Source organism: Bradyrhizobium septentrionale, from assembly GCF_011516645.4.
Classification (GTDB): domain Bacteria; phylum Pseudomonadota; class Alphaproteobacteria; order Rhizobiales; family Xanthobacteraceae; genus Bradyrhizobium; species Bradyrhizobium septentrionale.
Genome location: NZ_CP088284.1, coordinates 173,015 through 403,700 on the forward strand (window position 1 = coordinate 173,015; position 230,686 = coordinate 403,700).

The window sequence follows — 230,686 nt, forward strand, 5'->3', positions numbered from 1 at the left end:
GGGCTGTCCGATGAGGGGGTATGCGAACGCTGGGTCCACGACCCGTATTTCCAGTACTTCACTGGCGAAGAGTTCTTCCAGCACGCATTCCCGCACGAGCGCTCGGACCTGAGCCATTGGCGCAAGCGGCTCGGCGACAGACTGGAACTGCTATTGGCCGAGAGCCTGCGGGTGGCGCACGACGTCGGCGCGTTACGCGGCAAGGACCTTGAGCGGGTCACGGTCGACACCACGGTGCAGCCGAAGGCCATCACCTTTCCGACCGATGCCAAGCTGCTGCATGCGGCGATCCAGGGGCTCAACCGCCTAGCGAGGAAGCACGGAGTGCGGCTGCGGCAATCCTATTCTCGGATCGCCAAGGCCACCGCGATGATGGCGGGACGCTACGCCCATGCCAAACAGTTCAAGCGGCACCAGCGGCAGTTGCGCATCCTGCGCAGCCGCCTGGGCCGGATCATCCGCGACATCCGCCGCAAGATCGAAGGCCAGGATGCGCTCGAAGAGGCGTTCGCACTCCCGTTGAGCCGGGCCACGCAGATCCGCTCGCAGCAGCAGCGCCAGCGCGGCTGGAAGCTGTATTCCTTCCATGCCCCCGAGGTGGAGTGCATCGGCAAGGGCAAGGCCAGCGCGCCTTACGAGTTCGGCGTGAAGGCTTCCATCGTCACCAACAACCGGCCTGCTCCCGGCGGCCAGTTCGTGCTGCACGCCAAGGCGCTGCCCGATAACCCTTACGACGGTCACACCCTGCGGGACGTCATCGACCGAACCGAGACACTCACCGGCTGCGCGATCGAGTGCGCCTTTGTCGACAAGGGATACCGCGGCCATGACGCACAGAACCCGCGCCGCGTCTTCATCTCCGGCCAGAAGCGCGGCGTCTTCGGCACTATCAAGCGCCAGCTGCGGCGCCGCTCCGCTATCGAGCCCGTGATCGGCCATTTGAAGGCTGACGGACACCTCGGCCGCTGCTACCTCAAAGGCCGCGCCGGCGATGCCGCCAACGTCATCCTCTCCGCCGTCGGTTACAACTTCCGCCGCATCCTCGCCTGGCTAAGGGCTCTTTGGTACCTCTTCCTGGCTGCCTTCTTCTCAGTCACCAGCCACCGCACACCACTCAAATCGGCTTCTTAACCGACGACCAAGTATGCATCGCGTCGACACGCGCGTTGGAGACTTTCCAATTCAGCGGATCGCGGAATGTCGGCTTAAGAGCACGAGCACCGGTCGCACCCACGGGGCGCCGTTGCGCGGCAGACGCGAGGATGCGCATGACTTGATAGCTCGGAAACACCTTTAGCAGTGTCAGGCTTTCCGAGCGGGAGCAGATTCTGCGCTCGGCCCGCCCAACCGCCCCCGTTCACTCGTGATCCCGCCGATCTGCCACTGCGAACCCCACGTCACACGCCTGCGCGGCAGCGGTCAGGGTGAGACTGCTCTCATCCTGATCGTCGCGCTATACACGCCAAATCCGACCGCGACGAAGGCTCGAGGAACGGCTTGTCGGAGCGTGTTGAGCTGTCAACTCCATAGACCAGCGTTGTGCCGTGACGTACTCCTATGGGTGTCGCATCCGCCGTTGTCAAAACGAACTATGCCGGCCAGTCGCGCGCAGCATCTCGTTCTGGGCGGTGGCGTAAAGTGTATGCCAGGACTCTCTCAGCTCAGGGGTGAAAGAAGCGCCGAATTTTCGCTCAAAGCTCCACATCAACGCCTCGCCCATTGCGACAAAGTGCGATGGCTGAAAGCCAAGTATGGCGTGCTTGTGACCGGAAATCGCGATCAGCGACTGGAACATCGGTCTTTCGTCGAGCGAGGCGACCAGCGCCGTGATCATATCCAGCACCTTCATCCGCTGCTTCTCAGTATCGCCGCCGAACGTTTGTCTTGCATCAGGAGCTAGTTCGACGAACCTGTTGTAGCACAGGTCAGCGAGGTCGCGGCGGATCGGCCACATCGCGTCAAATGATGTCCTGACAAGGTCGACCTGCTCCGGCGTCATTGGTCACACCAGCAGGCTCGTAAAGAATGGTCTTGTGATCTCTGCGGCTGAGGGCTCCCTCTCATCTGAAGTGACGACGGAGACAAACTGGTGTTTGCAGTTCCAGCAGCGCCAAAGATCTTGAGCTTCATTCGCGTTGACGAGCTCGTGCCACTCAAGGGTCACTAATCCAGAACCACAGCGAACGCATTCTTTGTGATGCACTGTTGAGCTTGGGAGCATGTGGAACCTCTTTTCTTACACACAAGCGACGCGTACGGCAGAGGGGCAAACGTTGGTGGGCCATCACTTGTGCGACCTTGAGCAGCTGCGCTGGATCAGATGTCCACTCCAATGCTCGCGCCGGCAGCGAGAACTCGGTGAATGAGGGTCTTTTGCGCAAACGATACTGGAACCGGCAGCAGGCTGGAAGCCGGTCAAAGAGGGGCGCCTAAGCGGGTCACAGTGTCTTGAGGTATTCAAGCAACGCCTTTTTGTCCTGATCGCTCAAACTTGTCCCGTACTCGTGGCCGCATCGGCTATTTCCAGAGTTGATATTGCTGCAGTCCGTCACGGATAGAGTGTCGCTCAGCGGCTCCTGGGTAGCAGCAAGACCAACGTTTTCAATGTCGTATTTCCGTCCGACGCTAAACTGCGATCTGCGCTGCCCTGATGGCTTGAGCAATTCCGCCAGCGTCGGGACCGAGCCGTTATGGAGATAAGGTGCGGCGGCCCAAATACCCTGCAGAACACGGGCCTCGTAGGAGCCCCACGGAGGGAGCTGAGCGTGAGACGCTCGTTCTGCTCCCTGCCGCCTGGCCTTCTTGATTGCTTCCGAGGTGCTGACAGTATCGAAAGCCGTTAGCAGATCCTGCAGCGTTGGCGGTAGCCGCACCAGCCCCAGAGACTCCGGTGTGTCCGACGATCCCGGATCTGGCGCCGCTGCCACCCGGGCATTGGTTGAAGGGGCGCCGCCGGCCAACAGGTGTTCCGCGATCGAACCAATGACCGAGGTCGCAAGAATGTTAAGAATCTCATCGTTCTCCTTTAGGGGGGCGGTCGCGAAGGGAATGTACGCTCCCTTCAGCACGCCCGTATTCGCTTTCCAGGCGAGGATGTCGTATTCTCGTGTATCGGTACCAACGTTCTGGACCGGAGTTCGCCATGTTTTGACAAATGGAAAGCGTTGCTCTCCGTCTTCTATCCCGTGGCAACCGCTACATCCCGCTTCAGCGGAATCCCTTTCAAAAATCGCTTTGCCGCGCGCGGCTAAAGCAGCGTCAATCGTCCAGGGCCATTTCGGAGGGCCGATCCGCTTCACCAGGTTTTCAAGCTGGCTCAGGCCGTCGAAATTGGTGGAATTATTGTCAAGGAAATTGATGATCGCGCCCTGGCGCTTCGGCTCGAACGTAGCGAATACTCCCAGAACCTCGCCAACGTTCCGAGCCAGCCCCAAGATGTCATTTCCATTTTTTGCGAATCCAGGCCATTGCGTCTTATCTTGCCGCGGCGAATTCCAGAGGAATGGGTATCTCACGGGAGCGTCCGCGGTTTTCATGTTTCCCGGGATCATGAAGTCGGGCGGCGGGCCTATGTCCAGTCCGGATATGCGGTTGAAAATCATCCCCACAGCGTCCAGACGGCCAACTCCCCAGCCGGTCTTGGGCAGCGCGCGCACAATAAGCGTGTGAAACCGCAAGTACCACCCCTCGACCTGCCGACGAAGATCCGCAACGTCGGCCGCGTCCGGCGTTGTGGACCGCAGGACAGCTGCAGCAAACGGAGCGAACGAGCTGTCACTGGCAATCACGTCGCCCACAGCCTTGTCCAGATCGCCAAGCAATGCGTAGAAGTCTACAAACGCCGGACCGCCATCCACCCGATACATCTTGCCATCAGCTTCGATCTGGCGCGTGTGACAGGCTGAGCAGGTCATTCCGACGACCTGGAAGTCTTGAGGGCCAGAAGCGTGAAAGCCGACGGGAAGATTGGCCGTGTTTGCAGGATTCGGTAGATAGCCGTACCGTGACAAACCATCCGCGAGGAATGGCTGTCCGTTCCTTTGCTTCAGCGCCTGCATCCAAGACAACGTAATCAAACGCGAGCCCTGATCGCGCGAATAGAAGTCAGCTCTCGCTGCCGCGGTCCAATCCACACCCTGGTCAAGATAGATGGGATTGGCGTCGGTGCCTTGAGCATCCGATTTTGTCGTGACGACAAACGTTAAGGCGATCAGAAAGAGAGTGCGGAGCATCGTGTGTCCTACCGCTTCCATTGTCGCAACAGCCCGAGGCAACTTTCGCCGGAATCCGCGCCTTTTCCGGCAAACCTGGGCTTGCCTTTCGGCCTGCAGGTTCGGCCTGCAGGCCATCGGATCATTGGTTATCAAAGGGCGCTATCCAACAAACCTCAACCTACCAAGTCTTGGGGGAAGCAACTGCATTCGGAAAACGATCATCGCGTCGCCCTGGATTTGTCGGAGGCATACAGGCGTGCGGCATCGCAATTGCGGAGCCTCACTGCCACATTGGTTCCGAGAGATCTTCCCGATGTCGATCTGGAATGGCGCAGGATCGACCAAAACGCTCTTCAAGGCGCCGCTCACTGATCGACAATCTTCCGGTGAGAACGACGTGCAAACTAGGCCGGTGAAGCGCGCGAGCAATGACTGACGGGCCAAAGAAACATGAGGCGTGACCGTAAAGACTTGCTCAGCGAATTGAACAGGAATCGCGGCCGCAATCTCGCTGCCGAAGAGTTTGAAGCGGTCGCGAACCTCACGCTTCGCCGAGGAGTTCGGGAGCGTCAAGCTGGCCCACAGCTTCGCGGTCGGTTCAAGGTATTTGACGGTGCGTGTCGAAGGGCGCGACGGAAGGCAACTCAGCGGCACGGAGGGCTAAAAGGCGAAACAGTGACCGATATCCACGAAGAACGCGTATTCTGGAATGATACCTTTCACGCCGAGATATTTGATTTCCGCGGCCAGGTTCATTTTGCCCGCTTTGATGGCTGCACCTTCGTGAAATGCACCATCGTGCTTGATAGCAGCGCCGAACAACTCGCCTTCACCGGCTGCACGTTCAAGGACTGCAACATCGATCATATCGACGCAGACGAGGCTCGCGGAATTGTTGTCCGTGACAACTTTTTCGATCGCCCCATTGCGGAGCGTAAGGCCGATTTCGAACGACGCTTGGCTGAAGCGCTGAATCGGCGCCTAAAGTCCTAAACGCCGAACGCTTAGCCATGGAGCTTCACGCCACCAACGACATGCGGGGCGATCTCCGCGCCGGCTCCATCAATTACCGCACTCGACTCGGTTACCATTGTCCGGGTCGCCCCGGCATAGGCTGAGGCCGGAGTAACTTAGTCGCCCGCGACCCTAGACCTCGCGGCACAGCTCCCCTACTCATTGGGGAGTACCGGAGTCATACGGATGGCGAAGGCGCGCCCCCTCATCCATACTTTGTCCAAGTCAGGATTTTGCATACACCCTCCTGGGCTAGAGCCAACGCCGTCCGCATGTATTTCAAGCGGGCGGCGTTGGGCTGTGGATCGACTGTAGCGCATGCGATTAACTGCGTGCGCCCTCTCTGTGGTCGCCGATCTGGTACGATCAGCGGCTATTTTTGGGCATCGTGCGCCGGTCATGCTGCTCACTGGGCGCAGGCGCAAGGGAACCATCCGCTTGGACGATCATCTTGCGCGAAAGAGGCGCGCCCGACAGCGGAACAGCCGATCGCCCGACCTGCGGCGGACATGTGCGAGCAAACGCGGCGATTAAGCGCTGGCGGTGACGAGCTCTCGCCACGGCCGTCTCGACCGCCTTCTCTTGGGCTCGCAGCGCGGCGCGGTATGCGCGCGTTTACGCTGGCGGTTCCATTCTTGCACGTCTGTCACAAGCCAAGCTGCCTCTCCGGCGGAAGTGCTCGCGCATGGAAGTTGGGCCGTTCCGCCCAACGGACGATCGTTGCAGGTGTAATCTTGAAGTGCGCGGCCAATTGAACCGCTGTCATGTAATTCCGGTCAGGTCGATGGAAGGCGGTCCGACGTCCGGGATGATGTTGTCATTGCTATCTGTCATCGCTCGCAGCCACCCTGACCAAGTCATCAACGAACAAAGCGCGATTGTCGAGCTTACCGTTCATCGGCTTGCCCTCTCATGAGCGAGGCTCCTGATGCGCCGCGTCGCAGATGATCTTGATCGACCTAAAGAGTGTAAGCGGATGTTTGCGTACAAGCTCTGTGCTCGTCTTCGCGAACTCGTCCGGGCCTCCTTGCTGGCGGACGATCGCCCGAAGTGCGGCCAGCTTCTCAGGGTCGGCGGAGCGAATAGCTGCCTCGAAAGCCGGTATAAATTCCAGCCTGTCCATTGCAACACATTCCTTATGAAGAAAGCTCCGGTTTTGAAGGCGGCCTTGGTGGCGGCCTGGTCGCCATAAGCTCCGCAATCGCGGCAAGTACGACGCTCGTATCGGCCTTTCCTTCGGACCATCCCTTCAGCGCCTCTATCGCGTTCTTTAAAGCCTCATCACGGGTCACGGAACAATCCCCGCAGCCCCCCTGTGGCCGGCCGCGCGGCCTGCGACTCCGAAAGAACGCGCGGGCAGTTGGAGACCGCCCGCGCGGAGTTTGCTACGTCAAGCTTGGTCCGTGTTGCGTGAAGATAAACAGCCAAGCCGATAAGCCTCTCAACAACTCGCATGCCACGGCACCGTGCAGAAGTAGAGCCAAACGGCGCGGTATCGACAGAGCACAGTGAGGCCGACGCGACGGAAAAGCGTGCGGGCGACTGCTGACGACCGCCCGCACGCCGTCGCACCTCAAACAGACCTGGCCCTCACGAGGGTCAATCAATAAGCGGCCAAGCCATAGACTGCTCAGCAACGCGCGTGCCAGACGGCCGGAGAGTAAACGGCGCAATCCCGGTGCACTTCTCGTGCGACGTTCAGACATGCACGCAGTCAACCCGACGCCGTTTGAACGAAACCAGACGTGGCTAATGACGCCGAGAGGGCGCGGGGATTGGATGATTGCCATCGTGTATCGCGATCAGTTCGCCGGGCTCCAAACCGAGCTTTTGTAACTGCTCGTTGTGAAGCGGACAGTTAAGCATTCCGGCCCTTGCGCCGCAGTCGGCTATCGTCATCCTCACCGCTTCCGCCGGGTCAGCGACGGCAACCGCGTATACTACGTGTCTGAATTCTTCGTCGTCGCCATCTTCCTTGAAGACAGCAGCAGTCACTAACCAACCGTCCATCTTGCTGCGCTCCGGGAACGCGAAGTAGGCGTTGTCTTCACCTCATTGCATAAGTATTGCGACTACTATGATGCCGATGGAGACCAGGCCCATGAAAATCACGCAGCCTAGGTACGGTAGGTCGCCGCGCACTACACAGCTCCAGACGCGAGGACGGAGCGTGCACTCCGGGGACACGATCAACCTGCACAATTCGGCCCGCTGCGTTCGACAGCCGGACACGGCAATCCGAGTCCCAACAACTACTGGCTTGCATAGGTGCATGGCCCGGACGACAACGCCGCCCTAGCGGGCTTCAGCAACTTTGGCGAATTCCAAAGCGAACCCTGGATATCTGCAGCATTTGGATGCCGGACTGCCTCTGACTTTGAGGTAATCCTCGACTTTAGGACCAAACCGCGGCTTTATCTGCAGCACGTAGCGAATGTCGAATAGTAACTGAGCAGAGACCTCATTGGCTCGTTCGCGCAATTGACGCACGACGTCGTCCAGCTCGAAACGGGTTTCCATCGGTTTCTCGATGACAGGAGGCTGCTTGCGGCCGCAAAGCGAATGACACCTCTCCAACGCCGCCTTCCTCCGGAACGCAGAGGCGCGCTGAGCTTGGCGGAAACTCCCGGTCCTTCCAGGATCATCCGCCGCGAAGGTACGACTTCCAGCGCAAGCCGGCCACGATCGTCGGAACCGCGATTTGCGTTACTCGCTGTTTCGCAGGATTACTGTCCCGGTCGCACGTCTGTAGAGCGTGGCAGGTTTGTCTTGGGCCCTAACCCCTGCAAACGCATTATCGTCTGCTTGGCCAATTCCCCGTGGAGCCTATGGATCTTCTGAGAGCCAGCAATGAGAGTTTCATGAGTCTGTTTCAGGAAATCGGTTTGAAGCTCAAGAGCTTCGTAAAACGATCGCGCGCCCGCCAACTTCTCGAAAAACGACTTGGTGTGTTCGAAGGATTTTTTGACATAGTCAGCATAGGTTTTTGCGATTTCTTGATAGCTGACCGGCGTTGTTTCCGCTGATACGATCCGGCCGTTCGAAGAGGTGTCAGTCGAAGAGGTGTCAGTTGACGCGAACTGCGCGCCGATCTCCTTCGGCGTGTGCTGCAATTGATCTGGCGGCGGGCCCTCTTGTTGACCCGATTTCCGCCTCTGCTGTGCAGTTTCGTCGCTCTGCCGATCCGCGTTCGGGTTGCCCTTGCCGGATTTTCGTGGTGTCTCGCTCTGGTCTGGACTCATTGCTAAATCACTCCGTGGTTTGATATCAATCAAGTTGCAAACCTCCGCCATGCTCACGCTGGCATCATGATTCCGATCGGCTCCTTGTGCGGCGATTTGCTACATTTTAGCGGACCTCTTCTACGCTGCCGCTCGGCCGGCTCCGAAAGCGGCGCGTCATAGTACGCCTGTCCTCATTGGACATCTCGCTCCCTCGCCCGCGCATTGCCGAAATCGCTCGGTCGTCCCACAGCAATTATCAACCGGGGTTTGCTCCCACTGCGATCTGCGAGAAGAGAGCTGGCTCCGCAAATTCGGACAGTAGCTTGAGTGGATTTTCTGCCTGACAGCGGCGAGGATTCTTGCCGCGAATCAGGAGCGAAGATGACGAAGAAGAGCCGCCGGATGCATTCTCCGGCATTCAAGGCGAAGGTTGCTTTGGCTGCGGTCAAAGGCGACAAGACGCTGGCGGAGCTGGCGCAACTGTTTGATGTTCATCCGAACCAGATCACGATCTGGAAAAACCAGCTCCTGGAAGGCGCCGCCGGCGTGTTTGGGCATGACAAGGCGTCGGCCGAGACGCCGGTCGATTTGAAGGCGTTACATGCCAAGATCGGCGAGCTGGCGTTGGAAAACGATTTTTTGTCCGGCGCGCTCACCAAGGCGGGCCTGCTGAGCGCAAAGCGATGATCGACCGCGGTCATGATCTTTCTATCGTGCGCCAGGCGAAGGTCCTGAAGCTGGCTCGCAGCACGGTCTACTATGAACCTCGGCCAGTTTCGGCCGAGGACCTTGCCTTGATGCGTCGGCTCGATGAGCTGCATCTCGATTATCCCTTCGCGGGAGCGCGTATGCAGCGATCGTTGCTGCGGCGGGAGGGCGTATACGCCGGTCGCCGCCACATCGCGACGCTGATGAAGCGCATGGGGATCGAGGCGGTCTATCGTCGCCCGAACACGAGTAAGCCGGCACCGGGTCACAAGATCTACCCGTACCTGTTGCGCGGATTGAAGATCGAGCGGCCCGACCAGGCGTGGGCAATGGACATCACCTACATTCCGATGCGGCGTGGCTTCGTCTATCTCGCGGCGGTCGTCGATGTGTTCAGCCGACGGGTCCTGGCCCATCGCGTCTCGATCACAATGGAGGCGGCCTTCTGCGTCGAAGCGGTCCAGGAGGCGTTGGCGAAGCACGGCAGGCCCGAGATTTTCAACACGGACCAGGGCAGCCAGTTCACCAGCCTCGAGTTCACCGATGTGCTGCTGGACGCGAAGATCGCCATCAGCATGGACGGCAAGGGCGCCTGGCGCGACAACGTGTTTGTCGAGCGGCTCTGGCGCACGGTCAAATACGAAGAAGTTTATCTCCGCGCCTACGACAGCGTGTCCGAGGCGCGAGCGTCAATTGCCAAGTATCTGGCCTTCTACAATCAGGGACGCCCTCACTCGAGCCTTGACGGGCGCACGCCCGACGAGGCTTACTTCGGCACGCAAGCTATGGTGATCGCCGCATGACCGTCGCCGACGATTTTGTCGTCGCTCTGGTCGGGCTACGCCCTCCCGACGCAACGACAAAATCGTAAGGCCCCGCGTTCAGCATAACCCGGCAGGAATCCACTTAAATCCCGCGGGGCGCTGTCCAAACAACCGGCGCCAGCTCTAAGTTCCTATCCCTGAGAGCACTGGGAGTAAGGTTGGCATCGGCCAATTCTCTCCAAGACCTCCCGACTTCGATCCACCTGCTTTTTCGAGCCAGCAAGGTGTCAAGCATCCTCCTCCAGCAATGCCCCAGGTTTGGGGGACCAAGTGCGCTACTTTCGAGAGCTTCGAGATAATGCGTTCGACGGTCTGTCCGTGCTGCGCTCGCCAGATCGATTTGACTTTATGGATGAGGGGATTGTCGTTGGCGCGAACACCGTTGCTTCTGAGGGCCGAGTCAGCCACACAGACCAGCAAGAGGCCGAGACAGAACCACAGCACGCGTTTTCTTGCCATTTTCACCTGCCGCCCGGATCCATCTGTTCTCTCTGTGAGGCACTAATCCTACGCGGATCACAAACACGCTGTTACGCAGCATTGAAAGTTAGCAGCGACGTGACAAGACGCCCGTCGGTATCGGCCGAGCAGACGCCGTCCTTGGCTTATGTCACGCGCCGCTAACCTCACTGGCCAGCCACGGCCTCAACTTGCGATGGTAGCCATGCCTGAGGGAGGGTGCCCTCGGCACGTCGAGGGTCAGCATTCTTCGTGCCAGGCAATAGTCGACAGTTCGTACCGTGTTTGTGTTGGCTTTGTCTGCTTTGCGACTTACTCAGGTTGTGGTCCTTGCACTCAGGCCTGGCCGCGGCGGCGTCATGTTGACCTTATCCTCTCCGCAATCATCGACCCGTGCAAGCGACTCTTTCGCTGCAGCTCAGACATGGATGAAATCCCTTTGGCGCCGTCATCGACACTGTTTCAGTCGGCGCCGTTGCCGCAAGGCCGACGCGATCGAAGCCCGCACCAGCGAGGCACACCTTTTCTATCGCCATTGAGCATTCACTGCGCAATCTTCGTTGGCACACCCTTTGCTCGTCAAGAAATAGCAATAGTGGTCTTTGTGGAGGCCAAAGCTCCCTAATCAGTTGCTGCGGTCGAAAAGACAAGGTCGATTCGACGGCGGTGCTGAGCGCTGAGCGGGCGGATGCTTTGGCGCAGTTCGTCACACTTTCCAGATTGAGATGTGCTTGAGCTTATATCGAGAAGAAGTATCGGGTGAATTAAGACGTCGAGAACGAAGCCATTGTGATTGACAGCGCACCAGAGCCAATGTTGTCCGCCCGCGATCGAGAGCGCGCTGGCGGACGCGGTCAGAGAGCACGTTGCCGAAATTCCGTCCCCAGCGGCGCGTGGTTTCATAGCTAACCTCCAATGCCACGCGGCGACACTTTGTCGGGGAACGCATTCCCAGGCTCTCTGACGCAATTATATCGGACTCTAATCCCGCACAACCTTGACGCAAAAATTGCGACCAAAAGTAGCGCGCTGGCAAGCGCCCTACGCGCTGCGCAGGATTCTGTCTCGTTCACCGTTTCCCGCTTCTTCGCGATGTACTCGGCGATCTCGGCAAGATCTTCGCGCCCGGACATGTAGGCAGGGACCATGTCCTGCAGATGCGCCAGGATTCGGAAGAAGGTCGGACTGACGCAGGAGGGATTTGCCCTGCGCTTCTCTGTAAAGCTGGCCGATCCTGCGAGATCGGCAGCAAGGGCAATATGCTCCTGATCAGACCGAGCGCGCCTATTTGACGATTATCGACCGTGATCCGGTCGCGGTGGAGCGCCCGCTCCCGCAAGAGTGTGAAGCCGCCTGAGTGGCAGGCACAGCGGCCGACTCAGACACCCGGCAAACCATACATCCGAGCCTGCCGGCTATTTTTCGTTGACGGTCGAAGTGTGGCCATCGAGGCCGATCGCCGCGTGCTCGGCCTTCACGGCATAGCGCCAAACCAAATCGCAAGCGCGAAGACGACCAAGAGGGAGACAGCGATGATCGCTTCACGGGCCGACATTCGCTTCATGGGCGTACGCCTCTCCGCGGGGATCAAAGTCCCGGCAGGTTGCACACCCCCGCCGAGGGTTGCAACCTACCGAAAGCGGTAGACCGAGCGGACATGGCCCGCGCGGCCCAGCTAATGCTCAAATGAAAAAGGGCTTATACTGTTACTTCACCTTACCGCCTCTCGGCTCAATGTGTCGCAGCACGGATGCTCCGAGTTCCTGGGTTTGCTTGTTCGATAGCTTGCTCGGCGTGGCCGTCGCAACGCCTGCAAGGCGCTTGATCTTCGATGAAGTGATTGGGTGTACGGTCTTGAAGGGCGAGGTAGACGGTGGCTTTTTGGCCATCTGGCATTCTCCGACTGGGTTGAACGAATCGTCAGAGTATACCTTCTCGCGAGCACAATCGGCAGTCATCCCGCAGCGGCCTGCAACGACCGGGACCGGAAAAAGCCAATATGGCGTCGGCAACTCTACTGCCAGCATGCTGGGTCGGAAGACGCGTTGCTCACTCTCGCACCCAACCCTCGGCTTGCCCGCGCCCTCGACTGTCACATATTGCGGGACGTTGTTGACCGCACCGAGACACTCACCGGCTGTGCAATCGAGCGCGCTTATTACGAAGCGGGTGACCCAAGGCGTGGCTGAGTGCAAGCGAGCCTTGGCCCTGGATCACAATCTGGCTGATGCTCACGAGATGATGGGCATCGCGAAAGCCTGTATGGGTTGCAGCGCCGGTACCGAGTCGCACGTCAACGAAGCATTCACAATCGATCCGTCATTGAAGGGACCTAGTATATTAGCGGTCGGCAGATTGCTCGCAAGCAGCCACAAAGTGATTCCGCGGCAGATTCCAAAAGCGCCCTTTGCCAGAATGGCGGGGAAGGCGGCCATTCTGATCAGCAAGGCGGTTGAGAGTCGCGCGAACTTGAAGAGTTCATGACGCCACGACCGTTCCTCCTGATCGTGTTATAGTGATCGGATGGTTCCACAACTTGGCTCCCGACCACCTCTGTCCCCCGAGCTTTAGGTGGTGTGTAGTCGACGGGACCGTCGAGTTGTATCGAAGAGAAGGACTGCAAGGCGCCTACCAGGATCGGGGGGCACCTAATTCACTGCCGTTGTCTGAGCTGGCTTGTAGCGTTGCATATCCTCCAGGAGAAACTCGAGTGGCAAACGCGCCCGCATTCGTTGCATTAACAAGATAGAAAGAACGACACCCCACGAAAGAGTTAAGCGAGCACAGATATCCTCGGTTGATAAATGGCGCCACAGGGGGACCGCATTTTTGGCAGTCAGGATTTCCACACCCGCGGAGCGAGGGGATGTGCAATTGCGTTGACGCCTGCCAGAAGTCGATCGATGGTTGAGAGAGTAAAAAATGGTAGCTGTTAGTGAAAATAGTCACTATCGATCCTGCGAAGAAGCGCATTGCAGTCGAGGACGTAACCCACGACGCGCTCGGGCGCTTTTGCGGTGCGACCCGCGGCGTGGTCGCAAAGCTCCCGAATGCTGACGTGGTCCTTGCTGCCGACGGTCGACAATCCGAGGCTGGCTTTTCGATTGGAGGCCCGAAAGCGATCCGCGGCCCGGCGATACTTCTCGGAAAAAGGGCGGAATTCGGCCAACGCGTTCCAGCGAAATCAACCGTCGAGACTCTCGAAAAGCTCGTTCGCTGGCTCGATCCGGAACCCGTTCCGCGCGCACTTTCGGGCGAGATGATCACGGCGATCCTCATCGGTCGCGACAATGGACGGCCCCGCGGCAGGTGAATGCACCGTGCGGTGATGCAAACCCGGCGTGGGGGCGCCATGATGGCTCGGATGCCGTGCCTATGCATCAAGCTCCAAGTAGCGCATCACACGGCGCGCACTTTGCAGTTCCCGGAATTTAGCAAACACGAGATGAAGACGGGCGCGCACCTCCTCATCCGGATTGAGAACAATTGTGCCCGCTCGATCGTAGGCGAGCCCGGCCGGCAGCGGCAGCCGCAGTTCGCCCCGCGCCGCCTTCTGCCGTTCCCCTTGGTGAAGGCGCATCCGAAGCTGATGCAGCTCCGCCTCGCTCATGATGCCGGACAGGCCCAACAGCAGGCGGTCGTGATAGGCGCGCGGATCGTAAAGCCGCTCGCCATCCGCAATCAGCACGCCAAATACCGAGCACAGTTCGAGAAGCTGATGCCAGTCCCGGTTATTGCGGGCCAAGCGCGAAGCGTCGAGACTCACCACGAGACCGGCGTTGCCAAGGCCGATCTCGGCAATGAGCTTCTGGAAACCATGACGGTCCACGCCGCCAGCACCGGATTTGCCCAGATCCTCGTCAATCACCTGGACGCGCTCGGGCGGCCAGCCCAGACCGATGGCGCGATCGACAAGGCGGTACTGCAGCTCGGTGCTCTCCTGATGCTGGCGCACCTGGTTCACGGATGACTGCCGCACGTAGACATAGGCCAACTTGGCTCGGTGAGCCGTCGTGAGCCGCTCGTCAGCGACGGTCGAGCTGATCAGCACGACCCAGTCCCCTTCCGGGCGTGCCGGGGATCGCTTGCATTCGCCGCATCAGCGCGGCGATCGTTTGAGCAATCTGGGTTTGCGTCGCGGTCGACAGATTCGGCCAGAGGCGCGGAATGTCGGCCATCGGACGGCCGGATGGATTTGCCAACGTTGGCAGGGGTCGATACGCAACGCGACCTGGGAGCGGTCGGTGGGTCATCGCGAATCACCTTCTCGTCGAGAAGGCTCAGACTCGCGCTCAAATGTTGCATCAATGGGATCAGCGTACGTGCGCTGATGCGCGGCAGATCGGCGGCGTTCGGACCAGAAGTTATTGTCTCGGCAAGATCGGTCGACGCGATGCGAACCGCCCGCGGCCGGCCGTCCGGCAGCGCGACAACGACATAGGCGGGACCGCGCCCCGACCGCTCCTTCAGCACCTCAACCCGGTGCCCAAAAAGAAAATGATGCGGGTCAGTGATCGTAACGTGAGACACGACCCGCTCGAGAATAGGGGTACTTCGACGTGTTCGGTGATCCCGTGGTCGCCACCGCGATCCTCGACCGGCTCTTGCACCACAGCCACGTGCTGACGATCCGCGGCGACAGCTACCGGCTCCGAGCCAAGCGCAAGAGCGGCCTCATCAAAACGCCGACCGCCGGTGACGGCCCTCCGGTCGGCTCCGCCTCCCTCCGGCCCGTCACCGGCGGAAACAACCTTCAACCGAGATCATAATCCCGATGGTGGGGGCAGTTCTTCATGACGCAAAGGGGGCAGTTCCGGATGGCGTTTGACAGCCTGAGGCCCCTACCTAGCTGTCCCTCGGCTAGCGCGCGACACAGCCTGGCATGAGCGGCTCGGTGGAGGTGGAACGATGGCAAGCGCGTTAGCGATTACAATCCTCACTTGTTGGTCCTCCTCGAGGCTGTTGGGAACTGATTAACTAGGCTTGCGGGATGTCGATTTCCTATCCCTTTGATGAATGGGCGCTCGTCGCGCCGGATCTCGTGGGCGACTGCCTGACTGCCTCATAAACGGCCATGTCGTCCATTCGAAGGCACTTAACGCAAAGACCCACGCGCACTCCGTATAGCCGGTTTCCCCTGGTCCTTTGCATGTCCCATGTCTGGCCCCCGTGCTTTTCTGGCCCCCGTGCTTTCGTGGATAGCATCGCAAATAGCACGAAAACCGATATCGGAGCACCTATCAGGATTGATTGGCATCTAAGGCAAGTCTACTCGCTGAGCACGTTGCATCGGCTTACAGGCGCCGTAGCTAATCGGACGCCGCTCCATGAGCGGTCTCGTTCGTTTGGGCCACGCGTAGCGACCGATCACGGACGACGGTGCAACGATTGAGCTGGCAAGCGGGCTTGGGATGATCCAAAAATTCGAGGAGCCGATTATCTGCATCGCGGGCCCCTTTTGCGGGGTCGAAGCCTGCCGAGATCGAGCCCCCGATTAGGCGTCCTATAGCCAAAAACAATTTACTCGGGAGAAACATCGGTTTTAAGGAAAGCGCGCCAGCGGACCCGTATCATCGGGTATCTATGCTATTCTCAGAATCAACATCACCCATGAAGCACCTCAACGCAACAGTGCAACCGAAACGTGGCGGCCCGGCCTTCGCCGACCGGCGAGATCAGCGAACGGAAGATCGACGCGTATCTCTTAAGTTCGCTGAGAAACGCTTCCAGCCCCTCGTTTGAGTCGTCACGCCAATCCCGGAACTCTTGGAATATCTGACCGATCGCCAGCTCTTTGCCAGTCTTCATGGTCAGAAAATGGAAGATGAAAAGATCAATGCGCGGCCTGTTCAGCCGTCCTTGCCGCTCTTCGACGTGCCAATATCGGGTCTCGCCTTTTATCGCATTTTCGATGCGGTCGTTGTCGAAGTGGTGCCAATACTTCGCGTAGAGCTCGTCGGCGTAATGCTCGTTCGCGGCGTGCTCTGGATCGGCCGCCGCCTGTTGGAAAACGGTGTTTCTGATCAGGTCGGAAGGCAACCAGGCTGCCCGCGGGCGTTAAGGGTTTCGAAGATCACCTGTGGATCGTCGTTCTCTTCTAACTCGATGACGACGAGCTGGAGACCTGTTCGCAACGCTTGAAAGAGGCCGAAGATATGACGGTCGACGCTATCGGGATCGTCGACCGACGTCGCGAATGCCGTGATCTGGGAATGGAAGTAGACGTAGGCTCCGATCATTCGGGGAAGCTCGGACTTCGCCGTGAGGCCGCTCTCCTTCAGCAGAGCTTCGGGCGTCTTTGCGGAAAGTATGAGCCGGAAGGTCGATCTGTCGGCGTTCGTCGGCCACACCTTGAAGGTACTGTCGGCCCCTGCCTTTTCGTCCTCGTTCAGCGTCAACCGATTGATCTTCGACGAATGGACGGACGAATTCGAGGTCGCGAAATCCCGTAACGCGCAAATGAAAATCTGAAGGGTTGTCAGACGTTGCTGTCCGTCGATGATTTCGGACCGGGCGACGGCGCTGCCGACAATCTTCTGCACGTTGAGCACGACAGCGCCGAGAAAGTGCGAACGCTTGGGGCTGCCGGTCTTGCTCGCCATACAGGCTTCGGCCTGCCGTTGGATATCGTCCCACAACGGCTCCCACTGTTCGGCCTCGTTCCACACATAGGCTCGCTGATAGAGCGGAACGACGTAACGGCGATCCTTCTGGAACAGATCGTAGATCGAAAGTTTGTCCGGCTTCATGACGTTTCCCAGTTAACTTCAGTCAGACCATCGAATCTGCTGCACCGAGGAAAATCGGTAGCACGAAGGGTTTGCTAAACTCAAAGATGTTTAGCTCGCGAGTCCGTCGCCATAGTCCACCGGATCCATCCAGAGCATGGCATCGTTTGCAATGGCAAAGCCCGTGTTTTCGAGCCCCATCAATGCGACGTGGTCGACGAACGGCAGATTGCGGGCAATCCACCGACCAGTGTCTTCGATGATCGGCGCGGTCAATGCATGCAGGACGACGCGGATTTCGACGCGTTGTCCCCGGTCCTTGAGCTTCAGAATGCCCAGGATCGTCTCATCGAACGCACCCTTGGCCTGCACGACGTGATCATGGACATGATCGACCGAGGCGTAGACCGGAATGGCAGCCATCAGGTTCGGGTGGCAGATCTTTTTCCAGGCGTCGACGATCCGGGAGTCGGCGAACGCCCGGCCGTTGGTCAGCACCTGGATGGCGGTTGCCGGCAGCAGATCGCGGCACTCCTTCAGGACGGCGATGAAGTCGTCCCAATCCGATAGGGTCTCTCCGCCGGTAAACGTCAGCGCGCGGGTCGACGGATCGATGAGCGGCAGGCTTTCTTTGATTTCGCCGAGGATCCACCGGTCATCAACATCTTTCGGCGATTGCGAACACATCAGGCAATAATTGTTGCACCGGTCCGTGACCAGAAACGAGTTGTGCGCCGAATTCCGGCGATACAGCGTGCGGAATTTCCTGGACGCGTGATCGAAGCCGATCACATCGCCGTCCGCAAGATAGTTATATTTCGGGGGGACGGCGACGAGCTGTCCTGTGAACGTGCCGCGCAGATCGATTGAGCCGTCGGATACGACAAGGATGGACGGCCAATTGACTTCCATCGCGCGCCGGATGTCGTCTGGCGTTCTGGCGATCGCGAAATCAGCCACGTGACGTCCAGCGGCACTGTCGACCGACCGGAGCCTGAGGACCGATCGGGCCTTGTCCGGGGAAAATCCAGCGCTCTGCAAGGCTGTGCCATAGAGAGGAAGAGTCATACGGCGGCCCATCGTCGCAGGATGGCAGCATCTTCCGGAGAGTTCTCCAGAATGTCCAGCAGCAGGCCCATGATGCCTTTTTGCCGAACGCAAAATGCCGACAAAGGCTTGATTCCCAAGGCGTCACCTGCGTTGCGTGATGATAGACGGGGTCCGCGCCGCAGTGGCGCTCATACACACAGGTCGAGCATTCAGGCGCGCACTGCGTCAGCGACGACGAAATCGGAGCTATCGCCAAATTTTGGTGACGGCGCGGCCGGTCAGGCGGCGGCGGTTATGGGCTGACGGTCAGTCGGTTTGGCGATGACCTCGATCCCGTCGTTGAATGTCACACCGAGAACGAGTTTTGGCAACTGGTTGTGGCCATCGAGACGACGCCGGCTTTTCTGCGCGGCCTCAAGCAGTTTGAAGACCATCGCGAGCGCCGTTCTGTTGGACAGGCAGCCCTTCGATCGGATCGTGCGGTGGCGCACGGTAGCGAAGGTGCTTTCAATGGGATTGGTGGTCCGCAGGTGTTTCCAGTGTTCGGCCGGGAAGTCGTAGAACGCCAGTAGCGTGTCCCGATCCTTGCTCAGGCAGTCGGCCGCCTTCTCGTATTTGGGCGTGTAGCTCTCGATGAAGGCGTCGAACGCCAGCTCGGCGGCGGCCTTGGTTTCGGCCATCCAGATCTCCTGCAACGCGCGTTTGGCTTTAGGCTGCTGGCTCTTCGGCAACTTGGCGATCACGTTGGCGGTCTTGTGTACCCAGCAGCGCTGCTCGCGCGTTTTCGGCCAGACCTCGCCGGCGGCCTTCCAGAACCCGAGCGCGCCGTCGGCGATGGTGAGCCGCGGCGGCACGCCGAGCCCGCGCCGCTTCAGGTCGAGCAGCAGATCGCGCCAGTCCTGCGCGCTCTCGCGGGCGCCATCGGTGAAGCCGACCAGTTCCTTGCGGCCTTCCGGCGTCGCGCCGATCAGCACCAGGATGCACTGCTTTTCGTCTTCGAGGCGTGCTTGGAGATGGATGCCATCGGCCCAGATGTAGACGTAGCGCTTCGCCGACAGATCGCGCCTCTGCCACGCGGTGTGTTCGTCAAGCCAACCGTCCTTCAGACGGCCGATGGCGGATGCCGACAACCCGGCAGCATCCTTGCCGAGCAGCGCCGCCAGAGCCTCGGAGAAGTCGCCGGTGGAGATACCCTTCAGGTAAAGGATCGGCAGCAGCGTCTCGATCGATTTCGAGCGGCGCATGTAGGGCGGCAGGATCGACGGAGAGAACCGGATGCGGTCGGGATCGGTAGCCTCCGCCTCGCGATCGCGTACACGCGGCTGGCGGACGCCGACCGGACCGATACCATCCATCACCTCGCGTTCCGGCAGGTGACCGTGGCGCACGAGCGCTGGTGGCCGTCCGTAGTCTTCAAATCGGCATGCTTGCCGAGAAAGTCCGCGACCTCGGCCTCGACCGCCTGGGCCAACAGAGCACGCGCCCCATTGCGCAAGATTTCGGTGAGTTGATCGTCGACGTTTCCTGGCTGAATCAACTTGATGATGTTATCTTTGGACACGGCATATCGCTCCTTCGGTGGAGAAGTGGAGGCGTCAAGCACCCCCACGATATGCCGCCTTCCCGATTCCCGCCGTCACCAACTTTCAGCGATAGCTCCTACGCGGCCCGACGGCAAGATACGTGACACATATGTTCGATATGCGCTGCCAAGAGAATGGCATCGAACATCGGCTGACCAAGATCAAGCATCCCTGGACTAATGGGCAGGTCGAGCGCATGAACCGCACGATCAAGGAAGCGACCGTCCAACGCTATCATTACGACCGACACAATCAGCTCGAAGCACACCTTGCCGACTTCATTAACGCTTACAACTACGCTCGGCGGCTGAGACCCTGAAGGGCCTCACGCCCTACGAATACATCTGCAAAGCCTGGACAAAAGAGCCCGAACGATTCACCCTCAATCCGCTCCAGCAAATGCCGGGACTAAACACCTAGGGCACGTCGGCAAGCTTCATGTCCCCACCAGCGGCATGAGACCTCAAACGAAAGTCAACTGGATGCCGGCAGCGAGCAGAAGCGCCGCGAGAATGAACCTGATGGCTGTCTGACCTAACCACTTTAGGCCGATTGCCGTTCCAGCGATGGCGCCCGCCAGGGCGGCGATTGCATAAAGATCCAAATGCAAGGACGGAGATTGACCAACGAAGAGAACTCCGGCCAACCCCACGGTGGAGTTCGCCAGGATAAAGGGAGCCGACAACCCGGCAGTCTGCTTGGGTGACGCCCAATTCAGTGCGATGAGTGTCGGGGCCAGGAACGCTCCGCCGCCCACGCCGGTCAGACCAGAAACCAGGCCGATGACCGCTCCAATGCTCACGGCTCCACAGAGCGGAGTTTTGCGAACCCGATCGGCGGCGCGTCCGCGTCGCACGATCGTCACGGCACCTGCCAGAAGAAGAACGACCCCGGTCAGCGGCTGGTAAATGTGCTCCCCGAGCGCGATGAGGCCACCGGCGAGCGCCGTCGGCATCGATGAAAGCAGAAGCGGACCCAGCATTGTCCAGTCAATGACTTTGTTGCGGTTGAAGACCCATGTCGAATAAGTTGCGACCACAATATTGAGCGCTAGCGACGTCGGGCGCATTTCTGCCGGCGGCAGACCGGCTAAAGCCATCAGCGCGAGAAACGCAGTACCGCCCGCCTGTCCAACGGTCGAATAGAGCAGTGAGATGACGGCGAAAAGCAGAGAAAGCATGCTACATCGATCCTGACGAAATTCGTCGCCTTGCTTGCATTCACCACGCAGCGATATCCTCGCGAGCCATGGCGCATTGTCGTGCCGTTCCGATATGATTGCTGCGCGCGTCCGAGCGCTTCAATCGGGGTACGCTCGTCTCGGAGGTGGATCGTCACTGCCGTCGTCATTCTGACGGAAGGGGCAGCGACGACAGTGAGCTGCGGCGGCGCAGGAGAGCGCGAAGCGCGTGTATGCATTCCATGTAAGAGATCACGTGCAGCCGACGGTTTAGCACATCATCAAGTCCGCTGGCATCTTCATCAATTGCCAAGGTTGGTAGTTGACCTAGATGCACAAAACGTCGGCTAACAGGGCACTCAATGACAGCGCGTATCGGGCGGCGCGATGTCCGCCGACTGATTGATCAAGCAGACTGCCTGCGCATCGTCGGGTAACCGCGCGACGGGAACTGGTCTGTGACGCTTTCCACCAGAATGCGCGTGTGCCTGACGCGAAGGGGGAGAATGGAACTCCAAGGTCCGAACCCAGGTCGCACAGAAACAGGGATCGCTGGGCTTCTGTCGTTGTGACCTGCCTCGGGCGGACTGCACCGTGCACACGCGGCGCGCGGCAAAACCTTTGGGCGCGCAAAGAACAATCCGGCTGCCGCGGGTTCGCTTGTACTCCCCTACTAAAGGCCCGCGACAGCTATTTCGTCACCGCGATGGAATAGGCGACCCTCGCACGAAAATTATGCACGCGAAAAGGCATACGTGATTCCTTTCGGCCGAAGATATGGTCGATCAGCGGACCGCAAGAGTATTCAAAGCTATGGCTGTTCAAAACTTTAGGGGCGGTTTGCAGTCCAGCGCGCTGTTCAGCCACCCTTAAGTCGAGGTATGAGAATAACGTTGACGCCCAACGGATTGTTAGGGGTCACCTCCCGTATCCCTGCAGCAAACTGCGCCAAGTAGGGATGACCGTGGATGTAAAAATTTCTCATCGGCCGGGACGGCCTCGGGAAGGCGTCCACTCTATTCAGCTCGCCGAGCAGGACGTCCGGAGCCGGTTGGGGACCGTGATTCCAGCCCGACCCTACGATGTGCGTGAAGTCATGATCTATTCTCCTAGCCCGCACATCGAACGCTGGACGTGACAAATGTCGCGGCAGGTCCAAATGGCTCGCACCGGCGACCAATTTCCCCTCGACCTTTCCTTTCGAGCCGCGAGGCTCCCCCACATCCCTCGGGCTCTGTCCCGCGAGTTTTTCGGTCCGAACTTTCTCCAACTCGTCAATAAAGTGCGCGGACCATTTCTGGATGGGATACGCTCGAAGCTTCACCATCATCCGTTTCCATCGAGAGCTGCGCTCTTCGGGCATCATCGAAAGTGCGGCCGAAATCTTGTCTGCTATGTCATTGATGTCGTTGGGATCGACGAGCAGCGCCGCGTCGAGTTCCTTGGCCGCGCCGGCAAATTTCGACAAAACCAGCACGCCGGGATCGCTGCAGTCTTGCGCGGCGACATATTCTTTCGCCACGAGATTCATCCCGTCACGCAACGATGTAACCACGCCGACACGTGCTGCACGGTAGAGACCCGCGAGCACGGCCTGGCTCTGAGGCTTCGTTTCGTGACGGATCGGCTTCCAGCCGGCCGCACCATGACGAGCGTTGACATCGTCGACAAGAGCCTCCACCTCGCTCTGATAATCTCTGTAGCTCTTGATGCTGGATCGTGAGGAGGTAGCGATCTGCAAAAGCGAGACGCTGCGCGGCTCCTTTTTCAAAAGGCGATCGAAAGCCCGAACGCGATTGTCAAGCCCCTTGGTGTAGTCGAGCCGGTCGACGCCGACGGCAAGCTTCTCACGATCGAGACCTTCCAATAGTGACGAAACATCGGCATTCGAAACCGCGTCTGCAGCGGATTGTGCAAATTTGTCCGTATCTATGCCGATCGGAAACACTTGGCACCGGGTTGCACCGCCATTGCGCGAGATCACAAGTCCGTCTGCGTTCGATGCGAGCCCGAGATCGGTACGGACACAGGCAAGGAAATTCTGCCTGTCCTCGTTGGTCTGAAAGCCTACCAAATCATACGCAAGCATCAATTCGGTCAATTCGCGATGATGCGGGACCAACTGCACGTTGGGTGCCGGCCATGGCGTGTGCAGGAAGAAGCCGATCGGCCGGTCTATACCACGATCACGCAGCTCAGCGCCGAGCGTGAGGAAATGATAATCATGCACCCAGAACGCGTCCCGGTCCCTATAGTCGAGCAGCGCGTCCGCCATAAGGGCGTTGATTTTACGGTAGCTTCTATAATCGCCTTCCGAGGACGAGATCCGGTCTGTTAGCGAATGTAGTGCCGGCCATAGTTCCGAATTGGCAAAACCCTCATAATGGCGGCGATACTGCTCGGCAGGCAGAGGCACCCTCACGAGCTTGCCTTCGCCGAACGCCATCACAGACGGATCAGCCTCCAGCGGGCGCGAGGGCCCTACCCAAACTGCGCCTGATTGTTTCACCACGGGGACCAGCGCCGCCTCAAGCCCGCCTGTCTTGGGTTCATCGACGTCGCTGCCGGCAACACGGTTCGACACGACGACGAGATTCACAAGTCATCCTTTCCCGTCCGATGTGCCATTTAGCCGGACGTTCGATCAGTTTGCCACGCTTGATCGCCGAAGAGTTGCGGCCTGAAACCCGACCGGACTGGGACGATTTCACGCGCGCTTCGTCGGCTGTTACTAAACACAGCGACCCGCCTCGAATAACCGGCGAGCCACGCAGGCCCTCGCTCGAGCCACGCAGGCCCTCGCTGACCTACAAGACAAGTGTGGTCATTCCGGCGCCCAGTGCACCAACAGCTTCGTCTCGCGAGGCCAGCTTTCCCAAGGCCAACGAAGCACCGGTATTTCTGCAGACGGAACCGCTTGTACTCTTCGGCGAGCCGCACCCCCTCCGTGGTCTTCTATCAGGCCGCTCGAGCGGCCTGCGAGTTGGAGCGACCATTTACGTAACGCCGAGCCGAATTGCTGCCTACCTAACTTGGTATGTGACACAGAGACGCGCTCGCATGGTGGGATCAAAGGTCCGTCACGCTCGAGCGATATAGGTAAAAGCGAATTCGTCTCGGCAGGTTTCATGCCCATTTTGGTAAAGCCACGCACATTGAGTCTGTTGACCAAATGCGAGCGTCGCCCTCCCGGGGCCAGCCTCATCATTTCGGTGTTCGCGATGTTCGACCTCGCCGACCCGGGCGCCCACCGTCTCCAAGGCGAGCAGGAGCTTTGGATTATGGCCGCGAAGGAGCTTTCGCCCGATTCCACTCTCGACATCGGCATGCCCAAACCGCAAGCCGAGATACTCATCGGCGGACATGCGGCGGCGCCTGAGGGACGGCCAACCGAACGCATGATGTTGGGCTGGGCGCTCGGACCAATCCAGAAACACCTTCTGGTGACTGGTGACCGTAATTGGCAGATGACCGGCTCCGGCTGGCGACCGACAACCGCGCAATCGTTCCAGCAAATGCCGCTAACGCGGCAACGCGCCTTTGGGGGGCCCAGCTACGCGGCGAACCGGGTGGGTGCCGGCAATGAGGCGCTACGCCGCAGCATGGCCGGCGAACTGGTCGCCCTGCCCAACGTCGAACGCCCCGAGCATGCAATTCAGTTCATCGACACGATCGCACCGCCGGCAATCTTCGGGCCCATGGCGCTTGATGATAAGGAACGTCTACAATACGCTGGAACCTACGACAGCGCCTGGCTGAAATCAGTTGCCCCCGCTCTGGCAGGCGATGCTGATCCCCGGCTTTTTCTGTTCGCTCCGCCAGACCAGCGCCTGAGCGGCTTCATCAGCGGCGGAGAACCTTACGCGCTGCAGAACTTCTGCGCCGCGCATCCATTGATCGAAGGCCACCTGCCGACCTTTCGGGTGCGCTGCTTCATCGGCTGGAGCGATGCGACACGTGGCGTCACGGAACTGCAGACACGCATCGATACCCTGTGGCTGTTCGCGGGAGCCCGCCGCGGCGTCATGATCTACCGCACCGCGATTGCCGTCCGGGAATTGGACGGCAGCGACGTTGGCGACATTATGGTCGCTTACGAGCAACAACGCGAGCTTCCGCGGCCGTTCGACCATTATCTGAATGTCCGGCAGCTGCGGCTCGACCCGGCGAGCGCCGCACGCTATGCCTTTTCGGAACACCAACTTGCTCCCGAAACGTCGGCTGTCGAACGCGCACGCCGCGCAGCGCGGCGTCGCCATTTGGCCGAACAGCGCGCAGCACGGCAGCAGGCATCGATGCGCTGGGCGCTCGATCAGGAGTTCACGCGCATTGAGCTTCCGCCTTCGCTGCGCCCGACGATCACGATACCGCCGATCGAACCATCAGTCATTCCGGAATTGTTGCCGGAGGAACTCGAGAGCGGCGAGATCGACTTGGCCGAGATCCTCGACGCGTTGGAGACAGTCCAGGCCAAGGCAGAATCCGATATCGACAAGCTTGACGCCCAATATCAACCCATGCGTGCCGCCTATGAAAGGATTGCCGGTGGAAATGCCGCATCGAGCGATATCGACGCCTTGCTTGCCGCGATCTCTTCCACGGACGCTGTGCAGTCGATGGACGCAAGCTTTGAGCAAGCTCCGCCACTCCACGAGCTGCCCGACACTGATCCGGGCCTCATCGGCGATATCGAAGACAAGCTCGCGCGTGCGAAAAATTGGCGTAGCGAAATCGGCGCGGCACCGCAACCGCTCGATGAGCAAAAACAATTTGCACTTGCACATGCTCGTTTCTTTAACCTGGCAGCTGGACGACCGCTCGAATCGATACGCAACGCGATATCGGATAACGCCGTTTCCCTTCCCGATATTTCCGCGCTGGTTCTGCCGGAAGAAGGGCGGAGCGTCACACCCGAGACGCCGCCGCGCCTGACCATTGACGAGATACTGGCGCAGATCGAAGCTTCCGATCCACCGCCTAACGCTGCCCAACAAGCGCGTACGGCGCTCACCGATGCTCAAGCGGCATTCAAAAGGGCCATTCCTGCGTTACCGTCCGACGAATGCGCGCTGTTCGAGGCCTTGAGTGCGCCACATCCAACGGCAAGTGCTGATGAGCCCGAAGCAGGGATCGCCGCGGCGAAGACCGAATCTGCGAAAGCATTGACTGTCCTGCGGACCGCGATCGACAAAGCGGAAGGACAGTTGGCAGCCGGCATGGCCGCGGCAAGGCTCGCGTCACCCAAGCCGCTCAGGCCTGAAACGACGCTGGCACCAGCCGTCGCACGCGCGCTGGGCGACATAGTGGAAGCGGAGTTCCAGCGCGGTGGCACGGTTGCCGGTCGGGATCTCGGCGGCGCCGACCTCTCCTGGCGGAGATTCGCGAATGCGGACTTCTCCGGCGCCTTCCTTGAACGTGCGAAGCTGAACGGGACCAACCTGGCCGGCGCAAACCTGATGAAGGCCGCACTGACCGGCGCGACGCTCATCAATGCTGATTTAAGCGCGACCGATCTTACCGAAGCCAATCTCGGTGAAGCCGACTGCCGCGGAACGCGTTTCGCTGGCAGCCAACTTGTGCGCACCAATCTTCTCGGTGCGCGCATGGTGGGCGCATGCTTCGACCAAGCGCGCCTTGGCGAGCTCCAGGTTTTGCGGGTACCAATGATCGGGGCAACCTTCCGCCGTGCGCAAATACAACAATGCACCTTCATCAAAGTCGCCCTCGATAACAGCGTTTGGGGGAACGCCATCCTTGAGCGCGGACAATTCATGGATTTATCGTTATCTGGTGCGAGCTTCGTTGGCGCGCGACTTGAGCAAACCTGCTTTCTCAAGGTGGCGGCGCGCCAACTCGATCTCTCGAGCGCGCAATTTGACGAAGTCAGTTTCATCGGCGACATCGACCTGCGTGACGCACGTTTCGTCCGCAGCAGTGCCGAGGCGCTCTCCTTTCAGGCGGCCAACCTCAGCGGCGCCGACTTCACCCTGGCCCGACTAAACGGGGTTTACTTCGGCAAGTCCACGCTGGCGCGCGCTACCTTCCGAATGACATCGCTGAAACGCGCGGTCTTCACCGGCAACGATCTGCGGGGCGCCGACTTCTATGCCGCCAACCTTCTCGAGGCACATCTCAATCAGACCGACCTCACCGGCGCCAGCCTACGCCATGCAAATCTCTACGGCGCCGACCTGATGGATGCGTCCTTGGTCGCGACCGATTTGAGCAACGCAAATATTGACCGCACCGTCCTGATGGTCACGCGCAATGTCAATTGATCTCTTATTGCAGTCGATCGCCCATAAGGTCCCCGTACGCGAAGCCAGTCTAGATGGCCAGACGCTATCCGGGCTGAGCCTGACGGATGGCGTTGTGCTGAGCTCTTCCTTTCGCAACAGCCACTTCACGCGTGCCCACCTTACTGGCATGACGTTTCAGGCTTGCGACTTCAGCGGCGCTTCCTTCGCCGACGCTTGCTTTGAAAGATGCATATTCGCGGGTTGCCGCGCTGGCGGCTCCGACTGGCGGCGGACGCGCTTCACCCAATCGACGTTGATGTCGTCGGATATCAGGCATAGCGACTTCACCGAGACGCGGTTCAGCCAGACGACAGCGATGCGCTGTACGTTAGCCTATACCCTGTTGTGCGGGGCCACCCTATCTCAAAGCGCACTCATGGATTGCGAGCTCGCCGGCCTCGTGCTCGACAATGCCAGGCTCACGAACGTCGCCATAACGCAGGCCGATTTGCGTAGCGCGCAGCTCACGGGACTGCGTTGCGACACGATTCTTTTCTCCGAATGTGACCTGTCGGAGCGGGATCTCTCCGGGCTGACGCTTGCGCGAGCGAACCTGAGCGGTGCTAATCTGAACGGCACAAACCTGTCCGGAGCCGACCTCTCCGGTTCGGTATTGGCGGGTGCGAGCCTCGCGGGTGCTGATCTCTCCCGTGCCACCGCTCCGAACACAGTGTTTGTGCGGGCTAACCTCCGAGCAGCAAGGCTGCGCAACGCCGATTTGACGCAATGCATCTTCGAAGAGGCGCGCCTCGACGGCTGCGATCTTTCGGGCGCACAATTGGGGACGTCCGTTTTCACACGTGCATCGGCCAAGTCTGCCGTGTTTGCCCGCGCCGACATGTCCTACGCGCTGATGCACCACGCCAAGGTTGATGGCGGCGACTTTTCCGGCTCGCGATTTCTGCGCACTGACTTTCACTGCGCGTCGACCAAAGGCAGTCTGTTCGCGACCGGGCGCGGGGGTACCCTGCAAACCGGTCCGGAACGTGCCGTCGCCGAACTCTACGATGCAAGCCGGGTCATCCCTCTCAACGGAGCAAGTTAGACATATGACTTTTGTCAATTCAAGTGGCCCGATGTCGGCGGCGGATCACGCGTTTCCTGACGTCTGCAACACGCCATCTGGTCCCGCCGTCGTGCCTACCCCCTACCCAAACCTCACTCTGAACACAACGGCTATTCCGACGCAGTCCCGGTGCCTGATCATGTGTATGCCTGCACACAACATGACGACCGAGCGCGCGACATCAATGGGTGACAACGCAGGTGTGGCCCTCGGCGTCATCTCTGGCCTTGTCATGGGTCCGGGCCGCGCAAAGGCCGGATCGGACAATTTGTCAATCGGCGGGTCACCGGCAACCAAAATGGGGATGCCGACCAAGCAGAATGGTTCCAACCCGAACGCCTTCGGACTTTCGATATCGCCGTCTCAAACCCGCTTGACGGCGCAGCGCTAAGGTGCCGACAGCCATACGATTGGGAAAGCCCGCTATGCCAAATGCCTATACGCGACTGGTCGTTCCAGACTCCCTGACATCTCCCCTGACCGAGTCAACTTATCTGCGCCTCGGCTCTTACTCAGACGAAGAAGCAAAACTCGTCACCGGTATCACGACGACCATTAGCGAAAGTCCACACGAAAGCGACAACGCCGGCTTGCTTGCCTTCACCAATCACGACTGTCAGGCAAATGTCGAAGGCGCTGCGTTGCTGAAAATCGGTCGCGGGCAGACCACGGAGGTCGCGAACGGCAACTCCCTACATAGGGTCGCGAAAGGTACCTATGAAATGGCCGCCGAGAATGGCGTGTCAATCAGTGCTGGCGCTAATGGTACTCATGCGGACGTCATTCTGACGGCCTCCAACAGCGTCAAGCTAATCAACAACGGCGACAAAATCGACAGGACAGGTGGCAACTCGGAAAAGCGGGTGATGGGCACCACCAAGGAATACTACAAGGGGCAGAGATACACCTGCATGAGCGGCCTAGCTATCACGCTGACGATGGGACTGAACGTAAGCGTCTTCTTAGGAGCAACGACGACCATCAAGGCCGGCAGGGATTATTCAATCAGTCTGGGCGGCCAGGTCTCTCTCACGACCGGCGCCAAATTCGAGTTTGTCTACGGATGCGACACCAAGATTGTGGCCGGCGATACGAGCACGTTACTTCTCGGACTTGACTTCAAGTCGGCAGTTAGCGACACCAAAATTCTCAGCAACAGTGATTTCAAGCTCGCGCCCGTTGAGGACTTGAAGGTAGTCGGCCGCGACGTCAAGACCTGCGAGACCAGCGTGTCCGTAACGAATGAGGACGTCTGCCAGGGAACGATAAGCACGGAACAGTACGAGCTTGTGAACCGAGCAGCAGAGATCAGTTCGAGCACCGGCGATAAGGAAGTCATACAAAAGAATTCGGTAGTGATCTTGTAGCTGGCTGGAGAGCAGGAATGACGATGACGATCCGCGCCACAAACACCGACATCTTGGCGATGGCCGAGCGCGTGCTTGAATCCGGACATCACACAGCTCGTATCGTGTCTGTCAGCGACGATGGCGCTGCGGCGGAGGTTGAAATCGCCGGCGATCATCACACGGCGACAGTGGCTGTTGGCTGCCTAGTTCGGCCTATTCCACAGGATATGGTGCTGCTCTTCACCGACGGTGAGCAAGCCGTCGTCGTGACCGTACTCGAGCGGACGGCTTCCAATGGTGGCGTGGTCGGTCTACCCGGAGGGCGCAACATATCGATAGAGGGCGAAACCATCACTCTCGCCACACGCCAGCGCCTGTCCTTGCGCGCCGACAGTATCGATCTGCAGACCAAGCTGTTTGCCGTGCTTGCGGACAAGGGCACCTGGATCGGCAAGCTCTACACGTTGATCGCGGACCACGTCAGATGCTCGGCGCGTATCCAGGAAGCAAGCGCCGAGTCGCTTACGATAAAAGCGGTCGCGCGCGTCGCGGTGATCGAGCGGATCGACTCATTGCAAACCGAGACCCAGGCCATTAGGGTCACCGGCATTGCTTCCGAGATGGCCCACAGCAAAGTCATCGCGGTGAGCGAGGATCTCCGCCTCGACGGCAAACGCGTCACGGTTGCATAGCGCATGCTGTCCACTGGCATGCCGGCTCCGACCCGGCAAGACCGGGTTAGAACGGCCCAAGAGTTCATTGCGGCCGGCCGCCTCGAGGAAGCGGAGGCACTGCTGGAGGGGGTCGTCGCCACGGGCGATCCCGATACACTCAATGCAAGGGCGGCGTTGGCGCTTGCGCGGCGACGGACCGAGTTCGCATTCGAGATGCTAGCGGAAGCGGCGACCATCTACCCCGAACACGCGGGCCTCACCACCAATCTCGGCATCGCCCACGAATTGCTCGGACGCACTGAGGAGGCGATGGTCTGCCTCGAACGCGCAGCCGCTCTCGCCCCGCACAACGATGAGATCAAGCTCGCGCTCGCTCATGCCCTGCTGAGCTGCGGCAAGGTTACGGAAGCCCGCGCGATGACGGAGATCGTTGTCATACACGAGCCTGGGAATGCGCGGGCCCTCCTCCAACTCGGCGCCATCGAGTTCGCCCTGGGCAACAGTTCGTCGGCTGAGGCCGTCCTGCTTCGTGCGCTTGAGATTGTTCCGGACGACCCCGATGCGCTCGGCAACTTGTCGGTGCTCATGCTTGAACGCGGTCGCTTCGACGAGGCGCTCAGCCTTGCCGAACGCGCACATTTGCGTGCCCCTCTCGATACAGCCAGGCTCCTGCATCTGGCTTATTGCCGCGCCGCAACTGGGCTGTGGCCGCAAGCAGAGGCCACTTGCAAGAAGTTGCTCGCCTATGCGCCGGCTCATGTTGGCGCCCGCGAAATCTTGGCCCGCGTTACGATTGCCATGGGTGAGGTGGACCGAGGCATTGCGCAACTGACGCAATTCGTTCGCGCTCGCAAATCTGATCCTTCCGCCGCGCTTGCCCTAGCACGTGTCCTGCAGTTCGTTGGCCGCTTTGATGAATCTCTCAACCTTGTTAGCCACGTCGTGCACACGCGCCCTGAGAATGAAGCAGCGAAGGCTCTACTGACGACGCTTGAACTGACGATCGGTCGCTACCCAACGCCCGAGCCGATCGCCTCGGCGCCTGTAACGCGGATAGCCGTACCGCCGACGACGAGCGCCCTCGAATTCGTGGCGCTCGTTCGTCTCTTGCGTCGGCTGGCGAGCCAGCAGGACGTGCATGTGGTCGCGGAGCCACGTTACCAAGCTCTTCTTACCAGTCTCGCTGAGCAGGTCATTTCCGACGAGCTGACGCTCGAGCGCTCAGCTATGCCGCTGCAATCATTATTGCGCGTTCTGCCGATCGATGCCAGCAACATTGCCGATGGGATTCCCTACCTACGCCCTGAAGCCGACCTATCTGCCAAATGGCGTGATGCCTTGGCTGTGTTCGCAAGGCCGTTGGTAGGCATCGTGTGGGAGAGTGGGGCTCTCGGCCTATCGATGGAACAGGTCGCCGCCGTGATCCCTCACGGCGTCACGCTGGTCAGTTTGGTGACCGAGGCGCAACGGCACGACATGAAGCGATGGAGTCTTCCGATCGATGCTGGTGTGCATATCGAGTGTCCCGCCGAATTGATCGCAGCGATCGTCAATCTCGACGCCGTGGTCGGGCCCGACAGCTTCGCCGTCCATATCGCCGGAGCGCTCGGCGTTCCCGGCGTGGTCTTCGTGCCGCGCGGCTATCCCTGGTATTGGGCTCAGGCAGACGGTAAGCCACTGTGGTACCCATCGTTCGAAGTCGTCGTGCAGGAGCGACTAGGTGACTGGGCTGGGGCAATCAATGAAGGCCGGCGTCGGCTTGAGGCACTGCTGCGCGCGTCAACGAGTGATTGAGTAGCGTGCTCTCACGACCACATCTGGAAGGCTGCGGTATCTTCGAGGCTGGGGATCGTGAAGTCCGCTCAAAAGTGCTAGAGCGACCGGATTGGCGATTGGACTTTCCGGTCGAGGTCGACCTCACCGATCTGCCTGATCCGCGCCACCGGACCGGTCACTTGACTCGCACCTAACACGCGCGTCGCGGACGCATCCTTCCGTCAGGTTGCCGACGGCGACTACAAAGTCGCCCGTTAAGAAGCTTCCAGGCGACTGATCTGGAATCGTAATTTGGCTGGAATGACGTTCTGAGATTGCAAGGTTTTGGTGTTTTGTGCATCGGAAGCTTGCAATTTCGTTTTCGAGATTCCCTCGACGGGCGAAGCATGATTCCCTGTCCGCATCGGAGGGCACGATGCGGCCGAAGAAGCACAAAACGACGGGAGCGAACGATTTTTTCCGGGCGCGGCTCGACCAGATCATCAATCTGAAGCACGAGCTGGTCCGGCTCACCGGCAAGATCGATTGGGACTGGATCGACGGCGAGATCGCGCCGCTCTACAGCGAGAACGGCCGGCCGGGGATTGAGACCCGCTTCGTGATCGGGCTGTTGTTGCTCAAGCACATTTACGGGCTGTCCGATGAGGGGGTATGCGAACGCTGGGTCCACGACCCGTATTTCCAGTACTTCACTGGCGAAGAGTTCTTCCAGCACGCATTCCCGCACGAGCGCTCGGACCTGAGCCATTGGCGCAAGCGGCTCGGCGACAGACTGGAACTGCTATTGGCCGAGAGCCTGCGGGTGGCGCACGACGTCGGCGCGTTACGCGGCAAGGACCTTGAGCGGGTCACGGTCGACACCACGGTGCAGCCGAAGGCCATCACCTTTCCGACCGATGCCAAGCTGCTGCATGCGGCGATCCAGGGGCTCAACCGCCTAGCGAGGAAGCACGGAGTGCGGCTGCGGCAATCCTATTCTCGGATCGCCAAGGCCACCGCGATGATGGCGGGACGCTACGCCCATGCCAAACAGTTCAAGCGGCACCAGCGGCAGTTGCGCATCCTGCGCAGCCGCCTGGGCCGGATCATCCGCGACATCCGCCGCAAGATCGAAGGCCAGGATGCGCTCGAAGAGGCGTTCGCACTCCCGTTGAGCCGGGCCACGCAGATTCGCTCGCAGCAGCAGCGCCAGCGCGGCTGGAAGCTGTATTCCTTCCATGCCCCCGAGGTGGAGTGCATCGGCAAGGGCAAGGCCAGCGCGCCTTACGAGTTCGGCGTGAAGGCTTCCATCGTCACCAACAACCGGCCTGCTCCCGGCGGCCAGTTCGTGCTGCACGCCAAGGCGCTGCCCGATAACCCTTACGACGGTCACACCCTGCGGGACGTCATCGACCGAACCGAGACACTCACCGGCTGCGCGATCGAGTGCGCCTTTGTCGACAAGGGATACCGCGGCCATGACGCACAGAACCCGCGCCGCGTCTTCATCTCCGGCCAGAAGCGCGGCGTCTTCGGCACTATCAAGCGCCAGCTGCGGCGCCGCTCCGCTATCGAGCCCGTGATCGGCCATTTGAAGGCTGACGGACACCTCGGCCGCTGCTACCTCAAAGGCCGCGCCGGCGATACCGCCAACGTCATCCTCTCCGCCGTCGGTTACAACTTCCGCCGCATCCTCGCCTGGCTAAGGGCTCTTTGGTACCTCTTCCTGGCTGCCTTCTTCTCAGTCACCAGCCACCGCACGCCACTCAAATCGGCTTCTTAACCGACGACTTTGTAGCCAAAAGCCCGACAATCCAGTCGCGCAAGCCGCCGCGGCGTTTTTCCACAACGTTTAGAAGCGATGTTGCTCCGAGAACGAGTAGCTTCCTTATATATCGATTACCCGCCTTGGTGATGGTTCCGAGAGTTGGTTTACCCCCGCTCGAAATTTGCCTGGGTGTCAGACCCAGCCAGGCAGCAAAATCCCGTCCCGAATTGAATACGCTTGGGTCTGGTACACTGGCTGTAATTACCGAGGCAACAAGCTTGCCAACGCCGGGAATTTCTCCGAGCGAACGGCTCGTCTCGCTGAGCGCGTGAGCCTTGGCGATCTCTCTCCAAATCATCGAGCGCGCTTCCGAGCGCATCAATTTGCTGACCGAGAACCTTCGCGGCCACGACAGCAGCGTCGGGAAGAGTCGCGTCGCCTTCTGCGAGGCCTAAAAGCTCGTCGACGCGGCCGGTGCCCTTGGCGACGACAAGACCGAATTCGGCCAAGTGGCCGCGTAGAGCGTTCACGCTCATCGTTCGCTGTTTGACCAGCAGCTCGCGCGTCTTGTGCAACATCAGGGTCGCTTGCTGATCAGCGCTCGTGATCGGCACAAAACGCATGGCAGGACGCGAGACCGCTTCACAGATGGCTTCCGCATCGACGGCATCGTTCTTACCTCGTTTGACATAGGGCTTTGTGTAGGCCGGCGGCATCAGAGACACATCGTGTCCCATGGCCTTCAGTTCGCGCGCCCAATAGTGCGCTGAGCCGCAAGCCTCCATGCCAACGCGGCACGGCTCGATCTTCGAGAAGAACTCGCGCATCGTCCGGCGCGTCAGCTTGCGCTTTACGGCTGGTGCATCCTCACTAGACAGCGCATGAATCTGAAAATAGTTCTTGGCGAGATCAACGCCTATTCTGATAAACTTCATCTCGGACGGTCTCCCTTCTTTGTGGCGCTCTGGCGACCACGCCTTGGCACTATGATGCCGTTGAGGTGAGGCCGTCCACACCATCAAGGATGAGGAGATCGACGCGGCCGAGCGCGCGCAGCAGGCGGGGGTGGCGGCCGTCACCGCGCGCCAAGGCCAGATCGCTGAACAGCCGCGGGACGCGCTGATAGAGCACGGAGCGATTGTCGCGGCAGGCTTTGTTGCCGAGCGCCGAGGCGAGCCAGCTCTTGCCGACGCCGGAAGGGCCACAGATCAAAAGATTGGCGTGGTCGTCGATCCATTGGCCGTCGACCAGCATCGTCAAGAGGCTGCGGTCGAGGCCGCGCGGGGTGCGATAGTCGATGTCCTCGATGCAGGCCTGCTGGCGCAGCTTGGCATATTGAAGCCGCTTCGACAGTCGCTTGTCGCGTCGCAGCGACGCTTCACGTTCGAGCAAGAGCGCAAGCCATTCGGCGTGGCCGAGGCTTGCGGCCTCGCCGCCGGCTTCGATGTCGGCGAAGGCCTTGGCCATGCCGTGAAGGCCGAGCGCGTGGAGTTGATCGAGGGTCGGATGATTGAGCAAGGCGTGATCTCCTAATTGTAGTAGCGCGGCCCGCGGATGTTGGGATGGAGGATCGGCGCGTCGTCCGCGGGACGCTTGGCTGAAGGACGCCGATCGAGATTGTTGGCGAGGATCGATTTGACCGAGCCGTAGGTGCGCGCGCCGATGTCGATCGCCCGCATGGCGGCAGCATCAAGCCGCTCCTGCCCGTAGGATCGGGCGAGCCGGATAATGCCGAGACAGGCGCGAAAGCCCTGCTCGGGGTGCGCGCGCTCATCGAGGATCAGGTCGCACAGCGCTGCGGTGGCCGGCCCGATCGTGACGGCATCCTTGCGATGCGCTCAATGGTCCAGCCGGCGTAGCGCCGATGACTGGATGCCATGTGTTCCGGCACGGTCGTGTGCTTGTGGTTGCCGCTCATGCGCTGATGCGCGGCGATCCGCTCGCCCTTGTGGAAAATCTCCACGGTGCGGGCGGTGAAGCGCACCTCGACCTCGGCGGGGACGAAGCGATGCGGGACGCTGTAGTAATGCGCCTCGACCTCGACGTGATAGTCGATGCTGACCCGGCAGATCCGCCACTCGGCGAACACGTAAGGGCTCTCCGGCAAGACCTTCAGTGCCGGCCGGTCGATCTCCTCCAACAGCTTGCGGCGGGTGACGCCGAGCCGCCGGATCGGCCGCTCCTCGTTGAGCCGGGTCATTAACTCGGCGATCGCCGCGTTGACCTCGGCGAGGCTGTGGAAGATCCGGTGGCGCAGCCGTCCGAGCAGCCAGCGCTCGGCCATGAGGACCGCCTGCTCGACCTTGGCCTTGTCCCGTGGCCGTCGTGGCCTGGCAGGCAGAATGGCGGTGCCGTAATGCGCCGCCATATCGGCGTAGCTGCGGTTGATCTGCGGATCGTAGAGGCAGGCCTTGATCACCGCGACCTTGGTGTTGTCCGGCACCAGCAGTGCCGGCACGCCGCCGATCGCCTCGAAGGCGCCGACGTGTCCGCTGATCCAGTCGGCGAGGCCCTGCGTCCAGGTCGCCTGCGCGTAGGTGAAGCTCGATGCGCCGAGCACCGCGACGAAAATCTGCGCGGCGCGCCGCTCGCCGGTGAGCCGGTCGATCACCACCGGCACGCCGTCGCCCGCATAGTCGACGAACAGCTTCTCGCCGGCCGCGTGCGACTGGCGCATCGTCACCGACAGCCGGCCTTCCCAGGCCCGGTAGAGCTCGCAGAACCGCGAATAGCGATACCCGCCGGGTTCGCCTGCGATGTACTCCTCCCACAGAATCGACAGCGTCACGTGCTTGCGTTTGAGCTCGCGATGCATCGCAGCCCAGTCCGGCTCGACCTGCCGCCGATGGCCCCGCCGGGTGCCCGGACCAGCTCCCGCGCTGGCGAACAGCCGGGCCTCCAGCACCGTGTCGGTGACGTCGTCTGGCAACGGCCAGGTCAGCCCCGCCGCCTCGAACCGGCGGATCGTCAACCGCACCGTCGAGGGGGCTGTCCCCATCCGCCGCGCAATCTCGCGGGTCGGCATCCCGGCCGACTTCAATCTGATCACATCGCGCACATGGCGCATCGCAAGCCTCTCTGTCGGCATCCAGGTCCCCCTTCGCAAAGCCGAAAGGCGGGACCGTATCGGAGCCAGAAGAGGCCTCGTCACCCCGGGCGACATCATCCCGGAATGGTGGGCGAGATCATCTCGGAATGGTGGGCGACATCAAATCGGAACGGTGGGCGAGATCATTCCGGAATGGTGGGCGACATCGAGCAGAATCAGCAGGCTGTCGGCCACGGCACGACGCTTGAACCGCCATTTGCGGATGACGGCCTTGCCGCCGTGCCTCGATCTCCTCGCGCGTCGCCGCGTAGATCACGTCGTTGTAATCGGCGGTGATCTCCTCATGCAGGCGCTCGGGCGCATGCGCCAACAGGTTGCGGTGCTTGTGGACCGTGCAGCGCTGGACCGGCGCGCCATCGACGATGAGGAACTCGGGCCGCCGCAGCCCACGCCGGTTCAGATCGTCGAGCACGGCGCGCCATGCTTCGGTGCTCTCCCCGCCCATACTCTTGATCGCGAGCAACACTTTCTGACCGTCCGCACGCACGCACGCCGATGACGACCAGCAGCGAGATCGCCCCTGCGGTCGAGCCGCACGTGCACCACGGTGCCGTCGAGGATCAATCGCACGATAGGCTCGTCCGCCAGCGAGCGGGCATTCCACGCATCCCAGTCGCCCTTCACCTTGCGCCAGACCCGGCTCACCGTGTCCTTGCCAACGGCGCCGACGAACAGAGCGCTGAGCGCGCGGCGCACACGGCGCGTGCTGGTGCCGGCGAGGTAGCAGCTAGCTAGCGATCAGCGCGTCGGCAGCCAGCGTGCGGCGCTGGTAGGCCCACAGCGCTTGGCTCTTCCAATCGGTGGTCTTGCCGTCGGCCGTGTTGAGCCGCGCGCGCGGGACCGCGATCTCAATCGGCCCGAGCTGCCGGTCAGCGACCGCAGCCGGCTGCCGTGCCGATGACCCGCAATGCCAGGCGTTTCCTCACGGCCTGCCTGCTTGCTGCGTTCGTAGCGCGGGCGCGCAAGGGCCAAGTCGAGCTCGCTGCGGATCAATTCTTCAATGAATTCCCGCGCTCGTTCCCGCACCGCAGTTTCGATCGGATCGAACCAATCGTCGAAAAGCTGGGGAGCCGTCTCTCCTCCACGCTGCGGGAAATGCGTCTTCGTGATACTGCTGGTTATGGCGTGGTCTCCGATCCGGCGTTCCAACGCCGGATGATTCGAGGTTGATCACCTCGGAGACTACGCCACCTTCAATTCCAACCAATCCCGCGACGGGACCGCCTTGACGGCGTTCGGGACTTTCGTGGAGTGCCTGACGGCTTAGCTCGATGTCCACGTTCCACGAAATGGGAAATTCCCTTGCTTCTCTACGTTCCCAAGTTTGGCGGATCGTTGGCGGACAGGCTGAGGCCCCACGTATGCTCGATGCGTTACAGCACGCGGACCATTCACTTGCTGCGCTTCGCTCCCAAGTTTGGCAAATCGTCGGCGGACAGGCTGAGGCCCCGAGTGCGATGACTGCACTCCAAGGAGAGGGGCGTTTGCTTGCTCCGTTCTTTACCCGGAGTGCGGTAACTCCAGCTGAGAGGAGCTCTGCACTTAGGCTGGTCGGGAAGGCGACGAACAATGGAGACGGAGCAAAAGACGGGAGGGGAGACGGGCTAAACTTTGCGCGCGCGGTGAAATACGGATTGTGTCTCGCGGGCGCAGGCTACGTCTATAATGAGGTCGCAAACAACTTCTTCCTCTCTACGACATCACTGCACGACGGGAAGAAGGGCTTCACCAGTAACAAACGGCTCAGGTTGGCTCAGGCGAAGGCGCGGCAGTATTATTCGTCGTATCACGCTGCGGGCCCTGACGCTAGGTGCCTCAATGAACGTCCCCTCAATCCAATCCGTATCTGTGGCAATAACCTGTTCGTAACGATGATTGACTACCGAGCGGCGACCTATGTACATGTTGGCCGCCTAGTGGATTCCGTAGAGGCGCGCACTTCTCTTGTGCTGAACCTGAGCTGCATGAAGGGTCATCTCGTGAAGGACGAGTGCGTGGCCAGGTACAGGCCACCCAAAGTGCCGAAGGATCCGGACCTGACGAGCAGCCCGCTATACGACAGAAAGAATAAGTATGCATTGGCGGGTGTGCTCAACGAGGAAACGGGTGCTTACGGCTACACCTCGAGGTCTATCACTCAGCCATTCGTGAACAAGGGCGTTCAGCACTTCCGCGATGCCACCTTACGCAGCGAGAATGGACTAACGTTCAAGCGATGCATCGAGAGGCTCGACGCGCTGCTCGACAAGGATGTCGGTCTCAGAGAGGAGGCCCAGTTCGCGGCTGGTCAAGCCATCCTGAACTTTAGGCAGGTCTACGCTTCTGACGAGCATTGGGGACACGCTGAGAACGTCGTGATGCGGACACTGGCCGAGCAAGGATGGCTATCACGGTCGGAGACTGACAAGCTCGATGCGACTCTTATGTTCGAAGATCCAAATAAGAATCCGCTCAAACGGAACAAAAGCTGGATTGGGCCTGGACTACACCAACTTGACATCTGGATTCAGCAGAGGCGGTCGGGTAATCCTGTGTTAGGCGAGGACCTGAACCACCGCGAGATTGATAACATGAAGAATCTGCCCATCGCGCACGTCAAGTTGAACGAGCAGGGCAATGGGTTCGAGGACTGCTCCGGGCTGGGCGACTCGTTTACGTGCGCAAATGCCGTCGCCAGCATCAATCACGCGCGCTTGATGAGTGGCCAGCCACGCCTCTCAAAGGAGGAGGCTATAGTCATCGTCGCGTGTCTTAACGCCGTATACGACGATACGAGTTCCATACGGCATACGCTCCACGAGGTGGCACGAGGCTGCTTCGTCGGCGCTGGTTACACCATCGAAGACGCGGATGAGTTCTACGAGGGGGTGTGTCGGAAGGCCGCGCGAGAGTACTACGGCGGCAGGTATCTCTCCAACCAGAGCTGACGCCGCAAGAGGTCTCGTGGATTGGCGAGCTACGCTCTCGAGGCGTTCTGAGCCGGAACACGAGTTGCGGATTGAGTCCGATCTCACTGCATGCATGCTTCCCGAGGCTGGGACGTCGAATCCGATAGCACAAAGAAAAGCAGCTAGGTTCGAGGGGATGATAAGGCAGGCGGGGATGCGACCGCAGGTCCCGTCGCGGGATTGGTTGGAATTGAAGGTGGCGTAGTCTCCGAGGTGATCAACCTCGAATCATCCGGCGTTGGAACGCCGGATCGGAGACCACGCCATAACCAGCAGTATCACGAAGACGCATTTCCCGCAGCGTGGAGGAGAGACGGCTCCCCAGCTTTTCGACGATTGGTTCGATCCGATCGAAACTGCGGTGCGGGAACGAGCGCGGGAATTCATTGAAGAATTGATCCGCAGCGAGCTCGACTTGGCCCTTGCGCGCCCGCGCTACGAACGCAGCAAGCAGGCAGGCCGTGAGGAAACGCCTGGCATTGCGGGTCATCGGCACGGCAGCCGGCTGCGGTCGCTGACCGGCAGCTCGGGCCGATTGTCGGCCAAGCCGAGACGCCGCTCGGCCATCGCCAGAAGCATCACGCCCCCGTTCGAGGTCAGCCGACCGCCATCGAAGGCAGCTGTGACTTTCTTGGCGTGAACGGCTGGAAACGAGAAGGGCGGAATCGTATCATCGGTCATGGCGGGCGTGGTGTTCGCGGCTGAAGGTGATGGGGTTGGCTTTGCAACCGAATCCTACGCCGCATCAGCGCCTTACACCACGCTCGCCAGCCTCTCAGGCGCCCTCTGACGAATAAGACGGGCTAAGTTGTCGCTGATGGCTGGAGACCCCCGTAGCGAGTTGTACTTCCAAAGCAGCTTCAACTGGACGCCCACCGAGTGGAACTTTCTGACGCGCCTGTACCTCTGGGCATCGTCCCGCAGCGACTGGTCGTCGAGGCGGCCTGCTATCGCGCTTTTGGCATGCGACTGGAGCCACACACTGAACCCGCGAAGAATGCTACCGGATCTGCTGACACCGCGCGACGTTTCGAAACCCTGCCATGGATATCCTCTCGCAATCCGCTCCGGCCGCCTCGACTGCCCTCTGGATGAGAGCCGCATCTTCGGGATAGGCAACCAGCCGTGGACCCATGGTTTCCGGCGCTCTGGCGCTCAACAGGAAGTTCCGAAGATGAGCCAGCGCATTCATGACTTTTCTGCCACCACCTTTCAAACTGTAAAGCTCGGCATCTTCGTCCAGCGAGCGGTCGTGAGGCCGAACAATAATGCCCGGCTTGTTTCGTCGTAGAGCCAGCAAGAGAAGCTGCGAATAGTGGTCGCAATGGACGTGGCGGTCCGCGGCTTGAGTCGACCTGCGACAGGCACGCCCGCAGTCGCAGACACCTTGAAGTCATTGAGGCGTTCCTTGTCGTCGGTATGGGTGCAGCATGGGAGCCTGCGGCGGGTCACCGCTGTTCTCACCAGTGCAGTTAAAAGTGCTCGGACGTCGTGTTCGCTGTCAGCGCCAGATCTGACATCTGGGTCGCGCGCGGACGGCCCAAGCGGTGATCGATGACCCGACCGGGGCTCGTTACCGAAACGCGCCTCATGTCTTTCGCGGCTTGGCGCACCACGATCCACGCCAACTGAAGACGCCCCCAAATCCTGCGGTTCAGAGCGCATCCGCTCCCGGACCGGCCTGATGCCTCGGTGAGCCTCGACCGCCGAAGAACCCGCTTCAACAAGGGGCTCGTCCTTGCGCTCAGTCCCATCAACTCCGGATTGGGAGGTCTTTGATTGTCCAGGACTCGCCATCGCTCATCATTTGCTCCGATTTACGCGAGAAGACACTTGAGCCATCATCCAATACGGGCTGCATCTCAAGTCGGAAGTGCGCTTAAGGTCGCGCCCGACATGAGATATTCCAACAACGATCTGTCGACGTGCCGGGTTGAAACTCCTCGCCTCATCTTCTTTCGAAGTTTCGCGAGGCCAGCGTGCGCGGCGCGGTTTGCCTGAGCCCAAGGCTCCTTGAGTGTGTCGAGGTGCGTGCCGATCTGCGCCGCCTGATACGGCATATCCGGACGCGGTGGCACAACACGCGAATTACGTTCCGTGGCGACGGGCGCTATGCCCGGCCGGAGGCCATGGCGTGGTGCGAGACCAACGGCATCGACTACATCTTCGGTCTGTCCGGCACTGCTCGGCGGCGATCAGGGTGAGACGCCAGCGACAATCAAGGTGAGACTGCGCCGATGGGGACGGACCGAAGGGAGGGCGCAGCCCGACCGGAGGACCGTCCCCATCGGCGTCGCGCGTTTTTGGACCCGTCTGGCGGCCGGGTGCGGCTGGTGCAAGCTGTTGATTCGTCTCGACAAGAGGGAATCGATGCCTTGCCTGGCCTTCACATCACCGACCACCAGATGAGGCTGTACATGACCTACCGATTGACACTGTCCCGCGAGGCCGCCGCGGCCAAGGCGGGGTTCTCGAAGGCAAGCGCGTATCGAATCGAGGGCGATTGTCGCCCACCATCACAGAAGAAGACGCCGAGGGGCCGGCGCCGGGCCGATCCGCTCGGGCCCTATTGGGACGCCGAGATCGTTCCGATCCTGAAGGCTGCGCCCGGCATCGGCGTGCTGGACGAGCTGCGCCGACGGCATCACGAGTTGAACCCGAACATCCGCCGCACGCTGGAGCGGCGCATCAACGCCTGGCGGGCGCTCAACGGCCCAGAACAAGACGTGATCTTCCGCCAGCAGCACGAGCCCGGTCGCCTGGGTCTGTCCGACTTCACCGACGTGAGCGCGCTCGGTATTACCATCGCGGGTGAGCCGCTCGAACACCGGCTCTATCACTTCCGGTTGGCGTTCTCCGGCTTCGAGCATGCCCATGTCGTGCTCGGCGGCGAAAGCTTCGTCGCCCTGGCGGAGGGCTTGCAGAACGCGCTGTGGGCGCTTGGCGGCGTGCCGTGGGAGCATCGCAGCGACAGCCTGTCGGCAGCGTTCCGCAATCTGGCCGCCGACGCACGGGAGGATCTGACGCAGCGCTACGCCGGGCTGATGGGCCACTATGGCATGGCGCCAACGCGCAACAATGCGGGCATCGCACATGAGAACGGCTCGATCGAGAGCGCGCACGGCCATCTCAAGCGGGCACTGGAAGATGCGCTGTTGCTGCGAGGGACGCGCGACTTCGCCAGTCTCGATGCCTACCGGGCTTTTGTCGACGAGATTGTCGGCCGGCGCAACGCCAACCTCGCCAAGCCGATCGCGCTCGAGAAGGAGGCCTTGGCGCCGCTGCCAAAAGGCCGCACGACCGACTTCGAGGAGAAAGTGATCCCGGTGACGTCGTCAGGCGGCTTCATCCTGCGGCGCGTGTTCTACACCGTGCCTTCAAGATTGATCGGCCATCGCCTGCGTGTGCGCATCTTCGACGACCGGCTCGAATGCTTCGTTGGTGTCACGCCGGTCGTGACGCTGCGGCGCGGCCGGCCTGTGTCCGAGCGCCAGGGCGGTCATGTTGTGGATTACCGGCACGTCATCCATGCCCTGCGGCGCAAGCCAATGGCGCTCCTCAATCTCGTTTATCGCGACCAACTCTTCCCGCGTGCAGCTTACAAACGTCTGTTAGAGCTGGCTCCGCAAATTCGGACAGTAGCTTGAGTGGATTTTCTGCCTGACAGCGGCGAGGATTCTTGCCGCGAATCAGGAGCGAAGATGACGAAGAAGAGCCGCCGGATGCATTCTCCGGCATTCAAGGCGAAGGTTGCTTTGGCTGCGGTCAAAGGCGACAAGACGCTGGCGGAGCTGGCGCAACTGTTTGATGTTCATCCGAACCAGATCACGATCTGGAAAAACCAGCTCCTGGAAGGCGCCGCCGGCGTGTTTGGGCATGACAAGGCGTCGGCCGAGACGCCGGTCGATTTGAAGGCGTTACATGCCAAGATCGGCGAGCTGGCGTTGGAAAACGATTTTTTGTCCGGCGCGCTCACCAAGGCGGGCCTGCTGAGCGCAAAGCGATGATCGACCGCGGTCATGATCTTTCTATCGTGCGCCAGGCGAAGGTCCTGAAGCTGGCTCGCAGCACGGTCTACTATGAACCTCGGCCAGTTTCGGCCGAGGACCTTGCCTTGATGCGTCGGCTCGATGAGCTGCATCTCGATTATCCCTTCGCGGGAGCGCGTATGCAGCGATCGTTGCTGCGGCGGGAGGGCGTATACGCCGGTCGCCGCCACATCGCGACGCTGATGAAGCGCATGGGGATCGAGGCGGTCTATCGTCGCCCGAACACGAGTAAGCCGGCACCGGGTCACAAGATCTACCCGTACCTGTTGCGCGGATTGAAGATCGAGCGGCCCGACCAGGCGTGGGCAATGGACATCACCTACATTCCGATGCGGCGTGGCTTCGTCTATCTCGCGGCGGTCGTCGATGTGTTCAGCCGACGGGTCCTGGCCCATCGCGTCTCGATCACAATGGAGGCGGCCTTCTGCGTCGAAGCGGTCCAGGAGGCGTTGGCGAAGCACGGCAGGCCCGAGATTTTCAACACGGACCAGGGCAGCCAGTTCACCAGCCTCGAGTTCACCGATGTGCTGCTGGACGCGAAGATCGCCATCAGCATGGACGGCAAGGGCGCCTGGCGCGACAACGTGTTTGTCGAGCGGCTCTGGCGCACGGTCAAATACGAAGAAGTTTATCTCCGCGCCTACGACAGCGTGTCCGAGGCGCGAGCGTCAATTGCCAAGTATCTGGCCTTCTACAATCAGGGACGCCCTCACTCGAGCCTTGACGGGCGCACGCCCGACGAGGCTTACTTCGGCACGCAAGCTATGGTGATGGCCGCATGACCGTCGCCGACGATTTTGTCGTCGCTCTGGTCGGGCTACGCCCTCCCGACGCAACGACAAAATCGTAAGGCCCCGCGTTCAGCATAACCCGGCAGGAATCCACTTAAATCCCGCGGGGCGCTGTCCAAACAACCGGCGCCAGCTCTGTTCGAGACCTTGCGGGAGCATGGTGATGACCGGCGCGCCTGCAAGGTGACGGTCGAGCTTCTGGCGCTGGCTCACGAGCGCGCCTGCGAAGCAGAACTCGCCGAGGTGATCGCGATGGATCTGGACGCCGGACAGTTACCCGATCTTGCCGCTCTGCGCGACCGCTTCCGACCTGAGGCGGCCTCGATCCCGCGAGTCGCCGTCAAGCTGGCGCCGCTCGACGTCTACGATGAACTCGCCTGCGTCAGCGTCATGTCAGGCCGCTCGAACCTGGGAGAGGCAGCATGACCGGTATCGCTACCTCCGTCGATACTGCCCGTGTCGAGCTGCTTCTCAATGAGCTCCGCCTGCCGGGCGTCAAGGCGATCTGGCCGAAGCTCGCCGCACAGTCGGACAAGGAAGGGTGGCCTGCCGCCCGCTTCCTCGCCGCCCTTGCCGAGCACGAGGCGGCCGATCGCACCCGCCGTCGGATCGAGCGACACATGGTGGAAGCGCGTTTGCCCGCCGGCAAGACGCTCGCCACCTTCGACTTCGAAAGCGTGCCGATGCTATCAAAGGCACAGGCGATGGCGCTCGCCGCTGGCGACGCCTGGTTGAAGGCCGGCGCCAATTTGCTCTTGTTCGGTCCACCGGGCGGCGGCAAGACCCATCTCGGCACGGCGATCGGCCTGGCTCTCGTCGAGAACGGTTGGCGCGTTCTCTTCGCGCGCACCACTGATCTGGTGCAACGGCTGCAGGTCGCGCGGCGCGAGCTGGCGCTGGAGTCCGCGATCGCCAAACTCGATCGCTATGACCTCCTGATCCTCGACGACATCACATATGTGAGCAAGGATCAGGCGGAAACCAGTGTGCTGTTCGAGTTGATCGCCGCCCGCTACGAACGACGCTCGCTGCTGATCACGGCCAATCAGCCATTTGGCGAATGGGGGCGTATCTTCCCGGACCAGGCAATGACGTTGGCTGCCATCGATCGTTTGGTCCACCACGCCACGATCCTCGAGATGAACGTCGAAAGTTACCGTCGAAAAGTTGCCCTCGATCGCAAGCGCGGTCCAGGCCGGCCGCCCGTTCATACGACCCCCAACGAACTCGACAAGGCAACGATTGACGCTGGCAATCCTGCGTGATTGTCGCGCAGCGTCAATCAAGGCTTGCCAAACCCGCGGCCAGCGTCAATGATCCGCCCACTCGGCTGCCTTGTCTCATCTTGATTGACGCGCCACTCTCATCCTGATTGATGTGGTGGAACGGCCCGCTCCGACAGCATCATCGTGCTAAAACGTGGTCGTTGTTCGAACGCCACAAGGAGGGACCGTTCCATGAAGCAGGTTAGCACCATCGGGTTGGATTTGGCGAAGCACATTTTTCAAGTTCACGGCGCGGGTGCCGATGGCTCGCCGGTGTTCAACCGGAGACTACGGCGCAGCGAGGTCCTGCATTTCTTCTCGAAGCAGCCGGCCTGCCTTGTCGGAATAGAAGCCTGTGGCAGCGCTCACTATTGGGCACGCGAGATTGCAACTCTCGGCCATGAAGTGCGGCTGATCCCACCAGCTTACGTCAAGCCGTTTGGTGCGCCCCGACGGCGCGCATTACCAGTGGAGGAAGGATCCACCCAGAGAATTGTCGATTGATCTGGTAGCTGACGAGCGGTTTGGACGAGCAATCGGACGGATCGAAGCCTCGTGACAAAGGTCGCTTTTGGCGGCCGAGCAATCCAGCGGGCCGTAACGTGAGTGAAGCCTGAGCACGCCTCGAAAGTTACGATGTGAATGCCGACCCGATCGTATGGCGGGGAAGGCCGCGCTGACAGGGAAGCAATCGACGCATGCACCTGTCCGGTTCACCGGGGTAATGGGCACGGCACGCCGGAAAGGTAGTGCGGGTAATCGGGGGAGACCCGTCTTGGTCGAAGGTCGCGCCTTCAGCATCGAGTAGTCGATGGACCGGACGGGAGTCGGACAGGGTCGTAGTACTGATGAAACCGGGTAATTCCGGCGGAGGAAAGGACCCTGACTTCAGGTGCGCTTTTGAAGATGGCGAGGGAATGGGTCGATTGGCGATGAGCCTACAAACGCCCGATAAGATCAGGAGCCTTCAGAGAAAGCTTTATTGCAAGGCGAAGGCGGAGCCTGCCTTCCGTTTCTATGTGCTGTACGACAAGATCTGCCGCGAGGACATTCTGAGCCATGCCTACAAGCTGGCCCGCGCCAACGCGGGTGCGCCAGGAGTGGACGGAACAACTTTCGAGCAAATCGACGCGTCGGGACTCGAAGCATGGTTGGCCGGCCTGCGCGATGAACTCGTCACGAAGACTTACCGGCCCGATCCGGTGCGGCGGGTGATGATCCCGAAGCCCGGCGGCGGCGAACGTCCACTCGGTATCCCAACAATCCGGGACCGGGTCGTCCAAGCTGCCGCAAAGATCGTGCTGGAACCGATCTTCGAGGCGGATTTTGAGGACGGTGCTTATGGATATCGCCCGCGTCGTAACGCGGTCGATGCAGTCAAGGAAGTGCACCGGCTTGTGTGCCGGGGCTACACGGACGTTGTTGACGCCGATCTGTCGAAATACTTCGACACGATCCCGCATTCGGACCTCCTCAAATCGGTGGCCCGACGCATCGTTGACCGGAATGTGCTGCGGCTGATTAAGTTATGGCTGCGAGTACCGGTCGAGGAGCGGGATAGCGACGGGAAACGGTGCATGAGCGGCGGTAAGAGCAACAAGCGTGGCACGCCACAGGGCGGTGTCATCAGTCCGCTGCTCTCCGTCATCTACATGAACCGGTTCCTGAAGCATTGGCGTCTCAGCGGTCGGCGTGAAGCATTCCATGCCCAGGTTATCTCCTATGCCGACGACTTCGTCATTCTCAGCCGCGGCCACGCGGAGGAAGCATTGACGTGGACGAAAGCGGTGATGACCAAGCTTGGGTTGACGCTCAACGAGACTAAAACCTCGGTGAAGAATGCCCGATTGGAAAGCTTTGACTTCCTTGGGTACACGCTCGGACCCCGCCGCTTCCGCAATGGGGGACGGTGGTATCTTGGCGCGGCTCCGTCCAAGAAAAGCGTGCTGCGGATCAAGAGGAAGGTCAGCGTACTGCTGACGCCGGGCAACAAGGGCGCTTGGCCCGAAGTACAAGCACGACTGAACCGCCTTCTGCGCGGCTGGTCCGCTTACTTCAGCTATGGCTCTCTTGCTACGGCTCATCAGGCCGTTGATCGACACGTCTTCGACCGCGTGCTCGCCTTTCTGCGCAGACGACATAAGACGCCAGGACGTGGCGTCAGACGGTTCTCTGATCGGATCCATGGGAACCCTGGCGTACTTGTGCTGAACCGCGTGCGCAAAGTGTCGCCGACGTGCGCCTTGTGACAAAACCTGTCGGAAAGCCGGATGCGGGAAAACTGCACGTCCGGTTTGATGAGCGGGGAGAGGAAACGGAACGCGCAACAAGCGCATCACCGCGCCTCTCCTCGACTCTACTGAAGCGTGGAAAAACGGATGCGGCGGATGCCGAGGCCATCAGCGAAGCCGTGACTCGCAAGACCATGCGCTTCGTTCCGATCAAAACGGCCGAGCAACAAGCCGGAACGATGGTCCTGAAGAGTCGCGCACTTCTGGTGAAACAGCAAACGCAGACGATCAACGCCCTGCGCTCGCATCTGGCTGAGTTGGGCATCATTGCCGCCGCCGGCCGGACAAAGGTCGAGGCGTTGGTTGCAATCGTACGGGATGTAGCAGATATCCGCTTGCCTGCGGCAGCGCGCTTCGCGCTGACGGCAGTTGCCGATCAGATCGAGGCTCAGGCGGACCAGATTGACAAGCTCGAGCGAGCCATTGTTGCTGCGGCAAGGACCGACAAGGACATGCGCCGACTGACTACCATCCCCGGCATTGGAGCCATTACAGCGGCGACCATCAAGGCGCTGGTGCCAGATCCCGGCGGCTTCAAATCCGCTCGTCACTTTGCTGCCTGGCTGGGACTGACGCCGCGACAGCATTCGAGTGGGGGCAAGGAGCGGATGGGGCGAATCTCGAAGATGGGAAACCCCGAACTTCGGAGCCTCCTCGTTCTTGGGGCGACATCCGTCCTGCGAATTGCCCGGAAGGCTGATCGGGCGCCGCCATGGTTGAAGTCGCTGCTCGCCAGACGTCCGTACAAGGTGGCAGCGGTCGCACTGGCCAACAAGACAGCGCGAATTGCCTGGGCGCTCTTGAACAGGGGTGGGATTTATCGGCATCCGGAGACGCTAGCGACGACTACGCCTGCCGCTTGATGAATACAGCAGTTGTCAAAGAGATCTGACCGGCGCGGGCCGGCAGAGGGCAAGGAGCAATAACAGGCGATGAACCCACGGGACGAAATCCCGACACGAGTGAGGCTGGCGCGACAATGCGCTTCAAGCGCGTCTGATTGATTTAGCCCCTTGTGTCGCGGACTTCATCGAGGCCAGCGGTCATGCGCCGCGCTTTACAGGCCGTATACATGACCGCACCGCTCCCATGTGTGAAGTCGACTGAGAAAGCTCTTGCGCCCGCGGGCCGTTCCATACATGTCGCGCTATAGACAAAATACTGCTTCTCAATTCCCAAAGTCCGGGAATTGGCCACTGCCGAGTTCGCGACGCTGCGTCTTCGGCTCTTGAAACTCGCTGTCCGTGTCGTCGAGACCACGAGCCGCATTCGCCTTGCGTTTGCCGCGGCATGTCCCGAAGCCGACCTGATCCGCGGCTTGCCAGGCGCGCTGCTGCCGCTCGGTCCTTGAGCGGCGGGGCGTCCGCGCCCCGTTCGCCCAACCTACACCTCAAGCGCGTTGCAAAGTACGGGTCGGTCAGGCGGTGAAAAGCCGAAGGCAATCCCGCGCGCCTCGTCAGAGCAGATGCGCGGCCACATCAATCGGACTAAAAAAACGCACTCTCACGAATAGGACGGGCTATTAGGGCTCAGTTGATGTGGATCCTTCGGTGGAACGCTCATCATCAGCGTGCCAGCAAGGTTTTGCCAACCATTCACGCTTTCCACTCTGGCCGCTAACGGATCGAAAATAATTCTGCCGCAAGTTCGCACACGTGAAAGACATGGGGGATCCACACATGACCGGGCTGGCCGTTGAAGAAAATGTGCGCCGCTATCGTGCGATAGCTTCGCTATGCCGTCAGGCCGCGGCATTTCGGCCCCTTCAGCGGTGTTCATTGCTCGCCCAGGCTAATGAGTGGATCCGATCGGAGAACTTGCCGAATTTCTGCCCCCACTGGCGCACGGTTTCATAGGTCACGCCAATGCCACGCGCCGCCAGCATTTCCTCGACCATGCGCACGCTTAAGGGAAACCGGAAATTCAACCAAACGGCATAGCTGATCACTTCCGGTGGGAAGCGATGGCGGAGATAAAGAGGGTCCCGGGCGGTCGGCATGCCGGTCGTCTACCCCATCGGCCGCTCCAATTCGTTAACTTGACGGTGCCCTCGAACAAGCCCCATGGCTGCAAAATCGCGCATAGCCTCCCGCGCCTTCGTTCAATCCGGCTTCAGCGACGTCGCGTCATGAGCGCCTGCCGCGCCCTCGCGTGACGCGATTTCACAGCCCCCAGATTCGACCTTAAGGCGCGTCATCGATTCTGCGAGAGTCGCCGCTGGAGTGCCGGCCGATCGGCGACGAGACCGTCGAGGTGCAGCGGCTCGTGATCTGGCCGCTCTCCTTGCGCCAATCGTGCAGCCAGCCCCCGTGTGGCGTCCACCACAAAGACGCCGCAATCATAATTGTTCCCCTGACGGGCCATGCGGACTGGTAGCAGGTTGACGCTCAGGATTGTTGCGAGCTCTGTTGCAGCCTCGCTGTTGAGCGGCCCGGCTGAGTCATAATGATAGGCGGCCCGGTGGCGGCGATCAACGAACATTAGCGACCAATGGTCGCCTTCTTGATCAGCACGACCATTGTTCACTGGCAGAAACAGGAAGTCGGCTGTATCGTTAGGCTGCTGGTCCACCCGGACGATCTCCTGGAGAAGTTCCTGCCTGACAGTCTCGTCCGCGGTTTCGCGCAGCAGCTGGACCTGCGCCGGTTCCACGAACCGCGCCTGGGCGGCCAGACCAGGATACTCCGCGCGCACGAGCGCGTAATCTGCGCTGATGTGGGCGTCGTCCACCCATTCCTCGGCGTCGAGGACCAGCGGACGCTGCGGTCTGATGGGCGCCCCGGAGACATTTCCATTCGATTGATCCGGCCTGGGAAGAATGTGCCGGTCCGACTGCAGCCCGGGCCTGAGGCCAGCGAGCACCTTGTCCCTTAGAGCCCCCCTGATCTCGCGTTCGATTTCCTTGCGGACCTCGACCCCCAATTCCCGCTCCGCATCGCCAAAGCCGGTCAGGTTCAGGGCGGCGAGCCTTTTCTTCAATCGGTCATCGAACTCGTCCCCCATTGCATCGATGAGCTGTTCGCTCATCGCTTCATGGGCTTCGGGTGCAATGCGGCTCACCACCGTGTCCCAAGGCTGCCAGTCCGTCGCCAAATAATCGGCAAACTCCGCCGTCTCCTTGTCACGCACAAGCGTCTCGGCGTTGTCAATGTCTTCGGCGGTGAGGTCAGAGACGTTGAAGTAGGCCATACCCGGGGCGATGTGCTCCAGCCCCAGCCGCTCGCGCAGCTGGACCTGATAGCCAAGATAGACGTCGATCTCGTCGACACGGCGGGCGGAATTCTTGGTGCGGAGCCAGTGGGCCTTCTCGCGCGCGATCCCCTCCAGCGCGTCCAAGCGGAACATGACCCGGCCCAGTTCGATGAGGTCGCCGAGCCGATTGTCATAGACCCTGTTCTCGATGTCTGCGATTATGCGTGCGTTTTGCATGCCGTTCCAGGCCAAAGTTCTGCGATCCTGGCAGCTCTGGTTGGCATCGGAAGCCACCTCGAAATAGCGCGCGCGCAATTGCGGATTGTTCGCCGCCCTCCGCAGATCTTTGGCCACCGCCTGCCGGAATCCTTCATCGGCAGCGTTGACGTTTTCCGTCCGCAGCTTTTCGAGAAAGCCCGCGTATTCCTGGGCGCCCTCCTCTTCGGAAAAACCCTGCCAGAGGGCCACCGTCTCCGGCTCGCCGTCAAGCCAATCCGCGACCGCCTTAGCGAGAGTCCGCGCTGGACCTTGCGCCACTGCTACGTCCACTATGATTGACGGTCCTTGATAGTCCTCGGCATGTTGGGCTCTCCCAAGGTTAGTCTGTACCCGCTCGGACAGCGAATTCCTCATCAGGTTAACTAGGCGCAAACTCGGCTGCGTCAGCAGATTCTCGGGCACACTCGTCAGCCGGTTATCCTGAGCGTAGAGCCAGCAGAGCGCGGCAGGAAGGCGGTCGGGCAGGCTGGTCAGCTGGTTGCCCGAAACAATCAGACGCCAGAGCGTGTGTGGGAGGGCGGGAAGGCTGGTCAGCCGATTCATCCGGGCGTCGAGTTCATACAGACGGGGCGGAAGCTCAGGCAGGTGGCTCAGCTGATTGTTGCTGACGTTTATGCGCTGGAGCGAGAGCCACGCCGGCAGGCTAGGAGCCCGTCCAGATATGTTTTCGTGACGGGCATTTGTTGTAGAGTAGCAGGCTCAGGCTGCGTTTGCGAGGTTGAACAGCTTGAGGAGGTTATGGACGGTGCAGATCATTGTCCACTCGGCGCGCACTTTCTCGATGCCCCGCAACAGGAACTGGCGGAAGCCTCTTGCCTGTTTGATCTGCCCGAACACCGGCTCCACCACTTGCTTTCGCAATCGGTAGGGTGTTTCGAAGCCGCCATCGTCGATCTTCTTTCGCATGGCCTGTGTCAGCGGGCCGCCGACTTTTCCGTTCGCTACTGTCGGGTGTTTGGCGCGTCCGGGCGCGACATAGCCATCGATGCTGCGTGTGTCGAGCGCTTCGAGATTGGCTTCGCTGCAGTAGCCGGAATCCGCTGAGGCCTGCCGCGGCTTGCGGCCAAGATTGCTCTCGATGGCCTCGATCAGGGGCACCAACTGGCCCTGATCGCTGCCGTGCTGGGTCAGTTCTTGCGCGACAATGATCTGGGCATGTGCATCGACGGCCGCCTGGGCATTATAGGCCTGAACGAAGCCATCCTTCGACTTCATGATGCGGCTTTCCGGATCGGTGAAGTTGCGTTGCGCCTTGGGATTGGGTTCCTCCGATGGCAGCGCCGCCGGTTTGCCCGGCTTCTTGCGGCCTTCGGCCTGGCGCTGCTGTTCCTTTTCGGCCTCGATGCGGCGCTCTTCCTCCGCCGCCAGTTTGGCGTCCGCTTCCAGCGCCGCCATCGCTTGCTGGATCTTCGCCAGCCGTTTCTGCTTGTCGACGGTCCAGTCCGGCAGTTCGTCGCTGTTGCCGAAAGTCTCATCCTCCGAGGCATCCGCCGCCTCGGCGGCCGCCAGCATGCGAGCGACCTCGGCCTTCAATTCCGCCTCGCGCTTCTTCATGCGCTCATAACTCATCGCCTTGTGTTTCGACGCGTTCGCCTTGATCTTCGTACCATCCAGCGCGACATGACCGAGCTTGACCAGCCCGGCCGTCTCGCACAACTTCAGAACCTGCACGAATAGCGCGCCGAGCGCCTTCAAATGTCGCTTGCGAAAGTCGCTGATCGTCCGAAAATCCGGCGCATCCAGCGCCACGATCATCACAAAATCGTTCCGCTCCCGGCAGGCCTTGGCAATCCGACGCGACGAATACAGCCCACTCGCATAGCTATGCAGCAGCAGCGCCACCATCATCCGCGGATCAAACGGCGGCTGCCCAAGCCCGCTCACATAGCTGCCCATGATCTCCCTGAGATCGAGGCTCTCCCGCACCAGATCAACCATAAACCGCGAGACATGGCCTTTCGGCACGAAGTCCTGCACATTCGGCGGCAGAAGCAGCGTCTGATCGATGTTCCAAGGCCGAAAATACTTGCTCATCGCCCAATGTTGAATCAGACCCGACCAGATTTGAACAGCGACTATCCAGACAAGCTCCTAGGGGATGACAAAACCGTCAGGGACAGCGACCTAAGGTCTAGCTGCCCGGAGCTTGCGGCCGCCTCCCAAGCTCTCGTTATTCTTAGCCGCTCTAGCCGAGCCTCTGCTTCGGCCCAGCCCTCAAGATTGGGCTGCTGCGACGATCCGCCAGGAGCGTCGGCGGCTCGCGGCGCCCGGGTCAAGCACTGGACACACCGCCTCATCGCCCGGGGGAGACCGCAGAAGCAACCTCGCGGTTGATCTTGTTCTGAAGGTTCGGGAGGGATACCAGAATCCCGCTCGGCCTGCCCTGCGTCTGAGGCGCCATCTCGCCCTTGTCGTCGTTGACGACGCAAATTGTCGCTTTCGTCCATATCCCGATCGACTAGAAGAAGCTGGTGCCCACCCACGAGAGCTATTTAAACCGGCGTCGCTTTGCCGCGCGCGTCGGACAATTGGCCCGATCAGCAGGCAGATAAGCTCGGCTTGCGCCTAGTCTCATACCAATCGGCAATGGCAGCTAATGGCCCCGGCTTATCCAACATCCTGTTGAGTAGAGCTGGAAGCCAATCTAGCTACGCTTCGCATTGTCCGCACAGCGCTATCCAGTTTGAAGCAGACCCGGCATGGCCGCCGCCCAGTCCTGCGGCGTCCCGCCTCGAATGTGCGCGATGTGTCCACCATGTACCGGACCGCGCCTGGGGCCAGTCACCCGTCCCCTGGCTTGGCGTCGAAGGGCTTTCTTGGCGCCGCAAGACGGCGACAGCGCCACCCCCGCGGAGTTATCACCATTTATCCTCGCCGCTGGTGCTGCCGGGAACGTGCTCCCATTTCACCTCCTTGTAGGTGAACGACCAGTCTTCCATGTTCTGAAAGAAGTTGTTCTGCGGATTGATCGTCAGCGGCACATAAGACTTGCCTTCGACTAACGTCGCGTTCTTCCAGCTTATCTTGAAAAAGTTCTGCGGCTGCGGCATACCCCCAGGGTCGGTACGGTAGAACTCGCAAACCAGCTCTTCGAGCACCTCGTTAGTGGCCAGCGCCTGCCATAGCAGCGGCGAGGCTCGATCGAAGAACTTCGTGAAGATCACCGGCTGGTGGTTGCGAGCGCCCGTGGCGACACCGCTCGTGGCATCGCGAGGAACGATGATGCTGCTGTTGAAGGCGACAACGGTGATCTTCCCCTGCTTATCCGAGTCACCCTTGGCGACCTGCCCGACGCTGTCCGGCTTGGAGGCATCCTTGGAGATGTCGCCCTGCTTCTTTCCCTTGATTTTCAAGTAGGCTTCAAGTGACACTTTCGGCTCCTATTGTCTGACATACGCCGGCACACACCGGCACGATGGATATCGCAACATTTGTGCCAACGGCCGTGGGCATCCGATGCCTAATATTGCGAGCCTTCCCGGCACAGCACTACGCGGTTTTCCAGACACCGACACCATCAAGCGACGACGTCGTCACGATCGTGACAGCGATCTGTCACGGCGCAACGGAGCCAACCCGTTCCAACTGACACTCGACATCGAGAAATGCACGCGTGGCGACGTCGAGAACAGCCTGCCCCGTCACACGGTAGCCCATGCCGTTATCGACAACGGCATTGCCCTGCAGTGCGTAAACGAGCACCGTACAAGGACCGCGCTGTTTCTGCTCGAAACAGGGCGTAGACAATTTGAGGCGCACTTCTCGTCCGTCACGAAGCCGTTGCGACCAAATGCCATCCGCCGACGGCGGCGGTATGTTGATCGATGCGCTCGGCGAGATGGCCGCGCGTGCCGTATTGGCGACCGCTTCCAATAGCGGGTCGATCTCGTGTGTCGCTGGACACCAGAGGGTCATGATGCGCCATGAGGACAAGAAATCACGAAGATCCGTCGAACATCTCGATCGAGGCGCCAGATTGCGACTTGAGGCGATTGAACGTGTGCGTATCCGATGTCACTCCTCCCTTCATATCGGGGTTGTGGACGGCCCCGATCACGACTGGTCGGTCAATGTCGCCGTTCAAGTAACCAACTAGGACTTCCGTGCCTGGCACCAACGGACAATGCAAGCCGGTTTGATTCGGACCTACATAAGGTTCGAGCTTGCGCACGTAGTCGCTACCACGGCCCTCGGCCGGTTCGTCGGCGAATGCAAACCGCAGCATGTAGCGGCCCTGATCGTCTATCTCGGCCCGTCCGTTCCAAACTTCTCCATCGACTGTGGCGGTGTGGAGGCCGACGCCCACAGGCACAGGCGTCATCGCAACCGGTCGATAGGGCACGTCCGAGCGGATGCAATGGACCATGTTCCCGTAGGCTCGTCCATCCTGCCCAGATCCACCGAATCCGCGCGGCGCCGGGCGATAGGCCGAGTGATCCGCGGCGATGACGAGATATTCACCGTCAAAGCGCGGATGGCCCTCCAGTTCGAAAATGACGCCAGCGCGCAGCTCCGGTGCGTCGCTGTGGGCGATGTACATTGTCTGGCCGGCGCAGATCTGCTCGGCGCGGATCCGGGCCAGCGCCGTCGCTTCTGCGTCGTTCGCAAAATTCCCGCCGAAGCGCGAGGCTTTGCCCAAGAAACCGCTGCCTTGCCCGACCTGCTTAGCGCCGGACATGACGGAAGGTACCGTTTCGTTATAATCGCGGAGCGCGATTGTCTCTGTCGAGAGAACCCGGCGCTGCCGGAACGACAGAACAGCGGCTTCGTCGACGCCTCGCGGTCGCTTGCGCTGGCGCGCATAAAGAAGCGTCGACTTGGCGCCGAACTTGACTTTGGGGAAAGCCAGATTGTTGTCGCCGAAGACGACGGTTTCACCGTCGTCTTCTTGCTTGAAGAAATAGAAGATTCCGTTCCGTTCGCAAAGGCGGGAAATGAACGTCAAATCGCTTTCATTGTATTGCACAACATAATTTCGCTTGCGATAGCGATCAATACTGTATTCGCTGGGGATGCTGATGCTCACCTTGCTCAACTGCAGTTTGATGATGTCATCGACGCCCATGGGTTGGCCGGGACCATAAATGCGGCTCGCAACTGAGAGCTCCGCGACAGCAAAACGCGGTCGCAGGACAAACTGGAGCACCCGCAGGTCAGTCCCCGTAGGGTCGAGTTCCTCTATTTGGGCGCAGAGGCCCGAGGCAAGCCATCGCCCGCATGCGGTTTTGACAGACAGCTTGGCGCGCTCACCTATCAAAGAGCCGGTATCGACATCGCTCGATGTTGTGGCGTAAATGACGTAGCTGAACGGCAGAGAAATGCACTCGGTGCCCTCGAAGCCTTGGACGTCGAGCTCCATGCCGGGCTTGCTGCGAATCTCTAAGTCAATACTGAGATTGGAGTCGTTGGTCATCGGCGCACCAAATCAAACTGCGGCTGTGCTAACAACGCTTGTCACAGCGCCGCGGATCGAGGGATCGCTTGGGAGCCGAGGCACGATCGCGGCGGTTTAGGACCTGAAGCGGAACCGGCCATTTGGCTGGCGAGATGGTAGGCGGCCGGCCCGATGTCGTTTTTTCGCTGCCGTGCATAAGGTATGGCGATCGGCCAGCGGCGCCGTGATGCACGTCCCAGCCGCGCATCTAGCGCCCTTGATTTATGAGTTCATCGCTCTCTCCAATACTCCGAGCGCAAGCTAGATCTCACGTCAAGCCGTGCCCAACAACGCGGATCGACAGCCGGCTGTTCCATTCGATTGCCCGCGGCGCTAGCGTTTGCCGCCTCTTTCACGCCATTGTAGTGAAGCCGGTCGACTAGCCCATGCCTGTTGTGTGCGCCCTCAGGTACGGTGAAAGCTACGTTGGGTTTCGTTTTCAAGTTCAAGGGAAAGAGAACGTCGTTCATCTTGCGTTTCGTGTACTCAGCCAATCAGTGTCGCTGCATCTCATCAATAGCAACAGCTGTGCCAACGGCATCTCCCCTATGGAGCTGCTGATTTGGTTCTGAGAAGCTGCGGTATGCCACATAAGTGTTGTCAACCTAACAGCATCGGCGCCCTAACAGCAGCGGCGCGACTGTCGGACACTGGACAAGGGTCAAGTTGGTCGGCGTTTGACACGAGATCTTTTCGCTGCATCCCATAATTTGTCGCTCGAGAAGGTTAGCCATTTGACGCTCCAGATTCGCGTGTTTCACTCGCTGGCAATCTATCGATACAATTTGAATTGCGGCGCTTCGGGCGCATTCTGGCGGAGAGAAGAGATGTCTCTTGAGTTGCCAATGAGCGCTCAAAATGATGGCCCGTCAATGCGACAGAGGCATGCGCTGACCGCGCCATCGGTAGAACCATCGCGGGCGGGCAAGGCGCTGGACGAACTCACCGACGGTTTCGATACGGTCGCGGCGGTTGAGGGCAAGGCCCGAAGCGAGCACCCGCCATTGCGCCGCCGAAACAGTCGGCGGCGGCGCCGGTCCGAGATTCGCCTTAAGTGCCTCGTCGGCTGGCAGCCGCGCATACGGGTGGGTGCCGGTGAGGGCCAGGTAGGCGACCACCGCGAGAGAAAAGACATCATCGCTTTCCGCCCATGGCTCACCTCTCAGCATCTGTGGCGACGCATAAGCCGGCGTCAACAGTCCAATCTGATCGAGCAGTGCCGTGGACCTGTCGTGTTGCGGCGAAACGTCGAGCATGAGGGCTGTCCCAAAGTCCAAAATTTTGACTTCGCCCGTCGAAGTCATGAAGATGTTTCCCGGCTTAAGGTCACCATGGACGATACCAAGGCTGTGCATGTGGGCGAGGCCTTGCCCGGCGGCGCGGACAATATGAAAAGACACAGAGGGGGACAGCGGCGGCCCCTGACGATCGGCCAGGATGTGCGCTAGCGCGCGGCCCTTTAAGAGCTCCATGACCAGGTAATGATACTTGCCGTCGTAGTCGGAATCGTAGATTCGCACCAAATTCCGGTGCACACAGTCACGCAGAAGACGCGCCTCGCGGTGCAGCAACTGCACTAATTTCTGGCGCATCATCGCATTTGGTTGGATGACCTTCACTGCCACTTCGGGATTTTGTTCACGCGCCCACAGGCCGATCCGATCGATCGCACGATAGACGGTGCTGGTGCCGCCCTCGCCAATGATCTCCACCAGGTCGAAACGACCGCCGAGCACATATCCCAAGGGCGCTGTACTCACAAATGCAGCCTCATCCCTCGCCGTCACAGCTCGACCTCCAACTATCCACTGAGCTCCTGATGCAGCTCGAGGCGGTTGCGGCGCACAAGGAACGTATCCCGCAACTCAGTCGCCGCCACCAAGCGAAGGCGTACGACGTCCACGCCGAGCGTTCGCGCCAGGGTATCACCAGCGATATTTGCTTGTCTCTTCGCGAAAGAAAACGAGAACTCTCACAGCGTTGCTGTCACAGGTGATCCGGACATCGGAACGAACGAAGGACACTCAAGTTGAATGGATTGCGTACACTTTCCGCCCGTAGTTCATAGGTCACGTCGGGCCGGTCCGGTCCGCCGATCGTGATCGTGAAGCGGTCGGGAGCCCCACGCGAGGAGGCTCGCGACGCATCGACGAGACGGAACAGAGCCCATGGGCCTGAGTGCTCAATCTTCGTTTCAGTTCCATCAACTGAGGCAAGCGTGACGGAGGCCGTGCTTGCATCGGTTCGGCTCGGCCATTCAAGGTCGTAGGCACGGGGCGCCTCGTGACGATAGACGATCTCCTTGCCATCCAAGACAAAAGTCGCGCGCAGCAGTTTGGAGGCGAGATAGACGGGCTTGATGCTGAACTTCACGGCCGGCGCGGAGGCCGAACCGCTAAAGAATGCCTTGCGGATCTCTCGCGCGCGCTGAAATTGAGCCATGGCATCCGCATGGATCGGCGCCGCCGCACCGTCGATGGTCGCCAGCCCAAAGCCGGTTCTGCGCTCGATGACGAATGGCGACAGGTACTTCTGAAAAAACTCATCAAGGATGCCGCCGGGGCGAAAGAGATCGCTGAAGTCCTTTAGTGTTACGTCCTCGGTCGCGGCCGCAAACAATGGATAACGCTGGTAGGCGGCTGCCTGGCAAACCGGCGCCACTTCCCGCGTCCACACAGCACTGACATGACCGTGGGCCTGTTGAAGCAAGACGCTCCATGTCGAGAGAGCGATGTCGTTCATGATGGAACGGACCAACTCGGGTCGCAGCGCCGAGTCGGCGCGCATGGTACCGAAGGCATCGTTGCTCGGATCCTTGACACGCCGCTGAAAGAGCTGAAATGCGGCTTGGCCAGGATCCGGTGCAGTTGCGATGTTGGCCATCGTTGCATACAGGCCGCCGAAAAGATCGCGGATACGATCCATGCTGGCAGCTTGTCCCGAAGCTCTGCCTGTGCCCAGTTGGACCAGAGGCTGGAAGGCTTCGGTAATCCGCGTTCCCGGCCAGGGAGCGTCGCCGAATGCCGCCGAGAACACGGCGACCGTTGTCTCACCCGCCTTGGCCGCAGCCTGCTCTCCGGGCGGCGGCAGGTTCGTATTGTCTCGTACGATGGAAATGATCTGCTGCAGTGCGCTTTCCGGTCCGGCCAGCCCGCGCAGGATCGCCGAGGCGCGCTGCATATCGTCGAACTTGACGACGCGGACGCGGCTCAGCGCGCTTGTCCATATGCGAATATAATCGGCAACATAGCGATCGATGACCTTGCGCACGACCTGTTGTGTATCCGCCGTGTCGAATGAGCGGCCGGCAAGGATCCAGTCGCCGCTTTGCTCGTCTTGGACGATGAGTGGAAGGTGTGGTAGCAGGAAATCGATCAAACCATCCCGTGTGAAGATGCCGGGGATAATCGCCGTACCGCCCGAAGAAGGTAGCTCCTGATGGCCAATGGTGGGGTGAACAGCCTGAGGCTTTACCTCCAGCTGGCCGGCCCCCAGCAGACTAACCAGGTCGATTGGCCGAAGCCGCGTGCTTTGAGCGGCTTCGCGTAAAAGCCGGGCGTAGACCTGCTCGACGAGGGGACGTTCCATCAACCGCAAGCCGACCGCTATCACGAAGTTCCGGTCGCTGGTGATGGGCTTCGGCAGCAACTCGAGGAGGCGTGAAAAATGTTCCAGCAGTTCGCCCGCTGATGTCGTCTCGAGTGCAAGCGCAAGCGCCACTTCACTGCGCACAGCCTGTTCGACTTTGCCGCGATCGAAATGCGTCGGATCACTGAGCATCAAATACGTGCGGAACGCATCCTTGGCTTGGTCCAGCAGAGTATCATTGCCAGTACGCGATAGCGCGTCGATGCGAGCCGCAAGCCTTCCAGCAAAAACCGGCAGCAGGCGGTCGACCAGAATTTGGTCATAAGCTTGTTGCGCGGCTGGCGCGAGCACCGGGGTCGCCGAAATCCCGAGCCCACCGAGCCACGCGTACCAAGTGTTCTCGCCGGCTGCCAGACGCAGCCGGCGCGCGGCATTGAGGGTCGGCAGAAGCTTTATCAGGTCGAGCGGTTCGCGTGCTTCTTTGATGCGAACTTGCATTGTCTGTACCGCCGTGTTGGTTTCAGTGATACGCATTTCGCTGCGGGCAAAGGCGTCGTACCACAGAGTCAACGCGGCCACCGCCAGCATAACGGCCGCGAGATAGCCCGCACAGTGCACCAGCGCGAGCTTACGTTCGAGTTTGAAATTGCGGCCGACCAGTCCTTGCTCAGCGAAGATCACGTCGGTCAGCAACTGACTGATGAAGAATGCCTTTCCCGGCCCGATGGACGGCGTGGGCGGGACCGGGTGCAGACCGAAATGGCTTCGGATCGCACCGCTAATCCGCTCAATCGGCATTCCTTCCTGGGCAGCGCTTGTAAAGTAGATCCCGCGCAGCATCGGTCGCACTTCGAAGCGGCTCGGCCGGAAGACTTCGCTAACGAAGCCGACGACTGCGGTCCGGATGCTCCGCAATTCCTTCGGGAATGCATACATCAGTGCACGACGAGTGGGATTACGTTCGTCATGCATGCGAAACGCCAAGTTGGTCTCGAGGCGCTCGGCAAGTTCCTGGATCTCAAGGGTTACGACGTCGTCGATGTGATCGCCTGGTCCCTCGAGAGGAAAGGTCTTGCCCCAGACCTGGGCGCGGCCCTCATGGTCGAGATCGTCAAAATATTCAGCGAAGCCGGTCACGAGGTCACACTTGGTTACCAGAACATAGACCGGAATGCTCATGCCAAACGTCTTCAGTAGCTCCTGTATCCGCGAACGAATCGACTGGGAGCGCCAGCGCCTGTTATCATCGCCCAGTAAGAGATCGGACAAGCTGATCGCAAGCAGGATGCCGTTGATCGGCCGCCGGCGTCGATGCATCGTGAGAAGATTGAGAAAGCCGTGCCAGGCAACACGATCGACCTCGCTATCCGTATCCTGCGTCGTGTAACGGCTTGCCGTGTCGATAAAGACTGCTTTTTCGGTAAACCACCAGTCGCAGTTTCGCGTGCCGCCGACGCCCGCCACCGGGTCGACGCCGAGCCGCTCAGTCAGCGGGAACTCGAGGCCCGAGTTGCGCAGGATCGTCGTCTTGCCGGCGTCCGGTGGGCCAATGATGATGTACCAGGGCAGCTCGAACAGATAGCTTGGTCCGCGCTTACCGGCGAACACTGTATCGCGCAGGACCTTCAGCGCGTCCTCGAAGCGTCTGCGGATCAGTTCGACCTCCTCACGGCCGCGATCTTTCGAGGTCGTGATGAGGCCTTCGCTCTCCATCAGCGATTTGATGACACGCCGGTTCGCACGGCGTGCCAGCCAGTAACGGACAAGGATGACGACGACCAGCGCCGAGAAGAGGCAGGCGATTGTGGCAACGCGAACAGCCGCCGAATCGAACGGGCGCTGACCGAACAGGTCAAGGTAAGGCCCGCCGAACCAGATCAACGCGTCGACTGTCAACAAGGCGATCAGCGTGATGATGCCCCGAGCCGACAAGAGTGCCGCCAATTGAGTGCCAAACACTCGCACCTCCCTTCAGTGTGGCCCAGAGTGCCCGATCACACTGAGCTGCTGCTCGACCGGCACGAGTTCGCCCGATAGGCGCCAATGGAAGAAACTGTAGCCGATCAGCGCCATAATGGTGGCAGCGGCAAAGATGATCCACAACGGCACGTAGCGACGCACGCCCGTGCGTACCCTGATGCCGCGCCATTGGCCCGATAGCGCGGCGGGTGGCGCACTCGTATGTTCCCGCAAGAGGCGCTGAACGTCGGAGCGCAGGTCTTCAAGCTGGTCGCGCCCCCCGTCGACTACGCGATATTTACCCTCGAACCCGAGCAACAGGCAGATGTTGATGAGCTTAAGCAACGCGAGGTATTTGGCCGGCTTTGCCTGGACGCGCTCGAGTATCTGAAAGACCTTCTCGCCTCCCCAGGTCTCATTATGGAACTGGTTGAGCAAGCTGTTGTCACTCCAGGCGCTTTCGCTGCCCCAGCGCGTGGTCATCACCGCCTCGTCGAGCAGCGCGCACATCACGTAACGGCCGGCCCGTACATCGCCGCCGTCCGCTTGATCGTTGGCGGCACGCTCCTCAAAACGACGGACTTGCTCGACAATTCCGCGACGCAGCGCACCAATATCGGCATTGTTGACGACGCGAAGCTGGGCGACGACCAAAAGGAGCGGTGTCGCGGCTGCAACCAAGACGTCCTCCACTGCCTTTGGCTCGAAGAGACTTTGCACAATGATCTCGGTATGGTTGGCTGCGCCTACTTCGTCGGATTCAGAGACAGGCGACGGCGTGTAAGTGCCGGTCGGGGCGGCGAGGTTCGGAGGAACACAAGCGGGCGATTGCGCCCGCTGCGTGTTACGGGTCGGACCGACTGGCCTGCGTCCAATAACTGTCGGTTCATTCATGTTTTTCGCGCCCGTCACGCACGTTTTCCACGGATGGCCCAGAATTCGAGATGGAGATCCGAGTAGTCACCGCTGACGTGGAAAGCAAAGGCCGCCGAGCGCGGCAGGGTGCGCCACAGCTCCGCCGCCTGGTCCAGCTCGAAATAGACGGCATTCTGGATGTAGGGCAACTCGCGCGGCGCCACGGCCAGCGCGCGAACCGGAACACCCGGGAGCTGAAGATTGACGAGGTCGCGAATCTGCTCGACCGAGCCTACTTTCATCTGCGCCGGAAGCTGGTTGCGCAACGTCTCGGTCGGTACGCTTCCGACAGCAACGAGAACGAACCGGGAGTCCTGGAACAAGGTGCGATCGATGATCAGGCCGGTTAGGATGCCGTAGCCTCGATCCTGCAACGGTAGCGATATTGCGGCGCTCTGCATCACGACAGACAGCAGCTTTCGCAAGATATCAGCCAACGGCGTGAAGCAACTCTCGAGATCCTCATGCCGATAGGGGGGCATCTCCTGCGGTTTACGGCGGTCGCCAACGAAACTCGACAGCCGCCCTGCAAGGCCAAGCAATGCGCGGAAGACGGTTTCAGGGTGATGTCCGCATGTTGCTGCGAAGTGGTCGAACACGGCTTCTGCGTCGTTCACGATCGACAACGTGACAAGATCAATCAGTCCCGCTCCGTCTGCCGTCGCGCGCGAGGGATCCGCGCGGGCAGCAAGCGCCTCTGCGCGTGTCCGCAGCACCGATCTGACCTCGTTCAACAGCGCGATTACCGGTTGGACTGCGTGAATATCGATCGCCGGCGGAACGTAGGTGTTGGATAAAGTGATCGCGCCGGCCGGATCGATATCACGGATGCGGCCAATAGGCAGCGTGATCAGATCAACCTCCTCCTCTCCGTCGAACATAAGATGTGTTGTTAGCGACGCAACCCTTATATCGACCGGAGCTTTTTCCGGTGCGCTTGGATTCCGGACCTGCAAGACCTCATGATCGTGGCGGTGCGCAAGTGCATCCCCGGAACAGACGTCGCTGCCGGCCTGTCGGCGCGTGCCTACTGCGATCTTGACCAGCAAGTTTTTCGCAGCCGGCGGAGGAATTCGTCCGATCGGAGGGCGGACATGCTCCGGCACACGAAGGGCGGTGCCGTCGGGCATAATGGCTTCAAGTGCGGTAAGCGCGAGTTGGCCGAGCGCCAGAAGATCACGATCAAAGGCAAGTTTTCGAATGCCCCAGCCGTAGCCGACCAGACCAGCCACGCGGTTCTCGACCAGTTGCTCGATCCATCGGTCGTATTGCTGAAAGTGCTGTGGCCGCACCAACATACCTTCAGACCAGATCGGTTTGCTTGTCGCAGACACTATTCAGGCGCCTCTTCGCTGAGTTTTCGAAAGGTGCATCTGCCCGGCGACCGTTGCGATCACGACGGACTGGTCAGAAGATTTTCCACCAATTTCGACTCTCCTCCTTCTCAATGCTGACGGCCTGCGCCGTCAGTTTGACCCAGATCCTATTGTCACGATCGGGCTTGATTTCGGCAGCTGAGCGCCATTGCGCATCGTTGCCCGAGCGGAAGCCGGCGATCACGCCGACATTCTGCGTTTCGATCGGCGTGTTGCGCTCGAAATCGACCTTGTCGCCTGGCGTCAACTCGACCTCACGCTTAGCCACGAGATCCGGCCCGAGGCGTTTGGCGTCATCGTCGAACAGCTCGAAAAACTGCGCTTGCGTGAAGTTGGCTGTCGACTTCAGCTCATAGATACGGACCACTACCGGCGACGGCTTGCCGCGCGCGTTTGGGTTGACGAGCTCATCGGCCTCGATCACGAATTTGATTGGCGTCGTCTTCGAGCTCTTGTCGGTCGAACAATTGCTGACTGCGGCGGTCACCAGCAATGCGCCGCCAACGACGGCCAACCGCTGGCGTGTGTTCGGCGACACCATTACGCCGTCTTCTCTGCATTCTGGCCAGGCGAGGAGAATTGCGACTCGTAGCTTCGGGTAAACTCTTCCGCGATATAGGAGCGAGCCGTTCGATCGATGTCACCAACCATCGATGCGTGCAGTTCCACAAATCGGTCCCACAATTTGGCCTTGTTGATGCGGGCGCCGAAACGCCCGCTATTTGCACCGTCGCTCTCGATACGCTGGGGACTCATATGCGTCAGCACATTGCTGACCGCCCCCTTCATCGCCGCTATGGCCGCGACCTCATGCGCCTTGATGTCGTCGAAGCCTGCGCGCACCGACCGGGAGAGCAGCTGGAAACCGTGATCCTTTGCGAGCGCCTCGCGCAGGGCATGACGGCTCTTCATGAACCGTAACTCATTGTCGTTCCCAGCGCGTACTCGCGTCGACTCGATCTGGCACTCATGTTTGACCATGGCCCACGCTGCCAGTATCGAATGCAGGCCGTTTGCCATCTCGGTGATCGCGCGGCCGAGTTCGGCAAAGAACTCTCGACGCTGCGCAGGTGGCACAAGGTCCGGATTGAACCCGAGCGCGGTCCAGAACGCCTGTAGTTCGTCTGCGTCCGATGGAGAGGCTGCAGGCGACGGCGGAGCGCTGCTGGCTGTCGCCGTGCTCATTTCGGGGGTGCCGTCCGTTCGTTGCACAGGAGCCTCCTTCGGGCTCGCCAACTGATCAAGTTCGCGCTCATCGGGCCGGGGTGACAAAGTGCCAGGATCAGGTAATTTCCCGAGATCAGTCGTCGGGGCAGGAGCGAGCGGCTTGCCCACGACCTGGAGCACTTCGTTGGATCCGGCGAAGCGCGCATTTGTTCGCTGCGATGGCATCCCGCGCGAGGCCACTGCCGGCAACAAATCGCTCAGATCCAGGTCCTCGGGAATGATTGGCACAGGATAGCCATTTGACGGTGCACCACCGCCGTTCGAGAATGCTGAGGGCGGCGGCTGCGGTGGCTCGGCAGATGGCGCGTCGACCGACGGCAGCGGAATTGATCCGATGTTTCCCGATTGCGCGTGCGAAGATGGCATCTGCGTCATGGCAGTGCTCGACAGTCGCCTCAGAAGGTCCTCTAATCTCGGATCGACAGCGCCGATGCCGTCGCTGAGCGGCTCGTCCGCAAGCACGGACGGCGTACGAGGTGCCTGCGGCTCCCATTGTGCAGCTGAATAGAAGGCATGGCGCGAGCAACTCCCGATTAGCGGATCGAGAGGAAGATTCGCATCGTCGTCTAACGGTCCGGAAGTCGGAGAAGCGGCAGTTGCTGACTCTTCGGCGAATGAAGGCGACAGTAACGTTATACGGTCAAGACGCACCGCCTTCGAGCCTGTCAAGCCGAGCCGTTGACGTTCCTCGGCAGGATCGTTCTCGATCATCACGGAGATGATGTAATTTGCCATGTATAGTGTATCGCCATCGGCTAACGGCGCGGTATTGCCGCGTCCCAGCGGTGCGTCCACGGTGTTGATGTAGACGCCGTTGGTGCTTGTATCGGTTATCGTGAAACCGATGCCATTGAATGCGATCAGTGCGTGGTGTCCTGACAGCGTGTTGGTTGGATCTGGAAGCCGCCAGTTACACCCGCGCCCACGTCCGACGGAGCCGCCATCCGGCCCGAATGCCTGTCTTGCGTTGTGGCCCAAGAGGTCGGCGTTCTCTCCGAGGACTCCGAGTATGAGATGCATCACACACCTTCAGGTTTGCTGGTCCTCACAGGAGAGGCAGCCGGGCGTCCCAAAGGAATCGCCGATGGCGGCAGCATTGTTGCCTGCTCCGCGGCATTGTTCTGAGGACGTTCGACTGGCTCACGCGTCGATTGCGTACGAAGAAAAGGAAGGTCGCTTCGTGCGCCCGGTTACATTGGAAGACGCGCTGTCTCTCTCTCTGGAGTAAAGCACTCTGGCTCAAGCAAAGGAGCGCATAGGTCGTCTTTCGCATCTACGTCCACTTGCCAATCAACGTTGCTAAATCTCAATAGCAACGGTCGTGCCAATGATCATCACCAACTTAAGCCATTGATTAGGCATCAAAAGGTGCGGTTCGGACGACGGCAAGCGTTCTCGAACTGACAGAGGCTTGTGCAGCTGTCAGACACCGGACAAAGGTCGACCTGGTTGAGCCCTGAGATGGCGTTTTTTTGGCTTCAACCCGGCCAGTGTCGTCGGGCCCATGCTTAAAAAAACCAGTGAACGCCACTTCCACCGCACCGAAACTGTTGCTGGTTGACCGGCCCGAGAGGTCGTGTCCCCAGTGATGGCTTTGCGGTGGTCATCGGCAGTTCTCCGGTAGGATCGGGTTGCGACACGCCAACGCAACCGAGGAATCACCGATGACCGACGATATGATGAACCTGCGCACGCTCGTGGAGAAGACCCCCGATGCCGATCTGTTGCGCGAGATGATCGGCTTTGCCGCCCCAGCGGCTGATGGAGCTGGAAGTCGAGGGCCACACCGGGCGGCCTACGGCGAGAAGAACCCCGAGCGTCTGGCGCAGCGCAATGGCTACCGCGACCGGATCTGGAGACCCGCGCCGGCGCGGTCGAACTGCGCATCCCCAAGCTGCGCAAGGTCCTACTTCCCAGGCTTCCTGGAGCCGCGCCGGATGGCCGAGAAGGCGCTCACCGCCGTGGTGCAGGAGGCCTACGTGCAGGGCGTCTCGACCCGTTCGGTAGACGACCTAGGAGCTTGTCTGGATAGTCGCTGTTCAAATCTGGTCGGGTCTGATTCAACATTGGGCGATGAGCAAGTATTTTCGGCCTTGGAACATCGATCAGACGCTGCTTCTGCCGCCGAATGTGCAGGACTTCGTGCCGAAAGGCCATGTCTCGCGGTTTATGGTTGATCTGGTGCGGGAGAGCCTCGATCTCAGGGAGATCATGGGCAGCTATGTGAGCGGGCTTGGGCAGCCGCCGTTTGATCCGCGGATGATGGTGGCGCTGCTGCTGCATAGCTATGCGAGTGGGCTGTATTCGTCGCGTCGGATTGCCAAGGCCTGCCGGGAGCGGAACGATTTTGTGATGATCGTGGCGCTGGATGCGCCGGATTTTCGGACGATCAGCGACTTTCGCAAGCGACATTTGAAGGCGCTCGGCGCGCTATTCGTGCAGGTTCTGAAGTTGTGGGAGACGGCCGGGCTGGTCAAGCTCGGTCATGTCGCGCTGGATGGTACGAAGATCAAGGCGAACGCGTCGAAACACAAGGCGATGAGTTATGAGCGCATGAAGAAGCGCGAGGCGGAATTGAAGGCCGAGGCCGCTCGCATGCTGGCGGCCGCCGAGGCGGCGGATGCCTCGGAGGATGAGACTTTCGGCAACAGCGACGAACTGCCGGACTGGACCGTCGACAAGCAGAAACGGCTGGCGAAGATCCAGCAAGCGATGGCGGCGCTGGAAGCGGACGCCAAACTGGCGGCTGAGGAAGAGCGCCGCATCGAGGCCGAAAAGGAACAGCAGCGCCAGGCCGAAGGCCGCAAGAAGCCGGGCAAACCGGCGGCGCTGCCATCGGAGGAACCCAATCCCAAGGCGCAACGCAACTTCACCGATCCGGAAAGCCGCATCATGAAGTCGAAGGATGGCTTCGTTCAGGCCTATAATGCCCAGGCGGCCGTCGATGCACATGCCCAGATCATTGTCGCGCAAGAACTGACCCAGCACGGCAGCGATCAGGGCCAGTTGGTGCCCCTGATCGAGGCCATCGAGAGCAATCTTGGCCGCAAGCCGCGGCAGGCCTCAGCGGATTCCGGCTACTGCAGCGAAGCCAATCTCGAAGCGCTCGACACACGCAGCATCGATGGCTATGTCGCGCCCGGACGCGCCAAGCACCCGACAGTAGCGAACGGAAAAGTCGGCGGCCCGCTGACACAGGCCATGCGAAAGAAGATCGACGATGGCGGCTTCGAAACACCCTACCGATTGCGAAAGCAAGTGGTGGAGCCGGTGTTCGGACAGATCAAACAGGCAAGAGGCTTCCGCCAGTTCCTGTTGCGGGGCATCGAGAAAGTGCGCGCCGAGTGGACAATGATCTGCACCGTCCATAACCTCCTCAAGCTGTTCAACCTCGCAAACGCAGCCTGAGCCTGCTACTCTACAACAAATGCCCGTCACGAAAACATATCTGGACGGGCTCCTAGTGCAGGCAATGGGGATGAGCGGCATCTCCAAGAGCCAAGTGAGCCGGCTGTGCGGCGAGATCGACGACAAAGTGAAGGCGTTCCTCGCCCACCCGATCGAGGGCGACTGGCCGTATCTGTGGATCGACGCCACCTATGTGAAGGTGCGCCAGAATGGCCGCATCGTCTCGGTCGCGGTGATTGTCGCGGTCGGCGTCAACAGCGACGGCCGGCGCGAGGTTCTCGGCATGGATATCGGTCCCTCCGAGGCCGAGACGTTCTAGACGGCGTCCCTGCGCAAACTTGCCCGCCGCGGCTTGCGCGGCCTCAAGCTCGTCGTCTCCGACGCCCACGAGGGCATCAAGGCCACCGTCGCCAAGGTGCTCAACGCCGGCTGGCAACGGTGCCGCGTCCACTTCATGCGCAACGCGTTGGCGCACGCCGGCAAGAGCGGGCGGCGCCTCGTCTCCGCCTTCATCGCCACCGCCTTTGCCCAGGACGATGCCGAGACCGCCCAAGCGCAGTGGGCGCAAGGTCGCTGATCAACTCCGCCCCAAGTTGCCGCGTCGGAACGGTGCCACCTGAAGCGTCCGCCCAAAAAGCGGATGCCACGGATACGCAATCTTCGCGCTTCGAAGACTGTATGCAGAATGTCGAGTGTTGGGCTCGCTTCGCACGGAACACCACCGCCACGCCCTTCATCGGGTCATGGCCCAGCGTCTCCTTCGCCAGCAGCGCCAAGCCCTCTGCACCCTTCCTGAAGTCCACAGGTTGCGTCGCCACGTAGATCATGAGGCTCGCGGGCATCGTCAGCATGAACGTGTCCGTCGGAGCGCAATGAACACATCACTCAACGCAGCAAGGCCAGGCGCCCCGCGCACCTCCACGCGCGCGCCCTGGAACTCAACCGTCACAATGGCTGCTTCCGGCGATCCGGAGGGCTCTGCGGCCGCAGGCAACGCTGATTCCGACACCACCGGCACGAACGACAGCGTGTCCGCCGACGCCGGCAATACCAACTGGCCCAAACGCGCCCGGCGCCGCCAGTCATGCACCTGCTGGGGCCGGCAGCCATGGCGACGCGCGACATCTGTGACAACCGCCCCCGGTTCGAGGCTTTCCGCCGCAATCCGTGCCTTCAAATCATCCGGCCAGCGCTTGCGAACTGCGCCAGCGAACACTTCAATACGCGGTGAAAACGGTCGTCTTATGTCGTCAGAATGGTCGTCCATTGTGAGCACCCTTCCAGAAGATGACTCTTCTAACAGTGCTCTCAAGACTCTGCACAAGCAATCAGACGGGCCTCGGCGCTACGCTTACCTTCCGTCTGCCCGTTCCACGCATCACTCGCACTTGGGCACAGGCGCGGATATGACGCGGGTTACCCTCGGGAAGAGCCGGGTGCGGGAAAGCCGCCTGCCCGGATCTGTGAGGGCAAAGCCAAATGGCCGAGCTACTCGACCACGATCGGCCCGAGACTAAAGGCCGAATTTACCCAAGACGTTCGGCATGATTTTCAACGTCTGGCTGAAGACTAGGTTAGCTTAGGCGCCACCACGTCTGCGGTGGAACGTCGATCTCGCGCCCGATGAATTTCATCGACGTAGCTCCTGCGCAAAGTCTACTATCTGGCAGTAGCCTCGAAACTGCCCGTCGTCAGATTGGGGGCCGTGCCGCAGATGTCGGTCTTGGCCAGATTCGTCCCGAGGCAAGAGAAACACCCCATCGAGCGGCTTCTGATTCAGGCTCAAATTGTCCACTCCAACGAGTGCCACCTGCCTCAACATCGGAGCATGCGCGAGTAACGCGAAGACATCACAATAGAACAGAGCTTCCAGTTCGTTTTGGCGGATCGATCCATGTAGTCCAGCCCAATTCTCCTTCACCCAGCGTCCATTCCGGCGTCTGCCCAGGCGCTAACTCCAGTAGCAGATCCCATGCCAAAGGCTCGCGCAGAATAACGTTAATCAGACGGGAAAGGATGGCGTGGGTCGCGCAACTGGGCAGCAGCGACCGAAACTGCTGCTGGTTGACCGGACCGAGGCAAAGCCGGAATTTGCCCACGACGTCCGGCATGGTTTCGCCAGCAAGGGTGTCAACGCCAAGTTGAAGACCAGACTGGCCAAGGTTCCACCGCGCCTCCCCTGGAATGTCGATCTCGCGCCAAATGAATTCCTCGACCCGAGCCGGGATATTCAGATGGCTGGAAATCACGCCAGCCACCAGCCGCCCTGACCGGCAGCACAATGCAAGGACGCCGGCATGAGGCAGCAGCCGCGCCCGCCACTCACGTTCCTTGGCTGTGTGTTCCCCAGGCATGAGCCCAAAGAGCGCACCAACCAGCACCGAGATCGCGTCGGTCGCGCCCTCCTCGAACCGCAAATGGTGACGGTAGTACCGCCAGATCGGCAGCAGCAGGCTAATCAGACGGTGATTGAAAAAATCAAAGAAATCGTCGAGCAACCCGATGCCGTCCGCGTGCATGACCCGTTCGGTGTAGAAGGGCGGCAGCGGCGAAGAGGGGCCGTGCAGCCCGAGGAAATTGACGTCTACCTCGACGCGCTCGCCGGCGGCCTTGACCCGCCTAACTTCCGCGATCTCTTCGGCAGGAAAGCCAAGCGTCGGTGATGCGCGAAAGCGCACCGCGTCGCGCGCGGGATCGTCGGTGGACCCAATCGGGGGAGCGTCACTGAAGCGCCGCTCGAGGAGCGCTGCAAGCGAAAAGAACCCGCAAGCCGAAAGCTCATCGCCTTGATCAGGCGCGGTCAGAGCGGGCTGATCGATCCAATTCTCGCTGGCCATGTGTAGTGTGCGTTGCTTTCCGTGCCGCGGACCGAAAACCGGTGCAGCATATTGATGCCGGCGAAGGTCGCGAAGAAGGCATCGAGCACTGAACCCAACAGGAACAATTCGCCCTCACCGCCGATCTTGCTGTCGATCACAGCTAATTCGATGTTTCGCATTCGGATCGGGGCGCCGTGCATCACGTGATCGGTGTCTGTGGTCACGAACTGGTCGAGGCCTTCTAGCAACAACTCCAGGCGGCGCTGCGCCTGAATGTCGTAGACCGCGCGGAACTCGTAGCTGGCAAGGACCGTCCGCAGCGTATCGATATTGACCATCGCACCATAATTGCGCGCCAGATTGGCTGTTAGCCGCCGCAACAAACCATCATTGACCGGCGGCGGTACTTCTGCCGCGACCGCCGTGATATTGGAGAAGGTTACCGAGCGAGGCGTATCAGAGGTCGGCAGATCCACGCTACCAACTGCCAACCGGTCGGCAATGGGTCCGTTGGAGCAGGTCAATTGCAGGGATGCGACGTCGATCGGCGGATGCTGACCGATGTCAAGCCGGTCGACGAAACTCACATAGTGATCGACGCCACGGCCAACCACCGCCGGCCGGATACGCTCGCGGAAGTAGGCTCGGTTGCGCTCGGCGCCGGGCAGATCGTGGCCCAACAGGTCGAATGGCTCGAACTCGATGCGTTCCGGGCGGCCTTGCACGTAGCCGGTCACGCGATCAACGGAACGGATGGAGAAGTTAGGCCCTCCAGAAGCACGCACGCGGTATTCGGTTGCGGTCCGCTTCAGGCGGATCGGCGAGGCCTCATGGCTGAAGACATTGATTGCCGGTGTGCAGTTCAAGCAAATCTGGCCCTTGCCCACGCGCAACTGCGCGGGGAACGGACGTCGAAACTCGAAAGTGAGCCTACATTCGGTCTCCGTGTGGGCCGCGAGCGGCTCGAGACCAGACAGTTCGACATAGAGAAATTTCGACGGATAGCTCAGATACTCCTGAATGATCCGAAATCCTGAGAAAGCGTTGCGCGGCCACGGCAAAACCGCCTCGTCATCGCTGAAGCCGACTCGCGCGATCTGTGCTGAATCGATTGCGGCGACTTCTCGATCCGCCACGATGACAGTTCCCTGCGAGACGTGACGGCACAGCCAGGCCAACAGGCAGCGCCCCACTTCCGGCTCTCGCTCGGTCGAGAAGAAGAGGCGGAGCCGACCATTCTTGAGACATGACAGGTTTTGCTGACCGGTTGCTTTGATACCCAAGGTTAGCCGGGCCGAACTCGACCAGTTCTCGAGCTGGACATTAATGATCTCCAGTGGCAGCACGTCAATGGAGTAGCAGGTGACGAACGTGCAGTTCGTTCCTTCAATCGGCCGCGAGCGGACGCTCGTGCCGGCCGGCACGTTCAAGCTCGCGGCGCTCGCCGATGATCTCAAGGCAAAGGCCAGAGTTGTAATGGGCGGCAGAGCTTGAAGATATTGCGGCCATACCATCCGCAACAGGCCGTGGACAAATTCGGGAAATTCGTCATCGAGCTTCTGACGCAGCCGTGCAACAAGGAAGGCGAAGCCTTCGAGCAACCGTTCGACATCGGGATCGGTGGCATCGCGTCCAAGAAAGGGCGCAAGCTTCGGATTTGCCAAAGCGAAATCATTGCCGAGCTCACGCAAATAGGACAGCTCGTCCTCGTAATAGGGATTAAGGGCCACCGCCGCGTCAGCCCCTTACCCGAACGTGCTTCTCGAAGATCGCCTCGAAGGAGATCGGCTCCATTTGGTCGTTATGATCGAGCGTCGCGTTGACGTGAAAGCTCAGCTGCAGCGGATTATCGGGATCGGCATGAAAGCGGATCGAAACATTGTTCAAGCGCGGCTCAAACGTCTCGATCTGGTGCTTGAGCGAATACGCGAGCGCGCCCACCGCGTCGGCTCCCTGCCCGACGGCCTCGTTGAGGTCGGGCATGCCAAAGTCCGGCCGCGTTTCACAACAGCCCTGGCGCGAGTTCAGAACTCGATGTAAGTTTGCCAGCACACTTGCACGGAAACGACCGAACGACCCCTGATTGGTCTCCGTTCCGTCCTCCAAGCGCTCCATAAGGCTGCGGTCGAACATCGACTATCATCTCTATTGCTTGTCGAGCTTACCCTTGAGCGTCAAAGCAAAATCCGCGCCCATGTACTTCAAGTGTGGAACGACGGCGATGCCGACGCGATACCAGCCCGGTTCACCGTCGACGTCCTCGACTATGATCTCCGCCTTTCGCAAAGGTCGCCGCGAACGCACCTCTGCCGACGGATTCTCCTGATCGGCGACATACTGTCGGATCCAGTTATTCAGCTCGTCTTGCAACTCTTCCTTGCTCTTCCACGAGCCGATGTTCTCGCGCTGTAGCACTTTGATGTAGTGTGCGAAACGATTGATGATAAACATATAGGGCAGCTGGCTGCCAAGCTTGTAGTTGAGCTCGGCCGCCTTGCCTTCCTGGGTGTTACCGAAATATTTCGGCTTCTGCACAGAATTTGCCGAGAAGAAAGCGGCATTGTCAGAGCCCTTGCGCATGGTCAGCGCGATGAAGCCCTGCTCGGCAAGTTCGAACTCGCGCCGGTCCGAGATGAGAACCTCCGTCGGTACCTTGGTCTGCAATTGCCCCATCGCCTCATAGGTATGCAGATTGAGGTCCTCAACTGCGCCGCCCGATCGGGGGCCGATGATGTTCGGGCACCAGCGATATTTGGCGAAGCTTTCGGTTAAGCGCGTCGCGAAGGCAAAAGCAGCATTCCCCCAGAGGTAGTTGTCAGTTTCGCCGCCGGAGCCCTCTTGGTAATTGAATGCCTTCACCGGGACCGTCTCGGGACCATAGGGCAAGCGCAGCAGGAAGCGCGGCAGCGTCAGGCCGAAATAGCGAGCGTCCTCGCTTTCGCGGAACGATGTCCACTTGGCGTATTTTGGTCCCTCGAAGACCGATTGCAGGTCCTTTAGACCCGCGATCTCCTCATGACGTTCGACGCCGAACATGTCCGGCGCAGCGGCAGCAATGACAGGCGCATGCGACATGGCGGCCACCGCGCTCATGTACCGCATCAGCTTAGCGTCCTGACTGCCACTGCCAAACTCGTAGGCTGATATCATGGCTGCGACAGGCTCGCCGCCGAACTGACCGTACTCTGCGGTGTAGACGTGCTTGTACAGGCCGGACTTGACGATCTCCGGGCTGTCCTCGAAGTCGGTGAGCAGTTCATCCTTGCTGACGCTGAGGAGTTCTATCTTGATGTTCTGACGGAAATCGGTGCGGTCGACCATGAACTTTAGACCGCGCCAGACCGACTCGAGCCCTTGGAACTCGACCGTATGCAGCACGTGGTCGAGCTGAGCCGAGATCTTGCTGTCGATCTCGGCGATCATCCGATCGACGAGCGCGTTGTTGACCTGCTCGTCGGCCCGGCTCGGTTTGAGGAGCTCGGCGAGGAAGGCTGCGACGCCCCGGCGGGCGAGATCGTACCCCTCGTCGCGCGGGGTGATCTTGGTTTCGACGAGGACTTGATCCAGCAGCGACAAATCGGTGGCCATGGTGGCGACTTCGGTCGACTGCTCCACGCTTGTATCGGTCATAGCGCCATCGCTCCTCAAAAACGGCTCGTCGATCCGCTCACTCGCCCTCGCCGTTGCTGGTGAGCTCGCTCAAGAGCCGCGGCCGCGCGCCGTGGTCTTCGAGCAGATTCTGGATGGCTTTGCGGAAACTCGGCACGTTGCCCAGCGGACTCTTCAGCGCGATCAGGGCCGCGCGCAATTCGGTCAATGCACGCAATTCGGGGATTTGCCGTGCGACACGCTCGGGTTCGAAGTCGTTCAGACTCTCAAACCGCAGCGACACGGACAGCTTGCCGGCTTCGGGTTGGTCGTCGAGCCTATTCTCAGCAGAAATATGGAGAGTCAGTTCCTGGCTTTTGACAACGTCGTTAAAATTGTCTTTGTCGATATTGACCATCTCGCGCTCCTCAATCGGGCGGTCATCGGTCCGTCCGGTGAAGTCGCCCAAAACCAACAATTTGAGCGGCAGTTCGACTTCCTCTTTCAGGTTGCCGGTTGCAGGCTTGAAGCGGATATTGATGCGCTCCTTTGGAGCGACCGAGCTTTCCTGTGCCATATGAGTTCCTGTTAAGACGTTGTCCGGACTAGATCAGCTGGCGACCAAGTTGGCTCGCGCGTGCGATGTCGATGCCTGCGACCCGCATTCGGATTTGCTCAAGCGCCACACGGCGGCTGGGCTCGTCGATCATCTGCTGCGAGTCGAAATGGGTCATCGCGCGGAAGCGCAGTTCGGCGGCGTCGAGTGCAAGCGTGGGCTCCCAGCTTTCGAGCTTGCGCTCGGCGATCATCTCTTCCATGTGCTCGAGCAGTGGGATAGCCGTCGTCACGAAGCCCGTTTCGACGCAGAAACGTGCTTGCGCAAGCTGGCCCACGAACCGCGCGCGTTCCCCAGCCGCGCCATTCAGCGCACGCGACAGCTTCTCGAGTGCGGCCTGCGGCTGCCCGCCGCCAACGAGCCTGTGTGCCTCGGCAACAGCTTCGTCGACAGGATCATGGCTCCTCGACACGTCCGCACCACCCACGGCGGCCCAGGCTCGCGTTTCGTCGTCCGCGAATGGCCGGCCGTCGTTGAACCGAAACTCCAATATCTGCGGATAGCGTGTGACCAGCAGAGCTACGCTTGCGCGCACCGCCGTGGCCGCCGACCCAAAGAGCGGCCCCATTTGTTCCAGCGCTTTGGCGGCATGCCGGTGAACGTCGAGCCAGAACGGTGCCGTCCAGACGATCTCTTCGGCCAAGTCTACGACATCGGCGCGCTGACCGGCCGCAATCTTGGCTTCTAACGCTGCAATAGTGTCCGCAGGCGGAAATATCGTCGTGCGCCCCCCTGTATCGGGCGGCAGCGCGTCGAAGCGCATCCAGGCGCCGAAGCGATTGAGCAGATAGACCTTCGGGTCTGTGGGCGATGTGACGCGCCTTACGGCCGCAGCCTGTCGCAGCATATCCGGCAAGCCGTCGATAAGGCGGGCCGAGTCGCCATCGGAACTAGCCGGTAGCAATGCCTCCGGTGCTCCTGATTGAGCAGGTTCAACCGGCGGAGTGGATACGGCCGGTGCGGCCGCGGTCTCATCGGCACCTTGTGCCGCCTCAGTCGCATGTTCTGCCGCCGCGGCGATTGCGCGCTTGGCCTTGTCGTAATGCGGCTTCAGCGCCCTCAATAGCTCGCCCAAAGCGACTTGCTTATTGATCACCTTCTCGCGCAATTGACGATCGAGATCATCAAGCGCCTCATAGGCGGCGAGCACGGCCGGATATTCGGTTTCGACGGGCGCATTCTCTACCACCTCCGGTCCAACGCGACCAACGAGCCAATCGATCGCTCCGACCCGCGCCCGTTCCCGCTTGATCGGCGGAAAGAGTCCATCCCAATGCGCGTCCACCATTCCGCGCAAAACGCCTAAGCCGACGGCAAGGCCCTGGTATCTTCCAGTCCGAAACAAACCATAGGTCGCCCAACACGCGACCAAAATGTCCTTTGACTGCTTGGCCAGGATGTGGAGCGACAATGTGTTGACCTTGCTCCAATCAACCGCAGCTGGTCCGTCGGCCTCCATGCGCCGCACCTCGGCTTCGAGCCGTTCGAATTCGATCGCATCACGGACACTTATGCCGGCGGGCGCGGAGCCTGGCACAGGCGCAGCACCGTGGCGCGCACGCGAATTGATGTCATCTCGAACCATCACCCAAGAGTCAATCACAATGACACCACCATGGGCGACCGCGTATTGCGACGGATCGCGACATTTGGACTGTCACCGTCGTACCCCCCCCCCGCGTACGATAAGCCGAGGGCAACACTCTTGTAAGTCACCACCGCTCCTCCTTGCACAGGCGTACTGGATGACGTTCCTGTTTCACCTCCTTCAAGCCTTATGCCAATTGCAATGACTTGATTTGCAAAAGCGATTTTCTCAATCGGAGGCATCACGTCCCCGACAGCATGTTGCAAACCCGACATCGGAGGCGGTGGCTGTTGGGTCGGCTCAGTCATTGGCTCATTGGCCTCAAGGAGCCTTGGGCTCAGGCAAACCGCGCCGCGCACGCTGGGCTCGCGAAACTTCGAAAGAAGATGAGGCGAGGAGTTTCAACCCGGCACGTCGACAGATCGTTGTTGGAATATCTCATGTCGGGCGCGACCTTAAGCGCACTTCCGACTTGAGATGCAGCCCGTATTGGATGATGGCTCAAGTGTCTTCTCGCGTAAATCGGAGCAAATGATGAGCGATGGCGAGTCCTGGACAATCAAAGACCTCCCAATCCGGAGTTGATGGGACTGAGCGCAAGGACGAGCCCCTTGTTGAAGCGGGTTCTTCGGCGGTCGAGGCTCACCGAGGCATCAGGCCGGTCCGGGAGCGGATGCGCTCTGAACCGCAGGATTTGGGGGCGTCTTCAGTTGGCGTGGATCGTGGTGCGCCAAGCCGCGAAAGACATGAGGCGCGTTTCGGTAACGAGCCCCGGTCGGGTCATCGATCACCGCTTGGGCCGTCCGCGCGCGACCCAGATGTCAGATCTGGCGCTGACAGCGAACACGACGTCCGAGCACTTTTAACTGCACTGGTGAGAACAGCGGTGACCCGCCGCAGGCTCCCATGCTGCACCCATACCGACGACAAGGAACGCCTCAATGACTTCAAGGTGTCTGCGACTGCGGGCGTGCCTGTCGCAGGTCGACTCAAGCCGCGGACCGCCACGTCCATTGCGACCACTATTCGCAGCTTCTCTTGCTGGCTCTACGACGAAACAAGCCGGGCATTATTGTTCGGCCTCACGACCGCTCGCTGGACGAAGATGCCGAGCTTTACAGTTTGAAAGGTGGTGGCAGAAAAGTCATGAATGCGCTGGCTCATCTTCGGAACTTCCTGTTGAGCGCCAGAGCGCCGGAAACCATGGGTCCACGGCTGGTTGCCTATCCCGAAGATGCGGCTCTCATCCAGAGGGCAGTCGAGGCGGCCGGAGCGGATTGCGAGAGGATATCCATGGCAGGGTTTCGAAACGCCGCGCGGTGTCAGCAGATCCGGTAGCATTCTTCGCGGGTTCAGTGTGTGGCTCCAGTCGCATGCCAAAAGCGCGATAGCAGGCCGCCTCGACGACCAGTCGCTGCGGGACGATGCCCAGAGGTACAGGCGCGTCAGAAAGTTCCACTCGGTGGGCGTCCAGTTGAAGCTGCTTTGGAAGTACAACTCGCTACGGGGGTCTCCAGCCATCAGCGACAACTTAGATCTGTTGGAACTGATGGAGCGGGAGATGGAAGTTGACGGGCCACCGTCGGCCGCGGGGGACGTCGCCTCCAGCACTCTCTCCTGCAGGCAACTCCCGCGGCAACCATCAACGACAACGATCTAGATCTGCTGGAGCGCGAGGTAGAAATAGACGGGCCGCGGGGGGAAGCAACCCCGCGGCCGAGCTCGCTGCGGGCGCCTCCCCCGGCGGCAGGCATCAGCGATGCCGGCTTAGAGCTGCGGAAGCAACTGGCGCTGCTGGAGCGGGAGATGGAGGCCGATGGGCCATCATCGGTCTCCTGGGAAGGTGATCCGCGGCTCACCTCATTCCAGGAACCGCTCGAAGAAGTGCTCGCCGTGTCGGGGACGCCATTGGAATTGCCATGATCGCCTCTGCCGTACCCCGATGGCAGTTTGAATTTTGAGACGGCCTTACGCGACGAAGTACGTAACGATGATCACGACACCGGGGCTTGGTGCGAGTTGGGCCAGCCGCAACAGTCATCTTATCCGGCAGCCGCGATACCGGCTCAGGCGCCGGCGTATGATTTCGGACATGTCGTCGCCTTGGGCTTCAATCACGGCCCGCAACGCGCCCCCGACGTCCTGATCGGCGCACTGAATAGAAGAGGAATGCTGCCGCAGTCATTCCAGCAGCCGACAGGTCTGATTATTCATGGTCAGCCCTATATGGCGGTGTTGGGGCCAGGGATGAGGGAAGTGACCCCCAACAATCCGTTCAGCGCGAACATTATTCTGATGCCCCAATTTTATAGGCGGCTAAGTCGGCGGCGAGAGGCTAGGCGCGATTCTTCCACCTTACCACCTGCGGTACGCGCTTGATCCACATACCGCACGATGTTCTTCATGGGCCAGCGGCAGTCACGGTGTCGATCCACCGTTCGGGCAGATCGACAGCGCTGAAAGGTTCGCTTTTAAGCCCGTCGCTCGGTGTCGAAGCGTCCGATTGGCTGGTCGATCACAGCCCGGCACCCACGATCCGGCGAGCGCGGGGTCGTGAGCGAGCCGACCCACGTCGTTCACGCGTCCTGGTACCCAACCAAGGTTCTGGTGCCGGCAAGCGACGCGCCAGCAGACCAAGCGCATTACCGAGTTCGCCGTCGCGAATGCGCACGACCGCTCAGTCGATCCTGGAGTGCCTGCCGATCGGCGACGAGGTTGTCGAGGTGAAGCGGCTCGTCATCAGGCCGCTGCCCTTCCGCCAATCGTCTCGCCAGCGTCCGTGTGCCGTCCACCACAAAGACGCCGCAATCATAATTGTTCCCCTGCCGGTTCATGCGCGCGGTCTCGAGGCGAGCGCCCAGCCTGACTGCGAGTTCTCTTGCCCGGTCCGCGTGAGAACGCGTCGGCAAGGAGTCGTAGTGATAGGCAACGATCCCTTCCGGCTCGCGGCGATCAACGAGCAGCAGCGTCCAATGCGTACCGTCCCTGCTACTGACACCGCCATTGTTCACTGGCACGAACAGGAAGTTGGCGGTATCGTTACCATGCTCGTCATTGACGATCGCCAGCAAGGTTTCCTGCACGACGTTCGCGTCATCGGTCAAGCGCAGCAGATGAGCTTCCGCGGGCCGCAGAAACCGGGTGTGGGCGGCCAGATCCGGATTGTCCCTCTGCAATTCCCGCTCCAGGAGTGTGTAATCCGCCGTGATATGCTCGTCACCCAGCCACTGCGTGCGGCGGAGCGCCAGCGGACGCTGCACTGGGACGCCCGATCCGGAGGCCTGTTCATCCGGCTGATCCAGAGGGCCGGACGAGCTTTCGCGACGACTTTTGCCAATCCCTGACTTGAAACATGACCACAGCCCACAGCCTTTGGCACCCTTCGTCGGCATCGCAGACGTCGCAGCCTTGGTCGATGACGATGTTTTTCGCATATCTCCCGCGAAGCCTTCGATGCCCACTGCTGCGGGCTCGTGGGATTCGAAGCTAGATCCAGGGATGAGCGTAATATCAAGTCCTGCCGGATTATTTGGGGTCGGGTGCCTTGTTCCTTGCCCCAGCTTCGTCGTGTAAGGCCGACCATGGATGTAAAAATGTGTTCGCGACTGGAGCGGTGACGTCGGCAGGAGGCCTTTTCTGCTCAGTACACCGATCAGGACATCGGAGGCTGATTGGCAACCATGGTCCCATGCCAAGCCGACGATATGCGTGAAGTCTTGCGCACGCGGGAAGTCCTCCGTTGGCACGCTGGCCTGTATCTCAACCGCGGGGCATGACAACTGGGCGGGCAGATCCAGGTGGCTCGAAGCGGTGCTGAACCCAGGAGATGCCGGTCGCTCAAGATGGCCGAAGGTCGGGGATGGTTCGGCGCTTGCAGACTGCGATGGCGACATCGGCTGTGTCCTCCCAAAAGGTCCCATCCCGCGCTTGGTTGAATCGAAGGCGCCCGGCAATAACCTCGAACGTCAGGCGCTGGAGCCCCGGATCGGAAACCACGCTGTGCCGAGCACTATCAGCCTCACACCTCGATCAAGGGACGGCACGGGCATCGTGGCCGGAAGGACCCTCGAATTCGTTTCAACAAGAGAGACAAGGACTTCGGATCCGTCTCGCACGCCCTCCCCACGCTCATGATCCGCGAGCTGAACGGAGTTAGACAGGAACGCGACACGATCGATTAGATAATTTCCGTGCAACGCGACCGAGTCCTGATCGCGAGTCCGCGCGGGTGTACTCTGAAACGCCAAACGCACACTTGAGCGCTACAAAATGCGAACGAACTGAACCCTTAGCGCGTCAGGTAGTCTCACAACCGCGCAGAATACAAAATACAGAAAGGAACTCGGTTGGCGCATGGGTTACAGTGCGTCCTTCAACGATCGGACATCATGTGATTGCTTGGCTTACCTACGAATCCTGCTCGTCCGGTGCGAGACGCAACAATTTTGCGGCACAGTCAACTACCAACCCGCGTAATTGATCTTGATGACAGAAACATGTCACCTTCCGCCGCTGAATATCGGCCGACCAAACGCACGAACAAGGAATCGGCATGCAAGACCAATCACAGCAATCTGTTCCCGCGAGTGGCTCCGGTCCGCGCGCTGATTCCTTACTCACTGAAATGCTGCGTGCTCAGGTCTGCTCCAGCAGCGAAGTCTCGTTCCTCATGGAAGCGCATGACGGCCTCTCCGCCGCAATAGCCAAGCGCGTGAGTTCAAGGGTCTCTGGGCGTCGGGCCTGTCAATTGCCTGCTCGTTGGGCTGCCGCGACGCCAATGAAGCGTCCTGGAGCCAACTCGCCGACGTAGAACGAGCTTCCTGTGCTTGTTGTCGGGGATGGCGGCTTCGGGCACTTCAACAATGCTCGTCTATTGGCACGCACACTCCGTCAGCGTGGCGCTGCCGGGATTGCGCTGGAAGACAGCTTTTTCCCGAAGACGAACTCGCTTATTGGCGAGCGGCATCCCCTCGCCGATATCGACGAATTCTCCAGCCGCCCGCTTGCGTGCCGTGAAGGATACGGTCGCGGACGATTTGGTGCTTGTTGCCCGCATCGAAGCGTTGATTGTCGGGCATGAAATGGAAGAAGCCGTTTTGCGCACTCACGCTTGCGTGGATGCGGGAGCCAATGCGATCCTCATTCACTCGCGAAAGAGCGCCGCAGACGAGATCCTTGCGTTCACGCACGCCTGCCAGAACAGGTTGCCGGTCGTGATCGTTCCAACGAAATACTATCGAACATCGGTCTCTGCACGCATCGCGACGGTGATCTGGGCCAACCATTCCATGCGAGCGGCAATGCGGCAGGTCTGCGGCCGCAGCTGAGGGGAACACTGTCAGCATTGAGTCCGATATCGCGACACTCGACGAGGTCTTGAGGAACGACGAATTCGCAAGTGCAGAAGCGCGCTATCTTCGCCCTGCTGACTTAAGGCAATAGCTTCTCTAACATACTCATTCTCGAAGGACCACCGCCATGCAACTGGCTGCCTTGCCATCATGCTCAAGCGCGCTTATCAGCAAGTCGCAGGTTTTCACTCCTGAAATTGGGCATACCATCGACTGCCGCGACAGCTCATACGCGGCCGATCTGCCCATTGCCGCAATATCTCGGCCGATCTCCCCACCTCAACGACCATCCAGTCACCGACGAAGGGTCACGAGCGCATTTCTCTCTCGGAGAAACCCCAACGCGGACGATGATCCGCGCTTCCGAAGATGTGGATCCGCTTTTCACGAAGCCCGTAGACCCCACACAGCAGCAGAACAACCGACATTGTGGGACCTTTGGAGAGCGCGTGGGGTTGGCTCAGCGGACAGTCTTGTTCACATCGTCGGGCGCCGCTGCGGCGAGGACTGCCGCCAAGACCCCTCGGTCTGAGGGAGTTGCCCATCCCCTCACAGGAGCTCTGCCGGGACCAGATTAACTACCGAAATCGCGGTGACGATCCGTGTCGTTTACGCTTGGGAGTGAGGACGCGATATCAAACAACGACGAAGGGGAATGAAATGACCACCGATGCTCCGAAGAAAGCCGTCATTCTGGCCGCGGGCTTCGGCTCCCGTTTGCGGCCGCTGACCGATCTGCGGCCCAAGCCGCTTGTCGAGGTCAATGAAACGCCGATACTCCATAACGCGCTGCGAAACTTGGAAGCGGTGGCGTGGAAGAAGTCACAATTGTATGGGCTACCGCAAGGACGCTATTCAATATGCCTGCGGCAGCCGCTTTGGCGAGCTCGAAATCAACTCTGTCGAATCGTCCGGGTTCGACCGCAAGCAGCGCCTATTCTCTTTGGCTGGCGCGCGACGCGCTTTTTTCCGGAGACTGCTTCATTGTCGAAGGGTGACGTCTTCTTTGAAGAGGATGCGTTGCGCTACTTAATGATGAGCCAAGCAACCGACGTGGCTGCAGTTGCTCCCTTCAATGAATCGATGGAAGGTTCGGCGGTCTTGTTGTCGGATAGCGGCGTCATCACGAGTTTCCGCATGAAACAGACCGCAGCTAACCTTGTCGCGGATGGCCCAAGACGTTTCAAGACGATGAACCTGCTACGATTGTCAGCGACGACGCTGAGAGCAACGATCGTTCCAGCGCTAGATGATCTCATCGGATCTGGAGCTACGCAGGCCTACACAGAGGCGCTCCTTGCCAGCCTGGTGGAAAGACGAGGCTTACGGATTGCAGCGTCGCGCTGCGACGGTCTCAGGTGGTACGAAATCGACAGCACCGAAGATCTGCCTATCGCGGAGCGCATCTTCACAAGAGCGCCCGCCTTCGATCGCGCCGGGCTACAGAATAGGCGGAGGTGTCATTCGGCCTGCAATATTGACCCCCTAAGCCGGGGGATCGGCGTCCAAAATTGACCCCCTGTAGGTTGGTCTGTTGCGCTGCCTGCTTTGGAATGAAGCAGGTGGTCGGGGATGCTGGTCGTGGAGACGATTGCGCGGATTCGGCGCGAGCACTTCATCAAGGGCAAGACGATCAAGGAGATCGCCCGCGACCTGAAGGTGTCGCGGAACACGGTCCGGAAGGTGCTGAGGTCCGGAGGGACCTCCTTCGAGTACGAGCGGCAGGTGCAGCCACGACCAAAGCTGGGGCGGTGGGCATCGGAGCTCGATAGGCTGCTGGCGGCGAACGCGACCAAACCGGCTCGTGAACAGCTGACGCTGATCCGGATCTTCGAAGAGCTGCGCGGGAGCGGCTACGACGGCGGTTACGATGCCGTGCGGCGTTACGCCAGGCGGTGGAGCAAAGAACGCGGGCAATCGACCGCGGCCGCTTATGTCCCGCTGAGCTTTGCCCCCGGCGAAGCCTACCAGTTCGACTGGAGCCACGAGGTGGTCTTGCTGAGCGGCACCACGGTGATGGTGAAGGCCGCCCATGTCCGGCTCTGTCACAGCCGCATGCTGTTCGTGCGGGCCTATCCGCGGGAGACGCAGGAGATGGTGTTCGACGCCCACGACCGGGCGTTCGCCCTGTTCAAAGGCACCTGCACCCGCGGCATCTACGACAACATGAAGACCGCCGTAGAGACGATCTTCGTCGGTAAAGGGCGTCTCTACAATCGCCGCTTCCTGCAGATGTGCAGCCACTATCTGGTCGATCCGGTCGCCTGCACGCCAGCGTCGGGCTGGGAGAAGGGGCAGGTCGAGAACCAGGTCGGGCTGGTCAGGGAACGCTTCTTCACGCCGCGGCTGCGGTTCAAAAACCTCGACGAGTTAAACGTCTGGCTGCTCGACAAATGCATCGCCTACGCCAAGGCTCATCGCCATCCGGAGCTGGTCGATCAGACGATCTGGGAAGTGTTCGAAGCCGAACGCCCCAAACTCGTTCCCTATGCCGGCCGCTTCGACGGCTTCCATGCGGTGACGGCATCGGTCTCGAAGACCTGCCTGGTGCGCTTCGACAATAACAAATACTCGGTCGCAGCCAGCGCAGTCGGACGACCGGTCGAGGTTCAAGCCTATGCCGATCGCATTGTGATCCGTCAGGATGGACGCATCGTTGCCGAGCACCCGCGATCCTTTGGCCGCGGCGATACCGTCTACGACCCCTGGCATTATGTGCCGGTGCTCGCCCGCAAACCCGGCGCCTTGCGCAACGGTGCTCCCTTCAAAGACTGGGTGCTGCCGGCCGCGATCGAGCGGATCCGGCGCAAGCTTGCCAGCACCGACGATGGCAATCGGCAGATGGTCGACATCCTCAACGCGGTGCTGACTGACGGTCTGCCCGCGGTGGAAGCAGCCTGTGCTGAAGCGCTCAGTCACAGCGTCCATTCCGCCGATGTCGTGCTCAATATCCTGGCCCGTCAACGTGAACCCGCCCCACCGGCCAACATCATGACGCCGGCCGCACTGACGCTCCGTCATGCGCCGATCGCCGATTGTGCCCGCTACGACAACCTCCGGAGGACCATCTGATGGAACGAACCCAAATCTTCGACCTCATGGGCGAACTCAAGCTCTACGGCATGAAGGCTGCCTTCGACGAGATCATGGCAACTGCCGTCAAACGCCAGCACGAACCTCAGCGCATTGTCGGCGACCTGCTCAACGCCGAGATCAACGAGAAGCAAGCCAGGTCGATCAAATACCAGCTCACCATTGCCAAGCTGCCGCTTGCCAAGGACATTGCCGACTTCCAGTTCGACGGCACGCCGATCAATCAGACTCTCGTCAATGATCTCGCTGGCGGCGGCTTCATCGCCCAACAACGCAACGTCGTGCTGGTTGGCGGCACCGGCACAGGCAAGACCCACCTGGCCATTGCCATCGCCAGAAGCTGCATCCGATCCGGGGCTCGCGGCCGCTTCTTCAACGTAGTCGACCTCGTCAATCGCCTCGAGACCGAGACCCGCAACGGACGGCAAGGACGGCTCGCCGAGCATCTGACCCGGATGGACTTCATCGTGCTGGATGAACTCGGCTATTTGCCCTTCGCCCAGTCCGGTGGCCAGCTTCTCTTCCACCTCGTCAGCCGGCTCTATGAGCGCGCCTCTGTCATCGTGACCACCAATCTCGCCTTCGGCGAATGGCCGAGCGTGTTCGGCGACGCCAAAATGACCACCGCGCTGCTCGACCGGTTGACCCATCACTGCGACATTGTCGAGACCGGCAACGATAGCTGGCGGTTCAAGAGCCGAGACGACGATCACGCCACCCGCGCTCGTCTCGCCTCCGCTATCCCGGCCAGCTCCGACGAGACGAGCGCTACCAGCAAAGCCCGCCGCGCAAAGGGGTCAAAATTGGACGCCGATGAGGGGCGCATTGCCTCATCGAAAATGTTACCGAACAATTCCGCTGATGACTGGGGCGGCGTTACCGAATCAGGTCGGTGGCGCCAATGGCGAGCGGGATCAGCATGGGCGCAAGGCGCGAGGTGTTGGCCGTGGTGGCGAGGCGCTACCGTGCGGCTGGACGAGTTGAGAAGGGACGGATCCTTGACGAGTTGACAGCGACGACGGGTTGGCACCGCAAGCACGCGGTGCGAGCACTGTCGGTTGCCGGAAGGGACAGGCCCAGGCCACCACTGGACGAAGGGGCAACGAGCCCAACCGAACCAGCGACAAGTCGGCGACGCAAATACGCCAGCGTGCGCGACGCGCTGATCGCGCTGTGGGAAGCCTCCGATCGCGTCTGCGGTAAGCGCCTCGTATCGATGATCCCAGTGCTGTTGCCCGCACTCGAGCGGCATGGCCGGCTGAAGCCAACGAGCGCAGAGCGTGCGCTGCTGACAACTCTGAGCGCGGCGACGATCGATCGGATGTTGATCGACGTTAAAATTGCGGCTGCTGGGGGGCGCCGGCGGCGAGTCGGATTCTACTCGGCGATTCGACGCGAGGTGCCGATCCGCACTTTCAATGACTGGGCAAACCCGCCGCCAGGCTTTTGCGAGATCGACATGGTCGCGCACGGTGGGACCAGCGTCGCCGGCTCGTTTATCCAGACTTTGACCATGGTGGACATCGCAACAGGATGGACGGAATGCCTGCCCCTGGTGACACGCGATGGCAGCCTCGTCGTGGAAGCGATGAAGCGAGCGCAGGGCCTGTTCCCGTGGGTGATCTGTGGCGCCGACTTCGATAACGACAGCGCGTTCATGAACGACGTCGTCGTTCCATGGTGCCGAGCACAGAAGATCGAGGTAACGCGGTCACGTGCCTACAAAAAGAACGATCAGGCTTTCGTGGAGCAGAAGAACGGTGCGGTGGTCCGGCGGCTCGTCGGATACGGGCGCTTCGACGGGGTCGAGACGGCCCGCGTGATGGCACGTCTCTACGCGGCGGCGCGCCTGCTGGTGAACTTCTTCCAGCCGTCATTCAAGCTCAAAGAGAAGCGCCGCGAGGGTGCCAAGATCATCAAACGCTATCATCCGCCTGCCACACCATACGAACGTGCACTGGGGCACCCGAAACTCCCATCAGCGGTCAAGCGCCGTCTGCGCCACACGTATCGGACTCTCGATCCCATACAATTGCTTGCCACGATCCGCACGGCGCAGGAAGAGCTCGGCGAACGGATCGGCAAGCGCGGTCTTGCGAAGGTTCCCACCGTATCGCCGGCTGATCCGCTCTCGTTTGCCCGATCGCTCGGCACGGCGGCAAAAACCGCCGAAGTGCGGGCCACGCACCGCCGGCCGAAACAGCGATACAAAACGCGTATTCGCATGCCCTCGAAGCTCGATCCCCATCTCGCGATCATCGAGAACTGGCTCGCCGTCGAGCCACAGCTCACTGCACTGGCCATCGTGGGCAGGCTCGCCACGATCGATCCCTCGATGTTCAGCGACAAGCAGCATTCGATCGTTCAGCGCCTGCTTCGGTCCCTCCGGCGGAAGGTGGCGGAGACAGCCATCGTATCCATGCCCGTGGATGAAATACGGCCCGAGGCTGTGGACGGCGCTGCGTGTGATGAGCACTCCGCCCCGCCCACAGCCTCTCCACCGAGCTGGCCGCGGCTCGAGACCGGTCTGGGGCAGTTCGTAGACCTTCATCCCGGGTAACATTACTTCCTGAGGCAATACGAGGGGTCAAATTTGAACGCCGATTGACAGATAGCCCTCATACTGGAGGCGCTCGGCCGCGGTGAGCAGTTTAGGATCGATTGTCGTTGCCCCGATCGCGCTGCGGATCTGGCGCATCGATTTGCGGACGGCATCGAGGAAGGCCCGACTGGCGTTCTCCATCAGATGCCACCGATCCGCGACTTGTACCGCCTGCGGCAGGGCCTTTGCCGCAGCTTCGCCATATCCCCCACCACGGTCACGGGCAATGATCGTGATAGTGGGATGAGCAGCCAGCCAGACTTGGGCGGTCGCGGGCTCACGATCCGGCAGCAGCGTAACGATCCGGCGCCTTTCCAGATTGCAGATGATGCTGGCGTATCGGTGATTGCGCCGCCAGGCCCAATCATCGATGCCTATCACCCTGAGCGGGTCGGCCGGCGGGCGGCTGCGGCGTCGGACCACGCGCAGGAGCGTGTCTTTGCTCACCGGTAGCATCAGCCGCTTTGCGAAGCCTGCTGCTGGTCGACCGCCAAGCGCCAGGCCGAGGTGGTGGACGATAGAGTCCAGTCTCGCCGTGCGTCGCGCCGATGGAGCTGACCTGCCACTGAATATTTCCTCCAGAAGGAGTTAGAGTCCGCCCCGAAGAAGGACGGACAGATGAAGCGAGCACGGTTCACGGAAGAGCAGATTATCGCGGTGTTGAAGGAGCATGAGGCCGGGGCTAAGACGGCTGACCTGGCTCGCAAGCACGGCATCTCCGAAGCGACGATCTACAATTGGAAGGCCAAATTTGGTGGCATGGATGTCTCCGAGGCCAAGCGGCTGAGGGCATTGGAGGAGGAGAACGCGAAGCTGAAGAAGCTTTTGGCCGAGCAGATGCTCGATGCGGCCGCGCGTCGCGAGCTCCTTTCAAAAAAATGGTAGGGCCCGCCGCCAAGCGCGCTGCGGTCGCGCATCTGCAGGCCATTATGAGCCTGTCGGAACGGCGGGCCTGCTCGATCGTGGGCGCGGATCGGAAGATGATCCGCTATCGCTCCAGCCGTCCTCCGGACGCGGCTCTTCGTGGCCGGCTGCGTGACCTCGCCAACGAGCGGCGACGTTTTGGCTACCGCCGCCTGTTCGTCCTGCTGCGCCGGGAGGGCGAGCCGTCGGGGATCAATCGGATCTACCGGCTCTATCGCGAGGAAGGGCTTACCGTCCGCAAGCGGCGGGCTCGCCGCAAGGCCGTGGGGACCCGTGCCCCGATCCTGGTCGAGACGAGGCCCAACGCGCGCTGGTCACTGGATTTCGTCCACGACCAGTTCGCCAACGGTCGACACTTCCGCATCCTCAACATCGTCGACGACGTCACCAAGGAATGTCTGGGCGCCATTCCGGAGACGTCGATCTCGGGGCGGCGCGTAGCCCGCGAACTGACGGCGATCGTCGAGCGACGCGGCAAGCCAGGAATGATCGTGTCCGACCATGGCACCGAGTTCACCTGCAACGCCATGCTCGCCTGGTGCAAGGACGCAGCCATCGACTGGCACTTCATCGCACCGGGAAAGCCGATGCAGAACGGCTTCGTCGAGAGTTTCAACGGCCGGATGCGCGACGAGTTGCTCAACAAGACCCTGTTCGTCGATCTCGACGACGCCCGCGCCAAGATCGCCAACTGGGTTGCCGACTACAATCTCCAGCGGCCTCACTCGTCGCTGAAATACCTCACCCCCGCGGCCTATGCCGCTCACCTCACCTCACCGCAACGGACGATCGGCTACGCAACCCCGACCAGCTTCGCCGATCGTCCGTTGCTCCACCCGCGCCACTTGGCGTACAAAACCCCGAGACTCTAACTGCCGCTGGATGAACGTTCAGGGGCAGGTCAGAGCCAGTACGCCTTCGGCGAAGCGCTCGGTAAAGACTTGGCGCCCGCACAGGACAGCGTCGCAGCGGAAGCGGCGAGCGATCACCAGGAGCTCTACAATCCGCCCCGAGAGCGGAAGATCCGTCACTCGCCGTCGATAGCGGCTATGGACGCGTCGGGAAACCGTTCCGCACGACGGACACAGACCAACACTTCCGGACGCTCGGACCACAACAACGGCCTTATCACCCTCGTAGTACGCACTCTCTACAACAAACCCACGCGGCACCAGACTGGAGCGCTTGCTGCATGGCGCTGATTCTCCCCCAATCAAAACGCCAGAGATCCCCCAAACTGCATCAAAAGTGATGGTGTGGAACGGCCCTTCGAACCGGCATCAAAAGTGCCTAACGTGGTCGCTTCGAGAGGCGCCACAAGGGAAGGACCGTTCCAATGGAGAAGATTATCACAGTAGGTTTGGATTTGGCTAAGTCGATCTTCCAAGTGCACGGGATCGGCAACGACGGGAGAGTATTGGTTCGCCGCATGTTGCGACGATCGCAGGTGCTGCCATTCTTTCGAGCGCTCTCCTCTTGCCTGGTCGGCATGGAGGCTTGTGCGAGTGCACATCATTGGGCGCGCGAAATCGCGGCCCTGGGGCATTCGGTCCGCATGATGCCACCGGCCTATGTGAAGCCTTATGGTGCGCCCCGACGGCGCGCATTACCAGTGGAGGAAGGATCCACCCAGAGAATTGTCGATTGATCTGGTAGCTGACGAGCGGTTTGGACGAGCAATCGGACGGATCGAAGCCTCGTGACAAAGGTCGCTTTTGGCGGCCGAGCAATCCAGCGGGCCGTAACGTGAGTGAAGCCTGAGCACGCCTCGAAAGTTACGATGTGAATGCCGACCCGATCGTATGGCGGGGAAGGCCGCGCTGACAGGGAAGCAATCGACGCATGCACCTGTCCGGTTCACCGGGGTAATGGGCACGGCACGCCGGAAAGGTAGTGCGGGTAATCGGGGGAGACCCGTCTTGGTCGAAGGTCGCGCCTTCAGCATCGAGTAGTCGATGGACCGGACGGGAGTCGGACAGGGTCGTAGTACTGATGAAACCGGGTAATTCCGGCGGAGGAAAGGACCCTGACTTCAGGTGCGCTTTTGAAGATGGCGAGGGAATGGGTCGATTGGCGATGAGCCTACAAACGCCCGATAAGATCAGGAGCCTTCAGAGAAAGCTTTATCGCAAGGCGAAGGCGGAGCCTGCCTTCCGTTTCTATGTGCTGTACGACAAGATCTGCCGCGAGGACATTCTGAGCCATGCCTACAAGCTGGCCCGCGCCAACGCGGGTGCGCCAGGAGTGGACGGAACAACTTTCGAGCAAATCGACGCGTCGGGACTCGAAGCATGGTTGGCCGGCCTGCGCGATGAACTCGTCACGAAGACTTACCGGCCCGATCCGGTGCGGCGGGTGATGATCCCGAAGCCCGGCGGCGGCGAACGTCCACTCGGTATCCCAACAATCCGGGACCGGGTCGTCCAAGCTGCCGCAAAGATCGTGCTGGAACCGATCTTCGAGGCGGATTTTGAGGACGGTGCTTATGGATATCGCCCGCGTCGTAACGCGGTCGATGCAGTCAAGGAAGTGCACCGGCTTGTGTGCCGGGGCTACACGGACGTTGTTGACGCCGATCTGTCGAAATACTTCGACACGATCCCGCATTCGGACCTCCTCAAATCGGTGGCCCGACGCATCGTTGACCGGAATGTGCTGCGGCTGATTAAGTTATGGCTGCGAGTACCGGTCGAGGAGCGGGATAGCGACGGGAAACGGTGCATGAGCGGCGGTAAGAGCAACAAGCGTGGCACGCCACAGGGCGGTGTCATCAGTCCGCTGCTCTCCGTCATCTACATGAACCGGTTCCTGAAGCATTGGCGTCTCAGCGGTCGGCGTGAAGCATTCCATGCCCAGGTTATCTCCTATGCCGACGACTTCGTCATTCTCAGCCGCGGCCACGCGGAGGAAGCATTGACGTGGACGAAAGCGGTGATGACCAAGCTTGGGTTGACGCTCAACGAGACTAAAACCTCGGTGAAGAATGCCCGATTGGAAAGCTTTGACTTCCTTGGGTACACGCTCGGACCCCGCCGCTTCCGCAATGGGGGACGGTGGTATCTTGGCGCGGCTCCGTCCAAGAAAAGCGTGCTGCGGATCAAGAGGAAGGTCAGCGTACTGCTGACGCCGGGCAACAAGGGCGCTTGGCCCGAAGTACAAGCACGACTGAACCGCCTTCTGCGCGGCTGGTCCGCTTACTTCAGCTATGGCTCTCTTGCTACGGCTCATCAGGCCGTTGATCGACACGTCTTCGACCGCGTGCTCGCCTTTCTGCGCAGACGACATAAGACGCCAGGACGTGGCGTCAGACGGTTCTCTGATCGGATCCATGGGAACCCTGGCGTACTTGTGCTGAACCGCGTGCGCAAAGTGTCGCCGACGTGCGCCTTGTGACAAAACCTGTCGGAAAGCCGGATGCGGGAAAACTGCACGTCCGGTTTGATGAGCGGGGAGAGGAAACGGAACGCGCAACAAGCGCATCACCGCGCCTCTCCTCGACTCTACGTGCGCCCCGACGGCGCGCATTACCAGTGGAGGAAGGATCCACCCAGAGAATTGTCGATTGATCTGGTAGCTGACGAGCGGTTTGGACGAGCAATCGGACGGATCGAAGCCTCGTGACAAAGGTCGCTTTTGGCGGCCGAGCAATCCAGCGGGCCGTAACGTGAGTGAAGCCTGAGCACGCCTCGAAAGTTACGATGTGAATGCCGACCCGATCGTATGGCGGGGAAGGCCGCGCTGACAGGGAAGCAATCGACGCATGCACCGGTCCGGTTCACCGGGGTAATGGGCACGGCACGCCGGAAAGGTAGTGCGGGTAATCGGGGGAGACCCGTCTTGGTCGAAGGTCGCGCCTTCAGCATCGAGTAGTCGATGGACCGGACGGGAGTCGGACAGGGTCGTAGTACTGATGAAACCGGGTAATTCCGGCGGAGGAAAGGACCCTGACTTCAGGTGCGCTTTTGAAGATGGCGAGGGAATGGGTCGATTGGCGATGAGCCTACAAACGCCCGATAAGATCAGGAGCCTTCAGAGAAAGCTTTATTGCAAGGCGAAGGCGGAGCCTGCCTTCCGTTTCTATGTGCTGTACGACAAGATCTGCCGCGAGGACATTCTGAGCCATGCCTACAAGCTGGCCCGCGCCAACGCGGGTGCGCCAGGAGTGGACGGAACAACTTTCGAGCAAATCGACGCGTCGGGACTCGAAGCATGGTTGGCCGGCCTGCGCGATGAACTCGTCACGAAGACTTACCGGCCCGATCCGGTGCGGCGGGTGATGATCCCGAAGCCCGGCGGCGGCGAACGTCCACTCGGTATCCCAACAATCCGGGACCGGGTCGTCCAAGCTGCCGCAAAGATCGTGCTGGAACCGATCTTCGAGGCGGATTTTGAGGACGGTGCTTATGGATATCGCCCGCGTCGTAACGCGGTCGATGCAGTCAAGGAAGTGCACCGGCTTGTGTGCCGGGGCTACACGGACGTTGTTGACGCCGATCTGTCGAAATACTTCGACACGATCCCGCATTCGGACCTCCTCAAATCGGTGGCCCGACGCATCGTTGACCGGAATGTGCTGCGGCTGATTAAGTTATGGCTGCGAGTACCGGTCGAGGAGCGGGATAGCGACGGGAAACGGTGCATGAGCGGCGGTAAGAGCAACAAGCGTGGCACGCCACAGGGCGGTGTCATCAGTCCGCTGCTCTCCGTCATCTACATGAACCGGTTCCTGAAGCATTGGCGTCTCAGCGGTCGGCGTGAAGCATTCCATGCCCAGGTTATCTCCTATGCCGACGACTTCGTCATTCTCAGCCGCGGCCACGCGGAGGAAGCATTGACGTGGACGAAAGCGGTGATGACCAAGCTTGGGTTGACGCTCAACGAGACTAAAACCTCGGTGAAGAATGCCCGATTGGAAAGCTTTGACTTCCTTGGGTACACGCTCGGACCCCGCCGCTTCCGCAATGGGGGACGGTGGTATCTTGGCGCGGCTCCGTCCAAGAAAAGCGTGCTGCGGATCAAGAGGAAGGTCAGCGTACTGCTGACGCCGGGCAACAAGGGCGCTTGGCCCGAAGTACAAGCACGACTGAACCGCCTTCTGCGCGGCTGGTCCGCTTACTTCAGCTATGGCTCTCTTGCTACGGCTCATCAGGCCGTTGATCGACACGTCTTCGACCGCGTGCTCGCCTTTCTGCGCAGACGACATAAGACGCCAGGACGTGGCGTCAGACGGTTCTCTGATCGGATCCATGGGAACCCTGGCGTACTTGTGCTGAACCGCGTGCGCAAAGTGTCGCCGACGTGCGCCTTGTGACAAAACCTGTCGGAAAGCCGGATGCGGGAAAACTGCACGTCCGGTTTGATGAGCGGGGAGAGGAAACGGAACGCGCAACAAGCGCATCACCGCGCCTCTCCTCGACTCTACTCAAACGAAATAAGACCGACATGGCTGATGCAGAAGCCATTTGTGAGGCTGTCACCCGTCCGACGATGCGGTTCGTACCGATGAAGACTGCCGAACAACAAGCCGCCGGTATGATTCTGCGGGCGCGAGAGCTGCTGATCAGACAGCGGAGCCAGACTGCCAATGCTCTGCGCGCTCACATGGCCGAGTTGGGTATTATTGCGGGGACGGGCATGGCAAGCATCGCGAAACTTCTGGGATTGCTCCGGGAGGGGGAAGACGACAGGATCCCCGCCACCGCCCGCTTTGCCCTGATCCATTTCGCTGAACAGATTGAGCTACTTACAAACCGCATAGAGAAGCTCGATAGAGAGATTTTGGTTGCCGTCAGAACGGATCCCGATGCGAGGCGTCTGATGAGCATTCCCGGTGTTGGTCCTCTCATCGCCGCTACCGTTCGGACATCGGTCTTGGATGCTCGTGGCTTTGCCACTGCACGAGATTTTGCGGCTTGGATGGGTCTGACGCCGAGGGCACAATCGAGCGGTGGGAAAGAAAGGCTCGGCGCGATATCGAAGCGGGGAAATCGGCAACTACGGACGCTCTTAATCGTCGGTGCAACTTCTATCATCAAGCTTGCCAAACGAGGCTTGAAAGTCCCGCTCTGGGTTCGGACCATGCTGCAACGCCGGCCGGTCAAGGTCGTATCAGTGGCGTTAGCCAACAAGATTGCGCGCACCATCTGGGCGTTGCTAGTCAAGGGCGGCATCTATCAGGCACCGGCCGCAATGCTGAAATCTTAATCTTAAGAGCTCATCGGCAGAAAAGGAAAGCCGCCGAGGAGGCAGGGTGCAATCTGGATGAACACTGAATGACGACATTCCCGGTAGCAATCAGACCGCCTGACTCACCGCGCTTCGAGCGCGCAAAATTGATTGGGCGATTGCTTCCGCGGACATCATCGTGGCCAGCGGCCAGGTGCCGCGTCACAGGCCGAACATATGACCGCACCGCCATTCCTTGTTCAATCAGAGAAAGACCTTGCAGCCCGGGCCGTTCCACATATGAGTCAGAGCGCATTGCCTCATCGAAAATGTTACCGAACAATTCCGCTGATGACTGGGGCGGCGTTACCGAATCAGGTCGGTGGCGCCAATGGCGAGCGGGATCAGCATGGGCGCAAGGCGCGAGGTGTTGGCCGCGGTGGCGAGGCGCTACCGTGCGGCTGGACGAGTGGAGAAGGGACGGATCCTTGACGAGTTGACAGCAACGACGGGTTGGCACCGCAAGCACGCGGTGCGAGCACTGTCGGTTGCCGGAAGGGACAGGCCCAGACCACCACTGGACGAAGGGGCAACGAGCCCAACCGAACCAGCGACAAGTCGGCGACGCAAATACGCCAGCGTGCGCGACGCGCTGATCGCGCTGTGGGAAGCCTCCGATCGCGTCTGCGGTAAGCGCCTCGTACGGGCGCTTCGACGGGGTCGAGACGGCCCGCGTGATGGCACGTCTCTACGCGGCGGCGCGCCTGCTGGTGAACTTCTTCCAGCCGTCATTCAAGCTCAAAGAGAAGCGCCGCGAGGGTGCCAAGATCATCAAACGCTATCATCCGCCTGCCACACCATACGAACGCGCACTGGGGCACCCGAAACTCCCATCAGCCGTCAAGCGCCGTCTGCGCCAGACGTATCGGACTCTCGATCCCATACAATTGCTTGCCACGATCCGCACGGCGCAGGAAGAGCTCGGCGAACGGATCGGCAAGCGCGGTCTTGCGAAGGTTCCCACCGTATCGCCGGCTGATCCGCTCTCGTTTGCCCGATCGCTCGGCACGGCGGCAAAAACCGCCGAAGTGCGGGGCACGCACCGCCGGCCGAAACGGCGATACAAAAAGCGTATTCGCATGCCCTCGAAGCTCGATCCCCATCTCGCGATCATCGAGAACTGGCTCGCCGTCGAGCCACAGCTCACTGCACTGGCCATCGTGGGCAGGCTCGCCACGATCGATCCTTCGATGTTCAGCGACAAGCAGCATTCGATCGTTCAGCGCCTGCTTCGGTCCATGAACAGATCTGTAAGCAGCAAAGCAACTTCGACAACGAAGTCCGCCAGTTGGCAAAGTCGGATGAGACGACGCGCCGCCTGATGACTGTTCCTGGCGTTGGCGTGGTGACCGCCTTGACCTTCCGCCATACGATCGATGACCCATCGCGATTCCGATCAGCATCGAGCGTCGGCGCCTATCTAGGTCTTACACCTCGGCGCAATCAATCTGGCGAAACTGACATCAATGGCAAAAGATCACGATGGGGCGACCGTCTTCTTCGAACTTACCTGTTCGAGGCCGCGACCGTCCTGCTTTATCGAACGAAGAAGTGGTCGTCCCTTAAGGCCTGGGGAATGAAGCTCGCCAAGAGGATTGGCATGAGGAAGGCGAAGGTCGCCATCGCGCGCAAGATCGCCGTTGTTCTGCACTGCATCTGGGTCGACGGCACATCGTTTGACTGGGGCCAAGCAAAGGAAGCCTGATCCGATTTTGTAAAGTTCCTGGTCCGGTCTGCCGGACTGGCGATGTCCCGCTGGGACGGTGTTGTGGCGACCTCGTTCATTCGGCTGGTGGCGCTCGACTGTACTCCGCTGCAGACGTTGAGGCGTCCGACCCGGACATCATCATGAGGCGCTGCGCGACCTCGGAAAGGACCATGACCCCGGCGAAGACATCAACCAGCCCGTACTGTCCAATGCCTGGCCAGTAGAGCATGTATCAGCCGCGCCCGCGCCGTCTCCGCAACCCCGACCAGCTCCGACGGCGCGGGCGCTACCACCTTGCCGTTGGAGAGTTCGAAAATGTGAGCTTGACAACAAACCGCAATTAAAGGGCCGAATGACACCGCTCTCCATGCGTTCGGAAGTTCGGTCCGAATGTCGACGACCGCCAGCGTGACGTCGCTACCTTCGACGCGGTCGGCAGTCACCCGTCGGACGGACGGATGCGACTCGATGAGACGCAGGGCCCGTCGAACGGGTATCGGAATGTCGTCCTTTGCGGAGATTTCTGCCATCCGCTCATCCGTGAGCGAGCGGCTGGCTGCCGATGCCGGTGCCGGCGGCGACGCTGACAGCGATCGCCGCACGCTTGATTCGCGGTCCGGCCGAGCTGACCTCGATCACCAGCGGGTCATCGCCGGGGCCGTCGGCGACACATTTGAATTCGCCCTTCACCGGATCGAGGATGTGGAGATATTCGCGCTTTGCACGGATGCAGGGCGGATCGTGTTCGTCGTCCTTGATCGTCTTGCTGCTGGCGACGATCAGCGCGCCGTCGAGCGGCTGGCCGAGGGCGCTGCGAGCGGGCCCGGAAACTTTGGCGCCTTCGCCTTTCTCTGACCAACTGTCGTAGGACAGCCTGTGCCAGGAACAATGGTGGGGAGCGATCAGGACGTCGTATTGAAGGCGCTCAGGCCACTTCTTGTTGCGCTCCCAAACGCGGTCCCAGACCGCAACTTCGGCGTCGCCGCCGAGAAGGAAGCGGCCGCGCGTGACCTTGGAGACCTTCAGATCGAGCCGCATGATGACGCTGGAATTGTTCTTGGTGAGGACTTCCTCCTCCTCCTTGTCGGAGGCCAGCATCGGTGCCAGCAGGCGCGCCTCGAAGGAGGTGTCGTTCGCGCCGCAGATCTTCGAGAAGACCTCGTCGACCTTCACTAGAATCTCCGTCAGATCGTCGGTCTTGCCATCGACGTCCTCGCCGAGGATCAGAATTCGGTTCCCGTCTTCGGCACTGCGGTGCTTCTTGAAACGGTTGGCGCGACGGCGCGCTTCGTCCCGCCAAGCCTCGGCGTCTTCGCAGAGGACATGATCTTCGTCTTTCGCCCTCGCCCGGCGGAACACGATCGGCGACGACCATATCTCGCGGATGATGATCTTGTCGTCGGCCTTCACCCAGCCTGAAGGATCGCCGAGGTGGAAGTGCTTGGAGAGGCCTCGGATGTGATCGGCGTCCGGATGAGTGTTGAGGAAGGCATCGACAAAGAGCCGGCCTTTTTCGTCCCGATCGAGCTTTTTCCGGAGCTGCTTAGCGACGTCGGGGTGTCGTCGTCCTCGTCATCTGCGGCCTGGCGGATGTTGATGTCGCACAGGATGCGCCTTCCCGACTCGGTCTCGAACAAGACCATGTCGCCGTTGTCGACGTTGAAAAGCGTTGCTTTGAAGGCGACGCCGCGCATGGCCTGCACGGCCTCTACGAATGGCATCATCGACCATTGTGGCGCCAGCTCCTCCATCCGCTTGGTCAAGCAGTCCACACGGGCCTCAGCGTCGGTCACGGCAAGAATGTAGTCCTGCAGAACGATTTGGCCCGCCGGGTGATCGAAGCGCACCGTAGTGAGCCAGCGACGATAAGCCAGAGTCCACCCCTTCTTCCCGGCATAGATGCGCCCATGTCGCAGCAGATATCCTTGGAGATGTTGCCGCGCCTTGCCGAGCACACGCATCGCCGTGGCGCGGGCTCTCACCAAGTCGCGCATGGCCTCATGCGCCGCATCCGGAACCCACACGGCCGTCAGCTCGCCGCTCCGGTGCAACTTGGCCAGCATCGCCGCGTCGCGCCGGTCCGTCTTGACCCGATCCCCAGCCTTCATCGGGATCAGCGAGGGGGCCACCACGATGCAGTTGTGCCCCAGTCCCGTCAGTTGTCGATGCAGGCCATATCCGCAGGGTCCGGCTTCGTAACAAAAACTTACCTGTCGGTCACCCTTGCCAAGCTTCTTCGCCAGCTTGTCGATTTGATCGGCGCGATTAGGGATGATCCCCAAGTTACGAACTTCCCCGCCGCGCATCGCTTCGGCCACTGCAACCGAAATCGTCGCCTTGTGCACATCCAGCCCCACGAAAATGCTATCGTTCATCAGGCCCGCTCCCCATGCTTGAGGCTCGGCGCCGGACCATCCGGCGCAACCCTCGATAGGAGCTTGCCGCGGGGCGGGCCGCCCGTCACCTCAGAGGGCGAACATAGGGTCTAGGTCCTGTGCGAAGGGGACTTGCGGCGCAGCGCTCACAGCCAATCGCGATTCTTGACGAGAAGCTCGTCGAGCTCAAGATCAAAGAAGTCAATTTCTGCACGCTCTGGGGTTGACGGATCATTGAAGTGTAGCGTATATCCACTCACGCCGGTCAGTACCGCTACATGCTTAGCCCCCGCTGCTAGAGTTACCGCAGCCCAGATCGGCCCTCGCCTCAGCAACGTCTCGGCGAGAAAATCGCGCGTAAATCCGCCATATGGCTGTACGAGCCTCTCCAATCCTTCGATCGAAGCCAAATAATGAAAACAGTCTCGGTCGAGGCCTGCGTCGGCCCGCCAAAGCGTAGGCAAACCCAGGCGAGGCCCCGGGCGAAAGTAATAGGACACCATACAAGCGGAAGCATACCAACAAGCCCAACTCCCCCACGGCCGCATAATTCCGTGGTGATCTCGTCGCATGATCGGTTGACCATCATAGCCACGCTCTTGGCCGACAAGCGGAACCCTCAATTGTATGTTTAGCACTGCACAGCTCCATAAGTTTAAGGCGAGCCAAGCAAATAGCGCGCCAAGGGCCCGCGAACAATTACGAGAAAAATAGTCTCTTCGCTGGTAGTGATGGGGTTGTCTAATCGCTGCTGAAAACGTCAAGGAAATAATCTCCTTGAGGGACTGCCGGGTGCTCTGATCGCACCGAGGATTCCGCCGGCCAAGCGCGGCGGCCGGCCGCGGAATGTCGATGTCCGCGAGGTTCTTAACGCGATCTGTACGCATACGACGAAGCTTACGATTACCCACATCTTTTGAGGTGCGCTGAGCCGAAAAACTTGAGTCGCCAGAATCGCTTGTAATTCTTTGATGGGCACCTGATTCGAGAAGAGGTGCTCTATGGGACTGACTTCACGCGCCCGGGATGAGAAGGCGCATCGGTTGGCGTCTGACGTTGTGACTTGGTTTGACCGTGAAGCTGCGCTTTGCGAATTCCAGGACGCTCGACTTGGCGAGAGATTTCGTATGCTGCTGAAGCAGATTGGTGGAGACATCGGACAGAGCATCCCGATGGTTTGCCAAGACTGGGCGAATACCAAGGCGGCCTATCGTTTCTTCTCCAATGAACGAGTAGGCGAGGCCGATATCCTGTCCTGGTCATTTTAAAGCGACACGGGAACGTATCGCGGCTGCGAAGGGGCCTGTTCTTGTCCTGCATGATGCGACCGAATTCAGCTATCAAAGGGAGCGCCCGGATCTGATCGGGATGATTAAGCGCATCCCCAAAAGCAACTCTCGAAGATTGGACGGGAACCCCCAAACGTACACGACATGCGGAATATTGATGCATTCGAGCCTTGCGGTGACCCTCGAGGGGCTTCCACTGGGGCTCAGCGCTGTGAAGTTCTGGACCAGAAAGAAATTCAGAGGGGTCGCTGCGCTCAGGCGCGAGGTCAACCTGACACGGATCCCCATTGAAACCAAGGAGAGCATTCGGTGGTTGGAGAACCTCAAACAATCCACCGAGCTTTTCGAGAAGCCACCGCAGTGCATCCATACCGGTGATCGTGAGGCCGATATTTATGAATTGTTTTGCGCCGCCCAAGAGGTTGGAACGCATTTCTTGGTAAGGACCTGTGTCAATCGCCTGGCAGGCGATGACGATCATACCGTTGCAACGATTGAGCCGGTCCCGATTGTCTGAACAGAATCTCCGCATCAATAAGTGGAGCCTCTGCCGGGGTTTAGGCTGCCGTACGGAGCGGCAGCGAGGTGAAGTAGGCTTGATCCGGTGTGCCGCCGTCAAGGCTCGAATGTGGACGGCGGCAATTGTAGAAGTCGAGGTATCGGCCGATCGAGGTACGAGCTTCGCTGACGTTCTCGTAGGCCCGCAGATAAACCTCCTCGTACTTGACGCTGCGCCACAGCCGCTCGACGGTAAGCGCGAATTTCTCCGCACCTTTTGCTTTTGAGAGTCCTGATGCATGAGGTGTCCACCAAAATAGGTGGACACCTTGTGATGAGCGACGATGATCAGAAACTGCGGGTCAGGCTTGTCGGCCGGAACGGTCGCCGGCGCTACGAGGCGGCATCGAAAGAGCGTCTTGTCGCGGCCTGCCTTGAGCCTGGGGTTTCGGTATCGAGGCTTGCACTCGAACATGGGGTCAACGCGAACCTCCTTCGGAAGTGGATCAAGAAGCACAGCGCGACCAGGTCGCTGCCGCCGTCCTCACGCCCGGCGTTCATCCCGGTTCAGCTTGAGGGGAAGTCCGAGCGGGACCTGTCGCGAAAAGACAGCGTGGCGACGGTTGATTTGCCGGCTTACGATGAAGTGCGTGGTTCGGAACCCAAAGGGACTCCAGCTTTTTGTTCTCCGGCCAAAGTGAGCGTGCAAAGATAACGCCAAAACGACATATCTCGCTCGGCTGGTTGCTCACCGGTTGTCGTGCTATAAGGGCCGAGCAGTTCGGACAACATCCTTGCCCATCCCAAGGCGCTCGGCAGGCGGGAAGTGGGAGTTATCATTCGCCAAACTGAAGAGTTGGCGCAGCTCCCCTTCCATCCATAGCTCGGATTTTTTGTCGATCGCGTCCCGAACAAATTGCCGCAGGGCCGGCAAGCCGGACTGCAAGCCGCGCAGTTTATGAAGCAACAGATCCGCATGGAGCATGCGGAAATGGAGGTCGTCCGGCATCACGGCGACAGCCTCTTCGACGGCCGAAAGCGCCTTCGCCCAATCCCCGGCCTTCAACGCGGGCGGCCAAGGGTCCTGACCGCGTCGTTTGGTTGTTCACTGCATCTAATCTCCGCAATGCGGTGCGGCAGTTCATTGGTGACAAAATCGCTGAGCAGGCCAAGCGAGCGTTTTCGCTGCCGGCCAGCAATGCTAACGCACTTGTACGAAAATAGCCCCTGCGCCGGGTGCGGCGACTGCTCGCGAGTGGAAATGGAGAAATTCGCGGTGAGCTGAACGGGTGGGTTGGGTATTCATCTGGTCTGCCTCCGGGGCGCATATACTCAGCAGCGCGTTGCAATAAAGCGCGAACGACAGCGCGTCGGGGATCGGCGGTGGGGCACGCCCCACCGTGTCCAGGCCGAGGGGCGCGCGCATGGTCGCATTCTGCCGACAGGCCTGCGCCATCATCGATGGCGACAGCCTGATACCATTGAGGAAGTCCAGCAGGTCTTGCTCCACTGGCGCCAAGGCAATCTCGGAATCGAGCCTCGCAGCCAATCGTTCGTGAAACTTGACCAATGCCTGGCTTGCGGGCTCGAGCCTCCGGCCGCGCAGTGAACTGGGGTACGGCGCGATCTCCAACTGCGGTTGACCCTGCTTGCCCTTCTCTTTAATTACAGGCTCACCCCCAACGTCATAAAGCGCGCATGCCTTGTGTGGATCTGGCTGGGCCGTCCTTTCAATTTGGAACTGAAAACGAAGCTTGGCATCACGCGAGACTTTCGATGATTGGAGCCGCTCCGATGCGGCCGCAAAGAGCCCGTCACCGCGATAGAGTTCCACCACGATACAGATCGAATTCTAAGCCGAATAGCGGCTTCCGTAAGCTGCAAATTCTTGTAGTTGACCGCCCTTCGGGCCGAATCGCTCCAGATCAACGTCCTCTCGATCAGAGCGTGTGTCTGCATCTTGCCGCTTGCTGAAACCGTTCACCAGGTTCGCAAGGTCTTGCTCAGCAAAACGAGCGAGCCGGCGACGCGACGTTGGTACTTTGCCCATTGGGCTCGTCGGCGAGCTACCTCGGGGCGATCGCGTTCGCCAGCCGCCACGCTTTTTTGAAGCTGAGCTTCTCGGCATGCACGAAGTCCCACACCGATAGTCGATCTTCAGGTCGCGACCGGCAAGCTCGGCAAGAGACTGCGTTTGGTGAAATCGCCGTCCCTGATCCGCTGCGACAGCCAGACTGCGTGGTCTCCCGAAACCGCCTTCGGCTTGTGACCGCCCATCTGGCCAGGCTCAACGCTGCCGCTCTCCTCGACCCGCTGCATCCAGCCGATGGCAGTACTGATCGCCACCCCAAACTGCTTGGCGGCACGATTGCGCGACATCCCGCGCTCGATGGCGGCCACGACACGCACGGAGATCCAGAGAATAAGGCTTGCCTATCCATGCTGGCCATGCTGGCGTCCAATCCAGCCAGCATGGTAAATCAGAAACACGCTGATTTTTGGATTGTCTTCGGGCGGGGTTACTTTCCCAAAAGCCCAATGCGGCCCATTGATGGACCTCGTGCATTCAGCGCTGACGCTCACGCTCTGTCGCGCGTTCACCAGTCTGAGCTATTCGGATCTCCTTATCTCGTTCCGATGGATGACGATCTCGAACCGGTTCCATGACTGCTGCCCGCGAAAACGAATGCCCGTTCTCAAGATGCTGGGCGATGCGCTCCCTGGCGAAAGCCATAATGTTCTGGCGAGCATTCTCATCGTTCGGCAGAGCGCGTTCGATAAGCTTGTTGATGACGGCGATCTGGGATTGGGCAGCGAGCAGGTCGGAATCATGCGCGGCCGCCGGTCGGTCTGCACGGCGTGCCTCCACCGTCACACTCCACCTGTTGCGCCACATCTGCCGCCGCTCAATGCTAGCGAGTCCTGTGGCGGCGTCTATGGATTTGATTGCCCTGATGACGGGTTCGACGCCATCCCTGCGCAAAGAGATGCGGTCGCCAGGCCTGCCGCCGCTATTTGCGACGTTCGTTTCAAGCCCGACGCCCCACACCTGATGTCGCCGGCCATCATCCAGTTCAATGGCTACATAGGTTGATGGCTCGGCGTCGGCGCGGTTGCGGTAGGGGCCATAGCCGACCTCCATAAGACGTCCGGAAACGCCCTTGTCGTAATCGAGCCTATCCGCCTGCAGCGGCCTGTCGGAGGCGGAGCGAGCCTCTGCATCGTTGGCCCGGGCCCGGGCTCGATCCCATGCGACTCGCCGGTCAGCGAGCGCCTGGCGATCAGGCTCGCTTGGCTGATAGCCTTTGACATCCATCCCGCGCGCGCCAGCCTCGAGCCAGGCCTCGCGTCGGAACTCGACAGAACCACGGACGTGAAGTGCCTCCCAGTGGCGATATTGTGCCACGCTGACCATGTCCCGGATCACTTCTGCGGCAGCTATGCGGGTGACCAGGCGATCGTCAGTGGCCTTGAACGCGAGGTACTCTTTCCGCTCATCGGCATAGAGCCGGGCTTCGCGGTCGGATCCATCCTTTTGGGGTTCACTGGCCACCACGTAATATTTCCGACGGATGCGGTCCGGAAACGCAACTTCCGTGACCTCCGCGGATGAAGGCGTGTTGGGGGCTGTTGCTGTGGACTCGGCGTCCCCCTTGCCTCGGGTGAAAGCGCGCCCCGCGCGACGTTGCCGCTCCAGGCTGAAATCCCCGCTGTGGTCACGCGTGTCGTTCATGCTGTCGTCCGTTCTGCTTGCGGCTGGACCGTCGCGCCGGCGGGACGGCTTGGGCGTCGATGTAGTTCTGGACCCAGGCTTTCAGGTCGTCCTCAGAGAGTCCTTCGAGGTCGACGTCCACGTCCCCGAAATCAAAGCTGGCATTGGTTGGAATTGTGGAGGGGTCGGCTACCTCTTCGTCAGTCAACGGGCGGGACCGAAATACCGCGCGTAGCTCCGCAACCTCGGAGCGCAGCTCCTTGATCTCGGCGTCAAGCAGCGCGGTCGAGCGGCCGCCCGGCAGCTGCTGGACCGGTGCGGGTAGCAGGCGTGTGAGGAACGCCTTGTCTTCGTAATAGACGATCTTGTCGGCGACGACCGGGGGAAGGCCTGTGCCGAGGATGAAGGCCTTGGATCTTGGAAGAAGCTTCAGCTCCTGCGGCAGCATCAGGGCGCGCCGTTGTTCAGAGACCGTCTCGCTGGTCGAGCGCATCGCGAGCCCTTTTGGCCCGCTGCGGCTCCGCGCTTTCACGGTGTCGTACCCGATGCGTTCGGAAAGCTCATTTGCTACGTCCTGTTCTTTCGGCGCGAACACCACCTCGACGGCATGGTTGGTCATGAAATTGCGGGCAGCGTCGACCCCGTAAATCGAGCGTAGCTGGGCCGGACTCTGGACCACGGTCAGGAGGCGGATGCCGTAACCGGCGATGAACGCGACGGATTTCGCGAGTACGTTGACATTGCCCAGCGCCGGAAATTCATCGAGCAGCAGCAGCACCTTGCGATTGAGTTTGGGATTTTGTTCCGGCAGCTCGCGGGTATTGAGATCGACCACCTGCTGAAAGAACAAGTTCAGAAGCGGCGCCATGCGGTCGAGATTGTCAGGGGTCACGCCGAGATAGATCGACATCGGTTTTTGCCGCAGCTGCCGCAGATCGAAATCGTTGGTCGATGTGGCGGCATCGATGCGCGGGTTGAGCCAAAGCCCGAGCCTCGCCGTGACGGTCTTGCGCACGGAGTTCATGGTGTTTTCAGAAGCCGCGAGGAAGTCGTTCAAGGCCGTGATGCAATTCCGCGACAGTGGCGAAGGGCCGGACTTGCGCGCAGCGACAATTTTGTCGAAATGTGTCTTGAGGTCGGGGGCAGCGGACAGCTGGTGCAGGATTTCTCCGATCGTCAATGGCAAGCCCGGCGTTTCCGCGACATAGCCGCCGATCGCCACAAAGGCCGAGCGGGCCGCCTCGAACCAGAACGGATCGCCTCGGCTTTCGGCCGGAAACAGCATCACCGCGATGCGTTGCAGATCGTCATAGAGATCCGCGGGATCGCCGCGCACATAACCAAGCGGATTGTAGCGCGCGGTGCGACCGTTCTCCTCGAGCGGATCGAACAAGTAGACCTCCTGCCCGTGAGCTGCGCGAAATCCCGCAGACCGATCCCAGTTTTCCTTCTTTACATCGAGAACGACCACCGAATCTGGCCAATTCAATAGGTTTGGAATGACATAGCCGACACCCTTCCCCGCCCTGGTCGGAGCGTAGACCAGGACGTGTTCCGACCCGCCGAAGCAGAGCAGTGCACCGTCCTTACGGCCGAGTAGCACGCCTTCCTTGGATCGCAGGCCAGCGGCCTTGATCTCTCGCTCGGACGCGAAACGCGCGCTGCCGTAAAGCGGGAGAGGACGGTGCCGGAAGAGTGCGCCGAGCAGGCCAAAGACCACAACCACCCCGGTGAGAGTCGACAGAGTCAGCCAGCGGTCGAAACGTGTGTCAGCGCCGTAACGCGGCCAGCCCGTCGCTATCTCCGACCAATGCAGTCCTCCATCGTGAAGCCGGAGCCCCAGCAGCAGAACGTTCGAGGCGACCAGCAGGAACAGCGCGCAGCCCGCGAGCGCGACTGCCAGGCCCTGCGCGGCCCTAATTGTTCTGGTCGCGTTTGCGAACGGGGTCATAATAAATCTCCGAAATGCGGTAGCGGCCGTCCCGCTTCTGCATCTGGATGACGACGTCGACGAGAAGCAGCAGCAGCGAGCGGATATCGTCGCGATGAAGGTCGCGGCCTTCCGCGCTTTCCTTGACCAACAACGTCAGCTGCTCGAAGGCGAGCCGGGCGCTATCGGCATGAACCGTTGTGATCGATCCTGGATGGCCGGAATTCACATTCCTCAGATAGAAGAATGCGGTTCCATCGCGCAGCTCCTGCAACAGAATGCGATCCGGCCGCATCCGCAGGCAGGACTCGAGGAGCTCGCGCGGTCCAATTTTAGCAACGCCCTGCCCGTCCTTGGCATAGATCAGCCGCACGCAATTCTGATGCGGGATGACAAGCTCGGCGGTGTCCTCAATGGTGATGAGCCGCTCGTGCGCGGGGATCGCCGCGATCAACGCCTTGGATAGCGTGGTCTTTCCCGAGCCAGTTGCCCCGGAAATGATGACGTTGCGGCGAGTTTCGACGGCAAGCTGGAGGAAGTCGCGCCAGGCGCCGGCTTCTTTCAGAGTCAGAAGCCGATGCTCATCCGCGGCGAGTTCGTCATTGGCGATGCGGACCTCGTCGAACAGCTTTGCCCGCTCAAAGGCAGCCAGTGTCATCGTCAAACACGACGGTTTGCGGATTGTGAGACTGACCGTGCCGGCCGGCACAGCAGGGGGGACGACGATTTGACAGCGCTCCTCGCCAATCAGCGTGGTCGACACCACCGGATGCTCCGGTCCGATGTCCTGACGGGTGTGACCGGCGGCCGCGGTCGCCAGGTGTGAGAGGTAGGCATGTGTCAGCGCTGGCGCTTCGTGCCGGGTCCAGCCGCCAGCACCTTCCACGAAAATCTCGCCGGGACGGTTGACGACGATTTCGGTCAGGGATTTGTCTGCCAGAAATGGAGCCAGCGGCTCCAGATAGCGCGCCAGCACGAGCCGGCTGCCATCCCGTTCGATGGAGTGTACGGCGCTCACTTTGTCACCACGGCCGGGGCCACGAGGCCTCCGGGAACGGTGCGGTCCAATATCTGCGTGCGGGTATCGACCCGCCGCAATTGATAGACGGAGGAGAAATCGACATCGCGGGCGACAAAGATATTGACCAGTTCGCCCTGGTTTTTGTTGAGCGTCGGTGGAATGTTGATCGACTGCTCGAACGGCGATTGCCGCGGCGGTGTTAGTAGCGCCGGTGGTGTTGTTGATCTGGATGGAGCTGTCCTGCAGCTGCTGACGCCCGATCGAGGAGGCATCATTGACAATCGACAGCAGGAGCGCCGAACCGAACCGTTCAAAGAAGTGAGTGTCGATGTCGCCGTCGAAGCCGGCGCGGCCCAGCGCATCGGTGGCCGGCGAGGCCAATGCCGCAATGACGCCAGTCGGTGTCTTGGCGCGGGTCCACAGCACGAACAGGCGTTTTGAGCCGCGTCGCACGTTGCCACGATATTCACCAACCACTTGCGTGCCCTTTTCCATCAGCACCACGTTGCCCGAATCCGACATCACGTCGCGCACCACGACGCAGGAGACGAAACCGGCCACGTCCGAGGACATCGCCGTCTCCAGCACGCATGGGATCGAGGTGCCTTGCGTGACCAGCAGATTGCGGTTAGGCAGCCGCGCCGCGCGCACGCCCTCGATCGGCGTTGGCCTCAGCTTGTCGGCGAGGTCGTTGCGTGGCTCGCCCCGCCCGAACCCATAGGGATCGGTAACGACACTTCCGGTTACGCTGTCGTGGGCTGCGCGCCCCGCCGAGATCGGTCGGTTATAGGCCAGCACTGGTGCGCGCCGGGCACTTTCCAGAAGCTGGTCGGAAGCGGGCGCGGGGGCGGCTGGCGTGGCTGCGACCGGCGCGGTTCCAATCGAGGCTGTGGCGATCGGTGCGGCTGGCGCTTCCGGGATGGGCTCGAACGCCGCCGCCTGGCGGATCACCAGCTTGCGGGCGGAATCGCTGACCGGCTTATCACCTTTCCAGGTGCCCCAAATGATCAGAGCGGCAAACGCGGTGAGCGCCAGCGCGCCGAAGCCGCGTTTGAGCATTGCCGCTCGACCATTGTCCCCTCCTCCCACCGGCGTAATGCCTCGGTCGCCGGCGATCGTCTCATCGTGATGTTCGGTCATGTCGCGCTCGCCTATCGTGGCCTTGGGGTTGGTATTGATTTCTTCGGCCGCCGCTCGATCGAGGGGCTTGTGGTATTGGTGCCCGGGTTAATCCCCACGGGATCGAAGGCCTCGTTGAAAATGCAGAGCACGGTGTCGCCTTTGCGCAGCTGAAATTCCCGGGCCGTGGCGTGAACAACCACGAGCTCGCCGCGGACATCCTTGGGCACCAGGCTTTCCGAGCCGTCGGAGTTGATCAGATAGATCGCGGGGATTTCGCGGTTGCCCGCAAAGCGGAACGTGGTCTCTTTGCCGTCGTCGAAAACGGCTTCGGGCTCGAGGTCGACTGAGCCCTGCGCTGAAAAGCGCCAGTTGCGCGCACCATAAGCATGGTGGAGATCGAAGGTCTGCTCGATCAGCGCGCCTTCCCTCTCGGCGCCGCGGGCGGCCGCCTCAGCGCGCCGGCGCTCTATCTCGTCGCCGGGATAGGCGAAGCGGACGACGAAGTAACTGTCCGCCAGTGTCGTCTCGGCGATCGATAATTCGAATTGATAAGACCGCTTGCGGCCATCGGGGCGCGTGGTGACGACCTGCAGGTTGGTTGGTGGATGTTTTTCCCGCGGCTTGAGGAACAGGATTGAGCCTGCCGGTGCGACCTCCCATGCAATCGCATCGCCGATCGCGACATGCGCAACCTCCTCATCATCGGCGAACAGAACCTGGGTCGATGCCCGAATCACGCCGTTGACCCGGACCACGTTGGCTGGATCGTAGGTCACGGTTCGCACGCGCGCATCATGTTGTCCGGGTGACGGCTGTTGCAACGCAAAAGCCGGCTCCGCGAATCCCAGGACAAAGGTCATCAAGAGAACGAAAGACTTCATGGCACGACCTCCGGATCGGCGCGATATTCCGAGACCAGAAAGCCGAGGGGGTTGATGAGACGGTCGGCGGAGGACATTGGCGCGTTGGCATAGGAAAACGTCAGGGTGGAGATCCAGTGGGTGATGCGGGTTTCCTCGCCCTTGCGGCTCTCCTTCATGAAACGCACAGAGGCCACATTGTCGGCCAGGAGCGAGATCGCCTTGATCCGTACTGTGGCGACCCCGAAACGGCCCTGAACGGCCTGGGGGCTTTCGGGATTGGAGCCGCGGTACCATGCCGCGAAGCGGGCCTGTTCGCCCTGCCCCGAGAGCAGCGAAATCGTCCGAAAATTGGCTTCTGCCTCCGGGTAGCTGTAACCTTCACGCGCCCGAACGTAACGTCCAAGAAAATACTTGGTGACGGCTTCGTCATAACGCGCCGGCGTCGAACTGAGGGCGGAGACGGTGTCCACAATGCCGGTGGCATTGTCGACCCGGATCACGAACGGCTCGACCGTCTTTAGCGGCGCCAGTGCCGCGACCGCACTGAGCGAGGCGATCGCCAATGCGCAGGCGCCCGCGGCAATCACCCATGCCGTTCTGCGCGAGCGATGGGCCGCCAGCAACAGATCCTGCTCCCATCGACGCGCATTGTCGAAATAGGCTTTCAGCTCATCGTGCCCGACCATCTCATGCCTCCTTGCCGCAAGCGCGGTAAGAGGCTGCAATGGCGGCCTGGTGGTCTGATGCAGCCAGTTGCGTGGAGGGCGCTGCCGGGGCGATCTCACCCTTGCGGATGTCTGGTGCCGGTGCGGACGGCGGAATAGGCGGCTCCGGCGTCGCCAATGGCGTACCCGTCTCCCAATCCCACAGCGAACGATTGAGCGGCCGCCGAGCCTGGCCATCACATGATGGCGGTCCCTTTGACCAGCTCGCGCAGCCGCCAAGCTGAACTGCGATTAGGCAGATGATGAATAGTCGACGCCACATCGTTCTGATGCCCCTGTTTGTCGTTGTCGCCTGTTGCCGGCGATGATTGTCTACGTCGCGGCGGTCCCCTGCGATCGGGTGCGCTGCATACTGCCGCCCTGCCGGCTCGCTCTTAGTGCGGCGAGACCCCGGCTGGCTGACCAGCGCGCGCCGGCATAAGCGCCGCCGGCTGCGGCCGTCGCGTTGGCAATCATTGGGCTCGTGACCAGCCGGCTTGCGAGCGAAGCGCCACCCCCGGCGAGGCCGCCTGCGATGACCGGCAGTTGAAGCGCGATGTATCCGGACAGACCGAGCACCGCGCTGATGGCGACCGCAGCTACCACCATCTCGCCGGCCGTGCCGGCGTTTGCAGCGAACCTGTCGATGAAGCCGCTGACGGTGGTCAACATCAGCCCGACCAGAGCGACCACCAGCACCAGCAGGATCACGAAATTCGCGACCTGCCGAAGCCAGGCCTCCGTGAACGGGCGCGTGGCCTCAAATAGTCCAAGCGCAATGAAGAGCGGCCCAAGCGCGATCACGACGCCCAGACCAACTTTGGCATAGAGCAGGATGGCAAATTGTAAGAAGGAACCAACCGCGACAAAGACCAGAAGAATGGCGGCAATCAGCGCTGGCGCGATGTTGGTCAGTCCGGCCTGTTTGTAGATCCTATTTGCTACGTCAATTCCTTTGGTCAGAAGCTGATCTAACGGAACCCCCGAATTGGTATTCAGTCCAGCACCAGCCAACGCATTGCCAATCTCCTTCGGCAAGGAATCAAAGAACAGCCCCGTGACGTATTGCTGAAACGCGCTTGAGTTGGTCGCTAGCAGCACCACGACTACGATCCGCATTGCCCGCCAGGCAAACTCCATGATTGGCTCGGAGATTGCGCCCCGCATCACCGCAAAGCCGTAGAGGATGACATAGAGCATCACGGCCGTGCGAAGAGGACCATCAATGTAGGAGGCAAGATTCGATACCGAGGTCGACACGAACGTCGTGATCGGCTGCTCGAACTCCTTCAGAAAACTGTCAAAGACGTTTATGGCCATCGCGGCGATCCTTACTTTAGGGCGTCTTCCATCTCTTGGACGGTAATCTTGTTGCGAGCCTCGTTCGCATTGATACAGTTCGGCGTCTTTGCGAACTCCCCGGGATTGTCGCCGCACGTGTTGAGAGCCGCCGCAAGCTCGTCCCGATGGTCGAGATACCAGCCGACCGTATTTATGCGCTGACTCTGGTCGACCTCGTTGCAGCCCGTAAGCACAGCGGCGAAAGACAGTGCAACTATGGACGTGTTCAATTTCATTGCAGAGCCGCCTTCATTTCATCAACCAGTTGTTCTTGCTTCTCGCGTTCCCGCTGGCCATCCATGTCGGCGCGGGCCTGCTGGATCATCGCAAGACCCTGCATCCGAAGCACATCGTTCTGCAGCAATGCCTGTTCGGCCTGCAGCCGCGCCGACAGATCGAGAGTCTCCTTGACGTCGGTTGCCGAGCTGATGCGTGTTCGTAATTCTTCGAGCGCATCGATACGCTGCGAGGCGGTGTCGTAGACCGCCTGGCCCATGGAGTGCTTGGCGCCAGTCTGCCGTGCGATCCGGTCCAGCTCGCTCTGGTAATACGAATTGCCACTATTGCCTGCATAGGTGCGGTTCTGTGAAAGATAGTGGTTCATCGCGTCAGCGAAGTTGCCGCCACCCTGCCCCGCCACGAGACGTTCGATGTCAGAGAATTGTTGGGGCAGCACTTTCCGGAACTGGGGCGTGTTTAGAAGCGCGCCAATGTCGTTGGCGTTGGTCCGCTTGTTGAAACTGTCATAGAGCTGCTTGGCCTGGTTCAGTTGATCCTGCGCCACCTTGAGCTGCGACGTCAGGGTATCGACCTGCTTCTTCAGTTCCGTCAGTTGCTCGAATTGCCGTGCATAGACGCTCGGATCGAACACAATCTCCGCTGCTGCGGGAAATGCCGTCAGGAGGGCCACGATAGACACGCAGGTGAAGATTGCCGGGATACGCTGAACCATCATCGGACGGCCCTCCGCTCCGCTTGAAATACGGGCAGCCATTGGGCTGGATCGTCGCCGACCTCCGCCCGGACGCGATCGAGCAGCTCGACAGTTTCCGTCCGTCCCGACAACACGGCGAGCGCATCATCGAACCCGCCGAGGTCTAGCTCCGCCACCACCGAGTTGTGGCCTTGTTTGACCAGGAACCGCCGGCTTTCGGGCGCGAGCTCCTCCTTGATCAGGCGGAATTCGGTGTCGGTCAGATGGAAGCCGTCGACATAGTCCGAGCGCATTCCCCGCGCGTTCGGCAGAAAAATCTGGGTCGGGCATTGCTCGACAATGGTGTGTGCGATCGGGGAGGCCAGCGCGTCGCGCGGCGACTGCGTGCCGAACACCATGACGCCGTTCTGTTTGCGGATGGTTTTGAGCTTGTTGTTGGCGAGATCCCGAAATGCTTCGTCGCCAAGCGCCTTCCAGAACTCGTCGATGTCGATGATCAGGCGCCGGCCGTCGATCAGGCGCTCGACCCGATAGAACAGATACATCATGAGCGGCGTGCGAACGGTCGGATGATCAAGCAGATCGGTCATGTCGAAACCGATGAACCGGGCGTCTAGCCCGATTGCATCTTGCTCGCCATCCAGCACCCAGCCGAAAGGAGCGCCTCGGCACCATCGCTCCAAGCGAGCGCCGATTCCTTCGCGATCCTGCTGGCCCAGAAAAGCCCGCAGCGCTCCGAACGAGCGCTCCGCCTGCCGCAAGTGAGCAAGGGCTCGCAATCCGGAATCGATCCGCTCCTCCTCGATCACGGTCAGCGGACGGTTGTCTGGCGTTACGAGCTTCCGGACAAGCTCGCCCAGGAACGAAAGATTGGCTGGCGTCAGCTCCAGCGCCTTGAGCGGCGCGCAGCCGGTCTCAACGCCGTTGCGGAGTGTCAGATAAGTGCCGCCGGCGGCGCGAACGAATATCTCCGCACCGCGGTCCTTGTCGAAGAAGACGTAAGTGGCGCCGAGCCGCTCGGCCTGCGACAGCAGGAAATTCTGCACGACGGTTTTGCCGGACCCCGAGGGGCCACAGATGAAGGTATTGCCGAGGTCGCCGTGATGGAACGAGAAATAAAACGGCGAGCCGGATGCGGTTTTGAGCATCGCAACCGCTGGCCCCCAGTGGTTGCCGGCAGGCTGTCCTGTGGGATAGGTGTGGAATGGGGAGAATGCCGCGAAATTGCGTGAGCTGATCGCCCCAGTTCGTGCGCGATATTTGAACAGCCCGGGAAGCTGCGCCCAATAAGCCGCTTCAAGGCCGAGATCTTCGCGCGCCACCACGGCGCCCGCGTCGGCCAGAGTGCGCCGCGCCACGCTCATGTGATCCTGCAGCTGTGAAGGCGTCGCGGCATAAATCTGCAGCGACAGGTGATGGTCCCCAAGTGCGAACCTGTTGGATTCGAGATCGTCGAGCGCGTCACCGAGCTCGTCGATCTGTGAGGCCGCCGGATCCTGAGCCGAGACCAGCTGGTTCTGCTTGCGTGTCAGGACCGTCTTGGCGTCGGCTTTCGACAAAAACGCGAAGGATTGCGTGACGACAAGTTCGAAAGGCGCGGAAAGCAGCGCGTTCAACAGGCCTGGCCGGGTGGACGCCGGATATTCCTTGAGTCCGAACATGCCAGCGAAGCGCGAGCCGCCGGCGCTGCGGATTTCAATGGCTTCACGGCCGAAGATAACACGATTTGAGTAGAGTGCGGGGCCGATCGGCCCTTGCGGCAACGGCATTGGCATCCACTCGCCGGAGGCCACGGCGTGGAGTAGCTCCATTGGCTCTGAGAAGGTGATGCCGTCGCGCTCGGCCAATCCGAGAGCATGAGCGCCGTAGCGCTCCAATGCCGCGACCATATCCCGCGTCGCATCGTTGAGCCGCTTCAAGGCGTCGCTGTCGACCTCGATGGAAGCCGCAGCGCTCCGGCCAAGCCGCCTGAAGAACGCAGCTGCGGCATCGGCGGGGGCGCGAGCAGGATGCCAAACCAGCGTCAGATAGAGATCATTACGAAATAGCGCTGCCTTGCGAAGCTGCTCGCGATATTGCGCGTCGAGCGAAGCTGCAAAGATCGATCGGAATGCCCCGTCTGGATAGTCTGACGTCCGGCGCCGCACCAGATGAGTCCAGAGCGCCAGCCGCGGATCCGCAACATTGCGTAGAGTGAGATTCAGCTTGGCGTGAAGGTCATTCAGGTCCGCCGTCTCGGCGGTCTCGAACGAGGTACCGTCGAGCCGGATCACCGTGAGCAGCGCTCGCGTCGTGAGACTAATCACCGTATCCGTGACGTGCCGGCCGAACGGCAGGTAGACATCTGGCCCGATCTCCCGGGTTTTGAGCGCCGTGTTACGCATAGCCGAGGTCTCGTGCTTGATATCGCCGAACGAGCTTGAGGGGTGTGCAGGATGATCCGCCCCAGAATAACGCGTTACGCGTGCGTCCACGGGTTTCGATCCAGGCGAGCAGAATTCGGAACATATTGGGGTCATGCCGACAGATGATGCGGCAAAGACCATGGATCGGAATCGCGACCAGGCCGTAGATGATGCTTCCGGCCGCCAGGAATAGGATGCAGGAAAACATGACGTTGAGCGCCATGGCTTCCATGGTGACGCCGGCGATCATGGCCGGGCGCGTGCAGGCGAGGAACAAGGTGTCCTCCGTGAGACGCGCGGCTTCGATCATCATCGACCTCCGGTCAAGGTCGAGACCACCTCGGAGGCGCCGAACGTGATGGCGACACCGAGCACGACATAGGCGGCCTTGCGCAGATCGAGATAGCCGAACATCCAGGCGATGCCGACGATGATGACGGCAAGCGTGGCCAGCAGGCGCGCGACGTTGCCAGTCAACATGTTGACGATATTTTGCAGCACGCCCTCGATGTTTGCCGTCTGCGCCAGCGCCGGCTCAACCAAGGTGATGCTGAGTACGGCCCCCATGCAAAGCAGGGCAGCAGAGTGTTTAAGAGGAGAAGTCATGGCACGGCTCCGATTGGCACTGCAGCCGGACCAGCCCGGACCGCGGTGATGAGTTGAGGGCAGAACAGAAGAATCCCTTATCGTTCATAGACGAAGGCTGATGTGCCGAGACCTGAGCGGTAGACGTCCCAGTTCGGGCGCTCCCTGACGGAGCGAGCTGGCATGTTGCTTGTCGGCATGTCAGCGTTGGAAATGTCGGCAGCATCGGCCGGCAGGGTACGGGGCTCGGGCGTTGTTCGGGGAGCTTTGGCTGCAAAGCTCGCAACAACCCTGGCAATAGCCTGATCGCGGCCCGCGGCGTTCACCCTTGCTGCTTGCAATCGGGCCTCGAACAATCTGCCAAGGCCCGCGATATGCTTGCAGGCGTCGAAGGTCGTGGTAGCCGTCAACCCGGCCTGCTTGGTTTCATCTGCATCAAGTTGCGCGAGACCGGTCTGGACCGACTGGCCGGCGGTAATGGCCTCAGTCGCGAGCTGGATCGCTTCGTCACGGTCACTTGCCTGAATAGGAATCGGTTTCCGCCCCTGAATTGTGATGAGCAGCGGCTCGAACGAGCTCGCTTGCCGCACAATTGCCGTTAGCGGCCGCAAGAGGTTCGGCGTCGGCGCGCACTGTTCGACCAGAGCTGAGAATGCAGCTGGATCCATTGTTGATGACTTTGTTTCGGGAGTTGAAGACGCGGACGCTATGCCGCGAGCGGAAGGCTTGACGGCGCTTCAATTGCACGCCCCGAAATCTTCCCGGCCGCTCGGATTGCGCCGAGAGCGTCATTGGTGACAGGCAACAGTCCAGCCACTGCTTTGGTCGTCCCGATTTGACGGGGGGCGCCGAGGCGGTCGAGACGCCATCCGGCCCGGCGCAGGATGCGCTCCATGCGCAGATCAGTGACGGTCGCGATCGCCTGCAGGTCGAGCTGCTGGCCCCATTCAATCATTGCCGCAAAGAGCAGGTACGTTGCTTCCCGCAAGCCGTTCTCAGCTGTCACCGCGACGTGTTTGGTATCAACGCAAAAGCGCGAGCTCTCCCAGATCTTGACTGCATTCGGTGCCGCGTGGCCATCCAGCAACACCGGGAACGTATCCGCCAGCATGTTGCGTCCAGTAGTGGGCAGCAGGCGCACGCAACCGACCAGCTCGCGCTGCTCGAGCGCCAATAGATAAGTCGGCTTGAATGAGTCGTACTGATCGATCTCCAATCCGCCCGCGACAGAGACATCCCAGTCGAGCCGCTCCTTGAACACGCGCCCTCGCAGACGATGCATTCCTGTCGCCAGTTCAAAATCGCGCAGAAGCGCCGCACGCGAGCGCACAATGACCTTCATTCTTAACCTCCTGCTTACGAATCACAGCTTCGAGATCAAGAAAGCAGGCACGATCACAGCGTTGCGCTGTCAGTTCTGACAGGGCGTTTTGGAATTGTTCTTGCCGCAAAGCTGCCGCAACGTCGCAATACACGCCCACACGCAGCGCGCGAAGCAAGCGCGTTGTTCGCTTTAGGGAACTCAGAACAGTTCAAAAAAGGGGCGCAATGAAAGGTGTCAAACGAGCATGCGATGAATTTGTCGATTGTCTTCACTCTGCCCATACGGAAGATGATTTTCGGCGAGTCGCGGAACGAACTGCGCATGCATTGGGTTTCCGCTGGTTCGCCTATTTTGGCCACCGTGCGAACGGCCCCAAACTGATCTCTTCCTATCCGAAGAGTTGGACAAGTCACTATTTTCGCGAAGGGTACGACAACATCGATCCCGTTCTTCAGGAACCGCGAAACACAAGCCGGATGCTGCTGTGGGATGGCCGTGAGGCGCGAAGCGCAAAGTCGCCGAGAGAACGCCGACTATTTGACGATGCGCTCAGCTTCAAGATCAGGACCGGTCTGACGGTTCGCATGCCCGCAAGCCAAAACCAGGTCGCGGCCTTTACGCTCGCGGTGGACGACCGCAGCCTTGGGCTCGAGCGTTTCATCGAGACCTCACAAGACATGTTGCAAACGGTGGGTCTCAACTTCCATGCCCACGTGAGTGCCAAGATCGGACGTACGTCATCAGGCGGGATAGGAAGCCCACTAACCCAGCGCGAGCGGCAGTGTCTCGCGTGGATCTCTGACGGCAAGACGATGCAGGACATTGCGGAGCTTCTTGACGTCACGCCGCGAGGCGTGAAGTTTCATCTGGACAATGCCAGGCGAAATCTTGCCGCACTAACCCTTCCACACGCTGTGGCCCTCGCGCTTCGGCAGGGATTGCTCCCGTAATGCATAGAACAGCCGTGAGGGTTGGCAAGCATGGCTCAAGATCGGCGGTTAACCCGAGTGAGCGTGCCAAAGAGGTGCAGCGGCCTCATCAAGTGAGTTCGGCGCGCATCATTTGCGGTATTCAGCTAAAAGCGGATCGCTGCTCGCAGTGTCTTCGAGCAGGATGGGCGTCGCCCTGCGGGCCGGGCTGTTGGCTGCGCTGAAGCCCCGCAAGCGGGTCGTCCCCCTTGCGGGCTGCCTTATGCCAAGTGCTCGATTATGCCGAGCACTCGGCTTTATCGCGTCGATTCGTTAGTGAATCGAGCAATTTCCTGTGCACGACTCGGGATAATCCAGGGTCTTTCTCGAATAATCCAAGAGCTTTCCCGGTTGGCCATCCTGGCCACGGGAGAGAACAACAATGCATTTCCAATCCGAGATCGATGCTAACTCATGGTTGCACAGCTATGATTGCTACTTGCGTGACGTCGCCGGTGCGGCGGCGGCGACGCGGATACGATACTGGCGCGTCGTACGCCGGTTCGTTGCCGCCTGTTTTGATAACACTGACCAATGGGCCACGCTGTCGGTTCAGCAGATCACTGGCTTCATCTGCGAGGAAGCGGCATCGAAGAAGGGGTGTGGCCGCGGAGTGCCGGTGACCGCGGTTCGGTCATTCCTACGGTTTCTAGCCCGTCTTATTCGTCAGAGTGCGCCTGAGAGGCTGGCGAGCGTGGTGTAAAGCGCTGATGCGGCGTAGGATTCGGTTGCGAAGCCAACCCCATCACCTCAACCGCGAACGCCACGCCCGCCATGACCGACGATACGATTCTGCCCTTCTCGTTTCCAGCCGTTCACGCCAAGAAAGTCACAGCTGCCTTCGATGGCGGTCGGCTGACCTCGAACGGGGGCGTGATGCTTCTGGCGATGGCCGAGCGGCGTCTCGGCTTGGCCGACAATTTGGCCCGGGTGTTCCCGGATCGGCGCGATCCGACGCGGGTCGTGCACAGCCTTGTCGATATGTTCCGCGCGCGCATGTTCGCGATCTGCTGCGGCTACGAGGACGCCGACGACCTCGATCATCTGCGGTCCGATCCCGCATTCAAGCTGGCCTGCGGACGGCTGCCGGACACGGGTCGCGATCTGTGTTCCCAACCGACGCTGTCGCGGCTGGAGAATGCTCCGCGCCTGCGCGACGTGATCCGACTGACCTACACTTTGGTCGACGCATGGATGGATAGCTACCCGCGCGAGCCGGCATCCGTCACGCTCGACATCGATGATACCTGCGATGTCGTCCACGGCCATCAGCAGCTCTCGCTGTTCAACGCTCATTATGACGAACGCTGCTTCCTGCCGATCCACGTCTACGACACGGAGAAGAGCCGGCCCGTGGCGGTCGTGTTGCGGCCCGGCAAGACGCCGGGCGGCGTCGAGGTGCGTGCCCATCTGCGCCGCCTGATCCGGCATATCCGGACGCGGTGGCACAACACGCGAATTACGTTCCGTGGCGACGGGCACTATGCCCGGCCGGAGGCCATGGCGTGGTGCGAGACCAACGGCATCGACTACATCTTCGGTCTGTCCGGCACCAAGCCGCTCGCCAGAAAACTCGACGAGGCCGCCGACGACATCCGCACGCGACGCGCCATCGAGAACCTGCCGGTTCTGCGTGGCTATACCGAGACGCGCCACAAGGCCAAGTCCTGGGATCGCGAACGGCGTACCGTCGCCCGTATTGAGGCGACGATGCTCGGCCTCGACATCCGTTTCGTCGTCACCAGCCTCGATGTCGGCTCGGCCGAGTGGATCTACGACAGCCTGTATTGCGCGCGCGGCCAAGCCGAGAATCTGATCAAGCTGCATAAGACACAGCTCGCCTCCGATCGCACCAGCTGCCGTTCGGCGCTCGCCAATCAAGTCCGCCTCGTTCTCCACACCGCCGCTTATTGGCTGATGCTGACCGTGCGCGACGCGATTCCCAAAGCCCGGGAATTGGCCACAGCCGAGTTCGCGACGCTGCGTCTTCGTCTCTTGAAACTCGCTGCCCGTGTCGTCGAGACCACGAGCCGCATTCGCCTTGCGTTTGCCGCGGCATGTCCCGAAGCCGACCTGATCCGCGGCTTGCCAGGCGCGCTGCTGCCGCTCGGTCCTTGACCGGCGGGGCATCCGCCCCCCGTTCGCCCAACCTACACCTCAAGCGCGTTGCAAAGTACGGGTCGGTCAGGCGGTGAAAAGCCGAAGGCAATCCCGCGCGCCTCGTCAGAGCAGATGTGCGGCCACATCAAGCGGACTAAAAAACGCACTCTCACGAATAGGACGGGCTAGCTTGGCGCGGCATCGTACCAAGCGGGCTCGATCGCGCGATTCCGAGGACGCGGCTGGCGGCGCATGCGAGCTTACCGCGGCGCCTATCAGCCGACGACATTTCGCGCTTACTCGACGCGGTTATGACCAGCAAAGCGCCGTGCCGCGATCGGGCAATACTACTCCTGGCCGTGCAGTTGGGGTTGCGCTGCGCCGAGATCATTGCAATGGAGATCGACGATATCGATTGGCGAGCCGGTGTCATTCGTACCCGCATTCGCAAGTCACACCGCGAGAGGGCGATGCCCTTACCTCAGGATGTAGGGACGGCGCTTGCAGCGTATATTGAACAGGAGCGCCCCTCTGGGTCGGGTCGCGGCTTGTTCATAGGCGTCAACAATCCGCCCAGCCGCCTCAGTAATACCACTGCGATCACCCAGATCGTCAAGCGCAACCTGAGGCGTGCTGGGATTCCGCTCGGTCGGCTTAGCGGCGCGCATATGCTGCGCCATACGGCAGCGAGCCGATTGATCAACGGCGGTGCAAGCTTCAGCGAGGTTGCCGACCTGCTAGGCCACCAACGCCTCCAAACCACTGCCATCTACGCCAAGCTCGACCTCGCCACACTATCGCGCGTCTCGATGCCATGGATCGGAGGTGCGCGATGACCGGTCCGCTGGAATTCGAGCGACACGTCGATGACTATCTGGCGATCCGCAAGGCTGTCGGCCTGACAAACACGAGACATGGGCGTGGGCTACGAGATTTCATCGCTTACGCCAAGAACATCGGCGCGACCGATGGATCTCCAATTCGAGCGGCGACTGCGGTCTCATGGGCATGGGATCACGCGCCTGCGACGTGCGGCATCAGGGGGCGAGGCGATCGGCTTATCCTCGTCCGGGGCTTTCTCAATTATCTGGCTGCGATCATTCCGGGAACAGAAGTGCCGGGCTCGCGCGTCATCGCCGCAGGTCGGCGGCGTCGGCCGTATGTGTTCTCCGACGAGGAGACGACGACTCTTATAAACTCGGCCAGACGGTCACACTCGCGTGTACCGATTCGACCAATCGTGCTGTCAACAATGCTTGGTCTGCTCGGAAGCACCGGGATCCGCGTAGGCGAAGCGTGTCGTTTGACCATGGCGGACGTGCGCCTCGACTCTGACGAAGAGCCCGAGGTATTCAGGGAGGCGGCGGAATAGAGGAACGCGCCTTTTCTGCCGAACGATCCAACGCCGCCGGCCCAGCCGGCGGCGGCTTTGTTTCCACGCACACGCAAATGAGGAGGACACGATGTCCGCGCACACGATCTTCGACAACGCACCCATCGGCTCGATCGTCACGTGGTCCGACGGAACGCCGCAGCCGCCGGCGCGCTTCAGGAAGAAGCTCGCCGCGTGGCAGTCCAGCAACAGCAGGGGCCGCCTGATCCGAAAGCAGGGCGGACGAGGTGTCGGCAATATCTCGCTGTCGGCCTGTTTCACCCTGCACGAGGTCGACTATGGCGCCGGCGGCGTCATCGCGATCCGCGTCCACCGGACGTTTTCGCTGGAATCGAAGCTCCACTTCACGGTCGTCGAACGTCCGGCCATCGGCTCGGTCCGCGTGCTCGACCGCTCCGGCGACGACGCCGAACTCGTCCATCTCGCCACGAATGAGGCCGACGCGAAGGTGTGGCTGACGCGCCACGGCTATCCGCACGCAGTGCTGGAAGACGTGACGGCCGACGAGGCAGGCGCCGACATCATTGAGGGGAGGACCGCGGCATGAATGCACCATCTCCCGCTTCCGACGAAGCCCCTGATACCCCGGGCATCTCTTTTGGCCGCAGCGGTGACGGCCTTCTCGTCGCGTTTGTCGGCGAGACGGCCTTTGCGATGGCACCGGCCCCCGACGGACGGCATTATCTCGAGACGGGCTGGCGAATCTCCCGCCCGATGGGCGAATGGACGCGCGGCGATTTCTACGGACATTCCGGCGAGCTCGCCGACGAGACGGCGTTTCGCAACGCTGTGCTCGAAAACGCCGAGCATCAGCGCGAGCGCAGGATGCTCGGCCGGGTCGAAGAGCATTCGCGCGCCGACACGCCTTGGGGCGCCTCGCAGGGCGTGACCGTCTACGCCGAAGGCGTCACGGCGCATTCCACGGCTGGGCACGGCGGTTTCAAGCTCTCGGCCGAGCAAAACCGCAAGGTCCACCCCCTGCTGCGGTCGAAGGGCGGCTGGTACGAGGAAGATGCCGCATGGGCGATCGTGGCGATCACCTTCCCGCATCTTTTCACGGCGTTCGAACGGCGTTGCGCCGAGAAAACGATCAAGCACAGTTGGCCGGGCGCCTGGGAAACGATCTTCGGCGCGATCCTCAAGCCGGGCGAGTCCTACGAAAAGGACCGTCGCGCCTTTGAGCAGGCGCACGCGCGGGACTGGATCGTCATATCGGTTATTACCTCAAAGCGCGCGGCCGGCTTCGTCGAAACTGTCGCCACGCCGGGCGGCAAGCGCGGGCCGGGGACTGAGGAGCGTCGCTTCCTCGTCCCTTCCGACGAATATCAGGTCAGCCGCTTCGGCTTCGTGATCGATGAGGCGCGCCACCAGGTCTACGGCGGCCCCTCCGACTTCGCTGTCTCTCTCCCGGACGACTACATGCCGGACGAGTCCGCCTCCCCCTTGTGGCCTGTGGGGACGGAGCGATGATCGAACCTCAAGACCGACGCCTCCTCACGCGCATGGAAGCCGCGCAAGCCGAGACGCAGCGCCATCTTGGCGTCATCGAACGCCAGATCGCGGCACGCGCCGACGGCTGACGATCACCGACCGGGCGAAGCGCCGGCAGCACGGCCGGAGCGCATCGAGCTGGACGAATGCAGATGAGCGGCTGTTTCAGCAGCATGTCGCGGAGCTCGCCTTGGCCCGTCGCGGCGAGATCGACTCTCTCACGCGCAAGCTCGATCGGCAGGAGACGGGATCGCCGAGTTTCGGACGCGTCATCGCGTTTCCGCTGCGTGGCGGTGAGAGGCGAAGGACCCACCGATTGGAACGTGAGCGGCGCGCGCGAACACTTCATGTCGAGGCGGAGAGTTCAGCGGGTTTGGTCCAACCTCTCACGGTTTCGGCGGCGTGCTGACCCTTGGCCGTCACTCCCTCGGTTTGTGCTGCGGTCTGAACCGGCCGCGATCCGCTTCAAGGGCAAGTCGCGAGGCGATCGGCGGCCGCCGTCTCGCGATGGGGGCCGCGTTCTTCGCAGGCCTGAAGGCCCGCTCGCCCGCAACCCACCCATGCTCGCCTTGGCAGCCACCGCCCCCTGAAGCCGCCCGCTGAAGCCGGTTCTGGTCGACCGCACCCGAGGGAGCGACGGACAAGGGCCCGATCGCGTCCCAAGGCGAAACCGAGAAAGGATCTCATGATGACCAAGACCGCCCGCTCCCCCCGCTCCTCCGCCCGTGTCATCCCGCTCCGCCGCGGCACGACGCTCGAAATGGTCCGCCTCGTCTGCCCCGACTCCGCACAGACACTGCGCATCTCCGAGAGCTTCGGCCTTGCGGTCCTCGACAGCGACGGCATCCGCGACTTGCACGAGCGGCTCGTTATCGAGACCGCCGACGCACTCAAGGATGGCCTGAGTGAACGCGCCATGCAGATTCACCTGCAACGGATCGTCGGTGCTTATGTCGGGTCGGCCCACGGCGCCGGCCAGTTCTACACCCGAGCTGTCACCGAAGCGCGAGATGCGACCGCCAAGCTCGCCAACGACAGCCGCGATGAGGACCTCGATGGTCCGGTCGGCTTCGATAGCCAGGCACAGCGCAAGCGTGAATTCGCCGCCGACATGGGCGCGCAAGCTCACGCGCTTCGCGTGGCCGCCGTCGCCGCCTACGAACAGGTCGTCGGCGAGACCTGGAAGCCTTTCGAGCGTCCCGTCGACAACACGACCGATACCGTCGGCCGGAAAGCGGCCAAGGCGCAGATGTCGGCGTTCGACTGACCGCCGGCGCGGGGCCTCGGCCCCGCGCCTCTTCCACTGCCGCCACCTGATGGGCCGGTCCGCGAGACCGGCCCTTTTTTGTGTCGCCGCTGCAACAAAGGAAGCCGCCTCCGGTGCCCCTCGCCGTCGCGGGCCCCTCCCGGGCCGTGGTCCTGCGCCGGACCCGATGTCCGCGCAATGGCTTCGCCGTCCTTCGCGCTGCTTCGGCCCTTCGGGTGCGCGGACTTCGAGCCCGGCGGTGGCGGACCCCGCGAGGGGCCGCGATGGGCGCGGCCTCCCGAACGGAGGTTATTATAATGAGCAGGAACAGGGAAAAGTCGCGAGGCGACCTGTACGCCCGCATCACGGACCGCATCATCGCCGAGCTCGAACGCGGTGTGCGCCCCTGGGTTCAACCCTGGACCGCCGCGAATATAGCGGACCGCATCACCCGACCGCTGCGACACAACGGCCAGCCCTATACGGGCATCAACGTCTTGCTGCTTTGGTCAGAAGCCATCGCGCGCGGCTTCTGCTCGCCGATCTGGATGACGTTCAAGCAGGCCAGCGAACTTGGCGCGCATGTCCGTAAGGGTGAGACCGGCAGCACTGTGGTGTATGCAAGCCGCTTCACCAAAACGGAGACCGACGCTCACGGCGACGAATCGAACGGGATATCCCCTTCCTCAAAGCCTACACCGTCTTCTGCGTCGATCAAATCGATGGCTTGCCCGCGCATTACTACGGTCGGCCGCCCGTCGTCACATCAACGATCGAGCGCAACGCGCACGCCGACGCTTTCTTTGCCAACACCGGGGCGATTGTTCGGCACGGCGGCTCGATGGCGTTTTACGCGCCTTCGTCCGATCATATTCAGATGCCGCCGATCGAAAGTTTCCGCGACGTGGCCTCCTATGTTGCCGTCAGAGCCCATGAGACCGTGCATTGGACCGCTCCCGCTCACCGCGTCAATCGCGATCTCAGCCGTTACGGCAAGGATCGGAGCGAACGCGCGCGCGAAGAATTGATTGCGGAACTCGGCAGCTGCTTCCTCTGCGCGGATCTCGGGATCTCTCCCGAACTCGACCCGCGGCCGGATCATGCGAGCTATGTCAAGTCGTGGTTGGAGGTCTTGTCGAATGAGAAGCGCTTTATCTTCTCGGCTGCCGCGCATGCGCAACGCGCCGTCGCTTATCTGCACGACTTGCAGCCCAAAGCAGCTGACGTCGAGGAGGCAGCATGATGAGCGCACAGCGTGATTGGGGCCGGCGCGTACCGGCCCGCACTTATCCGGCGATCAGCGCAGGGACCGCGGCCCCTTTGCTTGGCCGCCACGTCGAGGCCCCTTTATTCCTCATGCTGCGCGACCTGACAGGGATCTAGCTTCCTTCGAGGGCGGCCGCCGTTCTGGCTTTGCACAGGTCGTCGGCTTTGCCGAGCAAATCTCGTTCGCGGCCTGCGGGTTCACTTTGCGGGTCGCGTGATTCTTGACGGCTGAGCAGCGTGCTTACCTTCCGGGTTCGGGCCTCGACCAGCAAGCTTGAGGAATTGTCAGATGTGCGGTGAGCGGTGATCGGGTTCTTTCCTCGGTCAAGGTTTCGATGATCGCAGTTCGTGTTCTTGGCCGTTTCTTCTGGCACACCCACGTCGTCCTTGATTGGCATGTCTGACCGAAGGGCGGCGTCGCTTAAGCGCCGCCTCGCTCTTATCCCCGCAACAGCCGGTTACGACTTTCTTCCCCTGGACCGCTGCGCGTCCATTCCTCGCGCAAGACAAGAAAGTCGTGCCCTGGCTGCCCTCTACTGCGTGCCGGCCCCTGCGGGGTGCGGGTCGACCGCCTCCGGTCTGTCGCCAGCCATCGAGGCCGCGATGGGCGTGGCCCGGAAACTGAAAAAGGACACGACAATGGCGACCATCGGCACCTTCACCTCGACCGGCAACGGCTTCACCGGCACGGTTCGCACCCTCGCCCTCAATGCCAAAGCCAAGCTGGTGCGGGTCGAGAACCCCTCCGACAAGGGACCACACTTCCGCATCTTCGCCGGTAATGTCGAGCTAGGAGCGGCTTGGCAGAAGACCGCCAGGGACACCGAGCGCGATTACCTCTCGGTCAAGCTGGACGACCCGAGCTTCCCGGCTCCAATCTATGCCACCCTGATTGAGGTGGAAGGCCAGGAAGGTCTTCAGCTCATCTGGTCCCGCCCCAGCCGGGACTGAGGGCCCTCGAGAGCGGCCTCGCCGAAAGGCGGGGCCGCGTCTGCATTGACACCAGCAGATGTGCGCACGCTCAGGGCCTCAGGCGCGGGTATGGAGCCGTTTAGCTTATTGTTACGAGGGTATGAACCGACCAGTTTGAACCTCCTCCGAATGAGTGGACACCTGTAGTAGGCTCAGAGAGCCCGGAGGTGTCGGATGCAAGAGCGTCAACGTCGGTCGTTTACCGAGGAGTACAAGCGGCAGGCCGCTGAACTCGTGGTATCGAGTGGCCGGTCGATCACGTCGGTCGGCAAGGAACTCGGTCTGCGTGATTCGGTGCTGCGGCGCTGGGTGGAGAAGCTCCGGCAGGAGCCGGCAGCGGCGGCGCGGCGCCCCACGACGCAAGCGACGCCGATGCCGGCGGACCAGGCTGCCGAGATCGCCCGGCTGCGCGAGGAGAATGAGCGGCTGCGCATGGAGCGGGACATTTTAAAAAACTGTCCAGCGCCGTGGCGTGCCTGCGCGGGGTAGAAACAGCCTTGTGCTATCGTCTGAGGCCGGGAGGGTAGCGGCCGTCAGCTTATTGGAGGCACTGTCCCCGTTAAAAAACGTGGTCCATGGGTGCATGCGGACTTGAGAGTGGTGACGGCGCTCCGGCGGCGATCCCGATTAGGAAGATGACAAATTGGCATAACCCAGACCCTCCTGCCCATGATTGGACGGAGGACCCGCAATGCTCAAGACGACAACTGCAGATCGCCCGGAATTGAAGCCAGTCAACGTCGGGGCGGCTGCCATCGACATCGGATCAAAGATGCACATGGCCGCCGTGAACCCGGCCTGCACCGATGTCCCAGTGCGCACGTTCAGCACGTTCACACAGGACCTGCATAGTCTGGCGGACTGGTTCAAGACATGCGGTGTGACCAGCGTCGCGATGGAATCGTAAGCGCGCATTTTACTGCACAGGCTGCGCGCGCGGCTGGCCGCGGCGTCGCGTGGCGCCGGGGCCCAGCGGGATCATCGGAACGGCTTGATTGATCCTGAGCGTTTGACGGTCAGCCGCTGTCGTTGTCAGCTGGCAGGTTTTTTTGAGCGGTGCAATTGAACGGCAACAGATCTTCGATATCGGCGTCTGGCGCGCGTTGGGGCAATTCGGTGAGCGCGTGACGTAGCCATGCATAGGGATCGACGCCGCATGCCCGGCATGTCAGCACCAAACTGTAGATCACGGCGCTTGCCTTGGCGCCGGCAACGGTGTCGCTGAACAGCCAACTTTTTCGTCCGGTGCAAAACGGCCTGATGTCGCGCTCCAGAACATTGTTATCGATCGGGGCGAGACCGTCACTGGTGTAACGGGTCAGATAATCCCATTGGTTGCGTGCATAGGCGATCGCCTTGCCGGTCAAGCTTTCGGGTAGCACCTTCGGCGCCTGGTCGTCGAGCCAGGTCCGGAAGGCGGCCAATACCGGCAGGCTATGCTGCTGGCGCAGCCGCAAGGTGTATGCGGCGCGCGTTTCGCCGTCGGGCGGCGTCTGGCGCGCCACCCTCTCGACCTCGTACAACGCCTCGAAGAACTTGAGCGCCTGCAATGGCGGACCGCCAGGCTTTGTCCTGGCCTTGAGCGCATCGGTAAATTTCCTGCGCGCATGCGCCATACAGCCGAGATGGGTCGCGCCTGTCAGCGTGCGCCAGGCGTCATAGCCGTCGCTCATCAACAAGCCGCGATAGCCGGCCAGGAAGGCCTGAGGATGTTGCTGGCCGCGACCGGGCTGGTAATCGAACAGCACGACCGGCTGCGCGCAGTCCTGGCCGCTGCGATAGGCCCACATGAAGGATTTGGCCTGCGCATCACGGCCGTCCTCTTTAAGAACCTGGACCCAGGTTTCGTCGCCGTGGACCAGGGGCTGCGACATGAGCTTTTGCTGTAGCGCGTCATAGACCCGATGCAGATGCAACTCGCTCGCCCGGATCACCCAGTTGCCCAGCGTCCCGCGGCTGATGCTGACGTCGGCGCGCCCCAGCGCGTCCGCCACACGGTACAGCGGCGTGCCGTCGACGTATTTGTTGGCGAGCACCAGCGCCAGCGTCGATGGCGTGGCGACGCTACCCGGCAGCGGCTGCGCCGGCATCGGCGCGGTCACAATCGGGGTGTTCAGCGCGGTGCGCTCGCAGTGACGGCAGGCATATTTGAACCGCACATGTTGCAGCACCGACGCCTTGACCTCGACGTGCAACTGCTCGGTGACGGTCTCGCCCATCCGATGCATCCGATTATGGCAGCACGGACAGTCCTTTTGATCCTCACCCAGATCGTGTTCGACGCGTTGGCGCGGCAGATCGTCAGGCAGCGGCTTGCGGCCGCGTGCCTTCGGCGCCGGCTTTGGAGCCTCCGGCAATCCCGTGTCCGGCACGGCGACCGCCTCGACATCGTCGTCGTCCCGGCTTTCAGCGGCGGCCTGCTCGGCTTCGTTGAAGATGCGCTCCTTGAGCTTTTCGCTCTTCGGCGCATACCGGTGCAGGCGCTCCAGGCGCAACTGCTCCTCTAGATGCAGCACGCGTTGTGCGAGTTTCTCGTTTTCGGCCTTCAGCGCCGCGATCTCGGCCGCGTGCGCCGCGATCAAGGCTTCCAGTTCGTGCGTCGTGGGCTTGCGACTCATCGGAGTCTTGAATCGAAGTCATGCCGCCGCGTCAACCGGGCTCCCATGTCTTCGTCATGTCTTCGGCCGCGTCATCTGAGAACGGCCATGCCGAAGCCCGATGACGCCGCCCGCATCGAACACGCTCAGCCCACGCTCTGATATTGCCGCACCGGATGACGACGCACCGCCGCGATGTTGATGCCGTCAAGCAGCCAGTGCAGCTCCTCCGTCGTCAGCGTCAGCACCGCCTCCTGACTTCGGGGCCAGTGGAATCTGTCGGCCTCCAGCCGCTTCAGCAGCATCCAAAATCCTGACCGATCATAAATCAGCAGCTTGATCCGGTCGCGGCGACGATTGCAGAACGCGAACACCGCGCGCTGGAACGGATCCAGCCCCATCGACTGCTCGACCACGATCGCCAGGCTGTTGATGCCCGCCCGGAAGTCAATCGGTTCGCGGTGAAGGTAGACCCGAAGATCAGACGCCAGTCGGAACATCGCAACGCCCCAGCGCTTCAATCACCGCCGACAGCAACTGCGCGTCGCCGCCTTCCAGCGAAAGCGTCACGCCGTTGGGCATCGATGCCGTCAGCCGCCCTGCACAGGATCGCTCCGTCGCGCAAACCGCAATCGCGCCAGCAGATCGAGTTGGCGACGGCGACGGCGCGCGAACCGGAATAAAGGCTGGCGCAATCGGCGCCCGCGCCTCCGGCTGGCCATCCCCGTTCTGAAGTTGTCGCTTGGCCACCCACTTGCGCAGCAGGTTCGCGTTCACGCCGTGTTGCAGCGCAAGCCCCGCCAGCGACACGCCAGACTGCAGACAGGCCTCGACCAGCCGCTGTTTGCTGGCCGGATCATAGCGACGCCGGCCATTGCGCAACACGCCGACCGTCTCAAGTCTCAAAGGTTCTTCTGGAGTGATCATCGATCGTGTCCACCTCGCTCATGGTGGACACCTCATCCCATCCCCGCGCTCAACTGCATAGGTGCGTAGAAAGGAGCGCTTACATGGAATCCACTGGCGTCTATTGGATCCCGGTCTACGAGATTCTGGAGCAGCGCGGGTTCGAGGTCATTCTGGTCAACGCGCGGTATGCCAAGAATGTGCCCGGGCGCAAGACCGATGTCAGCGATGCTGCGTGGTTACGCCAGCTTCATTCCTATGGGCTGTTACGCGGCAGCTTCCGTCCCGATGCCGAGATTGCGACCCTGCGCGCTTATCTGCGCCAGCGGGAGCGGCTGGTTGAATATGCTGCCGCCCATATCCAGCACATGCAGAAGGCTCTGATGGAGATGAACCTGCAGCTCCATCATGTCGTCTCGGATATCACCGGAGCGACTGGTATGCGGATTATCCGAGCCATTGTTGCAGGCGAGCGCAATCCCGACGTTCTGGCAACCTATCGAGACGTGCGCTGCCATTCTTCAACGGAGACGATCCGCGCGGCGCTGATCGGCAACGACCGGGAGGAACATGTCTTCGCTCTGACCCAATCGCTGGAACTCTACGACATCTACCAGGCGAAGATGCTGGACTGCGACCGCAAGCTCGAAGTCTTGATCGCCGCGCTTAGCAACAGAGAAGCAAAGCCGGTCGGAAAGCTATCCCAGCCACGCGTAAAGACCAAGCAGGTCAACACACCCACCTTCGATGTCAGGACCGCGCTGTACGGTGTGCTCGGCGTTGATCTGACTGAGATCCATGGGCTGGGTCCGTCACTCGCATTGAAGCTCGTCGGCGAGTGCGGCAAGGATCTGAGGGCGTGGCCAACCGCCAAGCACTTCACCTCTTGGCTCTGCCTCGCACCCGGCAACAAAATCTCCGGTGGCAAGGTACTATCTTCACGCACGCGGAGATCCTCCAGCCGGGCAGCCGCACTACTGCGATTGGCAGCCACAACCGTGGGGCGGAGCGATACGGCGCTCGGAGCATTCTATCGCCGGCTGTCCTCACGCGCGGGCAAGTCGAAGGCGGTGACGGCGACCGCCCGCAAGATTGCAGTTTTATTCTACAACACACTCCGGCATGGCATGAGCTACAGGGATCCAGGTGCCGACCAATATGAGCGACAATATCGCAGCCGCGTCCTCGCTAACCTTCAGCGCCGGGCCAAATCGCTCGGCTTTGTCTTGCAGGCCATTCCGTGCAACGCCAATCAGGCTGTTTCTTAGGAAGTCGATCGCGATCTTTGCCGGAACCCGGACATGAGCTTCCGCTTCATTGAGGACCATCGCGACGCCTATCCGGTGCGGCTGATGTGCGCCGTGCTCGGGGTCTCGGCGGCCGGCTATTACGCTTGGCGTGAGCGCCCGGTAAACGCACGCGCAACCACCAATGCCGCGCTGCTGGCTGCGATCCGACAGGTCCATCAAGACAGTGGCGGACGCTATGGCAGTCCGCGGGTCCATGCCGCTCTGCGGGTACAGGGACGTGGCGCCAGCCGTGGCCGGATCGAACGCTTGATGCATCGGCACGGCATCCGCGCCATCATGGCATCACCGCGTCGCGTTCGGACCACCGACAGCCGCCACGGCCTGCCGATCGCGCCGAACCTCATCGAACGTCATTTTGCAGCCGCGGCCCCAAACCGGATCTGGCTCGCCGATATTACCTACATTCCGACTGCAGAGGGCTGGCTCTACCTGGCGGCCATCATGGACCTCTTCAGCCGCAAGATCGTCGGTTGGGCGATGCGGGATCACATGCAGGTCGAACTCGCCTCGTCCGCCTTGAAGATGGCAATCCAGCAGCAGCATCCGGAAGGCGGATTGATCCATCACTCCGATCGCGGCGTGCAGTACGCCTCACAGGACTATCGCGCGATCCTGTCGGCCGCCGGCATCACGGCATCAATGAGCCGCAAAGCCGACTGCTACGACAATGCCCCGATGGAGAGCTTCTTCCATACCCTGAAGACCGAGCTCGTTCATCATCGCCAATATGAGACCCGGGCCGAGGCCCAGCGCGATATCTTCGCCTTCATTGAGGGCTTCTACAATCGAACTCGACTCCATTCCGCCATCGGGTACCTCGCCCCGATCGAGATGGAGCTAAAACCAGCTTAACCCTGTCCACTTTTTCGGGGGAAGATCAGTTTGAAACTCGAGGCCAAAGTCGTAGTTGGACTACGATAACGAACATTAATCTAAGCGAGGAGAGTGAGCTTTATCGATCCCGCACCAGGAGCCCGATTAGCCCTGCGAGGCCTAGCTCCGCGACGAGATCCTGCGTCGCGTCGGGGTGGCGAGTTGCTCCGCGACCATCCGCCGAGCCGCCCAAACCCCAGCGAACGCTCGGTTGCTGGCCGAGCGAGAGCTATGTCTTGGGAGCGGCGCGAGCCAGCCGTTGCTTCGCCGAATCTGCGCTCGCCGCCGCGAGCAGGTCCGGCCAGCTGTCGGGCGGATTGCCGCGATTGAGCATCCTGCGAAGTCGCCCGTTAAGAAGCTTCCAGGCGACTGATCTGGAATCGTAATTTGGCTGGAATGACGTTCTGAGATTGCAAGGTTTTGGTGTTTTGTGCATCGGAAGCTTGCAATTTCGTTTTCGAGATTCCCTCGACGGGCGAAGCATGATTCCCTGTCCGCATCGGAGGGCACGATGCGGCCGAAGAAGCACAAAACGACGGGAGCGAACGATTTTTTCCGGGCGCGGCTCGACCAGATCATCAATCTGAAGCACGAGCTGGTCCGGCTCACCGGCAAGATCGATTGGGACTGGATCGACGGCGAGATCGCGCCGCTCTACAGCGAGAACGGCCGGCCGGGGATTGAGACCCGCTTCGTGATCGGGCTGTTGTTGCTCAAGCACATTTACGGGCTGTCCGATGAGGGGGTATGCGAACGCTGGGTCCACGACCCGTATTTCCAGTACTTCACTGGCGAAGAGTTCTTCCAGCACGCATTCCCGCACGAGCGCTCGGACCTGAGCCATTGGCGCAAGCGGCTCGGCGACAGACTGGAACTGCTATTGGCCGAGAGCCTGCGGGTGGCGCACGACGTCGGCGCGTTACGCGGCAAGGACCTTGAGCGGGTCACGGTCGACACCACGGTGCAGCCGAAGGCCATCACCTTTCCGACCGATGCCAAGCTGCTGCATGCGGCGATCCAGGGGCTCAACCGCCTAGCGAGGAAGCACGGAGTGCGGCTGCGGCAATCCTATTCTCGGATCGCCAAGGCCACCGCGATGATGGCGGGACGCTACGCCCATGCCAAACAGTTCAAGCGGCACCAGCGGCAGTTGCGCATCCTGCGCAGCCGCCTGGGCCGGATCATCCGCGACATCCGCCGCAAGATCGAAGGCCAGGATGCGCTCGAAGAGGCGTTCGCACTCCCGTTGAGCCGGGCCACGCAGATTCGCTCGCAGCAGCAGCGCCAGCGCGGCTGGAAGCTGTATTCCTTCCATGCCCCCGAGGTGGAGTGCATCGGCAAGGGCAAGGCCAGCGCGCCTTACGAGTTCGGCGTGAAGGCTTCCATCGTCACCAACAACCGGCCTGCTCCCGGCGGCCAGTTCGTGCTGCACGCCAAGGCGCTGCCCGATAACCCTTACGACGGTCACCCCCTGCGGGACGTCATCGACCGAACCGAGACACTCACCGGCTGCGCGATCGAGTGCGCCTTTGTCGACAAGGGATACCGCGGCCATGACGCACAGAACCCGCGCCGCGTCTTCATCTCCGGCCAGAAGCGCGGCGTCTTCGGCACTATCAAGCGCCAGCTGCGGCGCCGCTCCGCTATCGAGCCCGTGATCGGCCATTTGAAGGCTGACGGACACCTCGGCCGCTGCTACCTCAAAGGCCGCGCCGGCGATGCCGCCAACGTCATCCTCTCCGCCGTCGGTTACAACTTCCGCCGCATCCTCGCCTGGCTAAGGGCTCTTTGGTACCTCTTCCTGGCTGCCTTCTTCTCAGTCACCAGCCACCGCACACCACTCAAATCGGCTTCTTAACCGACGACTGCGAAACGCCGCGTAGGCGTCGTCGGCGCTCTCATAAGCGCGCAACGTCGTGTCGTCATTGACCCAGGCCAACACTATCACCTTCGCGTCCGCGGACTGCTGGTAGCGAAAGAACAGCCGGAACTGCTGTAGGAATTTTGCCCGGAACCAATGCTTGTACGCGTCGCCGAGCGTGCCGCCCTGGCGGTAGGCGTCGCGCGTCGGGTCGTTCGGAATGTCTTCGAACGCGACCTTGAGAACGGCTGCGAGTAGTTTTGTAGCGCGCTTCTTCTTGTATCCTTGCGGGTCTTTCTTCCGCGCTTTTTCGACGGCGCCGACCATCGCCTCAAGCTGGTCGAGAAACAACGGGTGCGCGTAGATCGTCCAGCCGTTGATTTCGAGCGTCTTGTGGCTCACGCCTAGTCGTCCGCAAGCGGCGCGTCGAGATCGACCTTAACGCCCTTGACCAGGTCCTTGCCGCGGGACACGAGTGAGCGCGGCACCGGCCGAATCCGCGACGGTTCATTCGCCATGTCGCGCGCGAGAAATGAGAGAAACTTGCCGATCACGGGATCGCCATCCTCGACCTGGGCCACCTTCTTCGCGATCACGACGGTGCCATCCGCAAGCCCGCGAAACACCACCTGATCGCGCTTGCCGAGCGCGAGCATTTTCCGGATTGCCGCGGGCACGGTCGTCTGGCCACGCTCAGTGATGGTGGCGGGAATTTCGAGAATTTCAGCCGTTTTCGCCATGGCCGGCTCCGGGGGTTGCACACTCTTCGATGTAATGCATTTGCATTGTATGTCAAGGCGCCACCGACGCTATCGAGACACAGCAGCAGCCAGGGCGCCCTAGGATGCCGGTGATGCACCGCGTGGTGCACATTTGGGATCTATTCGCCGGTGCAGCATCTAGCCTACGCTCGGTCGCCAGAATCTCGCGCGCGAAAGTCGCCCCATGCAGAAGCCCCCGCTTGACCCGGATGTCGCCGACGAAGCACCGACCGCCTCCGTTCTGACTTGCTATGACGAAGAGCATCTGGTCACCTACCTGCGCCTGCTCGATGCCGAAGCCGCCGGCGCCGACTGGAAAGAGGTTGCGCGGATCGTGCTGCACCTTGATCCGGCCCAAGAGCCTGAGCGTGCTCGGCGCGCCTGGCAGACACACCTAGCTCGCGCTCGCTGGATGACTGAGTACGGCTATCGGCATTTGCTTCGCGGCGGGGCGCCGCATTGATCGCGTCTGGGCCTGCCACCTGCTCGAGCAACGCGAAGTCAGCAAGGCCGCGGCCTCAATCAAGGGGATCAAGTCTGAGTTTGACGTTTCACGTTGGCAGCGGCTAATGCCGGTGCATCGTTCGGCATGCTCTTGTCTCGCCGTTTCCTGCGGCAGGCCTGCGGCGATCACGCGTTCGAGGATTGCGCGTCGCTCGCTCGGCCCCTCGTGGCGTCTCGCTATCCTTGAATTCCACACCGAATTGTTTCAAGCATTCCGCCGGTGCGTCACGCCTGAAGACGCAGCCGCTGCCGCACTCTTTCGTAGAGCTGCACTTCGGCCTTCTGCAAGAGTTCGATAACGACGGCGAATTGCTGCCGATCGACATGGGTGGCCCAGCCGCTTTCGCAGCGCACGACAAGATAGTAGCTATCCCCATAGTCCTCGATGCCACGTTTGAACGTGACGGTGGCGGATTGGACGGTCCCCTTCTCCCTCGCCTGGGGACCGGGAACGAGATTGCAATTGTATCTCCCGGCGAGCTCCGGAAATGGACCATCGTCTTGCTCGCGCTTTCGATAGTGCTCGAAGATCAGATCAGGTTGGCAGCCCCGAATCAGCCGGAAGCTCATGCCGACACCTGCATAATCGGTTCGCGTGTGTCGCACCGGTGGATCAAACGCCAGCGTCACGCGAATGCAGCGTTCCCCATTTCCCGCTTGAAACGCTTCGGGAATTGGAATGCGATAGACGGCAAAATGGTCGAGGGCGAGCTCGTCTTCTGCGTAGAGCGTGACGCGCGCGTCGTCGGAGAAGGCCGCGCGTTCCAGATCGACGAGGCCGTGCCCGCAGATCGCGCGCGTCGCGTCCACACCAAGCAGCTGAAGCCGCTCCTGGGCTGGCTGCGGGATTTCCGCGGAACCCACGATGAGCGCGCGCACCAGATTGGCTGAGGCATGCGGGAAGCGCGTCAGGATCTGAGCGGCGCTGAACGCAACTCGTGGGGCGGCATAGGATGTGCCCGAACCCGCCGTGAACAGGCGATCAAGATAGCTGTGATACAGCGTCAGGACGCCAGCGCTGCCGACATCCTCCCCGCCCCGCAGACGCGCGACGATGGGGTCGAAGATCAGCGTGCCGCCAATCTCGACCACGTCAGGCTTCGTGGCCCCGCCAGGCCCCGGTCCGATCCGGGAAAACGGCGCCGGCTCGTGCAGGAGCGTGATCGGGCGCACGCCCACATCCTCGGCCCGATCCGGATCGAGGCCCTCGCCATGCGCGAGCGCGCCGACGGTGATCACATTCAATGCGCCCGCGGGCTCGAAGAATCGATTGGCGTCCTCCAGAAGATAGCGCGGATATTCGGTCACCGCCTGTTCCAGGCGATTGCCGCCTCGCGGGCTGCGGTTTCCGGAGGAGACGATGATGACGACATCGAGCTCACGCGCCAGTTCATCGAGCGTGGCCGCCCACGTCCCCACCTTGCCGCCGTCGAAAACGCGTCGGCGATCGGCCAGGGCAACGACGAAGATCCGACAGCCGAAGCGCAGGTTCAGCGTCGTGATCGCCTCGCGCATCTGGGAGGGCACGAGGCGGCGATCGTCAAAGTCACCCCGGTCGTTCACGACCTTCGCCGCACAGATACGGGCGCCGCGTTGCAATGCGCCGGCGGCAAGCTGTGCGCGCAGGTCACCAAACACGGCGACGCCGGCGACCCGGGTGCCGTGACCCCAAACGTCCGCCGTGCCGAGATCGGCGGGAACGCCGATCGCGCCGGCGACAATATCCGCCAAGAACGGGTGATCGTTGACGCCGCTGTCGATGATGCCGATGAGCGGCGCGTCCTCGGCAAGCGCGTTCAGCGCGGGAGCATCGGCCAGCGTCAGGTCGAGCGCTTCCGCCGTCGTCACATCCGGCGCAGGTGGCAGATCGATCGTCGCCACCTCCTCGATTGTAAGCAGGGTGCGAATGAGTTCGCCCGTCAGGCGCGCGCGAAACATGCTGATCGAGGGACCGATGTAGCGATCCAAGACCTCACCGGCCCGGGCCTCGACGTAACGGATGACCTCCTCGATCTTGCGTTCCCGCAGACGGCGCTCGCCGAGGTCCCAAAGCTCGATATCGACCAGGTAGGATGTTTGGGGCACAAAGTCGTTGAGGTCCGCAAACCCTTCCTCCTGAAAGCGCGAACCAATCCGGTCCCGGGGCTCGACTGACCCAATGCTCTCGATTCCTGCCACGAAATTGTTGTACGGCGCATGCTTCTGGCCGGGCGGCGCGCCGCGCTGGTAGGCATCGAGGCGGGCGCGGAAGTCCTGCATGTCTTCGTTCGAAGCGAACAGCACGAGCGTGCGGTCTGCATCGCTCGACAAGACCGTAAGCCCCAAACGCTCCCAGTCCTCCTCAAGGAGGGCGCCCGTCATTTGCACGCGCAGGATCAGAGAGGGATCGACGAATTCAGGCTTGCGCCGGCCTCTCTGCGCCTGCGTCGCCGCATTAAGTTCATCGCGCAGTTTCGTGCTGTGCTGGTCACGATCGCGTGCCGGCGGAGGCCCGCCGCCGCCGTGCTTGCGGCGCTCGAACTGTTCGGGCAGCCGGACAAGCTCAAGATGATCGTAGCGTGCCACGATGCGCCTAGCTCGTCGGCGCGAGGCGAGACTGTCCTGCTCGGCGCCGCGCCTCATCTTCCAAGGCGCGATTGAAATCGCGTTCCTGCACCTGCTTGCGGCGGTCGATGATCATCGACTTGACCGCCTGCGTGCAGACCCGCTCGATCTCGGCGTAGGAATAGCCTTCCAGCGCCGCGGCATGCTGCATCGGATCGAAGGCGAGGGCGACATTCTTGAACCTCAACCGCAAGAATCGCCCGATCATCGACCGGCCAGGTTTGTCGAACCAGACGACCTCGTCGAACCGCCGCCAGACTGCGGGATCGAGCGATCGGTCCAGGTTCGTCGCGGCGATCAAGAAGCCCTTCGGCTGGATATGGTCGATGAACAACAACAAGCTGTTGACGACGCGGCGTAGCTCATTGTGCTCGCTGCTGTCATCGCGCGAGCGCGCCAGCGCGTCGAATTCGTCAAAAAACAGAACGCAAGGTTGCTTGCGGGCGAACTCGAAGATCTTGCGGACATTGCCGGCCGTCTCGCCCAAGTAGGACGAGATCAGCCGGTCAAGCTTGACGAGGAAGAGCGGTAGTCCAAGCTCCGCGGCGAAAATCTCCGCGCACAGCGTCTTGCCGCAGCCTGGCGGCCCGCAGAACAGGAGTTTCGAGCGCACCTTGAGGCCGTGGCGCCGGATTTCATCGGCGCGGCGAAACTCTTTGACGAGGCCAAGCAGTACGCGCACGTTCGTCGCGCCCAGGACGATGTCGTTCCGGCTGTGGCGTGGCTCAACCCGCTCGATAAAATCCGCCGCCGCCTCGGGAAAGGGAATGAGGGGCGCGAGCGCCTTGGGACCGCTCGGCCGGCTCGGGCCAGCCTCGAGCGTCTTGCGCAGGCTGCGCGCCAGAACGCGATTATTCTTCTTTTCCTCCTCGTCGATGATTTGCTCTGCCACGGCGCGGAACTCATCGTCCCGACCGTAGCTGGCCAGCAATTTCTTCATCAACTCCCCGCGGGCCATGGCTCTGCTTTACTTTCCCCTGTGGGACGAATCATAACCTCAATCGAAGCGTTTCACGATGGGGTTACTGCCCGATTTAAACAACGCAAATGGCCGACGGGTGGCCACAGATGGCAAATTGGATGTCCGAAAGACATATACTGACTTCGGACAAACCCGATCCAACCAGCGCGCGCCTTTTCAGAGAATCCCCCACGCCCGGTAGCGTCCCCGGCCGGTCGCCTCGCGGAGGCCGAGCTCCGCGACGAGGTTTTGGGCCGCACGGGGCGTGATCCCGAGCTCTTCGGCGATCATGCCGGCCGAGACGATCGGCCGGGTCAGCACGTAATCGAGGAGCGCCGGCAGCTTTGAAGTGGTGCGACGGCCGGCGAGTTTGCGGGTGAGCAGGTTTCTGGTCATCAGCCAGGCGGTCGTGGTCCTTGCGGCCGGCCTCGGCCGCGGCCGTCATCGCCTCGAGCTGCACCGCGAGCCGTGCTGCGGCGTCGCGCGGCCGCCGGCGCTCACGCGAGATGCTTTTCAGCCCGGCATGCAGGCACGGCAGATGCCAGCGTGTCTTGCCGCGCGCGCGCAACACGCCAGCTGCGAGCAGGCGGCCGAGCCAAGGCGTGTGCTCGAGCGGTTCGATCGCGTCCCAGGCATCCGCGGCGATCGCCGCCGCCAGGGTCGGCGGCAGGGTGCGGGTCTCGTCGACGACGGCGCGCCAGTCGTCGAGGCGGCCGTCCTCGTCCCAGTCGGGATCGTAGACGAGGGAATCCCGCTCCGGCCGCGACCGCGCCTCGTCGGCGAGCCTGCGCTCCGCCCTGGCGTTCGCGGTGTCGACCGCGGCGAGGGCGGCGGCCAGATGGGGATCGGTGTTGATGGCATCAAGCGGCCCTTCGAAACCCACCTCCTCCCGCTCCGCGTCCTCGTCGACCCCAAGACTTCCCTTGACTTCCTTCCGGTTGCCCGTCCCCTCCTCTCGCCCGCTCCGTCCGCGGAGGCCAGCGAGCCCGGCAACGGACTGCGCCCAATCGGGCTTCGCCTCGGCGATGCGCCGACGGGCGCGCAGCACGGCATGAGCCCGGGTCAACTCGTGGGTCGGGGCGCGGACGTCCATGCCGGCGTCGTGGAGGACAAGGTCGTCGAGGTGGACAAGTTCGCCGTCGAGCCACAGACTGGCGCAGGAGTCGGCGAAGTGCATCCGGCTGATCGCGCCGTCGCGTATTGGGCTTTTGGCCAGCCGCTCGTCGAGGCGGGCGAGCGCATCCTCAGCGGCGGCGAGCGGCCCGGCGAGCTGGGCCCAGGGCAGCGGTGCGGGGATTTTGTAGCTGGGCAGCAAGGCCTTGATAACCTTAACAGGAAGCGGCGAAACGGAAGCTAACACAGCGTTGGCTTCCGTCATAGCGGGGCCTGTTCCCGGCCACCTCCCACTATCGATAACCGCCCCTTATCGATAGGGTTGGACGTCACGGCGCAAATCAGTGATTCTGAGCTCTGGGGAGCCCCGGATATCGCATCGTCTGGGCACCCGATCGGCCCGTGAGCCCGCCATGCTGAGGCGCTTTGCCGTTCCGGAAGACAAAGTCCGCTGCCCTTCCCGTTGCAGGGACGGCCTGGCGGCTGCCTCAGGCGGCCTCGATGTCGGTCTGCGGAAAGTCGCCGCCCTTGAACATCAAGGGCTGGCCCAGATGCCGGGCACAGGCATAGGCAAAGCAGTCCCCGAAATTGAGGCTCGCCGGATGCCGGCCCTTGCCGAACCGGTCGAAGGCGTCGAGCGCGATCCGTGCCGTCTCCGGCGGCACCGCGACCACGGCGATCTCCATCAGCGCGAGATAGTCTTCGACCGCCTCCGCGGCGGCGCTGACCGAAAGTTTCAACACGCGCGCCACCGCGACCGCCGCCTCCCACACCGCCAGCGGCGAGGTCAGACGCGTTCCGGTCTGCTGCAGGCGGGCCAAAAGCTCACGCGCCTCGTCCTCGTCGGTCAACAACGCAGTCAGCGCCGAGGCGTCGATGAACATCAGGTGTCCTCATACAGGCTGTCGCGGAACGCCTTGTCGGCGGGCTGGCCCTGCGCCGGATTGCCCTTGGCGCGCAGATCCCGGCAGAACTGGACGCCGAGGTCGACCAAAGACGGCTTGCCCTGCTCGCGCTCGCGCTCGAGCTCATGGGCGAGTGCGGCGTGCACGGCTTCGGTGAGGCCGATTTTTTTCAGCGCCGCCACCTTGCGGGCCAGCGCATCGGTCTCCGGGTTCTTGATGTGGAAAGCCATGCGCATTCCTCTAGATCGTGGAGTGTATCCGTATATATCATCTCGGATACACAGAAGGAAGGGCCGGTTGCGCCATTGGCAGGGCCAACGAGGGTCCTGGGCCCCGCCGATTCGGCCCCCGCTCAGGGCGACGGGGCGCAGCCTGCCGATCGCGCGCCACGGAAATCGCGGCAATCCCGCTAAAAGCGCGCGGCCCTCGCGGCGTGTGAGGCGGCTTTTATGGTCAATAGTCGATGAACGCCTCCCCTCTCCGTCTCCCTGACGCTGGTTCAATCGAGGCCGTCCTCGCAGACCTCGATCCGGCCTCGGCTGACGACGACCTCGTCCCAGCGCTCGCCCACGCCTTCGAAGGTTTTCAGTTCAGCGTCGCGCGGGTCGACGATGACTACTGGCGCGACACCCGTTCGGTAAATCGACCGGATGGCACGCGGATTGGCGAACTGCGGCCCTGGATGACGGCGGAGCTCGCCAAGGACGGCGGCGCCATCGATGCGCTTTGGCGCCGCCTGAAAGAGACGGACCTGCAGATCACCGAGTGGCGCGGCACCAGCGCGTTTGTCTTCGCGCCGACCGGGCCAGGCGCAGCCGACTATGTTCAGATCGCGCTCGGGCGAGAAATCGAATGGCGAGCCGGCCCGATCGTCAATCCGAACTACCGCCCGTTTGGCCAAGAGGAACTGCTCGATCCGAGCTGGCCCCGCACTGATCAGCCGCCTCAGTCGGATCGCCTGGCCGGTCCGGTCTATCGCCTCCTCGGCCGAGCCGGCGGCGCGGTGATCCACGTTCGCAGTTTTCTCGATCGTTGCGGCCGCATCGAACGCGAGAAACGCGAAGCCAAGCGGCCCGAGATGGAGGGGCGTGTCATTCGCGAAGTCGGACCTTCGGGGACGCGCGAAACCCCGTTTCTCGAGGCGGTCCCGGATTGGTTCGACTACGTGCCTCGGGAGTTACGGTTCTTTCGGGACTGGGAGGACTCGAGCGCCAGGCCGCATCGCGTCTTCGAACATTGGGCGCTCGATGTCCGCGATTATACGCACAAGGCAGAGCGCGAAGTCGGCTTTATCCCCCGGCCGCTGCAGCCGCTGGCCGAGCGCCTCGCGCCGCCAAAGGATGCGTCCATTCATATCCTGATGGATCGGATCGAGGCCGTGGACCGCGAGATCGGCCTGCCCTTCGGCTGGTTCTTCCTGATGGCCCACGGCCACTGGGTCGATCCCGACGTCGGCCTGGCGATTGCGCAAGGCCTGAAGGCGCAGCGCGTGCGCCTGCCCGACCCCGACGCCCGCGTGTTGCTGCGCTGGGCGGAACGAACTTACGGCTTCTAACCGAGCAACGCCGATGGACGAAATCACCTCCCGCGCGCTGGTCTCCGACCCCGAAACCCGGCGGGCGCTGCAGCTCGATTCGCTCTCGGCGATCCTGCCGATGGAACGGCGCAACCGGCTCGCCGAGCTCCTGACCGACGACGACGTCGAAACGCTGAAGCACCTCGCGCGCGAGGGCATGGGCGAGAATAGTCTGCGGGCGCTGGCCTCGGACCTCGCCTATCTCGAAGCTTGGCGCGAAACTCGTCCGAGGCCGAATTTTTAAGGTTAGCATTCTATGAATGCCACCCCTCCTCTTTGGTGCTTCCCGCGAGCCTGTGCTGAATGGCATTGGGAGCCAGCGCAACAGGGAGATGTTGTCAGCTGACAACAACCTCTTCCCGGGTGTTGTTATCTGGCAAGAGTTCCGCCCGTCCGATGTCGCTATGTTGGAGTGGCTCGCAGCTCGGATCTCGGCGGATCTCCCATCGGGCCGAGGCTCGGTGCGGTTGCTTTGCTGCTTACTATCCAAAGGGCGGCTGGCCTTCGGCACTGGGCGGCCTCGTCTTGTTGAACTCGATTAGGACAGTCCGCCGCGAGGTCGATTCACCCCTCGACCGGGTCTTTCCAATGTCGCATGTGATGGCCCCATCCCTAACTCCAGCGATGCCGCGCCCCTGCGTGCGAATGCGCCGAACCAAGCGCGTCTCAAGCTTGGCGATGGACGTCGCCTCGGCCGACTGTCCGAAGCCGGGCCCAGTCACTGCCATTACAATTGAGCCGGGCGAGGCCAGTTCTCTACTGCTTGGTCGTGCCCGGCCGAGGTGGCGAACCGAGTCCAGGTCGCCTATCCGGTCGCGGTCGCGAACGGGATGGCACTCAGGACCCGCCGTTGGCGGCACACGGGAACGCGGCGCCGCCACAGAAAGTCCCCGTTGCAAGTGCGTTTATCCAGCTTCGTGAATTTGGGAGACTTCGGCGATGGTATTTTAATACCAAGGAAGACTGCCTCGAATATCCGCTCGCCGCGCGCCGGGCGGGGCATGTCCAGCAGATCCGGACCGAAGCGTCGACAGCGTGTTTGCCCGGCGGCGGTACAGCGTAGGCGGGGAAGCCGTCGATTCATCTGCGACGGTTCGGGAATAGTGAGCCGACGTTGCCGACCCTTCGTCCGTCCAACGTGGGCGCTGAAAGGCCCGTGTCGCTGACGAGGCGGCTGAAGCGGGTCGACGGGGGCTGGATGCAGCGTGCCATCACATCATCCGCGGTGAATAAGTCGCGGCGGCCCGCGCTGGCAAAAATGGGGGAGGGGACGGTTCGGAGCACTTTGCGGAGCTGCGCGGGAGGATCTCTTTGATCGAGACGATGCACAATGGCTGCACCTTTCGATGCAGCGGCGGGAGCGGGGGGCGCCGGCTCATGCTAAAGTAGAGTTCCGCCCGGTCGCTGGAGGCTTTGTTGTCAGCTGACAACAGCCGCACGATGCACCGAAAAGCGCCATTGCTTGTGGGCAGCGCGCCATTGGGCGTTAACAAGTCGTTAACCCTTTAATTCTTGCTCAAATCATAGAATCGTGGCCATCTCTCAAGACGGAGATCAGGCGTCTGACGCGCAGAAACCGTCTTGAGAAAGAAAATGCCGAGCTTAGCGGAAGATTCACTTACCATGAGCGAGACTGCGTCTGCCCGGATCACCCGGCACGCCGGCATCCTTTCCGGCCAGCTTCGCTCGCTGGCGACAACGCTTTTCCCGCCTTCAGCCAGTAAGTCTCTCCGCTCGTTCTCTTCAGGGGAGGTTGCGCGAATTGTCCGCGTCTCCGATGGTTATCTCCGACAGCTCTCCCTCGACGGACTTGGACCGACCCCAGCGACGGGACTTGGGGGCCGCCGATCCTATACCCTGGCTCAGATTCATGAGCTGCGCGCGTATCTAGCCACGGCGCGGCCCCGAGAAGCGTCGGAATTTCTCCCGCGCCGCCAGCCGGGCGACAAGCTCCAAATTATCACCGTCGCCAACTTCAAGGGCGGGTCCGCCAAGACGACGACGGCATTGTATCTTTCCCAATACCTCGCCCTTGCCGGCTTTCGGGTCCTTGCCATTGACCTCGATCCGCAAGCGTCGCTCTCCGCGATGTTCGGGTACCAGCCCGAGTTTGATATTGGGGCGAATGAAACTCTCTACGGTGCCATCCGGTATGACGAGCACCGCCGGCCGATGCGCGACATCGTCCGGCCGACCTACTTTGACGGGATAGGTCTTGTTCCGGGCAATCTTGAGCTGATGGAGTTCGAGCACCACACGCCTCGCGCAATGATCGAGCGGCGTGAACGCGGACACGACCTGTTCTTTCGCCGAGTCGCCAGCGCCATCGACCAGGTTGCCGACGACTACGATGTCGTCGTTATCGACTGCCCACCCCAACTTGGTTACCTGACCATGGGCGCGCTAAACGCGGCCACCGCGATGCTCGTGACCATCCATCCGCAGATGGTCGATGTCGCATCCATGAGCCAATTTCTCCTCATGACGTCGGATCTCATGTCCGTCATCGAGGAAGCCGGCGGGCGACTCGACCACGACTTCATCCGGTACGTCATCACGCGTCACGATCCCAACGACGTGCCCGAAGCTCAAATCGTGGCCCTCCTTCGTAATCTCTTTGGATCGGATGTGCTCCAGGCCACTGTTTGGAAATCGACTGCAATCGCCAATGCTGGCCTCACCAAGCAATCACTTTATGAGCTGGAGCGCGGCGCGGTAGGGCGGGGCGCCTACGACCGCGCGTTGGAATCAGTCGACGCGGTCAATGCCGAAATCGCGCAACTTCTTAAGAAGGTGTGGGGTCGATGAGCAAACGTACTGACACTATCAAGAGCCTTTTCACGGCCCCGCAATCAGGCACGTTGTCAGCTGACAACGTGCCCGCTGCCTTGCCGCGGGTCTCGTCGGGCTCGGTCCGCTCGTTGAAGGATTCTTTTTCCGAAGTCGAGAAGGAGAACGAGGAGCTTCGCGAAAGAATCGCGTCTGGGGCTGTGATCCTTGAAATCGACCCTTCGCTTATTGATCCGTCACCCCTGTCCGACCGGTTTCGCGACAATGATGATAGCTCGTTCGAAGCACTCAAACAGTCGATCGCACAGCGTGGCCAAGAGGTGCCCATTCTCGTTCGGGAGCATCCTGAAGCAAAAGGGCGCTATCAAAGCGCGTATGGTCATCGCCGCGTCCGCGCCACGCGCGAATTGGGTATTTCCGTCAAAGCGATCCTGCGATCGCTGTCAGATGAAGCCCTTGTCGTGGCGCAAGGACTCGAGAACGCACCGCGCGAGGATTTGAGTTTCATTGAGCGCGCCAGCTTCGCGATGCATATCGAAGATGCCGGGCATAGCCGGTCAATCGTGCAGGATGCGTTGTCGATCGATCGGGCTGAGGCTTCGAAACTCCTTGCCGTCGCTCGATCGGTTCCACCCGAAGTCGTTCGAGCAATCGGGAAGGCTCCGAAAGTTGGCCGCGGCCGCTGGCAGTCCTTCGCTGAATTACTCAAGGATGCCGCGGCGCTCAAACGTGTCAGAGCGGTGATCGCTGACCCGAAATTTGCAGAGCGGGAAACCGACGCGCGATTTCTCGCAGCATTCTCAGCAGCAAGCCGTCCATCTCCCGCGGGGACGTCGAAGCCATCGGAAGAGAAGCCAGTCTTTTCCGCATCCGGGGACAAGATTGCGCACGTGCGTCAGGTCGAGCGCGAATTGAAGCTTACCATCGACAAGAATGTCTCGGCGACATTCGCGGCATTTCTTGTGGACCAGCTCCCGGCCATCTTCGACGCCTTTTCCAAGACGAGTGGCGGCCAGGAAACTACCGAGGCCTGACGGCCTCGTCCCGTAAACACGAACCAGGAGCAGACAAGGGAAAAGAAAAAAGGCCCCCGAAACGGAGTTCCGGAAGCCTTCTCTTCAAGTTTGGCGACTGACAGAGAATCACTTTCGCGAATCGCAGTCAAGAGTTTCTACGCGATTTTATCGCCGTTTCGGCGAGCAGGTTTTCTTTGCCCAGCTGAGGCAAAGACATGCAGTCACACTCTCCAACGACGCCCTTTGGGCGGCGATCGCTGACGCTTGCCCATGTGGCAAGCCAGATGGTCGCAACCGAACGTCCTCCCGAAAAGATCGTGCACAAGTGGAAGATCTTCCACGCCATCTGCACGGCGCGGCCGCGCCTTGGCGTGTCGGAGCGCGCGCTGTCGGTGTTAAACGCGCTGCTGACCTTCCATCCTGAGACGGCGCTGACAGGGGAGGATGATCTGATTGTTTTTCCGTCAAACCATCAACTCACTCGGCGCGCGCACGGCATGCCGGCATCGACGCTTCGTCGTCACCTTGCCGTGCTAGTCGACGCGGGCCTGATCGTTCGACGCGACAGTCCGAATGGCAAGCGCTATGCGCGGAAGGACAATGCCGGCGAAATCGAGCTCGCCTTCGGCTTCGATCTGTCGCCGCTGGTCGTGCGCTCGGAGGAGTTTGAGAGCCTGGCGGCCGATATCGAAGCCGAGGCCCGCGCACTCAAGCTCGTACGAGAGCGCATCACGCTGTGCCGGCGCGACATCGCGAAGATGATTGCAACTGGCATCGAGGAAGCCGTCCCGACGCGAAGGGGAGGGCAGGGGCCTGCCGATTGGCAGGTCGTGCACGCTGCCTTCCGCGCGATCGTCGATCAGATTCCGCGCACGGCTACGCGCCAGGAGCTCGAGCCGATCGCCGACGAGTTGTCTCAGCTCGCCGACGATGTTCTCAATCTTTTGGAAGAACACATCAAAGCCAAGAATACGAGCGCCAATGAGTCCCATTCTGAGCGCCACATACAGAATTCAAAACCAGAAGCCCCTATTGATCTTGAACCTGTCCTTCGAGAAGGCAGGGCGGCGGGAGCTGAGCCCAAACCTCAACCCTCGCGAGTCGGGGAGGGGGCGTATCCGTTAGGAATGGTCCTGAGTGCGTGTCCTGACATCGTCGATTATACGAAGGGTGGGGTTTCGAACTGGCGCGATTTCCTCGCTACCGCGGCCGTTGTGCGATCGATGCTGGGCATCAGCCCGAGCGCCTGGGAGGAGGCGCAAAAGGTTATGGGCGAGGTGCCCGCAGCCATCGTCGTCGCGTGTATCCTGCAGCGCGGGACGGCGATCAATTCCGCCGGCGGTTATCTGCGCGGTTTGACGCGAAAAGCCGAGGTCGGCGAATTTTCGCTTGGCCCGATCCTGATGGCGCAGATCAATTCTCGCCGGCGAGACAAGCAGCGGGCGTGAGACGATGAGGCGCCGTTCCCAGACCTTGCCTTTTTCGTGTGATCGAAAATACCTGCACTGACCCAGCTGCTGCGCTGTGTCGATGCAAAGTTGTTCGGAGAGATCGTCATGGGAAAACACCCTCCAATCGTCCTCACGCCGTTCCTCCAGCCTCGTGATGAAGGGGCTGCGGAGCAACGGATGTACGTGGCGGGGTTCGCGGACGAGGCGGGCGAGGCCTGGGGGACGCTGATTCCTTTGGATGCGGAGATGGTCGAGCACGCCGTTCTGGGACAACAGACATTCACCGTCTGGTGCAACTCCGACGGTCGCATGCAACCGCAGCCGAGCGGCGATAGTCTGTTTGAAGAGCTTCTGGAGAAAGGCCAATTGAAGGAGACGCCCCTCGATGAGCTCGTCGCCGAAGCCATCGAGCAGGGCAAGAATGAACCCAATGATGACATCCTCGATATGTTAGAGACCCTGCATGAGCGGCTGGTGCGGGCGGAGGGCATGGTCGCTGACGAGATCGCGCGGCGCAGGCGATGATCCTTCGCGGCGCGCGTGCGCGGTTTCATGCTGCATGGGTGAGCTTGTGATAACGCGAGCACCGCGACCGCGCGGTGGCCGACACCCGGACCGGTCGATGAACACATAGAAAACCGACGACCGGGCCGCGCTCCGACTAGTCTTAAGCTTCGCCGGAGCCGGAAAACAGCGCCGTCGGTGGCGTCGCGCGCGGCGGCGGGAGGGTCCGACCGCCCGGGGCTCCCGGTCTGCTCTTGAGATCGTATCGCTGGGCTAGGTCGAGTAGCCGCCGCTTGGTGAACGGATCCGCGTTCTCCGCCAGATCGCGCGCCCGCTGCGCGAAGCCCCTGTAAAATTCTTCCACGACGCCACCCCGCAACATCACTGAAAATCGGATTTCAGTGTGAGATGCGCTCCACGTCAAGCGGCCTGGTGCATGCGGACGATTCTTGTCGATCCACTTGTGCTCGCGGTGCACGCGGAACTAAGCTGGTCCCGGCAGGCGAAAACCATGACTCCGCTCTACCTCAGCCGGAAGCTGTGCCCGACGTGCGGTAAGCCGATGACGGCCGTGCCAGACGACGTCGCGCCCGGCCGGCCGCGCTACGTCTGCCTGGTCTGTGAGGACGATCCGCTGCGCGATCCCGCCGCCCGGAAGTGGGCGGAAAGCCCGCTGCGACCGCCGGCCAAATAAGGTTCGAGTTGAAATCGAGCCCGGCAGCAGCATTGCTGCAGAGGCCGATTGTGCTCACTACCCTCTCCAACGTTGTGGACTTGCAACCCGAACGCCCAGCTTCGTTCCATCGCGCGTGCCGGCGGAATCGTCCCTGACTCGGGAGGCCGGCATGTCCAGCGACGCTAGCATCTGTTTCACGCCTCGCAGGGTGGTCGGTCGCATGGATGCGGAGGGCGGGGTTGCATGCGATGGCGAGTACGTCGCCAGCCTCGTTATCGATCTTGCGATGGCGAGTTCGACAGGTGCGCCGACGTTGCTGACAGCGACGGTTTCCATTGCGGGTGATGACGCGGCGCTTAGGTGGCCTGCTTAAGGTGAACTACGTTTCGCTGCGACGCCCGTTGCGTTGAGATGCGAATGGCCGAACCGACTAGGGCCGCCTGTCGTCATTCCACGTGTTTTCGCGACGGGCGCACCCATCAGCGTCCTCGATAGAGGCTGGTCTGACCGAAGACCGATCCCGCTTCGCGGGCTCTCGATCTTGTCCCTGCAACGTCCGTCCTCGACTTTCTTCCCCTGGCGCTGCGCACCATTCCTCGCGATCCAAGAAAGTCGCTGCCGGCCGCCCTCCATTTCATTTCGGCCCTTTGGGTGCAGGTCGATCGCCTCCGGTCTCACGACCGCCATCGAGGTCGCGATAAGCGCGGCCCGAGAAAACCAAGGGAATGAGACAATGGCTACCATCGGCACCTTCACCTCCACGGGCAACGGCTTCTCCGGCGCCATCAAGACGCTCAACCTCAACGTCAAGGCCAAGCTGATCCGTGTCGACAACCCTTCCGACAAGGGACCGCACTTCCGCATCTACTCGGGCAACGTCGAGCTGGGTGCTGCCTGGCAGAAGACCGCCAGGGACACCGAGCGCGACTACCTCTCCGTCAAGCTGGACGATCCGAGCTTCCCCGCTCCGATCTACGCCACCCTGACCGAGGTCGAAGGTGCGGAAGGTCTCCAGCTGATCTGGTCCCGGCCGAACCGGGACTGAGGCTCAGTCAGTGGGCTCCGTCGCAAGGCGGGGCCCGCTCCCTTCGACTGGAGATGCGATCATGACCATCGACACCATTGAAGAGTTACGCGCCGAGCTGCGCGGATGCGTATTCACGCCGACGGAGCGCAAGGCGCTCGAAGTCGAACTGGCCGAACTCATCCGCCAACGCGACGAAGCGCTCGCAGCCGAGGAGGGGGCATGAGCCCCCTCGTCTTGCATCTTACGATGCACCGTCGTTAGGGATCGTTCCTCCGTTGAGACTATCCTTGATGGCTTTGGCGGGCGTAAAAGTCAGCTTCTTGGAAGCTGCTATCGCAATCGTTGCGCCGGTCGATGAATTGCGGCCCTCACGAGCGGGGCTATCCTTGACCTTGAACTTGCCGAACCCGGGAAGGCTCGTCTCGGCTCCGCTCACGGCAGCATCAGTGATCGCCTTGAACACGCTATCGACGATGGCTTTGGCCTGAGCCTTGGTCAGGTCGTTCTCGGCTGCGATCTTTTCGGCGATCTCATTGGCAGTTGTCATGGGACGAGCTCCGTCTTGTTTCGATTTTGCTCGTCTGACATCAAGGCCGTGCCCCAGATAGGGCCGGCATCACAGGCAGAGCCGTAGTCCGCGAAAAATCGCCAGACTATGACAGTTTCTCGTCCGCAGCAGCGTAACCGCGCCTCCGCTTGGCGCGCTCCAGGCGTACGAATGCTTCGATCGCCTCCGCACGACCATCGAAGGTCTGCACCATGGTCTTGCCACTCGTGCCGATCCGGCCCCAATTGCGGATCAGCGATATTTCTCCGAACAAGGTGGGCTGCGTGGACAGCGCATAAAACCGACGCATATTGCGCGTGGCATCGATGCGGCGCAGATGAAGCGGTTCTGGTTCGGGTTTCGGCACGGACAGATTCTCGCTTCCGAGGGAAGCGGCGTCCAATGAGTTTTATGAATCGACCGGGCAGATCGATTCATTTTATCGATAGGTCGATTGCGCCGGAAACTCCGACCCGTCCTATTGCCGGATTGAATCTCTCCTCGATGGAGACGTCGCCATCGGGGCGCGCGCGTCGCAATGCCTAGCTTGCAATTGCGCCAGTCCTGATCACACAGCCGCCCGCAAGAGATCGGCTCCTAATTCAAAGGTTCCTTCTCATAGCCTTGCCTGCTTGGGCGAGCCCCTTCGGGGACGGCTCTACTCGCGCCGCCGCGGCGACGCTCCCGGAGCCCTCAGGCGGTCTCCGCGCCTTCGCGCGACGATCCTCTCGCGATCACGTCGCAGAGCGCCCAGCAACGAGCACGATTCCCGTCTCGCTTCGCTAGAAAATCCCTCGATGGCTATGGCTGACCTGACTCTTCTGGCAGGGGATTCGCGGGATGAATTCCGGGATCGTTCTGGTGACCGGATTCGCAATCGTCTGTTGGTTCAAACCAACATCCGCCACGACATGATTGGACGAGGAAATGCCGCCCGCGCCGATAGACCAATTCCGGACTTTGAGATGAAGACCATTGTCATCAACAATCAAAAGGGCGGGGTCGGCAAGACGACGCTTGCGGTGCATCTGGCCTGGTTCATGGCGGAAGCTGATCTCCGCGTTCTTGTGATCGACGTTGATGCGCAGAGCAATGCGTCGGATACCTTGAGGCACTACGCCGGTTCAACGTTAGCCGCGGATCTGTTCAAGCCGGGGATACGGGTCGTACCTCGGGAAGACGAAGGCCTAACGCTCGCGCCGGCCGATAGCTCGTTGACCGATCTCGATCGCAGCAGTGTGGCCGCCATAACCACTCTGCAAGAGAACCTCGCTATCGCGTCGGATCAGTTCGATGCCTGCATCATCGATACGCCGCCATCGCTTGGACTGCGCAGTGTCGGCTGTTTGGTTGCGGCCTCGCATGTGCTCGCCCCCATCTATCTGGAGGACTATTCGATCAAGGGCGTCAAAGGTCTGATGCAGACCGTGATCGGCGTGCAGAGGCGCTATGGCCGCCAGGATACGAAGTTCCTCGGGTTGCTGCCTTCGAACTTCAACACGAAATCGCCCCGTCAAAGGACCCATCTTGAGCAACTCTTGCGCGAGGCGGGCAAGTATGTGTTCCCGGGCCAGATCGTTGCAAGGGACGGCTACGCTGAGGCCGTTGCGGAACGCCTGCCGGTCTGGAAGCTGAAGCGCCGCTCTGCGCAGGAGGCTGGTCGGGAAATCCGCGATGTTCTCGCCAAGATCGTCGCGCGGATGGACGAGCCGGCACATGGCGCTTGATCTCAGCTTTAAGCAGCTCATCGACGCCGCGGAAGACGGTGCCGCCACAATCGGACAACCGACTTGCATCGCCGTCGACCGTATTGACGAAGATCCGGACCAGCCTCGTCGCAGTTTCGACGAACAGAAGCTCGAGGAGCTTGCGGAATCGATCCTTCAGCATGGCGTGCTGCAACCGATCGTGCTGCGGCAAGCGACCGAGAACGGCCGATACGTGATCATCATGGGTGCGAGGCGGTATCGTGCTGCTAAACGCGCCGGGCTCCGTGACATCCCAGCTTTCATTCATGCCGTTGGGTCTGCGGATCGTTATGCTCAGATGATCGAGAACATTCAGCGCGATGACCTCAATGCCCCCGAAATTGCGGCGTTCATCGCGGGTCGCTTGGAGCAGGGTGATAACCAAGCCGACATTTCGCGCAAGCTCGGCAAGTCGAGGGACTGGGTGTCTCGCTACGCGTCGGTCCAGAGTATGCCGGAGTTCCTCCGGTCGAAACTTGCCGGCTCGTCAATCCGTGCTGTGTATGAACTCTACCAGGCTTGGCGCGAACAGCCCAACGCCGTCGAGACCATATGCGCAGCACAGGAGAGCTTCACCGACGCGCACGCCCGTCAACTGGCTCGCAAAGTCCGCACGGAAGTCCGCGGATCCCCTGCTGATAGCGAAAGGTCGCCTGGAGCTCAACCGGAACGAAGTCCGATCGCACCGCAAGTGGAATTACGACGCATGGAGAGAGACCGCGTGACGGCGGTCGCGGAAAAGCCCCCCAACTCTTCGGTCGATCGGAACGCGCGAACGAGTCCATCACTAACGATCAGAGTGCGTCACCAAGATCGGACTGGCTGTCTGCTGGTCGATCGACTCGCATCTCAAGGCTCACGGCACGCAGTGCTGTTGGTTGATGGCGCAGAAGAGGCGGAAGAGGTTCCAGCGTCGACCATCACAATCGAAGAGATCCTTTTCGCATGAAGCTTGCCTTAGAGAGCCTCCTCAGAAAAACTGCCACAGTTGGTTCGCCGGCGCAGCGGATTTCCCATCCGAAGGATGGCGCGTTAGCGCAGCAGCCGGAGGCCGAACGCGCCCCCCACAGCGCTGTAGAGAGGCCGGAGGCTGCTGGAAAGCCGCGGTCCACATGCTCGGTGCCAATGTTGCCGATCTCCAGGCGCAGGGTTTGTGAAGTACCAGCATTAGGGCCGACGGCTGCGTCATTCCCGGAGGAATTCTCCGCATCGATCGTCGGCTGGGTTGGATCTCGCCTGCAGCAACTCTCGAGCTTTGAATGCCGAGCTCGTTGGTTTGAACCAACATGGAGGGGGTGGAAGGGTTCGCGTTTTCTAGTGCAGGATAGGCTTCGCGCCAGCGATGTATTACATCGCGATTGGGATTGGCGTGCATGGCTCTGATCTCGCTTCGTGTCTCCGACGAAGTCGCGGCGGAGTTCTCAGTTCTTGCAGCTACCCGGGGGGGCAAATCCGCGCTGCTGCGGCGTCTCATTGCCGATGCACTGGCTGCACCCGAGCCGCGTATCTTGGCATTGCCGGTCGGTCGACCAGAGAAGGTGACAGTGCGACTTCGCGAGAGCGAGATGCGGCAACTCGCGGAAGTTTCACATCAGCGTGGCATGACCCGAACCGGCTGGATCGTTGCGCTGGTGCGCTCGCGATTGGGATCGCCAGTGCAGCATTCCCCGAGCGAGCATGAGGCGGTTCGCGCGATCGTTCGCGAGCTCAACCGGATCGGAGGCAACATCAACCAGATCGCGCGTGCCGCAAACACCAGTTTGCTGCAGGGCAGGGCGGTTGAGCCCGATCTGTCCGCAATTCAAGAGGCCAAGTTGGTCATTGAGAACGAGCTCGCGCAACTACGTAATGCGTTGCAGGGCAACGCGGATTATTGGGATGGGCGGAGATGAGCCGGCGCTATTCGCCGCGGCCGGATGACTTGGCCTCCGAGCTTCCGCCGATCTCGTACGTCTGGGAAACGCCCAATCGGCGCCCACGGCGGGCCGAGTGGGATATCCCGGATCCGACAGCTCTAGGCCGCCTTACGCCGGCGATGCGTGCAAAGCTCGAGCGCATCGTGCGCCGAGCACCAGAGGTGATGGTCAAGATCACCGGTCGCACCAAGGGTGTGGCGCATCTCAAGTCGCACCTTGCCTACATCACGCGAAACGGCGAACTCGATGCGGAAACGGAGCAGGGCGCGACGCTCGCGGGTCGTTCCGGATGGAAAGATCTGCAGCAACGCTGGGAGGATGATGTCGGTCTCGACGATAAGCGCCGCCGCGATGGATCGCTTTCGATCAACATCATTCTGTCGATGCCGGCCGGCACCGATGCGGTCGCCGTCAAGGATTCAGCCCGGGCATTCGCTATTGAGACGTTCGGGAACAATCACGATTACGTCTTCGTCCAGCATCTCGACGACAAGCATCCTCACGTGCACTTGACTGTTCGATCCCTCGGCCATGACGGCAAGCGTCTCAACCCCCGCAAAGCGGATCTTCAGGCCTGGCGGGAACGGTTTGCTGGCGAACTCCGGCTTCGCGGGATCGCGGCAGAGGCAACGCCCCGGCGCACCCGTGGACGGGTTCGAAAAGCCGCCCGGGGGACGGTCCTCGCTATGCGCAGGCGAAAGATCACGCCCGATGTTGATCGGCTCGCCCGAAAGGCGGTGCTCTCGGAAGTGAGGGCCGGCAAGACTGCTAAACATCCTTGGGACGAACCGATCAAGTCACGTCAGGACGCGATCCGGCGAATATATCTCGACTATGCCGCCGAGCTGCAGCGCTCTGAAGCGCCAGCGGATCGCGAGTTGGCTCGCCAAGTTCGGCAATTCGTCAACAACATGCCAGCTGTCGAATCCCGCCAGCATGCGCTGAAGAACGAGCTTTCGGAGTTGGCTAGTAGCCGGCGGCGAGACCTAAAGCGGGAAGCTTATGCAGAGGGATGCGATAAGCCACGAGGCGATGAGCCCACCAGATAGTCGAGCGCAGAAATCATAATCCTTGGGCCCGAGGTTAGATCGTAAGAAATAATGATTTCAAATGCGCCCGGCTATGTTGCGGCGGCGAGTACGCGGCAAGAGAATCCTTAGCCCTCTCAAGGCTGAAACAGGGGTTCGATTCCCCTAGGGAGCGCCAATACTTTCAATAGCTTGCTGGCGTTAGCCGGAAATCATCGAATATTCGTCGAATATGCATACGCGCACGTTGGCGAACCTCAGGCGCCATCGTTGGATTGCGGCCTGTGCGCCATGACCCTTCCGCCCCGCTCGGTACCGGGTCTTTCACGCCGAACCACGTCGCAGGTTTGAGTTCGCCCGTACCAACGGGCGCAGCTTTCCTCGATTCGCGCCGAGCGCTGCGCCGACCGTGTCATCCAGAATTCTTGCTCGGATTGGCGCACAACGCCGTCACCGACGCTGATTGATGCGACGTTGCTCAGCCGGGTGTTTGGCCAATTGGCCAGCTGAAAAAACCAATTGGCCCTCAAGAAGCCAAGCGCCTGCCATGCTCACTGAAAATGAAGGACAGGACAGTGAGTCATGAACGTCGTCAGAAAACTTGGACGAGATAAAAGGTCGGCAAGCTCAGGCACAGCCAACGTCAATCCCCGCCGTGATGCGCGAACCGTTGGCATTGAGCATCGGAACGCCAAGCGTGCCCTCACCATTGCGGAATTTTGCGCACGCTATTCGATTGGTCGTACGCACGCTTACGCTGAAATCGGCGCACGTTATCTCCCAGCGATCAAGGTCGGAAGGCGGACGCTGATCCGTGTCGAGGACGCTGAAGCTTGGCTGGCAAGCCGGCCAAGCCTCCAGAACCGGCAACAGGGGCGCGGTGAATGACGATACGTGTCACACCGCCGGACCGCGATCGGTCACTTCCGGTCGCCTTGGGCCTGCGGAAGCACCCGATCGCCCACGTCATTCCTTGTCTGAGCCGCTCAGAAAGGCAAAGGCTCAATAGCTCCCTCGAGGAAAACGGATACTGCGGCGAAGAGATCGTCCTTCTTGATGGTCAGATCCTTGATGGCGATGGTCGATATCGTGCGTGCCTTGAGACCGGGGCGATGCCAAGATTTCGTCCGTTTAACCCGACCACCGACGGAGATCCCTTCGACTTCGTCGTCCGCAAGAATCTTGCTCAGAGCTGGCTCCGCAAATTCGGACAGTAGCTTGAGTGGATTTTCTGCCTGACAGCGGCGAGGATTCTTGCCGCGAATCAGGAGCGAAGATGACGAAGAAGAGCCGCCGGATGCATTCTCCGGCATTCAAGGCGAAGGTTGCTTTGGCTGCGGTCAAAGGCGACAAGACGCTGGCGGAGCTGGCGCAACTGTTTGATGTTCATCCGAACCAGATCACGATCTGGAAAAACCAGCTCCTGGAAGGCGCCGCCGGCGTGTTTGGGCATGACAAGGCGTCGGCCGAGACGCCGGTCGATTTGAAGGCGTTACATGCCAAGATCGGCGAGCTGGCGTTGGAAAACGATTTTTTGTCCGGCGCGCTCACCAAGGCGGGCCTGCTGAGCGCAAAGCGATGATCGACCGCGGTCATGATCTTTCTATCGTGCGCCAGGCGAAGGTCCTGAAGCTGGCTCGCAGCACGGTCTACTATGAACCTCGGCCAGTTTCGGCCGAGGACCTTGCCTTGATGCGTCGGCTCGATGAGCTGCATCTCGATTATCCCTTCGCGGGAGCGCGTATGCAGCGATCGTTGCTGCGGCGGGAGGGCGTATACGCCGGTCGCCGCCACATCGCGACGCTGATGAAGCGCATGGGGATCGAGGCGGTCTATCGTCGCCCGAACACGAGTAAGCCGGCACCGGGTCACAAGATCTACCCGTACCTGTTGCGCGGATTGAAGATCGAGCGGCCCGACCAGGCGTGGGCAATGGACATCACCTACATTCCGATGCGGCGTGGCTTCGTCTATCTCGCGGCGGTCGTCGATGTGTTCAGCCGACGGGTCCTGGCCCATCGCGTCTCGATCACAATGGAGGCGGCCTTCTGCGTCGAAGCGGTCCAGGAGGCGTTGGCGAAGCACGGCAGGCCCGAGATTTTCAACACGGACCAGGGCAGCCAGTTCACCAGCCTCGAGTTCACCGATGTGCTGCTGGACGCGAAGATCGCCATCAGCATGGACGGCAAGGGCGCCTGGCGCGACAACGTGTTTGTCGAGCGGCTCTGGCGCACGGTCAAATACGAAGAAGTTTATCTCCGCGCCTACGACAGCGTGTCCGAGGCGCGAGCGTCAATTGCCAAGTATCTGGCCTTCTACAATCAGGGACGCCCTCACTCGAGCCTTGACGGGCGCACGCCCGACGAGGCTTACTTCGGCACGCAAGCTATGGTGATGGCCGCATGACCGTCGCCGACGATTTTGTCGTCGCTCTGGTCGGGCTACGCCCTCCCGACGCAACGACAAAATCGTAAGGCCCCGCGTTCAGCATAACCCGGCAGGAATCCACTTAAATCCCGCGGGGCGCTGTCCAAACAACCGGCGCCAGCTCTCTCGGAGAGATCTGCATCGCAATCAAAGGGCGATGATCGGCGCACGTCTGGTCACGGCGCGGCTTGGTTACAACAGATACAGTGAAGGTACGACAATTGTCGGAGCTTCAGAGCTGGTCGGTGTTCACCCGAAGATGGTTGAGCGCAGTAAAGCGATCTTGGAAAAGTCGAAACTCGCCGCGGATGCGATCGCCGATGGGCGGCTATCACTGAACTCCGCGGACATGTTTATTCAGCTTGCGGAAGCTGATCAGTGCCGGATTGTCGCTACGTGTGACGACAAAAAGTCTTTCAAAAGGGAGGTCCAAGAAGCGCGCCGCGATCACCGGCAAAAAAATCCGCCAATAGTGCCTGCTGGCCGCTATTCCGTCATCGTCTCGGATCCGCCCTGGGAAGTCGACAAGACCCCCTATTCGACGATGTCCCTCGATGAGATCGACAAATTTCACCGGCTGTTGCTGGCGGAGAAAGCTGCTGACAGCTGCTACCTCTTTCTCTGGACAACGGCAGCCTTTTTGCCATCTGCCGGTGAGCTCGTGGCATCGTGGGGATGGACTTACCTGTTCCCGATGACCTGGCACAAAGATCGCGGTCCACAGCACCCGAACAGGCCACAATACAACGGTGAGTTCATCATCGAAGTTGTGAAAACGGATGCTCGTTCCGTTTGTACCAGTAATCTCCTGCGCTATGACCATAGCCACGTTCAAGAGCCTGCTTGAATTGCTTCAGCCGCGCTCGCACTCCTCCTCGTGAATTGGACATTCCGACGTATTGCACGTCATCGATTTGTACACGCTGCGCGATCAAGCTCTTCGCGCTGTAGGCGAGGAGATACACCCCCGGATTACGAAGCGTTGCGCTGTTATCCCAATCATCGCCGTGCAGGGGTCTCCAGCGTGCTCTAAACAACTCGCCAACAAAGGCGGCCATATCGATCATAGCCAATACCCAAATGCGACATTCTGTCACTGAACAACATTTCTAACATAGACAGCGCGGAGTTTGCGTAGCAAATGGATGGCCTGATAGTCGGAGGCATCGCATGATCAAGTACGTTGCTGTCGCTAATCGGCCCAACCGCATCGCAACCGTTCATTCAACCGACTGCTCATATACCCGCGATGGCAGCCTTGCTGATGTAAATGCCTCCTATCACAGCGCCTTCCTGATCGCCGTGAATGAGTGTGCCAGCGCTGTTCACTTCTCGGTATCGAAACGTGTTGGCCGTTTCCTCGAAGAAACGCAACAACCACCTGCCTTCTCATGATCGCCTCCTGCATCGGTTAGGCTACCGGCTGGACACACTAGCTCGCCTTTGGGGACCAGGCTGTGCATTTGCTCTGCGATCCACCTTGATACGTTCGAGCAGAACGCTCGCGGGTTCGTCGTTTGCATCTTGCGGCACCAGCTCGCCCCGGAATGCTTTGGCGAGGATGGCTTGGTCGAGGTGCTCGATTAGGTTGCAAGCGTTTATAGCATCGGTGGCGAGGCGATCGATCCAGGCAAATGCCGCCTGGATGCGACGAGCGATTTCGCGCTGCTCCGCAAGAGAGCAAAGTGGAATAGGCAAATCGCGGCAAATCTCCAGTGTTAGGTTGCTTTGGCCCGCCGTCGCCTTCGATCGCGAGACGGCCCATCTAGTAAGAACGTCTGTCTGAAGCCATTTCGAAAGGAAGATCGGCGACACGGATGCAATTGGCCGGAACACAGCGATGGCTTGATTAATGTTCCATTCCTGTCGATCGTTGGGGACTACGCTGACCTTTCCAAGCGGAGGGCCGACAATGTTCATCAACACGTCGCCGGGGACCACCTTTGATCTTGAGAGAAAGCCCTCGTGGGTCGTCCTCGATACGAAAGTAGGTTCGACAGTGAAGTCCAAGGTGCCGTTGAACGTAAGGTTATATACCTTGATGAACGGTATCTCACCGTTGCTCGACATCGCTGCCGATTTGGGCGTAGTCCCTTTTGTAATAAACCCGCAGATAGCCTCTGCGCGAACCCAGAGCCAATGGCTAGGGATGTTGAATGGTTTCAATCCCTCAGGCAATGCAGGCATTTCGCATCGCTGGAGGCGTTGCCCATACTTTTCCTGTAATTGTGCGCGCTCCGTCGCGATCTGAGTAAACGTGGGCGACGGTTCGATGCGGGTACTGCGCCACTCCCGCGTTAGGTCGCCCCTGAACGCTGCCGCAAAAACCGCCTGCTTGTACTTCTCAACAAGCCGAGGAATGCGATCGAGGTTATCGCGAGCGCGTTTGGATTTCGCGGAAAGGCTATCGATTTTGGCCACGATCTGGCGCTGTTCGGAAAGCGGACAAACGGGTATAGGAAAGCTAGGAGCCCGTCCAGATATGTTTTCGTGACGGGCATTTGTTGTAGAGTAGCAGGCTCAGGCTGCGTTTGCGAGGTTGAACAGCTTGAGGAGGTTATGGACGGTGCAGATCATTGTCCACTCGGCGCGCACTTTCTCGATGCCCCGCAACAGGAACTGGCGGAAGCCTCTTGCCTGTTTGATCTGCCCGAACACCGGCTCCACCACTTGCTTTCGCAATCGGTAGGGTGTTTCGAAGCCGCCATCGTCGATCTTCTTTCGCATGGCCTGTGTCAGCGGGCCGCCGACTTTTCCGTTCGCTACTGTCGGGTGCTTGGCGCGTCCGGGCGCGACATAGCCATCGATGCTGCGTGTGTCGAGCGCTTCGAGATTGGCTTCGCTGCAGTAGCCGGAATCCGCTGAGGCCTGCCGCGGCTTGCGGCCAAGATTGCTCTCGATGGCCTCGATCAGGGGCACCAACTGGCCCTGATCGCTGCCGTGCTGGGTCAGTTCTTGCGCGACAATGATCTGGGCATGTGCATCGACGGCCGCCTGGGCATTATAGGCCTGAACGAAGCCATCCTTCGACTTCATGATGCGGCTTTCCGGATCGGTGAAGTTGCGTTGCGCCTTGGGATTGGGTTCCTCCGATGGCAGCGCCGCCGGTTTGCCCGGCTTCTTGCGGCCTTCGGCCTGGCGCTGCTGTTCCTTTTCGGCCTCGATGCGGCGCTCTTCCTCCGCCGCCAGTTTGGCGTCCGCTTCCAGCGCCGCCATCGCTTGCTGGATCTTCGCCAGCCGTTTCGTCGCTGTTGCCGAAAGTCTCATCCTCCGAGGCATCCGCCGCCTCGGCGGCCGCCAGCATGCGAGCGACCTCGGCCTTCAATTCCGCCTCGCGCTTCTTCATGCGCTCATAACTCATCGCCTTGTGTTTCGACGCGTTCGCCTTGATCTTCGTACCATCCAGCGCGACATGACCGAGCTTGACCAGCCCGGCCGTCTCGCACAACTTCAGAACCTGCACGAATAGCGCGCCGAGCGCCTTCAAATGTCGCTTGCGAAAGTCGCTGATCGTCCGAAAATCCGGCGCATCCAGCGCCACGATCATCACAAAATCGTTCCGCTCCCGGCAGGCCTTGGCAATCCGACGCGACGAATACAGCCCACTCGCATAGCTATGCAGCAGCAGCGCCACCATCATCCGCGGATCAAACGGCGGCTGCCCAAGCCCGCTCACATAGCTGCCCATGATCTCCCTGAGATCGAGGCTCTCCCGCACCAGATCAACCATAAACCGCGAGACATGGCCTTTCGGCACGAAGTCCTGCACATTCGGCGGCAGAAGCAGCGTCTGATCGATGTTCCAAGGCCGAAAATACTTGCTCATCGCCCAATGTTGAATCAGACCCGACCAGATTTGAACAGCGACTATCCAGACAAGCTCCTAGCAAGCCCTTCCTTGCCTATGTGGTAGATGTTTACACCTTGCGTCTTAGAAACGAAGTTTTCCTTCAGAGCGCTCAGCAGGAAATAGGAATGAATGTACTCCGACGTGCAGCCTTCCGGCTTCACCCGTATCAACGTGTTCTGGAAGCAACAATTCTCGATCTGTCCCTGCCAAATTGCAGGTTTGCCAACCTCGTTAGCACTACCTGAACCTTCGTTTACGAGAACATCGCCGGCACAGAGGCGAAAACGTTCGAAATCCGCATCATCAAAGTTCATTTCCTTCACATCCGCCAGGTCCCATCCATTCCATGTGATGTTCGCTGCTCGAACGTAAGGGCGCATGTTCTTGCCAGTATGGTTTTCCGGTGACCTTTGGCGGCCGAGGCCTACCCCCGCAATATCGGAAACGGGTGCCCATTCCCAATTCGGAGGCACAGGCCAAAGTGGCACCAGTTGATCACGCCGCCTGGTCATTCCGCCGCCTCCGGAACCGCTACAGCTTCGTCAACGCTATCCGGCTCAAGCTCGTCTGAAAGATTTTCGATATCCGCCAGTGCCGCCTTGAGATGGCCGATGATAGCAGCGGCGATGTCCACCGGTTCCGTTAGGTGCTCCTCGACATCAACCTCGGTGTCGCGCAGCCACGAAATATCAAGATTGTCGTTTCGGGCCTTGATCGCGTCTCGCGTGAAGCAGCGCCAACGACCTTCCTCGCCCTGATCCTTTCGTTTGGCCCCACCGTTGGGATCGCTGCCATAGACCTTCTCGAAATCTGCAAAATCTTGCATCGTCAGCGGACGAGTTTTGCCAAATGCGGGAGCATCTGCCCGCATGTCATAGACCCATACCGACTTGGTATTGCCCTTGTCCGTCGTGCCTCGCTGAAGGAGCAGCAGGTTGGTCTTAACCCCTTGTGCATAGAAGATGCCGGTCGGCAAACGCAGAATGGTGTGCAGATTGCAGAGGTCCATCAGCCATGAGCGCAGTCGCTGGCCCGTGTTGTCCTCGAACAGAACATTGTCTGGCACCACCACCGCTGCACGTCCAGCCGGCTTTAGAGAGCGGACAACGTGCTCAACGAAAGCCAGTTGCTTGTTTGACGTGTCGGCCGTAATCGAGAAGTCCGAACGCGTCGGTCTGCCGCCGCCCTTTTTGGTGCCAAACGGTGGATTGGTCAGGATCAAATCGGCCTTTGGCAGGCGCTCACCGTCGGGACTGAGTGTGTCTCCGACAGCCACGCCCGCTCCCTCGATGCCGTGGAGCATGAGGTTCATTAACAGCAGTCGATGGGCATCAAGGACCAGTTCCAGTCCCGCAAACGCCTGTGTGCGCTGGAACGCCTGTTGCGCTGGTGAAAGGTTGAATAGGTCGTCGGTGGCGTCCTTAATATAGCGGTCCGCCGCTACGAGAAAGCCGCCCGTGCCCGCTGCGGGGTCCTGAACAATTTCACCGGACTGTGGCTTCAGAAGGCGCACCGCACAGTCGATCAATGGACGCGGTGTGAAATACTGTCCGGCCCCGGATTTCTTTTCGCCAGCATTTTTTTGCAGTAAGCCCTCATAGAGGTCGCCCAGTCCTTCGCGGCGGGCAGAGAACCAATCCAGCTTGTCGATTTCTGAGACCAGCGTGCTCAGGTTCGTCGGCTTGCGCAACGAAGTCTGCGCGTCGGTAAAGATGTCGCGCACCATGCCTGTGCCGCTGGTGCCGAGCTTGAGCAGCAGGGCGCGGTAATGGGTGAGTAAGCCCTCGCCCTCGCGTTTCGTCAGGTCGCTCCAGCGGTAGCCCTTGGGTAAGGCGTCCTCGCGCTTCGTCTCCTGCATCATCTTTAGAAACAGCAGAAACGTAAGTTCGGTTACATACGCTTGGTACGTGATGCCGTCATCGCGCAGGACATTGCACAGGCCCCAGAGTTTTTGCACGATGTCGCGTGTCACGTGCTGGTCGGTCATGCAGATTTGCTCCAAAGTTCGTCATTTATGTCGCCGAGAATGGCGTCCAGTTTGCCGTCGAAAATGCGGTTTAACCGGGTGAACCCACCGGTTTCCTCGCGAAATTGCTCTTCATCCAGCACGGCACGATCAGCAACGCCCACCTGCGCGACAGCTTTGCCAATGCGCTCAAGCCATTTACGTTGTGGCTCGCTCCAGCTACCACGCTTCACAATCCGATCCATTGCCGCCTTGACGCGATCTGCCCACGGGACAAGCGGGTCGCCAATTGCAGCCTGTCGGATGAAACCGACAATGGACGCCGCAATATCCTCGTTCTTCGCTTGCTTCCATGCATTGCGTAGTGCGGCTTCGGAGAAGCCTTGCCGATCAAGCTCCATCCTCACGGATTTCAGATTATCCCTCGTCAACTCTCGGGGACGCTGCACGACGGCCTGCAAAGCCGCGACCTTGTTGACGTTATCCTGGATAAACTGAGAAAACGAACTGAGGAAGTCCTCAGGCCGTACCATCGCAGCCCCATATCCGATTGTTGTGGAAACAACCTTGTCAGGGTGCTCCGAGATCGGCAGCGGAATTGGCCTCCCGCTATCGGGCTTCCAGTCGAGGATTAGGCCAATTCCCTGCTTGCCTCTCAACCAGTTGGTCAATCCATCAAGTGGCTCGTTCCTAAAGCGGTTGAGGGTTGCCTGGATCGGCTCGCCAGCCACGCCCTGGAACGCGTCTTCTGCTTCAGCAGTGAGCTTACCAAGCCGTCGGCCCAGCTTCACAACTATTTCATCGCGCAATTGGGTGCGGTGAGCAGCATCAGTAATGCGTGCGAATTGTTCGAACAGTTGCATCAGTGTGATTTTAGGATTGACGACCACTGGTTTCATGGCCGTCACGGGCTGCAAAGCATCGTAGATGCCGACGGCGTCGAAGATACGAAACGTTTCCTTTCCAATTTCAGGACAAAGGCGGGTCGCTCGGCCTAGCATCTGCTCGTATAGGATACGGCTATTCACACGGCGGATGAACACAAGATTTGCGATTGTTGGAACATCGACGCCCGTTGTCAGCAAGTCAACGGTCACTGCAACTGTGGGCAGGGCGTCATTGCGGTAGCGCCGGATCAGCGTGCCAGGCGCATCAACGCTGCCTGTCACCTTTGCAACCGCCGCATCATCGATTTCCCCATACCGGTCAAGGAATGCCTTCTTTAGCTCGGCAACAACAATGTCCGCATGTCCATCCGTCGAGGCGAAGATCAGCGTCTTGCCTGGCAGAGAGGGATCGATGTGCTTGGCTAGTTCTTCGCTCACGGCCCGATTGAATGAGCGGGTGATCACGCGACGGTTGAAGTCATCGATCTCGAAATCCAGATCGTCAGGTGCATGTGTAAGATCGATTTCGCCCGTTATGGGATTGAGCAAGGGCAGTGGATCGCCCCGCGCAAAATGAATGCCATCGCGTGACAACTCGGTTTCAATGCGTAAGGGCGGTTCGTGATCGATCAGGAACCCATCGATCACAGCTTCACGGTATGGATATGTGAATATCGGATCGCCAAATATCTGCGCCGTGTGCAGCGCTGGCGTAGCAGTCAGACCAATCTTGACTGCGTCAAAGTGTTCTAAGACCCGTCGATACTTCGATACATAGTCGGCTTCATCGCGAAACGACATTTCGGCATCGGACATCTCGCGGTCGAGCAGATAACCACGGTGACATTCATCGACAACGATCAAATCGTATTGATCAACCGGCGGGACATCCTCATTCTCATTCGCAAATAGCACCCGCTTTACCAAGCTCTGGATAGTGCAGATGTGAACCTTGGTGGCCGTTTCGGGCAGCACGTCACCGAGTTCCTTCAAGCCAAAAATATCTGCGAATGTTCGAGCGCTTACGATCCGTGTTGTCTTGAACTCATTGGCCGCTTGCTCGCCAAGCGCATGACGATCAACAACGAAACAGATGCGCCGGAAGCGCTTCGTTTCGAGCAGGCGATACAGCAGGGCGATAGCGAGCTTGGTCTTGCCAGTGCCGGTGGCCATCGCCAGGAGCATCGTCCGGTTGGCATCATCCGCGAGGGTGCTCTCGACGGCACGAATGGCCCGTTTTTGATAATCGCGGAGTGGGAAACCGAACTCGATAGGTAGCGATGCAAGGCGTTCCTGAGCCGCCTCGCGATCCATATTGAGTTGCCCCATCAAGCCTTCGGGCGTCGGCCAATCCGTGAGTGCTCGCCGATGGTTGGTCGGATTGCGCGCATCGCGAAACCAGATGCCACTTTGGGTTTCAACCTGCTTGAGGTATGGGCGTCCATTGGTAGCGAACAGGAATGGTACTTGAAACGGCAGCTCTTTGGTTGCGCCCGAACTAAATGGCCATGGCCCTCCCTCGGTAAGCTCAATACTGCCGGTGGGATCGAACGCTTGAGCGTAACGACCAGCTTGGTCAATTGCAGCCTGGACGTTTTTGCTCTTGCGCTTGGCTTCCACCAGAGCAATGCATGTCATGCCGACAAAGAGTGCGTAGTCCGCGGGGCCGTTGGCGGTCGGCCATTCGGCAATCGCCATCGATTTTCCTTTGACCGGTCGAGCACCCTTCGCGTACCGCAGGTTCATGGTGTCGGCGTCCCAGCCACGCGCGCGCAACTGTTCATCAATGAGTTGGCGTGTAGCAGCCTCGTCGAGATCAATGGCCTCTGCGGCGGCAGAGGCAGACCTCAGCATCGCTTGCCTTTCTGAGGCGGAACTGGATGCCGCGGCCGATTGCCACTCAACGAGTTGCTCGGCGAGTTCTACCGGTTGTGAAGGCAGCCCAACTGAGAGCCGCTCTTCAAGAGCTTCGAGGGAGGAACTTGCCGGAGCCTTCGCAACTGCTTGCAATTGTGATAGTCGTCGGCTCAGTTCAATTTTTGCAGCTTCTGCCTCGGCCGCCAATTGAGCATATATATCTCGCTCCTCGGCAGCTCCTTTGGCTCCCTGTTCAGCGGCCCGCCGAGCCGCTTCCGCTTCAGCAATTCTCTCTTTTGCTCGTTGCGCCTCCGTTAGGGCAGCTTCTTTCTCGCCTTTCAACCTCTCAAGCTCGGCCTTAACTTCGGCCGTTGCATCAGCGGGGGCTCGGGGCGGTTGAAATGGACCCGGCTTGAAGTTTTGATCATCGAAGGTGCGGTAGAACCAGATTGCAAGCTGACGAGCCATTTTAAGGCACGAGAGCGCGGTGGCATGATCACCGTCACGGTCATGGGTCGCCGCATTCCCCAACTTGCGAAGCTGATGGAATAGATCCATGACGGACGAGGGGTAATTTCCCTCTAGCCGTAGTCGCCGAAGCAGGTCGGCTTGCAGCTCTCGTGCATCCGTGAGGAGGCCGGAACGAGCAGCTAGCATTTGGGCTAATACTTCGCCGAACTGGCGGAGCAAGATGAGCGCAACGACCGGATCATCCGAGAAATAGCGCTCGCACCCCGCGCCGATCCGGTCCAAATCCGGGTAGTGCTTGGCAAAAAAGCCGAAGTTGGCCGATTTTGGCGGCCCGGTGAGTTTGGTGGTATGAGCCAACCGCTCCCCCCGAAGCAGCCCGCGAGAAAAGGGATTTAAGGTTACGTCACTTTCAGCATGCGCGACTTAGCGCGGCGGTTCAAGATATTCCTTTGTACAATCTAAGGGTTATCTTCCACCAGGCATATGCGGAATTAATCCAGCGGCCCCTGTTCGAGCGGCTGATCTACTTCATGCTGCGGGCTTACGTCGAGAACATCGCCTATCGGCTGTTCGTGTTCTCGATCCTGGTGTTTTTGCTAGCCAGGCTGAAGATGGCATCGCCTGTGACCATCGTGCTGGCCATGGTCGTAAGCCAATGCCTCAACATCGGGGCGAATGTTCCGCACGAGGCGGTTACGGCGCAGGTCTTCCTCTATGACACGATCCGGTATGTTGCACCGGGCGTCTTGTGGGCGTGGATCTATCTTCGCTTTGGTTTCGTTACGGCTGAAGTGGCGTCGGTCGGATGTCACGTATTCTTGCAGCCGGCATTTAGCATTTTGTTCGTCTAACGTGGATGGGATGTTGGCTCAGTCATCGCATCAGCTTGAACAGTTCGAGGACTTCGGTGACACGCAGCTTCGTGCCCTTCGGCATGTGCTCGAGGAGCAGGGCTCGGGGTATCCGCAGCGATCTCATCCCGCTTGAGCGGGGTACGCATACGACGGAGGCCGCCTGATTGACGCATGCGCGCGGGCACGGCGAGGTCTATGATGGCATTGGGTGAAGGGTGAAGGTCAGGCGGCCTGCTGATTGGCTGGCTTGTCGGCCTGGCGCAGGAGCTTCCATTCCCAGGGCAAGAGCTCGTGCAGACGCGATGCGGGATGATCGGCGATACGGGCCAGGACGTCGGCGAGCCAGGCCTTGGGATCGACGTCGTTGAGGCGACAGGTCGTGATCATCGTCAGCATGATGGCGGCACGGTCGGCGCCGCGTTGGCTGCCGGCGAAGGTCCAGTTGCGCCTTCCCAAGGCGATGCCTCTCAATGCGCGCTCAGCGCAATTGTTGGTCAAGCAGATCCTGCCGTCGTCGAGGAAGCGGGCGAAGCCGTCCCAGCGCCTGAGCATGTAGTTAATCGGCTTCAGGACCTCGGAGGAACGCGAGAGGGTTTCGCGCTCGCGGAGCAGCCAGGCATGCATGTCCTCGAGAAGTGACTTACTCTGTTCCTGGCGAGCGGCACGCCGCTCGCCGGCACCGCGGCCGTTGATGGCGCGCTCGATCTCGAACAACGTATCGAGGCGTCTGACAGCCTCCAGCGCGATCGGGGAGACCGGTTTGCCTTTCTTGCCTTCCCGAGCATTTTTCTCGATATCAGCCAGCTCGAAGAAGCCCCGCCGCGCATGGGCCACGCAAAACGCCGGCGTAATCGGCAGCGCCTTCTTCTGCGGGTCGAACAGCGGCTCGAAGCCGCTGTAGCAATCCGCCTGCAAGATGCCGGCGAAGGCGGCCAGATGTCTCTGTGGATGCTCGCCTCGTCGGTCGCTCGAGGCGTAATAGACCGCTGCCGGCGGCGCAGGCCCGGCGAACGGCCGGTCATCCCGCACATAAGTCCAGATCCGCCCGGTCGTGCACTTGCCCTTCGCCAGAATACGGATGGTGGTGTCGTCGCCATGAAGGCGCTCGGCAGCGAGCACGTGGCGTTCGATCAAGTGGAAGAGCGGCATGACGGCGAAGGTCCCGTGGCCGACCTGGTCGGCCAGCGTCGACAACGGCAGGTCGATCCCCTCGGCCTTAAAGCGCGCACTCTGGCGGTTGAGCGGGATATGCATGCCGAACTTGTCGAACAGGATCGTCGCCAGCAATTGTGGGCCGATGAAGCCGCGCGGCGTGGCATGGAACGGCGCGGGCGGCTGGCTGATCTTCTCGCAATCGCGGCAGGTGAACTTCTCGCGTACCGTCTCGATCAGCTTGAAGCGGCGCGGGATCTCCTCCAGCGTCTTGGTCACATCCTCACCGATCTTCGCCAGCCGCGATCCACCGCAGCAGGCGCAGGTCGTTGGAGTCTCAATGACGACGCGCTCGCGTTCGATATCGTCAGGCCATGGCTTGCGCACCGGCCGCTTGCGCATGAAGGGGCGGACGTTCTGCGTCTTCGCCGCTGCGGCCTGTGCGGCAAGCTCATCCTCGCTCGCCGTGGTGACGAGTTCTTCGAGCTCCAACTCCAACTGCTCGAGCAGCCGTGCCGAGCGCTCGGATCGCTGCCCGTGCAGTTCGCGTTTCAGCTTCTCGATGCGCAACTCGAGATGAGCGATCAGCGCCTCGGTATCCGACAGTTTCGCCTGCGCATTCGCGGCTTGCGCCTGCCAGTTGGCGGCCTTCGCCTCGGCTTTCTGTCGCGCCTCACGCTCGGCCTGCAGCGCCGCCAGGGCACTGACAAGGTCCGATGGAAGATCATCCGGCTTCGATATCATGGAGCCATTGAATCAGATCGAGCAGCAGATTCAAACCGTAAAACGACTATCCGACCCGCGTCGGACGCTGGGTTTCTTGAGGGTTGCGCCAATCGATCCCGGACAACAGATAGCTCAACTGCGCCGGAGAGATCGTTACCGATTCACCAGCAACCGATGGCCAGATGAACCTGCCTCTCTCGAGTCTTTTGGTGAACAAGCAGGCGCCCTGGCCATCGTGCCAAATGACCTTCAATAGATCACCGCGTTTGCCCCGGAAGCAGAAAAGACCGCCGCCCATGGCGTCGCGCTTGAGCACTTCCTGCACGCGCAGAGCCAGGCTCGGAAAGCCGCACCGCATGTCGGTATGGCCCGTCGCCAGCCACACCCGCACGCCCGTCGGGATCGGGATCATCGGCGCGCCAGGCCCCGAGCAATTCGAACGACCGCCTCGATATCCGCACCGGGGCCGAAGACCACGCGCAGCCCCTGAGGGCTCACGATTTCGATCTGACCTGTCTCGACAGCTTCCGTCGTTGGCGGCGTACTTGCCGCAACTATCGCAGGGACGAATGTCGGGCCGATCGAATCCTCTTCGGCCGGATCATGACAGGTCCAAGCCTTGCGCCAGCTCAGCAGAAGCTGACGTGATATCCCATACCGGCGAGCCGTCGCCGACACCAGTCGTGGCCCCGAGAAGCTCTCCTCTACGATTCTGAGCTTCTCCGCACGCGTCCAGCGTCGCCGCCGACCGGTCTCCACCAAATCCATGCGGCTCAGCACCGCACTGTCCTTATGTACGTCCATAAGGACAGTCAGCTACAGATCGGAAAAACTCGCAAGACGGCCGCCCTCGGACGGATACTGAGCGGGTCGTGCTCAGCATGGAACTGCTGCATTCTGTCGGCGAATTTTCGGGCGACTTTCGGCGGGATTTCCAGCGGCTTGCGGATGATGGGCATCTCTGGAGCATAGGTATTCCGGGCCGGTTTTGCGAGTTCCGCATAGACCAATGGCGCATTGTCCTGCGCGGGCGAGTTTGAGGAAACTCTGGGCACGCAGCGGCGACGCTGCAACGCTTGCGGAACTACAGCACCAGCGCCGGGTAGGGGCGCTGGTGCTTTTTCACCGGGCTTCAATGTCCGATGATAAAGCGGATAGCAAAATACGCGCCGGCTACGACGGCCGCCGTTAGGCTCAGCGAAAGCAAGATGCGCCACGCCCCTGTCAACTTGAATTCGAAAGTTGGTTCGTCTCGCACAATGTCACGCGAAGAATAAATTTTATTATTCAATAAACAGAATGGCCCCAGCAACCCTTGGAGGCCCGGGGGGCAATTGCTGGGGCCATATGGCCAGTCCCGCGTCTGTCGAGATTGGTCATCCAGATCGCACACTGGATTCAGTGACGACACAAGCCGGAACAGATGCCCCAACTCTCAAGGCAGGGACGCAGTGACAATACTGCAACAAGACCACGCTATTGCGAGGCCCGGCGTTGTCACGAGCTGCAATCTCATAGCACGCTCCACACTCCGCCTCTTCCGGGATGAAAGCGGAAGGTCTTTCCGCGAGATTCACATGTGTGATTTCTGGAACCTTGGTCCTTGTAAATCATCGCTCTGGGCAGAGCGTTTTCATTAAGATCAATTTACAGCCCAGAGGGATCGTCAATTATCGGCAGCGGCGGTTCGCTTTAAACGTGGATAAGAACGGCCTCAGCGTGATGCCTCGTTGGGGCCGTTTCTTGTCAAGTGAACAGGTCTTTCCCGGCCTGCTTCATCCGCACAAATGTGCCGCTCTCGTGGTACTCGAGCCAGCCTTGGCTGATCGCGTGCTGTAGGCCGGCCCAATACTCGGCCGGCGTCGCCTTATCCTCGTCGATCATCGGACGGTTGATCTTCTCGATGTAGATCCTGCCATCCTGGATCGGCTCAAATGCCCGCGCATGCTCCATGATTCTGCGGGCGGCCTTTTCGGGGTCGGAGTAGGGGCGGTCAGCTTTCATCTTCAACGTCGGATGTTCTCGATTTTGTGCATCAGTCGGAAAGCTCCCGCATTTTCAGACTGGTCTGATCTTCTCTTTGAGCTTGCGGTTTATCGTGAGCGTCACGAGAGGATCACGGGTGCCTGGGCTTGACTTGCGCGGAATGCTCTGGATAGCGCGGTCGGGATGATTGACGCCGCCGGCGCGCGGTGATGGGTTGATCCCGGTTCGGAGCGGGCAACGGGGATCAGAATGACCAGCGAGTCGCAGCTGCGCGAGAAGCTTCGGAAGATCGAGGCGTTGTTCGTGGGGGCCGGAACTGCTGGTGAGCGCCTTGCAGCGGAAGCCGCGCTGCAGCGGGTGCGGGCCCGGGTCGAGGAACTTGCTCGCCACGATCCACCGATCGAACAGCAATTCTCACTTCCCGACCAGTGGTCTCGGCACCTGTTTCTGGCGCTTTGCCGCCGATATGGGCTGCGGCCGTTTCGTTATCGCCGACAGCGACGTAACACGGTGATGGTCCGTGCGTCACGGGGCTTCGTTGATCGAGTCCTGCTGCCCGAGTTCACCGAGCTGGAGGGTGCGCTGCAAGTGTATCTGCACGAGGTAACGCTGCGCGTGATCCGCGAAGAGATCTACGACGACGCCAGCGATGCGCAGGAAGTTCCCGACGCCGTGCCGTCGAACTGATCAAGCGGCGAGCTTTGGCTCCGAACCATCGCGCTCGGCTTTCCAATTCCACGGCAGCAGCGTGTTCAGCTGATTGATCTTGGTACGTCCGGAGACGATGCGCTCGAGAACATCAGTAAAATAGTGCCGTGGGTCGATGTCGTGAAGCTTTGCGGAGTTGATGAGTGATGCGAGAGTGGCCCAGGTTTCGGCGCCGCCCTCACTGCCTGCGAACAGATAGTTTTTCTTTCCCAGCCCGATCGGCTTGATGCTGCGTTCGACCGTATTGCTGTCGATCTCGATGCGCCCATCATCGATGAATCGCGTCAGGCCATCCCAATGGTTGAGGGTGTAGCGGATCGCCTTGCCAAGGCCGGATTTCTTCGAGACTTCCAGCAGTCGCGCCTCGAGCCAGGGCTTGAAGTCCTCGATCAGCGGTCTGGTGTCGGATTGTCGCACCGCAGCTCGCTGCGTCGCCGGCAAACCGCGAATGCGATCCTCAATGGCGTAGAACATCGCGATCCGCTGCAGCGCTTCCGCGGCAATCGGCGATTTCGTCGCGATGTGGACGTCCCAGAACTTCCGCCGCGCATGCGCGAAGCAGAACGCCAGTTGTACCAGACGGCCGCCGTTTTTAATCAGCCCCTTGTACCCGGCGTAGCCGTCGACCTGCAGGATGCCGTCGTAGTCTCCAAACAGCTGCCTGGCGCGGATTGCCTTGCGATCCTCGGCGAACACGTAGACTACTGCCGGCGGCGCCGGGCCGCCCCACGGGCGGTCGTCGGTGGCGATCGCCCAGAACTGGCAGACTTTGGTTCTGCCACGGCCGGGATCGAGAACTGGCAGCGGCGTCTCGTCGGCAAACAGCCGCGGGTAGGACATCACTGCGCGGCGCAACAGCGCGTGAAGCGGCTTCAGCCACCAGGCGACGCGGCCCATCCACGAGGCCAGCGTTTGCCGGTCGAGCGTGATGCCTTGGGCGGCAAACATCTGTTCCTGGCGATACAGCGGCAGCTGGTAGCCGTATTTCATCACCGCGACGTGGGCCAGCAAGGCTTCCGTCACCATTCCACCGTCGATCGCCTGGGCCGGCGCGGGTGCCTGCAGAACACCCTGGCGGCATCCCCGGCAGCCGTACCGTGGACGCATGATGCGCTTGACCCGGTACTGCATCGGAATGACGTCGAAGGCTTCCTTGACGGTCTCCCCGATCTTGTGCAGCTGCTCGCCGCAGCAAGGGCAGATGTGGCTCTCGATATCGATCACGACATCGATGCGCGGCAAATGCTCCGGAAGCTTCCCCCGGTTGCGTCGCGCCGGTCGCTTTCCACGGCCCTCCGCTCCGTCAGGCAGCCTGCCTCCGGTCACGTCGTCGTTGGCGGCGGCACGAACCGCCTGTGCCCTGATGGTGAAGAGAGACAGCTGTCCGATATCCAGTGTCTCGGAGCGCGGACCGAAGATCGTGCGCTTGTACTGGGACAGGATCATCAGGAGCTTGTCGTTCTCCTGGATCGCAGCGTCGCGTTGGGCGATCGCTGCATCACGCTCGGTCGCCAGCGTGCTGCATTCCTCCGACAACGCCGCAAGCCGTGACGATAGCGTCATCACGGCTTGTCGGAGCAATGCTGGATCGGAAGGCAAATCACTCATGCAGAGCGATTCTACAACAACTCCGCATGAGTGACGAACGACTCTTGATAATGATCAACCAGCTCGCATCGGCTGATCCACAACTCGCATCGGCACACGCTTCCAGTCCGAGCCATCGAGCAGCACCGAGAGCTGAGCATGAGATAGCGACATGACGCCTTCCTTGATCGGCGGCCAGGTGAACTGCCCCTCGATTCTTTTGTAGTAAAGGACAAGGCCGCTTCCATCCCAAGTCAGGATCTTCACGCGATCTCGGCGCTTGGAGCGGAAGACATAAAGTCCGCCGTCGAACGGATCGGCTCCAAAGGCCTCGCTCACCAGCATCGCCAGCGAGTCCATGCCGCGGCGGAAATCGACCGGCTGCGTCGCAATCCAGATCGACAACCCAGCTCGAAGCCCGATCATCGACCAACCGTCCCGACCGCCGCCAGCACCTCGCACAGTGCCTCCCGGTCGACTGTCCCCCTGACACGGATGCGAATCGCGCCGACCTCGATCTCGATCGCCGCCTGCTCCTCACTCGGGCGCCCACAGCCGGTGATCGCGACCGGCACAAAGCCAGGTGGCATGCCTCTGTCCCCGCGCTCCGCGACCTGCGCCCGCGTAGCCTGGCGACGCCAGAGAAACAACAGGCTTGGACTGATGTCGTGTCGCCGCGCCACTGCGGACACGCTTGCACCCGGCGCAAAACTCTCCGCAACAATCGCCGCCTTCGCATCGGTCGACCAGCGCCGACGTCGGCCCGTCCCGGTGATGATCTCGACACGCTGCAGCGTGTCGGCGCCGTGTTCGAGGATAGGCATATGCCTATCCTTATCGCTATCCTTACGACTATCCTTTGACATTGTGACCTCGCGACAAACCATTCCGCGAGATCTTCCTAGCCGACCAGATCAACCCTCAGCGCGTGGTCTCCGCATGACGCTCACGGTTTATCAGCATTTCGGCCCGCCTCTTTGCCAACTCGGGCAGCCTCGTGCGCACCGTGCCGTGTACCGTTTCATCGATAAGCTCGATGACGATTTTGAATTGATCGTCGTATTGTCGGGTCACGCTGAACGCGACGCCTCGGTGCATATGAGTGGTGGGCATGCGGCCGATTTAGCAATCGACGCCGGGCGCCAACACCGGGAAGCTACGGGCAATCGTCCCACTCTGGGGATGGGCCTATGCAGAGGGCTAGTCGTCCCAAGTTCGCTGGCCGCATGCCCTGCACTCGAACATCCGAACTGGCTTGCCCGTGCAAATGTTTAGCATGGCCCGGACCAAATCCTGAGGGTTGCCGCACCGACAGGCCCTTACCGGCTCATTTTCGATCTCTTGGATCTTCGGCCCGATTGCGCCCATGTACCTGCCCCTCCAGCGAGGCGAGGACTTAAGTTACAAAGTGAACACTTGTTCCTCGGACATAGGGCAGAATGATCTTCCCCCGAAAAAGTGGACAGGGTTAAGCTGGTTTTAGCTCCATCTCGATCGGGGCGAGGTACCCGATGGCGGAATGGAGTCGAGTTCGATTGTAGAAGCCCTCAATGAAGGCGAAGATATCGCGCTGGGCCTCGGCCCGGGTCTCATATTGGCGATGATGAACGAGCTCGGTCTTCAGGGTATGGAAGAAGCTCTCCATCGGGGCATTGTCGTAGCAGTCGGCTTTGCGGCTCATTGATGCCGTGATGCCGGCGGCCGACAGGATCGCGCGATAGTCCTGTGAGGCGTACTGCACGCCGCGATCGGAGTGATGGATCAATCCGCCTTCCGGATGCTGCTGCTGGATTGCCATCTTCAAGGCGGACGAGGCGAGTTCGACCTGCATGTGATCCCGCATCGCCCAACCGACGATCTTGCGGCTGAAGAGGTCCATGATGGCCGCCAGGTAGAGCCAGCCCTCTGCAGTCGGAATGTAGGTAATATCGGCGAGCCAGATCCGGTTTGGGGCCGCGGCTGCAAAATGACGTTCGATGAGGTTCGGCGCGATCGGCAGGCCGTGGCGGCTGTCGGTGGTCCGAACGCGACGCGGTGATGCCATGATGGCGCGGATGCCGTGCCGATGCATCAAGCGTTCGATCCGGCCACGGCTGGCGCCACGTCCCTGTACCCGCAGAGCGGCATGGACCCGCGGACTGCCATAGCGTCCGCCACTGTCTTGATGGACCTGTCGGATCGCAGCCAGCAGCGCGGCATTGGTGGTTGCGCGTGCGTTTACCGGGCGCTCACGCCAAGCGTAATAGCCGGCCGCCGAGACCCCGAGCACGGCGCACATCAGCCGCACCGGATAGGCGTCGCGATGGTCCTCAATGAAGCGGAAGCTCATGTCCGGGTTCCGGCAAAGATCGCGATCGACTTCCTAAGAAACAGCCTGATTGGCGTTGCACGGAATGGCCTGCAAGACAAAGCCGAGCGATTTGGCCCGGCGCTGAAGGTTAGCGAGGACGCGGCTGCGATATTGTCGCTCATATTGGTCGGCACCTGGATCCCTGTAGCTCATGCCATGCCGGAGTGTGTTGTAGAATAAAACTGCAATCTTGCGGGCGGTCGCCGTCACCGCCTTCGACTTGCCCGCGCGTGAGGACAGCCGGCGATAGAATGCTCCGAGCGCCGTATCGCTCCGCCCCACGGTTGTGGCTGCCAATCGCAGTAGTGCGGCTGCCCGGCTGGAGGATCTCCGCGTGCGTGAAGATAGTACCTTGCCACCGGAGATTTTGTTGCCGGGTGCGAGGCAGAGCCAAGAGGTGAAGTGCTTGGCGGTTGGCCACGCCCTCAGATCCTTGCCGCACTCGCCGACGAGCTTCAATGCGAGTGACGGACCCAGCCCATGGATCTCAGTCAGATCAACGCCGAGCACACCGTACAGCGCGGTCCTGACATCGAAGGTGGGTGTGTTGACCTGCTTGGTCTTTACGCGTGGCTGGGATAGCTTTCCGACCGGCTTTGCTTCTCTGTTGCTAAGCGCGGCGATCAAGACTTCGAGCTTGCGGTCGCAGTCCAGCATCTTCGCCTGGTAGATGTCGTAGAGTTCCAGCGATTGGGTCAGAGCGAAGACATGTTCCTCCCGGTCGTTGCCGATCAGCGCCGCGCGGATCGTCTCCGTTGAAGAATGGCAGCGCACGTCTCGATAGGTTGCCAGAACGTCGGGATTGCGCTCGCCTGCAACAATGGCTCGGATAATCCGCATACCAGTCGCTCCGGTGATATCCGAGACGACATGATGGAGCTGCAGGTTCATCTCCATCAGAGCCTTCTGCATGTGCTGGATATGGGCGGCAGCATATTCAACCAGCCGCTCCCGCTGGCGCAGATAAGCGCGCAGGGTCGCAATCTCGGCATCGGGACGGAAGCTGCCGCGTAACAGCCCATAGGAATGAAGCTGGCGTAACCACGCAGCATCGCTGACATCGGTCTTGCGCCCGGGCACATTCTTGGCATACCGCGCGTTGACCAGAATGACCTCGAACCCGCGCTGCTCCAGAATCTCGTAGACCGGGATCCAATAGACGCCAGTGGATTCCATCGCGACGCTGGTCACACCGCATGTCTTGAACCAGTCCGCCAGACTATGCAGGTCCTGTGTGAACGTGCTGAACGTGCGCACTGGGACATCGGTGCAGGCCGGGTTCACGGCGGCCATGTGCATCTTTGATCCGATGTCGATGGCAGCCGCCCCGACGTTGACTGGCTTCAATTCCGGGCGATCTGCAGTTGTCGTCTTGAGCATTGCGGGTCCTCCGTCCAATCATGGGCAGGAGGGTCTGGGTTATGCCAATTTGTCATCTTCCTAATCGGGATCGCCGCCGGAGCGCCGTCACCACTCTCAAGTCCGCATGCACCCATGGACCACGTTTTTTAACGGGGACAGTGCCTCCAATAAGCTGACGGCCGCTACCCTCCCGGCCTCAGACGATAGCACAAGGCTGTTTCTACCCCGCGCAGGCACGCCACGGCGCTGGACAGTTTTTTAAAATGTCCCGCTCCATGCGCAGCCGCTCATTCTCCTCGCGCAGCCGGGCGATCTCGGCAGCCTGGTCCGCCGGCATCGGCGTCGCTTGCGTCGTGGGGCGCCGCGCCGCCGCTGCCGGCTCCTGCCGGCTCCTGCCGGAGCTTCTCCACCCAGCGCCGCAGCACCGAATCACGCAGACCGAGTTCCTTGCCGACCGACGTGATCGACCGGCCACTCGATACCACGAGTTCAGCGGCCTGCCGCTTGTACTCCTCGGTAAACGACCGACGTTGACGCTCTTGCATCCGACACCTCCGGGCTCTCTGAGCCTACTACAGGTGTCCACTCATTCGGAGGAGGTTCAGAATCCCAAAAAAGCATGGAACGTTTTGCTGGAGTGCGCGTGTTGCGCGTTCCTACCGCTCAGCTATCGGGCGAGCCTGCACTCGCCTACAACGAGTTGGTCAATGGGTGCCGGCTATGACGGTGGGGCGGAGGAAGAGGTCCATCAGATAATATAGCATCAGGCTGGCGAGGGGACGGCGATCCCGCGCGGCGGCCCACGCAAAGAATGGCCCCAGCGAGGGGGTTTCGCCGAGGCCAGGAAAGGACCATTGATGAAGCAAGACCATTATGTATTTCGGCTCGGAAGCTCGCATTAACATACGAAGGTCAGCCAGCTTGGCCTATTTCGGCGCTGCCCAAGTTTGGCCGTGCTCAACAAGAGATGGGGTCAGCGCGTGGATTCAAACGCTGTTATGCGGCTGCATCGACGCTCGCAATGACACTGCGCATATCGCAGGCTAGTTGGCGATAGTGCGCTCCCAAGCGCAGGTAGAGGCTCGGCGCACACAGGAAGTGGGATACAGTCTTCACGGCTGCTGGCGTGTCGACGCTTCCCGCTCAACCATCGACACCAGCAAAGTCAAATGCTCGGCCAGCCTCGCGAACAGCTCTCGCTTCGGAACGTCGGTGGTAAGATCGCGGATCATCGCGCACTCCGCCGCATCGCAGCGGAGCTTCTCTAAATAGTTCAGGATGTCTTTCATTTTTGTCCCTTTGCCCGACGCTATACCCATGCTGGGAGAAAGGACATTGATTAATCCCTCCGATCAGGCGGCCCGGAACTCCGTTCACCCCCACGGAAGAAACCCCGGTAAGCGACCGTGGCGCTCCCCGCGCCATCGCCACTAAAACTCCCAGTCCCCCACTCTGAAGTAACGGGAATCGGCATCCTCGTTGCTCGCCGAAAAACGATATCTATTCCGCACCTAAATGGGGCAGCCCAAGTAGGGCCATTAGCAAATCAGCAAGCAGCTCGGCACAGGCTTCCTGAGGGACGGGACCGGGTGGGGAACAGACGGTCACGTTTCGGGAGGGGCTGGTGCGTCGCCACAAGCGCGCCGGCTCCTCTTTCCTAAGCTTGTGTGAACGACGCAACAGCTTACGGGGACGGTTGCGGTTAGGATTTTGGCACTGGGGAATTTCAGGGCCCTGGGTGCTGGAAGAACAGAACGCCGCCGGGCACGTATTTCTGAGACCGGCGGCGTTACTTTTTCGATCAGATCCGGGCGGCTGCCCAGTCGAGCAGACTATCCGGAAGCGGCTTGTCGAGTAGGCCCGCGACCAGCACCGCAACCGCCGCGCTTTCGACGTCACCGGCGCCGCCCTCGCAGTACTCGACGTTGTTGCGGTCCCATTCGAAATTGAGGACCGCTGAGGCAATGGCGCGCAAACCCTCGATAGTCGTGGGGCGCATTGTGACCATCCGAGCGAACATCACTCGCAGTTGATCCATTGCGTCCTCAAACGCATCTTCTGCCGCTGCGTCGTCGGCGCCGATCGCAACCAGGCGGCCGGTCTCCGCACTGGCCGCATCGCGAAGCCGCGATTTTCGACGAACCGGCGTCCTAGCCCGTCTTATTCGTCAGAGTGCGCCTGAGAGGCTGGCGAGCGTGGTGTAAAGCGCTGATGCGGCGTAGGATTCGGTTGCGAAGCCAACCCCATCACCTCAACCGCGAACGCCACGCCCGCCATGACCGACGATACGATTCTGCCCTTCTCGTTTCCAGCCGTTCACGCCAAGAAAGTCACAGCTGCCTTCGATGGCGGTCGGCTGACCTCGAACGGGGGCGTGATGCTTCTGGCGATGGCCGAGCGGCGTCTCGGCTTGGCCGACAATTTGGCCCGGGTGTTCCCGGATCGGCGCGATCCGACGCGGGTCGTGCACAGCCTTGTCGATATGTTCCGCGCGCGCATGTTCGCGATCTGCTGCGGCTACGAGGACGCCGACGACCTCGATCATCTGCGGTCCGATCCCGCATTCAAGCTGGCCTGCGGACGGCTGCCGGACACGGGTCGCGATCTGTGTTCCCAACCGACGCTGTCGCGGCTGGAGAATGCTCCGCGCCTGCGCGACGTGATCCGACTGACCTACACTTTGGTCGACGCATGGATGGATAGCTACCCGCGCGAGCCGGCATCCGTCACGCTCGACATCGATGATACCTGCGATGTCGTCCACGGCCATCAGCAGCTCTCGCTGTTCAACGCTCATTATGACGAACGCTGCTTCCTGCCGATCCACGTCTACGACACGGAGAAGAGCCGGCCCGTGGCGGTCGTGTTGCGGCCCGGCAAGACGCCGGGCGGCGTCGAGGTGCGTGCCCATCTGCGCCGCCTGATCCGGCATATCCGGACGCGGTGGCACAACACGCGAATTACGTTCCGTGGCGACGGGCACTATGCCCGGCCGGAGGCCATGGCGTGGTGCGAGACCAACGGCATCGACTACATCTTCGGTCTGTCCGGCACCAAGCCGCTCGCCAGAAAACTCGACGAGGCCGCCGACGACATCCGCACGCGACGCGCCATCGAGAACCTGCCGGTTCTGCGTGGCTATACCGAGACGCGCCACAAGGCCAAGTCCTGGGATCGCGAACGGCGTACCGTCGCCCGTATTGAGGCGACGATGCTCGGCCTCGACATCCGTTTCGTCGTCACCAGCCTCGATGTCGGCTCGGCCGAGTGGATCTACGACAGCCTGTATTGCGCGCGCGGCCAAGCCGAGAATCTGATCAAGCTGCATAAGACACAGCTCGCCTCCGATCGCACCAGCTGCCGTTCGGCGCTCGCCAATCAAGTCCGCCTCGTTCTCCACACCGCCGCTTATTGGCTGATGCTGACCGTGCGCGACGCGATTCCCAAAGCCCGGGAATTGGCCACAGCCGAGTTCGCGACGCTGCGTCTTCGTCTCTTGAAACTCGCTGCCCGTGTCGTCGAGACCACGAGCCGCATTCGCCTTGCGTTTGCCGCGGCATGTCCCGAAGCCGACCTGATCCGCGGCTTGCCAGGCGCGCTGCTGCCGCTCGGTCCTTGACCGGCGGGGCATCCGCCCCCCGTTCGCCCAACCTACACCTCAAGCGCGTTGCAAAGTACGGGTCGGTCAGGCGGTGAAAAGCCGAAGGCAATCCCGCGCGCCTCGTCAGAGCAGATGTGCGGCCACATCAAGCGGACTAAAAAACGCACTCTCACGAATAGGACGGGCTAGCTCAATCAGCTCGGCGTCGGGATTTACCAACGGAATGGTTGATGCCGCAGCCGGGGCCGCTGCAGCCCCCGCCATGATCTGCAGGCCGAGTCTTCTAGTTACGGGCATCATGCCATGGCTCCCTGTTGCCAGTCCTGCGTCTCGGCTCCCTGTTCGTAAAGGCCCTCAAGGTCGGCAATGCCGGATTCGGCGGGATCCCGCTCCAGGTCACGGCGCCCGCCTGCAGCCCATACATCTTGGCTATGGTTGTGATCGAGGGCGCCGAGGCTCGGCTCGCTATCTGCTTGGTCTAGCTCAGCATCGACTTCGACCCGCTCCTCGCCAAGATGGTGCTGCCGGGTGGACAGGCGCTGATCAGTCATTCGGTCGAAGCTGCCGAGATCCGGTTCGCGATCGTCGCCACCTCCGCTACGGCCCTGTCCTGGGAACGCCTCTTGGGTGCCGAGCGACGGCTCGTCGTCGTGCGGCTCTCGCTCCATATGGTCGTCGGTGGAATCGAGAAACCGGATAAGCCGGTCTATCTCGGCCCGGGCCTCTTTGCGGAGCTGCCCTATGGCGATGAAGACCGTCTCCGGGGAAATGTCGGTTCGGAAATAGAGATCGTCAGCGGACTCCGCTGGGCTTCCTAGTAGGGTCCAAATTGATTTGGTCATCGTCGTGCCCCCTAGCGCTGCCGTCGACCAAATGTGCGGCGTGCCTGAGTGCCGCTAGAAGGCTCTAGAATGCGCCGCTCTAGTTCGTCGCCGATCGCCCGCAAGTGTTTCGATACGATCCCCAGGGTAATAAAAACGCCCCGCGCTGCTTCTTCCGTGAGGCCGGGCTCGGGGTGTGCGAAAATTTCGACCAACATAGCGACAAGGTCGTAAGCGCTGTTCAGCGGCCACCTACCGGTTGACGGGGTGATCTGCGAGTCTGCGGTTTGTTTGAACCGTTAGGCTTAGAATGGACACAGAGCATAGTGCTATCACGGAGCCGGTGAGGCGGCTTGAGGTCTTCACTGGAGCCGGCCGTCGGCGGAAGTGGAGCGACGAGGACAAGGCGCGGATTGTTGCGGAGATCGTTGCGAGCGGCGACTCGGTCTGTTCGGTAGCGCGACGGCATGGATTGTCGCCGCAGCAGTTGTTTGGCTGGCGCCGTCAGTTGCGAGAAGCTGCGGGCGGTCATTCCGAAGTGGAAGAAGTACAGTTTGTGCCGGCGGTGGTGGATGCCGTAGTGCCGGCGCCCGCTCTTGGCCGTGAGCGCAAAGCGGTGCGCTGCAAGGCCAAGACGGATTCCGGGATCATCGAGATCGAAGTTGACGGCATCACGATCCGGGCCGGTCGTGGTGCCGACCCAACAATGATTGCGTCGATCGTCCAGGCGCTGAAGGCGAGCCAGTGATCGGTCCGTCGGGTGCGGTCCGGGTGATGGTGGCGACCAAACCGGTAGACTTCCGCAAGGGAATGGAGGGGCTTGCTACCCTGGTGCGCGAGAGCATGGGGGCTGACCCATTCTCGGGAGCTGTCTATGTGTTCAGGGCCAAGCGGGCGGATCGGATCAAGCTGGTGTTCTGGGACGGAACGGGTTTGTGTCTGTTCGCCAAGAGGCTGGAGGATGGAATCTTCCGCTGGCCGAAGATCGAGGACGGTGTGATGCGTCTGTCGGCGGCGCAATTGTCGGCGCTGCTGGAGGGGCTCGACTGGCGGCTTGTGCATGAAGCACGGGCGACGCCGGCGCCAACACAAGCGGGATAGTTGTTGGCGGTGCTGCGGCGAAGTGAATCAGGAGCGTCGGACGCGTCGCCAGTTGGCGGCGAATATGCTCTGAATTGGGTGTGAGCGACGCCCTGCCTGACGATCCCGAGACGCTGAAAGCGATGCTGCTTGCGGAGCGGTGCGAGAGCGAACGGCTGCGTCAGATCATCAAGGAACTGCAGCGGCATCGGTTTGGCCGGCGGGCAGAGACGCTGCCTGAAGATCAGATGCTGCTGGGCCTAGAAGACGTCGAGCAGGTGGCAGCGTACGGCGAGACGGCGCAGGACGTCAGCGCACCTGAAGGCCGTGAGGTGCAAGCCGGTAGGCGCCGCGTCAACCGTGGCGCCTTGCCGGCGCACCTGCCGCGGATCGAAGTCGTCGTCGACATCGAGGACAAGACCTGTCCCTGCTGCCAGGGCGAGTTACATCGGATCGGCGAGGATAGAAGCGAGCGGCTGGACCTGGTCCCGGCGCAGTTCCGGATCCTCGTTACCCGGCGTCCCAAATACGCCTGCCGCGCTTGCGAGGACGGTGTCATGCAGGCGCCGGCCCCGGCCCGGTTGATCGAGGGCGGACTGCCGACCGAAGCAACCGTCGCCCAGGTTCTGGTGTCCAAATATGCCGATCACCGTGTGTCCTGGAACACACCAACGAAAGGAGGTGTGGAAGCTGCGTGAGAGATGAGGGCGGGCCCCTCGGAGCCGACGATCAGGCGTTGGCTTCAAACCGCCGCGAGCTGCTGTCGTAAAGAGCGATGGTAGTGAGCGTCGCGGAAAAGGCGGGCTTCGACCCGTCAGGTGAGATCCAAGGAGACGAGCGAAAGCAAACCGCCGATGAACTGCCGAAAGCATATTGTCGACGTCAAAACCCGAGCTGGTGGTCGCCCGGGGATTAGTGCAGGCGGAGTCCTGAAGACCGGCCTGTGCGGCGTCCGGCTCGAAGGCGGCGTGAACTTGGATCAGGCTCTTACGTGGAACAGGAGAACCTGTCGTTCCGATGCTAAGGAAGACGGTCGAGCGGGCGAACCCTGCGAGATCCAGCGTACCGATGCGGGACACAGGGGCAGAACGGTTCGTAGTAGGGATGAAGGCGCCGTAATGGCGCCGGACCGAAGGGGCCGTGGCGTTCAGCTCTCGGCTGCGGCCAACCGGTGACGGGAGGAGCCGTATGACGCGGGCAAAGCCGTTCGCCATCCCGAAGCGGGAGGTATGGGAAGCCTTCAAGAGAGTGAAGGCCAACCAAGGAGCGGCTGGAGTTGACGGGCAGTCGATCGAAGAATTTGAGAGCCGGCTTTCGGCCAATCTCTACAAGCTCTGGAATCGACTGTCCTCAGGCAGCTATATGCCGCAGCCGGTGCGCCGGGTGGACATCCCGAAGGCGAATGGTGGAACGCGGCCGTTGGGAATCCCCACCGTCGCCGACCGTATTGCGCAAGAGGTTGTTCGACGCCGACTGGAGCCGTCGCTGGAACCTATTTTCCACGCCGACTCCTACGGCTATCGCCCCAAGCGCTCGGCAGTCGATGCTATCCGGGTGGCGCGTCAGCGGTGCTGGCGCTCCGATTGGGTGCTCGACATCGATATCAAGGGCTTTTTCGACAGCATCGATCACGAGCTGCTCCTCAGGGCTGTGTGCAAGCACACGGATTGCGCCTGGGTTCGGCTCTATATCGAACGCTGGCTGAAGGCGCCCGCGATGCTCGACAATGGCAAGCTTGTCGCGAGGGAACGGGGAACGCCACAGGGCGGTGTCATCTCGCCGCTACTCGCAAACCTGTTCCTGCACTACGCGTTCGACATCTGGATAGAGCGGGAGATGCCTGGCATATTGTTCGAACGATATGCTGATGACATCATCTGTCACTGCCAGACTGAACGTGAAGCGCTGAGGTTGTGGCGTGCTGTTGATGAACGGTTCGCCGCCTGCGGTCTGGTCCTCCATCCGCAGAAGACCAAACTGGTCTACTGCAAGGATACCAACCGAAAAGGCGAATACGGATGTATCAGCTTCGACTTCCTCGGATACACGTTCCGTCCGAGGCTGGCGAAATGGCGGGGCGGCCTCTATGGGGTCTCGTTCTTGCCGGCAGCAAGTCCGACGGCGCTGAAGGATATCCGGCGTACGTTGCGTAATTGGGGCCTTCAGCGGCGCAGCGACAAAGTGCTGCACGATCTCGCTCGGATGTTCAATCCCTGCATCCGGGGTTGGATCGGCTACTACAGCCACTTCTACAAATCTGCTCTCTATTCGACGATGCGTCGGATAGATGCGCATGTCCTCAGATGGGCGGCTCGCAAGTTCAAGCGCTTTCGTCAGCGTCCCCGTGACGCTCGGGCGTGGCTGGCGCGGTTGGTCCGGGCTCAGCCCGAACTCTTCGCTCATTGGCCGCTTCTCTATGGCCGAGGCCGAACGCTGGGAGCCGTATGAGCCGAGAGGTTCACGTACGGTTCTGGGAGCGCGCGGGGGTGAGATTCCCCCGCGCGACTCGCTTGCCGCTCTATCGGCAGGCTCAGATTTACGCCCGCCAGGGCATTGAGCTCGATCGTTCGACGCTGGCGGACTGGGTGGGACAAGCAGCCTTCCACCTGCGTCCGTTGCATGAGCGCCTCCTCGGCAAGCTCAGGCGACGGCCAAAGCTGTTCGCCGACGAGACGACGATGCCGGTGCTCGATCCCGGCCGAGGGCGCACCAAGACCGGTCAGCTCTGGGCCTATGCAGCGGACGACCAGCCATGGGGCGGCGCCGATCCGCCGGGCGTCGCCTATGTCTATGCTCCCGATCGCAAAGCCGACCGACCAATCGCGCATCTGGCAGGCTTCAAGGGGATCCTGCAGGTCGATGGCTATGCTGGCTATGGCAAGCTGGCCGAGCGTGGCGACGTTCAGCTTGCATTCTGCTGGTCCCACATGCGGCGTAACTTCTACGAACTCGCCGCCCCCGGTCCCGCGCCCATTGCGGGCGAGGCGCTCAAGCATATCGCCGAGTTCTATGCCATCGAGAAGGACATCCGTGGCCGTAGCGCCGAGGAGCGCTGTCTCGTTCGGCAACAGAAAAGCCGACCGCTGGCGGAAGCCTTCGAGCAGTGGCTCCGCGCAAAGCTCGCGTTGATCAGCCAAAAGGGCAAGCTGGCCGACGCCATCCGCTATGCGCTCTCACGCTGGGAGGGCCTGACGCGCTTTATCGATGATGGCCGTATCGAGCTCGACAACAACGCCGTAGAGCGCTCGATCCGTCCGATCACGCTCAACCGGAAAAATGCGCTGTTCGCAGGCTCCGACGGTGGTGCCGAGCACTGGGCTATCATCGCCTCCCTGGTCGAAACCTGTAAGCTGAACGATGTCGATCCGCTTGCCTACTTGACCGACGCGCTCACCAGGATCGTCAACGGTCATCCGAATAACGAGATCGATCACCTGCTGCCGTGGGCCTATTGCCGTCACGACCTCAAAGCTGTGGCCTGAAAACAGCGCTTACACAAGGTCGCGAGCCTCGGTGATCGGCCGCTCGAGGCGAAAGAATGTGCGGCCCGCTTCGATAACATTTGGGCTCGCTTCGAGGATTCTGATTTCAGTTTCGGCGTTCATTGCTCACTCCGCTGGTTTCGGCGCCGCGACCATTCGCGAGCCGGTAGCCGGGAGAAAGATGATGGTGACACCTTGGTGACACCGCCGATCAGCGGAAGAGCCAAAAAGGCCGAAAAGCCTTAAATCACTGGCGCACCCGACACGATTCGAACGTGTGACCTTTGCCTTCGGAGCAAGATAACGTACCCGTCCGAAAAGTGCGATAGGGCACGCTATACCACGCTATCCGGCTGAAGCAACTGGATATTCTCAACAACAACAGCGACGTTCCTATCCGAAACCCCGCACCGATTTCCTCCCGCCTGCTTACGCGTTGCTTACTTGGGGAGATCTCGTCCGGAACGAAGGAAACGTCATGGTCAAGATCACAAAAAGGGTTGTCGAGGCGGCGGATGTTCGAGAGAAGGACTACCTACTCTGGGATGACGAGTTGCCCGGCTTCGGACTCCGGGTCTTTAGTTCGGGCAAGCGCAGCTACGTCATCCAGTATCGGACGAAAGGCCGCTCACGTCGCTTCACCATTGGGCTTCACGGAGCTTGGGTGCCAGAGACCGCACGCCGAGAGGCGAGGGTGCAACTCGGTCGGGTCGCTGGGGGTGATGATCCCGTCGAAGATCGCCAGCTCGATCACAAGGCGATCACTGTGAAGGAGCTGTGCAACCGCTATTTCGCGGATCTGCAGGCCGGCCTCATCCTTGGGAAAGGTGGGAGACCGAAAAAGGCCTCAACGATCACCACCGACACGGGCCGCATTGAGCGACACATCATTCCGCTCCTGGGAACCAGGCGGGTCAAGGATCTCACCAAGACCGACATCAACAAGGTCCTCAAGGACATTATGGCCGGGAAAACGCGGGTTTCGGTCAAGACCAAGAAGCTGCGGGGAAAGGCCATCGTCCGAGGCGGTGCTGGAACGGCGACGCGCACCGTCGGTCTTCTTGGCGGCATCCTTACCTACGCCGTCGAAGCGGGCATTATCGAAAGCAACCCGGCCCATGGTATCCGCAAGCCGAAGGACAACGTGCGGAAGCGTCGACTGTCGGAGGCGGAGTATCGAATACTCGGTCGGATGCTCCGCGACGCCGCCAAGCAGGAGAAATACACCACGATCGTGGACATCGTTCGTCAGCTTGCGCTGACCGGCTGCCGGCGTAGCGAGATGATCGGTTTGAAATGGACGGAGGCGGACACCGAGGCGAGTTGCTTGCGGTTGGAGGACAGCAAGGAGGGTGAATCCATCCGCCCCATTGGGTTACCTGTCGTCGAATATCTCGAGCGACGGCATACCGATGATGTCGGCCCATACGTCTTCCCGGGGCAGGGCGAGGACAACGCGTTCGGCAGCTTCCCGAGTCATTGGAAGCACATCTTCGAGGACTCTCCTCTGTCGGATGTGACACCGCATGTCCTACGTCATAGCTTCGCGAGCATAGCCAACGACCTCGGCTTTACCGAGGTAACAATCGCCGCTCTGGTCGGTCATGCCAAAGGTTCGGTGACGAGCAAATACATCCATACGCTTGACACCGCGCTCATCATGGCCGCGGACACGATCTCGGGCTATATTCAAGGACTTCTTGACGGCATTGAGTTCAAGCAGACCGCATACGCGTTAGACCGCGATTCACGAAAGGCTGCCCTGGCTCGTTTTCTTAAGAGGGCTTCAGGTAGTGATCAAGAGGTGGCCGAGGAGGAGCGCCGTTTAGCAGCATAATCCTAGACGCAATGCGAGGTTATCGAACGGCCGGTTCTGGCGCGCGAAGCCGCCGTTCGGCAAGTCCTTCCGATCTCGTCATGCGCCAGCTTCTAGAGTTTCTTTAGTGCAACGACACGAGGCGTGGTCTGCGAGCCTAGCTGCCCCGCTAGGCCGGCACCAACTGCCCGCAAATGGCGTCAACAGCGGTCATCCGTAATGCAGTTTTCGCTTCCACCTTGATTCTCGACCGTAGTACCAGACCTTGGCTCCCTCCGTCGCTGCAATGTAGCTAATGACGATCGCAACGATCGTACCCATTTGTAGTGCTGATAGTGGCACAAAGCCAAAAATCGAACTCAGGGGTCCGAGAAACGGGATTGCGAGTGTCCCGGCGGCAACTGCAAGCGTGGTCCATAACAGCAAGCGACTGGGCCTGCTGCGAAATGCCGGTCTCTGCGTTCGCAGGATGAGCACGACGGCAAGTTCGGTCAGCAGCGAGACGATGAACCAAAACGTTTGAAACGTCGGCTGGTCGGCATGAAAAACAAGTAGCAGCGCCGCAAATGTTACGAGATCGAAGACCGAGCTGATCAGTCCAAAGACGATCATGAAACGCCGGATATCCTTGATATTCCAGCGCTGAGGCAGAAGTAAGCGGTCAGGATCGACGTTGTCGCTTGAGATTGCGATTGACGGCACGTCGGAAAGAAAATTGTTGAGCAGGATCTGTTTGGCGGCCAGTGGCAGGAACGGAAGCGCCGGCGCGGCTAGAGCCATGCTCAGCATATTTCCGAAGTTCGCGCTGGTCGTGATCGAGATATATTTGAGCGTGTTGGCGAAGGTTCGTCGCCCATCCTCGACGCCGCTGCGCAAGCAGTCGAGATCGCGACTCAGCAGGATAATGTCGGCGCTCTCGCGTGCAACATCCACGGCCCCCTCAACCGAGATGCCGACATCGGCTGCATGCAGCGCCGGTGCGTCGTTGATGCCGTCGCCGAGATATCCAACCGAGTGCCCGGTTTTCTGCAAGGCGCGGACGATCCGCTCCTTCTGTTGGGGATCGATCTCAACGAAAAGATCGGTGCGGGGCGCGAGATGCCATAGCGCCTCATCTCTGAGTTTACCCAAGGCCTCGCCGGTTAGGATCGACTTCGGGTTGAGACCGACGGCCTTGGCCAAATGTGCCGTCACATGGCGGTTGTCTCCGCTAATCACTTTGATGCGAATGCCGAGCTGGGCGAGGTCGCGGATCGTACGCTGCGCGTCGGCTTTAGGCGGGTCGGAGAAAATCAGAAAGCCGCGAAACGTCATGTCGTGCTCTTGATCGCGTCCATAGTGCGGCTCGGCCTTGACTTTGCGTGTAGCCACGGCCAGGACCCGGAACCCCTCGGTCCCCTTGGCTTCAAAGACAGTACCAAGCTGCGTTCGCAATGCGGTCGTAAGGGGCGTATCGACGGCATCGCGTTCGATGAACGAACAGATATCGAGCACATTGGAAAATGCGCCCTTGGTGACGATGAAATGCTGGGTCTGATTGCCGTCTTCCGCGATCACGATGGTCAAGCGACGGCGAACGAAGTCGTAGGGGATTTCGTCGATTTTGGAAAAACCCTGAGTCGTCAAGCCCGCGGTCGTGCCCGCGGCCACGATCGCGGCATCGAGCGGGTTCTCGATGCCGGTCTCGAACGTTGCATTGAGGAAGGCAAGCTGGCTGACTTCGTCGGATTGCCGATTGTTCGCGTCCAGCGCACCGTTGAGAACGATGGTGCCCTCGGTCAGCGTGCCGGTCTTGTCGGTGCACAGGATATCCATGCTGCCGAGATTCTCGATAGCCTCCAGGCGGCGGACGATGACGCCGCGCCGGCCCATGGCCCGGGCGCCCGCGGACAGGGTCACACTGACGATCGCCGGCAACAACTCGGGCGATAGACCGACTGCAAGAGCGACGGCAAACAGGAGGGACTCAATCACCGGACGACCGAGAAGCAGATTTACGGTCAGGACGAATAGAACAATGATCACCATCGCGCGGATCAGGAGGTATCCGAATTGACGTACACCACGCCCGAAATCGGTCTCCGGTTCGCGGGTTTTAAGCCGTGCCGCGATCGCGCCAAATGCGGTCCGAAGACCGGTTTCAACGACAAGAACCTTAGCCGTGCCACTTTGGACCGAAGCACCGAGAAAGACTGCATTTGTCCGAGCGGAAAGAGCCACCTCCGGCTTTATGATCCCCGGCTGTTTCTCCACCGGAAAGGACTCGCCTGTCATACTCGCTTCGTTCACCAGAAAATCCACGGCCTCGATTACGAGGCCATCGGCCGGGATCAAATTACCTGCCGACAGCAGGATGATATCGCCGGGCACGATTGTGCTGACGGGCACAACCAGCTCGACACCGTCCCGCACGGCGCGACATGTCAGCGCCGAGCGGCGCTTCAGTTCCTCGACCGCTGTCGACGCGCGGTACTCCTGAAAAAAGCCGAGCAGGGTGCTTCCGAGCACGATCGCTAGAATGATGGCCGGGTCCACCCATTGTTGCAGCACCAGCGAGATCGCCGCGGCGAATATAAGGATGAGGACGAGCGGGCTTTCGAATTGCCGCAGAAACAAATGAAACGCGCTTAGGCGTGATGATTCTTCAACGACATTGGGACCCACCAGGCGCAGCTTTGCTATGGCCTTCTGTGGAGAAAGGCCGCCGGGACCCGATTCCAACGCGGCCATCAGCGCAGCGGCGTCCTGGCTCCAGTATGGAGTATCAAGGTATCGTTCGCTCATTCACGATTCCGATCGGTAACGGACAGTCGCCGCGCTTATTTTTCGACTTGTTCCATGCGCCCAAGCCAGTCTGTTCCTGCGGTCGTCGCGAATGGCCGCGATGCCAGGCGGCGACCAAACAAGTGGGACCCACACTGAGTCGCCGTACGGGTCCCGGCATGGAGCCGGAACAGTGCCTTTGGGGCGTCGCTCGGCAAGATGCTCCCGCAAACTATTGCGCCAAATGCGTTTGGTATTGATCTTGAACAAAGTCGCGTCGTAGGTTGGCGGCAATCTGCAAGCGTGAGCTGAGTGAAGGCGGCGCGGGTTTCTTTGAGGCAGCAACGATAGACCGCAATCCGACGGTGCTCCCGATGAAAAAGCCAGTCCTCTCAATTGATGAGCCAGAGCGGAAAAAAGCACTACGGGCCGATAGGCCTCCTGACGAAGGTTTCGTGGTGATTGTCGATGGCCATTTTAAGTCGGAGTTCGACACAATGGCCGCCGCTGAGGCATCAGGCCGGAAGCTAAAGTCGTCCTATCCGATGCTTCAGATCGAGATCTACGACGCTGTAAAAAAGCATCGGACCCTGTTGAGCTAGTCCACCAAGCTGTCGCAACATCACCGGGAGGGGAGTATGGCTCTCCTAAAACGAGAATTGTATCGTCAGGTAAATGGACCGGAAATCACCCATGCCGATCGCTGTTGCCTAGTATTCGATACCGACAGCAAGAAGCTGTATGTCGAGCGCGAGATAGCGCATTTGGAGGCCAGCATTGGCGGCACGGTCGGCTATGATACGACGGCGATGGATATTGCAGATTACCTAACGCAAGGCGGACAAACCGCCGGCCACCGCGAGCTGTGGCGCGTGCTGAGAACCCTCTTTGATGAGCGTAGCGGTCAAGCATCCGAAGATTAGTAATTGATGCACAATTTCGGGGCTCCTCAATCTTCAAATCCCGGCATCAATATGCCGGAAGAGTCGTACTTGACGCATATCAAGCAGTGGCACGCGTCAGCATGGTAGCTGATCATCTGGACGATTACACGCGTTGGAAATCCACGGAGAAGCAAAAATGTCTATGCAAAGCAATACCCACTTCTATGTGAATTGGGCCAAAGAGCGCCTCGATGAAATGGACGCCACGTTGACGTCATTGGAGAGCAAGGTCGCCGAAGTAGCAGCCGACGCCCGCGGTAGCGCGGACAAAGTTCTCACGATTATGCGCAAAAAACGCGACGACTTTCAGAATATCGTCAAGAAGCAGTCAGAAGAGAATGAATCCGCCTGGATCAGCGCGCAGGCGCTACTGGAAGCTGAATGGAGTTCTTTCGAGGCGGAAGCAAAGAAATACGTCGAGAGCTTCGTCAAGCAAGTCGAACAACAGCAGGCGACGTTTAAACTTCAGGCCGCCGCCCAACTAAACGCCTGGCGCGAAGCCGCTGACAAACTGGGCTCCGCGGCCAGCGAATTCGCCGCTGAACGTCGGGACGAAATCGACGCCGCCCTGAAGCGTATGAAGGCAGATGCCGTCGTGGCGGAGGAAAAGCTTCTGAAGCTGAACGAAGCGGGGAGCCAGTCCTGGTCCGTACTGGCGGCGGCTCTCACAGAAACGCGGGCTACTTTCGATCGCGCCAATCAGACGCTGCGGGAGCAGTTCAAGCGAGCCGTCTGATCACGACAGCTGGCCCTTCCAAAGACCGCTCGATCTGGCGGTCTTTTGGCGGGGTTAGTCGTCGTGGTGGCTCAGAGTTGTGACATGGGACGGTTCGTGCGGTGTATCCGTCCGAGGGCGGCCGTCTTGCGAGTTTTTCCGATCTGTAGCTGACTGTCCTTATGGACGGACATAAGGACAGTGCGGTGCTGAGCCGCATGGATTTGGTGGAGACCGGTCGGCGGCGACGCTGGACGCGTGCGGAGAAGCTCAGAATCGTAGAGGAGAGCTTCTCGGGGCCACGACTGGTGTCGGCGACGGCTCGCCGGTATGGGATATCACGTCAGCTTCTGCTGAGCTGGCGCAAGGCTTGGACCTGTCATGATCCGGCCGAAGAGGATTCGATCGGCCCGACATTCGTCCCTGCGATAGTTGCGGCAAGTACGCCGCCAACGACGGAAGCTGTCGAGACAGGTCAGATCGAAATCGTGAGCCCTCAGGGGCTGCGCGTGGTCTTCGGCCCCGGTGCGGATATCGAGGCGGTCGTTCGAATTGCTCGGGGCCTGGCGCGCCGATGATCCCGATCCCGACGGGCGTGCGGGTGTGGCTGGCGACGGGCCATACCGACATGCGGTGCGGCTTTCCGAGCCTGGCTCTGCGCGTGCAGGAAGTGCTCAAGCGCGACGCCATGGGCGGCGGTCTTTTCTGCTTCCGGGGCAAACGCGGTGATCTATTGAAGGTCATTTGGCACGATGGCCAGGGCGCCTGCTTGTTCACCAAAAGACTCGAGAGAGGCAGGTTCATCTGGCCATCGGTTGCTGGTGAATCGGTAACGATCTCTCCGGCGCAGTTGAGCTATCTGTTGTCCGGGATCGATTGGCGCAACCCTCAAGAAACCCAGCGTCCGACGCGGGTCGGATAGTCGTTTTACGGTTTGAATCTGCTGCTCGATCTGATTCAATGGCTCCATGATATCGAAGCCGGATGATCTTCCATCGGACCTTGTCAGTGCCCTGGCGGCGCTGCAGGCCGAGCGTGAGGCGCGACAGAAAGCCGAGGCGAAGGCCGCCAACTGGCAGGCGCAAGCCGCGAATGCGCAGGCGAAACTGTCGGATACCGAGGCGCTGATCGCTCATCTCGAGTTGCGCATCGAGAAGCTGAAACGCGAACTGCACGGGCAGCGATCCGAGCGCTCGGCACGGCTGCTCGAGCAGTTGGAGTTGGAGCTCGAAGAACTCGTCACCACGGCGAGCGAGGATGAGCTTGCCGCACAGGCCGCAGCGGCGAAGACGCAGAACGTCCGCCCCTTCATGCGCAAGCGGCCGGTGCGCAAGCCATGGCCTGACGATATCGAACGCGAGCGCGTCGTCATTGAGACTCCAACGACCTGCGCCTGCTGCGGTGGATCGCGGCTGGCGAAGATCGGTGAGGATGTGACCAAGACGCTGGAGGAGATCCCGCGCCGCTTCAAGCTGATCGAGACGGTACGCGAGAAGTTCACCTGCCGCGATTGCGAGAAGATCAGCCAGCCGCCCGCGCCGTTCCATGCCACGCCGCGCGGCTTCATCGGCCCACAATTGCTGGCGACGATCCTGTTCGACAAGTTCGGCATGCATATCCCGCTCAACCGCCAGAGTGCGCGCTTTAAGGCCGAGGGGATCGACCTGCCGTTGTCGACGCTGGCCGACCAGGTCGGCCACGGGACCTTCGCCGTCATGCCGCTCTTCCACTTGATCGAACGCCACGTGCTCGCTGCCGAGCGCCTTCATGGCGACGACACCACCATCCGTATTCTGGCGAAGGGCAAGTGCACGACCGGGCGGATCTGGACTTATGTGCGGGATGACCGGCCGTTCGCCGGGCCTGCGCCGCCGGCAGCGGTCTATTACGCCTCGAGCGACCGACGAGGCGAGCATCCACAGAGACATCTGGCCGCCTTCGCCGGCATCTTGCAGGCGGATTGCTACAGCGGCTTCGAGCCGCTGTTCGACCCGCAGAAGAAGGCGCTGCCGATTACGCCGGCGTTTTGCGTGGCCCATGCGCGGCGGGGCTTCTTCGAGCTGGCTGATATCGAGAAAAATGCTCGGGAAGGCAAGAAAGGCAAACCGGTCTCCCCGATCGCGCTGGAGGCTGTCAGACGCCTCGATACGTTGTTCGAGATCGAGCGCGCCATCAACGGCCGCGGTGCCGGCGAGCGGCGTGCCGCTCGCCAGGAACAGAGTAAGTCACTTCTCGAGGACATGCATGCCTGGCTGCTCCGCGAGCGCGAAACCCTCTCGCGTTCCTCCGAGGTCCTGAAGCCGATTAACTACATGCTCAGGCGCTGGGACGGCTTCGCCCGCTTCCTCGACGACGGCAGGATCTGCTTGACCAACAATTGCGCTGAGCGCGCATTGAGAGGCATCGCCTTGGGAAGGCGCAACTGGACCTTCGCCGGCAGCCAACGCGGCGCCGACCGTGCCGCCATCATGCTGACGATGATCACGACCTGTCGCCTCAACGACGTCGATCCCAAGGCCTGGCTCGCCGACGTCCTGGCCCGTATCGCCGATCATCCCGCATCGCGTCTGCACGAGCTCTTGCCCTGGGAATGGAAGCTCCTGCGCCAGGCCGACAAGCCAGCCAATCAGCAGGCCGCCTGACCTTCACCCTTCACCCAATGCCATCATAGACCTCGCCGTGCCCGCGCGCATGCGTCAATCAGGCGGCCTCCGTCGTATGCGTACCGTGCGGTTGCCCAATCGACAGTCATATTTCGCAGCTGCAATGGCCACATTGTTCTGCCTTAGCTCCCACGTCGGGAGCGCGAGTGCTCAAACAAGTAACCCTCCCGCCATTGTTGAGGTATGTACGCCCTGTCACGGTATAAATGGCACCGGGGGCGAAGTTGAAAAGCCAAATCTCGCCGGACAAAAGAGCATCTACTTTCGCGAGCAACTTTTGGCCTTTCGGTCCGGCAAGCGCAAACACCCCGATATGAAATTGATCGCCCGCGATTTGTCAGATCGGGAGATCGATCAGCTGGTGATCTATTACTCTACCTTGTCGCCCAACTGACACGTCTCCGAAAGCATCGTCTAACCGGTTTTTCCCAGGACAATTCAGGGTGTCGGCACCGCGGCCGCGAATTTAGTGTCCTGATGGCGCGATTTGACTTTGATGACGTGGGAAGTCTGGGAGTATCCGTCGCCGGTGTTGATTCGGACCGCGATTCCGAAACTTGCGACACCGATGTTTGTTACCAGTGCGGCGACCACGATTTTCATGTGGGTCGTGCGATCGGCACTATAGATCGAGTGATTCATCGCGAGCCTCCAACGGTCTGCGTTCTTGAAGTCGCCTGGTGTTCCTAGCGTCGTGCGGCCTGCGGTCAGAGGAAAAAAATCGTCAGGCGTCCAAGTTCCGCAGGTGCTGTCGGTTGCGGAGCACGATCTGGCGAGCGCCGGAAAAGCCAACTACGCCGTCGGCGTGGAGTTGAGAAAGGGCTCGCGAGACCGTTTCGAGCGTGAGGCCCAAATAGTCTCCAATGTCCCTGCGGCACATTGGCAGCGCCACCATACCGGTCGCGGCCAGACGGCGGTCCATCTCAAGCAGGAAGCTTGCTACGCGCTCCATAGCGTTCTTTCGACCAAGAAGCAGCATATGATCTTCAGCGTGCCGGAGTTCGCCGGCGGTCATGGTCCAGAGGCTCCGGGCAACCTGAACGGCGACGCCAGCGGCCTGTTCAAGACTGCGACGCTTGACCAGGCGAACTGTGGTATCGACGACCGCTTCGGCGGTCAGTCGATGGACCAGTCCGGACTCCAACCCGAAGACGTCGCCGGGAAGGTAGAACGCCCCTATCTGACGCCGTCCGTCGGATAGCAACTTGTAACTCCGGACCGAGCCGGAAATGACCTGGTAGACATAATCTGACGGCTCATCCTCCCCGTAGATTTCCTCGTCCTTCCTGTAGGAGAATTCCGTGGCGACAAGCCCTGCATGACCGGTAATCGCATGGAATTGGTCCGCAGCGGGATGGCTTGCGGGGCCGACCTTGGGACTTGTGAGGGGAGTGCTGATCGATTGAGTGAGCATGTGCCATCTCCTGTGCAGGCTGATGGCGCATTGCTAACCGAGATTTTTTCGTCTCGAAATTTCGCGTCTTATCTTAGGGAAGGTCCCTTACGTAGTTCACCGGAGGTCTTCCATCGCTGAAGAGCCCGTCTCAGCATCTCAATTCGGCAAAAAACTGCATGTTTCGGTCGATTTCGAACCATGTCCCCTCTGAGAGGCTTTGAGGCAACCGGCCGAGCCAGCTATGACGATGTTGCCTCGCCGCCAAAGGCGGACCGGACCGCGTTCAATAAAGGGGCGCCTAGCATGGGCTTGTCGACCATGATTACGCCAAGAGCCGCTGCCCGGTTGCGCAAATTGTCGTCAGAACCGGTGATGAGAACGGCCGGCAGAGCGCTGTCCCGCTCGCGCAGTCTCGCTACCAGCTCAAGTCCATTCATTTCGGGCATATAGTAGTCGACTACCAGACAGCTGCGCGGCGGGATGCTTTCTTCGATTAGAAGTTCCTCGGCGCTGGAAAAGTCGCGCACCTCGAACCCCTCCAGCTCCAGTGCAAACTTGATAGATTTCCGCACCGCCGCATCGTCGTCAACAACGAGCACGTGCATGGCGGCAGATAAGGGTTGGCGCAGAGTCATTGCCTTTATGAGCTTTCGGGCGCGATTCGGCGTGGCCGCGGAATCAATTTTGATGCCATAACGGCCGGCAGCCGCCTTGAGGCAGGTCAAGTTCGGCATCGGATCTAATCTTCGGCGGGCGGTTGGGTCACCGACAACTGCGCCATGCGAACCAGATCGGATAGGCTCGATGCTTGCAATTTGGTCATGAGATTTGCGCGATGAATTTCAAGCGCCCGTGGGGACAGGCGAAGGTCCTGCGCGAGGGAGGCCGCAGATAGCCCATTGGTTAACCCGTCGAAAACTCGACGCTCCTCGACGGAAAGCAGCGCCAACAATTGTCCGACCCTGACCCTTTTTGCGTCGATTGTTCCCGTGGGTTCTTTGATGGCGGCAGTGAGTGCATTCAACAGGTCGTCTGCTTCGTAAGGCTTTTCGATAAACTCAGTGGCCCCCGCCCTCAATGCCTCGACGGCGAGGGTGACGTCACCCTGGCCAGTAACCACGATCACTGGCCAGTCAAATCCAAGAGCCCTGATCTCGCGAAGAAGATCAATGCCACTCATCTCCGGCATGCTGAGATCGGTGATCACGCAGCCCCTGGCCGCGCCGTGAATGACGTCCAAGAAAGCTCGCGCGGAGTGATAGTCCTGGACAACGAAATTCGAGGTGGTCAACAGGAATACCAAGCCGTCTCTGGCAGCGTCATCGTCGTCAATTACGTGGATGGTGGAATCAGACATGGTCGGCTTCCTGGGTCGCCCGGACCGTAAAGCGGAAGATCGTTCCGCCGGCCGGATTGGCTTCCGCCCTTATCTGTCCGCCATGCGATTCGATGATGGTGCGGCACAGTGACAAACCTATCCCCATGCCCTGCGGCTTTGTGGTCGCGAAAGGCTGGAATAATCGCGGCGCAATTTCCGGAGTGATCCCGGCTCCGGAATCGGCAACGGAAACCATCACCATTCCATCTCCGGTCGACTTCGCAGAAATAGTTAGTTCGCGCCGCGGTTCACTTCGCATGGCTTCGATGGCATTGCGTAGCAAATTGAGGAGAACTTGCTGTATCTGAATTTGGTCGACCAGCACAAGGTCGGCGGCAGGATCAAGCTGAAGGCTTATCTGGACAGATCGATCTTTGGCGGCGACCAGTGCCAGCGCGGTTGCATCCTCAATCATTTTTTTAAGGCTTGCGACATTCTTTTCGGTCTCGCCACGGGCAACGAATTCACGCAGACGTTTTATGACCTGCCCAGCGCGCAAGGATTGTTCTGCAGCCTTTTCCAAGGCCACCATCAGGGTCTTTGCGTTCTTTTCCGGGCCGCTTTCGAGCAAGCGTCGTGCACCTTGCAAATAATTGGTCATCGCCGCCAGCGGTTGGTTGAGTTCGTGTGCAAGGGCGGCAGCCATTTCTCCCATCGAGCCTAACCTCGATACGTGCAACAGTTCCGATTGCATTTCATGCAAAAGACGCTCGCCCTCCTGGCGCTGAGTCAGGTCGCGAACAAACCCGATGAATTGTCGCTTTCCTTCCAACAAGACCTCTCCGACCGTAAGCTCCATCGGAAAGGTTGTCTTATCCTTGCGTTGACCCACAACGACGCGTCCGGTCCCGATAATGCGGCGCTCGCCTGTGGTCAGATATCTAGTCAGATAGCCGTCGTGCTCCAGTCGGTAGGGAAGGGGCATGAGAAGGCGGACGTTATGCCCAGCTACCTCAAGTGCTGTCCGCCCGAACAGTCTTTCTGCCGCAGCGCTAAACGATTGTATCGCCCCTCGTTCGTCGATGACGACCATGGCGTCGGGAACGGTGGCAAGGACTGCCTGAAGGTGCGCTTCGCGGCTTCTCAATTCCTCCTGGCTGACCGAGAGCTCCTGATTAGCGTCGCGAAGATGATCTAAAGCCCGTTGGCGTTGCAGAAAATGAATTCCAATTGCTGCGCTCAGCAATGCAAAAGTGCCCAAGACGGCCGCTATCACGGTAGTCAGAACCGTGACTTGGTCGAGGCCTTGCTGCCGTTCACCGAGCAGGGTCAGTTCGGCTTGCCTCAATTGTCCGAGTTGAGATTCGATGAGAGGCGTGAGCTGCTTTGAGCGGGCGCTCTTCAATATCGCCAGAGCTTCGTCCACGTGAGATGGTCCAAGTTCGATAACTTGCGCCAATTCTGCCAGACGGGCGTCGATACTGGTGCGCAATTCGTCAAAGCGCCGGATCTGGGTCGGGTTGTCAGAGACCAGTTGTCGAAGTGCATCGAGTCCCGTGAGCAAAGAAACCCGCGAGCGTTTGTAGCTGTCGAGATAGCTGATTTCTGCCGTCAACAGATAGCCGCGCTCGCTTGATTCAGCTTCAAGCAGGGCTCGTTCGCTGCTCGAAATGTTGCGCAAAACCTCGTTCGTATGCTCAACCCAGCCGAAGCTCTCTCTAAGACGCGTCAGATTGAAAGCCAAGGCAACAGCCGCGACGACAAACAGAGCTATGGCGGTAGCAACCAGCGCCGAAACTTGTCGCGACGGCGTCGTCTTCCATGTCGCGAGCCAGCGCATTTGTTGATCTCTGGTGGTGGGGCTGAGCGCGCAGCAATTCATATGTAACCGCACTTCCAAGCTGTCCCGGTTTTGAGCAGCTGCATACCGGAAGAAGGGCGGTGGCATCATAGGTATCACATACTTCCTGCCATCTGAGGCTGGAATGCAACAGAGAACTTGCGGCGTATCGGCTTTGTCCGTTTAAAATCCCGTTGAAATTGAACAGGCTATGGGGGTTACGAGGGCAAGCGTCTTCGATACCAAGACGTGAAGGGCATTCGGTTATGAGTTCTACCCCCGGCCGGCTCGCACACTGGCCGAGACCGCTAAAATGCCGCGTCGTATGTCATTCACGACCGCAGCTTAAGGTCGATCCCCTCCTGGAGACCCTTCACCTGGCGCCATAGCCGCGATGATCGCTGCCTGAATGGTCTTGTCCTGTACCGTCACGGCCCGGGTAAGCGACAGCAAACGCTGGCGGGTATCGTAGAGCTGATCAACCAGCGACAGCACGACCGGGAGCGTGCCGCTATCAATCTCGAGTTCGTATGTCAGGGTGCAGATGAGGCGGATTCGGGCGCACTCCCTGTCCGAGAATAAGAGCGATCCTGCGTCCTGCTGCGGCGAGACCAGTTCTTCGCCGATCCAGCGTTCAAGATCGCTGCGTTGCAGCGTGGATATCGTCGCCAGGAGGTCATCGATTGCCATCATGTCTCCATCTCCTTGCGCGGATCCTGCTGGTTTTTCGGCTGCCACTCCTGCAGAAACTCGACCAGTTCGGGTTCTTCGGCTGCGGGCAGCACCACCTTCAGGGTGATCAGTTGATGGCCGCGCTGGCCAGTTTTGCGATTGCGGATGCCTTTTTCTCTCAGCCGCAGCGTGGTGCCGGTATTCGATCCCTTTGGGACCGTCACCGTTACTGGTTGGCCTGTTGTCGGCACCTCGATCCGGCCGCCCAGCACGGCCTCCTTCACGGTCACTGGTATTTCGACATGGATGTTGTCGTCCCTACGGCGAAAGAACGGGTGCGGCTGTACATGCAGTTCGACATAGGCGTCGCCCGGCGGCCCGCCGCCATAACCCGGCATTCCCTGTTCTTTCAGACGCAGCATTTGCCGGTCCTCGGCTCCTTCGGGCACGGTCACCTGCAAGGTCTTGCCTTCTGGCAAGGTAATGGTTCGGGTGGCGCCGTTGGCAGCGTCCAGGAAAGCGACCGGGAGCACATAACTTACATCCTGGCCGCGCGCCCGGAACGTACCCTGTGAGCGTTGATCTCGGCCGGCAAACGCCTTTGCCAAGAATTCTTCCAGATCCTCGTTGCTCTCAAATCCATCCTGCGCGGCATGCGAGGTGTAGGCGGGACCATCGGCGAAGTCGCGGTAGAACCGCTCCTGCGGCCGTTCTGCGCCACTGGCGTCGATCTCGCCCGCGTCAAATTTCCGCCGCTTCTCCTTGTCCTTGAGCAGGTCGTTGGCAGCCGAGATGGCCTTGAACTTCGCTTCCGCCTCCTTGTCGCCCGGATGGAGGTCAGGATGGAATTTGCGTGCCAGTTTCTTGAAAGCGTCCTTGATCTCCTTCTCGGTCGCGGAACGGGTAACGCCGAGCGTCTCGTACGGGTCTTTCATTGTTCTGATACCTTTAAGCTGACCCGTGCCCTATCAACCTGATCCAGCGCGAGCAGCAGCGACGCGACGCGGTTGGCGGAGGAAGCCCATTCCGCCAGGCGTGCATAATTGTCGGTGAACCAATTGAACGCACCCTGCACTATAACGAAGGCGGCTGCAGCTTGAACCACTTCCCCCAAAGTCATCGCACCTGCGAGATATTTTGGCGTACAAAGCAGCAAGCCGATGACGGGCGTGATGAGCAGGCTGGTGTGCGTGATCAGTGTCAACCGCATCAGCTGCCAACAATAGATCCGCCATACGGCTATTACCGCCTTCAAAGCACCGCCGACAACTTGGCGGCCGTCCTTTTTGCCATCTTCAAGTGCGGTGCCTTCGCCGCTTTCGCGCAGGTGAGTCCCGATCGATCTCAGTTCGGCTTCGCTTCGTTTGTTCTCTTCCAATACGCGGACCAGGTGGCGGGCGATCAGCAAAGTGCCGGCAGAAAGCAGGATGGAATAGACGACGACCGAAATGACCAGGTAACCGGGAATGGTCACCATGAGGCCGCTGAAGCCTATGACCAGGCTATCTCCGACGGACCAGAGAACGCTGATAAACGTGATCGCCGTGAAGAAGGAAGAGAACAGTCCGATCGTGAGGTCAATGGGAAGGTCCGTCGCAATCCTTGCATCCTCGGCGATTCGAAACTCGGGAGTCTGATGCTCCCCAGGCATGAATCTCAACCGGGTATAGTGGTCATTCTCCAGCCAATAGTTGTAGAGATGGTTGCTCAACCACTCGCGCCACGTGCGCTGCATTGTCATCCTGGTCCAGACTGAAAGGATGGCGAGGAAAATGCTGGCAGCTGCCAAGGGTACAAATCGCAGCGCCTGCGTCCAGAGATCTGCTGCGTCATTGCGAGCGATCGCATTGAAAAAGTCGCGATTCCAGAAATTCAGCCCGTACAGCGGCCATAGCTGCAGCAACACGGTAGCGATCAGGAGCACGACCAGCAGCCAAGCGCGCCACGCGGAACGCCCGCGCCAGAAGCCGGAAGCGCTTTGCCAGAAGCGTTTGAGCAGCTGCCCTTCGTCTGGAGAAATGTAGGTTTCATCTTGCATTCTGGCTGGTCTTGGCAGCGACGAAGCCTGCTGACTGGATGGTATGATCCCTCTGGCGCCCATTTGGCCTACCTACTTCAAAAAGGCGATTGCCATCATGGCAATACAGGTGGCAAATCCGGCCGCGGGAACGAAAACCGGCACGGTGACATGCGGCGTTTCGGATTGCACTCCATGATAGCGAAGCCGGAGCAACGAAAGATTCACGAGCGAAAAGACCCCAAGTGTTGCCAAAGAGGTGCCTTCTGCGAGCGAAGCCAGCGGCACGAACAGCGAAAGGGGGACGACCATCACTAGAATGAGCAGCGTTGCGACCAAGGGAGTTCCGGTCCGCGGGTTCACCCGCGCGAGGACGGCTGGCAACTGACGCTCGCGGGCGACGCCGTAAATAACCCGGGACGCCATTGTCATCTGCGCAAGGATCGTGTTCAGCGTTGCGACAATGGCGATAGCACTTATTGTCGCCGGGCTGACACCAGCGACTTCGCGAAAGACCAGACTCAGCGGTGCTGGCGAGGAAGATAGGCGTTCAATCGACACGGCACTCACCGCGACCGCTGCTACAATGACATACAGAAGGGTTGAAATGAGCAAGGTCAATATCATGGCGCGCGGAATGTCGCGGTGCGGCACCTTTGCTTCCTCGACAACGTTGGCAAGATCCTCGAAGCCGATGAAAGCAAAAAATGCGAGCAAACTCCCGAAGGCGATTCCCGATAGCTCGGCCGCATTCAGCGGCGGCATGTGTGCGGTTGTTGCGACAATGGGTAGGTCCGCATAAACGGCGGCGACGACAACGATAACAAGTCCACCGACCTCGATCAGCGTAAAGATACTCGCCAGGATGACGGACTCCAGAATCCCCCAGCATGCCACGCCTCCAATAATCGCCAGGACCGCGGTCACGATTAAGGATTGCGGAAGATTGACAAATTGCTGGATATAGCCGGCGGATCCCAGCGTTACCGCGGCCGAAGAAATCACTCCGATCGCTACGGTCAGCAGGCCGACGGCCGTGGAGAATGTAGGCGACCGGAAGGCTGCCCTGACGTAGGCCGCTTCGCCGGCGCTGACCGGGTAGCGCGTCGACAACTCCGCGTAGGAGGCGACGGTCAGGCCCATCACCACCGCAGCAAGCAAGAATGACCATGGAGCATAAATGCCCGCATGGCCGGCAACTGCGCCGATCAGCACATAGATGCCGGCTCCGACCGTGATTCCGGTCCCGTACAATACAAGAAGGGGTAAGCCAAGACGGCGGCGCAATGGCACGAAGCCTTCAATCGCTCGCTCGCTCATCATTCAAAACCTTTGAGTTGCTCGTGAAGCTGACCCCGAGCATCCATTAAGTTCAACGCTCAGGGAGGCATGCTTGAAATTGCAACAGTCGCGAGCTTTCCCTAACGCTTGCTTCCAATAGTTCAATGCGAGGGAGTGACTATGCGATAGATCAATCACATTGCATTGCATCATGGCGCCCGTGCTTGAATTCGCGTCCGCATTCCAGATTGAGGCAGATCAACTCTATGTTGGCGCACGGCCTTAAAATGCTGGTCAAAGAGAAAGGGCCATGGCATTTTGTGCCGCTGGTCAATTATCGGACGCCGACTACGGTGCGGGAGATCCGAGCCTGGCTTCGCGGCGGACGGCCGCGCCAAGAACAAAGCTGGGCCAACGGCAGGCGTATTTTAGCCCTGCGCTCGCAATATTCCCGAGCAATGGCGGGCGATCACGGTCTCCTCGCTTGTGGGAATAACACGCACGTCGACCCTGCTGTTCTCGGTGTTGATGCATTCGCTCCCCTGATCATTTGCCGGGTGATCGATTCGCACTCCCAGCCATTGCAGCCGTTCGCATACTTGCTGTCTTATCTCTGCGGAATGCTCGCCGATGCCACCGGTAAAAATCAGGCATTCCAGCCCTCCCAGCGTATTTGCCATCGCGCTAACTTCTCTGGCGACGCGAAACGTGAATAGCTCGATCGCCTCGATAGCACGCGGATCGGCGCTGGCGAGCAAGACACGCATGTCGGCGGAAAGGCCGGAGACGCCGAGTAATCCGGATTCTTGGTAAAGCATGTGCTGAAGGTCATCGACGGACATGCCCCGCTGCTGAAGGTATAGCAGCACGCCGGGGTCGATGGCGCCGCCGCGCGTACCCATCATCAATCCGTCGAGTGGGGTAAAGCCCATGGTGGTATCGACGCTTCGGCCGTTGCGCATCGCACAAAGGCTGGCTCCGTTGCCGAGATGCGCCGCCACGGTGCGTTTGCCGGCCAGGTTGGGTGAGATCTCGGCCAGACGGCTGGCGATAAACTCAAAGGAAAGTCCGTGAAAACCGTAGCGCCGGATGCCCATCTCTTCGAACCGTCGCGGGATAGCAAAGCGGCTGACCGGCGGCGCGAGGCCATGATGGAAGGCAGTGTCGAAGCAAGCAATTTGCGTGAGACCGGGCCGCAGCGACCTGATTGCCCGTATCGGCGACAGGCAGCGCGGCTGGTGCAAGGGTGCAAGCGGCGTTAGGGCGGCCAGCTTCTCAATGGTTTTGTCCGTTATTTCGGCCGGACCAGTGAAATCGCGTCCGCCGTGAACGACGCGATGCCCGATGGCGGCTAACGTGCCGCCATCCAGATAATCATTGTTCCAATCCAGGATATCGGCGAGCAGGGCATCGCCGTTATTGTCGGCTGGTGCGCGTCGCTTCTCGAACAAATGATTGCCGGCGCCGTCGATCGCGGTGAAGCCTGGCTTGGCATGGTGTTCGTCGAGCAGGCCTTTGCAGAGCAAGCGCGGCTCAATCTCCGAAATATCGAACAATCCGAACTTGATGCTGGAGGAGCCAGCATTAAGGACCAGGACGGCGTCGGACATTATCTATTTCCTTACATCGCAGCCGAGGCAGTTTTTAATCCCCGGCTGGGGCGGACGTTTGCTTAGGATTGTTTGGCCAAGCCCAGTTACGAATTTGCGGCATGTCTTCGCCGTGTTCGCGGACATAATGCGAATGTTCGATCAATGCATCGCGAAACTGTTGCTTGATATGGGCCGCCGCGATGCCGAGGCCGGGAACGCGTTCGATGACCTCGATCGCCAGATGAAACCGGTCAAGCTCGTTCAGCACCAGCATATCGAAGGGTGTCGTTGTGGTGCCTTCTTCCTTAAAGCCGCGGACGTGCATTCCGACGTGGTTGGCGCGGTTATAAGTCATGCGATGGATCAGGTAGGGATAGCCGTGGTAGGCAAAAAGCACCGGACGGTCGCGGGTGAAGATGCCGTCAAAATCACGCTCGCTGAGGCCGTGCGGATGCTGCTCCTTCGGCTGCAACGTCATGAGATCGACCACGTTGACGACGCGGATTTTAAGCTCGGGGAGGGATTTTCGAAGCAGGTCCACCGCCGCCAGGGTTTCGATCGTCGGAACGTCGCCGGCACAGGCCATCACGACATCCGGCTCGGAGCCTTCGGTTTCGCTACCAGCCCATCTCCAGATCCCGATGCCGGCGTCGCAATGTGTCGCCGCCTCTTGCATGGTCAGCCATTGCGGTGAGGACGCTTTGCCGGCAACAATCACGTTGATCCGGTCATAGGTTCGCAAACAATGATCGGTGATCCAGAGCAACGTATTGGCGTCAGGCGGAAAGTAAATGCGCACGATGTCGGCCTTCTTGTTGGCGACGAGATCGACGAAGCCTGGGTCCTGGTGGCTGAAGCCATTGTGATCCTGCTGCCAGACGTGCGATGTCAGGAGATAATTGAGCGAGGCGATCGGACGTCGCCAGGGCAGGCCGCGCGAAACCTTCAACCACTTGGCGTGCTGGTTGAACATGGAATCCACGATGTGGATGAAGGCCTCGTAGCAGGAAAAGAGGCCGTGTCGGCCGGTGAGCAGATAACCCTCCAGCCAGCCCTGGCAGAGATGCTCGCTCAACACCTCCATTACCCGGCCATCCTGAGCCAGGTGAACATCGTAAAGTTCGGTGCGCTCCATCCAGACCCGTTCGGTCACCTCGAACACCGCATCGAGGCGGTTTGAGGCGGTTTCATCCGGTCCCATGATCCGAAAGTTCCGCGCCTCGGCGTTCAAGCGGAAGACGTCGCGGAGGTATCGTCCCATCGTGCGCGTCGCCTCGGCCTTGACGCCCCCGGGCTGGCGCACATCAACGGCATATTCGCCAGGGTTCGGGAGCTTAAGTTCGCGTTTCAGCAATCCACCGTTGGTATGCGGATTGGCGCCCATTCGCCGCTCGCCCGTTGGCGCGAGAGCCTGCAATTCCGGGAGCAAGCGGCCAGCGCCGTCGAACAGCGTCTCGGGCTGGTAGCTGCGCATCCACTGCTCAAGCAGTTCAAGATGCTTGGGATTTCCGCGGGGGTTGGCGATCGGAACCTGGTGCGCGCGCCAAAAGCCCTCAACTTTCAGGCCATCGACTTCCTTGGGGCCGGTCCAGCCCTTGGGACTACGGAGCACGATCATCGGCCATTTCGGGCGGTCGCTCGTCTTGTGTCCATCGCGCGCAGTGCGCCGGATCGCACGAATGCTCTCGATTGCCCGCTTCAAGACGTCCGCCATCTGCCGATGCATCAGCTTGGGTTCGTCACCTTCAACGAACAGGGGTTCGTGACCATAGCCGGTAAAGAGCTGGCGGATCTCGTCGTCATCCATCCGGCCGAGCACGGTCGGGTTGGCGATCTTGTAGCCGTTAAGATGAAGGATTGGGAGGACCGCGCCGTCACGGACGGGGCTCAGGAACTTGTTGGAATGCCATGAGGCCGCCAGTGGTCCGGTCTCGGCCTCGCCGTCGCCTATTACGCAGGCCACGATCAGGTCAGGGTTGTCGAAGGCCGCGCCATAGGCGTGTACCAGCGCGTAACCGAGCTCGCCGCCCTCGTGGATGGACCCCGGCGTTTCCGGAGCTGCGTGACTGGGAATGCCGCCGGGGAAGGAAAACTGCCGGAACAGACGTCGCAGACCATCGGCGTTCCGACTGATATCGGGATAGATCTCGCTGTAGGACCCTTCCAGATAGGTATTAGCGACGACGCCGGGGCCGCCATGGCCGGGCCCGCAAACGTAAATGACATTGAGATCCAGGGCCCGGATGGCTCGATTGAGATGGGCGTAAACAAAGTTTAGCCCGGGCGTGGTGCCCCAATGTCCGAGCAGACGTGGTTTGATGTGCTCCGGCCGCAGCGGTACCTGCAGCAGCGGATTATCCAGCAGATAGATCTGACCGACCGACAGATAGTTGGCGGCGCGCCAATAGCGGTCCACCAGGTTCAGGTCGTCGGTATCCGCCAGCTCATCGTTCGCTCTTGTCGTTGCCATCCTGATTTCTCCGGGCCGGGCCTGCATATCAATCAGATCGAAGGCCGATCGATCCGTCCGGTCCAGGCGAAAGATCCGCACCGATGCCGGTGCTGAGCTGGACGTGGTTGTTGTGCGCCATCTAGAACTCGCGTCGCGCGTTCCGTTTACAAGTCTTTCGTGAGGTAATGGAGTCACGTTGCGGCATTCATGTCCTCAGGAATTCCGCGGCTTTTAGGTCCTCGGGCGATCCCACAGGCCAGGTCCATCGCTACGACCTGACTATTCAAGGGATTTAAGGAAGCTGATGAAATCCCCAACTTGATTGGGCTCCAACCGAAACTCCGGCATACGCGGATGACCCGTCGACATCCCTTCGGCGAGCGCGTCTTCAAGTGTTTCTACTGGATATTGCTTGTGAAGAGTCCGAAATGGTGGCGCCGCGGCGCGTGGGCTTCGGCCAGTCCTTTCGATCGAATGACAGTACGAGCACTTCGTTACCGCAATGACCTTGCCGCGACGAACGCTCTGTTCGTCTGCAGATGCAGAGACCATCGCGATGCCTGAAATGACAGGCATCAGCAAAGAGATTGCCGCGACCTTGTATACGCGCATGCGCATGTGAATATCTCTCTCCGACCCGTTGGCCCAGTTGCCATCATCCCATCTGGGATTGCGTGGCGCTTGACCTGCATCAATCGAGACACGCTGATCCTGAATAGTCTGCTTCCGAAAACAGGAGGCCAGAAATGCGCGCACATCATGTCATGACCCGCAACGTAATCACGGTCGACGCCGACGCGTCGATCCGGGCTGCCGCAAACCTCATGCTGAAGCAGCACATCAGCGGACTTCCCGTGGTTGATGGCGTCGGTCGGTTAATCGGCATCGTATCGGAAGGGGAGACTTTGTCCGGCGCAGCGAGATCGGGACGCAGCGTCCGCATATCGGATGGCTCGACTTCCTGATGAGTGGTGACAAGGGCGCTCTGGATTTTGTGCGTGAGCACGGCCGCAAGGTCGGCGAGATCATGACCCGAGATGAAATCCACTCTGCAACGGAAGATATGCTGCTTGAGGAACTCGTTCGATTGATGGAACGTCACGATATCAAGCGCCTACCGGTGATGCGTGGAGATATGCTGGTCGGCATCGTGACACGGGCGGATTTGCTTCGCGCCGTCGCAAGTCTCGCGCGGGATGTTCCGGATCCGACCGCGGACGATGACCACATTCGCAACCGCGTGATTGCATCGATCGAGAAGCTCGACTGGCAGCCCATGCAACTCGGTGTCATCGTACGGGATGGAATTGTTCATCTAAGCGGTATGATTACGGATGAGCGTTTTCGGCAAGCCGCGATCGTGGCGGCCGAAAACGTTGCTGGCGTCAAGCTGGTTCACGACCACCTCTATTTCTTCGACGCGATGTCCGGACTTTCGTTCAGGTCACCGGAGGACGAGGGGTGGGCGCAGGCCGGATAGCAGAACCAGTCACGGCCTCTCTTTGTTGATTTCGCAGCGCTTGTCGGAATACCGGTTCGTTTCCGCTGCCCACCAACCGATGTGGTTGCACTACAAACCGGTTAGGGTCGATTAGCGCCAGTTCGCACCGTCTCAAGTGCGCGGGCACGAAACGTCCGCGCGAGTCAGGCGAAAGCGCTCGCCGAATTGCGTTAACGCATTTCAGCTCGCCGTCACGGTACGCATCGTCTTGCTTAGACAAGTAAAGGCTTGAGCAGCTATCCGCTCGATCAAATCAAGAAATGTCTGACGAAATGGGTATGCCCGTTCAATAATCGGGAGGATGCCGACGCCCATCCCGTCTTACACATTCAGAGTTTGATTTGGCTCAACGGCACCTGCGACCGGACGTGGATGTAATTGGCCCGTGATCGCCAATGGAGGAATGAGCCATGTCATATGCAACAGTTCTGGTCTACGTCAACGCCGACCATGTTTCGAAGCAGCTGACGGGCGTCGCAGCAGGCGTCGCAGACAAATGCTCGGCGGTCCTGGTCGGCTTGTCGGCGCTTGCTGTCATGCCGCCGTTCGCCGCCGAAGGTGTCGTCATCGTCGACAATGCAAGCGAATTCGATATCGCCAAGATGAACGCCAGACTTGCAGAAGCTGGAAAGAAGTTTCGGGTTGCTGCAGGGGCCGCCCGCGAGATCGAATGGCGATCGGCCATCGAGTTTCCCACTCAAACGCTGATCAACGAGGCACGATGTGCCGATTTGATCGTGGTTCAGAAGGGTAAATCGAACGACATCTACCGGACACTGGATGCCGGTGCGGCTCTTTTGGGAGCAGGGCGTCCGGTCCTCGTTGTGCCAGCGGCTGCAAAATCGCTTGCTGCCGAACACGTGGTGATTGGCTGGAAGAATACGCGGGAAGCAAGGCGCGCCGTGCAGGACGCACTGCCCTTCCTCCACGAGGCGAAGCGCGTGACCGTCATGGAGGTCTGCGAAAATGATGGCATGGACGTCGCGCGCCGTGGAGTGAATGACGTCGCCCGCTATCTGGCACGGCACCGGATAAGGGCCGAAGCGCGAGCCGAAGTGCAGTCAAAAGGGTCGGGCGCGGATCAGATCATCGCATTCGCCGAGGACGAAGGTTCCGATCTGCTGGTGACCGGGGCTTATGGTCACAGTCGGTTCAACGAATGGGTCTTTGGTGGCATGACCCGCGATCTCCTGACGTCGAGCCCGATCTGCTGCCTGATGTCGCACTGAGGCGACAGATGAAACTAGTCTCATGAGCCAGTCCACGGACGGAGCGCCGACGCCAACCACATTGCCGGAAACGATCATCAGGGCGGTCACCGCATGGTCGCCCGGCCTCATGCGACCCATTCTAGGCTTTCGTCGTCAGTATCTGCCGTTGCTGATGGTCTATTTTGCCTATGGCGCCCTGGGTATCATCGACGTAAGCCGCGACATGTGGGTAAAGGAGAGCTTGGCTCTTACCGCAGCGGAGCTCGCCGGAATAGGCGTCTGGCTCAGCCTGCCGTGGACGGTGAAGATGATGTTCGGCCAACTGGTCGACAGCGTTCCGATCGTCGGCTCGCAGCGGCGGTCCTACATCTTGATCGGAGCCGTTTTCAGTGCTGCTGGGATGCTCACGCTGGCTGGCGCGGCCGGCGGATGGCTTCCCTTCAGTCGAGCCGACAACCTGTACGTTCTCGGCGCGATGCTGATCGTGGTTGGGGCCGTAATCCAGGACGTCGTAGCGGATGCGATGTCGACCGAGGTCGTATCCCGCGTGGACCCGGCCGGTAATGCTCGCCCAGAGGACGAGGTTCGAGCAGAGCTAGGTATGGTTCAAGTCCTCGGCCGTCTCGCGCTCGGCATCGGAATACTTGCGGTGGCAGGATTATCCGGATGGCTCGCTCAAATCTTCGGCCGTGAAACAGTATTTCTTCTCGGGCTCTTCATCCCCGCCATCTCGGCTTTAGGAGTGCTGTTGATTCAGTCGGAAACCAGCGAGCGGCGGCCGATCGACTGGCGCATTCTCGGCGGCGGCGTCGGCTTCGGGCTTATCGTTCTGGCCGTGGCTTTGGGCGGGCTGCCATTTGCACAAGAAGTGGTTTTCTTATTGTCGATGCTGGCAATTTGCACGATGTTATTCTTTGTTACCCGAGAACTTGAGGCGAAGACCCGGCGCGCCATCCTGTTCGCAAGCATCACTATCTTTGCATTTCGCGCCACACCATCCGTCGGCGACGGGTATTTCTGGTGGACGCTCGACGTACTCAAATTCGACGAGACCTTTTATGGTAGCCTTCGTCAAACTGCGGCTATCATTGCCATCGCCGCGATGTGGACCTTCAGCAAACAACTGACGGAGTATTCCGTGACGAGGGTGCTGTTCTGGCTTGCTGTTGCCGGAGCAGTTCTGTCCTTGCCCAATATCGGTTTATTCTTCGGCATCCACCACTGGACCGAGAAATTCGGGTTTGGCGCGCGCGCAATCGCCGTGATTGACGCAGCGGCGGCCTCTCCCTTTGCACAGCTCAGCATGATCCCTCTGCTCACCTTGATTGCGTTCTATGCGCCGGAGGGTCGCCGTGCGACGTGGTTCGCCCTAATGGCCTCGCTGATGAACCTGGCGCTCGTGGCAGGCCAACTTCAGACCAAATATCTCAACCATATTTTCGTCATCCAACGTGGCGAGTATTCGGAGCTTGGCCCGCTGTTGATCACGGCGGCAGTACTTGGTTTCATCCTCCCAATTGGCGCGATTCTCTTGTTTGGTCGGCGCGCGTGATCGGAGCCGGCATTGCATGCACAAGGGGCGGTGGCGGGGCAGCTGCGACGACTCCTGGCCAGGGTGACGGTCCGAGGTGTGTTCAATCCGTTAGCGATGTCCGCCAATTCGGCGGTATTCTCTGGTCGGCCATCGACTACGTGACTATTTGTGAGCCGAGATCCAGATCGCCTCATGCAATGCCGTAGACATGTGCGTCAACCAGGCCGATCGAGACCGCCCTTTCGATCGAGGTTGCCCACCGGCTGGTCGACCGGTACAAAGAACAGCAATGTCCTCATGGCCGATCAAGACCGGGCACTCCTTGCACCCGGACCGTGCTACCAGAGTTCTCGCCAGAAGCGCATCCGACCAAGAGGAGCATCGAGACGCGCCTTTTGCTCGTCGTTGAGCGTGGCGTAAAAAGCCTCGAGCGCGGGTCGGATGGTTTTCACCGCTTGCAGCATTGCATCTAGTCGCTTTTCCATTGCGGCCATCCGTCCGGGTGCTGTCGTCGCAGCTTCGTTCGGACAGGCAGCGCGCATGGTCTCGGAAGCCTTGTTCGATGCCACCTTTAACTCGTCGAATTTTCCGCGCTGTGCTTCTGTTGGCTTGATGGACCGCTCAATCCGATCGATCCGCCAACCGACAAAGCCCGCTGCCGCAGGGCTGCACATGAGGTCGACCCGGCCGTACCTCATCATGCCTGGTCCCATTATAGCGCCGGGGCCCATGACGTCTTGACCCGAGCCCCATCCGCGCATCCCCATTCCAAAGGGCTGTGCGCGGGCAATTTCAGCAACCGAGAAGGACGCAAGCACGGACGCAAGCAGGATGAACCGGCGGATAGTGGGCATAGCATGGCTCCATCGGTCCTCGTCGCGTTCTCGCGGCGATGTCACCGTAGGATCAAAGCTCCCGAACCGATTTGACCCAGCGCAAAGGTCGCTCGCGCTGGCTGCGCATGGATCGCTCCATGTTGACGTTGGTCAAAGCGGTGCCTCCAGAAGAGTGCTGATGATATGCATCGGAGTTCGGTTTCCTCCACAGGAGAAGGCACCAGACCATGACGAAATATTTTCCCGAGATCACAAAGCGCATTTCCGATGACATCAAGAAGTTGCGCAAAGATATCCCGGATACTCTGACGGGCTTTTCGACACTCGCTAATGCCGCTTTGCGCGGCGGCGCCCTGGACAAGAAGACGAAAGAACTGATTGCGCTTGCCCTTGGAGTTGCTGCCCATTGCGACGGCTGTATCGGCTTCCATGTCGAAGCACTGGTGAAGCTGGGCGCGAGCCGTCAAGAGATCGAGGAGGCGCTGGGCATGGCGGTTTACATGGGCGGAGGGCCTGCGTTGATGTATGCAGCCGATGCGATCGGGGCCTTCGAACAATACGGTGAACTAGCTAACACCGAGGCCGTTGTGGATTGAGGCACCGACCGTGACCTGCTGCTCATTGGCATAGACGAACAGCCGAAGATGCAGTGGTCTGGCAGCGCCAGGTTAGCAGTTCCACCCTGCGGCGCTTAATCGTTCTTTTGACATGGCTCAATAAGACGTGCCGCCCAGCTCCTATTATTTTGGGTGGACGGCTGCGCAAAGGGAGAGATCTGCGGAACCCAATCGATACTTCAGAACTCGATGTCGTAGGCTGCGGAGCGAATGAGAATGAAAATGCAGTTTCCAGCACCAAAGCGGGATCTGCGTCTTGACTTGTTTCGGGGCTTCGCCAACTGGGCAATGTTTCTGGGTCATGTCTCCAGCAGCGTGCTCGCGTGGTTTTCGTTCCGTAACTATGGCTTCAGCGACGGTGCCGATCTGTTCGTGTTCATTTCCGGCTACACCTCGGCTCTCGTGTTTGGAAGGAAGATGGTTGAGGACGGCTTTGCCTTCGGAGCAAGCAGGCTTTTGAGACGTGTTGGGCAAATCTATACTGCCCACGTTCTGCTATTCGTGATCTATTTGGCTTCCGTCCATTTTTTCTCGAACCAGTTTAACGCTCCTGACCTCATTGATCGATTTAATGTGGGTCCGCTGCTTGCGTCACCGGTCGAAACGATCACGCAAGGGTTGCTGCTGAGGTACAAGCCGCTGAACCTGGACGTACTACCGCTCTACGTCGTCTTGATGAGTGCGTTTCCGCCGGTCCTCTGGCTGATGCTCAGATACCGGAACTGGGTCATGGCGGGATCGATATTGCTCTACTTCGCCGCCCGGCAGTTCGGTTGGAATCTTCCCTCCTTTCCATCGGGTGTGTGGTATTTTAACCCCTTCGCGTGGCAGCTGCTTTTCGTGCTTGGCGCGTGGTTGGCACTGGGCGGCGCCAACGCGTTGCATTTCCTGGTACGCTCCAAGGCCGTCCTGATCTTCGGGGTGGCGTACTTGATCTTTGCGACCGCGATGACGATGGCCGGGCAGATACCCGAGCTTCAGAAACTGTTTCCTCGCGTTCTTTTCGAAGCGTTTAATCCCAACGACAAGACCAACCTCGCGCCATATCGCGTCCTGCACTTGGCGGTCCTTATCATTTTGGGGGCAAGGTTCATACCGATCGATGCTGCGGGACTGCAGGCCGTTCTCTGGAAGCCCGTAATCAAATGCGGCCAGCAATCGCTCGAGGTGTTCGCCGTCGGTATCTACCTTTCGTTCCTCGCGTATTTTGTGCTGCAAACGACCTCCAGCGGCGTCATTGCCCAACTGCTGGTAGGAGCAGGCGGTATTTCGATCATGACGACGGTTGCTTACTATCGCTCATGGTCAAAGCGTGTTGAAAAGCATCCTCACGGCCATAGCAATCTGCTGGCAGTGCAAAAACCTCTCGCTCCCGCCGGCGAAGCAGTCCAATCAGGTGAAGAGATGACTGTCAGCGCCGCCTGAGTTGTACGGACAGTATGCCGATCCTCCCGGCGGGCCTCGCCAATTGATATCAGAAATGCCGGCAAGTTGGACTCGCGCAGGATCATTTCCGCGGGCGTGGCATTGACGTGCACGGAATTGCGGGCGCGTCGCGCCTGTCAAGGATGGGGGCTGGTTTACGTGTCACCGAAGGTCGGGATAGACCGGCTCTCGGTGAATTTCAGTGCCCGATTCGTTGAGCACCTCGATCCAGAGATTGCGGTCCTCGACCAGATGCTCATGGCTAAAACGATGCGCAATCAGTTTTGAGTGTTCGATCGCGAGCTGGTCCGTTGGAAATTCCAGTCCTACCCTGTCTCTGATCGGCACCCCATCCTTCATATCAAAATAGTAAGTTGGCATCGTCCACTCATAAATTGGAGTTCGGGGCTGCGGATGCTCTCAAGTCCTGTCCACCCTTGAGCATCCGCAAAACCGAACGTCCAGCGAAGTAAGCCCCGAATAGAGCAGCCGCGAACGTCCCTGACGTGGGCATTGTTAGGGCGTCAGACGTGAAGGATATTGTCCTGGATCAATATTCGGATTCCTCGCGGTAGTAGGTTTCAACTGCGATGCCCTTGGCCGTGGGGCTCCAGGAGAAATCTATGACCTTTCCCGAAAAAGCCGCCATCAACGAGCATGTAACGGGCGGGTCAAGGCTTGCAAGCAGCTCCGAAGCAAACCGGGTCTCCTGACGGAGAACGATCCGCATCCGACGAAGGTCGGTTTCAGAATGCCCTTGAAGATGATGAGGTCAGGGAAGCGTTGCAAGTTCTACGCGGTACAAAGCCGGCCGCCCGGAACAAAAGGCGCCCGCCGCTCTGATTGTGGTAGAGGCGGCGAGCGGTCAATTGGTGGGCATGGCGCTCATTGCTCAGGTCTTCGGAAGCTGAGGAATAGGAATAGTCAGCGCATTTCGCGTCCGGCCACGGCTATCCGACGCCGCGCTGTCCACGAGGCGGTGGCAGCTTCCAGAAGGCCATTGCCAAACAGAATGCTGCTATCAAAATGACGGCGATGAGGGTTTGCATAACGCCAAAGTTCAAGGCGTCTCGAGACACAAACAGCGCCGTAATCGGTGCAGCGATAAACAGGAGCACTCGCAATAGAATCATCATTGGAAGTCGTCTCAGCTCGCTGCTTTCATATCCTCGGGCGACTCCACGTAGAAGCCGGAGTAGGTGTCAACGTAACAAAGATGATCATGGACCTCTTTGACGCCGGCGATGTTTTTCGCCGCGACGATTGTCGCTTGGCGAACGTGATCGTCGAAGATGACCCCGTGGAGATGAACAATTCCGTTCCGGACGGTGGCCTGAAACCCGGCCGGGCGCCAATCCGTTGCCTGAATAGTTCTTGTGACGCGGTCGCGAATGTGATCGTCGTCTGCGGTCGGGTCCGGAATTTCGCGGGCCAGGCTGGCGACGGCCTGCAACAGATTTGAACGGGTCACGATCCCGACCATCACCTTACCGCTCAAAACCGGCAGGCGTTTGATTCCACGCTTCTCCATAAGCTCCACCAGCTCGCTCAGCGGTGTTTGCTCGGTCACCGTGACCGGGTCGCGTGTCATGATATCTTCCACCTTGCGGCCGCGCTCGTGGACGAAATCCGCGGCCAATTTTCCAGCGCTCGCAAAGAACTGGAGAAATGCAGGCCGTTTGCGTTCAGTGCCGATTTCGGTCCGTCGAAGGAAGTCGCTCTCGGAGACAATTCCTACAAGTGAACCTTCGTCATTCACAACCGGGACACCACTAAGATGGCAGCGCAGCATAATATTCGCCGCGTCCTCTATCGTCGTACGAGGCGTTACGGTGGTGACATACTTCGTCATGATTTGATGGGCGCGCATTTGTCGGTCTCCGGGACCCTCTGACTAAGCCATAGTGGCATGTGCAAGTTAGCGAGGGCAAAATCGCGCTCTTTGACAGGGATCAAACTTTGACCGTGTACCGCTGGATATCGTGCCTGCAGCAAGTTTAGGAGCGATGAGATGCACGCGATGGTTCTGACAGCGCCCGGTGCGCCGCTCCGGCTTCAGGAGAGAGATGATCCGGTTCCTGAAGCTGGCGCCGTACGCGTCAAGATAGACGCTTGCGGCGTTTGCAGGACCGATTTGCATGTCGTGGATGGAGAATTGCCTGACATTTGCTATCCCATCGTGCCGGGGCATGAGGTGATCGGCCGGGTGGAAGAACTCGGTCCCGGTGTAACGGCCCTAAGGGTCGGTGAGCGTGTTGGCGTACCCTGGCTCAGCCACACCTGTGGTGAATGTGCTTATTGCAGGAGCGGCCGCGAAAATTTATGTGATCACCCTCTATTTACCGGCTACACCCGCGACGGCGGCTTTGCCACCCATCTTGTCGCGGATGCTCGCTATTGCTTTCCACTCGGAGAGGCCGGTGACGACGTCGCTCTTGCGCCTTTGCTGTGTGCCGGCTTGATCGGCTGGCGTTCACTGGTGTTGGCAGGCGAGGGAAAGCATCTCGGCATCTATGGTTTCGGCGCAGCCGGGCATATCATTGCTCAGGTGGCCCGCTGGCAGGGTCGCGCGGTTTACGCGTTTACGCGCGCGGGCGATGTCGAAGCGCAACGCTTGGCAAATTCCCTCGGCGTGGACTGGGTCGGGGAATCAGGACAGAGGCCACCGATGCCGTTCGACGCCGCGATCATTTACGCTCCGGTCGGAGCGCTGGTGCCCCAGGCATTACGGGCGGTGCGCAAAGGCGGACGGGTGGTCTGCGCCGGCATTCACATGTCGGATATTCCTTCCTTTCCCTACAGCATACTCTGGGAAGAGCGGCAGTTGCTCTCCGTCGCCAACCTCACGCGCAATGATGGGATCGAGTTCTTCAAGATCGCTGCCCAGGCGGGCATCAAGACCCATACGACCGCATTTCCATTGCGGGAAGCCAATGAGGTTCTGTCGAAGCTGCGATCGGGGCAAATCACTGGCGCCGCCGTGCGACAGCCATGATCTCGCTCGAACCACCCGAAATTGCGACAGACCCCGAGAGCCAGCTCCAAAGTCATGTGCTGGAGTTTCTCGAGAATTCCGGCTTCGGTCCAGCAAAGGGTGGCAAGCGGATCGACACTCATGCCTCGGTGGTGTTTCTCGGCGGGGACCGTGCCCTGAAAATCAAGCGTGCGGTGCGGTTGCCTTTTCTCGATTATTCGACGCTCGCAAAGCGCAAGCAGGCCTGCGAAGAGGAGCTTAACGTCAATACAGGCAATGCCCCGGAGATCTACCGGCAGGTTGTGGCGATTACGCGCACCGACAATGGTGGCCTTGAAATCGGAGGAAGCGGTGTTCCGGTCGAATGGGCGGTCGAAATGGCGCGCTTTGACGAGGAGCAGGCGCTGGATCGCATTGCCGGGAGGCAACAGGTCGGACTATCCCTTGCAGTTGCTGTCGCAGATACGATCCTACAATCGCATGACAAGGCGTCGCGCGCCGATGGCGCAATATGGCTCGCCTCCATTCCCGGGATTATCGACCGCAACACCGCAAAATTCCGTAATGTAAACGGGCTTGACGCTGGCGCGATTGATCAGCTCGATGCTCGGAGCCACGATCATGTTGCGACGCTCCAGGCGCTGCTTGAGCGGCGCGCAGGGAAGGGGTTCGTGCGGCGCTGCCATGGCGACCTTCATCTGGCCAATATTGCGCTGATTAACGGCGCGCCGCGGCTGTTCGATGCCATCGAGTTCGATCCGGCCATTGCGACGACAGATATTCTTTACGATCTCGCGTTCACGCTGATGGATTTGATTCATTTCGATAATGATGCGGCTTCGAACGCGGTGTTCAACCGCTATCTCGCCGGCGCGTCGGACGACAATCTCGACGGCCTCGCCGTTCTGCCCTTGTTTCTCTCGATGCGTGCCGCAATCCGCGCACATGTGGTGTTTACCAAGAGCGAGCAAATGGTGGACGGGCAAGCCGCGTGGCATGAAGCCAAACGATATTTCGATTTGGCGCTACGCCTCGCCAATCCCAAGCAGCCACTGCTGACCGCAATCGGGGGCCTTTCGGGGACGGGGAAGTCGGTTCTTGCGTTCGGGCTTGCGGGCATGATCGAGCCGCCGCCGGGCGCGGTCATTGTCCGCTCGGATGTCATGCGCAAACATCTGTTCGGCGTGAGCGAAACGACGCATCTGCCGGAAACTGCCTATCAGGTCGAGACCTCCCGGCGCGTCTACGATCTACTTTCGAGAACCGCATCACGTATTCTCGCCCAGGGCTGTTCGGTTATTCTCGACGCGGCCTTCCTGCAGGAAGCACAGCGGGCCGGGCTTCCGGATTTGGCGTGCCGGCATCGCGCTCGCTTTGTCGGGCTGTTTCTGACGGCAGATTTGGCGACCCGGCTCTCGCGGATCGGGCGGCGCGAGCACGACGCGTCGGATGCGACACGGGACGTTGCCAAGCAGCAAGAAGCTAAGGCGATCGGTACGGTGAACTGGCATATGGTCGATGCTTCGGGAACCCCCGACGACACGCTGCGGCGAGGTCTCGCCTGTTTTTCCGCGCCAGACCAAGCCTCGGGCGAAGGTAGATGATGCTGCTGCTGCGGACGGGCGCCTGCTAGTCGTCCTGGCTTGATGTGCATCAACTTTGGTTGTGCCTCTGCCGGTTACTCTCAACAAATGGGACGCGGGCTTCGCGCGTTCGCAGACCTGGGAGAACGACAATGTTCAGGAATATTCTGGTCCATATTCCGTCAGAGCGACCGGTCAGGACGGTGGTCGACGTTGCCGTCGGGCTGACGGTCGGTCGCCGGGCACATCTGGACGCCGTCGCCATCGGTTACGAATCCACGGGTTCCATTGGAATGGTTGCCGAAGGTGGGGGCGCTGCCGTCGCCGCTGTGATGGGGTATGAACAGGATCGCGCGCTGGAGCGGGCAAACGCCGCGATTTCTGTGTTCGAAGTGGAAGCCAAGCTGGCCCAGATCGCGTACGGCACCCGCGCTCTTGCCGCCATTCCGGCCGACGCTGAGGAAACCATTGGCAGGCTTTCGCGGTTTTATGACTTGACCATTGTGTCGCAGCCGGATCCATCATTTCCCACCTACGACAACCTCATACCGCAAGGTGTTCTCTTCAATTCCGGCGGTCCGATGCTGATGGTCCCTTACATCCACAAGGGACCGCTCGACGCGCATCACGTCGGGATCGCCTGGGACGGAAGCAGGCTGGCCGCCCGTGCCGTACGCGATGCGCTGCCATTCCTGACGGCCGCGCAGGCAGTGATCGTGATTGCGGTGAATGAGGAGCGCGGTGACACGGGCGAAAGGTCCTCAGAGGAGCTCATCAACCACCTCGCACGGCGCGGCATCAAGGCGAGTGTCCAGCGGCTGATGGCGGACCGCGCCAACGTTCAGGGGACCATTATTTCAGCCGCCGCGGACAGTAATATCGGCCTGCTGGTGATGGGCGGATTTGGTCATTCGCGGCTGCAGGAGCGGATTCTGGGCGGCGTCACGCGTGAAATGTTCGAGTCTATGACAGTGCCGGTGTTGATGTCGCACTGATCGACTAAACGCCATTCGGATCCCCCGTTCAAACGAGAGAATAATCATGGCTGCTCACAATCACGCCGTCGTCTGGATCGATCACCGCGTCGCCAAAGTCTTTTATCTGGGGCTGGAAACCTCCGACGAACGGACGATCCGTGCCGATCTGGCAACCGAGCATCTGCATCACAAGGCCAATACCATCGGATCTGGCAAAGCCCTAGAGGATGCGACTTTTTTTCCGCGGATCGGGGAGGCACTGCAGAGCAGCGAAGCGATCCTGATCGTGGGACCTGGAAATGAGAAGACGTTGCTGCTGAAATATCTCGAGGAGCGGCGCCAGGCTGTCAAGGGAGGTGAGCTCCGAGCGGAGGCTTGCGATCACCCCACCGATCGCGAGATCATTGCGCTGGGTCGCCGCCATTTTCATCTGGGTGACCCTGCGCGTTGAGGCCATCCTCGCCCTGATTGATGTGCCTCAATGTCCGGTTTGGCATCAGACGATAGCGTTCCGATCGAAAAATAGGAGATTGTCATGCCAGAGCGTTCTGAAGCAGTTGCAGTGACGGCCGTTGAGCAAGCGGCGACCGACGCCCAAACCCGGGTAGCAAAGGCCAATGAGCGGGCTTCCAGCTTCGTGTTTGGCGCCCAGAAATTGATGTTCGAGGAATTCGTGTTCGCCGGCAATGAACTCGTCGAGCGGGCGCAAACCGAAATGCACCTATTTTCGGAGTTGGTCTCGAAGTTGGCCGGTGCGCATTCCGTCAAGGACATCAGGACGATGTGGGAAGAATGCAGCAAGCATCAGGTCGATTTCATTCGTCGCGACTGCGATCGAGTGTTCAAGCACGGCGAACGGGTGATCGAGGCCACCTCGAATCTGTTCAAGAGCCATCCGCTGAACTGACCGGTACCGAATGCCAGTAAACTCGACCATGCCGAAGGCGGAAGCATCGACTTTACCCGCGCCGGTCGGGGGAGGCGCGCCGGGACGAAAAAGCATCGAGCCAACGGCCGGTGTTCGCCCGCAACAGGCGGTCGAATCCTATCCGGCCGATCGCGCGTTTCACGCTGCGCTGGCTCGGCTTAGCGGGGGTATTTCGCCGGTCGCCCTGTTGCTGGCCTATACCGACTGGCTTTCTCACCTGGCGACGTCGCCGCAGCGACAGCTCGAGATTTCGCAGGAGGCGGTGCGAGACGGCAAGCGACTCTTCGAAGCCGCGCAGCATTTCCTTTCACCGCAACATGGACCCTGGTCGCTGATCAGGCCGTCGGCGTGGGATCGCCGCTTCGCCCGGCCGGAGTGGGAAATTCCACCCTTCAATCTGTTGGCACAATCATTTCTGCAAGCAGAGCAATGGTGGCATAACGCGACCACTGGCACGCGCGGTGTTGCGAAGCAAAACGAGGCAATTGTCGAGTTTTCGGTCCGGCAGATGCTGGACGTGCTGGCACCGTCGAATTTTGCCGCAACCAATCCTGAAGTGCTACAGAAAGCGTTCCAGAGCGGTGGCGAGAATTTCGTGCGCGGCTGGCAGAATTGGTGCAGCGACTGGGTGCGGCTATTGTCGGGACACCCGCAACCGGCCGGTGGCGATTTCGTCGTCGGAGAGACCGTTGCGACGTCGCCCGGCAAGGTCGTGTTCGGCAATGAATTGATCGAACTAATCCAGTATTATCCGACCACCGACAAGGTACATCCGCAGCCGATCCGGATCGTGCCGGCCTGGATCATGAAATACTACATCCTCGATTTGTCGCCGCAGAACTCGCTGGTGAAGTATCTCACCGGTCAGGGCTTCACGGTCTTCATGATTTCGTGGCGCAACCCTGGTGCGAAAGATCGCGATGTCGCCTTCGACGACTATCGCACGCTGGGCGTGGAAGCCGCGCTCGCCACCATCGAAGACATTATACCGGATCGGCAGGTTCATGCGCTGGGCTATTGCCTCGGCGGTACGTTGCTGTCGATCGCCGCCGCGGCCATGGCACGCGACGGCGACAACCGCTTGAAGTCGATCACGCTGCTCGCCGCGCAAGTCGATTTCACCGAGGCCGGCGAGCTGACGCTATTCATCAACGAAAGCCAGGTTGCGTTCCTGGAAGACGTGATGTGGCAACGCGGCGTCCTCGACACCACTCAAATGGCTGGCGCCTTCCAGTTGCTGCGCTCCAACGACTTGATTTGGTCTCGGCTCACCCGCGACTATCTGATGGGCGAGCGGTCTCCGCCGAGCGATCTGATGGCCTGGAATGCGGATGCGACGCGTCTGCCGTACCGGATGCATTCGGAATACCTACGCAAGCTATTCCTTAACAACGACCTCGCCGCGGGCCGCTATCTCGTCGAAGGAAGGCCGATTTCGCTGTCGGATATTCATACGCCGATGTTCGTGGTCGGGACCGTTCTCGATCATGTCGCGCCCTGGAAGTCGGCCTACAAGATCCATTTCCTAGTGGATGCAGACGTGACGTTCCTTTTGACCAGCGGCGGCCATAACGCTGGAATCGTGGCGCCGCCCGGCGAGGAGGGGCACAGTTACCGAGTCAGGACCAAGGCGGCCGATGCCACCTATGTCGGTCCGGATGAATGGTTGAAGACCGCGCAACCGGTTGAAGGATCGTGGTGGCTGGAATGGACGAAGTGGGTCGCGGCGCGATCAGGCGAGCCATCCGCGCCGCCGCGCATGGCCGTGGACGGGCAGGCCTTGCCGGATGCGCCGGGCGGCTATGTTCGGCAATAACTCCAGAATCTGCCGGCCCAGGCGTCGATTACTGGCGAACGCTGCAGGTCGAGTAGCCGATGATGGTGTATAGCGGGCAGCTCTTGAAGAACGCGGTTGCGAGCGGCACCAGACCGATCAATCCGACCCAATGCCATCCCTGAATCGAAAGACCGTCCTGCAGCGCATAAGCGACAAGAGCCAGCCCGATCACAATCCGCACATACTGATCAACCGTTCCGACATTTACCGGCATCGTGCTTCTCCTGCGAGTTGAATGAACGCCGGTGAGGATCGCACGCAATGCCTGAAATGGTTTTGATCTGTCTCAACCTTGGACCGGGCGGGCTTCATTCATCCAGCGCTCGCCTCATTCTTCGAATGATGACACCGCGCGCGCGATCGTCGGCAGCGGCCGCAATGCAGTCGTTGATATCGAGGATGAGCTTTGACATGTCATTATGCCAGTCCAGCCTGACTACCGCCTCAGGTGGCAGCCGACGGTGTTTGGAGCCTTCCACGATCATCGGGGCTGCGGCCGTCAATTCGTAGACGTCATCCAGAAGCGGCTGGAAAACCATTGCTGCGGGAACGATCCGCTCCGAAATGCGCTCAGCCAAGCCGGCGATGGCTGGCTCGTCCCCATGGACCAGGAACACGCCGCGATGAACCGGACGGCGCTCGGCAATCCAGCGCGCCAGTTCCGATCCGTCGGCATGTCCGGAGTAGTCGTCGATATTTCGAATCCGGGCCGCGACCTTGATCTCATTGCCCTGGATACGAACAGCCTTGGTGCCGTCCGCGAGAAACCGGCCGAGCGTTCCCTGGGCTTGAAATCCGACGAGCAGTACGGTCGCCCTCGCATTCCACAGCCAATTCCGCAGGTGATGCCGGATACGGCCGGCGTCGCACATGCCGCTGGCGGCGATGACGATGTGAAATCCGGTCAGCTTGGCAATCGCCTTGCTCTCGTCGACGGTTTCGGTGAAGCGGAGCTGCGGCGAGTTTAAGAGCCGGCGGACATCGACCGCGGGATCGAGGCTCGCGGCGTGTTTGCAAAAGACTTCGGTGGCTCGGATCGCGAGCGGCGAATCGAGGAAGATTGGGGCGGACGGAATCTCACCACGCTCCATCAGGTCGACCAGATCGACGATCAGTTCCTGTGTACGCTCCACCGCGAAGGCCGGAATCAGCAGCGCGCCCTTGCGGGTCGCCGCGTCGCGGACCTCCGCGGACAAGCGTGCGCGGCGTGCGTCAGCCGTGATCGGCGCTCGTTCGCGGTCGCCATAGGTCGATTCCGATATGACATAGTCGAAGCCCGCCGGCGCCTCGGGATCGGGCTGCAAAAGCGTAGTGTCTGGCCCGACGTCGCCGGAGCAGAGAACGCGAAGCGGTTTGCTTGATGCGTTTTCGTCGGCGAATTCCATCTCGATCGACGCCGAGCCGAGTAGATGTCCGGCGTTCCAGTAGCGGGCGCGAACGCCCGGAATTACGTCGACCCATTTTTCGTAGTCGACCGGCGTGAATGACTGCAGCGTGGCAATCGCATCGGCCTGCGTATAGATCGGGCTGACCTCGGCCCGCCCGCTTGCCGCATTGCGCCGGTTTAGGGTGGCAACCTCGGATTCCTGGATGCTGCCGGCATCCGGCAGCATGTAGGAGCAGAGATCGATGGTGCCGCGCGTGGCAAGGATGCGCCCGGGAAAGCCGTTGCGCACCAGCTTCGGCAGCAGGCCGCTGTGGTCGATATGGGCATGGGTCAGGAGGACAGCGTCGATGTCCGCGGCGCGAAAGGGAAACGGCCTGTAGTTCAGCTCCTTCAGGGTTTTGGGTCCCTGAAACAGGCCGCAATCGACCAGGAAGCGTCCGGAGCGGGTCTCGAACAGATAGCAGGAGCCTGTCACCGTGCGGGCCGCGCCGAAGAAACGGATCGTGACGCTCATCGGGATGCCTCCAGAAGGGTTGTGAACGTTATTTCATCCTGCAAGGCGTCAATGAACAGGTTGTCGAGCACGATGGCGTTGGTGGAGTGTGGCACGCTTTGGGTGGAGCGGATCGAGCGAATGCCGGCCTCGATCATGTCGCGGCAGAGTTGCTCCGGGAACAGTGCGTGCGTGACGACGGCGTCGATCGTTGTCGCGCCGGCCGTCGTCAGCGCACTGGCGCAGGCTATCATGGTGCCGCCCGAGGAGACGATATCATCGAAGATCAAAGTTGGACGCCCGGCAATGGATGCCCGGTCCGGGAACCTGATCTCGACGGAGCAGTCACCGCGACGGATTTTTTGCGCAACTACGTGAGAAAGTCGAAGCCGGCTGGCGAGATCGCTGACCCAGGGCTCCGATTCCGCATCCGGTCCCACCACGATGGTTGCGGGATCAAGACCGGTTTTGCGCAGCGCGACGGCTATTGCTGGCATCGCCGACAGATTGTCGGACGCGATCCCGGGAAACACCGCTGCGATGTCGGGCGTGCGATGCAGATGCGCATCGACGGTGACCACGCGGTCGAAGCATCCGGCGAGCAGCGCGCCGATGACATTTTGACTGATGGCGTCGCCTTCGTGAAAGGCCGTGTCCTGTCGCATGTAGCAGAGATAGGGCGCCAGCAGGACGAGGCGTTTCGCACCGCCGCGCCGGAGCGCCTCGGCCGCGAAGGCCAGAGCGATCAGCTTTTCGTTCGGCCGGTCGAGCGACGCATAGATGATGGTCACAGGCGATGCCGGTGCGGCAGTCACCCGTATCTCCCCGTCGGGAAACCCATGGATCGCAATCTCGTGAAAGGGTATCCCGAGCCGCGCTGCCAGCCGGGCGGCGTCCCGTGACGACGACGGCAGGCTCTGAATGATGGCCGCGCTCATGGTGCCGTCTCGCCGGTTACTGGCTGCCGGGTACCGACGGTGTAACCGCTATCCGCTTTTGCGCCTGCCGCGGCGAGGTCGAGTTCCGACTGATCATAGGCATGGATTCGATAGAGTGGCTGGCCCTTCTCGACGCGGTCACCGATCTTGCGGAACAGCCGGATGCCGGCGCCTTTGTCGATTGGCGCCCCTGCGGTGCGGGCGAGGCGGTTCAACTGGAGACAGTTGATCTCGGAAATCGTGCCGTCGGCGGTGGCAGCGATATCGAAGATCAGCTTGCCGATGTCGTTGCGGCACGAGGAGGGACCTTGCGCTTCGATAATGACCTGCAGTTTCTTCAGCGCCGCGCCGCTGTCGAGTAGTTCGCGGGCGCGCGCATAGCCGCTGCCGCCCCGCAACTGCGGGTCATATTCCAGCAGATGCGCCGCAAGCCGCAGCGATTTTTCGCGCAGGTCGGTGGGGGCAGTCGTCTCGTTGGTCAGAACGGCCATCACGTCCTCGGCCTCCAAAACCGGACCGATGCCGTTGCCGATCGGTTGGCGGCCATCGGTCGTGATCACTTCGACGGCAATGCCGAAATGGTCGCCGACGAATTCGAACAACCTGCGCAGGCGCATCGCCTCATTAGCGTTGGCCAGTTTCGCCGTCGGGCCGACTGGCAGATCGATCAGGAGATGGGTGGAGCCGGCGGCGAGCTTCTTCGACATGATCGAGGCGACCATCTGCTCGCGGGTGTCGAGGCTGAGCGGGCGTTCGACAGAGATCAGAATATCGTCGGCGGGCGACAGGTTGACGTGTCCGCCCCAAACCAGGCAGCCGCGGCACGCGGCGACGACTTCCTTCATCTCTTCGATGCCAACATCGATCCGGGCCAGCACTTCCATGGTGTCGGCGGTGCCGGCCGGCGAGGTGATCGCGCGTGAGGATGTCTTGGGGATCGTCAGCCCGTGCGCCGCCACGATCGGGACCACGATCATGGAGGTGCGGTTGCCCGGAATGCCGCCGACACAGTGCTTATCGACGACAATCTGATCCGGCCATTTCAATTGCGTGCCGGCGCGCGCCATCGCCTGGACCAGAGCGAGCAACTCGCCACTGGTCATGAAGCTGGCCGAGCCGATCAGGAACGCGGCGATCTCCATGTCGGAGTAGCGATAATGCGTGAGGTCGTCGATGATAGCTTCGATCTCGGCCGGTTTGAGGATCCGGCCCTGGATCTTGGCACGAACCGAATCGAGGCTCGCAGGGGAGGCTGCGGGGCTTACCGTGACCTGGCTGCCCGCCGGCTCGGCAAAGCGCCGGAACGCCGGTTCGGAAAGGCCGATTTCATCGGGCCCGACCAAGGCATCGTCGTCCGTGATCAGCAGCGTCGCGAGCAAGATTTCGGCGCCAACCCGCAACTCGACCCGGCTGAATCCGCGGAAGACGTCGGGCCGCAACGCGCTGGAGTGGCGTGAGATCACGACCACGTTTTCCCGTCCGGTATCCAGGTTCACTCGGCGAACCTTCAGAGGCGGACGAGATCTGTCCTTGTTCGTGTCTTCGGCCATTGGATCTCCACGGCCCGCGCCGGCACCGCTCTTGGTCGTCAGTGCGAGAGCAGGATCGGCAGCGGCGGCTTGGACAGCAGGCTCTTGGTGGCGCCACCCAGGATAAATTCGCGCCATTTCGAGTGGCCATAGGCGCCCATCACGAGGACGTCTGCCTGGTGGGAAAGCACGTAGGTTTCGAGGACATCGCCGATCGGCCTGCCGCCTGCATCGACCTGATCCAGCAACACGTCGATGCGGTGACGCGCCAGATTCTTGGCCAGTTCCTCGGCGGAGTGCTTGGTATCGAGATTCTTTTCGTTTGTGACGGTGACGATGCGCACCTTCCTGGCGCGTTCGAGCAGTGGAATTGCGTCGGATACCGCCCGGGCCGCGGCGCGGCTGAAGTCCCAGGCGACGACGACCGTTCCCAGTTCGAAGGGACGCGAGCGCGGCGCTTCTGGCAGGATGAGAGTCGGTCGGCCTGATCCGAATATCATCGCCTCGGCGTACCATTGGTCGTAGGATTCGGGGATGGGCACGATCGTCAGATCGCGAAGCCGGGCATACTCGACCAGCAGATCCGCGACCTGGTAGGTCAGGCATTTCTCCATGATGGCTTCGTGCAGAACGCCAGATTTTTCCGCCGCGGCATCGAATGCAGCGAGTAGATTTCGCGCGCTATTTCTGCTTTTTTCTGCTGCGCCCGCAATAATCCCGGAAATGTTTGGAATCGCGCCCGACAGGATGTTGCCGGGTACCTCAACGTGCACCTCGCAGGATACCGCGGCAAGGTGTGCGCCGAGCGTGGCGGCGATCGAAACCGCATCGTCCAGCACCGAGACCGGGGTTGGGTCGGGATAGTTCGTCAGTGTCAGAAGAATATCCTTGAAAGCCATGTGTCTCTCCTCCTTTGGCCCGACGGTAATTTAGCGTCCGGGAAGCGGTGGCTTTTGATCCATCGCAAGGAGGCGAATCTGGCAGTCGTCCGGATTTATACGACTGCAGTCGGCGACGCAGCAGCGGCTTAACATTTCAAGAACAACCAGCACGATCCTTGCGCCGAGCGGGAGGGCGAGGTCGTCGGCGTCAGGGGCCTGAAACGGTCAACACGACCAGAAACTCTTCCGGCAATCCCGACATGCGAAGCGCAATTCCGGCGGCATGCGTCGACCGGATCGCGGGAGATCGTTGTACCCCTCGGCCTTCAGCCGTGCCTGGGCATCCGCCTCACCCAGGCCCGGGTTCGGTCGTTGAATTCGGAGGCTGCGGCACCCGACCTCATGATTGGATTCGATCGATGTGTGCCTGGGGGGATGGCGCCTCGATATTGATTGAATATGGCTTCGCCTCGACTGCTGCTACCGCGAGACGATTGTACAGATCGCGCCGATGCGCGAGCGGCCACCAGTCGTAGAGGAAGATTTCAAGCGGTCGCCAATTAGCAACCCAGCCGAGGATCAGGAAGCTCTCTTCAGCCAATCCCTTGAACGCAGTTTCAGTCAGATGGCTCCCAGCCAGATGCGCGAGTAAAAAACAGACGGCAAGAATTGAGGCGCCAATTAACAGCGAGCGCCGGCCTATGCGGAAGAGTTCGTTTAGATCACGCTGAATGACGACGGCTCGACCACCGAAATAGCGATTGAATGCCTCAACGAACTCGCGCGATGCTCTTTGTTGTAATTCGTTGTCCGGAATGTGCACCACAATCTTGAACGGGCGGTTGCCGGGCATCTCTCGGGCCCAGCTTACGATGTACTCCTCAGCTTCATCGGCGAGGTCCTTTTCCCGAAAAGGGAAGGGATCCAGCGTATGAAACAGTTGTGC

General features: G+C 60.5%; 182 protein-coding genes and 40 pseudogenes (2 of these 222 cut by a window edge). 103 read left to right on the forward strand and 119 right to left on the reverse strand.

Going from position 1 to position 230,686, the window contains the following annotated elements; all coding sequences use genetic code 11:
• Window positions 1–1,131, forward strand: the 3' portion of a protein-coding gene (locus HAP48_RS00655) for an IS5 family transposase (RefSeq protein ID WP_165127233.1). 216 nt of this gene lie to the left of the window's left edge; the window shows 1,131 of its 1,347 coding nt (coding positions 217–1,347); its start codon lies beyond the left edge, outside the window; the stop codon is at window positions 1,129–1,131.
• Window positions 1,132–1,579: 448 nt separating this feature from the next.
• Here the strand turns inward: HAP48_RS00655 and HAP48_RS00660 are convergent, their stop codons facing one another.
• Entirely contained in the window at window positions 1,580–1,999 is a 420-nt protein-coding gene (locus HAP48_RS00660) for a globin domain-containing protein (RefSeq protein WP_166217312.1), read from the reverse strand.
• Window positions 2,000–2,438: 439 nt separating this feature from the next.
• Window positions 2,439–4,232, reverse strand: a complete 1,794-nt coding sequence (locus HAP48_RS00665; RefSeq protein WP_224497198.1) for a di-heme-cytochrome C peroxidase — start codon at window positions 4,230–4,232, stop codon at window positions 2,439–2,441.
• A 3-nt stretch (window positions 4,233–4,235) separates the two neighbouring features.
• On the opposite strand from HAP48_RS00665, the gene HAP48_RS00670 reads away from it, so the two are divergent.
• Together HAP48_RS00670 and HAP48_RS00675 are read left to right on the forward strand one after the other, a co-directional pair.
• Window positions 4,236–4,586, forward strand: a complete 351-nt coding sequence (locus HAP48_RS00670) for a hypothetical protein (protein ID WP_166217315.1) — start codon at window positions 4,236–4,238, stop codon at window positions 4,584–4,586.
• Between the two features lie 303 nt (window positions 4,587–4,889).
• Entirely contained in the window at window positions 4,890–5,207 is a 318-nt protein-coding gene (locus tag HAP48_RS00675; RefSeq protein ID WP_028338160.1) for a hypothetical protein, read from the forward strand.
• A 931-nt stretch (window positions 5,208–6,138) separates the two neighbouring features.
• Here HAP48_RS00675 and HAP48_RS00680 read toward each other — a convergent pair.
• The 3 genes from HAP48_RS00680 to HAP48_RS00690 all read right to left on the reverse strand — a co-directional run bounded on the left by HAP48_RS00680 (window position 6,139) and on the right by HAP48_RS00690 (window position 8,503).
• Window positions 6,139–6,351 carry a hypothetical protein gene (locus HAP48_RS00680; RefSeq protein ID WP_166217318.1) on the reverse strand — a complete coding sequence of 71 codons (213 nt, stop codon included), beginning with the start codon at window positions 6,349–6,351 and terminating at the stop codon, window positions 6,139–6,141.
• Window positions 6,352–7,523: 1,172 nt separating this feature from the next.
• Complete coding sequence (locus HAP48_RS00685; protein ID WP_166217321.1) at window positions 7,524–7,748, reverse strand: hypothetical protein; 225 nt, start codon at window positions 7,746–7,748, stop codon at window positions 7,524–7,526.
• Between the two features lie 206 nt (window positions 7,749–7,954).
• Window positions 7,955–8,503, reverse strand: coding sequence for a phasin family protein (locus HAP48_RS00690; RefSeq protein WP_166217324.1), 549 nt, complete (start codon window positions 8,501–8,503; stop codon window positions 7,955–7,957).
• 330 nt (window positions 8,504–8,833) lie between these two features.
• Here HAP48_RS00690 and HAP48_RS00695 point away from each other — a divergent pair.
• Window positions 8,834–9,963 (forward strand): IS3-like element ISRj2 family transposase gene (locus tag HAP48_RS00695; protein ID WP_166206328.1). Its coding sequence is split into 2 segments (ribosomal slippage): window positions 8,834–9,086 and window positions 9,086–9,963, totalling 1,131 coding nucleotides; the frame shifts between segments, so codons are not numbered across the junction.
• 2,661 nt (window positions 9,964–12,624) lie between these two features.
• Window positions 12,625–12,927: a hypothetical protein gene (locus tag HAP48_RS00705; protein WP_166217327.1), complete on the forward strand. Its 303-nt coding sequence runs from the start codon at window positions 12,625–12,627 to the stop codon at window positions 12,925–12,927.
• A gap of 889 nt (window positions 12,928–13,816) precedes the next feature.
• On the opposite strand, the gene HAP48_RS00710 is transcribed toward HAP48_RS00705, so the two are convergent.
• The gene (locus HAP48_RS00710; protein WP_224497197.1) at window positions 13,817–14,494 is read right to left on the reverse strand and encodes a recombinase family protein; all 678 of its coding nucleotides are present in this window, start codon (window positions 14,492–14,494) and stop codon (window positions 13,817–13,819) included.
• Window positions 14,495–15,002: 508 nt separating this feature from the next.
• On the opposite strand from HAP48_RS00710, the pseudogene HAP48_RS00715 reads away from it, so the two are divergent.
• Window positions 15,003–15,212 (forward strand): annotated as a pseudogene (locus HAP48_RS00715) (ATP-binding protein); the annotation flags it as partial.
• A gap of 835 nt (window positions 15,213–16,047) precedes the next feature.
• Here the strand turns inward: HAP48_RS00715 and HAP48_RS00720 are convergent.
• From HAP48_RS00720 to HAP48_RS00735, 4 genes and pseudogenes are all read right to left on the reverse strand, one after another.
• Complete coding sequence (locus HAP48_RS00720) at window positions 16,048–16,482, reverse strand: hypothetical protein (RefSeq protein ID WP_166217333.1); 435 nt, start codon at window positions 16,480–16,482, stop codon at window positions 16,048–16,050.
• Entirely contained in the window at window positions 16,467–17,192 is a 726-nt protein-coding gene (locus tag HAP48_RS00725; protein WP_166217336.1) for a DUF262 domain-containing protein, read from the reverse strand. The genes HAP48_RS00720 and HAP48_RS00725 overlap by 16 nt, the downstream gene beginning before the upstream one ends.
• A 90-nt stretch (window positions 17,193–17,282) precedes the next feature.
• A complete protein-coding gene (locus HAP48_RS00730; RefSeq protein WP_210293377.1) occupies window positions 17,283–18,131 on the reverse strand; it encodes a radical SAM protein in 849 nt (282 codons plus the stop codon).
• Between the two features lie 368 nt (window positions 18,132–18,499).
• Window positions 18,500–19,782 (reverse strand): annotated as a pseudogene (locus HAP48_RS00735) (IS256 family transposase).
• A gap of 128 nt (window positions 19,783–19,910) precedes the next feature.
• Here HAP48_RS00735 and HAP48_RS00740 point away from each other — a divergent pair.
• A pseudogene (locus HAP48_RS00740) lies at window positions 19,911–20,224 on the forward strand (integrase core domain-containing protein); the annotation flags it as partial.
• Between the two features lie 43 nt (window positions 20,225–20,267).
• On the opposite strand, the gene HAP48_RS00745 reads toward HAP48_RS00740, so the two are convergent.
• Together HAP48_RS00745 and HAP48_RS00750 are read right to left on the reverse strand one after the other, a co-directional pair.
• Window positions 20,268–20,984, reverse strand: a complete 717-nt coding sequence (locus tag HAP48_RS00745) for a sulfite exporter TauE/SafE family protein (protein ID WP_166217339.1) — start codon at window positions 20,982–20,984, stop codon at window positions 20,268–20,270.
• A gap of 1,225 nt (window positions 20,985–22,209) precedes the next feature.
• Window positions 22,210–23,583, reverse strand: a pseudogene (locus HAP48_RS00750) (alpha,alpha-trehalose-phosphate synthase (UDP-forming)); the annotation flags it as partial.
• Window positions 23,584–24,205: 622 nt separating this feature from the next.
• Here HAP48_RS00750 and HAP48_RS00755 point away from each other — a divergent pair.
• From HAP48_RS00755 to HAP48_RS00785, 7 genes are all read left to right on the forward strand, one after another.
• Window positions 24,206–27,262, forward strand: coding sequence for a DUF2169 family type VI secretion system accessory protein (locus tag HAP48_RS00755; protein ID WP_234622324.1), 3,057 nt, complete (start codon window positions 24,206–24,208; stop codon window positions 27,260–27,262).
• Window positions 27,252–28,328, forward strand: coding sequence for a pentapeptide repeat-containing protein (locus HAP48_RS00760; RefSeq protein WP_166217348.1), 1,077 nt, complete (start codon window positions 27,252–27,254; stop codon window positions 28,326–28,328). Before HAP48_RS00755 ends, HAP48_RS00760 begins: the two co-directional genes overlap by 11 nt.
• A 31-nt stretch (window positions 28,329–28,359) precedes the next feature.
• On the forward strand, window positions 28,360–28,740 hold the full coding sequence (locus tag HAP48_RS00765; RefSeq protein ID WP_224497216.1) for a DUF4150 domain-containing protein: 381 nt from the start codon (window positions 28,360–28,362) through the stop codon (window positions 28,738–28,740).
• A 34-nt stretch (window positions 28,741–28,774) separates the two neighbouring features.
• Window positions 28,775–29,716, forward strand: a complete 942-nt coding sequence (locus tag HAP48_RS00770; protein ID WP_166217354.1) for a hypothetical protein — start codon at window positions 28,775–28,777, stop codon at window positions 29,714–29,716.
• Between the two features lie 17 nt (window positions 29,717–29,733).
• Window positions 29,734–30,390: a DUF3540 domain-containing protein gene (locus HAP48_RS00775; protein WP_166217357.1), complete on the forward strand. Its 657-nt coding sequence runs from the start codon at window positions 29,734–29,736 to the stop codon at window positions 30,388–30,390.
• A 3-nt stretch (window positions 30,391–30,393) separates the two neighbouring features.
• Window positions 30,394–32,166 (forward strand): tetratricopeptide repeat protein, encoded by a 1,773-nt coding sequence (locus HAP48_RS00780; RefSeq protein ID WP_166217360.1) that lies wholly within the window; start codon window positions 30,394–30,396, stop codon window positions 32,164–32,166.
• Between the two features lie 397 nt (window positions 32,167–32,563).
• Window positions 32,564–33,910, forward strand: coding sequence for an IS5 family transposase (locus tag HAP48_RS00785; RefSeq protein WP_166209498.1), 1,347 nt, complete (start codon window positions 32,564–32,566; stop codon window positions 33,908–33,910).
• Here the strand turns inward: HAP48_RS00785 and HAP48_RS00790 are convergent.
• From HAP48_RS00790 to HAP48_RS00810, 5 genes and pseudogenes are all read right to left on the reverse strand, one after another.
• Complete coding sequence (locus HAP48_RS00790; protein WP_224497215.1) at window positions 33,894–34,157, reverse strand: transposase; 264 nt, start codon at window positions 34,155–34,157, stop codon at window positions 33,894–33,896. The two genes, HAP48_RS00785 and HAP48_RS00790, sit on opposite strands and share 17 nt — an antisense overlap.
• Entirely contained in the window at window positions 34,060–34,830 is a 771-nt protein-coding gene (locus HAP48_RS00795; RefSeq protein ID WP_166217363.1) for an IS110 family RNA-guided transposase, read from the reverse strand. The genes HAP48_RS00790 and HAP48_RS00795 overlap by 98 nt, the downstream gene beginning before the upstream one ends.
• Before the next feature lie 55 nt (window positions 34,831–34,885).
• Window positions 34,886–35,413, reverse strand: a pseudogene (locus HAP48_RS00800) (ATP-binding protein); the annotation flags it as partial.
• Between the two features lie 11 nt (window positions 35,414–35,424).
• Window positions 35,425–36,962 (reverse strand): annotated as a pseudogene (gene istA, locus HAP48_RS00805) (IS21 family transposase).
• Between the two features lie 201 nt (window positions 36,963–37,163).
• Window positions 37,164–38,051 (reverse strand): annotated as a pseudogene (locus HAP48_RS00810) (transposase); the annotation flags it as partial.
• A 410-nt stretch (window positions 38,052–38,461) separates the two neighbouring features.
• On the opposite strand from HAP48_RS00810, the gene xopAG reads away from it, so the two are divergent.
• The gene (xopAG, locus tag HAP48_RS00820; RefSeq protein WP_234622325.1) at window positions 38,462–39,931 is read left to right on the forward strand and encodes a XopAG/AvrGf1 family type III secretion system effector; all 1,470 of its coding nucleotides are present in this window, start codon (window positions 38,462–38,464) and stop codon (window positions 39,929–39,931) included.
• Window positions 39,932–40,169: 238 nt separating this feature from the next.
• Here the strand turns inward: xopAG and HAP48_RS50580 are convergent, their stop codons facing one another.
• Both HAP48_RS50580 and HAP48_RS00830 read right to left on the reverse strand, forming a co-directional pair.
• Window positions 40,170–40,442 carry a hypothetical protein gene (locus HAP48_RS50580; RefSeq protein ID WP_166217366.1) on the reverse strand — a complete coding sequence of 91 codons (273 nt, stop codon included), beginning with the start codon at window positions 40,440–40,442 and terminating at the stop codon, window positions 40,170–40,172.
• Window positions 40,443–40,489: 47 nt separating this feature from the next.
• A pseudogene (locus tag HAP48_RS00830) lies at window positions 40,490–40,633 on the reverse strand (IS1380 family transposase); the annotation flags it as partial.
• 1,340 nt (window positions 40,634–41,973) lie between these two features.
• On the opposite strand from HAP48_RS00830, the pseudogene HAP48_RS00835 reads away from it, so the two are divergent.
• The 9 genes and pseudogenes from HAP48_RS00835 to HAP48_RS00875 all read left to right on the forward strand — a co-directional run.
• Window positions 41,974–42,135: pseudogene (locus HAP48_RS00835) on the forward strand (transposase); the annotation flags it as partial.
• A gap of 192 nt (window positions 42,136–42,327) precedes the next feature.
• Window positions 42,328–43,575: pseudogene (gene istA, locus HAP48_RS00840) on the forward strand (IS21 family transposase); the annotation flags it as partial.
• A 78-nt stretch (window positions 43,576–43,653) separates the two neighbouring features.
• A protein-coding gene (locus HAP48_RS00845; protein WP_166204126.1) for an IS3-like element ISRj2 family transposase occupies window positions 43,654–44,783 on the forward strand; the annotation gives its coding sequence in 2 pieces (ribosomal slippage) (window positions 43,654–43,906 and window positions 43,906–44,783; 1,131 coding nt in all).
• A 156-nt stretch (window positions 44,784–44,939) separates the two neighbouring features.
• Window positions 44,940–45,218: a hypothetical protein gene (locus HAP48_RS00850; RefSeq protein WP_176399294.1), complete on the forward strand. Its 279-nt coding sequence runs from the start codon at window positions 44,940–44,942 to the stop codon at window positions 45,216–45,218.
• Window positions 45,215–46,057 (forward strand): IS21-like element helper ATPase IstB, encoded by an 843-nt coding sequence (gene istB, locus HAP48_RS00855; RefSeq protein WP_166214584.1) that lies wholly within the window; start codon window positions 45,215–45,217, stop codon window positions 46,055–46,057. The genes HAP48_RS00850 and istB (HAP48_RS00855) overlap by 4 nt, the downstream gene beginning before the upstream one ends.
• Before the next feature lie 192 nt (window positions 46,058–46,249).
• Window positions 46,250–46,498, forward strand: a pseudogene (locus HAP48_RS00860) (IS110 family transposase); the annotation flags it as partial.
• Between the two features lie 476 nt (window positions 46,499–46,974).
• Complete coding sequence (ltrA, locus tag HAP48_RS00865; protein ID WP_224496640.1) at window positions 46,975–48,306, forward strand: group II intron reverse transcriptase/maturase; 1,332 nt, start codon at window positions 46,975–46,977, stop codon at window positions 48,304–48,306.
• 110 nt (window positions 48,307–48,416) lie between these two features.
• Window positions 48,417–49,211 (forward strand): annotated as a pseudogene (locus HAP48_RS00870) (IS110 family RNA-guided transposase); the annotation flags it as partial.
• 305 nt (window positions 49,212–49,516) lie between these two features.
• Window positions 49,517–49,699, forward strand: a pseudogene (locus HAP48_RS00875) (transposase); the annotation flags it as partial.
• Window positions 49,700–50,149: 450 nt separating this feature from the next.
• Here HAP48_RS00875 and HAP48_RS00880 read toward each other — a convergent pair.
• The 12 genes and pseudogenes from HAP48_RS00880 to tagH form a co-directional block, all read right to left on the reverse strand.
• Window positions 50,150–50,347: pseudogene (locus HAP48_RS00880) on the reverse strand (IS6 family transposase); the annotation flags it as partial.
• A gap of 194 nt (window positions 50,348–50,541) precedes the next feature.
• Window positions 50,542–52,362 carry an NEL-type E3 ubiquitin ligase domain-containing protein gene (locus HAP48_RS00885; protein ID WP_166217376.1) on the reverse strand — a complete coding sequence of 607 codons (1,821 nt, stop codon included), beginning with the start codon at window positions 52,360–52,362 and terminating at the stop codon, window positions 50,542–50,544.
• A gap of 156 nt (window positions 52,363–52,518) precedes the next feature.
• Window positions 52,519–53,853: an IS1182 family transposase gene (locus tag HAP48_RS00890; RefSeq protein ID WP_166202952.1), complete on the reverse strand. Its 1,335-nt coding sequence runs from the start codon at window positions 53,851–53,853 to the stop codon at window positions 52,519–52,521.
• 824 nt (window positions 53,854–54,677) lie between these two features.
• Window positions 54,678–55,190 (reverse strand): Hcp family type VI secretion system effector, encoded by a 513-nt coding sequence (locus HAP48_RS00895; RefSeq protein ID WP_166217379.1) that lies wholly within the window; start codon window positions 55,188–55,190, stop codon window positions 54,678–54,680.
• 184 nt (window positions 55,191–55,374) lie between these two features.
• Window positions 55,375–55,692, reverse strand: coding sequence for a hypothetical protein (locus tag HAP48_RS00900; protein ID WP_166217382.1), 318 nt, complete (start codon window positions 55,690–55,692; stop codon window positions 55,375–55,377).
• A gap of 64 nt (window positions 55,693–55,756) precedes the next feature.
• The gene (locus HAP48_RS00905; RefSeq protein ID WP_166217385.1) at window positions 55,757–57,232 is read right to left on the reverse strand and encodes a type VI secretion system Vgr family protein; all 1,476 of its coding nucleotides are present in this window, start codon (window positions 57,230–57,232) and stop codon (window positions 55,757–55,759) included.
• 890 nt (window positions 57,233–58,122) lie between these two features.
• Window positions 58,123–59,013, reverse strand: a complete 891-nt coding sequence (locus HAP48_RS00910; protein ID WP_176399295.1) for a serine/threonine-protein kinase — start codon at window positions 59,011–59,013, stop codon at window positions 58,123–58,125.
• Window positions 59,014–59,239: 226 nt separating this feature from the next.
• A complete protein-coding gene (tssM, locus tag HAP48_RS00915) occupies window positions 59,240–62,800 on the reverse strand; it encodes a type VI secretion system membrane subunit TssM (protein WP_166217392.1) in 3,561 nt (1,186 codons plus the stop codon).
• A 12-nt stretch (window positions 62,801–62,812) separates the two neighbouring features.
• Window positions 62,813–63,712, reverse strand: a complete 900-nt coding sequence (icmH, locus tag HAP48_RS00920) for a type IVB secretion system protein IcmH/DotU (RefSeq protein WP_166217395.1) — start codon at window positions 63,710–63,712, stop codon at window positions 62,813–62,815.
• Complete coding sequence (gene tssK / locus HAP48_RS00925) at window positions 63,709–65,049, reverse strand: type VI secretion system baseplate subunit TssK (protein ID WP_166217399.1); 1,341 nt, start codon at window positions 65,047–65,049, stop codon at window positions 63,709–63,711. Before tssK ends, icmH begins: the two co-directional genes overlap by 4 nt.
• Before the next feature lie 73 nt (window positions 65,050–65,122).
• The gene (tssJ, locus tag HAP48_RS00930; RefSeq protein ID WP_166217402.1) at window positions 65,123–65,632 is read right to left on the reverse strand and encodes a type VI secretion system lipoprotein TssJ; all 510 of its coding nucleotides are present in this window, start codon (window positions 65,630–65,632) and stop codon (window positions 65,123–65,125) included.
• Window positions 65,632–67,338: a type VI secretion system-associated FHA domain protein TagH gene (gene tagH, locus HAP48_RS00935; protein WP_166217405.1), complete on the reverse strand. Its 1,707-nt coding sequence runs from the start codon at window positions 67,336–67,338 to the stop codon at window positions 65,632–65,634. Before tagH ends, tssJ begins: the two co-directional genes overlap by 1 nt.
• A gap of 644 nt (window positions 67,339–67,982) precedes the next feature.
• Here tagH and HAP48_RS00940 point away from each other — a divergent pair.
• The 3 genes and pseudogenes from HAP48_RS00940 to HAP48_RS00950 all read left to right on the forward strand — a co-directional run.
• Window positions 67,983–68,495, forward strand: coding sequence for a transposase (locus HAP48_RS00940; protein WP_166217413.1), 513 nt, complete (start codon window positions 67,983–67,985; stop codon window positions 68,493–68,495).
• On the forward strand, window positions 68,392–69,726 hold the full coding sequence (locus HAP48_RS00945; protein ID WP_166217419.1) for an IS1182 family transposase: 1,335 nt from the start codon (window positions 68,392–68,394) through the stop codon (window positions 69,724–69,726). The genes HAP48_RS00940 and HAP48_RS00945 overlap by 104 nt, the downstream gene beginning before the upstream one ends.
• A gap of 52 nt (window positions 69,727–69,778) precedes the next feature.
• Window positions 69,779–70,328, forward strand: a pseudogene (locus tag HAP48_RS00950) (IS256 family transposase); the annotation flags it as partial.
• A gap of 150 nt (window positions 70,329–70,478) precedes the next feature.
• Here the strand turns inward: HAP48_RS00950 and HAP48_RS50585 are convergent.
• The 9 genes and pseudogenes from HAP48_RS50585 to HAP48_RS00990 all read right to left on the reverse strand — a co-directional run.
• Window positions 70,479–70,577, reverse strand: a pseudogene (locus HAP48_RS50585) (hypothetical protein); the annotation flags it as partial.
• Window positions 70,571–70,993, reverse strand: a complete 423-nt coding sequence (tnpA, locus tag HAP48_RS00955) for an IS66-like element accessory protein TnpA (protein WP_166217441.1) — start codon at window positions 70,991–70,993, stop codon at window positions 70,571–70,573. The gene tnpA (HAP48_RS00955) and the pseudogene HAP48_RS50585, both read right to left, overlap by 7 nt.
• A 583-nt stretch (window positions 70,994–71,576) precedes the next feature.
• Window positions 71,577–72,563, reverse strand: a complete 987-nt coding sequence (gene tssG / locus HAP48_RS00960) for a type VI secretion system baseplate subunit TssG (protein ID WP_166217447.1) — start codon at window positions 72,561–72,563, stop codon at window positions 71,577–71,579.
• Window positions 72,527–74,275, reverse strand: a complete 1,749-nt coding sequence (gene tssF, locus HAP48_RS00965; RefSeq protein ID WP_166217452.1) for a type VI secretion system baseplate subunit TssF — start codon at window positions 74,273–74,275, stop codon at window positions 72,527–72,529. Before tssF ends, tssG begins: the two co-directional genes overlap by 37 nt.
• A gap of 7 nt (window positions 74,276–74,282) precedes the next feature.
• Complete coding sequence (tssE, locus tag HAP48_RS00970) at window positions 74,283–74,678, reverse strand: type VI secretion system baseplate subunit TssE (protein ID WP_166217457.1); 396 nt, start codon at window positions 74,676–74,678, stop codon at window positions 74,283–74,285.
• 12 nt (window positions 74,679–74,690) lie between these two features.
• A complete protein-coding gene (tssC, locus tag HAP48_RS00975) occupies window positions 74,691–76,175 on the reverse strand; it encodes a type VI secretion system contractile sheath large subunit (protein WP_166217461.1) in 1,485 nt (494 codons plus the stop codon).
• Window positions 76,176–76,212: 37 nt separating this feature from the next.
• The gene (gene tssB, locus HAP48_RS00980) at window positions 76,213–76,710 is read right to left on the reverse strand and encodes a type VI secretion system contractile sheath small subunit (protein WP_166217466.1); all 498 of its coding nucleotides are present in this window, start codon (window positions 76,708–76,710) and stop codon (window positions 76,213–76,215) included.
• Between the two features lie 28 nt (window positions 76,711–76,738).
• The gene (tssA, locus tag HAP48_RS00985; RefSeq protein ID WP_166217470.1) at window positions 76,739–78,334 is read right to left on the reverse strand and encodes a type VI secretion system protein TssA; all 1,596 of its coding nucleotides are present in this window, start codon (window positions 78,332–78,334) and stop codon (window positions 76,739–76,741) included.
• A 2,645-nt stretch (window positions 78,335–80,979) separates the two neighbouring features.
• Window positions 80,980–81,798 (reverse strand): hypothetical protein, encoded by an 819-nt coding sequence (locus HAP48_RS00990; protein WP_166217473.1) that lies wholly within the window; start codon window positions 81,796–81,798, stop codon window positions 80,980–80,982.
• A 1,163-nt stretch (window positions 81,799–82,961) separates the two neighbouring features.
• Between HAP48_RS00990 and HAP48_RS00995 the strand changes: the two are divergent.
• From HAP48_RS00995 to HAP48_RS01015, 5 genes and pseudogenes are all read left to right on the forward strand, one after another.
• Window positions 82,962–83,779: pseudogene (locus tag HAP48_RS00995) on the forward strand (isocitrate lyase/phosphoenolpyruvate mutase family protein).
• Window positions 83,780–84,348: 569 nt separating this feature from the next.
• Window positions 84,349–85,203, forward strand: a pseudogene (locus HAP48_RS01000) (phosphocholine cytidylyltransferase family protein).
• Window positions 85,204–85,260: 57 nt separating this feature from the next.
• Window positions 85,261–86,751 (forward strand): annotated as a pseudogene (istA, locus tag HAP48_RS01005) (IS21 family transposase); the annotation flags it as partial.
• An 8-nt stretch (window positions 86,752–86,759) separates the two neighbouring features.
• A pseudogene (gene istB / locus HAP48_RS01010) lies at window positions 86,760–87,602 on the forward strand (IS21-like element helper ATPase IstB); the annotation flags it as partial.
• A gap of 329 nt (window positions 87,603–87,931) precedes the next feature.
• A complete protein-coding gene (locus tag HAP48_RS01015; RefSeq protein WP_166209478.1) occupies window positions 87,932–89,341 on the forward strand; it encodes an integrase catalytic domain-containing protein in 1,410 nt (469 codons plus the stop codon).
• A gap of 51 nt (window positions 89,342–89,392) precedes the next feature.
• Here the strand turns inward: HAP48_RS01015 and HAP48_RS01020 are convergent.
• Window positions 89,393–89,929, reverse strand: a pseudogene (locus HAP48_RS01020) (transposase); the annotation flags it as partial.
• Between the two features lie 72 nt (window positions 89,930–90,001).
• Here HAP48_RS01020 and HAP48_RS01025 point away from each other — a divergent pair.
• A pseudogene (locus HAP48_RS01025) lies at window positions 90,002–91,193 on the forward strand (IS3 family transposase).
• A 4-nt stretch (window positions 91,194–91,197) separates the two neighbouring features.
• Here the strand turns inward: HAP48_RS01025 and HAP48_RS50375 are convergent.
• A complete protein-coding gene (locus HAP48_RS50375; RefSeq protein ID WP_166217476.1) occupies window positions 91,198–91,479 on the reverse strand; it encodes a transposase family protein in 282 nt (93 codons plus the stop codon).
• A gap of 164 nt (window positions 91,480–91,643) precedes the next feature.
• Here HAP48_RS50375 and HAP48_RS01035 point away from each other — a divergent pair.
• The 6 genes and pseudogenes from HAP48_RS01035 to HAP48_RS01060 form a co-directional block, all read left to right on the forward strand.
• Window positions 91,644–91,892, forward strand: a pseudogene (locus tag HAP48_RS01035) (IS110 family transposase); the annotation flags it as partial.
• 476 nt (window positions 91,893–92,368) lie between these two features.
• Window positions 92,369–93,700 (forward strand): group II intron reverse transcriptase/maturase, encoded by a 1,332-nt coding sequence (gene ltrA, locus HAP48_RS01040; protein WP_224497034.1) that lies wholly within the window; start codon window positions 92,369–92,371, stop codon window positions 93,698–93,700.
• Window positions 93,701–94,286: 586 nt separating this feature from the next.
• Complete coding sequence (gene ltrA, locus HAP48_RS01045) at window positions 94,287–95,618, forward strand: group II intron reverse transcriptase/maturase (RefSeq protein ID WP_224496640.1); 1,332 nt, start codon at window positions 94,287–94,289, stop codon at window positions 95,616–95,618.
• Window positions 95,619–95,728: 110 nt separating this feature from the next.
• Window positions 95,729–96,511 (forward strand): annotated as a pseudogene (locus HAP48_RS01050) (IS110 family RNA-guided transposase); the annotation flags it as partial.
• Between the two features lie 731 nt (window positions 96,512–97,242).
• A complete protein-coding gene (locus tag HAP48_RS01055; protein WP_234622318.1) occupies window positions 97,243–97,854 on the forward strand; it encodes a hypothetical protein in 612 nt (203 codons plus the stop codon).
• Window positions 97,842–98,237: pseudogene (locus HAP48_RS01060) on the forward strand (transposase); the annotation flags it as partial. The gene HAP48_RS01055 and the pseudogene HAP48_RS01060, both read left to right, overlap by 13 nt.
• A 537-nt stretch (window positions 98,238–98,774) precedes the next feature.
• Here HAP48_RS01060 and HAP48_RS01065 read toward each other — a convergent pair.
• The 3 genes from HAP48_RS01065 to HAP48_RS50590 all read right to left on the reverse strand — a co-directional run bounded on the left by HAP48_RS01065 (window position 98,775) and on the right by HAP48_RS50590 (window position 101,187).
• A complete protein-coding gene (locus tag HAP48_RS01065; protein ID WP_166217129.1) occupies window positions 98,775–99,650 on the reverse strand; it encodes a ComEC/Rec2 family competence protein in 876 nt (291 codons plus the stop codon).
• Window positions 99,647–100,615, reverse strand: coding sequence for an IS110 family RNA-guided transposase (locus tag HAP48_RS01070; RefSeq protein ID WP_224497192.1), 969 nt, complete (start codon window positions 100,613–100,615; stop codon window positions 99,647–99,649). The genes HAP48_RS01065 and HAP48_RS01070 overlap by 4 nt, the downstream gene beginning before the upstream one ends.
• Window positions 100,616–100,761: 146 nt before the next feature.
• Window positions 100,762–101,187, reverse strand: a complete 426-nt coding sequence (locus tag HAP48_RS50590) for a papain-like cysteine protease family protein (RefSeq protein ID WP_420869814.1) — start codon at window positions 101,185–101,187, stop codon at window positions 100,762–100,764.
• A 213-nt stretch (window positions 101,188–101,400) separates the two neighbouring features.
• On the opposite strand from HAP48_RS50590, the pseudogene HAP48_RS50595 reads away from it, so the two are divergent.
• Window positions 101,401–101,493: pseudogene (locus HAP48_RS50595) on the forward strand (IS5/IS1182 family transposase); the annotation flags it as partial.
• Window positions 101,494–101,616: 123 nt separating this feature from the next.
• A pseudogene (locus HAP48_RS50600) lies at window positions 101,617–102,394 on the forward strand (IS4/Tn5 family transposase DNA-binding protein); the annotation flags it as partial.
• 67 nt (window positions 102,395–102,461) lie between these two features.
• On the opposite strand, the pseudogene HAP48_RS01085 reads toward HAP48_RS50600, so the two are convergent.
• Window positions 102,462–102,656: pseudogene (locus tag HAP48_RS01085) on the reverse strand (integrase core domain-containing protein); the annotation flags it as partial.
• An 80-nt stretch (window positions 102,657–102,736) separates the two neighbouring features.
• Between HAP48_RS01085 and tnpA (HAP48_RS01090) the strand changes: the two are divergent.
• Window positions 102,737–103,117 carry an IS66-like element accessory protein TnpA gene (gene tnpA / locus HAP48_RS01090; protein ID WP_166217485.1) on the forward strand — a complete coding sequence of 127 codons (381 nt, stop codon included), beginning with the start codon at window positions 102,737–102,739 and terminating at the stop codon, window positions 103,115–103,117.
• A gap of 48 nt (window positions 103,118–103,165) precedes the next feature.
• Here the strand turns inward: tnpA (HAP48_RS01090) and HAP48_RS01095 are convergent, their stop codons facing one another.
• The 17 genes and pseudogenes from HAP48_RS01095 to HAP48_RS01175 form a co-directional block, all read right to left on the reverse strand.
• Window positions 103,166–103,468: a hypothetical protein gene (locus tag HAP48_RS01095; protein WP_175612444.1), complete on the reverse strand. Its 303-nt coding sequence runs from the start codon at window positions 103,466–103,468 to the stop codon at window positions 103,166–103,168.
• 135 nt (window positions 103,469–103,603) lie between these two features.
• The gene (locus HAP48_RS01100; protein WP_166217488.1) at window positions 103,604–104,239 is read right to left on the reverse strand and encodes a hypothetical protein; all 636 of its coding nucleotides are present in this window, start codon (window positions 104,237–104,239) and stop codon (window positions 103,604–103,606) included.
• Window positions 104,240–104,559: 320 nt separating this feature from the next.
• A complete protein-coding gene (locus HAP48_RS50605) occupies window positions 104,560–104,802 on the reverse strand; it encodes a transposase (protein ID WP_173644000.1) in 243 nt (80 codons plus the stop codon).
• A gap of 166 nt (window positions 104,803–104,968) precedes the next feature.
• Window positions 104,969–106,135 carry an LPD7 domain-containing protein gene (locus tag HAP48_RS01110; RefSeq protein ID WP_166217494.1) on the reverse strand — a complete coding sequence of 389 codons (1,167 nt, stop codon included), beginning with the start codon at window positions 106,133–106,135 and terminating at the stop codon, window positions 104,969–104,971.
• Window positions 106,119–108,065, reverse strand: a complete 1,947-nt coding sequence (locus HAP48_RS01115; RefSeq protein ID WP_166217499.1) for a type IV secretory system conjugative DNA transfer family protein — start codon at window positions 108,063–108,065, stop codon at window positions 106,119–106,121. The genes HAP48_RS01110 and HAP48_RS01115 overlap by 17 nt, the downstream gene beginning before the upstream one ends.
• Window positions 108,031–109,062, reverse strand: coding sequence for a P-type DNA transfer ATPase VirB11 (gene virB11 / locus HAP48_RS01120; RefSeq protein WP_166217503.1), 1,032 nt, complete (start codon window positions 109,060–109,062; stop codon window positions 108,031–108,033). Before virB11 ends, HAP48_RS01115 begins: the two co-directional genes overlap by 35 nt.
• Window positions 109,059–110,205 (reverse strand): annotated as a pseudogene (gene virB10 / locus HAP48_RS50380) (type IV secretion system protein VirB10). The gene virB11 and the pseudogene virB10 overlap by 4 nt, the downstream one beginning before the upstream one ends.
• Before the next feature lie 11 nt (window positions 110,206–110,216).
• The gene (gene virB9 / locus HAP48_RS01130) at window positions 110,217–111,068 is read right to left on the reverse strand and encodes a P-type conjugative transfer protein VirB9 (RefSeq protein WP_166217506.1); all 852 of its coding nucleotides are present in this window, start codon (window positions 111,066–111,068) and stop codon (window positions 110,217–110,219) included.
• Window positions 111,065–111,736, reverse strand: a complete 672-nt coding sequence (locus HAP48_RS01135; protein ID WP_166217509.1) for a VirB8 family type IV secretion system protein — start codon at window positions 111,734–111,736, stop codon at window positions 111,065–111,067. Before HAP48_RS01135 ends, virB9 begins: the two co-directional genes overlap by 4 nt.
• Window positions 111,737–112,087: 351 nt before the next feature.
• A complete protein-coding gene (locus HAP48_RS01140) occupies window positions 112,088–113,074 on the reverse strand; it encodes a TrbL/VirB6 family protein (RefSeq protein WP_166217512.1) in 987 nt (328 codons plus the stop codon).
• An 11-nt stretch (window positions 113,075–113,085) separates the two neighbouring features.
• Window positions 113,086–113,331 (reverse strand): EexN family lipoprotein, encoded by a 246-nt coding sequence (locus HAP48_RS01145; RefSeq protein WP_166217515.1) that lies wholly within the window; start codon window positions 113,329–113,331, stop codon window positions 113,086–113,088.
• A complete protein-coding gene (gene virB5 / locus HAP48_RS01150; protein WP_166217518.1) occupies window positions 113,328–114,050 on the reverse strand; it encodes a P-type DNA transfer protein VirB5 in 723 nt (240 codons plus the stop codon). The genes HAP48_RS01145 and virB5 overlap by 4 nt, the downstream gene beginning before the upstream one ends.
• The gene (locus HAP48_RS01155) at window positions 114,047–116,413 is read right to left on the reverse strand and encodes a VirB4 family type IV secretion/conjugal transfer ATPase (RefSeq protein WP_166217521.1); all 2,367 of its coding nucleotides are present in this window, start codon (window positions 116,411–116,413) and stop codon (window positions 114,047–114,049) included. Before HAP48_RS01155 ends, virB5 begins: the two co-directional genes overlap by 4 nt.
• Entirely contained in the window at window positions 116,406–116,744 is a 339-nt protein-coding gene (locus tag HAP48_RS01160) for a VirB3 family type IV secretion system protein (protein ID WP_166217524.1), read from the reverse strand. The genes HAP48_RS01155 and HAP48_RS01160 overlap by 8 nt, the downstream gene beginning before the upstream one ends.
• Window positions 116,744–117,040: a TrbC/VirB2 family protein gene (locus HAP48_RS01165; RefSeq protein WP_166217527.1), complete on the reverse strand. Its 297-nt coding sequence runs from the start codon at window positions 117,038–117,040 to the stop codon at window positions 116,744–116,746. The genes HAP48_RS01160 and HAP48_RS01165 overlap by 1 nt, the downstream gene beginning before the upstream one ends.
• A gap of 77 nt (window positions 117,041–117,117) precedes the next feature.
• On the reverse strand, window positions 117,118–117,687 hold the full coding sequence (locus HAP48_RS01170; RefSeq protein WP_166217530.1) for a lytic transglycosylase domain-containing protein: 570 nt from the start codon (window positions 117,685–117,687) through the stop codon (window positions 117,118–117,120).
• A gap of 38 nt (window positions 117,688–117,725) precedes the next feature.
• On the reverse strand, window positions 117,726–118,361 hold the full coding sequence (locus HAP48_RS01175) for an acyl-homoserine-lactone synthase (protein WP_166217533.1): 636 nt from the start codon (window positions 118,359–118,361) through the stop codon (window positions 117,726–117,728).
• 206 nt (window positions 118,362–118,567) lie between these two features.
• Between HAP48_RS01175 and HAP48_RS01180 the strand changes: the two genes are divergently transcribed.
• The 9 genes and pseudogenes from HAP48_RS01180 (at window position 118,568) to HAP48_RS01225 (ending at window position 126,784) form a co-directional block, all read left to right on the forward strand.
• On the forward strand, window positions 118,568–119,293 hold the full coding sequence (locus tag HAP48_RS01180; RefSeq protein ID WP_166217536.1) for a helix-turn-helix transcriptional regulator: 726 nt from the start codon (window positions 118,568–118,570) through the stop codon (window positions 119,291–119,293).
• Window positions 119,294–119,693: 400 nt separating this feature from the next.
• Window positions 119,694–120,014, forward strand: a complete 321-nt coding sequence (locus tag HAP48_RS01185; protein ID WP_166217539.1) for a site-specific integrase — start codon at window positions 119,694–119,696, stop codon at window positions 120,012–120,014.
• Window positions 120,015–120,085: 71 nt separating this feature from the next.
• Window positions 120,086–121,429: an IS1380-like element ISBdi2 family transposase gene (locus tag HAP48_RS01190; protein ID WP_166204320.1), complete on the forward strand. Its 1,344-nt coding sequence runs from the start codon at window positions 120,086–120,088 to the stop codon at window positions 121,427–121,429.
• Window positions 121,430–121,722: 293 nt separating this feature from the next.
• Window positions 121,723–122,247 (forward strand): tyrosine-type recombinase/integrase, encoded by a 525-nt coding sequence (locus HAP48_RS01195; protein ID WP_166217874.1) that lies wholly within the window; start codon window positions 121,723–121,725, stop codon window positions 122,245–122,247.
• Window positions 122,244–122,783: a site-specific integrase gene (locus HAP48_RS01200; RefSeq protein WP_166217542.1), complete on the forward strand. Its 540-nt coding sequence runs from the start codon at window positions 122,244–122,246 to the stop codon at window positions 122,781–122,783. The genes HAP48_RS01195 and HAP48_RS01200 overlap by 4 nt, the downstream gene beginning before the upstream one ends.
• A gap of 91 nt (window positions 122,784–122,874) precedes the next feature.
• A complete protein-coding gene (locus tag HAP48_RS01205; protein WP_166217545.1) occupies window positions 122,875–123,351 on the forward strand; it encodes a hypothetical protein in 477 nt (158 codons plus the stop codon).
• The gene (locus HAP48_RS01210; RefSeq protein WP_166217548.1) at window positions 123,348–124,274 is read left to right on the forward strand and encodes a DUF7007 domain-containing protein; all 927 of its coding nucleotides are present in this window, start codon (window positions 123,348–123,350) and stop codon (window positions 124,272–124,274) included. Before HAP48_RS01205 ends, HAP48_RS01210 begins: the two co-directional genes overlap by 4 nt.
• Window positions 124,275–124,983: 709 nt before the next feature.
• Window positions 124,984–125,562: a hypothetical protein gene (locus HAP48_RS01220; protein WP_166217551.1), complete on the forward strand. Its 579-nt coding sequence runs from the start codon at window positions 124,984–124,986 to the stop codon at window positions 125,560–125,562.
• Between the two features lie 296 nt (window positions 125,563–125,858).
• A pseudogene (locus HAP48_RS01225) lies at window positions 125,859–126,784 on the forward strand (ArdC family protein).
• A gap of 136 nt (window positions 126,785–126,920) precedes the next feature.
• Here HAP48_RS01225 and HAP48_RS01230 read toward each other — a convergent pair.
• Window positions 126,921–127,205 (reverse strand): hypothetical protein, encoded by a 285-nt coding sequence (locus HAP48_RS01230; protein WP_156928855.1) that lies wholly within the window; start codon window positions 127,203–127,205, stop codon window positions 126,921–126,923.
• 241 nt (window positions 127,206–127,446) lie between these two features.
• Here HAP48_RS01230 and HAP48_RS01235 point away from each other — a divergent pair, with 241 nt between their 5' ends.
• From HAP48_RS01235 to HAP48_RS01245, 3 genes and pseudogenes are all read left to right on the forward strand, one after another.
• Complete coding sequence (locus tag HAP48_RS01235; RefSeq protein WP_029083789.1) at window positions 127,447–127,758, forward strand: DUF736 domain-containing protein; 312 nt, start codon at window positions 127,447–127,449, stop codon at window positions 127,756–127,758.
• Window positions 127,759–127,953: 195 nt separating this feature from the next.
• The gene (locus tag HAP48_RS01240) at window positions 127,954–128,268 is read left to right on the forward strand and encodes a transposase (protein ID WP_166204213.1); all 315 of its coding nucleotides are present in this window, start codon (window positions 127,954–127,956) and stop codon (window positions 128,266–128,268) included.
• 202 nt (window positions 128,269–128,470) lie between these two features.
• Window positions 128,471–128,683: pseudogene (locus HAP48_RS01245) on the forward strand (IS110 family transposase); the annotation flags it as partial.
• A gap of 112 nt (window positions 128,684–128,795) precedes the next feature.
• Here the strand turns inward: HAP48_RS01245 and tnpC (HAP48_RS01250) are convergent.
• The 3 genes from tnpC (HAP48_RS01250) to tnpA (HAP48_RS01260) all read right to left on the reverse strand — a co-directional run bounded on the left by tnpC (HAP48_RS01250) (window position 128,796) and on the right by tnpA (HAP48_RS01260) (window position 131,303).
• Window positions 128,796–130,397 carry an IS66 family transposase gene (gene tnpC / locus HAP48_RS01250; protein WP_166205729.1) on the reverse strand — a complete coding sequence of 534 codons (1,602 nt, stop codon included), beginning with the start codon at window positions 130,395–130,397 and terminating at the stop codon, window positions 128,796–128,798.
• Between the two features lie 125 nt (window positions 130,398–130,522).
• Window positions 130,523–130,876, reverse strand: coding sequence for an IS66 family insertion sequence element accessory protein TnpB (tnpB, locus tag HAP48_RS01255; protein WP_166205730.1), 354 nt, complete (start codon window positions 130,874–130,876; stop codon window positions 130,523–130,525).
• Window positions 130,857–131,303: an IS66-like element accessory protein TnpA gene (gene tnpA, locus HAP48_RS01260; RefSeq protein WP_166205731.1), complete on the reverse strand. Its 447-nt coding sequence runs from the start codon at window positions 131,301–131,303 to the stop codon at window positions 130,857–130,859. The genes tnpB (HAP48_RS01255) and tnpA (HAP48_RS01260) overlap by 20 nt, the downstream gene beginning before the upstream one ends.
• 74 nt (window positions 131,304–131,377) lie before the next feature.
• Between tnpA (HAP48_RS01260) and HAP48_RS01265 the strand changes: the two are divergent.
• The 3 genes and pseudogenes from HAP48_RS01265 to HAP48_RS01275 all read left to right on the forward strand — a co-directional run.
• A pseudogene (locus HAP48_RS01265) lies at window positions 131,378–132,550 on the forward strand (IS110 family RNA-guided transposase); the annotation flags it as partial.
• A 33-nt stretch (window positions 132,551–132,583) separates the two neighbouring features.
• Window positions 132,584–133,444 (forward strand): annotated as a pseudogene (locus HAP48_RS01270) (IS3 family transposase); the annotation flags it as partial.
• Window positions 133,445–133,976: 532 nt separating this feature from the next.
• Window positions 133,977–135,323, forward strand: coding sequence for an IS5 family transposase (locus tag HAP48_RS01275; protein WP_166217554.1), 1,347 nt, complete (start codon window positions 133,977–133,979; stop codon window positions 135,321–135,323).
• Here the strand turns inward: HAP48_RS01275 and HAP48_RS01280 are convergent.
• Complete coding sequence (locus HAP48_RS01280) at window positions 135,282–135,728, reverse strand: type II toxin-antitoxin system YhaV family toxin (protein WP_166217558.1); 447 nt, start codon at window positions 135,726–135,728, stop codon at window positions 135,282–135,284. The two genes, HAP48_RS01275 and HAP48_RS01280, sit on opposite strands and share 42 nt — an antisense overlap.
• A gap of 2 nt (window positions 135,729–135,730) precedes the next feature.
• Window positions 135,731–136,066, reverse strand: coding sequence for a type II toxin-antitoxin system PrlF family antitoxin (locus HAP48_RS01285; protein ID WP_029083787.1), 336 nt, complete (start codon window positions 136,064–136,066; stop codon window positions 135,731–135,733).
• Between the two features lie 205 nt (window positions 136,067–136,271).
• Between HAP48_RS01285 and HAP48_RS01290 the strand changes: the two genes are divergently transcribed.
• The gene (locus HAP48_RS01290; protein WP_166217562.1) at window positions 136,272–136,550 is read left to right on the forward strand and encodes a DNA -binding domain-containing protein; all 279 of its coding nucleotides are present in this window, start codon (window positions 136,272–136,274) and stop codon (window positions 136,548–136,550) included.
• A 266-nt stretch (window positions 136,551–136,816) separates the two neighbouring features.
• Here the strand turns inward: HAP48_RS01290 and HAP48_RS01295 are convergent, their stop codons facing one another.
• The 5 genes and pseudogenes from HAP48_RS01295 to HAP48_RS01315 all read right to left on the reverse strand — a co-directional run bounded on the left by HAP48_RS01295 (window position 136,817) and on the right by HAP48_RS01315 (window position 142,404).
• Entirely contained in the window at window positions 136,817–139,156 is a 2,340-nt protein-coding gene (locus HAP48_RS01295) for a S8 family peptidase (protein WP_166217565.1), read from the reverse strand.
• A gap of 7 nt (window positions 139,157–139,163) precedes the next feature.
• Window positions 139,164–140,135, reverse strand: coding sequence for an AAA family ATPase (locus HAP48_RS01300; protein ID WP_224497188.1), 972 nt, complete (start codon window positions 140,133–140,135; stop codon window positions 139,164–139,166).
• 198 nt (window positions 140,136–140,333) lie between these two features.
• Window positions 140,334–141,534 (reverse strand): annotated as a pseudogene (locus HAP48_RS01305) (RHE_PE00001 family protein).
• Between the two features lie 223 nt (window positions 141,535–141,757).
• The gene (locus HAP48_RS01310; RefSeq protein ID WP_166217571.1) at window positions 141,758–142,153 is read right to left on the reverse strand and encodes a type II toxin-antitoxin system VapC family toxin; all 396 of its coding nucleotides are present in this window, start codon (window positions 142,151–142,153) and stop codon (window positions 141,758–141,760) included.
• Window positions 142,153–142,404, reverse strand: coding sequence for a type II toxin-antitoxin system VapB family antitoxin (locus HAP48_RS01315; protein WP_166217576.1), 252 nt, complete (start codon window positions 142,402–142,404; stop codon window positions 142,153–142,155). Before HAP48_RS01315 ends, HAP48_RS01310 begins: the two co-directional genes overlap by 1 nt.
• A gap of 233 nt (window positions 142,405–142,637) precedes the next feature.
• Between HAP48_RS01315 and HAP48_RS01320 the strand changes: the two genes are divergently transcribed.
• The 6 genes and pseudogenes from HAP48_RS01320 to HAP48_RS01345 all read left to right on the forward strand — a co-directional run bounded on the left by HAP48_RS01320 (window position 142,638) and on the right by HAP48_RS01345 (window position 149,532).
• The gene (locus tag HAP48_RS01320; RefSeq protein ID WP_166217580.1) at window positions 142,638–143,729 is read left to right on the forward strand and encodes a hypothetical protein; all 1,092 of its coding nucleotides are present in this window, start codon (window positions 142,638–142,640) and stop codon (window positions 143,727–143,729) included.
• A gap of 13 nt (window positions 143,730–143,742) precedes the next feature.
• Window positions 143,743–143,964 (forward strand): annotated as a pseudogene (locus tag HAP48_RS01325) (integrase); the annotation flags it as partial.
• 1,379 nt (window positions 143,965–145,343) lie between these two features.
• Window positions 145,344–146,558 carry a plasmid partitioning protein RepA gene (repA, locus tag HAP48_RS01330; RefSeq protein ID WP_024342299.1) on the forward strand — a complete coding sequence of 405 codons (1,215 nt, stop codon included), beginning with the start codon at window positions 145,344–145,346 and terminating at the stop codon, window positions 146,556–146,558.
• Window positions 146,555–147,574 carry a plasmid partitioning protein RepB gene (gene repB, locus HAP48_RS01335; RefSeq protein WP_166217584.1) on the forward strand — a complete coding sequence of 340 codons (1,020 nt, stop codon included), beginning with the start codon at window positions 146,555–146,557 and terminating at the stop codon, window positions 147,572–147,574. The genes repA and repB overlap by 4 nt, the downstream gene beginning before the upstream one ends.
• Window positions 147,575–147,771: 197 nt before the next feature.
• Entirely contained in the window at window positions 147,772–149,004 is a 1,233-nt protein-coding gene (gene repC, locus HAP48_RS01340; protein WP_166217587.1) for a plasmid replication protein RepC, read from the forward strand.
• A gap of 90 nt (window positions 149,005–149,094) precedes the next feature.
• On the forward strand, window positions 149,095–149,532 hold the full coding sequence (locus tag HAP48_RS01345; protein ID WP_224497187.1) for a hypothetical protein: 438 nt from the start codon (window positions 149,095–149,097) through the stop codon (window positions 149,530–149,532).
• Between the two features lie 142 nt (window positions 149,533–149,674).
• On the opposite strand, the gene HAP48_RS01350 is transcribed toward HAP48_RS01345, so the two are convergent.
• The gene (locus HAP48_RS01350) at window positions 149,675–149,875 is read right to left on the reverse strand and encodes a hypothetical protein (RefSeq protein WP_024342295.1); all 201 of its coding nucleotides are present in this window, start codon (window positions 149,873–149,875) and stop codon (window positions 149,675–149,677) included.
• Window positions 149,876–149,947: 72 nt separating this feature from the next.
• Between HAP48_RS01350 and HAP48_RS01355 the strand changes: the two genes are divergently transcribed.
• The 3 genes from HAP48_RS01355 (at window position 149,948) to HAP48_RS01365 (ending at window position 151,437) form a co-directional block, all read left to right on the forward strand.
• Complete coding sequence (locus tag HAP48_RS01355) at window positions 149,948–150,205, forward strand: hypothetical protein (RefSeq protein WP_224497186.1); 258 nt, start codon at window positions 149,948–149,950, stop codon at window positions 150,203–150,205.
• Window positions 150,206–150,920: 715 nt separating this feature from the next.
• Window positions 150,921–151,232: a DUF736 domain-containing protein gene (locus HAP48_RS01360; protein WP_166217590.1), complete on the forward strand. Its 312-nt coding sequence runs from the start codon at window positions 150,921–150,923 to the stop codon at window positions 151,230–151,232.
• A gap of 61 nt (window positions 151,233–151,293) precedes the next feature.
• A complete protein-coding gene (locus HAP48_RS01365) occupies window positions 151,294–151,437 on the forward strand; it encodes a hypothetical protein (protein ID WP_166217132.1) in 144 nt (47 codons plus the stop codon).
• A gap of 18 nt (window positions 151,438–151,455) precedes the next feature.
• Here the strand turns inward: HAP48_RS01365 and HAP48_RS01370 are convergent, their stop codons facing one another.
• Together HAP48_RS01370 and HAP48_RS01375 are read right to left on the reverse strand one after the other, a co-directional pair.
• Window positions 151,456–151,761 carry an HU family DNA-binding protein gene (locus HAP48_RS01370; RefSeq protein WP_166217594.1) on the reverse strand — a complete coding sequence of 102 codons (306 nt, stop codon included), beginning with the start codon at window positions 151,759–151,761 and terminating at the stop codon, window positions 151,456–151,458.
• Window positions 151,762–151,867: 106 nt separating this feature from the next.
• Window positions 151,868–152,071 (reverse strand): WGR domain-containing protein, encoded by a 204-nt coding sequence (locus tag HAP48_RS01375; RefSeq protein ID WP_234584064.1) that lies wholly within the window; start codon window positions 152,069–152,071, stop codon window positions 151,868–151,870.
• 487 nt (window positions 152,072–152,558) lie between these two features.
• On the opposite strand from HAP48_RS01375, the gene HAP48_RS01380 reads away from it, so the two are divergent.
• From HAP48_RS01380 to HAP48_RS01420, 9 genes are all read left to right on the forward strand, one after another.
• Complete coding sequence (locus HAP48_RS01380; protein WP_224497185.1) at window positions 152,559–153,488, forward strand: ParA family protein; 930 nt, start codon at window positions 152,559–152,561, stop codon at window positions 153,486–153,488.
• Complete coding sequence (locus HAP48_RS01385) at window positions 153,478–154,458, forward strand: ParB/RepB/Spo0J family partition protein (RefSeq protein ID WP_166217602.1); 981 nt, start codon at window positions 153,478–153,480, stop codon at window positions 154,456–154,458. The genes HAP48_RS01380 and HAP48_RS01385 overlap by 11 nt, the downstream gene beginning before the upstream one ends.
• Before the next feature lie 424 nt (window positions 154,459–154,882).
• Window positions 154,883–155,401, forward strand: coding sequence for a plasmid mobilization protein (locus HAP48_RS01390; RefSeq protein ID WP_166217605.1), 519 nt, complete (start codon window positions 154,883–154,885; stop codon window positions 155,399–155,401).
• Complete coding sequence (locus HAP48_RS01395) at window positions 155,398–156,474, forward strand: relaxase/mobilization nuclease domain-containing protein (RefSeq protein WP_224497184.1); 1,077 nt, start codon at window positions 155,398–155,400, stop codon at window positions 156,472–156,474. Before HAP48_RS01390 ends, HAP48_RS01395 begins: the two co-directional genes overlap by 4 nt.
• Window positions 156,475–157,035: 561 nt before the next feature.
• Entirely contained in the window at window positions 157,036–157,341 is a 306-nt protein-coding gene (locus HAP48_RS01400) for a helix-turn-helix domain-containing protein (protein ID WP_166217608.1), read from the forward strand.
• A complete protein-coding gene (locus HAP48_RS01405; RefSeq protein ID WP_166217135.1) occupies window positions 157,338–157,670 on the forward strand; it encodes a ParB N-terminal domain-containing protein in 333 nt (110 codons plus the stop codon). The genes HAP48_RS01400 and HAP48_RS01405 overlap by 4 nt, the downstream gene beginning before the upstream one ends.
• Before the next feature lie 59 nt (window positions 157,671–157,729).
• Window positions 157,730–158,859, forward strand: a protein-coding gene (locus HAP48_RS01410) for an IS3-like element ISRj2 family transposase (protein WP_166204126.1) whose coding sequence is annotated in 2 segments (ribosomal slippage) — window positions 157,730–157,982 and window positions 157,982–158,859 — 1,131 coding nt in all. Because the reading frame shifts where the segments join, the coding sequence is not laid out codon by codon here.
• 178 nt (window positions 158,860–159,037) lie between these two features.
• Window positions 159,038–159,727: an MT-A70 family methyltransferase gene (locus HAP48_RS01415; protein WP_166217612.1), complete on the forward strand. Its 690-nt coding sequence runs from the start codon at window positions 159,038–159,040 to the stop codon at window positions 159,725–159,727.
• A gap of 323 nt (window positions 159,728–160,050) precedes the next feature.
• Window positions 160,051–160,275: a hypothetical protein gene (locus HAP48_RS01420; RefSeq protein ID WP_166217616.1), complete on the forward strand. Its 225-nt coding sequence runs from the start codon at window positions 160,051–160,053 to the stop codon at window positions 160,273–160,275.
• A gap of 21 nt (window positions 160,276–160,296) precedes the next feature.
• Here the strand turns inward: HAP48_RS01420 and HAP48_RS01425 are convergent, their stop codons facing one another.
• The 5 genes and pseudogenes from HAP48_RS01425 to hsdR all read right to left on the reverse strand — a co-directional run bounded on the left by HAP48_RS01425 (window position 160,297) and on the right by hsdR (window position 168,268).
• On the reverse strand, window positions 160,297–161,301 hold the full coding sequence (locus HAP48_RS01425; protein ID WP_166217619.1) for a restriction endonuclease subunit S: 1,005 nt from the start codon (window positions 161,299–161,301) through the stop codon (window positions 160,297–160,299).
• A 99-nt stretch (window positions 161,302–161,400) separates the two neighbouring features.
• Window positions 161,401–162,706 (reverse strand): annotated as a pseudogene (locus HAP48_RS01430) (IS1182 family transposase).
• A gap of 41 nt (window positions 162,707–162,747) precedes the next feature.
• Entirely contained in the window at window positions 162,748–163,242 is a 495-nt protein-coding gene (locus tag HAP48_RS01435) for a restriction endonuclease subunit S domain-containing protein (protein ID WP_221345281.1), read from the reverse strand.
• Window positions 163,239–164,717, reverse strand: a complete 1,479-nt coding sequence (locus tag HAP48_RS01440) for a class I SAM-dependent DNA methyltransferase (RefSeq protein WP_166217625.1) — start codon at window positions 164,715–164,717, stop codon at window positions 163,239–163,241. The genes HAP48_RS01435 and HAP48_RS01440 overlap by 4 nt, the downstream gene beginning before the upstream one ends.
• Window positions 164,714–168,268 carry a type I restriction-modification system endonuclease gene (gene hsdR / locus HAP48_RS01445; RefSeq protein WP_166217628.1) on the reverse strand — a complete coding sequence of 1,185 codons (3,555 nt, stop codon included), beginning with the start codon at window positions 168,266–168,268 and terminating at the stop codon, window positions 164,714–164,716. Before hsdR ends, HAP48_RS01440 begins: the two co-directional genes overlap by 4 nt.
• A 92-nt stretch (window positions 168,269–168,360) precedes the next feature.
• Between hsdR and HAP48_RS01450 the strand changes: the two genes are divergently transcribed.
• Complete coding sequence (locus tag HAP48_RS01450) at window positions 168,361–168,762, forward strand: hypothetical protein (RefSeq protein ID WP_166217631.1); 402 nt, start codon at window positions 168,361–168,363, stop codon at window positions 168,760–168,762.
• 225 nt (window positions 168,763–168,987) lie between these two features.
• Here HAP48_RS01450 and tnpC (HAP48_RS01455) read toward each other — a convergent pair whose 3' ends face one another.
• The 4 genes from tnpC (HAP48_RS01455) to HAP48_RS01470 form a co-directional block, all read right to left on the reverse strand.
• The gene (gene tnpC / locus HAP48_RS01455; RefSeq protein ID WP_166205228.1) at window positions 168,988–170,661 is read right to left on the reverse strand and encodes an IS66 family transposase; all 1,674 of its coding nucleotides are present in this window, start codon (window positions 170,659–170,661) and stop codon (window positions 168,988–168,990) included.
• 46 nt (window positions 170,662–170,707) lie between these two features.
• On the reverse strand, window positions 170,708–171,055 hold the full coding sequence (gene tnpB / locus HAP48_RS01460) for an IS66 family insertion sequence element accessory protein TnpB (protein WP_063676425.1): 348 nt from the start codon (window positions 171,053–171,055) through the stop codon (window positions 170,708–170,710).
• The gene (tnpA, locus tag HAP48_RS01465; protein WP_166204038.1) at window positions 171,052–171,447 is read right to left on the reverse strand and encodes an IS66-like element accessory protein TnpA; all 396 of its coding nucleotides are present in this window, start codon (window positions 171,445–171,447) and stop codon (window positions 171,052–171,054) included. Before tnpA (HAP48_RS01465) ends, tnpB (HAP48_RS01460) begins: the two co-directional genes overlap by 4 nt.
• Before the next feature lie 942 nt (window positions 171,448–172,389).
• On the reverse strand, window positions 172,390–172,647 hold the full coding sequence (locus HAP48_RS01470) for a hypothetical protein (protein WP_166217634.1): 258 nt from the start codon (window positions 172,645–172,647) through the stop codon (window positions 172,390–172,392).
• 231 nt (window positions 172,648–172,878) lie between these two features.
• On the opposite strand from HAP48_RS01470, the gene HAP48_RS01475 reads away from it, so the two are divergent.
• Window positions 172,879–173,316, forward strand: a complete 438-nt coding sequence (locus tag HAP48_RS01475) for a hypothetical protein (RefSeq protein ID WP_166202962.1) — start codon at window positions 172,879–172,881, stop codon at window positions 173,314–173,316.
• On the opposite strand, the gene tnpC (HAP48_RS01480) is transcribed toward HAP48_RS01475, so the two are convergent.
• The 9 genes and pseudogenes from tnpC (HAP48_RS01480) to HAP48_RS01520 form a co-directional block, all read right to left on the reverse strand.
• Entirely contained in the window at window positions 173,317–174,900 is a 1,584-nt protein-coding gene (tnpC, locus tag HAP48_RS01480) for an IS66 family transposase (RefSeq protein WP_166215215.1), read from the reverse strand.
• Window positions 174,901–174,999: 99 nt separating this feature from the next.
• Window positions 175,000–175,350: an IS66 family insertion sequence element accessory protein TnpB gene (gene tnpB, locus HAP48_RS01485; protein WP_166202960.1), complete on the reverse strand. Its 351-nt coding sequence runs from the start codon at window positions 175,348–175,350 to the stop codon at window positions 175,000–175,002.
• Window positions 175,347–175,748 (reverse strand): IS66-like element accessory protein TnpA, encoded by a 402-nt coding sequence (gene tnpA / locus HAP48_RS50610; RefSeq protein ID WP_166202958.1) that lies wholly within the window; start codon window positions 175,746–175,748, stop codon window positions 175,347–175,349. The genes tnpB (HAP48_RS01485) and tnpA (HAP48_RS50610) overlap by 4 nt, the downstream gene beginning before the upstream one ends.
• A 97-nt stretch (window positions 175,749–175,845) precedes the next feature.
• The gene (locus tag HAP48_RS01495; protein WP_166217637.1) at window positions 175,846–176,037 is read right to left on the reverse strand and encodes a hypothetical protein; all 192 of its coding nucleotides are present in this window, start codon (window positions 176,035–176,037) and stop codon (window positions 175,846–175,848) included.
• Between the two features lie 355 nt (window positions 176,038–176,392).
• Window positions 176,393–177,253 (reverse strand): annotated as a pseudogene (locus HAP48_RS01500) (IS3 family transposase); the annotation flags it as partial.
• 33 nt (window positions 177,254–177,286) lie between these two features.
• A complete protein-coding gene (locus tag HAP48_RS01505) occupies window positions 177,287–178,654 on the reverse strand; it encodes an IS110 family RNA-guided transposase (RefSeq protein ID WP_166204212.1) in 1,368 nt (455 codons plus the stop codon).
• 269 nt (window positions 178,655–178,923) lie between these two features.
• Window positions 178,924–179,181: a transposase gene (locus HAP48_RS01510; protein ID WP_166217640.1), complete on the reverse strand. Its 258-nt coding sequence runs from the start codon at window positions 179,179–179,181 to the stop codon at window positions 178,924–178,926.
• Window positions 179,182–179,748: 567 nt separating this feature from the next.
• A complete protein-coding gene (locus HAP48_RS01515) occupies window positions 179,749–179,925 on the reverse strand; it encodes a hypothetical protein (RefSeq protein WP_166217138.1) in 177 nt (58 codons plus the stop codon).
• Between the two features lie 512 nt (window positions 179,926–180,437).
• Complete coding sequence (locus HAP48_RS01520; RefSeq protein ID WP_166217141.1) at window positions 180,438–180,635, reverse strand: hypothetical protein; 198 nt, start codon at window positions 180,633–180,635, stop codon at window positions 180,438–180,440.
• Window positions 180,636–180,911: 276 nt separating this feature from the next.
• Here HAP48_RS01520 and HAP48_RS01525 point away from each other — a divergent pair, with 276 nt between their 5' ends.
• Complete coding sequence (locus HAP48_RS01525) at window positions 180,912–182,255, forward strand: IS1380-like element ISBdi2 family transposase (RefSeq protein ID WP_166204320.1); 1,344 nt, start codon at window positions 180,912–180,914, stop codon at window positions 182,253–182,255.
• A gap of 105 nt (window positions 182,256–182,360) precedes the next feature.
• Here the strand turns inward: HAP48_RS01525 and HAP48_RS01530 are convergent, their stop codons facing one another.
• Both HAP48_RS01530 and HAP48_RS01535 read right to left on the reverse strand, forming a co-directional pair.
• The gene (locus tag HAP48_RS01530) at window positions 182,361–182,537 is read right to left on the reverse strand and encodes a hypothetical protein (RefSeq protein ID WP_234622320.1); all 177 of its coding nucleotides are present in this window, start codon (window positions 182,535–182,537) and stop codon (window positions 182,361–182,363) included.
• Window positions 182,534–183,079, reverse strand: coding sequence for a hypothetical protein (locus HAP48_RS01535; RefSeq protein WP_166217643.1), 546 nt, complete (start codon window positions 183,077–183,079; stop codon window positions 182,534–182,536). The genes HAP48_RS01530 and HAP48_RS01535 overlap by 4 nt, the downstream gene beginning before the upstream one ends.
• Before the next feature lie 289 nt (window positions 183,080–183,368).
• On the opposite strand from HAP48_RS01535, the gene tnpA (HAP48_RS01540) reads away from it, so the two are divergent.
• From tnpA (HAP48_RS01540) to HAP48_RS01565, 6 genes and pseudogenes are all read left to right on the forward strand, one after another.
• The gene (tnpA, locus tag HAP48_RS01540; protein ID WP_166217287.1) at window positions 183,369–183,806 is read left to right on the forward strand and encodes an IS66-like element accessory protein TnpA; all 438 of its coding nucleotides are present in this window, start codon (window positions 183,369–183,371) and stop codon (window positions 183,804–183,806) included.
• Window positions 183,803–184,159 carry an IS66 family insertion sequence element accessory protein TnpB gene (gene tnpB / locus HAP48_RS01545; protein ID WP_092304020.1) on the forward strand — a complete coding sequence of 119 codons (357 nt, stop codon included), beginning with the start codon at window positions 183,803–183,805 and terminating at the stop codon, window positions 184,157–184,159. The genes tnpA (HAP48_RS01540) and tnpB (HAP48_RS01545) overlap by 4 nt, the downstream gene beginning before the upstream one ends.
• Before the next feature lie 122 nt (window positions 184,160–184,281).
• Window positions 184,282–184,788 (forward strand): annotated as a pseudogene (locus tag HAP48_RS01550) (transposase domain-containing protein); the annotation flags it as partial.
• Between the two features lie 538 nt (window positions 184,789–185,326).
• Entirely contained in the window at window positions 185,327–186,586 is a 1,260-nt protein-coding gene (gene ltrA / locus HAP48_RS01555; RefSeq protein WP_166208709.1) for a group II intron reverse transcriptase/maturase, read from the forward strand.
• A 53-nt stretch (window positions 186,587–186,639) separates the two neighbouring features.
• Window positions 186,640–187,620: pseudogene (gene tnpC / locus HAP48_RS01560) on the forward strand (IS66 family transposase); the annotation flags it as partial.
• A 478-nt stretch (window positions 187,621–188,098) separates the two neighbouring features.
• Window positions 188,099–189,457 (forward strand): tyrosine-type recombinase/integrase, encoded by a 1,359-nt coding sequence (locus HAP48_RS01565; protein WP_166217646.1) that lies wholly within the window; start codon window positions 188,099–188,101, stop codon window positions 189,455–189,457.
• Between the two features lie 189 nt (window positions 189,458–189,646).
• Here the strand turns inward: HAP48_RS01565 and mgtA are convergent, their stop codons facing one another.
• Window positions 189,647–192,220 (reverse strand): magnesium-translocating P-type ATPase, encoded by a 2,574-nt coding sequence (gene mgtA / locus HAP48_RS01570; RefSeq protein WP_166217648.1) that lies wholly within the window; start codon window positions 192,218–192,220, stop codon window positions 189,647–189,649.
• 263 nt (window positions 192,221–192,483) lie between these two features.
• Here mgtA and HAP48_RS01575 point away from each other — a divergent pair, with 263 nt between their 5' ends.
• From HAP48_RS01575 to HAP48_RS01605, 7 genes are all read left to right on the forward strand, one after another.
• Entirely contained in the window at window positions 192,484–192,801 is a 318-nt protein-coding gene (locus HAP48_RS01575) for a hypothetical protein (protein ID WP_224497183.1), read from the forward strand.
• Between the two features lie 36 nt (window positions 192,802–192,837).
• Window positions 192,838–193,122: a hypothetical protein gene (locus tag HAP48_RS01580; RefSeq protein ID WP_166217651.1), complete on the forward strand. Its 285-nt coding sequence runs from the start codon at window positions 192,838–192,840 to the stop codon at window positions 193,120–193,122.
• A gap of 157 nt (window positions 193,123–193,279) precedes the next feature.
• Window positions 193,280–193,879, forward strand: a complete 600-nt coding sequence (locus HAP48_RS01585) for a sll1863 family stress response protein (protein WP_166217654.1) — start codon at window positions 193,280–193,282, stop codon at window positions 193,877–193,879.
• A gap of 161 nt (window positions 193,880–194,040) precedes the next feature.
• Complete coding sequence (gene tnpA, locus HAP48_RS01590) at window positions 194,041–194,436, forward strand: IS66-like element accessory protein TnpA (protein ID WP_166202956.1); 396 nt, start codon at window positions 194,041–194,043, stop codon at window positions 194,434–194,436.
• Window positions 194,433–194,780, forward strand: coding sequence for an IS66 family insertion sequence element accessory protein TnpB (tnpB, locus tag HAP48_RS01595; RefSeq protein ID WP_063676425.1), 348 nt, complete (start codon window positions 194,433–194,435; stop codon window positions 194,778–194,780). The genes tnpA (HAP48_RS01590) and tnpB (HAP48_RS01595) overlap by 4 nt, the downstream gene beginning before the upstream one ends.
• A 46-nt stretch (window positions 194,781–194,826) precedes the next feature.
• Entirely contained in the window at window positions 194,827–196,500 is a 1,674-nt protein-coding gene (gene tnpC / locus HAP48_RS01600) for an IS66 family transposase (RefSeq protein WP_166205228.1), read from the forward strand.
• Window positions 196,501–196,624: 124 nt separating this feature from the next.
• Window positions 196,625–196,915 (forward strand): c-type cytochrome, encoded by a 291-nt coding sequence (locus HAP48_RS01605; protein ID WP_166217657.1) that lies wholly within the window; start codon window positions 196,625–196,627, stop codon window positions 196,913–196,915.
• A gap of 44 nt (window positions 196,916–196,959) precedes the next feature.
• Here HAP48_RS01605 and HAP48_RS01610 read toward each other — a convergent pair whose 3' ends face one another.
• The 12 genes from HAP48_RS01610 to HAP48_RS01665 all read right to left on the reverse strand — a co-directional run bounded on the left by HAP48_RS01610 (window position 196,960) and on the right by HAP48_RS01665 (window position 209,707).
• On the reverse strand, window positions 196,960–197,163 hold the full coding sequence (locus tag HAP48_RS01610) for a hypothetical protein (protein ID WP_166217660.1): 204 nt from the start codon (window positions 197,161–197,163) through the stop codon (window positions 196,960–196,962).
• 82 nt (window positions 197,164–197,245) lie between these two features.
• Window positions 197,246–197,935 carry a helix-turn-helix domain-containing protein gene (locus HAP48_RS01615; protein WP_166217663.1) on the reverse strand — a complete coding sequence of 230 codons (690 nt, stop codon included), beginning with the start codon at window positions 197,933–197,935 and terminating at the stop codon, window positions 197,246–197,248.
• Window positions 197,936–198,156: 221 nt separating this feature from the next.
• Complete coding sequence (locus tag HAP48_RS01620; protein ID WP_224497182.1) at window positions 198,157–198,651, reverse strand: response regulator; 495 nt, start codon at window positions 198,649–198,651, stop codon at window positions 198,157–198,159.
• A gap of 5 nt (window positions 198,652–198,656) precedes the next feature.
• Window positions 198,657–199,274 carry a response regulator gene (locus HAP48_RS01625; RefSeq protein ID WP_166217666.1) on the reverse strand — a complete coding sequence of 206 codons (618 nt, stop codon included), beginning with the start codon at window positions 199,272–199,274 and terminating at the stop codon, window positions 198,657–198,659.
• On the reverse strand, window positions 199,267–201,075 hold the full coding sequence (locus HAP48_RS01630; protein WP_224497181.1) for a CHASE3 domain-containing protein: 1,809 nt from the start codon (window positions 201,073–201,075) through the stop codon (window positions 199,267–199,269). Before HAP48_RS01630 ends, HAP48_RS01625 begins: the two co-directional genes overlap by 8 nt.
• Before the next feature lie 345 nt (window positions 201,076–201,420).
• On the reverse strand, window positions 201,421–201,768 hold the full coding sequence (locus HAP48_RS01635; protein WP_166217669.1) for a chaperone modulator CbpM: 348 nt from the start codon (window positions 201,766–201,768) through the stop codon (window positions 201,421–201,423).
• Window positions 201,765–202,682 carry a DnaJ C-terminal domain-containing protein gene (locus HAP48_RS01640; protein ID WP_166217673.1) on the reverse strand — a complete coding sequence of 306 codons (918 nt, stop codon included), beginning with the start codon at window positions 202,680–202,682 and terminating at the stop codon, window positions 201,765–201,767. The genes HAP48_RS01635 and HAP48_RS01640 overlap by 4 nt, the downstream gene beginning before the upstream one ends.
• Window positions 202,679–203,785 (reverse strand): SbmA/BacA-like family transporter, encoded by a 1,107-nt coding sequence (locus tag HAP48_RS01645; RefSeq protein WP_166217677.1) that lies wholly within the window; start codon window positions 203,783–203,785, stop codon window positions 202,679–202,681. The genes HAP48_RS01640 and HAP48_RS01645 overlap by 4 nt, the downstream gene beginning before the upstream one ends.
• 72 nt (window positions 203,786–203,857) lie before the next feature.
• On the reverse strand, window positions 203,858–205,084 hold the full coding sequence (locus HAP48_RS01650; RefSeq protein ID WP_224497180.1) for an APC family permease: 1,227 nt from the start codon (window positions 205,082–205,084) through the stop codon (window positions 203,858–203,860).
• Between the two features lie 389 nt (window positions 205,085–205,473).
• Window positions 205,474–206,655: an acetate/propionate family kinase gene (locus HAP48_RS01655; protein WP_166217683.1), complete on the reverse strand. Its 1,182-nt coding sequence runs from the start codon at window positions 206,653–206,655 to the stop codon at window positions 205,474–205,476.
• Between the two features lie 34 nt (window positions 206,656–206,689).
• Window positions 206,690–209,107, reverse strand: a complete 2,418-nt coding sequence (locus HAP48_RS01660) for a phosphoketolase family protein (protein ID WP_175612452.1) — start codon at window positions 209,105–209,107, stop codon at window positions 206,690–206,692.
• A gap of 261 nt (window positions 209,108–209,368) precedes the next feature.
• Window positions 209,369–209,707: a c-type cytochrome gene (locus HAP48_RS01665; RefSeq protein ID WP_420869794.1), complete on the reverse strand. Its 339-nt coding sequence runs from the start codon at window positions 209,705–209,707 to the stop codon at window positions 209,369–209,371.
• 128 nt (window positions 209,708–209,835) lie between these two features.
• Between HAP48_RS01665 and HAP48_RS01670 the strand changes: the two are divergent.
• The 3 genes and pseudogenes from HAP48_RS01670 to HAP48_RS01680 all read left to right on the forward strand — a co-directional run bounded on the left by HAP48_RS01670 (window position 209,836) and on the right by HAP48_RS01680 (window position 213,353).
• Window positions 209,836–210,569, forward strand: a pseudogene (locus HAP48_RS01670) (CBS domain-containing protein).
• Between the two features lie 431 nt (window positions 210,570–211,000).
• Window positions 211,001–211,819, forward strand: coding sequence for a universal stress protein (locus HAP48_RS01675; RefSeq protein ID WP_166217686.1), 819 nt, complete (start codon window positions 211,001–211,003; stop codon window positions 211,817–211,819).
• Between the two features lie 22 nt (window positions 211,820–211,841).
• Entirely contained in the window at window positions 211,842–213,353 is a 1,512-nt protein-coding gene (locus HAP48_RS01680) for a folate/biopterin family MFS transporter (protein ID WP_166217689.1), read from the forward strand.
• Between the two features lie 320 nt (window positions 213,354–213,673).
• On the opposite strand, the gene HAP48_RS01685 is transcribed toward HAP48_RS01680, so the two are convergent.
• On the reverse strand, window positions 213,674–214,189 hold the full coding sequence (locus HAP48_RS01685) for a Spy/CpxP family protein refolding chaperone (RefSeq protein ID WP_166217692.1): 516 nt from the start codon (window positions 214,187–214,189) through the stop codon (window positions 213,674–213,676).
• A gap of 209 nt (window positions 214,190–214,398) precedes the next feature.
• Here HAP48_RS01685 and HAP48_RS01690 point away from each other — a divergent pair, with 209 nt between their 5' ends.
• Window positions 214,399–214,767, forward strand: coding sequence for a carboxymuconolactone decarboxylase family protein (locus HAP48_RS01690; RefSeq protein ID WP_166217695.1), 369 nt, complete (start codon window positions 214,399–214,401; stop codon window positions 214,765–214,767).
• A 237-nt stretch (window positions 214,768–215,004) separates the two neighbouring features.
• Window positions 215,005–216,213, forward strand: coding sequence for an OpgC domain-containing protein (locus HAP48_RS01695; RefSeq protein ID WP_166217698.1), 1,209 nt, complete (start codon window positions 215,005–215,007; stop codon window positions 216,211–216,213).
• 162 nt (window positions 216,214–216,375) lie between these two features.
• Here HAP48_RS01695 and HAP48_RS01700 read toward each other — a convergent pair whose 3' ends face one another.
• Both HAP48_RS01700 and HAP48_RS01705 read right to left on the reverse strand, forming a co-directional pair.
• Window positions 216,376–216,594, reverse strand: coding sequence for a DUF6894 family protein (locus tag HAP48_RS01700; RefSeq protein ID WP_166217701.1), 219 nt, complete (start codon window positions 216,592–216,594; stop codon window positions 216,376–216,378).
• Window positions 216,595–217,360: 766 nt separating this feature from the next.
• Window positions 217,361–218,083, reverse strand: coding sequence for a CBS domain-containing protein (locus tag HAP48_RS01705; protein ID WP_166217704.1), 723 nt, complete (start codon window positions 218,081–218,083; stop codon window positions 217,361–217,363).
• Between the two features lie 141 nt (window positions 218,084–218,224).
• Between HAP48_RS01705 and HAP48_RS01710 the strand changes: the two genes are divergently transcribed.
• The 6 genes from HAP48_RS01710 (at window position 218,225) to HAP48_RS01735 (ending at window position 224,491) form a co-directional block, all read left to right on the forward strand.
• On the forward strand, window positions 218,225–219,208 hold the full coding sequence (locus tag HAP48_RS01710) for a zinc-dependent alcohol dehydrogenase family protein (RefSeq protein WP_166217707.1): 984 nt from the start codon (window positions 218,225–218,227) through the stop codon (window positions 219,206–219,208).
• A complete protein-coding gene (locus tag HAP48_RS01715; protein WP_166217710.1) occupies window positions 219,205–220,791 on the forward strand; it encodes a bifunctional aminoglycoside phosphotransferase/ATP-binding protein in 1,587 nt (528 codons plus the stop codon). Before HAP48_RS01710 ends, HAP48_RS01715 begins: the two co-directional genes overlap by 4 nt.
• A 131-nt stretch (window positions 220,792–220,922) precedes the next feature.
• Complete coding sequence (locus tag HAP48_RS01720) at window positions 220,923–221,765, forward strand: universal stress protein (protein ID WP_166217713.1); 843 nt, start codon at window positions 220,923–220,925, stop codon at window positions 221,763–221,765.
• A 46-nt stretch (window positions 221,766–221,811) separates the two neighbouring features.
• Entirely contained in the window at window positions 221,812–222,198 is a 387-nt protein-coding gene (locus HAP48_RS01725) for a hypothetical protein (RefSeq protein ID WP_166217716.1), read from the forward strand.
• Between the two features lie 84 nt (window positions 222,199–222,282).
• Window positions 222,283–222,654 carry a hypothetical protein gene (locus tag HAP48_RS01730; protein WP_224497179.1) on the forward strand — a complete coding sequence of 124 codons (372 nt, stop codon included), beginning with the start codon at window positions 222,283–222,285 and terminating at the stop codon, window positions 222,652–222,654.
• Window positions 222,655–222,682: 28 nt separating this feature from the next.
• Entirely contained in the window at window positions 222,683–224,491 is a 1,809-nt protein-coding gene (locus tag HAP48_RS01735; protein ID WP_224497178.1) for a PHA/PHB synthase family protein, read from the forward strand.
• A 28-nt stretch (window positions 224,492–224,519) separates the two neighbouring features.
• On the opposite strand, the gene HAP48_RS01740 is transcribed toward HAP48_RS01735, so the two are convergent.
• From HAP48_RS01740 to HAP48_RS01765, 6 genes are all read right to left on the reverse strand, one after another.
• Entirely contained in the window at window positions 224,520–224,726 is a 207-nt protein-coding gene (locus tag HAP48_RS01740) for a YgaP family membrane protein (RefSeq protein ID WP_166217722.1), read from the reverse strand.
• Between the two features lie 94 nt (window positions 224,727–224,820).
• Window positions 224,821–226,413 carry an MBL fold metallo-hydrolase RNA specificity domain-containing protein gene (locus HAP48_RS01745; protein ID WP_166217725.1) on the reverse strand — a complete coding sequence of 531 codons (1,593 nt, stop codon included), beginning with the start codon at window positions 226,411–226,413 and terminating at the stop codon, window positions 224,821–224,823.
• Window positions 226,410–227,330, reverse strand: a complete 921-nt coding sequence (locus tag HAP48_RS01750) for a ribose-phosphate diphosphokinase (protein WP_166217729.1) — start codon at window positions 227,328–227,330, stop codon at window positions 226,410–226,412. The genes HAP48_RS01745 and HAP48_RS01750 overlap by 4 nt, the downstream gene beginning before the upstream one ends.
• Window positions 227,327–228,880, reverse strand: coding sequence for a thymidine phosphorylase family protein (locus HAP48_RS01755; RefSeq protein WP_166217733.1), 1,554 nt, complete (start codon window positions 228,878–228,880; stop codon window positions 227,327–227,329). The genes HAP48_RS01750 and HAP48_RS01755 overlap by 4 nt, the downstream gene beginning before the upstream one ends.
• A 38-nt stretch (window positions 228,881–228,918) precedes the next feature.
• Complete coding sequence (locus HAP48_RS01760; protein WP_166217736.1) at window positions 228,919–229,758, reverse strand: universal stress protein; 840 nt, start codon at window positions 229,756–229,758, stop codon at window positions 228,919–228,921.
• Window positions 229,759–230,140: 382 nt separating this feature from the next.
• Window positions 230,141–230,686 carry the 3' portion of a hypothetical protein gene (locus HAP48_RS01765; protein ID WP_176399296.1) on the reverse strand. Its footprint extends 63 nt past the window's final position, so only the last 546 of its 609 coding nucleotides appear in the window; the start codon falls outside the window, past its right edge; the stop codon is at window positions 230,141–230,143.

What these genes read in the sequence shown, in the direction of transcription:
- HAP48_RS00660 (WP_166217312.1), bottom strand. Translation starts at nt 1,999, where the DNA reads ATGACGCCGGAGCAGGTCGACCTTGTCAGGACATCATTTGACGCGATG.
- HAP48_RS00665 (WP_224497198.1), bottom strand. Translation starts at nt 4,232, where the DNA reads ATGCTCCGCACTCTCTTTCTGATCGCCTTAACGTTTGTCGTCACGACA.
- HAP48_RS00680 (WP_166217318.1), bottom strand. Translation starts at nt 6,351, where the DNA reads ATGGACAGGCTGGAATTTATACCGGCTTTCGAGGCAGCTATTCGCTCC.
- HAP48_RS00685 (WP_166217321.1), bottom strand. Translation starts at nt 7,748, where the DNA reads ATGGAAACCCGTTTCGAGCTGGACGACGTCGTGCGTCAATTGCGCGAA.
- HAP48_RS00725 (WP_166217336.1), bottom strand. Translation starts at nt 17,192, where the DNA reads ATGAAGCCGGACAAACTTTCGATCTACGATCTGTTCCAGAAGGATCGC.
- HAP48_RS00745 (WP_166217339.1), bottom strand. Translation starts at nt 20,984, where the DNA reads ATGCTTTCTCTGCTTTTCGCCGTCATCTCACTGCTCTATTCGACCGTT.
- HAP48_RS00755 (WP_234622324.1), top strand. Translation starts at nt 24,206, where the DNA reads ATGTTCGACCTCGCCGACCCGGGCGCCCACCGTCTCCAAGGCGAGCAG.
- HAP48_RS00760 (WP_166217348.1), top strand. Translation starts at nt 27,252, where the DNA reads ATGTCAATTGATCTCTTATTGCAGTCGATCGCCCATAAGGTCCCCGTA.
- HAP48_RS00765 (WP_224497216.1), top strand. Translation starts at nt 28,360, where the DNA reads ATGTCGGCGGCGGATCACGCGTTTCCTGACGTCTGCAACACGCCATCT.
- HAP48_RS00770 (WP_166217354.1), top strand. Translation starts at nt 28,775, where the DNA reads ATGCCAAATGCCTATACGCGACTGGTCGTTCCAGACTCCCTGACATCT.
- HAP48_RS00775 (WP_166217357.1), top strand. Translation starts at nt 29,734, where the DNA reads ATGACGATGACGATCCGCGCCACAAACACCGACATCTTGGCGATGGCC.
- HAP48_RS00780 (WP_166217360.1), top strand. Translation starts at nt 30,394, where the DNA reads ATGCTGTCCACTGGCATGCCGGCTCCGACCCGGCAAGACCGGGTTAGA.
- HAP48_RS00785 (WP_166209498.1), top strand. Translation starts at nt 32,564, where the DNA reads ATGCGGCCGAAGAAGCACAAAACGACGGGAGCGAACGATTTTTTCCGG.
- HAP48_RS00795 (WP_166217363.1), bottom strand. Translation starts at nt 34,830, where the DNA reads ATGAAGTTTATCAGAATAGGCGTTGATCTCGCCAAGAACTATTTTCAG.
- xopAG (WP_234622325.1), top strand. Translation starts at nt 38,462, where the DNA reads ATGACTGCACTCCAAGGAGAGGGGCGTTTGCTTGCTCCGTTCTTTACC.
- HAP48_RS50580 (WP_166217366.1), bottom strand. Translation starts at nt 40,442, where the DNA reads ATGACCCGCAATGCCAGGCGTTTCCTCACGGCCTGCCTGCTTGCTGCG.
- istB (WP_166214584.1), top strand. Translation starts at nt 45,215, where the DNA reads ATGACCGGTATCGCTACCTCCGTCGATACTGCCCGTGTCGAGCTGCTT.
- ltrA (WP_224496640.1), top strand. Translation starts at nt 46,975, where the DNA reads ATGGGTCGATTGGCGATGAGCCTACAAACGCCCGATAAGATCAGGAGC.
- HAP48_RS00885 (WP_166217376.1), bottom strand. Translation starts at nt 52,362, where the DNA reads ATGAATCGGCTGACCAGCCTTCCCGCCCTCCCACACACGCTCTGGCGT.
- HAP48_RS00890 (WP_166202952.1), bottom strand. Translation starts at nt 53,853, where the DNA reads ATGAGCAAGTATTTTCGGCCTTGGAACATCGATCAGACGCTGCTTCTG.
- HAP48_RS00905 (WP_166217385.1), bottom strand. Translation starts at nt 57,232, where the DNA reads ATGACCAACGACTCCAATCTCAGTATTGACTTAGAGATTCGCAGCAAG.
- tssJ (WP_166217402.1), bottom strand. Translation starts at nt 65,632, where the DNA reads ATGGTGTCGCCGAACACACGCCAGCGGTTGGCCGTCGTTGGCGGCGCA.
- tagH (WP_166217405.1), bottom strand. Translation starts at nt 67,338, where the DNA reads ATGCATCTCATACTCGGAGTCCTCGGAGAGAACGCCGACCTCTTGGGC.
- HAP48_RS00940 (WP_166217413.1), top strand. Translation starts at nt 67,983, where the DNA reads ATGACCGACGATATGATGAACCTGCGCACGCTCGTGGAGAAGACCCCC.
- HAP48_RS00945 (WP_166217419.1), top strand. Translation starts at nt 68,392, where the DNA reads ATGAGCAAGTATTTTCGGCCTTGGAACATCGATCAGACGCTGCTTCTG.
- tnpA (WP_166217441.1), bottom strand. Translation starts at nt 70,993, where the DNA reads ATGGACGACCATTCTGACGACATAAGACGACCGTTTTCACCGCGTATT.
- tssG (WP_166217447.1), bottom strand. Translation starts at nt 72,563, where the DNA reads ATGGCCAGCGAGAATTGGATCGATCAGCCCGCTCTGACCGCGCCTGAT.
- tssE (WP_166217457.1), bottom strand. Translation starts at nt 74,678, where the DNA reads ATGTTCGACCGCAGCCTTATGGAGCGCTTGGAGGACGGAACGGAGACC.
- tssC (WP_166217461.1), bottom strand. Translation starts at nt 76,175, where the DNA reads ATGACCGATACAAGCGTGGAGCAGTCGACCGAAGTCGCCACCATGGCC.
- tssB (WP_166217466.1), bottom strand. Translation starts at nt 76,710, where the DNA reads ATGGCACAGGAAAGCTCGGTCGCTCCAAAGGAGCGCATCAATATCCGC.
- tssA (WP_166217470.1), bottom strand. Translation starts at nt 78,334, where the DNA reads ATGGTTCGAGATGACATCAATTCGCGTGCGCGCCACGGTGCTGCGCCT.
- ltrA (WP_224497034.1), top strand. Translation starts at nt 92,369, where the DNA reads ATGGGTCGATTGGCGATGAGCCTACAAACGCCCGATAAGATCAGGAGC.
- ltrA (WP_224496640.1), top strand. Translation starts at nt 94,287, where the DNA reads ATGGGTCGATTGGCGATGAGCCTACAAACGCCCGATAAGATCAGGAGC.
- HAP48_RS01070 (WP_224497192.1), bottom strand. Translation starts at nt 100,615, where the DNA reads ATGAACGATAGCATTTTCGTGGGGCTGGATGTGCACAAGGCGACGATT.
- HAP48_RS50590 (WP_420869814.1), bottom strand. Translation starts at nt 101,187, where the DNA reads ATGCGACGAGATCACCACGGAATTATGCGGCCGTGGGGGAGTTGGGCT.
- tnpA (WP_166217485.1), top strand. Translation starts at nt 102,737, where the DNA reads ATGAGCGACGATGATCAGAAACTGCGGGTCAGGCTTGTCGGCCGGAAC.
- HAP48_RS01110 (WP_166217494.1), bottom strand. Translation starts at nt 106,135, where the DNA reads ATGAACGACACGCGTGACCACAGCGGGGATTTCAGCCTGGAGCGGCAA.
- HAP48_RS01115 (WP_166217499.1), bottom strand. Translation starts at nt 108,065, where the DNA reads ATGACCCCGTTCGCAAACGCGACCAGAACAATTAGGGCCGCGCAGGGC.
- virB9 (WP_166217506.1), bottom strand. Translation starts at nt 111,068, where the DNA reads ATGAAGTCTTTCGTTCTCTTGATGACCTTTGTCCTGGGATTCGCGGAG.
- HAP48_RS01135 (WP_166217509.1), bottom strand. Translation starts at nt 111,736, where the DNA reads ATGGTCGGGCACGATGAGCTGAAAGCCTATTTCGACAATGCGCGTCGA.
- HAP48_RS01140 (WP_166217512.1), bottom strand. Translation starts at nt 113,074, where the DNA reads ATGGCCATAAACGTCTTTGACAGTTTTCTGAAGGAGTTCGAGCAGCCG.
- HAP48_RS01145 (WP_166217515.1), bottom strand. Translation starts at nt 113,331, where the DNA reads ATGAAATTGAACACGTCCATAGTTGCACTGTCTTTCGCCGCTGTGCTT.
- virB5 (WP_166217518.1), bottom strand. Translation starts at nt 114,050, where the DNA reads ATGATGGTTCAGCGTATCCCGGCAATCTTCACCTGCGTGTCTATCGTG.
- HAP48_RS01155 (WP_166217521.1), bottom strand. Translation starts at nt 116,413, where the DNA reads ATGCGTAACACGGCGCTCAAAACCCGGGAGATCGGGCCAGATGTCTAC.
- HAP48_RS01160 (WP_166217524.1), bottom strand. Translation starts at nt 116,744, where the DNA reads ATGATCGAAGCCGCGCGTCTCACGGAGGACACCTTGTTCCTCGCCTGC.
- HAP48_RS01165 (WP_166217527.1), bottom strand. Translation starts at nt 117,040, where the DNA reads ATGACTTCTCCTCTTAAACACTCTGCTGCCCTGCTTTGCATGGGGGCC.
- HAP48_RS01170 (WP_166217530.1), bottom strand. Translation starts at nt 117,687, where the DNA reads ATGGATCCAGCTGCATTCTCAGCTCTGGTCGAACAGTGCGCGCCGACG.
- HAP48_RS01175 (WP_166217533.1), bottom strand. Translation starts at nt 118,361, where the DNA reads ATGAAGGTCATTGTGCGCTCGCGTGCGGCGCTTCTGCGCGATTTTGAA.
- HAP48_RS01180 (WP_166217536.1), top strand. Translation starts at nt 118,568, where the DNA reads ATGAAAGGTGTCAAACGAGCATGCGATGAATTTGTCGATTGTCTTCAC.
- HAP48_RS01185 (WP_166217539.1), top strand. Translation starts at nt 119,694, where the DNA reads ATGCATTTCCAATCCGAGATCGATGCTAACTCATGGTTGCACAGCTAT.
- HAP48_RS01190 (WP_166204320.1), top strand. Translation starts at nt 120,086, where the DNA reads ATGACCGACGATACGATTCTGCCCTTCTCGTTTCCAGCCGTTCACGCC.
- HAP48_RS01195 (WP_166217874.1), top strand. Translation starts at nt 121,723, where the DNA reads ATGACCAGCAAAGCGCCGTGCCGCGATCGGGCAATACTACTCCTGGCC.
- HAP48_RS01200 (WP_166217542.1), top strand. Translation starts at nt 122,244, where the DNA reads ATGACCGGTCCGCTGGAATTCGAGCGACACGTCGATGACTATCTGGCG.
- HAP48_RS01205 (WP_166217545.1), top strand. Translation starts at nt 122,875, where the DNA reads ATGTCCGCGCACACGATCTTCGACAACGCACCCATCGGCTCGATCGTC.
- HAP48_RS01210 (WP_166217548.1), top strand. Translation starts at nt 123,348, where the DNA reads ATGAATGCACCATCTCCCGCTTCCGACGAAGCCCCTGATACCCCGGGC.
- HAP48_RS01220 (WP_166217551.1), top strand. Translation starts at nt 124,984, where the DNA reads ATGACCAAGACCGCCCGCTCCCCCCGCTCCTCCGCCCGTGTCATCCCG.
- HAP48_RS01230 (WP_156928855.1), bottom strand. Translation starts at nt 127,205, where the DNA reads ATGCCAATCAAGGACGACGTGGGTGTGCCAGAAGAAACGGCCAAGAAC.
- HAP48_RS01235 (WP_029083789.1), top strand. Translation starts at nt 127,447, where the DNA reads ATGGCGACCATCGGCACCTTCACCTCGACCGGCAACGGCTTCACCGGC.
- HAP48_RS01240 (WP_166204213.1), top strand. Translation starts at nt 127,954, where the DNA reads ATGCAAGAGCGTCAACGTCGGTCGTTTACCGAGGAGTACAAGCGGCAG.
- tnpC (WP_166205729.1), bottom strand. Translation starts at nt 130,397, where the DNA reads ATGAGTCGCAAGCCCACGACGCACGAACTGGAAGCCTTGATCGCGGCG.
- tnpB (WP_166205730.1), bottom strand. Translation starts at nt 130,876, where the DNA reads ATGTTCCGACTGGCGTCTGATCTTCGGGTCTACCTTCACCGCGAACCG.
- tnpA (WP_166205731.1), bottom strand. Translation starts at nt 131,303, where the DNA reads ATGATCACTCCAGAAGAACCTTTGAGACTTGAGACGGTCGGCGTGTTG.
- HAP48_RS01275 (WP_166217554.1), top strand. Translation starts at nt 133,977, where the DNA reads ATGCGGCCGAAGAAGCACAAAACGACGGGAGCGAACGATTTTTTCCGG.
- HAP48_RS01285 (WP_029083787.1), bottom strand. Translation starts at nt 136,066, where the DNA reads ATGGCGAAAACGGCTGAAATTCTCGAAATTCCCGCCACCATCACTGAG.
- HAP48_RS01290 (WP_166217562.1), top strand. Translation starts at nt 136,272, where the DNA reads ATGCAGAAGCCCCCGCTTGACCCGGATGTCGCCGACGAAGCACCGACC.
- HAP48_RS01300 (WP_224497188.1), bottom strand. Translation starts at nt 140,135, where the DNA reads ATGAAGAAATTGCTGGCCAGCTACGGTCGGGACGATGAGTTCCGCGCC.
- HAP48_RS01310 (WP_166217571.1), bottom strand. Translation starts at nt 142,153, where the DNA reads ATGTTCATCGACGCCTCGGCGCTGACTGCGTTGTTGACCGACGAGGAC.
- HAP48_RS01315 (WP_166217576.1), bottom strand. Translation starts at nt 142,404, where the DNA reads ATGGCTTTCCACATCAAGAACCCGGAGACCGATGCGCTGGCCCGCAAG.
- HAP48_RS01320 (WP_166217580.1), top strand. Translation starts at nt 142,638, where the DNA reads ATGAACGCCTCCCCTCTCCGTCTCCCTGACGCTGGTTCAATCGAGGCC.
- repA (WP_024342299.1), top strand. Translation starts at nt 145,344, where the DNA reads ATGCCGAGCTTAGCGGAAGATTCACTTACCATGAGCGAGACTGCGTCT.
- repB (WP_166217584.1), top strand. Translation starts at nt 146,555, where the DNA reads ATGAGCAAACGTACTGACACTATCAAGAGCCTTTTCACGGCCCCGCAA.
- repC (WP_166217587.1), top strand. Translation starts at nt 147,772, where the DNA reads ATGCAGTCACACTCTCCAACGACGCCCTTTGGGCGGCGATCGCTGACG.
- HAP48_RS01355 (WP_224497186.1), top strand. Translation starts at nt 149,948, where the DNA reads ATGCGGACGATTCTTGTCGATCCACTTGTGCTCGCGGTGCACGCGGAA.
- HAP48_RS01360 (WP_166217590.1), top strand. Translation starts at nt 150,921, where the DNA reads ATGGCTACCATCGGCACCTTCACCTCCACGGGCAACGGCTTCTCCGGC.
- HAP48_RS01365 (WP_166217132.1), top strand. Translation starts at nt 151,294, where the DNA reads ATGACCATCGACACCATTGAAGAGTTACGCGCCGAGCTGCGCGGATGC.
- HAP48_RS01370 (WP_166217594.1), bottom strand. Translation starts at nt 151,761, where the DNA reads ATGACAACTGCCAATGAGATCGCCGAAAAGATCGCAGCCGAGAACGAC.
- HAP48_RS01375 (WP_234584064.1), bottom strand. Translation starts at nt 152,071, where the DNA reads ATGCGTCGGTTTTATGCGCTGTCCACGCAGCCCACCTTGTTCGGAGAA.
- HAP48_RS01380 (WP_224497185.1), top strand. Translation starts at nt 152,559, where the DNA reads ATGGCTATGGCTGACCTGACTCTTCTGGCAGGGGATTCGCGGGATGAA.
- HAP48_RS01385 (WP_166217602.1), top strand. Translation starts at nt 153,478, where the DNA reads ATGGCGCTTGATCTCAGCTTTAAGCAGCTCATCGACGCCGCGGAAGAC.
- HAP48_RS01390 (WP_166217605.1), top strand. Translation starts at nt 154,883, where the DNA reads ATGGCTCTGATCTCGCTTCGTGTCTCCGACGAAGTCGCGGCGGAGTTC.
- HAP48_RS01395 (WP_224497184.1), top strand. Translation starts at nt 155,398, where the DNA reads ATGAGCCGGCGCTATTCGCCGCGGCCGGATGACTTGGCCTCCGAGCTT.
- HAP48_RS01400 (WP_166217608.1), top strand. Translation starts at nt 157,036, where the DNA reads ATGAACGTCGTCAGAAAACTTGGACGAGATAAAAGGTCGGCAAGCTCA.
- HAP48_RS01405 (WP_166217135.1), top strand. Translation starts at nt 157,338, where the DNA reads ATGACGATACGTGTCACACCGCCGGACCGCGATCGGTCACTTCCGGTC.
- HAP48_RS01415 (WP_166217612.1), top strand. Translation starts at nt 159,038, where the DNA reads ATGATCGGCGCACGTCTGGTCACGGCGCGGCTTGGTTACAACAGATAC.
- HAP48_RS01420 (WP_166217616.1), top strand. Translation starts at nt 160,051, where the DNA reads ATGATCAAGTACGTTGCTGTCGCTAATCGGCCCAACCGCATCGCAACC.
- HAP48_RS01435 (WP_221345281.1), bottom strand. Translation starts at nt 163,242, where the DNA reads ATGACCAGGCGGCGTGATCAACTGGTGCCACTTTGGCCTGTGCCTCCG.
- HAP48_RS01440 (WP_166217625.1), bottom strand. Translation starts at nt 164,717, where the DNA reads ATGACCGACCAGCACGTGACACGCGACATCGTGCAAAAACTCTGGGGC.
- tnpC (WP_166205228.1), bottom strand. Translation starts at nt 170,661, where the DNA reads ATGATATCGAAGCCGGATGATCTTCCATCGGACCTTGTCAGTGCCCTG.
- tnpB (WP_063676425.1), bottom strand. Translation starts at nt 171,055, where the DNA reads ATGATCCCGATCCCGACGGGCGTGCGGGTGTGGCTGGCGACGGGCCAT.
- tnpA (WP_166204038.1), bottom strand. Translation starts at nt 171,447, where the DNA reads ATGGACGTACATAAGGACAGTGCGGTGCTGAGCCGCATGGATTTGGTG.
- HAP48_RS01470 (WP_166217634.1), bottom strand. Translation starts at nt 172,647, where the DNA reads ATGAAAGCTGACCGCCCCTACTCCGACCCCGAAAAGGCCGCCCGCAGA.
- HAP48_RS01475 (WP_166202962.1), top strand. Translation starts at nt 172,879, where the DNA reads ATGACCAGCGAGTCGCAGCTGCGCGAGAAGCTTCGGAAGATCGAGGCG.
- tnpC (WP_166215215.1), bottom strand. Translation starts at nt 174,900, where the DNA reads ATGACGCTATCGTCACGGCTTGCGGCGTTGTCGGAGGAATGCAGCACG.
- tnpB (WP_166202960.1), bottom strand. Translation starts at nt 175,350, where the DNA reads ATGATCGGGCTTCGAGCTGGGTTGTCGATCTGGATTGCGACGCAGCCG.
- tnpA (WP_166202958.1), bottom strand. Translation starts at nt 175,748, where the DNA reads ATGCCTATCCTCGAACACGGCGCCGACACGCTGCAGCGTGTCGAGATC.
- HAP48_RS01495 (WP_166217637.1), bottom strand. Translation starts at nt 176,037, where the DNA reads ATGCCCACCACTCATATGCACCGAGGCGTCGCGTTCAGCGTGACCCGA.
- HAP48_RS01505 (WP_166204212.1), bottom strand. Translation starts at nt 178,654, where the DNA reads ATGCTCAAGACGACAACTGCAGATCGCCCGGAATTGAAGCCAGTCAAC.
- HAP48_RS01510 (WP_166217640.1), bottom strand. Translation starts at nt 179,181, where the DNA reads ATGCAAGAGCGTCAACGTCGGTCGTTTACCGAGGAGTACAAGCGGCAG.
- HAP48_RS01515 (WP_166217138.1), bottom strand. Translation starts at nt 179,925, where the DNA reads ATGAAAGACATCCTGAACTATTTAGAGAAGCTCCGCTGCGATGCGGCG.
- HAP48_RS01520 (WP_166217141.1), bottom strand. Translation starts at nt 180,635, where the DNA reads ATGCGCCCCACGACTATCGAGGGTTTGCGCGCCATTGCCTCAGCGGTC.
- HAP48_RS01525 (WP_166204320.1), top strand. Translation starts at nt 180,912, where the DNA reads ATGACCGACGATACGATTCTGCCCTTCTCGTTTCCAGCCGTTCACGCC.
- HAP48_RS01530 (WP_234622320.1), bottom strand. Translation starts at nt 182,537, where the DNA reads ATGATGCCCGTAACTAGAAGACTCGGCCTGCAGATCATGGCGGGGGCT.
- HAP48_RS01535 (WP_166217643.1), bottom strand. Translation starts at nt 183,079, where the DNA reads ATGACCAAATCAATTTGGACCCTACTAGGAAGCCCAGCGGAGTCCGCT.
- tnpA (WP_166217287.1), top strand. Translation starts at nt 183,369, where the DNA reads ATGGACACAGAGCATAGTGCTATCACGGAGCCGGTGAGGCGGCTTGAG.
- ltrA (WP_166208709.1), top strand. Translation starts at nt 185,327, where the DNA reads ATGACGCGGGCAAAGCCGTTCGCCATCCCGAAGCGGGAGGTATGGGAA.
- HAP48_RS01565 (WP_166217646.1), top strand. Translation starts at nt 188,099, where the DNA reads ATGGTCAAGATCACAAAAAGGGTTGTCGAGGCGGCGGATGTTCGAGAG.
- mgtA (WP_166217648.1), bottom strand. Translation starts at nt 192,220, where the DNA reads ATGAGCGAACGATACCTTGATACTCCATACTGGAGCCAGGACGCCGCT.
- HAP48_RS01580 (WP_166217651.1), top strand. Translation starts at nt 192,838, where the DNA reads ATGGCTCTCCTAAAACGAGAATTGTATCGTCAGGTAAATGGACCGGAA.
- HAP48_RS01585 (WP_166217654.1), top strand. Translation starts at nt 193,280, where the DNA reads ATGTCTATGCAAAGCAATACCCACTTCTATGTGAATTGGGCCAAAGAG.
- tnpA (WP_166202956.1), top strand. Translation starts at nt 194,041, where the DNA reads ATGGACGGACATAAGGACAGTGCGGTGCTGAGCCGCATGGATTTGGTG.
- tnpB (WP_063676425.1), top strand. Translation starts at nt 194,433, where the DNA reads ATGATCCCGATCCCGACGGGCGTGCGGGTGTGGCTGGCGACGGGCCAT.
- tnpC (WP_166205228.1), top strand. Translation starts at nt 194,827, where the DNA reads ATGATATCGAAGCCGGATGATCTTCCATCGGACCTTGTCAGTGCCCTG.
- HAP48_RS01605 (WP_166217657.1), top strand. Translation starts at nt 196,625, where the DNA reads ATGGCCACATTGTTCTGCCTTAGCTCCCACGTCGGGAGCGCGAGTGCT.
- HAP48_RS01610 (WP_166217660.1), bottom strand. Translation starts at nt 197,163, where the DNA reads ATGAATCACTCGATCTATAGTGCCGATCGCACGACCCACATGAAAATC.
- HAP48_RS01615 (WP_166217663.1), bottom strand. Translation starts at nt 197,935, where the DNA reads ATGCTCACTCAATCGATCAGCACTCCCCTCACAAGTCCCAAGGTCGGC.
- HAP48_RS01620 (WP_224497182.1), bottom strand. Translation starts at nt 198,651, where the DNA reads ATGCCGAACTTGACCTGCCTCAAGGCGGCTGCCGGCCGTTATGGCATC.
- HAP48_RS01625 (WP_166217666.1), bottom strand. Translation starts at nt 199,274, where the DNA reads ATGTCTGATTCCACCATCCACGTAATTGACGACGATGACGCTGCCAGA.
- HAP48_RS01630 (WP_224497181.1), bottom strand. Translation starts at nt 201,075, where the DNA reads ATGCGCTGGCTCGCGACATGGAAGACGACGCCGTCGCGACAAGTTTCG.
- HAP48_RS01635 (WP_166217669.1), bottom strand. Translation starts at nt 201,768, where the DNA reads ATGATGGCAATCGATGACCTCCTGGCGACGATATCCACGCTGCAACGC.
- HAP48_RS01640 (WP_166217673.1), bottom strand. Translation starts at nt 202,682, where the DNA reads ATGAAAGACCCGTACGAGACGCTCGGCGTTACCCGTTCCGCGACCGAG.
- HAP48_RS01645 (WP_166217677.1), bottom strand. Translation starts at nt 203,785, where the DNA reads ATGCAAGATGAAACCTACATTTCTCCAGACGAAGGGCAGCTGCTCAAA.
- HAP48_RS01650 (WP_224497180.1), bottom strand. Translation starts at nt 205,084, where the DNA reads ATGAGCGAGCGAGCGATTGAAGGCTTCGTGCCATTGCGCCGCCGTCTT.
- HAP48_RS01655 (WP_166217683.1), bottom strand. Translation starts at nt 206,655, where the DNA reads ATGTCCGACGCCGTCCTGGTCCTTAATGCTGGCTCCTCCAGCATCAAG.
- HAP48_RS01660 (WP_175612452.1), bottom strand. Translation starts at nt 209,107, where the DNA reads ATGGCAACGACAAGAGCGAACGATGAGCTGGCGGATACCGACGACCTG.
- HAP48_RS01665 (WP_420869794.1), bottom strand. Translation starts at nt 209,707, where the DNA reads ATGCGCATGCGCGTATACAAGGTCGCGGCAATCTCTTTGCTGATGCCT.
- HAP48_RS01675 (WP_166217686.1), top strand. Translation starts at nt 211,001, where the DNA reads ATGTCATATGCAACAGTTCTGGTCTACGTCAACGCCGACCATGTTTCG.
- HAP48_RS01680 (WP_166217689.1), top strand. Translation starts at nt 211,842, where the DNA reads ATGAGCCAGTCCACGGACGGAGCGCCGACGCCAACCACATTGCCGGAA.
- HAP48_RS01685 (WP_166217692.1), bottom strand. Translation starts at nt 214,189, where the DNA reads ATGCCCACTATCCGCCGGTTCATCCTGCTTGCGTCCGTGCTTGCGTCC.
- HAP48_RS01690 (WP_166217695.1), top strand. Translation starts at nt 214,399, where the DNA reads ATGACGAAATATTTTCCCGAGATCACAAAGCGCATTTCCGATGACATC.
- HAP48_RS01695 (WP_166217698.1), top strand. Translation starts at nt 215,005, where the DNA reads ATGAAAATGCAGTTTCCAGCACCAAAGCGGGATCTGCGTCTTGACTTG.
- HAP48_RS01700 (WP_166217701.1), bottom strand. Translation starts at nt 216,594, where the DNA reads ATGCCAACTTACTATTTTGATATGAAGGATGGGGTGCCGATCAGAGAC.
- HAP48_RS01705 (WP_166217704.1), bottom strand. Translation starts at nt 218,083, where the DNA reads ATGCGCGCCCATCAAATCATGACGAAGTATGTCACCACCGTAACGCCT.
- HAP48_RS01710 (WP_166217707.1), top strand. Translation starts at nt 218,225, where the DNA reads ATGCACGCGATGGTTCTGACAGCGCCCGGTGCGCCGCTCCGGCTTCAG.
- HAP48_RS01715 (WP_166217710.1), top strand. Translation starts at nt 219,205, where the DNA reads ATGATCTCGCTCGAACCACCCGAAATTGCGACAGACCCCGAGAGCCAG.
- HAP48_RS01720 (WP_166217713.1), top strand. Translation starts at nt 220,923, where the DNA reads ATGTTCAGGAATATTCTGGTCCATATTCCGTCAGAGCGACCGGTCAGG.
- HAP48_RS01725 (WP_166217716.1), top strand. Translation starts at nt 221,812, where the DNA reads ATGGCTGCTCACAATCACGCCGTCGTCTGGATCGATCACCGCGTCGCC.
- HAP48_RS01730 (WP_224497179.1), top strand. Translation starts at nt 222,283, where the DNA reads ATGCCAGAGCGTTCTGAAGCAGTTGCAGTGACGGCCGTTGAGCAAGCG.
- HAP48_RS01735 (WP_224497178.1), top strand. Translation starts at nt 222,683, where the DNA reads ATGCCGAAGGCGGAAGCATCGACTTTACCCGCGCCGGTCGGGGGAGGC.
- HAP48_RS01740 (WP_166217722.1), bottom strand. Translation starts at nt 224,726, where the DNA reads ATGCCGGTAAATGTCGGAACGGTTGATCAGTATGTGCGGATTGTGATC.
- HAP48_RS01745 (WP_166217725.1), bottom strand. Translation starts at nt 226,413, where the DNA reads ATGAGCGTCACGATCCGTTTCTTCGGCGCGGCCCGCACGGTGACAGGC.
- HAP48_RS01750 (WP_166217729.1), bottom strand. Translation starts at nt 227,330, where the DNA reads ATGAGCGCGGCCATCATTCAGAGCCTGCCGTCGTCGTCACGGGACGCC.
- HAP48_RS01755 (WP_166217733.1), bottom strand. Translation starts at nt 228,880, where the DNA reads ATGGCCGAAGACACGAACAAGGACAGATCTCGTCCGCCTCTGAAGGTT.
- HAP48_RS01760 (WP_166217736.1), bottom strand. Translation starts at nt 229,758, where the DNA reads ATGGCTTTCAAGGATATTCTTCTGACACTGACGAACTATCCCGACCCA.